The 230,686-nt window shown below is 38.9% G+C and carries 188 protein-coding genes, 1 tRNA gene and 1 riboswitch (1 of these 190 running past the window's edge); of the genes, 93 read left to right on the top strand and 96 right to left on the bottom strand.

All coding sequences use genetic code 11. The features are described 5' to 3' along the window. Positions 1-175: 175 nt before the first annotated feature. A riboswitch (cobalamin riboswitch) is annotated at positions 176-384 on the bottom strand. 613 nt (positions 385-997) lie between these two features. Together H9L23_RS22090 and H9L23_RS22085 are read left to right on the top strand one after the other, a co-directional pair. Beyond that, entirely contained in the window at positions 998-3,694 is a 2,697-nt protein-coding gene (locus H9L23_RS22090; RefSeq protein WP_187592345.1) for a M14 family metallopeptidase, read from the top strand. Between the two features lie 290 nt (positions 3,695-3,984). Beyond that, entirely contained in the window at positions 3,985-4,653 is a 669-nt protein-coding gene (locus H9L23_RS22085) for a DsbA family oxidoreductase (RefSeq protein WP_187592344.1), read from the top strand. 382 nt (positions 4,654-5,035) lie between these two features. On the opposite strand, the gene H9L23_RS22080 is transcribed toward H9L23_RS22085, so the two are convergent. Then, a complete protein-coding gene (locus H9L23_RS22080) occupies positions 5,036-5,257 on the bottom strand; it encodes a DUF3820 family protein (RefSeq protein WP_029274918.1) in 222 nt (73 codons plus the stop codon). Positions 5,258-5,360: 103 nt separating this feature from the next. Beyond that, positions 5,361-8,699, bottom strand: coding sequence for a transcription-repair coupling factor (gene mfd, locus H9L23_RS22075; RefSeq protein WP_187592343.1), 3,339 nt, complete (start codon positions 8,697-8,699; stop codon positions 5,361-5,363). Positions 8,700-8,929: 230 nt separating this feature from the next. Here mfd and H9L23_RS22070 point away from each other — a divergent pair, with 230 nt between their 5' ends. Both H9L23_RS22070 and H9L23_RS22065 read left to right on the top strand, forming a co-directional pair. After that, entirely contained in the window at positions 8,930-9,232 is a 303-nt protein-coding gene (locus H9L23_RS22070) for a DUF2752 domain-containing protein (RefSeq protein ID WP_187592342.1), read from the top strand. Positions 9,233-9,237: 5 nt separating this feature from the next. After that, on the top strand, positions 9,238-9,606 hold the full coding sequence (locus H9L23_RS22065; protein ID WP_187592341.1) for a TM2 domain-containing protein: 369 nt from the start codon (positions 9,238-9,240) through the stop codon (positions 9,604-9,606). Between the two features lie 153 nt (positions 9,607-9,759). Here H9L23_RS22065 and H9L23_RS22060 read toward each other — a convergent pair whose 3' ends face one another. Next, positions 9,760-10,302 carry a hypothetical protein gene (locus H9L23_RS22060; RefSeq protein WP_187592340.1) on the bottom strand — a complete coding sequence of 181 codons (543 nt, stop codon included), beginning with the start codon at positions 10,300-10,302 and terminating at the stop codon, positions 9,760-9,762. A gap of 79 nt (positions 10,303-10,381) precedes the next feature. Between H9L23_RS22060 and H9L23_RS22055 the strand changes: the two genes are divergently transcribed. The 3 genes from H9L23_RS22055 (at position 10,382) to H9L23_RS22045 (ending at position 13,879) form a co-directional block, all read left to right on the top strand. Beyond that, the gene (locus H9L23_RS22055) at positions 10,382-11,479 is read left to right on the top strand and encodes a Nif3-like dinuclear metal center hexameric protein (RefSeq protein ID WP_187592339.1); all 1,098 of its coding nucleotides are present in this window, start codon (positions 10,382-10,384) and stop codon (positions 11,477-11,479) included. Next, on the top strand, positions 11,479-12,222 hold the full coding sequence (locus H9L23_RS22050) for a zinc ribbon domain-containing protein (protein WP_187592338.1): 744 nt from the start codon (positions 11,479-11,481) through the stop codon (positions 12,220-12,222). The genes H9L23_RS22055 and H9L23_RS22050 overlap by 1 nt, the downstream gene beginning before the upstream one ends. A gap of 169 nt (positions 12,223-12,391) precedes the next feature. After that, positions 12,392-13,879, top strand: coding sequence for a tetratricopeptide repeat protein (locus H9L23_RS22045; RefSeq protein WP_187592337.1), 1,488 nt, complete (start codon positions 12,392-12,394; stop codon positions 13,877-13,879). On the opposite strand, the gene H9L23_RS22040 is transcribed toward H9L23_RS22045, so the two are convergent. The 4 genes from H9L23_RS22040 to rsfS all read right to left on the bottom strand — a co-directional run bounded on the left by H9L23_RS22040 (position 13,876) and on the right by rsfS (position 18,329). Then, positions 13,876-14,952 (bottom strand): 3-oxoacyl-ACP synthase III family protein, encoded by a 1,077-nt coding sequence (locus tag H9L23_RS22040; RefSeq protein WP_187592336.1) that lies wholly within the window; start codon positions 14,950-14,952, stop codon positions 13,876-13,878. The two genes, H9L23_RS22045 and H9L23_RS22040, sit on opposite strands and share 4 nt — an antisense overlap. A gap of 256 nt (positions 14,953-15,208) precedes the next feature. Beyond that, positions 15,209-15,853, bottom strand: coding sequence for a LutC/YkgG family protein (locus tag H9L23_RS22035; protein WP_187592335.1), 645 nt, complete (start codon positions 15,851-15,853; stop codon positions 15,209-15,211). A gap of 64 nt (positions 15,854-15,917) precedes the next feature. Further along, on the bottom strand, positions 15,918-17,927 hold the full coding sequence (gene ftsH / locus H9L23_RS22030) for an ATP-dependent zinc metalloprotease FtsH (RefSeq protein WP_187592334.1): 2,010 nt from the start codon (positions 17,925-17,927) through the stop codon (positions 15,918-15,920). Positions 17,928-17,954: 27 nt separating this feature from the next. Next, the gene (gene rsfS / locus H9L23_RS22025) at positions 17,955-18,329 is read right to left on the bottom strand and encodes a ribosome silencing factor (protein ID WP_187592333.1); all 375 of its coding nucleotides are present in this window, start codon (positions 18,327-18,329) and stop codon (positions 17,955-17,957) included. 44 nt (positions 18,330-18,373) lie between these two features. Here rsfS and H9L23_RS22020 point away from each other — a divergent pair, with 44 nt between their 5' ends. From H9L23_RS22020 to pfkA, 4 genes are all read left to right on the top strand, one after another. Continuing rightward, positions 18,374-19,150: a biotin--[acetyl-CoA-carboxylase] ligase gene (locus tag H9L23_RS22020; protein WP_187592332.1), complete on the top strand. Its 777-nt coding sequence runs from the start codon at positions 18,374-18,376 to the stop codon at positions 19,148-19,150. A gap of 7 nt (positions 19,151-19,157) precedes the next feature. After that, a complete protein-coding gene (locus tag H9L23_RS22015) occupies positions 19,158-19,607 on the top strand; it encodes a protein-disulfide reductase DsbD domain-containing protein (protein ID WP_187592331.1) in 450 nt (149 codons plus the stop codon). A 145-nt stretch (positions 19,608-19,752) separates the two neighbouring features. Then, complete coding sequence (locus tag H9L23_RS22010) at positions 19,753-21,447, top strand: protein-disulfide reductase DsbD family protein (RefSeq protein WP_187592330.1); 1,695 nt, start codon at positions 19,753-19,755, stop codon at positions 21,445-21,447. After that, the gene (gene pfkA / locus H9L23_RS22005) at positions 21,440-22,423 is read left to right on the top strand and encodes a 6-phosphofructokinase (RefSeq protein WP_187592329.1); all 984 of its coding nucleotides are present in this window, start codon (positions 21,440-21,442) and stop codon (positions 22,421-22,423) included. Before H9L23_RS22010 ends, pfkA begins: the two co-directional genes overlap by 8 nt. 85 nt (positions 22,424-22,508) lie before the next feature. Here pfkA and H9L23_RS22000 read toward each other — a convergent pair whose 3' ends face one another. Further along, positions 22,509-22,832 (bottom strand): heavy metal-binding domain-containing protein, encoded by a 324-nt coding sequence (locus H9L23_RS22000; RefSeq protein ID WP_187592328.1) that lies wholly within the window; start codon positions 22,830-22,832, stop codon positions 22,509-22,511. Positions 22,833-23,009: 177 nt separating this feature from the next. Between H9L23_RS22000 and H9L23_RS21995 the strand changes: the two genes are divergently transcribed. Further along, positions 23,010-26,093 carry a VIT domain-containing protein gene (locus H9L23_RS21995; RefSeq protein WP_187592327.1) on the top strand — a complete coding sequence of 1,028 codons (3,084 nt, stop codon included), beginning with the start codon at positions 23,010-23,012 and terminating at the stop codon, positions 26,091-26,093. 60 nt (positions 26,094-26,153) lie between these two features. Here H9L23_RS21995 and H9L23_RS21990 read toward each other — a convergent pair whose 3' ends face one another. Next, positions 26,154-26,675, bottom strand: a complete 522-nt coding sequence (locus tag H9L23_RS21990; protein ID WP_246474759.1) for a 5' nucleotidase, NT5C type — start codon at positions 26,673-26,675, stop codon at positions 26,154-26,156. Between the two features lie 144 nt (positions 26,676-26,819). Here H9L23_RS21990 and H9L23_RS21985 point away from each other — a divergent pair, with 144 nt between their 5' ends. The 6 genes from H9L23_RS21985 to H9L23_RS21960 all read left to right on the top strand — a co-directional run bounded on the left by H9L23_RS21985 (position 26,820) and on the right by H9L23_RS21960 (position 31,180). Next, positions 26,820-27,392 (top strand): 30S ribosomal protein S16, encoded by a 573-nt coding sequence (locus H9L23_RS21985; protein WP_025141632.1) that lies wholly within the window; start codon positions 26,820-26,822, stop codon positions 27,390-27,392. A 140-nt stretch (positions 27,393-27,532) separates the two neighbouring features. After that, positions 27,533-28,060 (top strand): ribosome maturation factor RimM, encoded by a 528-nt coding sequence (gene rimM / locus H9L23_RS21980; RefSeq protein ID WP_187592326.1) that lies wholly within the window; start codon positions 27,533-27,535, stop codon positions 28,058-28,060. A gap of 43 nt (positions 28,061-28,103) precedes the next feature. Continuing rightward, on the top strand, positions 28,104-28,715 hold the full coding sequence (locus tag H9L23_RS21975; protein WP_187592325.1) for a hypothetical protein: 612 nt from the start codon (positions 28,104-28,106) through the stop codon (positions 28,713-28,715). Positions 28,716-28,774: 59 nt separating this feature from the next. After that, positions 28,775-29,449 (top strand): tRNA (guanosine(37)-N1)-methyltransferase TrmD, encoded by a 675-nt coding sequence (gene trmD / locus H9L23_RS21970; protein ID WP_187592324.1) that lies wholly within the window; start codon positions 28,775-28,777, stop codon positions 29,447-29,449. Between the two features lie 138 nt (positions 29,450-29,587). Further along, positions 29,588-29,935, top strand: a complete 348-nt coding sequence (gene rplS, locus H9L23_RS21965; RefSeq protein ID WP_025141628.1) for a 50S ribosomal protein L19 — start codon at positions 29,588-29,590, stop codon at positions 29,933-29,935. Positions 29,936-30,133: 198 nt separating this feature from the next. Continuing rightward, the gene (locus H9L23_RS21960; RefSeq protein ID WP_246474758.1) at positions 30,134-31,180 is read left to right on the top strand and encodes a mechanosensitive ion channel family protein; all 1,047 of its coding nucleotides are present in this window, start codon (positions 30,134-30,136) and stop codon (positions 31,178-31,180) included. Between the two features lie 465 nt (positions 31,181-31,645). On the opposite strand, the gene H9L23_RS21955 is transcribed toward H9L23_RS21960, so the two are convergent. The 3 genes from H9L23_RS21955 to H9L23_RS21945 form a co-directional block, all read right to left on the bottom strand. Next, on the bottom strand, positions 31,646-32,305 hold the full coding sequence (locus H9L23_RS21955; RefSeq protein ID WP_025141626.1) for a phosphatidylserine decarboxylase family protein: 660 nt from the start codon (positions 32,303-32,305) through the stop codon (positions 31,646-31,648). A 55-nt stretch (positions 32,306-32,360) separates the two neighbouring features. Then, a complete protein-coding gene (gene hpt, locus H9L23_RS21950; RefSeq protein ID WP_187592323.1) occupies positions 32,361-32,903 on the bottom strand; it encodes a hypoxanthine phosphoribosyltransferase in 543 nt (180 codons plus the stop codon). Between the two features lie 147 nt (positions 32,904-33,050). Continuing rightward, entirely contained in the window at positions 33,051-35,213 is a 2,163-nt protein-coding gene (locus tag H9L23_RS21945; RefSeq protein ID WP_187592322.1) for a transglycosylase domain-containing protein, read from the bottom strand. Between the two features lie 131 nt (positions 35,214-35,344). Here H9L23_RS21945 and H9L23_RS21940 point away from each other — a divergent pair, with 131 nt between their 5' ends. The 4 genes from H9L23_RS21940 to H9L23_RS21925 all read left to right on the top strand — a co-directional run bounded on the left by H9L23_RS21940 (position 35,345) and on the right by H9L23_RS21925 (position 38,032). Further along, on the top strand, positions 35,345-36,421 hold the full coding sequence (locus H9L23_RS21940) for an Mrp/NBP35 family ATP-binding protein (RefSeq protein ID WP_187592321.1): 1,077 nt from the start codon (positions 35,345-35,347) through the stop codon (positions 36,419-36,421). Positions 36,422-36,456: 35 nt separating this feature from the next. Then, a complete protein-coding gene (locus tag H9L23_RS21935; protein WP_025141622.1) occupies positions 36,457-36,702 on the top strand; it encodes a NifU family protein in 246 nt (81 codons plus the stop codon). Between the two features lie 53 nt (positions 36,703-36,755). Beyond that, entirely contained in the window at positions 36,756-37,391 is a 636-nt protein-coding gene (locus H9L23_RS21930) for a peptidase associated/transthyretin-like domain-containing protein (protein ID WP_187592320.1), read from the top strand. A 98-nt stretch (positions 37,392-37,489) separates the two neighbouring features. Continuing rightward, on the top strand, positions 37,490-38,032 hold the full coding sequence (locus tag H9L23_RS21925; protein WP_187592319.1) for a hypothetical protein: 543 nt from the start codon (positions 37,490-37,492) through the stop codon (positions 38,030-38,032). A 197-nt stretch (positions 38,033-38,229) separates the two neighbouring features. On the opposite strand, the gene def is transcribed toward H9L23_RS21925, so the two are convergent. The 4 genes from def to H9L23_RS21905 all read right to left on the bottom strand — a co-directional run bounded on the left by def (position 38,230) and on the right by H9L23_RS21905 (position 42,875). Continuing rightward, positions 38,230-38,790 (bottom strand): peptide deformylase, encoded by a 561-nt coding sequence (gene def / locus H9L23_RS21920; protein ID WP_025141620.1) that lies wholly within the window; start codon positions 38,788-38,790, stop codon positions 38,230-38,232. Positions 38,791-38,940: 150 nt separating this feature from the next. Then, positions 38,941-40,173 (bottom strand): M16 family metallopeptidase, encoded by a 1,233-nt coding sequence (locus H9L23_RS21915; protein WP_187592318.1) that lies wholly within the window; start codon positions 40,171-40,173, stop codon positions 38,941-38,943. 26 nt (positions 40,174-40,199) lie between these two features. Further along, the gene (locus H9L23_RS21910; RefSeq protein ID WP_187592317.1) at positions 40,200-40,652 is read right to left on the bottom strand and encodes a hypothetical protein; all 453 of its coding nucleotides are present in this window, start codon (positions 40,650-40,652) and stop codon (positions 40,200-40,202) included. Positions 40,653-40,796: 144 nt separating this feature from the next. Next, the gene (locus H9L23_RS21905) at positions 40,797-42,875 is read right to left on the bottom strand and encodes a S9 family peptidase (RefSeq protein ID WP_187592316.1); all 2,079 of its coding nucleotides are present in this window, start codon (positions 42,873-42,875) and stop codon (positions 40,797-40,799) included. A gap of 473 nt (positions 42,876-43,348) precedes the next feature. Here H9L23_RS21905 and proB point away from each other — a divergent pair, with 473 nt between their 5' ends. Beyond that, positions 43,349-44,428, top strand: a complete 1,080-nt coding sequence (proB, locus tag H9L23_RS21900; protein ID WP_187592315.1) for a glutamate 5-kinase — start codon at positions 43,349-43,351, stop codon at positions 44,426-44,428. Between the two features lie 116 nt (positions 44,429-44,544). Beyond that, positions 44,545-45,792 (top strand): glutamate-5-semialdehyde dehydrogenase, encoded by a 1,248-nt coding sequence (locus tag H9L23_RS21895; RefSeq protein WP_187592314.1) that lies wholly within the window; start codon positions 44,545-44,547, stop codon positions 45,790-45,792. Positions 45,793-45,957: 165 nt separating this feature from the next. Here the strand turns inward: H9L23_RS21895 and H9L23_RS21890 are convergent, their stop codons facing one another. Then, positions 45,958-47,340 (bottom strand): MBL fold metallo-hydrolase, encoded by a 1,383-nt coding sequence (locus tag H9L23_RS21890; RefSeq protein WP_187592313.1) that lies wholly within the window; start codon positions 47,338-47,340, stop codon positions 45,958-45,960. A gap of 149 nt (positions 47,341-47,489) precedes the next feature. Between H9L23_RS21890 and H9L23_RS21885 the strand changes: the two genes are divergently transcribed. Next, positions 47,490-47,744, top strand: a complete 255-nt coding sequence (locus H9L23_RS21885) for a hypothetical protein (protein ID WP_187592312.1) — start codon at positions 47,490-47,492, stop codon at positions 47,742-47,744. 53 nt (positions 47,745-47,797) lie between these two features. Here the strand turns inward: H9L23_RS21885 and H9L23_RS21880 are convergent, their stop codons facing one another. The 6 genes from H9L23_RS21880 to ffh form a co-directional block, all read right to left on the bottom strand. Next, positions 47,798-48,172 carry a hypothetical protein gene (locus H9L23_RS21880; RefSeq protein WP_187592311.1) on the bottom strand — a complete coding sequence of 125 codons (375 nt, stop codon included), beginning with the start codon at positions 48,170-48,172 and terminating at the stop codon, positions 47,798-47,800. Positions 48,173-48,404: 232 nt separating this feature from the next. Then, complete coding sequence (locus tag H9L23_RS21875) at positions 48,405-49,022, bottom strand: XAC2610-related protein (RefSeq protein ID WP_187592310.1); 618 nt, start codon at positions 49,020-49,022, stop codon at positions 48,405-48,407. A gap of 39 nt (positions 49,023-49,061) precedes the next feature. Then, complete coding sequence (locus H9L23_RS21870) at positions 49,062-49,781, bottom strand: hypothetical protein (protein ID WP_187592309.1); 720 nt, start codon at positions 49,779-49,781, stop codon at positions 49,062-49,064. A gap of 19 nt (positions 49,782-49,800) precedes the next feature. Further along, positions 49,801-50,469, bottom strand: coding sequence for a hypothetical protein (locus H9L23_RS21865; protein ID WP_187592308.1), 669 nt, complete (start codon positions 50,467-50,469; stop codon positions 49,801-49,803). An 85-nt stretch (positions 50,470-50,554) separates the two neighbouring features. Continuing rightward, positions 50,555-52,093 carry a YifB family Mg chelatase-like AAA ATPase gene (locus H9L23_RS21860; RefSeq protein WP_187592307.1) on the bottom strand — a complete coding sequence of 513 codons (1,539 nt, stop codon included), beginning with the start codon at positions 52,091-52,093 and terminating at the stop codon, positions 50,555-50,557. 373 nt (positions 52,094-52,466) lie between these two features. After that, complete coding sequence (gene ffh, locus H9L23_RS21855; RefSeq protein ID WP_187592306.1) at positions 52,467-53,804, bottom strand: signal recognition particle protein; 1,338 nt, start codon at positions 53,802-53,804, stop codon at positions 52,467-52,469. Positions 53,805-54,011: 207 nt separating this feature from the next. On the opposite strand from ffh, the gene H9L23_RS21850 reads away from it, so the two are divergent. From H9L23_RS21850 to H9L23_RS21840, 3 genes are all read left to right on the top strand, one after another. Beyond that, the gene (locus H9L23_RS21850) at positions 54,012-54,374 is read left to right on the top strand and encodes a BlaI/MecI/CopY family transcriptional regulator (RefSeq protein WP_029281488.1); all 363 of its coding nucleotides are present in this window, start codon (positions 54,012-54,014) and stop codon (positions 54,372-54,374) included. Then, positions 54,371-56,527 (top strand): M56 family metallopeptidase, encoded by a 2,157-nt coding sequence (locus H9L23_RS21845; protein WP_246474757.1) that lies wholly within the window; start codon positions 54,371-54,373, stop codon positions 56,525-56,527. Before H9L23_RS21850 ends, H9L23_RS21845 begins: the two co-directional genes overlap by 4 nt. Before the next feature lie 271 nt (positions 56,528-56,798). Beyond that, positions 56,799-59,219 carry a DUF5916 domain-containing protein gene (locus H9L23_RS21840; RefSeq protein WP_187592305.1) on the top strand — a complete coding sequence of 807 codons (2,421 nt, stop codon included), beginning with the start codon at positions 56,799-56,801 and terminating at the stop codon, positions 59,217-59,219. A gap of 132 nt (positions 59,220-59,351) precedes the next feature. Here H9L23_RS21840 and H9L23_RS21835 read toward each other — a convergent pair whose 3' ends face one another. Next, positions 59,352-60,341 carry a helix-turn-helix domain-containing protein gene (locus H9L23_RS21835; RefSeq protein ID WP_187592304.1) on the bottom strand — a complete coding sequence of 330 codons (990 nt, stop codon included), beginning with the start codon at positions 60,339-60,341 and terminating at the stop codon, positions 59,352-59,354. A 96-nt stretch (positions 60,342-60,437) separates the two neighbouring features. On the opposite strand from H9L23_RS21835, the gene H9L23_RS21830 reads away from it, so the two are divergent. Continuing rightward, on the top strand, positions 60,438-61,169 hold the full coding sequence (locus tag H9L23_RS21830) for a ferredoxin reductase domain-containing protein (protein WP_187592303.1): 732 nt from the start codon (positions 60,438-60,440) through the stop codon (positions 61,167-61,169). Between the two features lies 1 nt (position 61,170). Here H9L23_RS21830 and H9L23_RS21825 read toward each other — a convergent pair whose 3' ends face one another. The 7 genes from H9L23_RS21825 to ruvX form a co-directional block, all read right to left on the bottom strand. After that, positions 61,171-62,190 (bottom strand): DUF3078 domain-containing protein, encoded by a 1,020-nt coding sequence (locus tag H9L23_RS21825; RefSeq protein WP_187592302.1) that lies wholly within the window; start codon positions 62,188-62,190, stop codon positions 61,171-61,173. A 93-nt stretch (positions 62,191-62,283) separates the two neighbouring features. Then, positions 62,284-62,607 (bottom strand): hypothetical protein, encoded by a 324-nt coding sequence (locus tag H9L23_RS21820; RefSeq protein WP_223191007.1) that lies wholly within the window; start codon positions 62,605-62,607, stop codon positions 62,284-62,286. Further along, positions 62,604-63,356: a hypothetical protein gene (locus H9L23_RS21815; RefSeq protein WP_187592301.1), complete on the bottom strand. Its 753-nt coding sequence runs from the start codon at positions 63,354-63,356 to the stop codon at positions 62,604-62,606. The genes H9L23_RS21820 and H9L23_RS21815 overlap by 4 nt, the downstream gene beginning before the upstream one ends. A 48-nt stretch (positions 63,357-63,404) precedes the next feature. Further along, complete coding sequence (locus H9L23_RS21810) at positions 63,405-64,247, bottom strand: glucosaminidase domain-containing protein (RefSeq protein ID WP_187592300.1); 843 nt, start codon at positions 64,245-64,247, stop codon at positions 63,405-63,407. Positions 64,248-64,337: 90 nt separating this feature from the next. Then, entirely contained in the window at positions 64,338-65,015 is a 678-nt protein-coding gene (locus tag H9L23_RS21805; RefSeq protein ID WP_187592299.1) for a glucosaminidase domain and LysM peptidoglycan-binding domain-containing protein, read from the bottom strand. A 152-nt stretch (positions 65,016-65,167) separates the two neighbouring features. Further along, a complete protein-coding gene (locus H9L23_RS21800) occupies positions 65,168-65,806 on the bottom strand; it encodes an O-methyltransferase (protein ID WP_187592298.1) in 639 nt (212 codons plus the stop codon). Between the two features lie 7 nt (positions 65,807-65,813). Beyond that, entirely contained in the window at positions 65,814-66,230 is a 417-nt protein-coding gene (gene ruvX, locus H9L23_RS21795) for a Holliday junction resolvase RuvX (protein WP_025141594.1), read from the bottom strand. A gap of 400 nt (positions 66,231-66,630) precedes the next feature. On the opposite strand from ruvX, the gene H9L23_RS21790 reads away from it, so the two are divergent. From H9L23_RS21790 to H9L23_RS21775, 4 genes are all read left to right on the top strand, one after another. Next, the gene (locus H9L23_RS21790; RefSeq protein ID WP_025141593.1) at positions 66,631-67,779 is read left to right on the top strand and encodes a DNA polymerase III subunit; all 1,149 of its coding nucleotides are present in this window, start codon (positions 66,631-66,633) and stop codon (positions 67,777-67,779) included. A 1-nt stretch (position 67,780) separates the two neighbouring features. Beyond that, positions 67,781-69,322 (top strand): PSP1 domain-containing protein, encoded by a 1,542-nt coding sequence (locus H9L23_RS21785; protein ID WP_187592297.1) that lies wholly within the window; start codon positions 67,781-67,783, stop codon positions 69,320-69,322. After that, a complete protein-coding gene (locus H9L23_RS21780) occupies positions 69,291-69,782 on the top strand; it encodes a gliding motility lipoprotein GldH (RefSeq protein ID WP_187592296.1) in 492 nt (163 codons plus the stop codon). Before H9L23_RS21785 ends, H9L23_RS21780 begins: the two co-directional genes overlap by 32 nt. 165 nt (positions 69,783-69,947) lie before the next feature. Beyond that, positions 69,948-72,809, top strand: coding sequence for a TonB-dependent receptor (locus H9L23_RS21775; protein WP_187592295.1), 2,862 nt, complete (start codon positions 69,948-69,950; stop codon positions 72,807-72,809). A 188-nt stretch (positions 72,810-72,997) separates the two neighbouring features. On the opposite strand, the gene H9L23_RS21770 is transcribed toward H9L23_RS21775, so the two are convergent. Continuing rightward, complete coding sequence (locus H9L23_RS21770; protein WP_187592294.1) at positions 72,998-74,299, bottom strand: UDP-N-acetylmuramoyl-tripeptide--D-alanyl-D-alanine ligase; 1,302 nt, start codon at positions 74,297-74,299, stop codon at positions 72,998-73,000. Between the two features lie 84 nt (positions 74,300-74,383). On the opposite strand from H9L23_RS21770, the gene H9L23_RS21765 reads away from it, so the two are divergent. From H9L23_RS21765 to H9L23_RS21720, 10 genes are all read left to right on the top strand, one after another. Beyond that, complete coding sequence (locus tag H9L23_RS21765) at positions 74,384-76,879, top strand: M14 family metallopeptidase (RefSeq protein ID WP_187592293.1); 2,496 nt, start codon at positions 74,384-74,386, stop codon at positions 76,877-76,879. A 584-nt stretch (positions 76,880-77,463) separates the two neighbouring features. Beyond that, the gene (locus tag H9L23_RS21760; protein WP_187592292.1) at positions 77,464-80,619 is read left to right on the top strand and encodes a SusC/RagA family TonB-linked outer membrane protein; all 3,156 of its coding nucleotides are present in this window, start codon (positions 77,464-77,466) and stop codon (positions 80,617-80,619) included. 17 nt (positions 80,620-80,636) lie between these two features. Further along, positions 80,637-82,139 (top strand): SusD/RagB family nutrient-binding outer membrane lipoprotein, encoded by a 1,503-nt coding sequence (locus tag H9L23_RS21755; protein ID WP_187592291.1) that lies wholly within the window; start codon positions 80,637-80,639, stop codon positions 82,137-82,139. A 398-nt stretch (positions 82,140-82,537) separates the two neighbouring features. After that, positions 82,538-85,717 carry a SusC/RagA family TonB-linked outer membrane protein gene (locus tag H9L23_RS21750; protein WP_187592290.1) on the top strand — a complete coding sequence of 1,060 codons (3,180 nt, stop codon included), beginning with the start codon at positions 82,538-82,540 and terminating at the stop codon, positions 85,715-85,717. 26 nt (positions 85,718-85,743) lie between these two features. Then, a complete protein-coding gene (locus tag H9L23_RS21745) occupies positions 85,744-87,255 on the top strand; it encodes a RagB/SusD family nutrient uptake outer membrane protein (protein WP_187592289.1) in 1,512 nt (503 codons plus the stop codon). Between the two features lie 703 nt (positions 87,256-87,958). Beyond that, positions 87,959-91,117 carry a SusC/RagA family TonB-linked outer membrane protein gene (locus H9L23_RS21740; protein ID WP_187592288.1) on the top strand — a complete coding sequence of 1,053 codons (3,159 nt, stop codon included), beginning with the start codon at positions 87,959-87,961 and terminating at the stop codon, positions 91,115-91,117. A gap of 17 nt (positions 91,118-91,134) precedes the next feature. After that, positions 91,135-92,616 (top strand): RagB/SusD family nutrient uptake outer membrane protein, encoded by a 1,482-nt coding sequence (locus H9L23_RS21735; RefSeq protein WP_187592287.1) that lies wholly within the window; start codon positions 91,135-91,137, stop codon positions 92,614-92,616. A gap of 266 nt (positions 92,617-92,882) precedes the next feature. Further along, on the top strand, positions 92,883-96,011 hold the full coding sequence (locus H9L23_RS21730) for a SusC/RagA family TonB-linked outer membrane protein (protein WP_187592286.1): 3,129 nt from the start codon (positions 92,883-92,885) through the stop codon (positions 96,009-96,011). Positions 96,012-96,029: 18 nt separating this feature from the next. After that, positions 96,030-97,508 carry a SusD/RagB family nutrient-binding outer membrane lipoprotein gene (locus tag H9L23_RS21725; protein ID WP_187592285.1) on the top strand — a complete coding sequence of 493 codons (1,479 nt, stop codon included), beginning with the start codon at positions 96,030-96,032 and terminating at the stop codon, positions 97,506-97,508. A gap of 8 nt (positions 97,509-97,516) precedes the next feature. Continuing rightward, positions 97,517-97,966, top strand: a complete 450-nt coding sequence (locus H9L23_RS21720; RefSeq protein ID WP_187592284.1) for a hypothetical protein — start codon at positions 97,517-97,519, stop codon at positions 97,964-97,966. A gap of 62 nt (positions 97,967-98,028) precedes the next feature. Here H9L23_RS21720 and H9L23_RS21715 read toward each other — a convergent pair whose 3' ends face one another. After that, positions 98,029-98,436: a DoxX family protein gene (locus H9L23_RS21715; protein ID WP_187592283.1), complete on the bottom strand. Its 408-nt coding sequence runs from the start codon at positions 98,434-98,436 to the stop codon at positions 98,029-98,031. A gap of 1 nt (position 98,437) precedes the next feature. Continuing rightward, the gene (locus H9L23_RS21710; RefSeq protein ID WP_187592282.1) at positions 98,438-99,337 is read right to left on the bottom strand and encodes a S66 peptidase family protein; all 900 of its coding nucleotides are present in this window, start codon (positions 99,335-99,337) and stop codon (positions 98,438-98,440) included. 40 nt (positions 99,338-99,377) lie between these two features. Here H9L23_RS21710 and metG point away from each other — a divergent pair, with 40 nt between their 5' ends. Next, on the top strand, positions 99,378-101,486 hold the full coding sequence (gene metG / locus H9L23_RS21705) for a methionine--tRNA ligase (RefSeq protein WP_187592281.1): 2,109 nt from the start codon (positions 99,378-99,380) through the stop codon (positions 101,484-101,486). Between the two features lie 73 nt (positions 101,487-101,559). Here metG and H9L23_RS21700 read toward each other — a convergent pair whose 3' ends face one another. Further along, positions 101,560-102,282: an SDR family oxidoreductase gene (locus H9L23_RS21700; RefSeq protein ID WP_187592280.1), complete on the bottom strand. Its 723-nt coding sequence runs from the start codon at positions 102,280-102,282 to the stop codon at positions 101,560-101,562. A 202-nt stretch (positions 102,283-102,484) separates the two neighbouring features. Here H9L23_RS21700 and H9L23_RS21695 point away from each other — a divergent pair. After that, positions 102,485-102,556, top strand: a tRNA-Arg gene (locus H9L23_RS21695). Positions 102,557-102,992: 436 nt separating this feature from the next. Here the strand turns inward: H9L23_RS21695 and H9L23_RS21690 are convergent. From H9L23_RS21690 to H9L23_RS21670, 5 genes are all read right to left on the bottom strand, one after another. Next, positions 102,993-103,670 carry a metal-dependent hydrolase gene (locus H9L23_RS21690; protein WP_187592279.1) on the bottom strand — a complete coding sequence of 226 codons (678 nt, stop codon included), beginning with the start codon at positions 103,668-103,670 and terminating at the stop codon, positions 102,993-102,995. Positions 103,671-103,722: 52 nt separating this feature from the next. After that, complete coding sequence (locus tag H9L23_RS21685; protein WP_090497846.1) at positions 103,723-104,028, bottom strand: YbaB/EbfC family nucleoid-associated protein; 306 nt, start codon at positions 104,026-104,028, stop codon at positions 103,723-103,725. A gap of 23 nt (positions 104,029-104,051) precedes the next feature. Beyond that, positions 104,052-105,035, bottom strand: a complete 984-nt coding sequence (locus H9L23_RS21680; protein ID WP_187592278.1) for a hypothetical protein — start codon at positions 105,033-105,035, stop codon at positions 104,052-104,054. A 4-nt stretch (positions 105,036-105,039) separates the two neighbouring features. Then, a complete protein-coding gene (locus H9L23_RS21675; protein WP_187592277.1) occupies positions 105,040-106,269 on the bottom strand; it encodes a serine hydrolase domain-containing protein in 1,230 nt (409 codons plus the stop codon). A gap of 68 nt (positions 106,270-106,337) precedes the next feature. Then, positions 106,338-106,889 carry a cupin domain-containing protein gene (locus H9L23_RS21670; RefSeq protein ID WP_029985317.1) on the bottom strand — a complete coding sequence of 184 codons (552 nt, stop codon included), beginning with the start codon at positions 106,887-106,889 and terminating at the stop codon, positions 106,338-106,340. 202 nt (positions 106,890-107,091) lie between these two features. Between H9L23_RS21670 and H9L23_RS21665 the strand changes: the two genes are divergently transcribed. After that, positions 107,092-107,472, top strand: coding sequence for a GxxExxY protein (locus H9L23_RS21665; protein ID WP_187592276.1), 381 nt, complete (start codon positions 107,092-107,094; stop codon positions 107,470-107,472). Between the two features lie 122 nt (positions 107,473-107,594). Here H9L23_RS21665 and H9L23_RS21660 read toward each other — a convergent pair whose 3' ends face one another. The 3 genes from H9L23_RS21660 to pdhA all read right to left on the bottom strand — a co-directional run bounded on the left by H9L23_RS21660 (position 107,595) and on the right by pdhA (position 112,224). Continuing rightward, positions 107,595-109,373, bottom strand: coding sequence for a DUF885 domain-containing protein (locus H9L23_RS21660; protein WP_187592275.1), 1,779 nt, complete (start codon positions 109,371-109,373; stop codon positions 107,595-107,597). A 141-nt stretch (positions 109,374-109,514) separates the two neighbouring features. Further along, positions 109,515-111,197: a pyruvate dehydrogenase complex dihydrolipoamide acetyltransferase gene (locus H9L23_RS21655; protein ID WP_187592274.1), complete on the bottom strand. Its 1,683-nt coding sequence runs from the start codon at positions 111,195-111,197 to the stop codon at positions 109,515-109,517. 31 nt (positions 111,198-111,228) lie between these two features. Then, positions 111,229-112,224 carry a pyruvate dehydrogenase (acetyl-transferring) E1 component subunit alpha gene (gene pdhA / locus H9L23_RS21650; protein WP_187592273.1) on the bottom strand — a complete coding sequence of 332 codons (996 nt, stop codon included), beginning with the start codon at positions 112,222-112,224 and terminating at the stop codon, positions 111,229-111,231. A 495-nt stretch (positions 112,225-112,719) separates the two neighbouring features. Between pdhA and H9L23_RS21645 the strand changes: the two genes are divergently transcribed. From H9L23_RS21645 to H9L23_RS26935, 4 genes are all read left to right on the top strand, one after another. Then, positions 112,720-113,277 carry a C40 family peptidase gene (locus H9L23_RS21645; RefSeq protein ID WP_187592272.1) on the top strand — a complete coding sequence of 186 codons (558 nt, stop codon included), beginning with the start codon at positions 112,720-112,722 and terminating at the stop codon, positions 113,275-113,277. A 103-nt stretch (positions 113,278-113,380) separates the two neighbouring features. After that, positions 113,381-114,478 carry a CapA family protein gene (locus tag H9L23_RS21640; protein ID WP_187592271.1) on the top strand — a complete coding sequence of 366 codons (1,098 nt, stop codon included), beginning with the start codon at positions 113,381-113,383 and terminating at the stop codon, positions 114,476-114,478. Between the two features lie 44 nt (positions 114,479-114,522). After that, on the top strand, positions 114,523-114,708 hold the full coding sequence (locus H9L23_RS21635) for a hypothetical protein (protein WP_025141506.1): 186 nt from the start codon (positions 114,523-114,525) through the stop codon (positions 114,706-114,708). Then, the gene (locus H9L23_RS26935; protein ID WP_262892375.1) at positions 114,705-114,830 is read left to right on the top strand and encodes a hypothetical protein; all 126 of its coding nucleotides are present in this window, start codon (positions 114,705-114,707) and stop codon (positions 114,828-114,830) included. The genes H9L23_RS21635 and H9L23_RS26935 overlap by 4 nt, the downstream gene beginning before the upstream one ends. Here the strand turns inward: H9L23_RS26935 and H9L23_RS21630 are convergent, their stop codons facing one another. Then, positions 114,831-115,016: a hypothetical protein gene (locus H9L23_RS21630; RefSeq protein ID WP_025141500.1), complete on the bottom strand. Its 186-nt coding sequence runs from the start codon at positions 115,014-115,016 to the stop codon at positions 114,831-114,833. A 112-nt stretch (positions 115,017-115,128) separates the two neighbouring features. On the opposite strand from H9L23_RS21630, the gene H9L23_RS21625 reads away from it, so the two are divergent. Continuing rightward, complete coding sequence (locus H9L23_RS21625) at positions 115,129-116,070, top strand: SPFH domain-containing protein (RefSeq protein WP_187592270.1); 942 nt, start codon at positions 115,129-115,131, stop codon at positions 116,068-116,070. Positions 116,071-116,215: 145 nt separating this feature from the next. On the opposite strand, the gene H9L23_RS21620 is transcribed toward H9L23_RS21625, so the two are convergent. The 4 genes from H9L23_RS21620 to H9L23_RS21605 form a co-directional block, all read right to left on the bottom strand. Beyond that, positions 116,216-118,381, bottom strand: coding sequence for a carboxy terminal-processing peptidase (locus H9L23_RS21620; protein WP_246474756.1), 2,166 nt, complete (start codon positions 118,379-118,381; stop codon positions 116,216-116,218). A gap of 286 nt (positions 118,382-118,667) precedes the next feature. Next, complete coding sequence (locus tag H9L23_RS21615; RefSeq protein WP_187592268.1) at positions 118,668-119,351, bottom strand: hypothetical protein; 684 nt, start codon at positions 119,349-119,351, stop codon at positions 118,668-118,670. A gap of 29 nt (positions 119,352-119,380) precedes the next feature. Next, positions 119,381-120,223, bottom strand: a complete 843-nt coding sequence (locus tag H9L23_RS21610; RefSeq protein ID WP_187592267.1) for an isoaspartyl peptidase/L-asparaginase — start codon at positions 120,221-120,223, stop codon at positions 119,381-119,383. 61 nt (positions 120,224-120,284) lie between these two features. Then, positions 120,285-121,160: a cyanophycinase gene (locus H9L23_RS21605; RefSeq protein ID WP_187592266.1), complete on the bottom strand. Its 876-nt coding sequence runs from the start codon at positions 121,158-121,160 to the stop codon at positions 120,285-120,287. A gap of 293 nt (positions 121,161-121,453) precedes the next feature. Between H9L23_RS21605 and cphA the strand changes: the two genes are divergently transcribed. Then, the gene (gene cphA, locus H9L23_RS21600; protein WP_187592265.1) at positions 121,454-124,069 is read left to right on the top strand and encodes a cyanophycin synthetase; all 2,616 of its coding nucleotides are present in this window, start codon (positions 121,454-121,456) and stop codon (positions 124,067-124,069) included. 139 nt (positions 124,070-124,208) lie between these two features. Here the strand turns inward: cphA and H9L23_RS21595 are convergent, their stop codons facing one another. From H9L23_RS21595 to H9L23_RS21580, 4 genes are all read right to left on the bottom strand, one after another. Beyond that, positions 124,209-124,664: a ferritin-like domain-containing protein gene (locus tag H9L23_RS21595; RefSeq protein WP_025141493.1), complete on the bottom strand. Its 456-nt coding sequence runs from the start codon at positions 124,662-124,664 to the stop codon at positions 124,209-124,211. Positions 124,665-124,775: 111 nt separating this feature from the next. Continuing rightward, positions 124,776-125,693, bottom strand: coding sequence for a glycosyltransferase (locus H9L23_RS21590; RefSeq protein ID WP_187592264.1), 918 nt, complete (start codon positions 125,691-125,693; stop codon positions 124,776-124,778). 94 nt (positions 125,694-125,787) lie between these two features. Next, positions 125,788-126,549, bottom strand: coding sequence for a class I SAM-dependent methyltransferase (locus H9L23_RS21585; protein ID WP_187592263.1), 762 nt, complete (start codon positions 126,547-126,549; stop codon positions 125,788-125,790). A 72-nt stretch (positions 126,550-126,621) separates the two neighbouring features. Next, positions 126,622-130,719: a T9SS type B sorting domain-containing protein gene (locus H9L23_RS21580; protein ID WP_187592262.1), complete on the bottom strand. Its 4,098-nt coding sequence runs from the start codon at positions 130,717-130,719 to the stop codon at positions 126,622-126,624. A 353-nt stretch (positions 130,720-131,072) separates the two neighbouring features. Between H9L23_RS21580 and H9L23_RS21575 the strand changes: the two genes are divergently transcribed. The 3 genes from H9L23_RS21575 to H9L23_RS21565 all read left to right on the top strand — a co-directional run bounded on the left by H9L23_RS21575 (position 131,073) and on the right by H9L23_RS21565 (position 133,248). Continuing rightward, entirely contained in the window at positions 131,073-131,357 is a 285-nt protein-coding gene (locus tag H9L23_RS21575; protein WP_187592261.1) for a hypothetical protein, read from the top strand. A 3-nt stretch (positions 131,358-131,360) separates the two neighbouring features. Next, positions 131,361-132,503, top strand: a complete 1,143-nt coding sequence (locus H9L23_RS21570; protein ID WP_187592260.1) for a hypothetical protein — start codon at positions 131,361-131,363, stop codon at positions 132,501-132,503. 61 nt (positions 132,504-132,564) lie between these two features. Continuing rightward, positions 132,565-133,248: an FkbM family methyltransferase gene (locus H9L23_RS21565; RefSeq protein ID WP_187592259.1), complete on the top strand. Its 684-nt coding sequence runs from the start codon at positions 132,565-132,567 to the stop codon at positions 133,246-133,248. On the opposite strand, the gene H9L23_RS21560 is transcribed toward H9L23_RS21565, so the two are convergent. Next, on the bottom strand, positions 133,249-134,574 hold the full coding sequence (locus H9L23_RS21560) for a flippase (RefSeq protein ID WP_187592258.1): 1,326 nt from the start codon (positions 134,572-134,574) through the stop codon (positions 133,249-133,251). 103 nt (positions 134,575-134,677) lie between these two features. Between H9L23_RS21560 and H9L23_RS21555 the strand changes: the two genes are divergently transcribed. Next, positions 134,678-135,580: a hypothetical protein gene (locus tag H9L23_RS21555; RefSeq protein WP_187592257.1), complete on the top strand. Its 903-nt coding sequence runs from the start codon at positions 134,678-134,680 to the stop codon at positions 135,578-135,580. Between the two features lie 43 nt (positions 135,581-135,623). Here H9L23_RS21555 and H9L23_RS21550 read toward each other — a convergent pair whose 3' ends face one another. The 8 genes from H9L23_RS21550 to H9L23_RS21515 form a co-directional block, all read right to left on the bottom strand. After that, positions 135,624-136,232, bottom strand: a complete 609-nt coding sequence (locus H9L23_RS21550; protein WP_187592256.1) for a hypothetical protein — start codon at positions 136,230-136,232, stop codon at positions 135,624-135,626. 41 nt (positions 136,233-136,273) lie between these two features. Further along, a complete protein-coding gene (locus H9L23_RS21545; protein WP_187592255.1) occupies positions 136,274-136,792 on the bottom strand; it encodes a DinB family protein in 519 nt (172 codons plus the stop codon). Between the two features lie 19 nt (positions 136,793-136,811). Continuing rightward, positions 136,812-137,510, bottom strand: a complete 699-nt coding sequence (locus H9L23_RS21540; RefSeq protein ID WP_187592254.1) for a DUF4476 domain-containing protein — start codon at positions 137,508-137,510, stop codon at positions 136,812-136,814. Positions 137,511-137,587: 77 nt separating this feature from the next. Then, positions 137,588-138,277, bottom strand: coding sequence for a YjjG family noncanonical pyrimidine nucleotidase (locus H9L23_RS21535; protein ID WP_187592253.1), 690 nt, complete (start codon positions 138,275-138,277; stop codon positions 137,588-137,590). A gap of 40 nt (positions 138,278-138,317) precedes the next feature. Beyond that, positions 138,318-138,635, bottom strand: coding sequence for a low molecular weight protein tyrosine phosphatase family protein (locus H9L23_RS21530; RefSeq protein ID WP_187592252.1), 318 nt, complete (start codon positions 138,633-138,635; stop codon positions 138,318-138,320). A 56-nt stretch (positions 138,636-138,691) separates the two neighbouring features. Further along, positions 138,692-139,336, bottom strand: coding sequence for a uracil phosphoribosyltransferase (gene upp / locus H9L23_RS21525; RefSeq protein ID WP_187595555.1), 645 nt, complete (start codon positions 139,334-139,336; stop codon positions 138,692-138,694). A 190-nt stretch (positions 139,337-139,526) separates the two neighbouring features. Further along, positions 139,527-140,795: a DUF7033 domain-containing protein gene (locus tag H9L23_RS21520; protein ID WP_187592251.1), complete on the bottom strand. Its 1,269-nt coding sequence runs from the start codon at positions 140,793-140,795 to the stop codon at positions 139,527-139,529. Positions 140,796-140,928: 133 nt separating this feature from the next. Then, on the bottom strand, positions 140,929-141,435 hold the full coding sequence (locus tag H9L23_RS21515; protein ID WP_187592250.1) for a DUF6702 family protein: 507 nt from the start codon (positions 141,433-141,435) through the stop codon (positions 140,929-140,931). A 194-nt stretch (positions 141,436-141,629) separates the two neighbouring features. On the opposite strand from H9L23_RS21515, the gene H9L23_RS21510 reads away from it, so the two are divergent. From H9L23_RS21510 to H9L23_RS21485, 6 genes are all read left to right on the top strand, one after another. Then, positions 141,630-142,214, top strand: coding sequence for a HupE/UreJ family protein (locus tag H9L23_RS21510; protein WP_223191006.1), 585 nt, complete (start codon positions 141,630-141,632; stop codon positions 142,212-142,214). Between the two features lie 10 nt (positions 142,215-142,224). Further along, complete coding sequence (locus tag H9L23_RS21505) at positions 142,225-144,597, top strand: M1 family metallopeptidase (RefSeq protein ID WP_187592249.1); 2,373 nt, start codon at positions 142,225-142,227, stop codon at positions 144,595-144,597. A 257-nt stretch (positions 144,598-144,854) separates the two neighbouring features. Beyond that, complete coding sequence (uvrB, locus tag H9L23_RS21500; protein ID WP_317175268.1) at positions 144,855-146,897, top strand: excinuclease ABC subunit UvrB; 2,043 nt, start codon at positions 144,855-144,857, stop codon at positions 146,895-146,897. A 78-nt stretch (positions 146,898-146,975) separates the two neighbouring features. Beyond that, the gene (locus H9L23_RS21495) at positions 146,976-148,268 is read left to right on the top strand and encodes a DUF3472 domain-containing protein (RefSeq protein WP_187592248.1); all 1,293 of its coding nucleotides are present in this window, start codon (positions 146,976-146,978) and stop codon (positions 148,266-148,268) included. A gap of 55 nt (positions 148,269-148,323) precedes the next feature. Continuing rightward, the gene (locus tag H9L23_RS21490) at positions 148,324-148,521 is read left to right on the top strand and encodes a YwbE family protein (protein ID WP_183767082.1); all 198 of its coding nucleotides are present in this window, start codon (positions 148,324-148,326) and stop codon (positions 148,519-148,521) included. A 129-nt stretch (positions 148,522-148,650) separates the two neighbouring features. After that, a complete protein-coding gene (locus H9L23_RS21485) occupies positions 148,651-148,902 on the top strand; it encodes a DUF4834 family protein (RefSeq protein ID WP_187592247.1) in 252 nt (83 codons plus the stop codon). A gap of 89 nt (positions 148,903-148,991) precedes the next feature. On the opposite strand, the gene H9L23_RS21480 is transcribed toward H9L23_RS21485, so the two are convergent. The 5 genes from H9L23_RS21480 to polA all read right to left on the bottom strand — a co-directional run bounded on the left by H9L23_RS21480 (position 148,992) and on the right by polA (position 156,067). Further along, positions 148,992-150,326, bottom strand: coding sequence for a paraquat-inducible protein A (locus tag H9L23_RS21480; protein WP_187592246.1), 1,335 nt, complete (start codon positions 150,324-150,326; stop codon positions 148,992-148,994). Between the two features lie 34 nt (positions 150,327-150,360). Further along, positions 150,361-151,686, bottom strand: coding sequence for a paraquat-inducible protein A (locus tag H9L23_RS21475; protein ID WP_187592245.1), 1,326 nt, complete (start codon positions 151,684-151,686; stop codon positions 150,361-150,363). Positions 151,687-151,941: 255 nt separating this feature from the next. Continuing rightward, entirely contained in the window at positions 151,942-152,280 is a 339-nt protein-coding gene (locus H9L23_RS21470) for a hypothetical protein (protein ID WP_187592244.1), read from the bottom strand. A gap of 102 nt (positions 152,281-152,382) precedes the next feature. Further along, entirely contained in the window at positions 152,383-153,207 is an 825-nt protein-coding gene (locus H9L23_RS21465) for an energy transducer TonB (RefSeq protein WP_187592243.1), read from the bottom strand. Positions 153,208-153,259: 52 nt separating this feature from the next. Continuing rightward, the gene (polA, locus tag H9L23_RS21460; RefSeq protein ID WP_187592242.1) at positions 153,260-156,067 is read right to left on the bottom strand and encodes a DNA polymerase I; all 2,808 of its coding nucleotides are present in this window, start codon (positions 156,065-156,067) and stop codon (positions 153,260-153,262) included. A gap of 155 nt (positions 156,068-156,222) precedes the next feature. Between polA and H9L23_RS21455 the strand changes: the two genes are divergently transcribed. Together H9L23_RS21455 and H9L23_RS21450 are read left to right on the top strand one after the other, a co-directional pair. Further along, positions 156,223-156,993, top strand: a complete 771-nt coding sequence (locus H9L23_RS21455; protein WP_187592241.1) for a hypothetical protein — start codon at positions 156,223-156,225, stop codon at positions 156,991-156,993. A gap of 48 nt (positions 156,994-157,041) precedes the next feature. After that, entirely contained in the window at positions 157,042-157,722 is a 681-nt protein-coding gene (locus H9L23_RS21450) for a hypothetical protein (protein WP_187592240.1), read from the top strand. 51 nt (positions 157,723-157,773) lie between these two features. On the opposite strand, the gene H9L23_RS21445 is transcribed toward H9L23_RS21450, so the two are convergent. The 5 genes from H9L23_RS21445 to trmB are packed head-to-tail and all read right to left on the bottom strand — an operon-like array spanning position 157,774 to position 160,180. Continuing rightward, the gene (locus tag H9L23_RS21445) at positions 157,774-158,361 is read right to left on the bottom strand and encodes a DNA-3-methyladenine glycosylase I (RefSeq protein WP_187592239.1); all 588 of its coding nucleotides are present in this window, start codon (positions 158,359-158,361) and stop codon (positions 157,774-157,776) included. A 1-nt stretch (position 158,362) separates the two neighbouring features. Continuing rightward, on the bottom strand, positions 158,363-158,725 hold the full coding sequence (locus tag H9L23_RS21440; protein ID WP_187592238.1) for a four helix bundle protein: 363 nt from the start codon (positions 158,723-158,725) through the stop codon (positions 158,363-158,365). 55 nt (positions 158,726-158,780) lie between these two features. Then, entirely contained in the window at positions 158,781-159,134 is a 354-nt protein-coding gene (locus tag H9L23_RS21435; RefSeq protein WP_025141457.1) for a carboxymuconolactone decarboxylase family protein, read from the bottom strand. A gap of 60 nt (positions 159,135-159,194) precedes the next feature. Then, entirely contained in the window at positions 159,195-159,530 is a 336-nt protein-coding gene (locus tag H9L23_RS21430; RefSeq protein ID WP_187592237.1) for an MGMT family protein, read from the bottom strand. Continuing rightward, positions 159,530-160,180 carry a tRNA (guanosine(46)-N7)-methyltransferase TrmB gene (gene trmB, locus H9L23_RS21425; RefSeq protein WP_187592236.1) on the bottom strand — a complete coding sequence of 217 codons (651 nt, stop codon included), beginning with the start codon at positions 160,178-160,180 and terminating at the stop codon, positions 159,530-159,532. The genes H9L23_RS21430 and trmB overlap by 1 nt, the downstream gene beginning before the upstream one ends. A 113-nt stretch (positions 160,181-160,293) precedes the next feature. On the opposite strand from trmB, the gene fcl reads away from it, so the two are divergent. Next, positions 160,294-161,220, top strand: a complete 927-nt coding sequence (gene fcl, locus H9L23_RS21420) for a GDP-L-fucose synthase (protein WP_187592235.1) — start codon at positions 160,294-160,296, stop codon at positions 161,218-161,220. A gap of 54 nt (positions 161,221-161,274) precedes the next feature. Here the strand turns inward: fcl and H9L23_RS21415 are convergent, their stop codons facing one another. Next, on the bottom strand, positions 161,275-162,402 hold the full coding sequence (locus tag H9L23_RS21415) for a glycoside hydrolase family 130 protein (RefSeq protein ID WP_187592234.1): 1,128 nt from the start codon (positions 162,400-162,402) through the stop codon (positions 161,275-161,277). A gap of 230 nt (positions 162,403-162,632) precedes the next feature. Between H9L23_RS21415 and H9L23_RS21410 the strand changes: the two genes are divergently transcribed. Together H9L23_RS21410 and H9L23_RS21405 are read left to right on the top strand one after the other, a co-directional pair. Next, on the top strand, positions 162,633-163,565 hold the full coding sequence (locus tag H9L23_RS21410) for a hydrogen peroxide-inducible genes activator (RefSeq protein WP_187592233.1): 933 nt from the start codon (positions 162,633-162,635) through the stop codon (positions 163,563-163,565). 267 nt (positions 163,566-163,832) lie between these two features. Continuing rightward, positions 163,833-163,982, top strand: coding sequence for a hypothetical protein (locus tag H9L23_RS21405; RefSeq protein ID WP_187592232.1), 150 nt, complete (start codon positions 163,833-163,835; stop codon positions 163,980-163,982). A 34-nt stretch (positions 163,983-164,016) separates the two neighbouring features. On the opposite strand, the gene H9L23_RS21400 is transcribed toward H9L23_RS21405, so the two are convergent. From H9L23_RS21400 to H9L23_RS21385, 4 genes are all read right to left on the bottom strand, one after another. Further along, the gene (locus H9L23_RS21400; protein ID WP_025141450.1) at positions 164,017-164,478 is read right to left on the bottom strand and encodes a hypothetical protein; all 462 of its coding nucleotides are present in this window, start codon (positions 164,476-164,478) and stop codon (positions 164,017-164,019) included. 97 nt (positions 164,479-164,575) lie between these two features. Continuing rightward, positions 164,576-165,184, bottom strand: a complete 609-nt coding sequence (locus tag H9L23_RS21395) for a superoxide dismutase (protein ID WP_223191005.1) — start codon at positions 165,182-165,184, stop codon at positions 164,576-164,578. 246 nt (positions 165,185-165,430) lie between these two features. Next, complete coding sequence (locus H9L23_RS21390; RefSeq protein WP_187592231.1) at positions 165,431-165,898, bottom strand: nucleoside deaminase; 468 nt, start codon at positions 165,896-165,898, stop codon at positions 165,431-165,433. Positions 165,899-166,096: 198 nt separating this feature from the next. Next, positions 166,097-166,432, bottom strand: coding sequence for a tRNA-binding protein (locus H9L23_RS21385; protein ID WP_108201322.1), 336 nt, complete (start codon positions 166,430-166,432; stop codon positions 166,097-166,099). 171 nt (positions 166,433-166,603) lie between these two features. Here H9L23_RS21385 and H9L23_RS21380 point away from each other — a divergent pair, with 171 nt between their 5' ends. The 3 genes from H9L23_RS21380 to H9L23_RS21370 all read left to right on the top strand — a co-directional run bounded on the left by H9L23_RS21380 (position 166,604) and on the right by H9L23_RS21370 (position 171,394). Next, positions 166,604-168,085 carry a xylulokinase gene (locus tag H9L23_RS21380; protein WP_187592230.1) on the top strand — a complete coding sequence of 494 codons (1,482 nt, stop codon included), beginning with the start codon at positions 166,604-166,606 and terminating at the stop codon, positions 168,083-168,085. A gap of 98 nt (positions 168,086-168,183) precedes the next feature. Then, entirely contained in the window at positions 168,184-169,515 is a 1,332-nt protein-coding gene (gene xylA / locus H9L23_RS21375; protein WP_187592229.1) for a xylose isomerase, read from the top strand. Between the two features lie 202 nt (positions 169,516-169,717). Then, positions 169,718-171,394, top strand: a complete 1,677-nt coding sequence (locus H9L23_RS21370) for a sodium/sugar symporter (protein WP_187592228.1) — start codon at positions 169,718-169,720, stop codon at positions 171,392-171,394. A 441-nt stretch (positions 171,395-171,835) separates the two neighbouring features. Here the strand turns inward: H9L23_RS21370 and H9L23_RS21365 are convergent, their stop codons facing one another. The 7 genes from H9L23_RS21365 to H9L23_RS21335 all read right to left on the bottom strand — a co-directional run bounded on the left by H9L23_RS21365 (position 171,836) and on the right by H9L23_RS21335 (position 178,038). Beyond that, positions 171,836-172,216: a hypothetical protein gene (locus H9L23_RS21365; RefSeq protein WP_187592227.1), complete on the bottom strand. Its 381-nt coding sequence runs from the start codon at positions 172,214-172,216 to the stop codon at positions 171,836-171,838. 1 nt (position 172,217) lies between these two features. After that, positions 172,218-173,450, bottom strand: a complete 1,233-nt coding sequence (locus H9L23_RS21360) for an ABC transporter permease (RefSeq protein ID WP_187592226.1) — start codon at positions 173,448-173,450, stop codon at positions 172,218-172,220. A gap of 96 nt (positions 173,451-173,546) precedes the next feature. Further along, the gene (locus H9L23_RS21355) at positions 173,547-174,185 is read right to left on the bottom strand and encodes an MBL fold metallo-hydrolase (protein ID WP_187592225.1); all 639 of its coding nucleotides are present in this window, start codon (positions 174,183-174,185) and stop codon (positions 173,547-173,549) included. 39 nt (positions 174,186-174,224) lie between these two features. Further along, complete coding sequence (gldD, locus tag H9L23_RS21350; protein ID WP_187595551.1) at positions 174,225-174,812, bottom strand: gliding motility lipoprotein GldD; 588 nt, start codon at positions 174,810-174,812, stop codon at positions 174,225-174,227. Between the two features lie 36 nt (positions 174,813-174,848). Continuing rightward, positions 174,849-175,592, bottom strand: a complete 744-nt coding sequence (locus H9L23_RS21345) for a shikimate dehydrogenase family protein (RefSeq protein ID WP_187592224.1) — start codon at positions 175,590-175,592, stop codon at positions 174,849-174,851. A gap of 214 nt (positions 175,593-175,806) precedes the next feature. Continuing rightward, positions 175,807-176,574, bottom strand: a complete 768-nt coding sequence (locus H9L23_RS21340) for a phosphosulfolactate synthase (RefSeq protein WP_187592223.1) — start codon at positions 176,572-176,574, stop codon at positions 175,807-175,809. Positions 176,575-176,634: 60 nt separating this feature from the next. Beyond that, the gene (locus H9L23_RS21335) at positions 176,635-178,038 is read right to left on the bottom strand and encodes a tetratricopeptide repeat protein (protein ID WP_187592222.1); all 1,404 of its coding nucleotides are present in this window, start codon (positions 178,036-178,038) and stop codon (positions 176,635-176,637) included. A 250-nt stretch (positions 178,039-178,288) separates the two neighbouring features. Between H9L23_RS21335 and H9L23_RS21330 the strand changes: the two genes are divergently transcribed. Beyond that, positions 178,289-178,744: a nuclear transport factor 2 family protein gene (locus H9L23_RS21330; protein ID WP_187592221.1), complete on the top strand. Its 456-nt coding sequence runs from the start codon at positions 178,289-178,291 to the stop codon at positions 178,742-178,744. A 20-nt stretch (positions 178,745-178,764) separates the two neighbouring features. On the opposite strand, the gene H9L23_RS21325 is transcribed toward H9L23_RS21330, so the two are convergent. Further along, positions 178,765-179,412 carry a hypothetical protein gene (locus H9L23_RS21325; RefSeq protein ID WP_187592220.1) on the bottom strand — a complete coding sequence of 216 codons (648 nt, stop codon included), beginning with the start codon at positions 179,410-179,412 and terminating at the stop codon, positions 178,765-178,767. A gap of 278 nt (positions 179,413-179,690) precedes the next feature. Between H9L23_RS21325 and H9L23_RS21320 the strand changes: the two genes are divergently transcribed. From H9L23_RS21320 to H9L23_RS21310, 3 genes are read left to right on the top strand one after another with little or no spacing between them, the layout of a single operon-like run. Beyond that, a complete protein-coding gene (locus H9L23_RS21320) occupies positions 179,691-182,801 on the top strand; it encodes a SusC/RagA family TonB-linked outer membrane protein (protein ID WP_187592219.1) in 3,111 nt (1,036 codons plus the stop codon). A gap of 15 nt (positions 182,802-182,816) precedes the next feature. Continuing rightward, on the top strand, positions 182,817-184,319 hold the full coding sequence (locus tag H9L23_RS21315) for a SusD/RagB family nutrient-binding outer membrane lipoprotein (RefSeq protein ID WP_187592218.1): 1,503 nt from the start codon (positions 182,817-182,819) through the stop codon (positions 184,317-184,319). Positions 184,320-184,332: 13 nt separating this feature from the next. Continuing rightward, complete coding sequence (locus H9L23_RS21310) at positions 184,333-185,226, top strand: DUF1735 domain-containing protein (protein ID WP_187592217.1); 894 nt, start codon at positions 184,333-184,335, stop codon at positions 185,224-185,226. Between the two features lie 274 nt (positions 185,227-185,500). Here the strand turns inward: H9L23_RS21310 and H9L23_RS21305 are convergent, their stop codons facing one another. After that, positions 185,501-188,011: a M1 family metallopeptidase gene (locus H9L23_RS21305; protein ID WP_187592216.1), complete on the bottom strand. Its 2,511-nt coding sequence runs from the start codon at positions 188,009-188,011 to the stop codon at positions 185,501-185,503. A gap of 124 nt (positions 188,012-188,135) precedes the next feature. Here H9L23_RS21305 and amaB point away from each other — a divergent pair, with 124 nt between their 5' ends. Continuing rightward, entirely contained in the window at positions 188,136-189,677 is a 1,542-nt protein-coding gene (gene amaB / locus H9L23_RS21300) for an L-piperidine-6-carboxylate dehydrogenase (protein WP_187592215.1), read from the top strand. A 105-nt stretch (positions 189,678-189,782) separates the two neighbouring features. On the opposite strand, the gene H9L23_RS21295 is transcribed toward amaB, so the two are convergent. Together H9L23_RS21295 and H9L23_RS21290 are read right to left on the bottom strand one after the other, a co-directional pair. Further along, the gene (locus tag H9L23_RS21295) at positions 189,783-190,286 is read right to left on the bottom strand and encodes a GIN domain-containing protein (protein ID WP_187592214.1); all 504 of its coding nucleotides are present in this window, start codon (positions 190,284-190,286) and stop codon (positions 189,783-189,785) included. Between the two features lie 382 nt (positions 190,287-190,668). Continuing rightward, positions 190,669-192,480 (bottom strand): DUF4153 domain-containing protein, encoded by a 1,812-nt coding sequence (locus H9L23_RS21290; protein WP_187592213.1) that lies wholly within the window; start codon positions 192,478-192,480, stop codon positions 190,669-190,671. A gap of 137 nt (positions 192,481-192,617) precedes the next feature. On the opposite strand from H9L23_RS21290, the gene H9L23_RS21285 reads away from it, so the two are divergent. The 4 genes from H9L23_RS21285 to H9L23_RS21270 all read left to right on the top strand — a co-directional run bounded on the left by H9L23_RS21285 (position 192,618) and on the right by H9L23_RS21270 (position 197,919). After that, entirely contained in the window at positions 192,618-195,410 is a 2,793-nt protein-coding gene (locus tag H9L23_RS21285; protein ID WP_187592212.1) for an outer membrane beta-barrel family protein, read from the top strand. Between the two features lie 2 nt (positions 195,411-195,412). Continuing rightward, the gene (locus tag H9L23_RS21280) at positions 195,413-196,195 is read left to right on the top strand and encodes a GLPGLI family protein (RefSeq protein WP_187592211.1); all 783 of its coding nucleotides are present in this window, start codon (positions 195,413-195,415) and stop codon (positions 196,193-196,195) included. Between the two features lie 56 nt (positions 196,196-196,251). Continuing rightward, positions 196,252-196,821: a Crp/Fnr family transcriptional regulator gene (locus H9L23_RS21275; RefSeq protein WP_187592210.1), complete on the top strand. Its 570-nt coding sequence runs from the start codon at positions 196,252-196,254 to the stop codon at positions 196,819-196,821. Positions 196,822-197,484: 663 nt separating this feature from the next. Further along, on the top strand, positions 197,485-197,919 hold the full coding sequence (locus H9L23_RS21270; protein WP_187592209.1) for a carboxymuconolactone decarboxylase family protein: 435 nt from the start codon (positions 197,485-197,487) through the stop codon (positions 197,917-197,919). A 39-nt stretch (positions 197,920-197,958) separates the two neighbouring features. Here the strand turns inward: H9L23_RS21270 and H9L23_RS21265 are convergent, their stop codons facing one another. Together H9L23_RS21265 and H9L23_RS21260 are read right to left on the bottom strand one after the other, a co-directional pair. Further along, a complete protein-coding gene (locus tag H9L23_RS21265) occupies positions 197,959-198,753 on the bottom strand; it encodes a rhamnogalacturonan acetylesterase (protein WP_187592208.1) in 795 nt (264 codons plus the stop codon). Positions 198,754-198,755: 2 nt separating this feature from the next. Next, the gene (locus H9L23_RS21260) at positions 198,756-200,411 is read right to left on the bottom strand and encodes a glycoside hydrolase family 43 protein (RefSeq protein ID WP_187592207.1); all 1,656 of its coding nucleotides are present in this window, start codon (positions 200,409-200,411) and stop codon (positions 198,756-198,758) included. Positions 200,412-200,744: 333 nt separating this feature from the next. On the opposite strand from H9L23_RS21260, the gene H9L23_RS21255 reads away from it, so the two are divergent. The 11 genes from H9L23_RS21255 (at position 200,745) to H9L23_RS21205 (ending at position 216,504) form a co-directional block, all read left to right on the top strand. After that, entirely contained in the window at positions 200,745-201,701 is a 957-nt protein-coding gene (locus tag H9L23_RS21255; RefSeq protein ID WP_187592206.1) for a pectinesterase family protein, read from the top strand. A gap of 159 nt (positions 201,702-201,860) precedes the next feature. Beyond that, positions 201,861-203,531: a glycoside hydrolase family 28 protein gene (locus H9L23_RS21250; protein WP_187592205.1), complete on the top strand. Its 1,671-nt coding sequence runs from the start codon at positions 201,861-201,863 to the stop codon at positions 203,529-203,531. Between the two features lie 5 nt (positions 203,532-203,536). Beyond that, positions 203,537-205,468 (top strand): glycoside hydrolase family 88 protein, encoded by a 1,932-nt coding sequence (locus H9L23_RS21245; protein WP_187592204.1) that lies wholly within the window; start codon positions 203,537-203,539, stop codon positions 205,466-205,468. Positions 205,469-205,638: 170 nt separating this feature from the next. Then, on the top strand, positions 205,639-206,670 hold the full coding sequence (gene pelA, locus H9L23_RS21240) for a pectate lyase (RefSeq protein WP_187592203.1): 1,032 nt from the start codon (positions 205,639-205,641) through the stop codon (positions 206,668-206,670). Between the two features lie 78 nt (positions 206,671-206,748). Then, positions 206,749-208,260: a tagaturonate reductase gene (locus H9L23_RS21235; protein WP_187592202.1), complete on the top strand. Its 1,512-nt coding sequence runs from the start codon at positions 206,749-206,751 to the stop codon at positions 208,258-208,260. A 1-nt stretch (position 208,261) separates the two neighbouring features. Further along, a complete protein-coding gene (locus H9L23_RS21230) occupies positions 208,262-209,908 on the top strand; it encodes a UxaA family hydrolase (RefSeq protein ID WP_187592201.1) in 1,647 nt (548 codons plus the stop codon). Between the two features lie 172 nt (positions 209,909-210,080). Continuing rightward, positions 210,081-211,481 (top strand): glucuronate isomerase, encoded by a 1,401-nt coding sequence (uxaC, locus tag H9L23_RS21225; protein WP_187592200.1) that lies wholly within the window; start codon positions 210,081-210,083, stop codon positions 211,479-211,481. A 114-nt stretch (positions 211,482-211,595) separates the two neighbouring features. Then, on the top strand, positions 211,596-212,651 hold the full coding sequence (locus H9L23_RS21220) for a sugar kinase (RefSeq protein ID WP_187592199.1): 1,056 nt from the start codon (positions 211,596-211,598) through the stop codon (positions 212,649-212,651). Beyond that, positions 212,644-213,306, top strand: a complete 663-nt coding sequence (locus H9L23_RS21215; RefSeq protein WP_187592198.1) for a bifunctional 4-hydroxy-2-oxoglutarate aldolase/2-dehydro-3-deoxy-phosphogluconate aldolase — start codon at positions 212,644-212,646, stop codon at positions 213,304-213,306. Before H9L23_RS21220 ends, H9L23_RS21215 begins: the two co-directional genes overlap by 8 nt. Positions 213,307-213,327: 21 nt before the next feature. After that, entirely contained in the window at positions 213,328-214,767 is a 1,440-nt protein-coding gene (locus tag H9L23_RS21210) for an MFS transporter (protein ID WP_187592197.1), read from the top strand. Positions 214,768-214,878: 111 nt separating this feature from the next. Further along, on the top strand, positions 214,879-216,504 hold the full coding sequence (locus tag H9L23_RS21205; protein WP_138819016.1) for an NADP-dependent glyceraldehyde-3-phosphate dehydrogenase: 1,626 nt from the start codon (positions 214,879-214,881) through the stop codon (positions 216,502-216,504). Between the two features lie 255 nt (positions 216,505-216,759). Here H9L23_RS21205 and H9L23_RS21200 read toward each other — a convergent pair whose 3' ends face one another. The 5 genes from H9L23_RS21200 to H9L23_RS21180 all read right to left on the bottom strand — a co-directional run bounded on the left by H9L23_RS21200 (position 216,760) and on the right by H9L23_RS21180 (position 225,400). Then, positions 216,760-217,500, bottom strand: coding sequence for a rhamnogalacturonan acetylesterase (locus tag H9L23_RS21200; RefSeq protein ID WP_187592196.1), 741 nt, complete (start codon positions 217,498-217,500; stop codon positions 216,760-216,762). A gap of 5 nt (positions 217,501-217,505) precedes the next feature. Continuing rightward, the gene (locus H9L23_RS21195) at positions 217,506-218,528 is read right to left on the bottom strand and encodes a pectinesterase family protein (protein ID WP_187592195.1); all 1,023 of its coding nucleotides are present in this window, start codon (positions 218,526-218,528) and stop codon (positions 217,506-217,508) included. A gap of 110 nt (positions 218,529-218,638) precedes the next feature. Then, positions 218,639-220,288: a fibronectin type III domain-containing protein gene (locus H9L23_RS21190; RefSeq protein ID WP_187592194.1), complete on the bottom strand. Its 1,650-nt coding sequence runs from the start codon at positions 220,286-220,288 to the stop codon at positions 218,639-218,641. Positions 220,289-220,307: 19 nt separating this feature from the next. After that, a complete protein-coding gene (locus tag H9L23_RS21185) occupies positions 220,308-222,152 on the bottom strand; it encodes a RagB/SusD family nutrient uptake outer membrane protein (RefSeq protein ID WP_187592193.1) in 1,845 nt (614 codons plus the stop codon). Between the two features lie 17 nt (positions 222,153-222,169). Continuing rightward, on the bottom strand, positions 222,170-225,400 hold the full coding sequence (locus H9L23_RS21180; RefSeq protein WP_187592192.1) for a SusC/RagA family TonB-linked outer membrane protein: 3,231 nt from the start codon (positions 225,398-225,400) through the stop codon (positions 222,170-222,172). A gap of 262 nt (positions 225,401-225,662) precedes the next feature. Between H9L23_RS21180 and H9L23_RS21175 the strand changes: the two genes are divergently transcribed. Both H9L23_RS21175 and H9L23_RS21170 read left to right on the top strand, forming a co-directional pair. Next, positions 225,663-226,679, top strand: coding sequence for a LacI family DNA-binding transcriptional regulator (locus H9L23_RS21175; protein ID WP_187592191.1), 1,017 nt, complete (start codon positions 225,663-225,665; stop codon positions 226,677-226,679). A 112-nt stretch (positions 226,680-226,791) separates the two neighbouring features. After that, positions 226,792-227,976, top strand: coding sequence for a class I SAM-dependent rRNA methyltransferase (locus H9L23_RS21170; RefSeq protein ID WP_187592190.1), 1,185 nt, complete (start codon positions 226,792-226,794; stop codon positions 227,974-227,976). Between the two features lie 269 nt (positions 227,977-228,245). Here the strand turns inward: H9L23_RS21170 and H9L23_RS21165 are convergent, their stop codons facing one another. Both H9L23_RS21165 and H9L23_RS21160 read right to left on the bottom strand, forming a co-directional pair. Beyond that, entirely contained in the window at positions 228,246-228,497 is a 252-nt protein-coding gene (locus H9L23_RS21165; RefSeq protein WP_187592189.1) for a DUF6814 family protein, read from the bottom strand. Between the two features lie 10 nt (positions 228,498-228,507). Next, a complete protein-coding gene (locus H9L23_RS21160; RefSeq protein WP_187592188.1) occupies positions 228,508-230,031 on the bottom strand; it encodes an MFS transporter in 1,524 nt (507 codons plus the stop codon). 149 nt (positions 230,032-230,180) lie between these two features. Between H9L23_RS21160 and H9L23_RS21155 the strand changes: the two genes are divergently transcribed. Then, positions 230,181-230,686, top strand: partial view of a bestrophin family protein gene (locus H9L23_RS21155; protein WP_187592187.1) — the 5' portion only. It continues 385 nt past the right edge of the window; 506 of the gene's 891 nt are visible here — the first part of the coding sequence; it begins with the start codon at positions 230,181-230,183; its stop codon lies beyond the right edge, outside the window.

Below are 230,686 nucleotides of genomic sequence, written 5' to 3'. Positions count from 1 at the left end.
ATAAATCGTTTAAAAGCTCAAAACCGTATTTTTTAATAATTTCTGTTCAAAATAAAAAGGAAAGGTTATGGCACAGCCTGCCCACTTATCAGCAAAAAAGCTTAAAGCAAGCATATAAAATTTTAATTTTATTGTGTGCAATCAGACCTGACCAATTACTTTATAACGCGAAAGTACCGTCAATTCAATATAGGCAGGTCTCCTGACTTATTCCCGATCTTATCGCCTTCCCATCCCGGTAAAACGGCACAGTGGCATGAATGATAAGACCGTTGTCTTTTTACTAAAAGACAGAATTTACAGTTGCGCGACAGCTCGTGATTTGCACACGATTCCCTATTAATCCCGGGTATAATTCCGGGAACCTGTATCGGTTGATGAAAAATAAAGTTAAGAACTTACATCAGTACAAATGTATGGATTAGGATTTAAAGATTAAGGTATTTTTGTAAGCGTTGATTTTACCACCTCTCATCAGTTAGAGACTATGTGGACATATATAGTAAATATTTTTTCGCTCTATGCCGCGGAGGCATGGTACTTTGGAGCGCCAAAGTACCCAAAGCGCTTTGTCAATCCAACAAGGAGCCTCCACACGACCTCTCCCTCATCAAAAACAACGGCACTTTGTTTTGTTCGTTGATGCTAATTGAATGTTTTTGCAAATCTGAACACAAAACCACTGCGTTAAGGTTTGATTGTGCTAAGGGGTTCTGTCCTGCATCTGTTTTTTTGATTTCCCGCTCTTGGGATTGACGACGTTCTTCGGTATAACCTGTTCGTTTTTTCAAAGCAAGCCAACATAGTGCCTTAAAAAATTTCAACGACGCGTTACATAATAAATTAGGTGAACGGGCATAAACACTTATATCTGTGTGCATCCTTTTTATCTGTGGTTAATAGTGTGCTCATGGAATCACTTGTAACAAATTTACAGCAAGCCGTTTTTGGTGCTGATTCTCTATTATATTTGGTTACCTAACTAAACACCCTTATTATGATAAAAAACTACTTTAAAGGGCTTTGCATTGCTTTTTTAATGGTAAACAGCTATGCAGTGCTGGCGCAGGAGGTACCAACGCCAAAATCTCATTTCGGTTTTGATATCGGCGACGATTATCAATTGGCCAATTATACCCAAACAGAAGCGTACTTTAAAAAGCTTGCAGCAACTTCTAACCGTGTTAAACTGGTTGATATCGGGAAAACCGAAGAAGGAAGAAGTCAATATATGCTGATTGTTTCTTCACCTGAAAACCTAAAGAAATTAGATCGTTATAAAGAAATTTCACAACAACTGGCCCATGCCGAAATTACGCCTGAGCAGGCCAAAGCATTGGCACAGGAAGGAAAAGCAGTAGTTTGGATAGATGGAGGCCTTCATGCAAACGAGGTAGTTGGTGCCCATCAATTGATCGAAACAGTATATGAATTTGCTTCCAGAACTGATGCTGAGACCTTACGTATTTTAGATAATGTAATCATCTTGTTTACACATGCCAACCCCGATGGGCAGGAATTGGTGAGCAATTGGTACATGAGGGATAAGGATCCAAAAAAACGAACAACCTCCGGACTGCCTGTTTTGTATGAGAAATATGCGGGACATGATAATAACCGCGACTTCTTTATGTTAAACCTTAAAGAAACACAAAATATCGGCCGTCAGCTTTTTGTAGAGTGGATCCCTCAGATTATGTATAACCACCATCAGGCTGGTCCTGCGGGAACAGTTGTTGCTGGTCCGCCTTATCGTGATCCTTTTAATTATGTTTTCGACCCTACGATATTAACCAGTTTAGATGCTGTGGGAGCGGCGATGCACAACAGGATGAATGTAGAAAACAAGCCTGGTTATACGCAGCGTGGCGGCTCGGTTTATTCTACCTGGTACAATGGTGGATTAAGAACTACAACCTATTTCCACAATATGGTTGGGCTTTTAACAGAAATTATCGGGAACCCTACCCCTTCTGAAATTCCATTGGTTCCGTCGCGTTTACTGCCAAGCGGTGATTCGCCAAATCCAATTACGCCTAGAAAATGGTATTTTAAAAACTCAATCGATTATTCAGTTTCTTTAAACTATGCGGTTTTAGGTTATGCACAGCGTTACCGCGACGAATTATTGTACAACATTTATCAAATGGGCAGAAATTCGATCGAAAGAGGCAAAAAAGATACATGGTCTTTCTCTCCAAAGAAAATTGAGGCCATTAATAATGCTGCAAAGGGCGAAAAAGGTGCCCCCATTGCTGGTGGAGATGCTGATTTTGGACCAAGGAGACAGATCAGTATGAAAGCTTTTGATACGGTAATGAAAGCTCCTGCAAACCGTGATCCACGGGGTTATATTTTATCTGCAGATCAGCCCGATTTTAACTCTGCCATTAAGTTTTTAAATGCATTGATCAGAACGGGAATTGTGGTACAAAAAGCAACCGCTTCATTTGCAGTTGCAGGTAAAAATTATCCTGCGGGAAGCTACGTGGTAAAAACTGATCAGGCTTTCCGTCCACATGTGTTGGATATGTTTGAGCCTCAGGATCATCCAAACGATTTTAAATACGAAGGAGGTGCGCCAATTCCACCTTATGATGCTGCCGGATGGACTTTGGCTTATTTAATGGATGTTAAATTCGACCGTATTCTGGACGACTTTTCAGGTCCCTTTGAAAAAAATCCTTATGGGGAACTTTTAAAACCAGAGAATAAACTGCCAAATGGATCAGAATATGTATTAAGTGCAGCACAAAATGATTCTTATTCCGCAGTTAATGATTTATTGAAAAACAAAGTTGAGGTTTACCGCTCTTCTGAAAATGGAGATTTTTATGTTTCATCGGCAGGAAAACCGGTATTGGAAAAAGCAAACATTAAACTAAAAACGGCTGCTGCCCCTAAAAATAAAATTAAAGTTTCGACAGCCAGAATTGCACTTTGGGATACCTACGGTGGTTCAATGGCCTCGGGTTGGGTGCGGTTTTTAATGGAACAGTATCATTACAACGCCACAGTAATCTATCCTCAGGATATTGATGCCGGAAACTTAAAATCTAAATACGATGTGATCATTTTTGTAGGTGGTGCAGTTCCATCGGTTCAGGGCGGCGCCAATGGAAACAGATCTTTCGGACCAAAGGCAGATGAAATTCCACAGGAATTTAGAAACCGTTTAGGCAGGATTAACGCTGATAAATCAATCCCTGAGTTAAAGAAATTCTTAGAGGCTGGTGGCAATATTGTAACCATTGGCAGCAGTACCAACCTGGCTTATCACTTAAATCTTCCGGTACGCAATGCGATGGTAGAAATTGTAAACGGAGAAGAAAAAAGGTTACCAGCTGAAAAATACTATGTTCCTGGAAGTGTGTTAAATGTTGGCGTAGATACCTCTTTACCCACCAATTGGGGAATGGAAAAGGAAGCCGATGTATATTTTGATAATAGTCCGGTTTTTAAACTCACTGGCGATGCCATTGCTTCCGGAAAGATTAAACCTTTAATGTGGTTCGAAACAGCTACGCCACTGCGCAGTGGCTGGGCCTGGGGGCAAGCCTATCTTCAAGATGGTGTAACGGCTTTTGAAGCAAAAGTTGGCAAAGGAAAACTGCTAGCATTCGGTCCGGAAATTGCTTTCAGGGCACAAACGCATGGTACTTTTAAGCTGATATTTAACCAGTTGTATAAATAATTATAATTGAGTTTTTGGTCATATTGAGCTTATCGAAATGCATAAATTGCATTTATGCTGTTTCTTCAGCAAACTACCATTGACAAATTTAATACAAAGGTCGTCATTTCGACTGAAGCGTAGCGAAATGGAGAAATCTTTTAACATAGTTCAAAGATTTCTCCACTGCGGTCGAAATGACGATATCTAGATATAAATTCTATTGAGACATGATAACCACTATCCTAAACGATAGTGGCTTTTTACTTTTGCCTTACTATAGCCAATTATAATCCGCTTAATTTTGTATTATGAAAGTAGAAATCTGGTCGGACGTAATGTGTCCGTTTTGCTATATCGGGAAAAGACATTTTGAGCAGGCAATTGAAAAATTGCCCTTCAAAAATGAAATTGAAATAGATTGGAAGAGTTTTCAGCTCAATCCGGAGTATCACAATACCAATAATGAAACAGTATACGATTACCTTTCGAGAAGTAAAGGAATGCCGGTTGAGCAAGCCAAACAGATGACAAAGCAGGTGGTTGATATGGCGGCGAATGCAGGCTTAAGCATCGATTTCGATACCAATATCCCTGCTAATACTTTTAACGCACACCGTTTAATCCATTTAGCTGCCAAACATAATCTTCAGGATTTAGCCGAAGAAAAATTATTTGAAGCCCATTTTGTTAATAGTAAAAATATTGGCGAAACGGATGTCTTAGTTGATCTTGCAGTTGAAATTGGCTTGGATAAGGATGAAGCTGTAGCAGTTTTAAATAGTGATCAATTTGCTGAAGCCGTGCGCTACGATATTTATGAAAGCCAGAATTTAGGCATCCGTGGCGTACCTTATTTTGTAATGGACCGCAAATATGGCGTTTCGGGCGCTCAGCCAGTTCAGGCTTTCACAGATGCGCTTACCCAAAGTTTTGCCGAGTGGAAAGAAACTCAGCCTAAACCACACTTACCTCATTAAATAAAAATAATGATGCGGTTTGTGATGAGAATGGTTGTGAGATATAGGTTTGTTTCCCGCAGATTATGCTGATTTTCGCAGATTTTTCTGCGAAAATCTTTTTGATCTGCGGGAGATAAGGATTCGTCTTGCTACATTTATTTCAGCATCTATTGAAAGAAATCAATGCACATTAGGTCCTTCGACTACGCTCAGGATGAAAGATTCTAAATACGGTCGTCATTCCCGCGCAGGCGGGAATCTTAATCAACCAGCTGTCCTAATAATGCATTACGATTCCCAATCAAGTTGGGAATGACGATTCGCCTATACCTGCACCATCACTTTTTACTCAGGATTACAATGGCCTGGAATAAATGCCCGCATTAACCTATCGGCTTAACTACCGATTTTGATTCTTCAACGGAGTTAATAAATACTCCAAACCATTCACCCGAATTTCGAACATAGTAGCCATTAAATCGCCCAATTTACCCTTTGGGAAACCCTTATCCTTATACCACAGCAAATAACTTTCAGGGATATTGCAGATCAGGTAACCTTTATACTTTCCATAAGGCATTTGCATTTTCACTAAATCGAGTAATAAGGTTGGGTCTAACATTTTTATTTTAAGGTAGTGCTGATAATTTGAAAAACATTAATTCAGTCAGTTCATTGACCGAATTAACGTTAATTGAGTCAGTCCGTTGACTGAATTAACGTTTTTAATCAATTAATTCTAAAGTTTCTATTGCTTCCTCAACGGTTTTTACATTGTCAAAAGCAATCCTTAAGGTATTTTTTATCTCTTTTAAATTACACATACGTGGGTGGTTCTGCGCAAAAGTTAAAATCTTGGTAAAGGTATTCGAATCGAAATATGCCGATTGTTTATCGCTTAAGAAATATCCTCGTAAACTGTTTTTCTTAAAGCTAATTTTCTCAAAACCTAATTTTTTGCCCAGCCATTGTAAACGCACCACGCTGAGCATGGTTTTTACCTGTGGAGGAACCGGTCCGAAACGATCGGCAAGGTGTTTTTCAAAAATGGCCAATTCGCCTTCGTTATCGAGTTTAGAGAGCTCGGTATATAAATTGTAACGCTCAGTAATATTGGTAATGTAAGCATCCGGAATATATAATTCCAGATCGGTATCTACCTGCGTAAAGCCCACAAACGGACGGGCTGGTTCGTTTTCGAAGAGCCCTTTAAACTCAGCCTCTTTTAACTCCTGAATGGCTTCGTCTAATATTTTATGATACATTTCAAAACCGATTTCGGCAATGAAACCACTTTGCTCTGCACCCAGTAAATTACCACTTCCACGGATATCTAAATCGCGCATGGCCACATTAAAACCACTGCCAAGATCAGAAAACTCTTCGATAGCGCTTAAACGCTTACGGGCTTCGGAGGTTAAAGTAGATAAAGGTGGTGAGAGTAAATAACAGAAAGCTTTTTTATTGCTTCGGCCAACCCTGCCACGCATCTGGTGCAGATCGCTTAAACCAAACATGTGCGCATGGTTAATGATGATGGTATTGGCGTTCGGAATATCTAAACCTGCTTCTATAATAGTTGTGGCTACTAAAACATCTTTTTCTCCATTGATGAAATCGAGCATTACATCTTCCAGTTGATCGCCGTCTAACTGCCCGTGCGCGATACCGATCCTTGCTTTTGGAACCAGTTTTTGAATCATTCCACCCAACTGCATCAGGTCGTTTACCCGGTTATGGATAAAAAATACCTGTCCGCCACGGTCTAATTCGAACTGAACAGCCTCCTGGATCAATTTATCATTAAAAACATGCAATTCGGTACTTACTGGTTGCCTATTTGGTGGCGGTGTGCTGATGATCGATAAATCCCTTGCCCCCATCAAAGAGAAATGCAATGTCCTCGGAATCGGTGTTGCGGTTAGTGTTAAGGTATCAACATTTACACGTACTGCTTTTAAACGCTCTTTTGCTGTAACGCCAAATTTTTGCTCTTCATCAATAATCATGATGCCGAGATCTTTAAACTTTACATCCTTGCTCAGTAAACGATGTGTTCCGATTAAAATATCAACTTTACCTGCTGCTGCTTCAGCCAAAGTATCTTTAATCTGTTTACTGGTTTTGAAGCGGTTAATGTAATCAACCGTAACCGGAAAATCTTTTAAACGTGAAGAAAAGGTTTTAAAATGCTGTAGGGCTAAAATGGTAGTCGGCACCAATATCGCTGCCTGTTTGCCCTCTGCTACCGCTTTAAATGCTGCGCGTACGGCGATCTCCGTTTTTCCGAAGCCTACATCACCGCAAACCAAACGGTCCATTGGATGTGGCGATTCCATGTCTTTTTTCACATCCTGAGTTGCCTTTAACTGATCGGGGGTATCTTCGTAAATAAAAGAAGCTTCCAGTTCAGTTTGTAAATAGCTATCCGGAGAAAATGCCGTTCCGGCCTGGGTTTTGCGCAAAGCGTAAAGCTTAATCAAATCCCGGGCGATATCTTTAACTTTTTTTTTAGTAGTTTTTTTTAGCTTGTCCCAGGCATCCGTACCCAGTTTATTCATTTTGGGTACACCGCTTTCCTTGCCGCTGTATTTGGCAATGCGGTTTAAGGAGTTGATGTTTACATAAAGCAGGTCGTTATCGGCATAAATTAAGCGGATCATTTCCTGAGTTTTGCCATTTACCTCAACCTTTTCGAGCCCTGCGTATTTGCCGATTCCGTGATCAATATGGGTAACATAATCGCCGGATTTAAGCTCCCTTAAATCTTTTAAAGTAATGGCCTGACTTTTCTGGTAGCCTTTTTTTAGCTTGTATTTATAATATCGGTCGAAAATCTGGTGATCGGTGTAAAATGCCGTCTGGATCTGCGGATCAACAAATCCCTCGCGCAGCATGCTATTGATTGGTGTAAACTTGGCCGTTTTATCAATATCCTCTAAAATGGCATATAAACGTTCGATCTGCTTTGGCGAATCGGTAAAAATAAAATTGATAATCCCCGCTTTTTCATTCTCCTTTAGGTTATGAATGAGCAGGTTGAAATCTTTATTGAAGGATGGCTGGGGTTTGGTTTCAAACTCGAAACGATTATCAGTTTTATAAAAAAACTGTTTGCCGAATTCTACTAATGGGAAATCCTGAAGGTGATCGCCCAATAATTTCTCGTCGCTAAAAGCAAACTTAGGGTCGATCCACTCTGGGTTTTGGGTTTTATCTGCCGCTGGCAAAGCTTTCCAAAGTTCGACAGCTTTTTTATATCCTGCTTTAACAATGTCTAAAGTAAACTCTACGTCTTTAAACCAAAGCTGGGTATCCTGATCAATGTAATCAAGAATACTGATATTGCTTTCCGTTAAAAACTTGGCCTGCACATTAGGTACAATGGTTAAAGATTTAACATCGGTCACCGAAAGCTGACTTTCGATCTCAAAACTTCTGATGCTTTCTACCTCATCGCCAAAAAATTCTATACGGAAAGGCAGGTCAGAGGAGAATGAAAATATATCTACAATACCACCGCGGATGGAAAACTGGCCGGGCTCGTAAACAAAATCCCTACGGTCGAAATCATAATCAATTAAAAACTCATTGATAAAATCGATACCCAACTTAGCTCCAAGACTGATTTCCAACGTGTTTTTTTCCAGCGCTGAGCGGTCAATCACCTTTTCGGCAATGGCTTCAGGGTAAGAAACTACAATTTTTCCGTATTCCGAATCGTGGTTCAGTTCGTTCAATACCTCCGCGCGGGCCAATACATTGGCTGTATCTACCTGGGTAAAATCGAAAGATTTGCGGTAAGAAGAAGGGAACAGTAAAACCTGTTTATCGAGCACACTTTCCAGGTCCGACTGGAAATAGGCAGCCTCTTCCCTGTCCGGCAAAACGAACATGATGGGTTTGTGTAATAGAAAATAAGAAGAAAGGGCAACAATAGCATCGGCTGAGCCCACCAATCCCTTTAATTGTATCTTTGGGTTTCTGGTTGCATTCAACGCTTTGGTAAATTGGGTTACCCTATCGTCGGTTTTGTATCTGTTTATTAAATCTCGAATGTTCAAGGCACAAAAATAAGCTTATCTTTTAATATTAACCCGCAATTTGTGTAAAGGTTTTTTTAACTATTTTTGGCTGGGTTGTGATATGGAAATCAGATTTGGGAAAAAACGAAAACTTATTCTTAGATGGTATCGTTCATTTGGTCGAAATATATTCCCCTTTCGTCGATTAAGGGCAAATCGGTGTAACAAAGGTAGTTCTATAGCCTCTAAATTGTATAAAAAGTGAAACAATGAAGTACATTAAAAGCTTTCCACTAGAACTTTTTTTCTGGTTAACAGCTTTAATATTACTGGCAACAGCGAATGGCCACGAGCATCATTTTACACTTTGTCCTTTAGCCAATTTGGGTTTTAAGGATTGGTGTCCGGGATGTGGTATAGGCAGGTCGATCAGTCATATTTTACATGGCGAGTTTACCGAAAGCTTTTCCGAACATTGGTTTGGGTTTCCGGCACTTTTAATCATCGTTTATAGAATTTATATATTGATAAAAAATAAAAAAAGATTTAAAATTTCAACCACTAATACATAGAAACCATGGATATATTTCAATCACCTCTAATGTCGTTACCAGGTATAACACCAGAGGAATACTCATATTTACAACAAGCAACAACCGGTTTAACTGAAGAGCAGTTGCGTAATTTCTTGATGGTTTACAGCAGTAAAAGGAAAAACCCGTCAGATATGTTGATTTTCTGCTTAATCGGACTGTTTGCTGTTCCAGGCTTGCAAAGGTTTATCATTGGCCAGATTGGCATGGGTATTTTATACCTTTTAACTGCTGGTTTATGTTTTATCGGATCGATTATCGATGTAGTAAACCACAAAACACTTGCTTTTGAGCACAACCAGAAAATGGTTTTCGAAAGCTTACAGATGGTAAGAATGGGTGGTTTTCAATAAACCGTTCATTTTAATAAGATTAATGTTTTTTGGAAAGCAAAGACAGAACAGCTTTTAATGTTCGTCCCGCCATACACGACAAGTCCGCACCTGATGAACAATCAGGCTTGCGGGCTTTCTGTTTCTGTCGGGTTTAGGCAACTTCTTTTCGTGCTAAAACCTTATGCCGCCTCTAACAGCAAGAAAACTCGTGTTTTGTGTAATTTGAATCCCTAATTTAATATAAGTACTGAGATCTGGAATAAAACGATATTTCACACCGAAGTCGAATTCTCCAAATGTTGAACTCTTGTTTCTTCCTATCTGATTTTTTAAAAAACTTTGACCAATCTTAAAATTAAAGAGCGGACTTAATTTTTTTCGACTTACCAAAAGTTCAGCATCTAAACTTGTTGTAAAACCTTTAGTACCGCTTAAATTGAGGTAACTGATACCTATACCGGCAAATAAAAATTTATTAAAGGCAATACCATTAACCAGATTAATTTCATTTCCATCTCGTTGTTTCACCAAAAAATCTCCAGGATAATTTTCTGTTCTTTCGTATCTTATTAATTGAGAGCCATAATACAAATGACAGGCTTCTAATTTTGCACTATACTTTATTTGCCCTTTTAAATGATATGATAAGAGTAAAATAAACGGTACAATAAGGAACACTTTTCTATAAAAGTTTTTGCTAAAATTTAAAAGCATAAAGAGAGGGTTATAAATTTAAATAAACATAAATAATATTGCCCACATTAAAACTTCATTTCAATAATTATCTTTATAAATGAAATTAGCTGAAATTACCAATTATTTAGAAAGCATTGCACCACTTAATTACCAGGAAGATTATGATAACTCGGGTTTAATTGTGGGCGATCCGAATATGGAAATCCGTGCTGCTCTGGTGGCTTTAGATTGCGTGGAGAAAATTGTAGATGAAGCCATTTCTACGGGCTGTAACCTTATTATTACCCATCATCCTATTGTTTTTAAAGGACTAAAAAAGCTGAACGGCAAGAATTATGTGGAGCGTGTAGTGTTAAAAGCCATTAAAAACAACATCGCACTTTATGCCATTCATACCAATTTAGACAGCATCCATACGGGAGTAAATGCGAGGATCTGTGAACGTTTGGGTTTAACAGGTACCAAAGTGCTTTCGCCAAAAGCCGGACTGTTAAAAAAACTGGTTACTTATTGTCCGCAGGCACAGGCCGAGCAATTGCGGTCGGCATTGTTTTACGCCGGAGCGGGGAATATTGGCAATTATAGCGAATGCAGTTTCAATGCCGACGGTTTTGGCACATTTAAGGGTAATGAAGATTCAGACCCTTTTGTGGGTGAAAAAGGTATCCGTCATCGTGAAAGCGAAGTACGGATCGAAATGGTGTACCCTACCCAGGCCGAGCGCAAAATTTTGGTTGCTCTGTTCGAAAACCACCCTTATGAAGAAGTAGCTTACGATATTTATAAACTCGAAAACAAACACCAGCTGGTTGGTTCGGGCATGGTGGGCTGGCTGGAATATGATATGGATGGTTACGACTTCTTACATCTGGTAAAAGACAGGATGCAGGCTAAAGTGGTTCGGCATACCGACGTAATTGGCAAAAGGATTAAAAAAGTTGCGGTTTGTGGGGGTTCGGGAAGTTTCCTTTTAAAAGAGGCCATTGCTGCTGGTGCGGATGCTTTTATTACTGCAGATTTCAAATATCACGAGTTTTTTGATGCAGAGGAAAAATTGATCATTGCCGACATCGGACACTTTGAAACTGAACAATTTACCTCAAATTTATTGCTTGAAATTATTCAGAAAAAATTTACTAACTTTGCAATCCGTTTAACGGAGCAAAATACAAACCCCATAAATTACTTGTTTTAATGGAACAAACCGTAGAACAAAAGCTAAAGGCTTTATACGAATTACAAAATATCCACACAAAAATTGATAAGATCCGCCAGGTACGTGGTGAATTACCAATGGAAGTTGCCGATCTTGAGGATGACGTTTTAGGATTAGAAACTAGAATTGCAAAAATCAAAGGTGAACTTGATGATCTTGAGGATTCAATCGTAACCCGTAAAAATACAATTAAAGATGCGCAAGCTGCCATCAAAAGATACGATACTCAATTAAAAGAAGTTAAAAACAACCGTGAATACGATGCTTTAACTAAAGAAATTGAGATTCAAGGTTTAGATATTCAGGTTTCTGAAAAGAAAATTAAAGAACACGGTTTCGAAATCACTTCTAAAACTGAAATTTATGAAGCTGCAAAAGCTGAATTAGATGGCAGAAAGAAAGATTTAGAAATTAAAAAAGGCGAATTGGATGTAATTACTGCAGAAACTGAAAAAGAAGAGCAGGATTTACAAAAGAAAGCTGATAAAGCTGAGCCTCAGATCGAAGAGCGTTTATTGGTTGCTTACAAACGTTTACGCAAAAATGCGGTAAATGGTTTAGCGGTAGTAACCATCGATCGCGATTCATGCTCAGGTTGTTTTAACCAGATTCCACCTCAACGTCAGTTAGATATCCGTCAACGTAAAAAAATTATCGTTTGCGAACACTGTGGTCGTATTTTGGTTGATGAGGCTTTAACCCACGAAGTAGCCGAAGGTTAATCCATCACGAAAAAATAATGAAGCGTCCCGATCAAATCGGGACGCTTTTTGTTTAGGCTTGTTTTTTGCTCACACAAAACAAGAATAACTTTTTAGCGTTTAATGTAGATATTTGTTAACATGTGAAGCTGTTGCGGCAGCACAGAACCAAACCGAAATAGAATCCCTAATGAATAAAAGCTTCCGTTTTTTTGTAACCTCTGCCCTGCTCCTCTCCCCTTTGTTTTCACTTGCAAACTTCGATTTTAACAACAATTGCCTAAATGCTTATAAAAGCATTTTCGAACTAAAACTCGGTAATGCAAGGGCATATATTTCGACCGAAAAGAAACAGCATCCCCATAATTCTATTATTCCGCTTCTCGAAAATTACGTCGATTATTTTACCATACTTACCTCAGAAAGCAAGGCTGATTTTGACCGTTTAAAAGGAAATAAATCATCCCGGTTGGATCAGGTCAGTGATGACGATAAAAATTCGCCTTATTACCTGTATGCCCAGGCGGAGATCAATTTACAATGGGCGCTCATCCGTGGCCGTTTTGGAGAGTATTTTAACGCGGCTATGGAGGTTAAAAGAGCGAATAGTCTTTTACAGGAAAATAATAAAAAGTTCCCGAATTTTCACCTTAATTTAAAAGGTTTAGGACTGATTAATGCTGTTTTGGGCAATTTACCCGATGGCGCCTTAAAAACTGCGCTCTCAACCTTTGGCATTAAAGGGAATCTGCAAAGCGGATTAAACATGTTCGAAAAACTGGCCGATAACCTGCCAAAGTCATCTTATGAGCCTTTTTACGAGGAAGTGGTGTTTTATTATGCTTATGTATTAACCGATGTTGCACATAGTCCTTTGGCGTATGCCAAAACAATGAAATATACCGAAAGGATTGCAGATACGAGTTTGCTTAAAAGTTACCTGCAAAGTTATGTGTGCATTAAAAATTCGCATAGCGATGAAGCCATAGCCATTTTAGCCAAGCGCCCGGAAGGAGGCGTTTATCAGCCTTTTCCTTACCTGGATTACCTGGAAGGAATTGCACACCTAAATAAACTCGACCTTAATGCCGGCACTTATTTTAACCGGTTTTTACAGGCTACAAAAGGTGTAAATTTTGTAAAGGACGCTTATCTCCATTTGGGCTGGATCTCACTGTTGAAAGGAGATAAAGCTGGTTATACGGCATTTGCAGCTAAAGCAGTTAATAACGGGTATACCTATATGGAAAAAGATAAGCAGGCGAAATCCGAAGCTGCTTCAGGAACGCCAACAATTGACCTGTTAAAATCCCGGTTACTGTTTGATGGTGGCTATTTAAGCAGGGCCTTGCAGATACTTGATGATAAGAAAGAAACAGATTACACTAACAGTAAAGACAAAACAGAGCTAAATTACCGCTTGGGTAGAATTTATGATGATTTAGGAAAAGATGATCAGGCATTAGCAGCTTATCAGCAGACCGTAAATGAAGGTAAAAACCTAAAATATTATTTTGCTGCAAATGCTGCGGTGCAAATGGGTAAGGTTTATGAAAGAAGGAAAAATATTGTGAAAGCAAAAGAGGCTTTCAATACTGCCATTGCCATGAAAAATCATGAATTTGAAAGTAGTATTGAAAGCCAGGCTAAGGCCGGTTTAAAACGGCTAGCCAATTAGAAGCGGTGTATAAAAGCGTTAATGTGCATTCCTGCTCCTACTGAAGCAAAAACAGCTACATCGCCGGCCTTAACTTTATAACCTTCAACCTGCTCTTTTAAAACAAGGTCTAATAAGGTTGGTACGGTGGCAACCGAACTGTTCCCTAACCATGAAATGGTCATGGGTACTAAATTCTCTGGTACAGTATCTTTACCATAAAGCTTAAATAAGCGTTTCATGATGGCTGTATCCATTTTACCATTGGCCTGGTGTACAAATACAATATTGATGTCTTCTACACTCAGCCCAGCTTTATCAATGGCTTTTTTAATTACCTGAGGTACCTGAACTACTGCAAACTCATAAAGTTTACGTCCGTTCATTTTTAAGTAGAGGTTTCCATTGTTTTCATCTGGATGAGAACTCCTGCCCATGGTTAAAAGATTGCCATAGTTTACAGCATGCGTTTCTGTTTTATGGGCCAATATTCCTTTTTTCTCTGCTGATTCCTCTGCTTCGAAAATCACTGCTCCTGCTCCATCAGAGAAAATCATACTATCTCTGTCGTGAGGATCAATAATACGGCTCAGGGTTTCAGCACCAATTACCATTACCCGTTTGGCATCGCCACTTTTAATATAATAATCGGCTTGTATGGCACCCTGAACCCATCCCGGACAACCGAAAATAAGGTCGTAAGCTACACAATCAGGATTATCGATACCCAGTTGTTGCTTAACTTTTGAGGCCAGTGATGGTAAAATATCACTTCGGTTACTGTTTAAGGGAATATCGCCGAAGTTATGGCAGAAGATAATGTAATCTAAAGTTTCTTTATCAATACCTGCATTTTCTATGGCTTTTTCAGCAGCCTTAGCACCAATATGGTTACTTAATTGCTCAGGGCAAGCATAACGCCTTTCTACAATTTCGGTAATTTCAGAGAATTTATGAATAATCTCTGAGTTCTCTTTTTCCAATTGGGTTCCATTCTCAAAAAATGTAGAATTCAAAAATTCGTTACCGGAAATAATATTCTTTGGAATGTAACTTCCTGTACCGGCAATTACCGTATTTATCACTTTGCTCATAATTATAATACCGCATACTAAAACGGTATGTAGTATAAAAATATCAATTATATTCGATAATCGAAAATAAACTTATTTTTAACGAAGTATATTTTCAATTTCAAATTTTAATGATCCTGTTTTTCCATTTACATTAAGCAACCGTTTCCTACTTTTCCGGGGCAAATCAACAGTGTTAAAGCTATAAATAATTTTTGGACAATTTAATGAGAAAAGCGGTGAGAGGCTTTAATTTTTAGGTAAAAACAGCAATGCTCTAACTAAAATCGTCAATCAAAAATACAAACAGCTCTTTAGGTCCGTGAGCTCCTAAAACCAATGTTTTTTCGATATCGGCGGTCCTGCTCGGGCCGGTAATGTTGCTGATCATGGATGGAATCTGATTGCCGTATTTATTTTTTAATAATTGAAAAGCATCCTTAAGATCCAAAACCAATTGGCTTGTTTTTGCAATCACAATGTGGTGGTGTGGGAAAATGCTTAACCTTCTGCCTGCAGCACCACTATTACTTACCATTACACTTCCGTTACGGGCAACCAATGCTTCGCAAAGGGTAATGCCTACCTCTGCCTGCTCAAAATCTTTATCTGTTTGGTAAAAAGGAAATTCGTATTTGCTTAAAAACTGTTGGAGCTCGGGCTCCCAGCAATATATTTTACGCCATTTATATTTATCGGCAAGCTGCAGCATGTTTTCAAAAAAATCGATACCATCCTCACAGAAAATGAAATTGCCTGATATGGCAGTAAGCTGTTCGGCAAATAATACCTCTAGCTCATCTGTATTTTTTTTATACAATGCACTTTCTTCTAAGTTGGGATAAGGGTTTTCGCGCTTCTCAAGTAGTGCTTTCCTTATCTTTTTTAGTATTTGTTCTTTCGCTGTCGTATTATCCTTCATATAAAAAAAAAGCTACCCTAATGATTAAACCAGGGTAGCAAATGTAATAATAGAAATTATTTATTTAAGCCTCAACCGGAGTAATATGTCCAGGTGTTCCGCTTTCGCCTTGATTTTCGAATAAACGTTTACCGAAAATCACTTCTAAATCGTCTTTAAATAAAACTTCTTTTTCGATTAGAATATCAGCCAACTGGATCAATTTATCTTTGTTTTCTTCCAATAACTGGATGGCTCTTTGGTATTGGCCTTCAATTAATGCTGAAATCTCTTTATCGATGGTTAAAGCGGTATCTTCTGAATAAGGTTTAGAGAAATTATACTCGTTCTGACCTGAAGAATCATAATAAGTAATGTTTCCTAATTTCTCGTTCAAGCCGTAAATAGTAACCATTGCCCTGGCCTGTTTATTTACTTTTTCTAAATCGCTCAAGGCGCCTGTAGAAATGGTATCGAACATTACTTTTTCAGCTGCCCTACCACCCATTGTTGCACACATTTCATCAAGCATCTGATGAGGACGAACAATTAACCGTTCTTCTGGTAAATACCAGGCTGCACCTAAACTTTGTCCGCGTGGCACGATGGTAACTTTAACCAGTGGGGCTGCGTGTTCTAATAACCAGCTTACCGTAGCGTGACCAGCCTCGTGAATAGCAATAGCTCGTTTTTCGCTTGGTGTGATGATTTTGTTTTTCTTTTCTAAACCACCAACAATACGATCTACAGCATCTAAGAAATCTTGTTTATCAACTGCTGATTTATTTTTTCGGGCTGCAATTAGAGCGGCCTCGTTACATACGTTGGCAATATCTGCTCCAGAGAAACCCGGAGTTTGTTTTGCTAAAAATTCAGTGTCTAACTCTTCTGATTTTTTAAGTGGGGTAATATGTACTTCAAAAATCTGTTTACGTTCGATAACATCCGGTAAATCAACATAAATCTGTCTGTCGAACCTGCCAGCTCTTAATAAGGCTTTATCTAAAACATCAGCACGGTTGGTTGCAGCCAAAATGATAACATGTGTATTGGTTCCGAAACCATCCATTTCAACCAAAAGTTGGTTTAAAGTATTTTCACGCTCATCATTTCCGCCCATTACACCGTTTTTACCACGGGCACGGCCAATGGCATCAATCTCATCAATAAAGATGATACATGGTGATTTATCTTTTGCTTGTTTAAACAGGTCGCGCACACGTGATGCTCCTACCCCAACAAACATCTCTACAAAATCAGAACCTGATAAAGAGAAGAAAGGAACCTGGGCCTCACCGGCAACGGCTTTGGCCAATAAAGTTTTACCCGTACCCGGCGAACCTACCAATAAAGCGCCTTTCGGGATTTTTCCACCCAAATCGGTATATTTCTTAGGGTTTTTAAGGAAATCTACAATTTCCATTACCTCTGTTTTGGCTTCTTCTAAACCGGCAACATCATTAAAAGTAATGTTCACCTGGCTTTCTTTGTCAAATAAAGTAGCTTTTGATTTTCCAATGCTGAAAATCTGACCGCCACCGCCGGCACCACCGCCCATTCTGCGCATCATAAAGATCCAGAAACCGATTAAAAGCAATACCGGTAAGATGATACTTAAAAACCAGCTTGCTAATGGATTGCTTCTGTTTTCTGATTGAAATGAAATTGGTTTTCTGCCAGCAGGTAATGCTTTTTGCGATTCGGCCAAAGCAGCCCTTAAATCAGCAAATTTTCCACCGTAAGTGAAAAAAACAGTCGGTCCGTTTGATACATTAAAAGAACTGGTGCTTTTGAATGCTTTATACTGAGGTTTGTTTAAACTATCTTTTTTAATGTATACCTCGGCTTTTACTAAATCTTCGGTTTGGTAAGCTACAATCCTGTCAACATCTCCTGTTAACAACATTTTGCTTTCGAAAGTATCGTATTTTACTTCTTTACCACTATCGCCTGTAAATAAAAACTGCGCAGCTATAATAGCAATGATGATGGCAGCATAAACCCAGAAAATATTAAATTTTGATCCTTTTTGTGGTTTTTTCGGGATGTTGGGTATTCTTTTCCCTTGTTTTTCGGTATTTGGATTGTCGTTCATTTGTCTTTGTCAAAATGGTTCTAAGGGTTATGCGCTTTGATAATTTGTGCTTTCAGCATCCCCCCAAAGTTCTTCTATGCCATAAAAGTGGCGCTTTTCGGTTTTAAAAATGTGCACAACCACATCAAAATAATCAAGAATAATCCAATCCGCAGATTCGAAACCTTCTTTATGGCGTGGATCGGCCTGTGTGGCTTTATATATTTCTTTTTCTACACTATCGGCAATAGCTTTTACCTGCGTAGCAGAGTTTGCGCTCGCAATAATAAAGTAATCCGCTACTGAAGTATGAATATTTCTTAGATCTAACCGCACTATATCTTCTCCTTTTTTTTCCTGGATGCCTAGTACAGCTAACTCAGAAAGGTATGTAGAAAGGGCTACTATTTTCTTTTTTACCATTAAAATGCTTTAATTTTGGAATTACAATAATATAAATTCAACACTTGCAAAATAACACTTTTTCGACACTATTTGTTGGTCAAAATTTAATCAAATTAAAAGAAGTTGATTCTACTAATAACTTTTTGAAAGATTTGGTGTCAAAATCCGAGCCATTAGCCGAAGGGACTGTAATTATGGCAGATAATCAGTTTGCGGGCAGAGGGCAGCAAGAGAGTGTTTGGCAAACACAGGCAGGTAAAAATATCAGTACCAGTATTTATTTAAAGCCATCATTTCTGCCTTTAAATAAACAGTTTTACCTTAATATGGCCGTTAGTTTAGCTGTTAGTGATGCTTTAACCTTTTTTATACCAGAGGGGATAAAGGTAAAATGGCCAAACGATATGTACTACCTGAACAAGAAACTGGGGGGCATTCTGATTGAAAACACACTGACAGGTGCTGCTATCAAATCATCGGTAATTGGCATTGGCTTAAATGTAAATCAATCAGAATTTTCTGAAAGTATCAGTGACCGTGCCACTTCGGTCATCCAAATTTTACAAAGAAATGTTCCTTTGATGGATATTATGGAGAAAATATTCATATTTATGGAAAAATACTACTTAATTTTGAGAGCAGGGAAATACAGTATTTTACAAAATGATTACCTTGCAAAGCTATATAACTACCAGGTTTCTGCGTTATATAAACATAACGGAGAGATTTTTGAAGGGATAATTAAAGGAGTTGAAGATGGCGGTAGGTTAGCTGTTGATACAAAAGATGGCTTGAAAAGCTTTAACTTTAAAGAAATAGAATTCACACACACAAAATAAACACACAATGAAAAAAATCAGCTTAGTGCTTTCGATGGTATTTTTTACCATTGCCGGTGCATTTGCTCAGATCGAAAAGCCGGTAACATGGGCTTACTCAGCAAAAAAAACAAGTAAAACAGAAGCTATAATCTATTTAAAAGCAACGATAGATGATAGGTGGCATATCTATTCGCAAAATGTTAAAGATGGCGGACCAGTAAAAACCACATTTACTTTTGCCCCTTCTAAAGATTTTAGCCTTGTTGGTAAAACCATCGAGCCTAAGGCTATCGTTAAATATGAAAGCACTTTTAAAATGAACGTAAGCTATTTTGAAAAAGCGGTTATCTTTCAACAAAAAATAAAATTAAACAAAGGCACTACGGTTGTTAAAGGTAAGGTAGAATTTATGGTTTGTAACGATAAACAATGTCTTCCGCCGGAAGAAGTAGAATTTAGCGTACCTGTTAAATAGTTAACTTCAAAATATTTACAAACAGTCCCGAATTTTCGGGACTGTTTCTTTTTAAAGTAAAATCTATCCCGTATATAGGTTTATAAAGAGCTGTTTATAAAATTATGCTTAATTTCACGGGTTCAAACACACACATAACACACAAATGAAAAAGGTTTTATTATTGTTACTAATGGCCAGCATGTTTATCGCATTGCCGGCTGTTAAAAGTTACGCTATCGTAACGCAAGATACTACAGCAACCGCTCCTCCCGATGATATTGTTTTTACCGAAGTGGGTTCTGCACAGGATAGTGCAGCCAATAGCCAGGTAAAAACGGAAAAAGACACCATTAAAAAAGATACAGCCAAAGTAGAAAAGGCTACTGTAGCTGGTAAAGATGCTCCAAAACAATCACTTTGGGTAACTTTTGGCTTAGGCCTGTTGGCTGGTATTGCCGCTTTTTTTCTTCCATGTATTTTTCCGATGGTTCCGCTTACTGTTGGTTTTTTTACCAAAAGGGCCGAAAGCAGGGCAAAAGGAATCAGAAGTGCCATTATTTATGGTTTATCCATCATTGTAATTTATGTTGGTTTAGGCGTAATTATTACCTTAATCTGGGGCGCGAGTGCATTAAATGAAATATCGACCGATGGATTTTTTAATATTTTCATCTTCCTTATACTGATTGTTTTCGGAGTATCTTTTTTAGGTGCGTTCGAAATTACCCTGCCAAGTTCATTTGTAAATAAACTCGATGCAAAATCGGACGCTAAAGGTTTAAGCGGAATCTTTTTTATGGCTGCAACCTTAGCGGTTGTTTCTTTTTCTTGTACCGGGCCGCTAATTGGAACATCTTTGGTGGCCATTAATACCGATCTGTTAACACCTGTTATCGTCATGTTCGGCTTTTCGCTGTCATTGGCGTTAATTTTTACCATGTTTGCCATTTTCCCAAGTTTAATGACGGGTTTACCAAAATCAGGTGGTTGGTTAAACTCCATTAAAGTTTTTCTGGGTTTCTTAGAGCTTGGTTTATCATTAAAATTCCTATCAACAGCAGATCTGGCTTATCACTGGGGAATATTAGACCGTGAGATATTCCTGGCCATCTGGATTGTACTAGCCTTAATTTTGGGCGTTTATTTATTGGGAAAAATCAAATTCTCTCACGATAGCGACCTTCCTTACGTTTCGGTGCCGAGGTTGTTTATTGCAACGGCAACTTTTGTATTTGCCATTTATCTAATCCCAGGTTTATGGGGTGCTCCTTTAAAAGCCGTAAGTGCATTGGTACCCCCGCTCTCTACCCAGGATTTTGTAATCGGACAGGATAGTGGTGGTGGATCAAGCCAAACTGCATCACCTAACCACGCTAAACGTAAATATGCTGAATTCTTGCACATTCCGCATAATATTGATGGTTTTTTTGATTATCAGGAAGCATTGGCTTATGCCAAAGAAGTAAAAAAACCGTTATTTCTCGATTTTACCGGACATGGTTGTGTAAATTGCCGCGAAATGGAAGCCCGTGTTTGGTCTGACCCGAGGGTGCTTAAAAAGTTAAAAGAAGATTACATTGTGGTATCGCTTTATACCGATGACAAAACAGATCTTCCGGAAGCGGAACAGTTTGACTCGAAAATTTTAGGTACAAAAGTAAACACAGTTGGTAAAAAGTTTAAACATTTGCAGGCTGAAAGATTTAACACCATTTCGCAGCCATATTATGTACTTTTGGGTACCGATGAAAAAGAATTAGTTTCCCCTCCTATCGGAGTAGAATTTAATATAGATAAATATTTGCAATATCTGGACAAAGGATTATCAGAATTTGCCAAGAAACAAACAAATGAATAAGATTAAGAATATTGGCGTTTTAACCTCTGGCGGCGATTCGCCAGGCATGAACGCTGCAATTAGGGCCGTAGTTAGAGGCTCTATTTATTATGACATTGAAGTAACCGGGTACATCCGTGGCTACGAAGGGCTGATCAACAATGATTTTATCCCTATGGATCGAAAATCTGTTGCCAATATCATCCAACGCGGCGGTACCATTTTAAAAACAGCACGCAGTGAAGCTTTTAGAACCGTTGAAGGTAGAAAACAAGCTTATGAAAACCTGAAAGCAAAGGGCATTGATGCTTTAGTGGTAATTGGTGGAGACGGAACATTTACGGGTGCTAATATTTTTTCTAAAGAGTTCGATTTCCCGATTGTAGGTTTACCAGGAACAATTGATAACGATTTGGCAGGTACCGATTTTACCATCGGTTACGATTCTGCGATCAATACAGTTATTGATGCGGTAGACAGGATCAGGGATACGGCCGAATCACACGACAGGCTTTTTATTGTGGAAGTGATGGGTCGTGACTCCGGATTAATTGCTTTAAGAAGTGGAATTGGCGTGGGTGCAGAGGCGATCATGATTCCAGAGGCAAACATGAACGCCGATGATATTTTACATAAATTAGAACATAGCCGTAAAGATAAGGCTTCAAAAATTATTATTGTTGCCGAAGGTGATGATACAGGAGGTGCATTTAAAGTTGGCGAAATTTTGCAGGAAAAATACCCACACTATGATACAAAGGTTTCGGTTTTAGGCCACATTCAACGTGGAGGTAAGCCAACCTGTATGGATCGTGTATTGGCGAGCCGCTTAGGTGTTGCTGCTGTAGAGGGTTTAATTAGTGGCGAAAGTGGTGTAATGGCGGGACAAGTAAACCGCGAAATTATTTTTACTCCCTTCGATCATGCCATTAAACACATTAATGCCGAAAAAGTGAGTGCCAAATGGCTAAAACTCATCGATATACTTTCGTTTTAAAACGAAACATGATGTAAAAAGAAAAGTCTTTCCCGCACCGGAAAGACTTTCTTGTTTTTGCTTAGTTTTCGCAATAAGCAATTTCTTAATCTTCTAAAATTACAGCAGTACCATTGGCACTTACCATGAGCATGCTGCCGCCACTACCTACGGTTTCGTAATCTAGATCTACACCAACAATTGCATTGGCGCCCAAAGCAGCGGCATATTGTTGCATCTCATTTACGGCAGTATCTTTTCCTTCACGTAAAACGCGCTCGTAAGAACTCGATCTACCCCCTACTATATCTGTTATGCCTGCAAATAAATCTTTAAAAATATTTGCGCCAATTATCGTTTCTCCGGTAACCAGACCGATATATTTTAAAATTTTTCTGCCCTCAACTGTAGGCGTTGTGGTTACTAACATAGTTTCAGTTTTTTATCATTAGAACAAAATTTTTAAAAAATGTTACATTTTTCAGAAAGCTTTTTTAAGCAATTATAAAGCGGTTTTGTGGGGCTAAATCTAAGGGCGCTAAGCGCTTCTAAAAAATAAATTTATGAAATCGCCAATGCTTTTGCATCACTATTAAAAATCATTGCTATGAGCACATCTAAAACTTTACTCCTCCTCCCCTTATTGTTAATTGCTTTTTTTGCTGACGCACAAATGCCAGTGTTAAAGGTACAACAGGCCGAAACTGCAGAACAGAAAGACGCCGTTAAACTAAAAAAACTGAATATCGATGTACAGATAACGGGGAACATTGCCACAACGGTGATGACAATGACCTTTCATAATAGCAGCAACCGCATTTTAGAAGGCGAACTTACTTTCCCGATGCCGGAGGGAGTGAGCATTAGCCGTTATGCTTTAGATATCAATGGAAAAATGCGCGAAGCCGTACCCGTAGAAAAATCAAAAGCAACCGAGGTTTTCGAAAGTATTGAGCGCCGTCGGGTCGATCCGGGGCTGCTGGAGAAAGTTGAAGGGAATAATTTCCGTACCAGGATATATCCTTTGCCTGCAAATGGCAGCAGAACCATTATTGTGGGGTACGAAGAAGAATTAAGTTTTAATAACGCAAATGTTTTAAAGTATCACCTTCCCTTAGATTATAATCAGGCGATTGAAAATTTTAGTTTAAAAACCACTGTCTTCGAAAGCATCATTAAACCAGAACTTGGCGAACAGCCTGATGGCAGTTTCGATTTAAAGGTCAACGGGAATACTTATGTTGGCGAAATTAATAAAACCAATTACCAGCCGAAAAACGGCCTGACTATTAATCTGCCAAAGCGAAATAACCTGCCCGAGGTACAAATGCAAAAAGCATCATCAGGCTATTATTTTTTGGTGAATGTTTTTCCTAAAACCCAGAGCATGGAGCGTAAATGGGCGAACAATATTGGCCTGATCTGGGATGTATCGTTAAGCGGCCTTCAACGCAATACTGATAAAGAAATGGAATTGCTGGATTTAATCATCAGGCAAAAACAAAATTTAACCATCCAATTGGGTTTAGTAAACAATGGTTTTAAAAACGCAGATACTTTTGTAATTACTAACGGCAATTGGTCGGCATTAAAAGATAAACTGAAAAACCTGGTTTACGATGGCGGTACAAATTTTAGTGCAATAAATGCAAAATCGATTCAGGCTGATGAGTATCTTTTATTTACTGATGGCTTATCTACCTTCGGAAGAAATACCGTTGCTTTAAACAAACCTGTTCATTGTATCAATACAGCGCTAAAGGCAGATTACAGTACCTTGAAATACATCACCTTAAAAACAGGCGGACAGTTTGTAAATCTCAATTCCATAACTGTTAACGATGCTTTTAAACAATTAAATCAACAGAACCTACAGTTTTTAGGAATCAAAAATGGAAATAGCATCCGGCAAACTTACCCTTCAATGAAGGTAAATGTAAATGGACATTTTTCTTTAGCAGGTATTGTGAGCGATTTTAATACCGAATTTACCTTACAGTTTGGCTTTGGGAATACAGTAGTTGCCGAGCAGGTAGTACGCTTAAATGTAACTGAACACACCTTAAGCAGTATTGATGTTAGCCGGGTTTGGGCGCAAAAGAAAATTGCTGAAATGGATATCCAGTATGAAGAAAACAAAGATGATATCAGTGTTTTAAGCAAACAGTTCGGTATCGTTACCCGTAATACCAGTTTAATCGTATTAGAGAATTTAGATGATTATCTGCGTTATGATATTGTGCCTCCTGTTGAATTGCAACAAGCTTATAATGCTGTTTTAAAGCAGCGCAGGGTTAATCTCTTAGAGCATAAACAAGACCTGATTAATGCTGCAGTAGCCATGACCAAAGAGTTAAAAACCTGGTGGAATACGGATTTTTACTATAAAGAACCTGAAAAGAAAAAAGAAAGTTATCCTGATCCAGGACAAAGAGATGTAAAAGGAGATCCTACGGCGGATATGGTAATGCGAGAACCAGTTGGTGACGCACCAAGACGAGAAGTTGCGAAAGCTGCTGAGATGGTTGTTCCACCTACGCCACAAGCGGTAACGCTTGCTCCGCCTACCGGGGCTGCCAGAAGAGATAAAGAAACCAATCAATTAAATGGAGTAGTGGTTGTAGGTTATGCCGCACAGCGAAAAACTTCTGTAACTGGATCGGTAACAACCATTAGGGGGAATGTTTCAAATGCACTTGAAGGCAGGGTTGCAGGAGTGCAGGTAGCAAAGGCAAGAGCAGATGCAATGAGAATGCCGCCAGCATTGCAACAACAACCAGGTATCGTTATCCCTGAATTTAAAAGTGATAAGGACTATATGAAAAATTTGGTTGGTAAACCGGATAGCGCTTACCAGTCTTATTTAAAAATGCGCTCAAAATACATTTCTACACCAATGTTTTATTTTGATGTGGCCAATTGGTTTTATCAACAAAGAGACAGTGTGAGGGCCTTAACCATTTTGAGCAATATTGCTGATTTAGATTTGGAGAATGCTGATCTATATAAAACCCTGGCCTATAAATTAAAACAGACCGGAAATTATAAAGATGAACTTTTTATCACTCAAAAAGTTTTGCAATGGCGCCCGATGGATGCACAGAGTTACCGAGATTACGCTTTGGCATTGGCCGATAACGGGCAGTATCAGGCTGCGCTCGATAATTTATACAAAGTGCTTACCCAAAGTTATAACGCGCAGATTGCCGATAGAGACCAGGGCATTGAAGAAATTGTGATCTCTGAGATGAATAACCTCCTTGCAAAACATGGCAGCAAAGTCAATACAAAAGAAATTGATAAACGATTGATCCAGCCTTTACCGGTAGACGTGCGTGTGGTGCTTAACTGGAATAAAAATGATACCGATATCGATTTATGGCTAACCGATCCTACTGGTGAAAAAGGCTTTTATGGTAACTCGAGAACTAAAATCGGAGGAAGAATCAGTAACGATTTCACATCGGGTTACGGCCCGGAGCAGTTTATGATCAAAAAAGCCATTAAAGGAAAATATAAGATAGAAGTGAATTATTACGGTGATAGGCAGATCAACATCAGCGGACCAACAACGGTTACTGCTGAGATTTACACCCGATATGCAACTGGTAAACAGCAAAGAAAAGTAATTGTATTGCCACTTGCAGCAGGAAGTGGTGGCGGAAACTTTGTAGGGGAATTTAATTTTTAGGGATTAGATGATTAATTGTATTCATGGGCGTCGACTTAAGTCGACCCCAATGAATTAATATTAAAGCAGCAAACCCGCTACCTCTTCCCAGGTATTTACACGCTCATATTCAGTTATAAGTAAATTATGTGGCGAGGTAAACAATAATGGCCTGCCGTCAAAATTTACAAAGTTTTTGATTCGGTCGTCAATAATAATATCAACGTTCACAATTTTATTTCCGCAGAACATAATGTGCTGCCAATCGATAAAAGGGAAATGTTCGGCCATCCAATCGTATTTATCTACCAGCGAATTACGGAATTCCATTGCCGCCGAAACAATATAAACATCATATTTTTGCTGCAGGGCTTTAATTACCCGCTGACTGTCGTCGATAACCTCAAGATCTCGGAAAAAACCAGGTTCATTAATGTATTCGAACCATTTTTGATTCACCTCCTGTGGCACATGGTGATAAATTTCGTTTCCGGCATCAATCTTTAAATCAAGCGGAACATTATAATCACGGTTATATAATTTGATAAATTTTCCAACGGCATCGGCAATCACCTCGTCCATGTCAATCGCAATTCTTTCCATTTTGTAGCTGCAAATATTTTGGCGCAAATATCCTGAAAACAAAGAAATTAAACTATGTTTTTAATTTCCAGTATTTTAGTTATCTTTGCAGCCCCGCAGCATGCAGCTCCGGGAACTATGTTGAATACATAAATACAAAAGAAAATGGCAACTAAAATCAGATTGCAAAGATTCGGTAAAAAAGGGAAACCTTTTTTCCACGTTGTGGTAGCAGATTCTCGCTCTCCACGTGATGGTAAATTTATTGAGCGTTTAGGTTCTTATAACCCAAATACCAATCCTGCAACCATCGAAATTAACTTCGAAAAAACTTTAGCCTGGGTTAACAGTGGTGCAGAACCAACTGATACTGCTCGTGCTATCCTTTCTTACAAAGGTGTTTTATACAAAAAACACTTAGAAGGTGGTGTTAAAAAAGGAGCTTTAACTCAAGAACAGGCAGATGAAAAATTTGCAGCTTGGTTAGATGCTAAATCAGGTAAAATTTCTGGTAAATCAGAAGGTTTAGCTGCTTCTAAAGCTGATGTACGTAAAGCAGCTTTAGCCGCAGAAGCTAAGAAAAAAGAAGATAGAGCAGCAGCTATCGCAGCTAAAAATGCACCAGTTGCAGAAGAGGTTGTTGAAGAAGAAGTTACTGAAGAAGCACCAGCTGTTGAAGCTGAGGCAACTGAAGAAGCTCCTGCAGCAGAAGCTACTAAAGAAGAAGGAGCAGAATAATTTTAATTATTTTGTTTTAATTAATAGCGTTCCGGATATTCGGAACGCTATTTTTTTAACTAAAAATGTCATCCTGAGGTACGAAGGATCTGTTTCATAGCTATCAGATCCTTCGTGCCTCAGGATGACAATGTAATTATATGAAACACGAAGAAGCATTTTACATAGGTTACGTTACCAAAACACGGGGTTTAAAAGGAGAAGTTCAGGTCTTTTTTGAATTCGACGAATACGAGCAGCTCGAATTTGATGTGGTTTTTGCTGATATGAACGGTAAATTGGTGCCTTATTTCGTGGCTTCGGCTAAATTGCAGGCCAATAAAACGGGTTATTTTAACTTTGATGATGTTGACCATATCGATAAGGTGCAGCCCTTATTAAAAAAGAAACTTTACCTGCCCATTGCGCAGATGCCTGAACGTGATGAATCTGAATTTTTCTATACCGATCTGAAAGGTTTTATGGCCGTTGATGAAACCCTTGGCGAATTGGGCGTAATATTAGAAGTAAACGAATACCCTCAACAGTTTGTAGCCACGGTGATCTATCAGGAAACCGAAATCCTTTTTCCGTTAAACGAAGATTTTATTGTGGAAATTGATGATGAAGAAAAAATCCTGACGCTTGATTTACCTGAGGGCTTATTGGACGTCTATCTGGAAAAATAAGCTTCTTTATAAACCTTTTTTCATGGTTTATCGTTAAGCTTCTATGAGGAGTTTATTTATTGCTTTTGCTGCGGTATCACTATTTGTAAGTTGTAATCAAAATAAGCAATCTGAAAATGATAGCGGGAATAAAAATATCCTGCCAAAAAGAACGCAAAAGGACTCCATCGAAGCGGTGGCAGTAAAAGCTTTAAGGGCTTTGAAAGAAAAGGATTACAAAATCTTTGCATCCTTTTTTCACCCTGTTGATGGCGTCAGGTTTTCTCCTTACGGATTTATTGATCCAACACATAAACATGTTTTAGCGAAAGATTTTTTAGAGGCCATAGATAAAAACTGGACTTTAACCTGGGGGCATTTTGATGGAAGCGGAGAAGCGATTAAAATGAAAGTGAGGCCATATATCGAGCGGTTTATCTATAATGCCGATTACCTAAATGCGCCAAAAAAGAGCTATGATGCTTTTATCGGTCAGGGCAATACCATTAATAACTTACAAGAAAGTTATCCTCAGCTCCATTATACCGAATATTATTTTAAAGGTTTCGACGAAAAATATAAAGGACTGGACTGGACCAGTTTGAGGTTTGTTTTTAAAAAAAATGGTGACGCCTATTACCTTGTTGCGGTAATCCACGATCAATGGACTACATAAATTCTTGAAGCAAACGCAAATAATTTATTAATAAGATAAAGTTGACTTACCTTTGCAGCATGCGTTTCGATATCATAACAGTTTTGCCCGGTTTATTAGAAAGTCCATTTGCTCATTCTATTTTGCAGCGGGCCCAAAAAAAGGGGATTGCCGAAATCGTGGTACATAACCTGCGCGATTATGCCACCAATAAACAAAAAAGTGTAGACGATTATCAATATGGCGGCGGCAGCGGCATGGTAATGAGTATTGAACCCTTTGCGGCATGTATCGAAAAACTTCAGGCTGAGCGCGAATACGATGAAATTATTTTCATGAGTCCCGATGGTGTTACGCTAAACCAAAGTACAGCCAACGAACTTTCCATTAAAAAGAACATTATTATTTTGTGTGGCCATTATAAGGGCATAGATCAACGCATACGCGATATCTTTGTAACCAGGGAGATATCGGTAGGTGATTATGTTTTAAGCGGCGGAGAGCTTCCTGCTGCGATTGTGGTAGATGCTGTAGTGCGTTTAATCCCCGGTGTTTTAAATGATGAGACTTCTGCCCTATCCGATAGTTTTCAGGGAGAGCTGCTTGATGCACCGGTTTATACCCGGCCGGCAGATTGGCGAGGACATAAAGTGCCTGATGTATTATTAAGTGGCCACGAGGCAAAAGTGAACGAATGGAGGCACGAACAGGCCTTAGAGCGGACTAAAACCCGTCGTCCTGACCTTTTGGAATAGAAGCATTTAACGCAATCAAATGTGGAATTCATAAAGAATGTGGAAAAAATTAAAATAGGTTTTTTTTTCTCAAAAATAATCCCTAATATTGCAATCCGATTTTCACGGGATGAAATATCGATTTAATAGCTTAAAATCATGGATTTAGTAAAATTTGTTGAAGAGCAGGCCATCGCGAAAAAAGATTTTCCTGCGTTCAAGTCTGGCGATACAGTGAGCGTGCACTATAAAATTCGCGAAGGTAATAAGGAACGTATCCAAATTTACCAAGGTGTTGTAATACAACGTAACAGTGCTGGTGCTAACGAAACCTTCACCGTACGTAAAATGAGCAACAGTATTGGTGTTGAACGTATTTTCCCTATCAATTCTCCAAACATTGAGAAAGTAGAAGTGAATAGCTATGGTAAAGTTCGTAGAGCGAAATTGTTCTATTTACGTGCTTTAACTGGTAAAGCTGCTCGTATCAAATCATTGAGAAAATAATATTCTTTATTATACGATATAGCCTTCACGATTAATTTCGTGGAGGTTTTTTTGTTTATACCTTTGTTAAATGTTAGATTCTGCTTTTTTCGACCAAGTTTTTTGGGGCAACACTGTAAAAGCCTATTTCCTTTTCGGGGGATACTATTGTTAGGCCTGGTATTTAAAAATATTTTTTCTAAGTTATTAAGCAGGTTATTGTTTAGGCTTTTCAGAAGTTTCTCCAACCAATCGCATAACGATGCCTTTGTAGCTTTGCTGGTAAAACCGATTGAGATTTTTATCCTCCTTTCTACCCTTTATCTTTCCATTAACCAATTAAAACACCCTTTAGAGGTTGCTGTATTCCATTACAGTAAATTAATCGGTAAAACAAAGGAATTAATCCCCGTAACCATTGGCGATTGTGTAGACAGGATATTCCTGTTTATGATTATCCTATCCTTTTTCTGGATTATATTAAGGATAATCGATTTCATTAGTCATGTGTTATTGTATAAAGCTTCCCTTACCGAAAATAAGGCCGATGATCAATTGGTGCCTTTTTTAAAGGAACTGTTTAAAACCATTGTCATTTTTATAGGCTTTTTTACGCTTTTAGGCTTCGTTTTCGAGGTGAATGTGCTAACACTCATCACCGGTTTGGGTATTGGTGGTATTGCCATTGCTTTGGCAGCTAAGGAGAGTTTAGAAAACCTGATCGGATCATTCACCATCTTTTTAGATAAGCCTTTTACGGTTGGCGATCTGGTAAAGGTTGATGGTGTAGAGGGAACAGTAGAAAAGGTTGGTTTTAGAAGCACCAGGATCAGAACATCTGAAAAAACCATGGCTACCCTACCCAACAGGGGCATGATAGACGGAGTTTTAGAAAATCTTTCCTTGAGAAATTCGCGTAAAGTATCTTTTGTGATCGGACTTACTTATGAAACCAGTTCAGATTCGTTAAGAAAAATTATTACCGAAATTGAAAGTTACATCAATAATCACGAAGGTACGAGCGATGATGGAAACGCCTCTTTCAAAAGCTTTGGCGATTCGGGTTTGAATGTTGAGGTTAATTATTTTGTAACGGTACTTAATTATACCGAATTTCTTAAAATCAGACAGGAAATCAACCTGGAGATTATGGATATCGTGATCCGTAATAAATCGGATTTTGCTTACCCAACACAACGTTTAATCAGCGACAGGCCGCTTGGCAATGCCACAGAAAAAGAAGTGGGTAATGATGCTACTGATTAAATAGATTCCTACTGCATAAATTAAAGAAATTGCCATACAGAAGGTGTAATGGATAAGGGAAAAAGTTCCTTTTTTTGGAAAGCAAAGCCTGTGGTAATGATTAAAGTTTGTTCCTGCTATCCACTGATTCCCGTGGTTTGTGTCTCCACAAACCACTGCGTAAATTAAAGAAATTGCCATACAGAAGGTGTAATGGTTAAGGAAAAAAGTTGCTTTTTTGGAAAGCAAAGCCTGTGGTAATGATTAAAGTTTGTTCCTGCTATTCACTACAAGTCCTCTCCCGATGAAAAATCGGGATCCGGGCTTTCCGTTGCTATCAGGTTTAGGTGGATTCTTCAGTGTTACAAAATCCTTTCAATTCCCGGGGTCTGTGTCCTCACAAACCGCTGCGTTAATCAAATGGTAGTAAAAACAAAAAGCCGGTTTAGCATTAACTAAACCGGCTTTTTATAAAATATTATATCCTTAGCTTAGAGTTGCCAATGTGGTGATCCCGCCTTTTACAACCTGATTAAGTTCTACGTTAACTTTGGTGCCTACCGGAAGAAAAACATCCACCCTCGATCCGAATTTGATAAAACCGAACTGTTCTGTTTGTACCACCTGATCACCTTCTTTTACATACCATACAATCCTGCGGGCTAAAGCCCCTGCAATTTGACGGAATAATACCGGAGTGCCGTTTTTATGCTCTACAACTGTGGTTGTACGTTCATTTTCGGTAGATGATTTAGGGTTCCATGCCGCAAGGTATTTTCCCGGGTGGTATTTAAAAAATTTAACCACTCCTGAAATGGGGTTACGGTTAATGTGCACGTTTACGGGCGACATAAAAATAGAAACCTGTAAACGTTTATCTTTAAAGTATTCGCCTTCTTCTGTTTCTTCGATTACTACGACTTTACCATCTGCAGGGCAGATTACGAGGTTTTCGCCTGAAGAGAAGCTGCGGCTCGGATTACGGAAAAACTGCAATACAATGATAAATAATGCAGCCGAAAAAATATAAATGAACCAGCGCAACCAGGTAATGTCGTGATATTTATAATCAACAATCGCGTTGATAACGAAAATAAACAGTATGCTTAAGGCAATGGTAGTGTAACCTTCTTTATGTATGGTCATTGTGTTAAAAATTATTGGGCAAAGGTGCGAAAAATAAATTAATCCAATCTAAAAATTATGCGCCCGTTGCTCTGTAAATATCGGTCAGGTTTCGGCCAAGGCCGTTATAATCTAAGCCATAACCTACTACAAATTCGTTAGGTATTTCAAAACCAACATATTCCAGCTCTTCAATTTCGTACTTTAATGCGCTTGGTTTTAGCAAAAGTGAACTTACCTTAACCGATGCCGGATTTTTTTCTTTGATCGTTTTTAAAATGTGGGTTAAAGTAAGGCCGGTATCAACAATGTCTTCTACGATGATGATATCCCTTCCCTCAATGTTTTCAGGCAGTCCAATCAGTTCTTTCACATTACCAGAGCTTGATGCACCTTCATAAGAGGCCACGCGCATAAAAGCAACTTCGCAGGGTACGTTAATTTCTTTAATTAAATCAGCCATAAACAAAAAACTGCCATTTAGCACGCCGATAAATAAGGGGCATTTGCCTTCATAATCAACGTTCATCTGAATACCCATCAAACGGATCCGTTTATTTAAGGTGTCGTTTTCTAAAAATATCTCGAACTCTTTATCCTCTACTTTTATTTTGTGCATTTGATGTTAAATAGTTAAATGTTGCAAACTGGTAATGGTTAATTGTATAAAGTGTTTAATTGTTGGGTTTGGCTAAGAACTGAAAACCGCCAGCTGTAAACTATTCTCGTTTCATCATCTCCAAACTCCAAACACCCAACTCAAAAACTATTGTTGGCTCTTCTCCAGTTCCTTTTGGCGTCTCCGTTCTTCCCTGCGCTCCTGCCTTAACTGTTTTTTTGTTTTGGTGGTATCGGCAGGTGTGATCGCCTGTTTATTTGTGGTGGTATCCTTTTTAGATCCGCCGCCAAATAAACGTTCAAAGAAACTTTTATTCTTATCATGTACAATTACAACCGGTAAGCCATCGCCATCATCATCAAAAGCAGAAGTATCAACCACAGCGGTATCAGGTGCCAAATAACGACGGAGACCCTCTCTCAAGCGAACATTATAAAAACCATAACCCGAGGTATCGCCAGGTGTTAAACCTTTTCTGGCCATAATATTCCCCATAAACCTAAAATAGTTGAACATATAAGGTTTCAAACTGCCATCGGCCATAAATTTATACATCGATGCTTTTGGCTTAGGCACAATACTGGCCAAAAATAGTCCGTCACCAATGTTTAAATCAGCAGGTTGTTTTCCAAAATAATATCTAGAGGCTTCTCCTATTCCGTAAATGTTCTGGCCAAGCTCCATAATGTTGAAATACACTTCAAGCATGCGCTGTTTGCTTACCAGGTGATTGTGTTCGATAAGCCAGACAATTAAAATCTCTTCGGCTTTACGGGCCAAAGTTTTCTGACGACTTAAATAAACGTTTTTAACCAATTGCATGCTGATGGTACTGCCACCACGTTTAAATTTCTTTTCCTTAAAATTTACGGCAATCGATTTCCGGATCGATTCTTCAACAAAGCCGTTGTGTGTAAAAAAGGAAGGATCTTCTGCCGTTAAAACAGCGTTAATGAAATTTTTAGAAATAGCCGATAGAGGTGTAAAATTCGGATTGGATGGGCCAATGGTAATATCGCGCATCGGTTTCCCATATTCATAAGGCGTGTAAACAAACGTATTATTAATTTTTTGAAGATTCGTTTTGCCCCATTGTACAATTTTAAAATTAACTGGCGTTAGTGTGGAATTAAATCGTACACTGTCAGGTATTTTGGTATCCAGGTAAAAATTGAGGTTATATTTAACCTTACCCTGTACTTTTAACCCTTCCAGCGATTCGAACAAACCCTGTGGAAAAGCATCTAAAATGCTTTGGGCATCCTGCTCCTCAGCGTTTAACTTTAACTCGTATATCTTATTTTTTCCTAAAGTGTATTTAACAAAAGGATGGATCTGTGCATTTTTTAGGTAAGCTGTTGATGAGCTATCTAGAGCAATATAGTTTTGGCCAACCAGAATATCGGCATCCAGTTTTGCACTTTGGACAATAATATCGTTGGAAGCAATACGCGGCTGGTTGATCAACATATTTTTTACCGACCATGAGCCTGATATTTTATAATCATCGCCACTGTATTTTGCATTTTTAAGCTCCGTTTGTAAGGTGTCGAAACTGATTTTTGCGTGGAGTTTATTATTCAGGTAGGGTAACTCGAGTTTTTTACCGTCAGCATAAACCGTAAAGCGTAATTCTTTGCTTCCTGGATTTACATGGCCATCTACGTGCCAGGTAGCTTCACCATTATTTACATTTATGGCCGATTTTAAGTCCCCGCCATCAATTGTTGCCACGGTGGCAAAGCTCAGTTTAGCCGTATCATGATCATTTAGTTTAAAAATCATGTTCTGTACATCCATATCATCAGGGATTTTGTACAAAACCTGATTTAGGATGTTGCTCGCTATTTCTGATAAGTTAACTTTTCCTTTTGTTTCAGTGCTGTCTTTTTTCTTTCTTTTTAAGATAAAATCGATGTTGGTGGTCGAATCTTTAAGCACTACGCTTACAAAACCTTCTTTCAGTTTTACTTCCGACAATTTTACATTGCCAAAAATGAGCGGAAGGAGTTTTACACCTACACTCAGCTCTCCAATGTTGGAAAGGGTATCGCGCTCTTTAGGAACAACAGAAATGTTGGTCATTTTAACCGTACTCAGGCCGGTAAATCCGGCGCTGCCGATTTTAACTTCAAGACCATAATCTTTGTCGGCCTTGGCAATTGCTTTGGCTACCATTTTTTTAAGAAGGGCTTCCCTTTTGCTATAAGCTACGGCGCCCAAAGCAATACAAACGACTAAAAAAACACCTAAAACCCAGGCTCCGATTTTTAAATATTTTTTTGGGATCTTAATTTTTGGTATTCGCATATAGTCGTTAAAATGGTTAATTGCTTAAACGTAACAATTAAATGTTTATTTCGTGTTAAAATTACAGTTAAAAAGCCTAAATAAAAGTATTTATGGCTATGTTTTGTTAATTTTGAATTTAAATTAATACAATGCAGATTAGCCCGCAACAAGTTTTAGATGCGCTTAAAAATGTTGAAGATCCCGATCTTAAAAAAGATCTGGTTACCCTAAACATGATTAAGGATTTACAGATAGCAGATAACCAGGTCAATTTTACATTAGAGCTTACTACGCCGGCATGCCCGATGAAGGAAATGCTGAAAAACGCCTGTACAAATGCCATTAAACATTTTGTATCGCCAACGGCAGAAGTCGTGATCAATGTAACTTCGAGGGTTACGCAGCCAAGCAACTCATCTTCACTAGATAACATCAAAAACATCATTTTGGTTTCATCAGGAAAAGGTGGCGTGGGTAAATCTACGGTATCGAGCAATCTGGCTGTTGTATTGGCAAAAGATGGTGCCAAAGTTGGCCTGATCGATGCTGATATTTATGGTCCATCGGTACCTACCATGTTCGACCTGGTTGATGCAAAACCCGGTGCTGAAGAAACCGCAGATGGGAAAACCAAAATTTTGCCGATCGAAAAATACGGAATCAAATTATTGTCGTTAGGCTTTTTTGCTGATCCCGGACAACCGGTGCCTTGGCGCGGCCCGATGGCCTCAAATGCAGTAAAACAACTTTTTAACGATACCAACTGGGGTGAACTCGATTACCTGATTGTTGATCTTCCACCGGGAACAGGCGATATCCACATTACCATTACGCAGAGTTTCCCGATTTCGGGAGCAGTTGTGGTTACCACACCGCAACAGGTTGCTTTGGCCGATACACATAAAGGTTTAGCGATGTTCAGGATGCCGGGAATCAATATCCCGATTTTAGGCGTTATTGAAAACATGTCGTATTTTACACCTGCAGAATTACCCGATAATAAATATTACATTTTCGGAAAAGGTGGTGGAACGGAACTTGCAGCACGTTTTGATGTGCCGTTTTTGGGTGAAATTCCAATTATCCAGAGTATTTCTGAAGCGGGAGATCAAGGAAAACCGGTTGCATTGAACCAAAATCCTTTGTTAGATGGCATATTTGGCGATATTGCAAGTAAGATTGCACAGCAAATTTCCATCAACAATGCGCAAATGGTGAATTGCTAAAAAATTACTATTTTTATAACCTTAAAAAATATATAATGAATTTAACAGAACAAGTAGAACAGGCATTGGAAACCATCAGGCCATATTTAAAGGCTGATGGAGGTGATGTTTCTGTTGAAGAAATTACATCTGAAGGAACAGTAAAACTTAAGCTTTTGGGTAACTGCGGTTCTTGCCCGATGAGTTTCATGACGATGAAATCGGGTATTGAACAGGCAATTATGAAAGCTGTTCCGCAGATCACTTCGGTAGTTGCCGTAAATATGGCAGAGCAAGAGTAAGCTTTAACACTATTTAACTAGAAAGTTTTATTATAAAAATTACTTTTGTCTTAATGAGATATTGTATTACCCTGATTTGCCTAATTTTTTCCATAACCGCTTTTGCACAACAAAAGCCGGCACAGGATAAACTCATCCAATTTTCAGGGATTATTACCGATATTGATAGCTCAAACGTAATACCTTACGTAACCATCACCAATCTTTCCTCGAAGAGTAAAAGGGTTGGTGCCGATTACAGGGGATATTTTACTTTTATTGTTAATCCAGGCGATACCATCTTATTTACCGCCATTGGATATAAAAAATTCTCAACAGTAATACCACAAGGTACGCCGGATAGCAAATACACTATCATGGTTAAATTGAAAGCTAATGTGATCGATTTACCTTCGGTACGTGTTTTTCCATGGGCAACCACAGAAGAATTTACCCGCGAGTTTTTATCGATGAAACTGGCGGATGATGATATGGCCATTGCCAAAAAGAACCTTTCGCGTTCGTCAATTGATGGCCTGATCCAAACGCTACCACGTGACGGACAGGAAATCGGCAGTCAGAATTACCGATATAATTTTGACAGAATGGTGAATAAGAACATGGTTCAAACCAATCCACTACTTAATCCTTTCGCCTGGGGCAAGCTGATGCAGCAGATCTTTGATGGTGATAAAAGCAGGACGAATTAGTCTGGAGTCTTAAGTCTGGAGTCCTTAGTCCTGGGTGTAGCGGACAGTTTTAATTAGCAATTATATTTTATCATCATTCAGATTTTAACGTATCCGGAATGAAAATTTTTCCCTTTCAATCATTCGTATTACATTCGGATATTTCAGCCAACGAGGCCTTGGATAATTTATCGGGCGCTTTACCAAAAGATCAAAAACTTTCTCTGCGTTTCATTCCCAGAAATCCGGACAATATACCATTCAAAGGATATATTTACGGTTCGACATTTAATATCAAGAGAAATTTATTGTATAGAAACTCTTTTCAGGCAGATATTTCAGGAGAAATATTTGCAGAAGGCAGTGGTTGTAAAATAGATATTAGGCTAAGTTTAATGCCGCTTGTAAAGGGTTTTTTAATGATTTGGTGTTCATTCGCAGCAATTTTTTGCCTCATGTTTCTTTTTGGGGCAATAAAAGAGCAAGAGCCAAATCTCGCATTTGGTTCATTAATCGCAATGGGTATGCTTGGGTTTTGTTATTTAATTGTATCTGTTGGTTTCAAATCTGATTGTGAAGAATGCAGGAAAGCGCTAAATGCTGTTTTTAAGGTTGAGCCGCAACCCATCTTTAAAGGGAAAGACTGGAGGGATGATAAATAGTTTGTGTACTAAACAGTGGTTCGTGGAGACACGAACCAAGGCGCGTTGGGTTTAATAATTAAAGCAAAAAAAGATCCTGAAATAAATCCGATAGCTATCGGATCAGGATGACGAATCCCATGAGAAATTGATCCAGATTGTAGCAATAAAAAAGGGAAAACATTTCCATTTTCCCTCTTACATTTTCCATTTAAGGCCTATCTTTTCTTGCTCTTGTTCGGAAACTTCATTTTGTAATCTGTTTTGATATTTCCTTTCGAAATGGCATCGAGTTTACTTTTAAGCATCGTTTTACGGAGCACACTTACTTTATCGGTAAATAATTTTCCTTCGATGTGGTCATATTCATGCTGAATTACACGTGCAGGCATTCCATCAACATCATCTGTATGTTCTACCCAGTTTTCGTCGAAATAAGTAATTTTGATGTTCGGTTTACGCATGATGTTTTCGCGGATATCAGGAATACTTAAGCAACCTTCGTTAAAGCTCCAGGCTTCGCCGGTTTCTTCCAAAATCTCTGCATTGATAAATACTTTTTTGTAACCAGGTTTGCCATCTTCATCTTCACCAGTATCTACAATAAATAAACGGATCGGCAAACCAATCTGAGGTGCAGCAAGCCCCACCCCGTTTGCGTAATACATGGTGTCGAACATATCGCTGATCAATTGTTTTAATTCAGGATAGTCTTTATCGATATCGGTTCCTACCTTTTTTAAAACAGGGTCGCCGTAAGCTACTATTGGTAATTTCATTGTATTGTATTTTATGTCGTCCGTCATTGCGAGGCACGAAGCAATCTTAAAGCGCTGGGTGAACTAGCGATTGTTGTAGAATTGCTTCGTGCCTCGCAATGACGAAAAAAGTCAAGCAATGCAAATCGCATTTTTTTACAAAAATAACAATTATTCCTCTATTGGACAGAAAGTAAAGATATTCAGTTGCTCAATATCTAAAATTTCATGGGTAACATCTGCCATTTGTGTGGTGGTAACGGCATTAATTTTCTCAAAAACGGTTTCCAACGAATCTATTTTATCATGATCAATCAGGCTTTTGGCCATTGAAATGATTAAACCGATCCTGTTTTCTTCTCCTAAAGCAATTTGTCCGATAAATTTGTTTTTGGCTTTTTGCAACTGCAACTCGTTTAAAGGTTTCTCTTTAAGTTTCCTGATCTCTTTAAAGATTAAAGAGAGTGCCTTGGTCTGTTTTTCTTTATCGGTGCCAAAGTAAATGGAAAAAATGCCGGTATCATGTAATGGCGAGAAATTAGATTCGATGGTATAGGCAATTCCGTATTTTTCCCTGATCTGTAAGTTTAGAACCGAGCTCATTCCATTACCGCCAAAGTAATTGTTTAACAACATTAAAGGAACTTTTTGCGATTGGTAGGTAGAATAAGCTTGGGTGCCCAAAATACAGTGCGCCTGCATAATCGGTTTGTAAATAGTGGTATTGTTTTGCGGAAGTTTACCTGGTTTAATCCTTTTTTTAACAGGATTGTTCTCTTCAACATCTGCAAAATATTTACTTCCTTTATTTACAACGCTGTTTAAAGTATAATTTCCTAAAACGGCGACTACAATTTCGTTGGTGCGGTAATTGGCCTTTCTGAAATTGATGACATCTTCACGTGTAAAGTTTTGCACGGATTCTGTTGTGCCCAAAATATTGTTGCCCAATGCATGACCGGCGAAAAGCATGTCTTCGAAATCGTCATTAATGGCTTCTTCAGGCTGATCTAAATAAGAGGAAATTTCATCCAAAATCACGCTTTTTTCCTTATCCATTTCCTCCTCGGGGAAAGTAGAATGGAACATGATATCGTTAAAAAGATCTAATGTCCGATCGAGATATGGATTTAAAAAAGAAGCATGTACGCAAGTATATTCTTTTGTGGTATAGGCGTTTAAATCTGCCCCAACACTTTCCAAGCGATTTAAAATCTGGTTGGTGCTGCGTTTTTCGGTACGCTTAAAAATTAAATGCTCGATAAAATGTGCTAAACCAGCTTTGTTTTCAGGTTCATCGCGAGACCCTGTATTGATGATGATGCAAGCGTGAGATATGGCAGAAGCCGAGGGCACATGCAGTAAGCGTATGCCGTTTGGCAAGGTGTGAACATTGTATTCCATTGAGGGGCAAAGATAAGGCTAATTGCTTACAAAGCCTCCGTATCGGGGTATTGCAATTGTAAAGTGGAAATCAATTTATCTTTGGTTGGTCTTTTTAGGACTAAAAAAACAAAATTAGCGAGGCCAAAAATCAAAAAGAAGGAGTTGTGCGTCATAAAAAATCCAACAATATTAAAAAGTGCGCCACCTTCTAAAAGTGCAGAGCTGATGATAAAGGCACTTTGGTACATGTTGATCTTCGTATCGGCAGTAGCAGATTTATCGATTTTAGCAATTAAATTTCTGTAAAAGAAAATGCTTCCTGATATGGTAATCAGTCCCATAATCGGGAATATAGGGTTAAAAGGCGCAGTAGTTTGTGGATTGGCATCAAAAAACATGATTTCGCGGTTAAGGAAAATAGTTACCAATGCAAATAGGAAAACGCCAGAGCATAGTGCGAGGTGGATGATTTGGAGTGTTTTTAGTTTGGTGTTCATTGTGGGGTGATATAGGTTTTGATTTAAATTTTAAAAAAGACGGTCGTCATTCCCGCGCAGGCGAGAATCCTAAAGCGTTTGTGCGTTAAGATTCCCAATCAACCCGATAGCTATCGGGTTGGGAATGACGAGCCGGGTAAAAAATTATTTCGTTATTCCCTCCAGCGAGAATAAAAAGGACCAGCGTAATGCCACATCCTTTAAATAGTCGAAGCGGCCAGATGCACCACCATGACCAAATTCCATATTGGTTTTAAGCAGCAGTACATTTTTATCGGTTTTGGTTGCCCTTAATTTGGCTACCCACTTGGCAGGTTCAAAATACTGCACCTGGCTGTCGTGCAAACCAGTTGTAACCAGCATGTTCGGATAAGCTTTTTTCTCTACGTTTTCGTAAGGAGAATAACTTTTCATGTAATCATAAGCGGCTTTTTGTTTTGGGTTTCCCCATTCATCAAATTCGTTTGTAGTAAGCGGAATACTTTCATCAAGCATGGTATTAACCACATCTACAAAGGGAACATCAGCAATCACACCATTCCATAAATCGGGAGCGATATTAACCACGGCACCCATTAATAAACCACCCGCACTTCCACCATGTGCATATAAATGGCCTTTCGAGGTATATTTCTGGTCGATTAAATACTCGCCTGCCGCAATAAAATCGGTGAAGGTGTTCTTCTTTTTCATCAGTTTTCCGTCTTCATACCATTGGCGTCCCATTTCCTGTCCGCCGCGGATATTGGCAATGGCAAATACAAAACCCCGATCCAACAAGCTTAAACGTGGTGAAGAGAAATAAACATCAGAATTTGCCCCATAGGATCCATAACCATAAAGCAACAATGGCGATTCTCCATTCTTTTCGAGGCCCTTTTTATAAACCAGGGCAATCGGCACTTTGGTGCCATCTTTCGCCGTTGCAAAAATGCGCTCAGTAACATAATCTTTTGGATTATAGCCGCCCAAAACCTCCTGTTGTTTCATTAGTTTCTGGTCTTTTTTTACAAGATCATAATCGTAGATAGAGTTTGGAGTAGTTAATGAGGTGTATGAATAACGTAAGGTTGTGCTGTTATATTCAGGGTTAGCGCCTACGCCGGCATCGTAGACAGGTTCGTCAAATTTGATATAATAATCGCTTTTGTCTTTTTTGAGTACGCGCAGCTCGGTTAATCCGTTTTTACGCTCTGATAAAACGGTAAAATCTTTAAATTCTTCAGCACTTTCCAGTAAAACATCGGCACGGTGCGGAATTACCTCTTTCCAGTTTTCTTTTTCGGTTTTATCCAGCGGACATTCCATTAAGCGGAAATTCTTGGCGTTCCAGTTGGTTAAGATCAAAAATTTGCCATCAACAGGCATTACATCATACAATACATCTTTTGATCGGGCTGCAAAAACTTTAAAAGGGCTTTCCGGATGGTCGGCATCTACTATTTTATATTCTGAAGTGAGCGTTCCCTGCGAGGCAATAAAGATATACCGTCCGTTTTTCGATTTACCTACACCGATATAGTTGGTGTTATCTTTCTCATCGTAAACCACTGCATCGGTTTTGGCATCTGCACCAAGCACATGTTTTTTGATTTTTTCGCTTAGTAGCGTAACCGGGTTTTTTGAAGTGTAAAAGAAGGTTTTATTATCGTTGGCCCAGGCCACTCCACCTTCTGTATTGGTAATGGCATCTTTTAAGATCTCGCCGGTTTCTAAATTTTTAATGTTAATGGTGTACTGGCGACGTGAAACCTGATCGACACCAAAGGCCAGCAATTTATTATCGGGACTGATGCTAAATCCGGTTGCGCTGTAATAAGCATGGCCTTTTGCCAGCTGATCTACATCCAGCAAAATTTCTTCAGCAGCAGATAAACTTCCTTTCTTACGGCAGTATTTAAAATATTGTTGTCCGTCTTCGGTGCGTGAGTAGTAATAATAACCGTTTTTAAAAACCGGAACTGATTCGTCTTTTTCTTTGATTCGGGCTTTCATCTCTTTAAAAAGATCAGCCTGAAACTGATCTGTACTTTTCATCATCGTATCCAGGTAAGCATTTTCAGCTTTCAGATAATTCACAACTTTTGTACTGTCTGGCCCCTTTTTAAAATAATCGATCATCCAATAGTAATTATCTATTACGGTGTCGCCATGTATTACTCTTTGGTGCGGAATAATTTCCGCTATGGGTGCCTTTGCATCAGGCCACTTTATTGCTTTCATTTCTTTCTTTTGGGGTGATTACAAGCCGTAATTGCGCTAAGCAATATAAGGCCGGGTAAGATACGTTTCATAGTGGTTTGATTTAGGTTCAATTGCAATTTAATAATTTAGTTCAATAGTTCATTAGCCATTAGTTTATTAGTGGTTAACTGGTTAATTGTTTAAATCGGTTAACTGTTTTAGGCAACTAACACTTCTGGCCTCGGTCCTCGGACTTAATAAATAGTTCATTTGTTTATTCGTGGCGTGGTGGTTAATCGGTTAATTGTTTAAATCGGTTAACTGTGTTATGCGCCAAGACTCCTGGCCTCGGTCATCAGACTTCGGATTCATAGGTTAAACACCGCCATACGCTTAGCGCTAAACGCCAAACTCATTTCCATTTTCGCAAAAATCCATCAAGCCTATAGATAATCATCCGAATTAGAAAAATTGATGTTAAATTGCCACATCCAAACGGTTTGAAGATCATAATGAAATTAGGGTACAAAAAAATAGTTGTTAAAGTTGGTTCAAATGTAATTACGCAAGCCAATGGTTTGCCTGATGAAGCAAGAATTAAACACCTTGTAAATCAACTGGCTGACATTAAAAAGCAGGGCATTGAGGTGATTTTAGTGTCTTCGGGTGCCGTGGCATCGGGCAGAAGTTTGATAAAAGTATCCGAAAAACAGGATGCGGTAACTACCCGGCAGCTTTTGGCGGCTATTGGTCAGGTGAAACTGATCAATACCTACTCCAATTTTTTTGCTGCACACAATATACAATGTGCGCAGGTTTTGGTTACGAAAGAGGATTTCCGTGACCGGGCGCATTATTTGAACATGAAAAACTGCCTGCAGATTTTGCTTCAAAACGAGGTAATTCCGGTGGTAAATGAAAATGATGTGGTTTCGGTAACTGAACTGATGTTTACCGATAATGATGAACTGGCCGGTTTAATTGCTTCGATGTTGAATGCCGATGCCCTGATTATCTTGTCGAATGTAAATGGCATTTATAACGGTGATCCGAAAATTGAAGGTTCAGCTGTTATTGAGGAAATTAATGGTTCAGTTGCTAACCTGGCTTCATTTATCCAAACTGGTAAATCGCAATTTGGCCGTGGCGGAATGATTACCAAATCGACTATGGCACAAAAGGTGGCTAAATTGGGCATTTCTGTGCATATAGCCAATGGAACGAAAGACGATGTGCTAATTTCTCTGTTAAATAATGATCTGGTACATACCCGTTTTGTGCCCGAAAAAAGTAAATCGGGTAAGAAAAAATGGATTGCCCATTCAGAAACCGCTGCTACAGGGGTAGTTAAACTCAATGATGGCGCTAAAACCGTGCTAACCTCCGGTAAAGCAACGAGTTTACTACCTGTAGGTATTATCGAAATCCAAACGGACTTTTTAAAGGGTGATATTATTAAAATTATCGATGAAAAAAATAACCTGATTGGGCTGGGAATAGCAGAATACGGATCGGATAAAGCCAGAGAACGCATCGGACAGAAAAAGCAAAAAGCGCTAGTACATTACGATTATTTTTATTCGGCTATTTAGTTGGGTTAATCACGGAGCCCATAGAGAAAAAATCACAGAAGGACACAGAGTTAATCAAATTCTCTCTTTTCCTCTGTGTAATGCTCGGTGACCTCTGTGGTCAAAAAGAAAAAACAATGAATTACAAACAATACTTCGAAAAAGCAAAACAGGCTAGTCGCACTTTGATTAGCTTAGGCAAAGAAACAACAGATGCTGTTTTAGAGGATCTGGCTGAAGCTTTAGTGGCCAATATAGCGGAAATTCTTACTGAAAACGATAAGGATTTAGCTAAAATGCCTATCGAAGATCCTAAATACGACAGGTTAAAGTTAAGTGCAGCACGTATTGCGGATATTGCAAATGACCTGAAAAATGTTGCGGGCTTAAACAGTCCATTGGGTAAAATTCTATCCGATAAAATATTGGATAATCAACTTCATATTCAAAAGGTAAGTGTGCCTTTGGGGGTTGTGGGTGTAATTTACGAAGCCCGTCCCAATGTTACGGCTGATGTATTTTCGCTTTGTTTTAAAACCGGGAATGTTGCCGTATTAAAGGGTGGAAGTGATGCTGAATTTTCTAATCTCGCGATTGCAAAGGTAATACATCAAGTATTGGATAATCATAAAATAAACCGCGATGTTTTAACCTTGTTGCCAGCGGAAAGGGCCGCAACCGAAGCTTTGCTAAATGCCAGGGGATTTGTTGATGTGCTGATCCCCAGGGGAAGCCAATCGTTGATTAATTATGTGCGTGAAAACAGTAAAATCCCTGTTATCGAAACCGGAGCAGGCATTGTTCATACTTATTTTGATGAATCAGGTGATTTAGAGAAAGGAAAAGCAATTATTTTCAATGCCAAAACCAGAAGGGTAAGTGTATGTAATTCTTTAGACTGCGTGTTAATTAACGAAAATAGATTGAATGATCTGCCTGCACTTTTATCTCCTTTGGCTGATGGAAATGTAGAGCTGTTTGCAGATGAAAAAAGCTATGAAGTATTAAAATCATCTTATCCAGCTCACTTACTAAATCAAGCCACGCCTGAACATTTTGGTACAGAGTTTTTGTCGTTAAAATTAGCTGTTAAGGTTGTTGATGGTTTAAATGCTGCACTAAACCACATTGCTGATTATAGCTCGAAACATAGTGAAGCCATTATTTCTGAAGATGCCGATAATATTACCCAATTTTTAAATGAAGTAGACGCGGCTGCGGTGTATGCCAATGCCTCTACGGGTTTTACTGATGGCGCACAGTTTGGTCTTGGTGCGGAAATTGGCATTAGTACACAAAAACTACATGCCCGTGGCCCAATGGGTTTAGAGGAATTAACGAGTTATAAATGGGTGGTGAGAGGTGATGGACAAGTGAGGAAGTGATGTTGGATGGAAGATTTGAAAGGGAAAATGGAAGATAGTTGGATTTATAGATTTATTGTCATTCTGAGTGCAGCGAAGGATCTCTAAGCTTTTGGTTTAATAGCCGCAATGGTCATCAACTATGAACCAAAAGACCATGAACTATTAACCCAACGAACAACTGAACTACAACTCAAACACCGCTCCCCTCTCGGGCACTTCAACATCAAAACCGTCTTCCTGTAGTGCCAGCGATAAACTTTGCAGACTTTTATCTTCGCCATGTACCAGGAAAACTTTTTTAGGCTGACCGGTTTGTTTAATTGTTTTTACTAAATCGTTATGATCGCCGTGGCCACTTAACAGATCGGTTTGGCGGATAGTAGCGTAAACCATCATTTCACGGTCTTTAATCCGCACAATTGGTGCACCACTTAATAATTTATATCCCAGGGTTCCTTTTGCACAGTAACCGATAAAAAGAATGGTGCAGTAATAATTCTGAATGTTGTAATATAGGTGATCCTGGATCCTTCCGCCTTCTAACATACCCGCAGATGAAATGATAATGCAGGGATCAAAATAATTAGAAACATCTTTACTTTCTTTCATGGTTTGCGCATAAGCCAGGTGCTCAAATTCAAACTCATCACCCATAGTCTGGTAAAAATCTTTTGCCTCCTGATTCACCAGGTTATGGTGTTTGCGGTAAACCTCTGTGGCTTGAATTGCCATGGGACTATCGACAAAAATCTGGATTGGCGGAAGCAGTTTTTTAGTAAAAATCTGATTAAGCGCAAATACGAGCGATTGCGTTCTGCCAATGCTAAATGCTGGAATAATTAATCTTCCGGGACTTTTTATGCAGGCTTCTGTAATTTCCTGAACCAATCGTTCTTCAAGCGTTTGGTTTTTAGTATGCATTCTGCCACCATAAGTTGCTTCGCTTACTACATAATCTACTTCTGGCAATGGTTCGGGATTTACCAAAACAGGGTAGTTTTCTCTGCCAATATCGCCGGTAAAAACTATTTTTTTCTCTGTGCCGTTATCATTTATGGTTAAAACAGCCGCTGCAGCACCCAACAAATGGCCTACAGGCACAAATGTTATGCTGATATCGCCATTAATTTTGAAAGGTTTATTGAAAGCAATGGTTACAAAACGATCTATCGTATCCATCACATGTTTGTGCAGGTACAAAGGTTTCGGTCCGCTAAAATTGCCGCGTTTGGTACGTGGTTTTCTGCCTGCTTTTCTTAAAAAAAGTTCAACAGAATCGAATAACAATATTGAAGTTAAATCGGCAGTTGGTGGTGTACAAAGTACCTGGCCATCAAAACCCAGGCGTACCAGCGTAGGTAAATTGCCAGAGTGATCGATATGGGCATGAGTTAGAATTACGAGGTTAATGCTTGCCGGATCGAATGGGAATTGCTGGTTTTCTTCCTGATAGGTTTCCTTTTCATAATCTAATCCGCAATCTATCAGTATTTTATAATGCCCAATTTCGAGTAAGTGCATACTCCCTGTTACCTGTTGCGCTGCGCCCCAAAACGTTAACTTCATCTTCTTATCTGTACAGTAAATTCTTTAGCCGTAAAGTAGTATAATTGATGGGATTTTTAAACAATCAGGCGTAATTTTTTAATTATAGTTGATCGGCTTCTCTAAATTTAAGCTCAAAAGATTTTTATCTTTGTAAGAAAATATCAGTTATGCAAGAACCTTTCGACATCGAAATCGGCCCAGTTAATTATTCAGTTTTCCCTGAAGGAAATGTTTCTTATACCATTTTTAAAGATGGTAGAGAATACATTCAGATTCAAAAAGATACCTCATCGATCTGGTTAAAAATGGATTATAAAACCGAATTGCCAATTTTTGAGGAAGACGAAGAAGTGAATGCCATCGGTCAGGCCATTGAAAAATACGAGCCTGAAGAAGAGGATGAGGACGAAGAAGAGTTATAGCCATAAAAAAGGCCCGATTTTTTAAGATCGGGCCTTTTGCTTTATTATGGTTTTTACCTTGTGCAATTTGCCGTCCAGGTTTGGCCATCTTTTACAACCAGAACTTTAAGGTTGCTGGCATCAATACTAATGCCTGTTAAGCCTGAGCCTACGCTCACATAACTGTTATCGCCAGTTTTTTCAAACTTTACACCTGTAATATCAGGAATGTTGTTGCCAAAGTAAAAGTTATACGTTTCGCCAACTTTGCTCACGGTTACTTTACCATCAGAACTGTTGATGGTTGTTTGGCCATTGCGGTAAGAAACCGTTCCTTTGTAAGTACCCACGAAGAAATCTTTATCTGCTGGATCAGTATCTTTTTTACACGATGCCATTACTGTTAATGCTATTAAAAGCATACTGAAAATTTGGACTGTCTTTTTCATCTCTTTCACTTTTTTGTTTTAAATAGGGTTGAATAATGTAACAGCCCTATGACAATGACTATGCCAAAGAAGATTTTTGACCGCTTAAATCAAGGTGATTTAGGAAATTGATTTAAATTTTAATTAACTGAAATTTAGATATTTATACCTGTTTGATGTTTTTTTGGCTAATTTTTTTTAGGATAGGAAATAATAGGAGCAGAACACTGTATTCTTTTTAGAATAATCGTAATTAATGGACAGATTTTTTTAAAATTTTCTTAATTCTTTTATCCAGTTCAGTGGGATCGCTTTCAAAATTATCTGCAAAACTCTTTCCGATCTGATAGGCTTTATAATCCTTTGAAATTTTATAGATGCTATAATTATTTGTGCCAGATAAACCGTATGATACCACAACGTGATATTTGCGGTTGTATTCGGGATTGACAATGTTTTCGAAATTTTTAACCCTGTTGATTTTTTTGTTTTTAGGATCAATCAGAAATAAATAATAAAATGCATTGCCACCCCTTGCACCTGTTTCCGAAAAAATCACAATGTCTTTAATGCGATCATTATTATAGTCCTCATAAGAAATATTGTCTTTAATCAACGTTAAATAAATCTTTTCTTTCCAAAATACCTGATCCATTTTTAAACCAATTTTACCAAAATAAACAAGAGCATTTACATCCTCTTCCGCTGTTTCTTTTTCATCTACTGCATGTTGTATGGCCAGCACATAGCTTTTATCCTGAAATGGATAAATGTATTGCCAGGTGCCTTTTGCGCCAGCCTGTTTAAATATTTTTTGAGCAAACGAATGGCCGGAGATAAATAAAAAACATAGAAAAAATATCCTGTTCATGTTTGGCATTTTACATTTTGTTATAAGATTGTATAAATTTTACATCTCTGATAGTTTTTGGGCAAACTCTTCCGTCATTTCGTCAAGTGTAAGTAACCTGCTCCAATTAAATTTTTTCCAGACTGTTTTTGGTTTATTGGTTTTGTCGCTAAACATGTTGCCGCCAGAGGTTTCGCTTTTTTTACGCGTAGAAAAATTAATGCTCGTAATGGTTTCTTCTCCGGAAGATCGGCTATAGCTCCCGATATCAAAGCCGATCAGTTCCATTTTCTGGTTCTGGAACCTGAAAGTATAATCGAAGTTACTTACTTCGTAAGAACCGCAGCTTAACCAATATTGATAACTTAAAATGAGTGCACCATTCCTTATTGCTATGGCGCCTGTTTCTTGTAAAGGATCGGCCAAACAGGTACTAACCGTATCATTTTCAGTTGGTATAAATTTGGTGTTTTGAACCTGTAATTGGTACTGACCAGGTATTTTAAAGAGCACTAAAAGCATGCGTGGATTAACGTTGAGTTTCTCTCCACCCATACGGTCGTTTTTGATAACGTTTTTTGGATTGGTATTCTGGATAATGATCGCTTGATCGGGTAAATTATCTTTATTTAAATCGCCTTTTGCCTGATAAATTACTTTCCATCCTTTTGGTATAAACGCGTTTATATTGGCGCCTGTTTTTGGGATTTGAGGATGATCTGTTTGTGCATATAGATGGACAGAAATTAGTGAGAATAGGATGATTATAATGTGTTTCATGGATAATGTTGATGAAAGCTTAATAATAGAAATTGCGATCTGATTTCGGGATTTTTAATTCAGCCCTGCCGGGAGCAAAATCATCCATTTTGGGAATGGCTTTAAACGGATATTTAAAATTGTAAAAACTATCTTTTGGTATTTTTTTGTCTTCATCACAGGTTCCGTAAGTGTAAGCCACGCTCACTTGCTTGGTCGAGAAATTAATATCGTATTTGTAATCAAAATCGCAGGTATCGTAGTCGTTCATTGTAGAACCGATCACAAACCAATCGTTGTTTTGATAACGGTAAATGTTTTTCCAGGTACTGTAATGCCTGCTGTTGTGGTTAACCGTTTGTTCAGTAATCAGGGTATTGTTTTTAATTTTTATCGAGAGGTTTACGCCGGCATCTACACAAAAGCCACAATCTTTATTGCTCCGCAAAATGGTATTGTTGCTTTTCCACAGTTTAATTTTACCGTCAACCCGTTTACAGATATAGAGGATTCTTTTTAAACCGTCTTTTCCATCGGTTTTGTCTGTATCAAAAGCATATACCACTTCGTCAATGCCATCTTTATTTAAATCGCCTTTGGTTTCGAGAACCATTTTATAATTTTTGGGTGGATTAAAATCGGGTAGTGTTTGCCCGCTACAGTTAAGGAATATTAATAAGCTGAAAAATGCAAGGGATATTTTTTTCATAGCGGATGTTTGTAGATCAATAAACATAATGCTTATTATGATACAAATAAATTTAAAAGTCAATTTTTGTGAAAGAATGGACCATTTATCCCGCCCAGCCGTCCCGATCTAAACTCCTATAATTAATGGATTCGGCAAGGTGTTCGATTTCTACATTCTCGCTTCCAGCGAGATCCGCAATGGTACGCGCCACTTTTAAAATCCTATCGTAAGCCCGGGCAGATAAACCCAGGCGTTCCATAGCTGTTTTTAAAAGCATAATCCCCTCCTCATTAATCTGACAGACTTTGCGTACCATCTTTGGACTCATTTGTGCATTATAATGTAGCTCGGGTTTATCCACAAAACGTTTATCCTGAATTTCCCTGGCTTTAATTACACGGTTCCTGATGATGTCGCTTTTTTCGGCATCCTCTGAAGATGCTAAAGACGTAAAATTAACAGGGGTAACTTCTACGTGCAGGTCTATACGGTCTAAAAGTGGTCCGGATATTTTACTCAGGTATTTTTGAACGACACCGGGTGCACAAACGCAGTCTTTTTCAGGGTGATTGTAAAATCCACATGGGCAGGGGTTCATAGAAGCTACCAGCATAAAACTGGCTGGATATTCTACCGAAAACCTCGCCCTCGAAATGGCCACTTTCCGGTCTTCCAATGGTTGGCGCATCACTTCTAAAACAGTGCGTTTAAATTCAGGCAGTTCATCCAGAAATAACACACCGTTATGTGCGAGTGATATTTCGCCAGGCTGTGGATTTATCCCACCTCCTACCAAAGCTACATCGCTAATGGTATGGTGCGGCGAACGGTATGGCCTTGAGGTCATTAGCGAGTCGGTTGCAGAAAGTTTTCCGGCTACAGAGTGGATTTTTGTAGTTTCTAAGGCTTCGCCTAAATTTAAGGGCGGCAAAATGGTGGGCAGGCGTTTGGCAAGCATAGTTTTACCCGCTCCGGGCGGACCGATCAGTATCACGTTATGGCCACCTGCGGCAGCAATTTCGAGCGCCCGCTTAATATTCTCCTGTCCTTTAACATCAGAGAAATCGTGTTCGTAATTATTGATGTTTTTTAAGAATTCTTCTTTCGTATCAATTTTAACTTGTTCCAGCGTTTCGGTTTTATTAAAAAAAGCGGCAACCTGTGCAAGGTTATCTACGCCATAAGCTTCCAAGCCATCAACAACGGCAGCCTCACGCACATTTTGTTTGGGTAAGATGAAACCTTTAAAACCATCTTGCTGGGCCTGTATGGCGATGGGTAAAGCGCCTTTTATCGGTTGTATACTTCCATCTAAAGAGAGTTCGCCCATAATGAAATAGTTCTCGAGATCTTCATTAGGAATTTGCCCTGATGCGGCTAAAATACCGATGGCAATGGGCAGATCATAAGAAGAGCCTTCTTTTTTAATGTCGGCAGGCGCCAGATTGACCACAATTTTTTGTTTCGGCATACGCAGGCCTGAAATATTGATGGCACTGGCTACACGCCGCAGGCTTTCTTTTACTGCATTATCAGGCAGGCCCACCATGTAATATTTGGCACCTGCACTGATGTTCACTTCGATGGTTATGGTTAGTGCATTTACGCCATAAACAGCACTCCCGTATGTTTTTACAAGCATTAATTTTTTATTAAATAAAAGCAGGATGTAAATTATTCGGGACGAATAGTGATTTATGCTAAGATAGTAATTTTTTAATTACTGACTAAAATTATAACATCTTGCAACCACTCCCTAGCGGGCCTTGAATTAAGGAAGGAAGCTGATTGCGCTATTTGATTTTGAAGTTCTAGCTAAATTAAGCAACAAGCTTTGTTAAATAAACCTGATTGTACGAATGCCGATTTCTTCTATCGGCAGCAGGGAAAGCAGGGCTTAAGCCCGCCATGGAATGCTGAACACTCATTTCCAAAACCTATAAAACCAAAAATCCCAACCATTTCTGATCAGGATTTAAATATTTGCAATATGTATTTTCGCTTTAAGCTAAAACCTATCTTCCAAAAGGCATTTTAGGCATACCTTTCATCATGGCTGCTGCGGCTGCCGGGTTAGAAAACTGCTTCATCATTTTACGCATATCTTCGAACTGTTTAATCAGCTTGGTTACTTCCTCAACCTTGCTGCCGGAGCCTTTTGCAATGCGTAAACGGCGGCTTTGTTGGATGGCATCCGGATTTTCTTTCTCAAATGGCGTCATCGAATTGATAATCGCTTCGATCGATTTAAAAGCATCATCCTGGATATCCACATTCTTCATCATTTTACCTACACCAGGTATCATGCCCATCAAATCTTTCATATTACCCATTTTCTTGATCTGCTGGATCTGGTTATAGAAATCGTTGAAATCGAATTTGTTCTTGCGGATTTTTTTCTGAAGTTCTGCTGCCTCTTTCTCATCGAACTGCATCTGTGCACGCTCAACAAGTGAAACCACATCACCCATACCCAAAATACGCGATGCCATACGATCTGGATAGAAAACATCAAGTGCTTCCATTTTCTCACCAGTACCAATAAATTTAATCGGTTTGTTTACCACCGATTTAATCGAAAGGGCTGCACCACCGCGGGTATCACCATCTAATTTGGTTAAAACAACACCAGTAAAATCTAAACGGTCGTTAAATACTTTGGCTGTATTTACCGCATCCTGCCCGGTCATCGAATCTACTACGAATAAAATCTCGTGAGGCTGAGTTTTAGCTTTTACCTCCGAAATTTCGTTCATCAACGATTCATCAATGGCCAAACGACCAGCTGTATCGATGATGATTACATTATTTCCGTTTTGTTTACCATGCGCTATACCTTCCAGGGCAATACCAACAGGATCTTTCGAATCGCGGTTGGCATAAACCGAAACGCCAACAGAAGTTCCTAAAACCTCCAATTGATCTACAGCCGCCGGGCGATACATATCGCCGGCCACTAATAAAGGTTTTTTGCCTTTACCTTTTAAGTGTAATGCCAGTTTACCTGCGAAGGTTGTTTTACCTGCACCGTTTAAACCTGCTATTAATATAATGGTAGGATTTGCTTTGGTATCTAACTCGGTAACTTCGCCACCCATTAAGGCCGCAAGTTCGTCGTTCATGATTTTGGTAAGCAACTGACCCGGAGAAACCGCCGTTAGTACATTTTGTCCTAATGCTTTTTGTCTTACATCATCAGTAAATGCTTTTGCTGTTTTATAATTTACGTCGGCATCCAATAACGCTTTGCGGATTTCTTTCATGGTTTCTGCCACGTTGATTTCCGTAATGCTGCCTTGTCCTTTTAATACTTTAAACGCTCTGTCTAGCTTGTCCTGTAAATTATCAAACATAATTGGGTACAAATTTTTGTAAATGCAAAGATATTGTTTTTTTGCCTAAAAGAGAGTTCAATCGTAATTAAACGGCAATTTTAAGACCTGATTATTAAAAATATAGGCATTTCAAAATTAATCGTAACGCTAAAGTTACATTAATACTAATCGATTAGTATTGCTATTAATAAATTAGTAGTATGTTTGTTTATCAATTTTTACAACATGATCAAACTAGCAAAAAGAGAAGAACAAATTATGCAGGTGTTTTGGGACGTAGAGAAGGCCTTTATCAGGGATATTATCCCTTTGCTGCCCGAACCTAAGCCTCATTACAACAGCGTAGCTACGATGGTGAAAATTTTAGAGGAAAAAGGATTTTTGGGTCATGATGTAGTTGGCAATATGTTTTGTTATTTCCCGGTTATTGGACGGGAAGAATACCAGAAGCACGCATTAAAGGATGTGGTAAGTCAATACTTCGACAATTCTTATCCGCGTATGCTGGCCTTTTTTGCCAAAGAACAAAACTTATCAGAAGACGAATTAACTGAAATTGTTAACCTCATTAAAACAAAGAAACCATGATGTTCTACGTGTTGAGTGTGGCCCTGATTTTAACAGGTTGCCTGTTATTTTATAAGCTTTTGTTGCAAAATGAAACCTTTTTTCCTTTAAACAGGTACGTACTGCTGGTATGTTTGGTACTTTCTTTTAGCCTGCCTTTAATGCCGGTGCCGGCACAATTTTCATTCAGAAAGGCGAGTATAGAAATTCCTCTTACCATAAATGAACCAATGGCACCTGTGGTAGACGTACCTCAGCAAAAGCCGGCGGTAAAGGCTAAAAGCAGCACAGAAAACAATATCAAGGGTTCTTTCTTTAAAGATATTTCTATCCTAAAGCTGGTGTTGTGGGCTTATTGGCTTGGGGTAGCTGTATTTGCGATCAATTTTGTTTTTCAGCTTTGTGTTTTGCTCTATCGTGCTTATTCCAGACCTGTAATTATTGATGGCCGTTTCAGAATTGTTGAACTGGCCGGCAATCAGGCACCCTGCTCGTTTGCCAACAACATTTTTATCAATCCCGAAAAATATGATTGGGATACCTACAACCAAATTATCCTGCACGAAAAAATCCATATCCAGCAAGGGCATAGCTATGATATTTTAATCGCCGAACTGGCCCTGGTTTTTCAGTGGTTTAATCCCTTTGCCTGGATGTACAGGAAGGCAATGGAAGATAACCTCGAATTTTTGACAGATAATGAACTGCTGGCCAACTCTGATATAGAACCAATGAGCTATAAAATGAGTCTGGTAAAAGTGTCGGCACCACATTTTCCGGTTAGTTTAACCACTAATTACAATCAATCCATCCTTAAAAAAAGATTAGTTATGATGAACGCAAAAAAATCAAACGTAAATTCTACCTGGAAATACCTCTTTATTGTACCCTTGTTTTTGGTATTTATCGCTTTCCTTAACGAGCCGGTGGCTTATGGGAAAAATAGTCCTCAGGTAAAAAAGAGTGAAAAATTTAATTCGATGGAAGAGGATGGCACCTGGTTTGCCACCATCAATGGAGATAAAGTAAATATCCGTTTTGAATCAGACGAAGACGGTAAAAACAACAACAGCAGCCAGTCTTTTTCGCTGGCAGAACTTAAAAACCTGCCAAGGGGAAACGAAGGAACATTTTCGGTTACCCGCGATGCCGGCACCATGAACTTTACCGGAAAATTTGAAAACAATACCGGCATGGGTACTTACAAATTTAGTTCTAATGCAGATTTTACCAGTTTCCTTACCAAACAAGGTGTAACCAATATCAAAACAAGAGATAACCTGGTATTTTTTATGATCAATGTAAAGAGAAGCTATGTTGCCGGTATAAAAGCTTTGGGTTACGATGGTATTTCTAAAGATAACTTAATCCCTTTGGTTGCTTTGAACGTAACTCCTGAATACATTAAATCGTTAAAAACAGCAGGTTTGGCAAATTTAACTTTGGCCGAGCTAATCCCATTAAAAGCTTTAAATGTAGATGCTGATTTTGTAAAAGGCATTAAAGAATCAGGCTTTACCAAAATAACAGCTGATAAAATGATCACCTTTAAATCGCAGGGCATTACAGGCGAGTACCTGAAAAATGCAAAATCTGCCGATGAGGAAAGCCGTGCAACGAATGTACAAACAACCTCAGTAAAAGCTAAGCTGGGCAAAACTCCTCAGAAGAATACAACAGAGGATACTGATGAGGATGAAAAACTGAGCAGGTTGATTACCAGGAAAGTGATGAATATTTCTCCTGATTATGCCAAAAGCTTTTCGGCTCAGGGCTTAAAAGTTTCTGAAGATAACCTGATCGCCCTGAAATCGTTAGGTGTTACTGCCGATTATTACGCAGGTTTTTCGGCCCAGGGGCTAAAGGTTTCTGACGATAACCTGATTGCCATGAAATCGTTAGGGGTTACCCCCGAGTATTTTGCAAGTTTTAAAACAGCTGGCCTAACAGGTTTAACCGCCGATCAGGTTATATCATTGAAATCTTTAAGCGTAGCTGCTTCTGATTTTAGCGAGTTTAAAAAACTAGGTTTTAAGAATTTAAGTGTAGATGATATCATCTCGGCAAAAGCCACCGGAACCTCTCCTGTATTTGTAGCTTCGATGAAGAAAAAGGGCCACAACTATAATTCTATAGAGGATTACATCAAGATGAAAGTGCTTGCGTTAGATTAGTTAAGCAACAGACCAATAAACCAAACCAACTATTTCTGGTGCTTAAGAGCCAGGAATAGTTGTATCGGTTTTGCCCTTTTTAAAAATAAATAATCCCGATTTTTCCTGAAAAAAAATTGCTGCTTAATGTTAAGTGGTAACACCTTTTATTGCCTTTTTAAATCTGTTTGTAACATATCCCGCGTCAGAATATAATAAACCCAGATGTTATTTAAGTTTTGATGCAACATTTTATTTCGAAAACAGTCTTATATCCAACTAACCTAAACGAATGAAACGCTGTATCCTCCCCATTTTAATATTTATATGTACTTTCTGTAAGGCGCAGGATATTTCTAAACAAAAGCATTTAGATGCTAAAAGAACAATCCAGATTCCTAAAATTGACGGCGTTTTAGATGACGAATGCTGGAATGATGTGCCTGTTGCCACCGATTTTATCCAGATAAGGCCAAATCCTGGAAAAATTGAAACTCAGGATAGACGTACCGAAATGAAGGTGATTTATGATGACGTTGCAATATATGTTTACGCCCGCATGTACGATAATCCTGACAGTGTTTCTCACGAATTGGTTTCGAGGGATAATATTGGTAACGCCGATTTCATTTCAATTATTGTTGATCCTTTTTACGATAAAATGAACGGAAATGGTTTTTTCGTTACTGCTGCAGGGGTTCAGTTTGATGCTAAATACTCACAGGTAGGTGATGAAGATGCCAACTGGAATGCGGTATGGGAAAGTGCAGTTAAATTAGACGATAAAGGCTGGACCTGCGAAATGAAAATTCCTTATTCGGCATTGCGTTTCTCCAGTAAAGATATCCAGAACTGGGGATTGAACTTTAGCCGCAGGATTCAGCGGGAAAACCTTCAAACCTTTTGGAATTTCGTTGACCCTAAAGTGAATGGTTTTATCAATCAGGAAGGATTGTGGATGGGGATAAAAGACATTAAACCACCATTAAGGTTATCTTTTTCTCCATATATCTCCGCTTATGTAAATCATTATCCCGTTAATTTACCTGGCGTGAAAAACACCACATCACGGTTTAATGGCGGGATGGATGTAAAGTATGGGATCAACAACAGTTTTACCCTCGATATGACTTTGGTGCCCGATTTCGGTCAGGTACAATCAGATAACAGGATCCTGAACCTCACTCCTTTTGAGGTGAAATTTAACGAAAACCGTCAGTTTTTTACCGAAGGGACCGAGCTTTTTAACAAGGGTGATCTTTTTTATTCTAAACGTATTGGTTCTATCCCTTCCTATTACGATTATAGTGGCGTGGGCAGTGATAAAATTGTGAAAGATCAAACCGAAGCCAAAGTATTAAATGCTACAAAAATTTCTGGGCGGACGGCAAAAGGATTAGGGATCGGGATTTTTAATGCAATAACCAACAGCATGGAAACAGAAGTGGAAGATGCGCAAGGTAACCTCCGCATGGTAGAAACCCAACCACTTACCAATTATAATATTTTGGTTTTCGATCAATCACTAAAAAATAATAGCTCGGCAACATTTATCAATACCAATGTGTTGAGGCAGGGTTCGGCCTACGATGCCAATGTAACGGCATTGCTGTTTAACCTGAACAATAAAGGGAACAAATACTTTGTTAATGGCGCAGGTAAAATGAGCTATTTACGGGGTAAAGAAACCAGTACAGGATATAGTTACGGGCTTAAATTTGGTAAACAGAGCGGTAATTTCCTCTGGAGTTATTCGCAGCAATACGCAGATGATAAATTTGACCCATCTGATTTAGGCTTTTTTACCAATAACAACTTTTTAGATCAGGTGCTGGATTTTCATTATAACGTTTATAAGCCAAGCAGTTGGTACAATCAGTTTTTAAGCTATTTTAATGTTTTATACTCGAGGAGGGCTACACCAGGTAGCTTCCAAACTTTTTCTGTAGAGGGCGGACCTTATGTTCAATTTAAAAATCTTTGGTCGGCGGAAGTAAACGGTATCTACACCGCTGCAAAAAACGATTTCTACGAATCGAGAAACGGGCAGGTATATAAAGCACCCGAAAGTTATAGCTTCGTTTTATACATCAACCCTAACCGCGCAAAAGCTTATAATTTTGGTGGAAACATCCGCTACAGAGAACAGGAACTTTTTAAAGGCAGGGAATATAATTTTTACTTTTTTCAAAACCTGCGGATAAACGATAAAATTGCTTTTGGTTTAGATCTTAATTTTAACCCGAATTACAATTATGTAAACTGGGTAACGGCACAGGGTGATAAAGCCATTTTCTCCAGATACGACCGCAGAACGGTAGAAAACTCTTTCGATGCCAAATATACCTTTACCAATTTAATGGGATTTACAGTGGTGTTGAGACATTATTGGAGCGACAGAAGAAATAAAGAATTTTACCTGCTTAAACCCGATGGCAATTTAACCGATTATACCGGAGCGCCGCTAAATGGATTGGACAGAAATTACAATGTGTTTAATATCGATTTAATTTATACCTGGCAGTTTGCTCCAGGAAGCACGTTATCCGTTTCTTATAAAGATGCGGCAGAAACTTACGATACTTATTACACACAGCGTTACAATAAAAACCTGAGCGGAATTTTAAATGCACCGCAAAATAACAGCCTTTCGGTTAAGGTTTTATATTATGTAGATTATCTGGATCTAAAGAAAAAGAGGAAGAAGGTTTAAAACCTTGATTTAAGTGGTCATTTCCTTGCCTTGGATTTAAACCCAAGGCAAGGAAAAATATACATCCAAGACTAAGGACTAAAGACTGGGGACTTTGGACTCCAAACTCCCAGCTAAAAACTCCCAACTAAACTAACGCGCTTTCCCCGGGCTTATCCCAAATTTCTTGCTAAAGGCATTGCTGAAATGTTGTACAGAAGAATAACCAAGTTCATCTGAAATGTGTTTGATGTCTTTACTACTATCTGCTAATAGTTCTTTGGCTTTCATCAGTTTATAATCGCTCAAATAGCCAAAAACAGTATTTTTAAAGACCTCTTTAAAGCCATGTTTCAGCTTAAATTCGTTTATGCCTGCGGTTTTGGCCAGTTCGGTTAAAGATGGCGGATGATTGGCATTGGCCAGCAGGTATTCCCGTGCATAATAGATCCTTTCTTTATCATAAGCCGATTTGAGTGCTGGTTTTTCTGTTTTTTTAGCTGCTTCTTCAAAAGCCTGGGCCTGTAGTGCCAGCAATTCCAAACATTTAGACTGAAGAAACAATAATTTTAATCCACCGGTAAAATGGCAGTTCATAATATCATTAATGCAGCTATGCATGGCCAGGGTGATGGGCAGGTTTTCTGATGAAATTTCTACCGAGCGGCTGTTCATGATGTTTTCGGCAAAATTCTTTAACAGGATGCTGCTTTCGCTGGTTAAATCAATAAAACGTGATCTTTCGAAATTTACCTCGAAAAATTTATGTGGACCTCCCGTATCAAATTCTGCCATCCCGTCAAAATCAGGACTATAAATAATATTATGCTGGTTCGCTTTAATATCCAGGCGTTTGTTGGTGAGGTAATTTTCCATAATGCCCCCGCCAGTGAGCGCAAAGTGGAGTTCAACCACATCAGGCTCATCAAAAGCTTTAATTCGCAGGCGACTCTGTTTCACCACCATATCGCCGTAAACAATATAAATACCTGAAAAAGCAATCTGTACGATCTCTGCATCGCCAAAAGGAAAACTGTATTTATCCCGCCTTTCGGTTACCAGTGGCTGATTAAATTGAACGATGTCGAACTTACTTCCTACAACATAATATTTATCATCGCTATCGTAAATGTTTAAGGCCATAAAATCCTTTTGATATAAACTTTAATCCTTTTGGTATAAAAAGATCCGTTTGTTAGACAACTACTTTTGTTCAAAGTTACTAAACAAAAGAATACGATGCCTAAATTACCTTCATGGCTGGCCAACACAATGGAAAAAGTGATCAGCAATAAAATATATCAAGTAGAAGTTGTAGAAACCAAAATGTTAAGCAGCAACTTAAAGTGCGTTACCTTTAAAGGAGATTTTTTTGATGCTAAATTTATACCCGGGAATGAGGTATTGCTGAGGGTTAATGCCAACGAATACAGGCATTATACTTTATCGGCCTTTGACGAGGCAGACGAAACCTGTGAGGTGATTTTTTACCTGAACAGACAAGGTCCTGGTCATCATCTGGCCGTAAATATTCAAAAAGGAGACCAGTTAAAACTGATTGTAGACCGTGCGAAAGTAAAATACAACCAAGCATCCAATCAGCATTTCTTTTTTGGCGATGAAACCAGCCTGGGCTTGTACGAATCGTTAGGTAAAAAGGTAATTGATGAAGATCTGGAATATTTTGGGGTGCTTGAACTTCAGGAAGAAAACCTGAATTCAGTTGAACACCTTAAATTATTGATTGATGCGGTACCATCTGACCTGAATGCCCCTGCTAAAAATGCCATTACCTGGATGGACAATATGCATCCGCTATGTTGGGAGATGTGGCAAAATGCTACGTTTTACTTAACAGGCAGGGCAAAATCAGTACAGCAGTTTAAACGTTACCTAAAACAAAGGGGCGTAAGCTTTAGGCAGATTATTACCATGCCGTACTGGGAAATGGGTAAGGTTGGTGGCGGCTAGGCTACCTCGGGAAGGTAAAGCCAAAACCGAGGGCCAGCGTTTGGTTGGCCTGTATTTTATTTGTGCCAGTATCTTTATCGAACAGGAGTACGCCAGTTAAACTCGTGTTCATAAAACGATTGATTTTTGCCGTTAATGCAATATCTAAGCGGTGATCAATATTACTCATCTCAAAATCCTGATACGGAATGAACATCTGATAACGTGCCTTAAGATTTGTATTGGTAAATATATCCTTATCAAATGCACTTACAATTTGGAAAGCCAGTTCATTACGTACTTTTTTCCCATATTCTACACCAAAAACAGTCGGTTTGGTATTATTATCAACTGGTTTAGGAAAAAGCTTTTCGTCCAATACAAAAGTTTGACGTGCAGTACCAGTACCTATACGGGTAGAAAAATATTTAACAGGTTTATACTCGAAACCGATAGATTCTGTTAAATAACCCGGACCCATAAATTTTGAAATCAGTGTTGCGGTTTCCTGGCCGTTTACCACACTGTAAGAATAACCGTTATCGAATTGGGATTCAAAACTTAAGGATCCGAAGAAGAACCAGCTTTTAGAGAGTTGAAAAGATGCTTTATTATCCCAAAAAATACGGTCGTTGGTTTTCTTTTGCAGCTGATCTTTATTTTTTATCTTACCGTATTGCAAAACAAGCTCGCTCACATAACTATAGCTGCTTTTGTTGTATTCTGCTTTCCAGTTAACCAAACCGCCTACGGCTACCGAGTTGGTACCTCCACCCTTCCAGTTATTGCTAAACTGTGCCTGGTTAACGTTAATGCCAATACTGGTTTTGGTTTTCCAGTAATTGATTTTTGCATTAACCACCAAAGGTTTAATTTTTACCGGCTCAAAGTTTAACGGGCCCTGTCTGCTTGGCAGTGGACTGCGTTTTAGTTTAATGTTCAGGTCTTTGGTATTGATGGGAATCGTATCAATTTCCTGTGCATGTAATTGGGTAGAGCAGAAACTTAGAATCAGGATGATGGCAGCTAAACAGTTCTTCATTATTACAAAGAAAAAGAAAAATTTTAGAGATAAAAAGCATTTAACGAAATGATTGTCAGATCGACAATTCAATTTGGACAGAAAATTGCCCCATTATATCGATCTGATCCAGCCATACCAATTGCCATTTTTCAGGTAATTAAGGTTGGTGTCATGATGGTAAGCTTCCTTTTCAAAAATGATGTTCCGGTAAGCCTGGTGGTGATTTCGGTATTTAAAAAGGTTGATAAGGTAATTAAAAAGATACAGCAGATAAAAAGGCAAAATAAGCAATTCAAGCTGCTGGCGCAGGTGGATGGTTTCGTGGTTAATCATTTCCGGATCGCTTTTAAGCCTTTCCGATTTTAGCAGTATAAAGGGGAATATGGCCATACCGGCAGCCGGAAGTTTTTTAACGATGATAATTGGCGCCCTCACAGCTTATCGATGGTTATTTTAGGCAATGCAGGCAATTGTAACGCTTTAGGGTTTAATCTGTAACTTTTATAGGCATTTCTGATAAACTGGTTAAATGAATAATCAGTAGCATCGAGCACAAACTGGTAAGTTGGGCGGTATTGCTGCATAAAATCGGTCAGTTCATCATCCTTTATGCCCAACACCTGGCGCACCAGGTTGGCATTAAAACGATAATCAATTAAATCTTCACGGTAATCTTTTTCGAGGATTTTCTGCAGGTGACGGGCATTTCTTCCCTGACGGCTCAACAGGTTGTAAATAGCATCAATCCCCAAACCTACCCCGCCATTGCCCAGGTTTAATAAATCTTTACTGCTGCCCTTCATAGTTTGGTAGCGGTATTCCTGTACATTTTTTTCGTACAGTTGCTGTGGTGTTAAGCGCTTCCGCTGAATCACTACATCGCGCAACCTGATCCCCAACGTTTTAAGCTGAAAATACATGGCAGTTTGCCCCTTAAAAAGCATAGTATCTACTCCGTAACCTGATAAAGCGGCCACTAAAGTATCGCCAGGGATAGCGAATGTGCTAAACTCTCCTTTTGTATTGTTGTATAAACCATCACCGGTACGGATATTGTAAATGTAAACCTTGGCCAGGCGCTGTTTGGTTTCTTTATCAATAACAATTCCCTGCACAGGTTTAGTTTGCGCATAAATAAGCTTAGAAAGGCTTAAAACGAGAATAAAGGAGAAAAAAAATTTCATTAGGTTACAAAACTACAAATATCTGGCAGGCAATGTTTGTACTTAACATTATTTAACCTTAAGTACCTGACCTAATTTAATGGCATCTGTAGTCATCTCGTTCAGCATTTTTAACTGATCAACCGTTAAGTTAAAGCGTTTTGCAATATTGTACAGCGTATCGCCTTTAACAACAGTATAGGTCCCATCAGCAAGAATTGGTTTTGCGCCCGGTGGCGGCGTATCTACAGGAGTAAATTTAGCTTTTTCCTGTGGGATATTCTGGTTAATTTCTGTAAAAACCCTGTCCTCGCGGGCAATTTTCTGCTTTTCGCTTTCAGATTGATCGTATTGATAAAGCTGATATTTTTCTATGGTATTGATCAATAAATCCGGATATTTTGGATTGGTGGCATACCCGGCGGTTTTTAAGCCCTGTGCCCAGCTTTTATAGTCGTTCTTGTCCAGTTGGAACAGAAAACTGTAGCGTTTGCGTTTTAAAAACTCAGAGTGGTCTCTAAACGATTCGCGGGCATCTTTATACACCCTGAAACAGTCATTTTTCTGGTCGTCATCACGGAAATAGTTTTTTCCTCTCCAATCTGATGTGCATTTAATACCAAAGTGGTTGTTGGCATATTTGGCTAAATCGCTGTTTCCGCTGCCCGATTCTAAAATGCCCTGTGCTAAAGTAATGCTTGCCGGAATGCCATTGGCATTCATTTCTTCTACCGCTACACCTTTAAACTCGTCTATATAACTCAAGGTATTATAGCTTTTGTACGAATTGTTATTGGCTTTATTGGCTGCTTTTTCGATTTGTTTGTTGTTTTTGGAAAATTTCCTTGAACCGCATGAGCTTAAAAAAATGAGGATTGCCGCTAATAGGATAAGATGCTTGGTTGAACGCATATAGGGTTAATTGTTTAAATCGGTTAACTGGTTAATTGTGAGCTGCAAATTGCAAACTAGACTTAAGACTCTGGAGTATGGACTCAAGACTTAAAACTTAATCTTTTGTCCTGGTTTAAGGTTTACCTTTTTCATGCCGTTTTTCTGCATCAACGCTTTAACTGTAGTGCCCTTCTTTTTAGCAATTGCACCCAGGTTATCGCCAGATCTAACGGTATAAGTTTTTGTTGTTCTCCTGCTTCTGGTATGGTGGCGCACCGGAGTGGCATAAACTGGTTCTTCATATCCTTCAGGCCTTTCGTCGTATTGGTAAAGCTCATATTTTTTAATGAGTCCAATAACCTGACTGGCCCAGCTTCTACTGCTTGCATAACCACAACGACGGATGCCATAAGTCCAGCCTTTGTAATCATACTGATCGTACTTTGCAAATAGGTTGTTAAAAGGTTCGCGTGTTTCCATTATTTCAACAAAATGGCTGTAAGATTCATCTGCATTTAAATAATCGCGGTACGAAGAGCGAATATCTGCGTTATTATTGGGCCCTTTTACTCCAAAATGGTTGTTAAGGTGTTGTGCAATTTTACTGTTTCCTGCACCCGATTCATGTATGGCAACGGCTAAAATAACACTGGCCGGAATTTTATGATCGCGCATTAATTCCTGTGCGTATTCTACATGCTCTGCAATGTAATCGTCGGTATCTTGCGCCTTGGCGATAATTACCGAGATGAGCAGTAAACAAAAAGTAAAAATTTTCTTAGTCATGGTTAACTGTACAAAATTGTTTAATTGTATGATTAATCGATGAAATAATTTAACCGATCAATATTTTATACTAAACTTTCTTCATTTCATTTTTGGTTAATTGCTTAACCGGCGTTGATAAATCAATTAACCGATTTAAACAGTTTCTACAATTAACCCAATTTCCTGATCACAAACAAACCATCGCGAACGGGCAATATCAATTTCTCAACCCGTTCATCATCAGCGATTTTGTCATTAAAACTAGTAATATTTCTGGTGTCTTTGTCTTGTTTCTCCTGAAGTACTTTTCCACTCCATAGTACATTATCCACAATAATAATTCCACCAGGGCGTACGCGATCGAAAATCAGATCGTAATAAGTGCCGTTATTTTTCTTGTCGGCATCAATAAAAACGATATCGAAAACTTCGTCTAAATCAGCTATTGTTGCGGTAGCATCGCCCAGGATATAATTAATCTGATCTTTATATATTGATTTTGCAAAGTTGCTGCGCACCATGTCTTCCAGCTCCTCATTAATATCAAGGGTATAAAGCAGGCCGTCTTTGGTTAGCCCTTCTGCCAGGCATAAAGTAGCATAACCCGTAAAAGTGCCGATTTCTAAAATCCTTTTTGGAGAAACCATCTTACTGAGCATGCTCAAAACCCTGCCCTGATAGTGGCCAGAGAGCATACGGGGCATTAAAACCTTAAGGTTGGTTTCGCGGTCTATCTGCTGTAGCAGTTCGCTTTCAGGTTCGCAATAGGCAATTAATAGATCTTGTAAATCGTCGTTTATCAGGCTCATTTGTTGGTTATAAACGGTTACTTTCCATAAAATATTGTAAAATAATGGTTGCAGCAATGGTATCAACCCTGTCTTTGTCTCTTCTATCCATTTTTTTTAGCCCGCTTTGCATAATGGCCTGATGTGCCAGCTTAGAAGTAAAACGCTCATCAACCCAGTGCCTGGGGATATCGGGAAACGATTTTTTTAATAGTGTTGCAAAGCCTTTTACATGTTGCGCCGAATCGGAAGGCGAACCATCCATCTGCTTGGGATCTCCCAATACAAAAGCCTCCACCTGCTCGGTAAGCATATATTTTTTAACGTATTCGATCACATCTTTCGGATGCACAGTATCCAGGCCTGTTGCAATAATCTGCAAAGGATCGGTTACTGCAATGCCGATGCGTTTTGTTCCATAATCAAATGCGAGGATCCGCGCCATAAATGTTAAGCGTTGGGTGTTTGGCGTAAAGCGTTTATCACCGTTTAAAAAAATAAAAGCCAAAGGTAAGCTTTTTGAAATAATCGGTAAACCTGAGAGGTAATGCTTTGGTAATGTATGTGTTATCGGCTTAAAAATTGATTCGCTCTGTTTTTTGGAAAGCAAGAACTGTAATGCCTGGCTATGTTTGGTCCTGCTGTATGCTTTAGCCCTCATGCTTCGGGGCTGCCGCTTCCATCAGGTTTAGTTAATGTAGGCCGGTGCGGTTTGGGAAAAGTTGCAGCGTGCACCATTTGACTATATAGATTTTGAACTTTTTTTAAGCCTAATAGTGTGTTTCAAATTAAGATCGTAATTACGAATGTGTGAATATTCATATCTATTTCTTATTTTGCACCAAATGCAGTTTAAAGAAATCATAGGACAGGAAAGAGTGAAGCAGCAATTGGTGCAAACGGTTAAAGAAAACCGCATTAGCCATGCGCAACTGTTTTTGTCGCCCGCTGGTTCGGGCGCTGTGCCTTTGGCCATTGCCTATGCGCAATACATTAATTGCCTTAATAAAGGCGAAAATGATAGCTGCGGCGAGTGTTCGAGTTGCAGAAAATACGAACGTTTAATCCACCCCGACCTGCATTTCTCTTATCCGTTTTTTGCTTCTGCCAGTGTAAAAACTGCTGTAGATGTGCTGGAAGAATGGCGTGGAATGTTAATGCAGGACCCTTATTTTGATATAGACATTTGGCGCTCGAAACTAGATGCAGCCAATAAACAGGCCAATATTAACATTGCCGAATGCCACGATATTATCAAAAAACTAAGTTATAAAGCTTTTGAGGCCGAAACCAAGGTTTTAATTATGTGGTTGCCCGAATATTTGGATAAAGCCGGAAATGCTTTGCTGAAATTAATCGAAGAACCACCTGCAAATACCTTGTTTATTTTAATTGCACAAAGTCAGGATCAGATTTTAACCACCATTTTATCCAGAACACAAATTGTGAAGATCCCGAAACTTTCATCAGAAGAAGTAACCGGATTTTTATTAAACAGCAGCGGATTAAATGAAAACCAGGCCATTGATTATTCATTTTTGGCCGATGGAAATTTAATTGAGGCCAAAGCTTTGGCTGCCGATACCCAGAGCGACAGTTCGGGCACATTTACCGCCTGGTTAAGGATGGGTTTTGGAAATAAAGTGCCCGATCTGATCGAGTTTACTGATGAGGCTGCCAAGTGGGGAAGAGAAAACCAGAAGAATTTTTTAAAATATGGCGTAAATTATTTACGCGAGTGCTGTTTGATTTTAAGTGGTGCCGAAGAATTGGTAAAATTGCCGCCCCTTACCTTCGAAACCGCGAAAAAACTGAGTACACACGTACTTACCTTGCCCATGGCAGAGGCCATAATTGGCGAACTGGAAAAGGCACATTACCACATTGAAAGAAACGCAAACCCGAAAATTCTGTTTTTAGATGTATCTTTACAACTGGTAAAAATTATCAAGTTTAAAACGCTCCCTGCGGGGACTCAATATATATACAATTAATATGGGATGTGGAAGTTGTTCAACAGGTGGTGGTTGCACCCCTAATGGATGCAAAAGTAATGGCTCATGTGGCACCGGTGGTTGCCAAACAATGGAAGTTCACGATTGGCTGTCTAATTTGGATATGCCTTCTAATTATAAACCTTTTCAGGTTACCGAAATCAAATTTAAAGGCTCACGTAAAGAGTTTTTCCTCAATAATGATAACATTTACCTCGAAATTGGAGAACTTGTTGCTGTTGAAGGGCCAACGGGTGGTTTTGATGTAGGGCACGTTTCTCTTACCGGCGAACTGGTAAGGATCCAGATGAAACGCCGTAAAACGGCACTTGATCAGGTAACTAAAAAAATCTATCGTAAAGCTACCGAAGCTGATGTAGAAAAATGGAACGCCGCCAAAGGGATGGAGTGGGAAACCATGCACAAAGCCCGTAAACTGGCATTGGATTTACGTTTGCAGATGAAAATCAGCGATGTAGATTATCAGGCCGATAAAACCAAAGCCACTTTCTTTTATACTGCCGATGGCCGTGTGGATTTCCGTGAGCTGATTAAAAAAATGGCCGAAAGTTTCCGTATCCGGATTGAAATGCGCCAGATCGGGATGCGCCAGGAAGCTGGCCGTTTAGGCGGAATTGGCTCTTGCGGTCGCGAATTATGTTGCTCTACCTGGTTAACCAATTTTAAAACGGTTTCTACGGCTGCGGCGCGTTATCAAAATTTATCATTAAATACCCTAAAGCTTGCTGGTCAGTGCGGTAAATTAAAATGCTGCTTAAACTATGAGCTGGATACCTATCTGGATGCTTTAAAAGATATTCCCGATAGAATTGAAAACCTGGATACTGAGGCCGGTTATGCCCGTCACCAGAAAACCGACATTTTCAAAAAAATCATGTGGTTCAGTTACCAGGGTGATGAAAACTGGATTCCGGTTAAAGCTGCCCGTGTTAAAGAGATCATGGCGATGAACAAGGCTGGCAAAAAAGCGCCAAACCTGAAAGAAGAAGCCGTTCAGATTGCCGCACCGGTTGTTGTAGAAAAATCGTTCGATTACGAAAATGTGGTTGGTCAGGATAGTTTAACCCGTTTAGATGAACGTTCGCGTGGTAAAAACAACCAGAACAGGAACAATAACCAGAAAAATAACAGAAACAACAGCCAAAATAAAAGAGAAAGAGTTCCTGCCGGAGAAAAAAATGCAGGGCCTAATAATAAGCTGCAGCAGCCTCAACAGGGCGCACAAAAAGCCCAACAGGGCGGAAAACAACAGCCTAACGGACTAAAACCGCAACAAAATGCAGGTCAAAAGCCTCAACAGGCGGTGCCGAAACCACAGCATGTTAACGGGCCAAAACCTCAAAATAACAAACCAAAGCAGCAACCGCAAGCACAAAAACCTGTTGTAAATGTTGAAGGAAGTGTTGCCGCAGATGGAGCTAAGCCAGAGCAAAGCAAAAACAAGAACAGAAATAATCGTAGGAAAAACAATAACCGCCGAAACAATAATAATGGCTCAGAAAATAAACCTGCTGCTGAATAAAAGACAAGTATTTTTGCTTGCTTTTTTATTGATTACTTCGCTATTTGTTGGCTGTACATCCGGCGTAATTGATAGTAATGTAGAAATTGCCGACCGCAGGTGGACCTACCGTAACCAAATTTCGACACAGTTTGAGATTAAGGATAATACAAAGGCCTACAACATTTATTTTAAGCTCAGGCATACTGCCGATTATAAATACGCCAATATTTTTATCCTTGCCCATTTTAAAGATGGCAAAAAGGTGGTCACCAGACGTTATCAGTACAAACTGGCCAAAAATGATGGCGAATGGCTGGGCAGTGGCTCTGGAAATGTATTCAGTTATTCATTACCCATGCTTACCAACTATCATTTTCCGCACAATGGCAAGTTTGAGATCGAAATTGAACAGAATATGCGCGATAACCCGCTTTTGGAAGTGAGTGATGCTGGTGTTTTGGTTGGTTTAGCACAATAAATGTTTATTTTCTTGTATTGGAATTGATTTTCGCAATATTTTAATTTTTTGTCTTTGATTCTCTACAGAAAAGGCGTATTTTTTTAGTATTTTATTCTTTATCAGCAAGTTGCTGTTTAAAATTTTGTAATAAAATTGTTATTATTGTTTATAAACCTATGAACTATGATAAAAATATTATTCAAAAACTCCCTAATCCTTCTCTTACTGTTCGTTTCCAATCATTTGCTTGCCCAAGGCTTAAAGGGTAAGGTTACGGATTCAGCAGGATTAGCCATTCCGGGCGCTACTGTTCAGGTAGTTGGCTCAAAAACTGGGACATCTTCTGATGGAAACGGACTTTATGCCTTAAAATTTCCTTCTGCCGGAGCTTATAAAGTCCGGATTTCTTTTACCGGTTATCAAACTTCTGAAGTAGCTGTTCAGATTGATAATACCGTTAAAACGATGGATTTTGCGTTGCAGGATACAAAAGAATTATTAAGTGATGTAGTTGTGGTGGGATCGAGATCAACACCGAGAACGAACATTGAAAGCGTAGTTCCCGTCGATCTGATTTCCACAAAAGATGTTAAAGTATTTGCACAGACCGATTTAACGCAGATTTTAAATTTTGTGGCGCCATCTTTTAGCTCTAACCGGCAAACGGTTTCTGACGGTACCGATCACATCGATCCGGCATCATTACGCGGTTTAGGTCCCGATCAGGTTTTGGTGCTGGTAAACGGCAAACGCAGGCATACAACCGCATTGGTAAACATTAACGGTACTTTTGGCCGTGGTTCTGTTGGTACAGATTTAAACTCCATTCCGGTTTCGGCAATTGAACGCATCGAGGTTTTACGTGACGGTGCTGCAGCACAATATGGCTCGGATGCCATTGCCGGGGTAATCAACATTGTGTTAAAAAAGGTTACACCGTATAGTTTTTCAACTTCTTTTGGTCAATCTTCTTCGAATGCCCTCGGTCGGGATTTTAGCGATGGCAGAACTTTTCAGGTTGATTTTAGCAAAGGCTGGGCATTTAAAAATGATAAAGGTTTTATCAATTTTGCAGCCCAGTATCTTCAACGCGGATTTACCAACCGTGGTGGTTTAGATACCCGTCCTTTATTGTATTCTGCAAGTCCAACCAAAGGGGCAACAGAAACAGAAGCCGCTTTTCAGGCTCGTTTTGCCAGTTTAAAAGCTGCCGATGATGCAAGGGCTGCAGCAAATGGTTTGGATAGAAATAACATGCGCGTTGGTAATTCCGACTCAAAAAATGGAGGTGGATTTTTAAATGGTCAGTTCAATTTTGGTAAAACGACTCAGTTATATTATGCAGCAGGTTTTACCCATAAAACAGGAAGTGCAGCGGGTTTTTACCGCTTGCCAACGCAGACTACACAGATAGATTTATCCATCTACCCTAACGGATTTTTACCATTTATCGATACTAAAATTAACGATTATTCAGTCTCCGTTGGTATGAGGGCGAAACTTTTGCATGATTGGGATTTGGACATTAGTAATACAAGCGGAGAGAACACCATAGCGTTTAATATCAATAATACGGTAAATGCCTCTCTGCCTACCGGAACAAGTCCTACTTCGTTTTACGCAGGAGAATTGTTATTCAGACAAAATACCAGTAACCTCGATATAAACAAAAAACACACCTTTGACGGTGGATTTTTAACTTCATTGAATACAGCCTTTGGCGGAGAATTTAGGATAGATAATTATCAGATCAAAGAAGGCGAACTTTTATCTTATTCAAATGGCGGAAGATTAATCGGAACATCCCCTACTGCATCGGGTGCGCAGGTATTTCCTGGATTTAAGCCGAGCAACGCATTAGACAAATCGAGGCACAACGTTGGTGCTTATGCAGATCTTGAAGCTGAATTTGGGCCGCGGGTAACTTTAGGGGCTGCTGGCAGATATGAAAACTACAGTGATTTTGGTTCGAATTTTTCTTATAAATTTACAGGTAAGGCTAAGCTTTTTGGTGATATTTCGCTGCGTGGGGCTTATTCAACCGGATTTAGAGCACCATCTTTACACCAGCAATATTTTAATAATGAAAGCACGCAATTTGTAGGCACCAATGCCACACAGGTGTTAACGGTAAATAATGCAAACCCTATTGTTGCCCAGTTTGGTGTTGGGGCATTAAAACCAGAAATTTCTAAATCGGGAAGTTTAGGTTTAGCGGGCAAAATCGCCAAAACCTTTACTTTTACCATTGATGCTTATAACATTGATATCAGCGACCGGATTGTTTTCTCCAGTCAATATGCCCGCGAACGCTCTGGCGGTGTTTTAGTGCCAACCGGAGTGGTGAACCAGATTTTAAATACGGTAGATCCATTGGCACAGATTAACAGTGTGCAGTTTTTCACTAATGCCATTACTACGAACACTGCAGGAATCGATGTGGTTTTAACCAATAGATTTAACCTGGGCGCAAAAAGTAGTTTGATTTTAAGTGTTGCCGGAAATGTGAACAAAACTGTGGTGAGAAGTATCCAGGGATCTGATAAAATTGAAAGCGACGCATCGTTAAAAGCTAAATTATTCGATCGTTTGGAACGTTCACGTTTCGAAAGCTCTGTGCCTAAAAATAAAGTAAATATTACCGCAACCTATAATGTGAATAAACTTTCACTTGTTGCCAGAACGGTTCGTTTTGGTGAAGTCACCTATTTAAATGCCATCGACCCAAATATTCCTGCCAATGGTTTACCAACCCAGCTGGATCAAACTTTCGCTCCGAAATGGGTAACTGATTTCTCTGTAAGTTACGCTGCAAGCAAAACCTGGTCGGTAACTGTGGGAGCGAATAATATCTTTGATGTTTATCCTGATAAATTATACATCGATCCAAGGAACAATGAAAACAACCTCAGCGGTATCGCTACCAGTAATTATTCAGGTGGGTTAGACAATACTTCTAATGGGAGGTTCTTGTACCCAAGGGCTGTTAGCCAATTTGGTTTTAGTGGCAGGTATGTATATGGCAAAATTGCCTGTACATTTTAAGGATATTGAGTTGAGCAGCTGTCTCAAAGAATTTTAATATCGATTTATCGTCATTCCCAACCCGATAGCTATCGGGTTGATTGGGAATCTTAATGCTAATGCAATATTCATTAAGGTTCCCGCCTGCGCGGGAATGACGTAACGTTAAAACAATATTCAATTTGAGACAGCTTTTTTAAAGATTGAAACTACAAATACTGCAACAAACTTTCCAGTTTCATTCCTCTTGATCCTTTTAGAAGCACCAAATGATCTTGAACCGGGTTTTCTTGTAAAAAAGTAGCTGCTTCGGCAGGTGTTTCAAAGAAAATGCCTTTTACATCATTTCTATAGTGAAAAAAGTCTTTCCCGATAAAAATTAGCTGATCCAAACCGCTTTCATTGGCCTGTTTCGCAATTAATTCGTGCTGGCCAGGAGACTCGGGTCCCAATTCGAACATATCGCCTAAAATCGCAGTCTTTTTACCGGCAGATAATGCAGCAATATTTTTCAGTGCTGCGGTCATGCTGCTGGGGTTGGCATTATAGAAATCGCAGATCACCGTATTTTTTTCAGTTTTGGTGAGTTGCGAACGGTTGTTTTTCGGTTGATAGTTTGACAAACCAGTGTTTATTTCTTCAGGACTCATATCAAAAAAATCACCAATACAAATTGCCGCAAGTATATTTTCGAAATTATAACTGCCTGTTAAATTGGTTTTTACAGACGATGAAACCTCGTGATTGGTCCAGTTTACTTCGATAAAAGGATCGCTGCTTTTTAGTTCCCCTTTAATGGTGTTGCCGTTTTCCGTTCCATAATAAATCAGTTTATTTAATCCGGCTACAGTGCTCATTTCGAGTAAATTGGGATTATCCGTATTAATAAAGGTATAACCATTGGTTTGTTTGAGGTAAGCATAAAGTTCTGCCTTGCCTTTTTTTACACCTTCAAATCCGCCAAATCCATCTAAGTGCGCCATGCCTACATTTGTGATGATGCCGTGGGTAGGCTGTGCAATGGTACAGAGCAGTTCTATCTCTTTTTGGTGGTTGGCGCCCATTTCAATTACCGCAATCTGCACATCATTCGTGATGGATAATATGGATAAAGGAACACCAATGTGGTTATTTAAGTTGCCAAAAGTGGCAAAGGTTTTATAACGTTCGGTTAATACAGCGTTTACCAGCTCTTTGCTGGTGGTTTTTCCGTTGCTACCGGTTAAACCAATCACAGGGATGTTTAGCTGTTTGCGGTGATGGCGCGCCAGATCCTGTAAAGTACTTAATACATCTTTTACCAATAAACATTTATCGTGTTGAGCATATTTTTCTTCATCGATTACGGCATAAGCTGCACCTTTCTCAATAGCCTGGGCCGCAAATTCATTGGCATTGAAAAGATCTCCTTTTAGTGCAAAAAAGATACAACCAGGGCTAATGTTTCTTGTATCGGTAGAAATAACAGGGTTTTCCAGGTAGTAATCGTATAATTTTTGGGTTGTGATCATGTTTATCGTAAAAAATATGATGTAAAATTAAGCTTTAGCAACAACAAAAAACAAAATTAGTACATTAGGTAAAATTATTTTAACATGAAGAGACTGTTAACGTTCTGCTTAATCTCCCTTATTTCTATATCTTTTGTAAAGGCCCAGCTAAAATCTCCTGACGATTTTTTAGGTTATCCCCTTGGTTCGCATTTTACACCACACCATAAAGTGGCCGAATATTTTAGACAAACTGCTGCTGCCGCGCCAAAGAATATCAAGCTCATCGAATACGGCAAAACGAATGAGGGCAGGCCGTTAATGGTAGCAATTGTTTCTGCTGTAGAAAATATAGATAGACTGGAACAGATCAGAAATAATAACCTTGCTTTAACTACAGGTACCAATAACAGTGTTGATTTAACTAAACAGCCAACTCTACTTTGGTTGAGTTACAATGTACATGGTAACGAGGCTAATTCAACCGAAACGGCAATGAAAATGATTTATACGCTTGTATCGGGTACGAATAAGCCAGCTACCGAGTGGTTAAAAAATACGGTTGTGATCATCGATCCCTGCTTAAACCCGGATGGAAGAGACCGTTATGTAAATTATTTTAACAGTGTAGTGGGCAAAACACCCAATTCAGACCCCTCTTCCAGAGAACATATCGAACCATGGCCGGGTGGTAGACCGAATCATTATTATTTCGATTTAAACCGCGACTGGGCCTGGCAAACGCAGATCGAAAGTCAGCAAAGGTTGGCTTTGTATAACCAGTGGATGCCCCAGGTGCATGTCGATTTTCATGAGCAGGGCTACAACGAGCCTTATTATTTTGCGCCAGCGGCAGAGCCGGTACATCAGGATATTACGCCATGGCAAAAAAGTTTTCAGGTGGTCGTAGGAAAAAACAATGCTAAATATTTTGATGCAGAAGGTTGGCAATATTTTACCAAAGAACGTTTCGATCTGCTTTATCCTTCTTACGGCGATACCTACCCCCTATATAACGGATCAATTGGTATGACTTACGAGCAGGGCGGAATCAGAGCCGGATTATCGGTGGTAACCAATGATGGCGATACCTTAACCTTAAAGGATCGTATTGCGCACCACTTTACTACAGGGATGTCGACCCTCGAAGTAACTTCTTTAAACCACAACAAGCTTTTAGAGGAGTATAAAAAATATTTTCAGCAGGAAATGGCTAGCGCCCCGGGTATTTATAAAAGTTATATCATTAAGCCAACCAACCTGTCACGATTGAAAAAACTGGCTGAACTCTTAACCAAAAATAAGATCGAATTTGCTTATGGCGGAGATAAAACCGGAAGGGCTTATGACTATGATACCCAAAAGGAAGAAAACTTTTCCATTGGCCGGAACGACTTAATTGTGAATGTTCAACAGCCAAGGGCTGTTTTAGCTAATGTTTTATTAGAGCCGCAAACCTTTGTAACCGACTCCAATACTTATGATATTACGGCCTGGGCCCTGCCCTATGTGTATGGTTTAAAAGGTTATGCCAGTAAAGAAAGCATCAAGGGCAAGTTTTCTTCATTAGAGGAAACCAAGTTGGTAAATACAGAAGTAGATAAACCCCTGGCATGGCTGTTTAGCTGGGGAACCAGTGAAGATGCCCATGTTTTAATCGCATTGCAAAAAGAAGGGATAAAAGTAAGGCAGGCCGATCAGCCCTTTTCGGTGAACGGTAAAGATTACCCCGCGGGAACTCTGATTGTATTAAGGGCAGAAAACGAACGCCTGGCTAAAGGCGTAAAAGATAAGATTGCTTTTGTTGCCAAAATGCTCGATAAACCCATTCAGGCGGTAAGCAGTGGTTTTGTAGAAAAAGGTAAGGATTTTGGCTCTAATGTTTATCCATTATTAAAGCAGCCAAAAATAGCCATTGTATCAGGCATGGAGGTTTCATCCCTGGCTTTTGGCGAAGCCTGGTTTTACCTGGAGCATGATTTAAACCTTTCGCCGAGCATTATCAATGCTAAAGAAATCAACAATTTAGACATTAATAAAATCAATACACTTATCCTGCCTGATGGAAGCTATACTCCTTTTATTGGCGATGGCTTAACTGCCTGGTTGAACAAAGGCGGTAAACTGATTTTAATGGAGGATGCCATTGAAAGTGTATTGGAAAAAAAAGGATTTGATATTAAAAAGAAAGAAGCTGCGGTAAAAAAAGACGAAAAACCCGAAGCGAACAAACTGCTTTTTAAAGATAAAGACAGGGATGATTTCGAAACCACCATACCGGGAGCCATTTATAAGATTAACCTTGATGCTACCCACCCTTTCTCTTATGGCCTGGGCAAATTTTATTACAGTTTAAAAACCGACCGTAAGATTTACGAACCTTTTGCTAAAGGCTGGAATGTAGGATTAATTAATGATAAAAGTTTAATGGCTGGTGTAGTGGGTAAAAAAGCCCGCGAAGAGCTTAAAACCGGATTACTCATTGGTGTGCAAGATTTTGGCCGCGGACAGGTGGTTTACCTCGCTAATGATCCGTTATTCAGAAATTTTTGGGAAGGAGGCAAAACGCTTTTCGGGAATATTGTGTTTTGTAGCTATTAAGATTTCAGCTCAATAAAACCGAACGGCCTTACAATATAATTGTAAGGCCGTTCGGTTTTATGTATTAGGTTATACATTAAAAAAAGCCATTAATTTCTAAGAGTGATAAAATAATGTATCTTACTGGTAATTCACCCCTGAATTAATTGTAAGTTTTGGAGATTACACTCATTGACCTTGCTTTGGTTATAATCTAATACGTTGGCCCTTTAAATATTTCTAAACATAATATTATATCACTAACGTTTATATCAACATTTAAGATAGTTCACCTATTGAAAAAGGTGGCATTAGAGAGGTATACAAATTTGGCACAATTTTTTTAATTAATAATTCGCTTTTGAATGTCCATTTAATGTTGACTCAATAACTATTAATTCACAACATATTAACGCGATAGCGTAATATGAGTGTTTTTACCCACATTATGTGTAAAAAAGGTTTCATTCGTCTTTTTTGTAATACGAACAGTTTGTCAAATTAATGTCATTATGCATTTCTATTTTGTTAAATTTTGTTAAAATGTTCTGCATCTCCGTTATATTTAGCCTTTAAATAATCATTAACTAACCTATTTTCTTATTATGAAAAAACTTCTACAAAGTTTGTTCATATTGATGTTCGTTGCAATTACGGCAATGGCACAAGATCGAACAATCACAGGAACAGTTACTGCTTCGGATGATAAAAAACCCCTTCCGGGCGTAAGTGTTAAAGTAAAGGGGGCACAAGGTGGTGCTGTAACAGGTGCAGATGGAAGATACTCTATTAGAGTTACTGGAGCTGCAACAGGATTAACCTTTACCTATCTAGGCTACATTGCCCAAACAGTGCCTCTTTCTTCAAATTCAATTAACGTTGCGCTAAATCCAGATGCAACAACATTAAGCGAAGTAACTGTTACTTCAGCTTTGGGTGTTAAAAGGTCTGAAAGATCAATTGGTACTGCACAACAGCAATTAACAGCAGAGAAAATCAGCCCTACCAAGATCGCTGATATCAATACTGCCATTGCTGGAAAGATCGCTGGTACGCAAATCAGTGGTGGTTCTGGCGCTAAATTCGGAACTTCTACTATTCGTATCCGTGGTATCAACTCGTTAGGTGGTGGTAACCCTATCTATGTTGTTGATGGTGTAATTACAAGTCCTGATGGAGTTAACCCTGATGATGTTGAAACATTGAACGTTTTGAAAGGCCCAGGTGCAACGGCACTTTATGGTCAGCGTGGTTCTGAAGGTGCAGTTGTAATCACGACTAAAAAGGCATCTAAAAAATCTGGTATTGGGGTAGATGTGAACCATTCTACAACATTTGAGAATGTTTACATTTTACCTAAATATCAAAATGAATATGGTGGTGGTAACGGTCAAACATGGCTTACTTATACTGCTCCGGCAGGAAGCGCAAATTCGGTATTGAACGGTGCGAGATATTACGATTTTTCAATTGATGAAAGCTGGGGTCCAAAATTTGATGGACAACCTTATGCTCCTTGGTATGCTTTCGATCCAACCGATCCAGAGTACGGAAAAACTAAACCTTGGGTTGCTCAACCAGATAACGTTAAAAACTTCTATGATACTGGTATCGCAAATAACACATCTGTTGCTTTATCAAAAGCGAGCGATAACTCTACAACCCGTTTCTCTTTCACTAACTTAACCAGAAGTGGTGTTTCTCCAAACTCAAGTCAGCAAAAAAATTGGGTTGTTTTCAACAATACAACCAATCTAAGCGATAGATTATCTGTAAATGGTAACTTCAATTATGTTTACGAGAAAAGATTTAATATTCCAAGAGAAGGTTACGGTACCCAAACTGCTGGTTCATTTAACCAGTGGTTCCACAGGGATATCGAAATGGAAAAACTACAAAGATATCAACGTCCAGATGGTACTTTCACCACTTGGAACATTTCTGGTCCAGATAACTTAACACCAAAATTCTGGGATAACCCATACGTAGAGGTTTACAAGAACTTATCTGAGAGTTTTATTCAAAGAATTTATGGTAGTGCAAGTGCAACTTATGATATAGGTTCTGGATTAAAAGCTTCGGTAATTGCTAGAACTAACGTAACTAACGTAAATTCAGATGGAAGGACAGCTTCATTTACTTTAAATACACCTGCATTTAGCAGTGCATCAACAAAATTCTCAGAAACCAACTATTTAGCAAACCTTGCTTATGACAAAGAATTCGGTTCTTTCTCTTTGAAGGCAGCTTTATATGGCGAGTTGATGACTCAAGACAACAATAACGTGGCAACAGGAACTGTTGGTGGATTTATTGTTCCAAATGTATACAACGTTTCGAACTCATTAAATGAAAAATCTGCTACAAACTCTTTTAGCCGTAGAAAGGTAAACAGTTTGTATGCCTATACTACATTAGGTTATAAAAACTATTTATTTTTGGATTTGAACTTACGTAACGATGTAACTTCAACTTTACCAACAGCTAATAATTCTTACTGGTATGGTGGTGCATCAGGTTCATTCATTTTCTCTGAATTTACTAAAGATTTCAAAGCATTATCATTTGGTAAATTGCGTGCTTCAGTTGCCCGTGTTGGTACAGATGTTGGCGCTTATGCCCTGGCTGAAACATTTCCTTTGGCAACCACCAACTACAGCAAATCTAGTGTAATCTACCCTTCACAATCAGTAGCGAACTTAATCCCAAATCCGGAATTAAAACCCGCTTTATCTACAGCTTATGAAGTTGGTGCTGAATTAAGGTTCTTTAAAGACCGCTTGAGAGGTGATTTTAACTTCTATTCAAGACAGACTAAAGATCAGATCATCAATGTAACTACCCCTGGCTCTTCTGGTTACACTCAGCGTACCATCAATGCAGGTAACATCAAAAACTATGGTTATGAGATCACTTTGGGAGGTACTCCAATCAGAAGCAAAGACTTCACCTGGAATGCTGATTTTAACATAGGTATTAATAAAAACAAAGTTATTGCTTTAGCACCAGGTGTTGATAACATTTTAGGTGGAATCGATGGATCTGCCGGATCATTTGGATTTGTAGGCTCTCCATCCGCATCATTAAATGCTAAAGTTGGCGAGGCTTCTGGATTTATAACCGGACAGGGTATTGTTAAAGATGCCAACGGAAATAAATTAATTGATGATGATGGTTTCTATGTATTGAAAGACAATATGGATTTAGGTAGTATCCTGCCTAAATTTACTGGTGGTTTTGCAACATCTTTCACTTACAAACAATTTACCTTAGGTGGATCATTGGATTTTCAAAATGGAGGTAAATTACTTTCTTTAACGAAAATGATCACTGCAGGTTCAGGTTTATCTGAAGAAACAGTAGGCTTAAATGATAAAGGTAAGCCTAAAAGAGACGATCCGGCTAATGGTGGTGGTATCAGGTTAGAGGGTATTAATGCAACTACTGGTTTACCTAATACCGTTTATGTAGATGCAAGAGAACTTTATGAAACCAGATTGCAGAATGTTTTTGAAAACTGGATCTATGATGCTTCTTATGTTAAACTAAGAGAGGTTTCATTAACCTATAGCCTTCCAAAAACTTTATTTAAGAAATTGCCATTCCAAAGAATTGACGTTTCGGTTATCGGACAGAACTTATGGCTGATTTATAGTAAAGTGAAAGGTATTGATCCAACAGAATTACAATCTTCATGGATTGATACAGCTCAACTTCCAGGAACCAGAACAGTTGGTTTCAACGTTAAATTTTCATTATAATTTTAAGGACAGGAAAGATGAAAAATCAATTTAAAAAATATATATTATTGATGATGGCGGGTGCGAGCTTTTTATCAGCTTGTAAAAAGGATTTCGGAGATTTAAATACGAATCCAAATACGCCGTTATCTCCAAGCACGAAATTCTTGTTCGCCAGTGCGGTTATTGGAACAAGAGGTGTTCCGAATGGTGCGGCAGGTTTGTTGTATGTGCAGCACATGGCAGAATTTATTTATACCAATGAGTCGAGGTATTCGCAGATCCAATACTCGTATGATGGAATCTATTCAGGTCCTGTACAAGATTTACAGCGTATTATTAAGTTAAATACAGATCCTGCTACAAAGGCAACTAAGGAAGTAACAGATAATGGTAGCAATGCTAACCAGATTGGTCATGCCAGGATCTTGAAAGCCTTTTTAATGCTTCAGATAACTGATAGATGGGGTAATGTTCCCTACACTGAATCAGGTTTAGGTTTATTGAATACTCAGCCTAAATTTGATACGCAGAAATTCATTTATAATGATCTTTTGAAAGAACTTAAAGAAGCTCCGTTGCAAATAACAACAGCGCAGCCTAATGATCCTTTGTTTGGTGGTGATATCACTAAATGGAAAAAATGGGCAAATTCTTTAAGGGCGATCGTTGCTTTAAGAATGATGAAAACTGAGGATGTTGCTACCGCCAAAGTGGCATTTACAGAAGCAGTAGCTGCTGGCTTAATGACTTCTAATGCTGATAATGCAATTTTTGCTTATCAGGCAAATTCAACTTATGAGAGCCCTTGGTATACAAACTATGTAAGAAACGGTCGTATAGATTATGGTGTTTCGCAAACTGTAGTTGATAAAAACATGGTGGTTAATGCTGACCCACGTTTGCCTATTTTCTCTAGAACCGTTGGAACTCCAGCTGCTTATAAAGGAATTCCATATGGTGTTACAGATCAGTATACTGCTGGTGTTGATGGAGCATTATTAGGAAGGGCAATTTACAGCAACGTTTTCCCGTTACAGTTAACAACCTATTCTCAAATGTGCTTTACAATGTCTGAAGCTGCTTTAGAAGGTTGGATCCCTGGTGGTGATGCTGAAATGATTAATTGGTATATCAAAGGTATTGATGCATCTATGGATCAATGGGCTGCTATTCAGGTTTCAACAAATGCTACTCCAGCTGTTACTATTACAGCTGCGAATAAATTAACTTATGAGGCACAACCTAATGTTTTGTTAACCGCTGCTTTAACCCACAACCAAAAATTAGAGAAAATTCAAACCCAAAAATGGTTAAATTTCTATATGAACAATGGTTATGAGGCATGGGCAGAATGGAGAAGAACTGGTTACCCAGTTTTAGTTCCGGCTCGTGATGCTGCAAATGCGGATAAACAAATTCCAAGAAGACAAGCATACCCTAAAACGGAAAGTGACTTGAACAAGACGAACTATGATGCTGCTGTAGCGGCTCAAGGTCCTGATGCTTTAAGCACCCGTTTATGGTGGGATAAACCTTAATATTCAATACAGATCATTAGTTTAAAAAGAGGGTTGCGGATTTCGCAACCCTCTTTTTTGTTTGAGTTAATTTTGTTTAAATCGTGTATTTTAGAAATTCAAGCTTTGTAAAAATTTCTTTAAACGGCATCTTTTGGCATGATTTTATTTAATGCCTGCATTGTCAGAAAAAAAGATTTTTGCACATTTTATTCATCATTTTTTTAAAAATGCCCTAAAAAATTGCCAAATAACTAGATTAATGTAGAAAAATGCTTATTTCGACTTATTTATTATACAGCTTTATTGTCAAAATAAAGTCATTATAATTGATCGTTTGTTAATTATTGTTAAACTCTTGTACATCTACATTATATTTAACGCTTCAAATAACTATTTCAATAACTAACTTAAATTTCATGAAAAAACTTTTACAAAGTTTGTTCGTATTGATGTTTGTTGCAATTACAGCGATGGCTCAAGAGCGAACAATTACTGGAACAGTAACATCTGCAGAGGATAACATTCCTCTTCCAGGTGTAAGTGTTAAAGCGGTCGGGTCACAAGCGGTGGCCACAACTGGCGGAGATGGAAAATACTCTATTAGGATTAATTCTTCTGTTACAGCAATCCAATATTCTTATATCGGCTTTACAAGCAAAACAATCGACGTCACTCCTTCTTCTAAGCTGGTGAACGTTGCATTAGCTCCCGATTCAAAAAGTCTGGCAGATGTAGTGGTTGTAGCTTACGGTACACAGAAAAAAGAATCTATTACCGGTTCGGTTTCTACCATCAGTTCTAAAGATTTAGAAAACAGAACAGTAACCAATATTACGGCTGCCTTGCAAGGATCGGCTCCTGGTATTAGCGTTGGCGCTTCTAATGGTCAGCCAGGAAGTTCAGCGACCATTAGAATTCGTGGTTTTGGCTCATTTTCTGCTTCGAATACCCCCCTTTATGTATTGGATGGGTCTGTTTACGATGGAAGTATTGGCGATATTAACCAAAATGATATCGAAAGCATTTCAGTATTAAAGGATGCATCGTCTTCAGCCCTGTATGGTTCTAGAGGTGCGAATGGTGTAATTATTATCACCACTAAAAGAGGTAAATCTTTACAACCTTCTATTAATGCCAGTATTGTTCAGGGGTTCTCAGAGAGGGGGATTCCAGAATACGAGCGTGTAAATGCTCAGGAATATTATCCTTTGGTTTGGCAAGGTATTAAGAATAACCTTATGTATAATGCATCACCAGCATTATCTGAGTCGGCGGCGTCTTTAAAGGCTTCGACAGATGTGTTTACCAACTTGGTTTATAATCCATTCAATGTTCCGGGAGCCCAGGTTGTTGGTACCGATGGTAAACTTAATCCAAATGCGTCATTACTATATAATGACTTTGATTGGTATGACGCTATGGCTAGGCAAGGGAAAAGAACAGATGCAAATTTAAATTTCTCAGGAAAAACAGAAAAATCAGATTTCTTTGTTTCAATGGGGTATTTAAATGATCAAGGTTTTAATATTATGTCAGACTACCAACGTTTTAATGCACGTATTAATGTGAATACGCAAGTTAAATCTTGGTTAAGAACCGGTTTAAATGTTTCAGGATCTTCAACAACAGCAAATACTGCAAATGATTCTGCTACAGGTAGTGGTTCAAGTTTTATCAATGCATTTTCATTCACTAGAGGTATTGGACCGATTTATCCTGTTCATGCCTTTGATGCTACTGGTAAGCCCATTATGAATAGCTTAACAGGTGAACAGTGGTATGATTATGGAAATCACCCGGGTGCGGTTGCGCGTCCTCAAGGAGCTTCTCCTGGCAGACACGTAGTTTATGAGACTTTATTGAATGAGTACCTTACTAGAAGGAATCAGGTAAGTGCGAGAACTTATGTTGAGGTTAAATTTTTAAAAGATTTCACCTTTACGCCTACCTTCAGTGTTGATTTGAGAAATAACAATGGTAGTACCTATTGGAATCCAATTGTTGGTGATGGTGTAACCCAGAACGGTTATAAATCACAAAATACCAATACAATCAGATCGTATACTTTCAATCAAATTTTAAATTATAAGAAAACATTTGGTGATCATGCCATTACGGCCTTGGTTGGACACGAAAATTACGATTACAATTATCGTACATTCAATGCAAGCAGAACGGGTTTGATTTTACAGGGCAATACAGAATTCGCCAACTTCGTAACAGCAAATAGTTCAGGAGGCCAGGCCGATAATGATCATATCGAATCATATTTCTCTAAAGCAAGCTATAGCTATAAAGACAAGTATTTTTTTGATGCCTCTTTAAGGCGTGACGGTTCTTCTAGATTTTCACCACAGTCTAGATGGGGGACATTCTACTCTTTAGGGGGATCTTGGTCAATCAATAAAGATTTCTTAAAAGATGTTTCCTGGCTTGATGATTTGAGAGCGAAAGTATCTTACGGCGAAGTGGGTAACAATGCTATATTAACTTCTTCAGGTGGCAATGAATATTATGCTGACAGGGCATTTTATGACTTAGGATGGAACAATGGAGCTGAGCCTGGCGCACTTTTGACTTCTGCCGCAAACCCGCTATTAAAATGGGAGTCTCAAAATACCTTTAACTCTGGGCTTAGTTTTTCATTCTTAAAGAGAAGAGTTTACGGAGAGTTTGAGTATTTCAAAAAAACAGTAAATGATCTATTGTTTAGTGTACCTCAACCACTATCTGATCCTGTTACAAGTATCAATCAGAACGTTGGTGCAATGTATAATTCGGGTGTGGAATTGATGTTAGGTGCAGATATTGTGAGAACTCAAAACTTCAATTGGAATTTGACTACAAACTGGACAATTCTTAAAAATAAAGTAACAAAACTTCCTGCAGAAACTCCAACCATTGTAAGCGGCACAAAAAGAAGAGAGGTAGGCTACGATTATTATCAGTTCTGGTTAAGACAATATGCTGGTGTTGACCCTACAGACGGTGCTGCACTTTATATTCCTGATCCTAAACAAACCATCACAGCAGCAAATAAGAGAACAGTTAACGGTGTTGAATATACAATCAATCAATCAAATGCAGTATTTGACCGTTCTGGATCAGCAATTCCAGATTTAATGGGATCATTTACCAACTCATTTTCATATAAAAACCTATCGTTATCCGTATTGGTTAACTACCAGATTGGCGGCAAATTTTATGACAGTACTTATCAAGGTTTAATGAGTACAGGATCTTACGGATCTGCATTGCATAAAGATTTATTGAACGCTTGGACACAAACCAATACGACAAGTAACATTCCCCGTGCGGATTTCGGTAACTCAACAAATATCAATGCTACATCAACACGATGGTTAATAGATGCTTCTTATCTGGCTATCCGTAATGTTAATTTGTCATACAGCTTGCCAAAAGCCTGGTTAAGTAAAATTGATGTAAACAGCGCAAGATTGTTTGTAACTGGTGAAAACTTACAGCTATTTTCTAAGAGAAAGGGTTTAAACCCATCAGAATCATTTGATGGCGTAAATGCGAACGTTTACCCACAAGCTAGAATATTAAGCGTAGGCTTAAATGCTTCTTTTTAATTTTTAATTATTAATATCAAACAGATATGAAAAAGATATTTTACTCAGCGATTTTAGCCACTGTAATTTTAGGCGGATCGGGCTGTAAAAAGGATTATCTTCAAACAAAACCAACTGATAGGGTTGATAATACTTCTTTATTTTCAACAACGGCAAATGCTAGCGTAGCGTTAAATGGTATTTACCGCTATATGTTCGAAAGGACTACTGAAACCTCTAGTAACGCTCAAGGAAAACCGGGAGTTGCAGGGATTCTTTTGGGTATAGATTTTATGGGTGAAGATTTGCATCAAGCTGCGGCAACATGGTTTACTTCAACTGGTGAAGGTAATTATGTAGCTGCCCGTACAGATAATGCAGCAAGCAATTTATATTATTACCGTACATTCTTTAGAATGATCGGTAATGCAAATTATATTATCGATAATATTGATGCAGCTGAAGGTACCGCTGCTGAAAAAGCAAGAATTAAAGCTGAAGCATTAACATTAAGGGCTTATGCTTATTCTTATTTGGTGCAATTTTATGGTACCAGGTATAATCCGGCTGCAAAGCCTAATAATCAGCTTGCTGTTCCACTTCCTTTAAAATCTACGGATACAAAGATGCCAAGAGTGAGTGTAGAGGCTGTGTATGCGTCAATCGTTGCTGATTTAGATGCCGCTATTGCATTAAATGCCACTACTGTTCCAAATAAAACCCATGCAAGCGTTTGGGTTTCAAAAGGACTTAGAGCAAGAGTAGCACTAACTATGGGTGATTATACTACAGCTATTAAACATGCCAAAGATATTGTTGATGCAAACGTTTATCCATTAATGAGCCAGGCTGACTATCAAACCGGCTTCAATAACATTAATTTATCAGAATATATGTGGGGCTCTAATCCTACAACAGAACAAGGTGATACTTTTGGTTCTTTTTATGCGCAAATTGCTTATAATGCAAATTCAAGCTACCAGCGTTCTACTCCAAAAATGATCAACTCAAATTTATACAACTTAATTTCTGCTACCGATGTGAGAAAGAAAATGTGGGAGCCAGCACCAACTGCAACGAACTTCCCATTACCTTTACCTACATTTGTGAGAAGGCCTTATATGAGCAGAAAATTCTCGGTTAAAGCTATAGGTGATCCTTCATTAGGTGATGTGCCCTGGATGAGAAGTGCTGAAATGCACTTAATTCTTGCAGAAGCTTATGCTAGGAGCGGGCAGGATCCTTTGGCTCAATCAGCGCTATTTGCCTTGGTATCCAAGAGAGATTTAAGTGCTGTTAAATCAACTAATACTGGTAATGCCTTGACAGATGAAATTATGGTTAATCGTCGAGTTGAATTGTGGGGGGAAGGATTTAGATATCTGGATCTGAAACGTTTAAATTTGCCATTGGATAGAACAATAGCGAATGTGCCTAACTACGTTGCAACTTCGGTAGCAAATGTATTGCAAATTCCAGCAGGTGATCCAAGGTTTTTATTTCTGATACCACGTGATGAGCTAAATGCAAATCCAAACATTGGGCCTCAAAATCCATAAAATTCATATAGCATTTTTTAAAAAGGGTGCCCATTTTGGGTACCCTTTTGTGTTTTGTGCCTGCTTGTAATCGATTAATAGGTTTTTGTGGTGAATAATTAATTTCTATTTAGGGTATAGTAGTTGAATAACTAATTTTTCTAATGCTATTTTAATGTAATTGTATCTTTCTAAATAGATTATTGGCTGCTAATAGTTTAATTATGCTTCTTTTATAGCGTTTTTAGGTGTTTTTGATAGGTTTTGGTGACGATTTTTAGCTTCTTTCTTAATAATCTCAAAAAAAATAAGTCATTTTTTATTTTGTAAAATTTGCATGACGTTTTTCTAAATCATATATTGGGTTGTTAAACGGAAACTAAACTAATTATTTATGAAACAACTCGCCCAGAGTTTGTTCTCATTGTTGTTCATTGCAACCGGAGCAATAGCACAGGAAAGAACAATCAAAAGCACTGATGTGGCCAGAGAAGGCTACAAAGATCCCCCGTAATAAGCGTTCAAATTGAAGATGCGACTTAAGAACCACCATCGGCGCATTTAAAAAAATTAAAGTAAATCATCCTATTCATTCACTCAAATATCCCAATCATTAATCATTAAACAACCGCAATAAAAATAGGTGCAGTTTTTATTGTTGAATTTGTATTGAAGAATACACAACCAATGCACGATTATTAACTAAACTAAACTAAATTTTTTTATGAAAAAACTTCTACAAAGTTTGTTCATATTGCTGTTTATTGCCTCATCGGCAATAGCGCAAGAAAGAACAATCACTGGTACAGTTACGGGTAAGGAAGACGGAATGCCGCTTCCTGGTGTAAGTGTTAAAATTAAAGGCGCAACAGGAGGAACCACAACTGGTGCAGATGGTAAATACACTGTCCGTGTAACATCAAGAGCAACAACATTAGAATTTTCTTACATCGGTTTCACTACTCAATCAAGAGCAATTGGGGGTGGATCGGTGATCAATGTGGCTTTAGAGAGCGACTCTAAAACATTAACAGATGTGGTAGTAACTGGTTATGGCGTAACCAAGAAAAAAGATTTTACAGGATCGGCTTCCAGCGTTAAGGGTGATGATTTAAAAGATAAACCGGTACAAAGTTTTGTACAGGGTTTAACAGGTCAGGCTGGCGGTGTGAGTATTATTCAGCCAAATGGTTTGTTAAACAATCCTCCGGTTATCCGTGTAAGGGGAGTAAGTTCAATTTCGTTGAGCTCTTTCCCTTTGGTCATCGTTGATGGTATCCCCTTTCCTACTGGTGACGCTTCAGCCAACTCTGCAGCAAATAACCCATTGGGTGATATTAACCCTGCGGATATCGAATCAATCGATATCTTAAAAGATGCGGCTTCAACTGCATTATATGGTTCTAGAGCTGCGGCAGGTGTATTGGTAATCACCACTAAAAAAGGAAAAACGGGCGATGCCAAAGTAACTTATGATGGTTGGGTGGGCGTAAACAATGCCGTTCGTTTGCCTGAAGTATTAAATGCCCAACAATACATCGATTCGAAAAATGCTGCAGTTAAAAACGCATTGGGGATCAATCCGAATGCACTTACTGCTGCTCAAAGAGACGCTAACGGCTTGAGTTTTTTCCCGAGCTACAATGCAGATGGTTCACTGGTAGATACTAAATGGTATGATGAGGTTTATAGAACGGCTTATTCGCAAAACCATAACGTAACCATAAGCGGGGGAACAGCCAAAACGACTTATTACATTTCTGGCGGTATTTCTGATCAGGACGGTTTCTTAAAAGCAAACTCTTTCCAAAGAAACTCAGCACGTGCCAATTTAACGCACAAGGCAACAGAATGGTTAGAATTAAATTTAAACCTGAATTATAACAACAGTTTCAATAAATCTCCACAAAGTGGATCTGCTCCTGGTTCAGCATTTTCATCTTCTGGTTTGGGCCGTATTGCTGTTGCTGCTGCACCAAACGTTTCGGTATATAAACCAGATGGTAGCTATAATCTAAGCGGTCAGTACATAGGTAATAATGCCAACCTTATTGCAGGAACATGGGCACACCCAACCGTATTAGTAGAAAAAGACTTGAACACATCAGAAAATACCCGTTTTTTAACCAATTTGGGTGCAACTTTCAAAATTGTAGATGGATTAACTTTTAGATCAAACTACTCCTGGGATAGAAGTAATACCGAAAATATTCAGTTCTGGAATCCTTTATCTGGAGATGGTTTTACTTATACGGGTTATGCATACAATAATACTGCGCGACGTAACAACTGGAACTGGATCAACACTGTACAGTATAACAAAACTTTTGGTGGCGACCATAATTTAAATTTAACCTTAGGTTCGGATGTTCAAAAAACAAGAACAGTAAACTGGGGAGCTATCCGTCAAGGCTTAGGCGATCCTACTTTCTTCGATCAGTTTCAAGGTACTTATGTAACCAATGTTCCTGGGGGAAACAGCATTAACCAAATTTCTTTCGAAGCTTATTTGGCAAGTGTAAGTTATAACTACAAGGGTAAATATTTCTTAAGTGGTAATTTTAGAAGAGATGGTAATTCTGGTTTAGCACAAGAAAACAAATGGGGTAATTTTGGTGGCGGATCAATTGGATGGTCTATCTCTCAGGAAGATTTCTTCAAAAATTCATCTTTAGCAAATACAATCAGCAATTTACGTATCCGTGCAAGTTATGGTAGAGTTGGGAATGCAAACGTAGGTTCGTACAACGAATATACTACTTACAGCCCAGCTTTATATGGTGCTATTCCTTTTGCCTGGTTGTATGGACAGGCTGGAAACAAGGATTTGAAATGGGAAACCAGTAACCAGACCGATATCGGTTTAAATATTGGCTTCCTGAAAGACAGACTTACTTTTGAGGCTGACTACTTTCATAAAGATATCAATAACTTAATTTTAGATGTTCCTCAGGCGCCATCTAAAGGTATCCCTGGCGGAAGTATTCTTGCCAACGTGGGCTCGATGTATAACAAAGGATTTGAGTTTGCTATATCAGGTGTTCCTGTTAAAACAACAAACTTTACCTGGACTACTAACCTAAACTTTACCACGATTAAAAATGAGGTAACTGCGTTAGATCCTAATGTAAAACAGATTATTGGTACAACCAGTACATTAGAATCGGCAAGTATTACCACTGTTGGACAACCGATCGGAAGTATTTATGCTGTTAAAACAAATGGTGTTAACCCGGCTAACGGACGTAGGATTTTCATTAATGCGGCAGGCCGTGAAGTGCAATACTTACACCTTGGGGGCGCAAATGCATGGACGTATCTTGATGGTACGCCGGCTTCTTCGCCAGCAGGTGATGCTCAGGTAATCGGAGGAACTTTACCTAAATGGTACGGTGGATTTAACAATACCTTTGCTTATAAAAACTTCGATTTAAACATCATGTTTACTTACTCGGGCGGTAATTATATCTATAATGGTTCACGCGCAGGATTATTGGATCAACGTTTCTGGAATAACTCAACAGAGATCTTAAATGCCTGGACTACTCCTGGTCAGGTAACCAATATTCCAAGAGTGGTTTATGGGGATAACGTTTCCAATGGATCATCATTCCCTATTGATGCCAATGTTGAAAAAGGAGACTTCCTGCGTTTACAGGCGGCAACCCTGGGATATAAAATTCCAAAATCTGTGTTTGGTAAAACCGGTATCAGTGGTGCAAGGGTTTATGCCTCTGTAAACAATGCCTTTATTATTACAGGTTATACAGGTGTCGACCCAGAGATATCTACCAATGGTAACTCAAACCTTGCAAGCGGTGTCGAGCGTAATAGTATTCCTCAGGGAAGATCTTTTACATTCGGAATTAGTTTAGGATTATAATTTAACTACAAATCAACATGAAAATTTTTCATATCAATTCATACAAACTGAAGGTTGCTACATTGGCGGTAACAGCACTGCCATTAATAGGCTTGGTATCTTCTTGTAAAAAAGATTTTTTGGTGGCAGCACCAGAATTGACCCTTCCCGATCAGGACGCATTTGCTAATCCAACAAGGATTTTAGGACAGGTAAATGGTTTATATGTATCACTTAAATCCGGTTCGTTACTGGGTGGCAGGTACGAGATTTACAACGATATCAGGGCCGAGGAATTTACGAACAGGTTAAGTAATAATGTTACCGGTTATGATGTTTATGGTGGTACCAATAACTCTACCAACACCTATATTGCCAGTTTCTGGTCGCAGGGTTATTTAACCATAAACAGGGTAAATCTCTTTTTAAAAGGGATAGAAACCAACTCAACTGTTTTAACCCCTGCTTTAAACGCCAACTATATTGGTGAGGCTAAATTTATCAGGGCATTAAGCTATTTTTCTTTAATACAGATTTTTGCTAAACCTTATGTACAGAATAACGGCAGCTCACGTGGTTTGCCATTGCGTTTGCAACCCGAAACTTCACTAGCCAATAATGCATTAAAAAGTAGTACCGTTGCAGCGGTGTATGCGCAGATCATCAAAGATCTGGATGATGCAGAAGCTGGTTTACCTGATGGACAGGGTTCTGCTTTGGCTAACACAACCAGGGCGCATAAAAACACAGCCATCGCATTAAAAACGCGTGTTTATCTGGCTATGGGCAACTATGCAAAAGTAATTGAAGAAGGAAATAAACTGGTTCCGCAAGTTGCGCCGTTTATTAACGCAGCAAGAACGCCCCATGCTTTACAGGCCAATGTTGCTAATGTTTTTGCTGCTCCTTATACTACTTCTGAATCGATTTTCTCTTTACCAATGGCAGATACCAATGCACCCGGAACACAGAATCAGCTTGGGTATTACTATAACAGTAACGTAGAATATTTTCTAAACCAAACAGGTGCTGGTATATACGCCGACGCTGCTTGGCCTGCAACTGATGCGAGGAAATCCAGTTTAACAGGTAACGTAGCGCTGTCTTCTACCAGTACGGTACGCAGGGTAACTAAATTCTCAGGCACTTCACCGTTTATAGATTTTGTTCCAATTATTCGCTATGCAGAAGTATTGCTTAATGTTGCTGAGGCAGAAGCTTTAGTTACGGGTGGTAATTTAGTGCGTTCGAGAGCTATCCTACAGGCAGTGCGTACACGTTCTGATGCTGCTTATGTATTTGGTGCTTTTGCAACCCCAACTGATCTGGTAAATGCAATTCTGAAAGAAAGACGGATTGAGTTGCTGGCTGAAGGGTTTAGGTATAACGATCTGGCCAGAAAAGCCACTCCTCTTCCTTCTTTTGGTATAGGTACAACTGTTCCTGTTTCGGATGATCGTTACACTTTCGCAATACCGCTTGCAGAAATTAATACGAACTCAGAAGTTAATAACTTTTAACTAAAATAATATTGCTGAGGCTATCTGAAAAGATAGCCTCTTTTTTTATGTACTCTTTTTCTGAAATCAGCTTATTTAAGCTAAATTTTAACCCTTTGGCCTGTTGCCGGCACTTGCTTGATCCTATAATTAACCGCTGATTATCAGTTTATTTCAAGTTTTAAGGCCTTTTTAAAAATAGTATAAATTTTTATTTTGTAAAATTTGTATTACAAAATACTAAGTCTTATATTGTACTATTATTAACTAAACTAAACTATTTTTTTATGAAAAAACTTCTACAAAGTTTGTTCATATTGCTATTTATTGCCACCTCAGCAATAGCGCAAGAAAGAACAATCACTGGGACAGTTACGGGCTCGGAAGACGGAATGCCGCTTCCTGGTGTAAGTGTTAAAATCAAAGGAATATCCAGTTCTGGTGTTTCTACCAATGCAACAGGTAAATTTTCAATTAAAGTAAGTACAGATGCAAAAAATTTGATTTTTTCTTCTGTTGGGTATTCCACACAGGAGGTCGCCATTCGGGGAAGCGTAATCAATGTTTCTCTAGAAGTTGATTCAAAGTCACTATCAGAAGTTGTGGTAACAGCATTGGGCCAAAAAAGAGAAGCCAAATCTTTAGGTTATGCTGCTACAACAGTTAAAAATAGCGATTTAACGGCAGGCCGCTCTACCAATGTGGTAAATGCCTTGGCGGGTAAAGTAGCGGGTGTAAAAATTCTTTCAACCGGTGGCGCAACAGGTGCATCATCAAACATCAATATTAGGCAGGCCACAACCTTTACCGGATCGAACCAACCGTTATGGGTATTAGATGGTATTCCAATTGATAATGGTGGTGGAGCCCAATCTGTAAATACAGGAAGTACAAGTTCGAACAGGGGTATTGACTTAAATCAGGATGATATAGAGTCGGTAACGATTTTGAAGGGACCAGCTGCAGCCGTACTCTATGGCTCCAGAGCTGTTGCCGGGGCAGTAATTGTAACCACTAAAAAAGGAAGTAAAGGGCAGGCCGGAAGAGTAGAATTAAGCAGTAATTACAATTATATAGAAGTTAACCGTTTACCTGATTATCAGAATCAATATTCTCAGGGTGCCAATGGATTATATGATTCTTTTTCGCAAATGTCGTGGGGAGCGAAAATAACAGGGCAAACGGTTACCAATTACCTTGGTAATCCAGAAACCCTGACAGCTTATCCGGATAATGTTAAGGATATATTTAAAGGAGGTTATAACCTGCAGAATAACGTTACTTTTTCTGGCGGTACTGAAAAAACAGCGTACTACTTTAATTATGGAAATTTTAAAGAAAGTGGATATATTGATAATAACACTTTAGCAAAAAATAACTTTACCGTTAATGCCAGTACACAATTGAGCAAAAACTTAACCATTAGTTCTTCCATTCAGTACATTCATAATAATTCTGTGGGTACTCCTACCGGTAATGCAAGGTCTAATCCATTATTCGATGGGATGACTTTACCAAGGACCTATAATCTTGCAAATTATCCATTTGAAACGGCAGCAGGCTTAAATAATATACCAAGCAACCGTGTTAACAATCCAGGTTATACTTATTATAATGTTTTGGGTACAGATAACCCACTATGGTCAATTAAATATGTTTTATTTAAACAAAAAATAGATCGAGCCATTGGTAATGTTGGTTTAGATTATAAAATAGCTGATTGGTTAAGTGCCAATTACAAAATCGGGATTGATCAATACACCAATGTTTCTAAAACAATCAACGAAAAATCGGCAAACAATAATCAGTCTGCCAGTAGATCCGGCTCCATTATCGATAACACCACCAATAGACGTGAGGTAAGTTCGTATTTCAATTTGGTGGCTAACAAAAGGTTTTTAAAAGATTTCGGCGCCAGATTTTTATTGGGTAACGAGATTAATTATAGAAGATTAGATCAGCTACAGGTTACTGGTAATGGTATCCAGGCCGCTCATAATTACAATATTTCTAATACCTTAACTTACGTTCCGGCTCAAGCTATAACAGAACAAAGTTTGGTAGGGGTATATGCCGATATTAGTTTAGATTATAAATCTTTTGCATACCTGTCATTTACAGGTCGTAGAGATGTTTCTTCAACTTTTGCTCCTGATAAAAGAAGTTATTTTTACCCTAAAGTAGATGCCAGTTTCATTGCTACAGAGGCTTTCCCACAGTTAAAACAAAATGATATTTTAACTTATTTGAAAATCAGGGCCAACTATGCGAAAGTGGGTAGAGAAGCGCCAGTTTACAGTACGGGTACCTATTTTGGTACTGTGGGTCCTTCTGATGGTTTCGGCCCAAATCTGATCTTTCCATTTAATGGAGTAAATGGTCAAACTTTTTCAAATGCAGCAGGTAACATTAATATCAAGCCCGAATTTACAGCTTCAAGAGAAGTTGGTTTAGAGGCTAAGTTTTTAAAAGACAGGTTAAGTATTGATGTTGCTTATTATAGCACAAAAAGCACCGACATTATATTTTCTGTTCCCAGTGCGCCGTCTTCAGGCTTTACCAGTACCCTGCTAAATGCCGGAACTTTAAAAGCCCATGGTATTGAATTGTTAATCAGTGGAACACCGGTAAAAACCACAGACTTTAACTGGGATTTATCTGTAAACTTTACCAAAGGAAGAAATGAGGTGGTAGAGCTTGCACCGGGAGTGCCTTTTATTGGTAACGGTGGTTTTACCAATCCACAAGGCCGTATCGTTACCGGATACCAATACGGAACGTTATTTGGCCAGGTATTTAAAAAACTTAATGGTAAGGATGTTGTGGATGCAAACGGTAGGTTGAGCTCTGGTCAGATCAATACTGCAGAATTACAGCCGATTGGCGATCCAAACCCAAAATGGACGGGCGGTGTAAATACAACCTTCTCTTATAAAGGTTTATCATTAAGTTTATTTGCCGATATACGTTACGGTGGCGATATTTATTCGAGAACAATTACCGATTTAAGAAGATATGGTGTTGCTGCAGAAACAGGCAACAGAGATCGTTTATATGTGCATAATGCAGTATATGCCGATGGTTCGCCAAACAATACTTTAATTACGGCCGAACAATATTATAGTGATTTGTATTCTTCAGCAGCTCAGGAGTATGCGGTTTTCGACGGTTCCTGGATCAGGTTACGTGAAGCGACATTATCTTATCGCATCCCGAGCAAATTATTAAACAAACTAAGCTTTATAAAAGGGATTAATGTTGGTTTAACAGGAAGAAACCTTTTGATGTATGCGCCTAATTTCCCTCACTTAGATCCGGAGAATAACCTTTTGGGTGTGGGTAACGGACAGGGGATTGAGTATAACGGCCAGCCTCAAACAAGAACCTATGGTGGATTTTTAAAATTATCATTTTAGTATTAGGAGAGTTTAAATATGAAAATTAATATAAAGAAAATAGTTTTTGGATTGGCATTGGCCATGACAGGACTGAGCTCGTGCAAGAAATTTGTAGACATTAATGATGATCCTACGCGATTAAAAGATCCAGACGCAAGTTTAGTTTTACCTGCAGCGCAAGGTAATCTTGGCTTTACAATGGGTTCTGATATACACCGTTTTACTGCGTTATGGGCGCAGCAGTTTGCTGCACAGGGCGGTGGTGCAGCCCAACCCACACAATATGATAAATATGCCATAGGTGAAGGTGATATCAATAACACCTGGGCGGCAACTTTTGCAGGTACTTTGGCCGATTTGCAAAAGGTAATCGAAAAAACCAAAGCAACAAGTCCAAAATATGCAGGTGTTGCAGAATTAGTAAAAGCGTATGTTTATCAAACCCATGTTGATGCGTTTGGAGATCTGCCTTATACAGAAGCTATTGGCTATGAGGCAAATTTAAAACCTAAGTTTGATGGATCTTCAGCCATATATGATAATGTATTTGGTTTAATTGATGAGGGCATTGCAGATATCAAAAAAGCATCTTTATTGGCCCCTACAACCGATGACCTTTTTTATGGCGGTGATATGGATAAATGGGAACGTTTTGGAAATGCTTTAAAGTTGAGAATGTATATCCACTACTTTTCTACCAATGGAACGGCTGCAGATGCAACTAGAGCTAAAACGGGTATAACTGCTATATTGGCTGCCAATAAACTGTTAAGGGCGAATACCGACAATTTTCAAATGCGGTTTTTAACTTCTGCCAATCAAACCAATCCTATTCACCAATTTGAGGGATCAAGACCAAACCAGTTTTTTCCGAGTAAAACTTTGGTTGATATCATGAATGCAAAGAGCGATAGCAGGAGAAATTCATTTTTTACCTTACTGGGAGCTACGTATGTTGGAGCCACTAATGGAAATGGTGATATAGTAGTAAGTACTTCCTTTTCGCGCATGAGCACTTACCTTAGAGGAAAGCTTTCAGCAGGTGCATATTCTGGCGAAGCACCAATAAGAATGTTAACTTTTGCTGAGCAAAATCAGATTTTAGCTGAATATTTTGCCAGAACAAACGGAGGAAATGATTTAACCACGGCAGATACCTATTATAAAGCCGGTATAACAGCATCCTTTTCAGCTGCTATAGAGTTTTCTGATCCAACAACAGAAGGTGCAGCAGTAACTGCCGGTTTAGCCACTTATCTGGCTTCAACAAATGGAACTTTGCTTACCGGTAATGCGCTACAAAAAATTATTGAGGAAAAATTTGTATCTAACTTTGGGGTTGCCATAGAGCCGTGGACGGACTGGAGAAGAACAGGCTTTCCTGCATTATCACCAGTATCTCCTGCAACAGCTATTCCGCGCATATTGCCCTATTCATTTAACGAAAGAAGCTACAATCCTAACACACCAGCCCGACCTTCAGTATTTGTAAAATCTGTATTCTGGGATAAATAATTATAACTATGAAAAGAATTTTAATCATATTATTTGCATCAATTTTAGGCCTTGCCTCATGCAAAAAAGATCCAAAGCAACCTGAAACACTTGATACAGCCGCTACCATTACTTTTGATGGTAATTTAAACACGGTATCGGGTACATATTCAAGTTATGCCGCAGCTACTCCTACCATAAAAGGAACAGGAACTGTAAATATTGTAGTTACTTATAGTGGAGATGTAAAAACACTTTCATTTACTACGCCAACAGGTACGGTTATTAACAATCTGGGCACAGCGACAGTAAGTGGCGGTTCTTATACCTTTACTAAACTGGTAAAAGATTTACGTGGTGTGGCTGATGCTCCACTTCCTACCTCTGGTACAAGTGGAGCGGTTGTTTTAACAGTTACGGCTACCCTCGGCAATGGACAGACGGTAAAACGCTTTTTTACCATTAACATTACCGGATAGATTGATAAAAAAAGGGCTTGGAAATTTTCCAGGCCCTTCTTTTTTATTGGGAACAATTAAGTTTACTTTTTATCCACGCTATACTTCCCCGGGCCAATAAAAATCAAACCGAAAAATACAATGCCTAATTCTATTGCATGACTGGCGCCGCCTAATCCATCTCCTTTGCCAAAATGCACTAAAGCCGCAATAATCATGGTGAAGATCAACAAAATCAGGGCAGGTCTGAAAAACAGACCTACAATCAGAAGAAAACCGCCAAAAGTTTCTGTAGCTGCGGCCATAAAGCCCCAAAATATCGGTAAAAAATCTATTCCGATTACTTTCATACTTCCGCCTAAGTTTGTCCAGCCATTCGGTCCGCCAGCCAGCTTAGGGAAGCCGTGAATGATAAACATCACCCCTATACCTATGCGTAGAAGTAACAAACCTGTATTGCGGTATTTTCCTAAATTATCTAAAATCGCCATCTTATAAATATTTAAATTGAACGTTATTGGTTTCTACATGTAATGCTACCTCAGCACCTAAAATCATGCATAGGTTGTTTTCGATATGCCCTGTAGGGAAATTAAAGCAAACCGGATAGTCATATTCCTTAACAATGTCCCAGATTACCTCGTCAGCTGTTTGCCCGAATGAAATCTTTTCTTCTGCTATCTCATTAAAAGCACCTATAATCAAGCCTTTTAATTTCGAGAGTTTATCTGCCCTTTTTAGCATCCTTAACATCCGGTCGATGCTGTATTCGTGTTCACCAACATCCTCCAGAAAAAGAATTTTATCTGTAAAATCCATTTCCGAAACTGAGCCTTGCATCATGGCCAATAAAGTGAGGTTACCGCCGATTAAAATCCCACTGGTTTCTCCTGTTTTATTTGTAAATGTACTTTGGTAATTATACTCCTGTTTTTCGCCAAATAAAGCCTTCTGTAAAGAATTTAGAGCTTCGGGAGTGGATTCATCAAAGGTGTAGGGCATTTGGGCATGGAGACACTGTGTATGGCTTTGTGCAATCAGGTGTGAAAGTAATACCGTAATATCGCTGAAACCCACAAACCATTTCGGGTTTTTGTCGAATTCCGTAAAATCAAGTTCATCAATGATACGGATGGTACCATAACCTCCACGGCCAGAAATAATGGCTTTGATAGACGGATCATCCAAAAAACGTTGAATATCTTTTGTTCTTAAATTGTCGCTTCCGGCAAACTGGTGGTGGCTTGCGTATACACTATTACCTAAAATAACCTCTAAACCCCATCCTTTCAATATTTCAATGGCATGGTCTATCGGTTTGGGTAATTTTTTTGCCGGACAAACGAGGGCAATTTTATCTCCTTTTTTTAAATACGGGGGCTGCTTAATCATCTTCAAAACACTTATCTTTGCCAAATTAATAAAAATTGTTTTGGATAATAGTAAAATAAAAAGATATACCGTAACTGCAGCGCTTCCATATACCAATGGACCGGTTCATATTGGGCACCTTGCCGGTGTTTACATTCCTGCAGATATTTATGCCCGTTACCTAAGATCGAACAAACGCGATGTGAAATTCATCTGCGGATCTGACGAAAACGGAGTTCCAATTACTTTAAAGGCCAAAAGGGAGGGAATTACCCCACAGGAAGTTGTAGATAAGTACCACAAAATTATTGGTGATTCTTTTAAGGAATTTGGGGTTTCTTTTGATATTTATCACCGTACCTCTTCGCAAACCCACCATCAAACAGCGGCCGATTTTTTCGAAACGCTTTATGAAAAAGGTGTTTTTACGGAAGAAATTACTGAGCAATATTACGATGCCACAGCAAAGCAATTTTTGGCCGACCGTTACATCACGGGTACCTGCCCAAAATGCGGTAATGAAAATGCTTATGGCGATCAGTGCGAAAACTGCGGTTCTACACTTAATGCTACCGATTTAATCAATCCAAAATCTACCCTATCGGGCGATAAGCCGATTTTAAAAGAAACCAAGAACTGGTTTTTACCGCTTGATAAATACGAAGACCGTTTACGTACTTATATCGAAAGCCATAAAGAATGGCGCCCGAATGTTTATGGCCAATGCCAAAGCTGGTTAAATGCTGGTTTACAACCCAGGGCAATGACCAGGGATTTGGATTGGGGCGTACGTGTTCCCCTTCGCGATGCAGAAGGTAAAGTGCTTTATGTGTGGTTTGATGCACCAATTGGCTATATTTCTGCTACCAAAGAACTTTGTAACTATGCAAAACTCGACGTTTGGAATCCAAAGGCTGAAGAATATTACATCAGCAGCTACGAAAACGATAAATGTGGTTGGGAAGAATATTGGAAAAGTGATGAAACCAAGTTAGTGCACTTTATTGGTAAAGATAACATCGTTTTCCACTGTATTATTTTTCCTGCGATGTTAATGGCACATGGCGAATATACTTTAGCCGATAATGTACCTGCCAATGAATTCCTGAATTTGGAAGGTCAAAAAATATCAACTTCTAAAAACTGGGCTGTTTGGCTGAATGAGTATTTAAGGGAATTTGAAGGTAAACAGGATGTTTTGCGTTATGTATTAACAGCAACCGCTCCCGAAACCAAAGATAATGACTTTACCTGGAAAGATTTTCAGGCCAGAAATAATAATGAATTGGTCGCCATTCTGGGTAACTTCGTAAACCGGGTAGTGGTACTTACACATAAATATTTTGGTGGCACCGTGCCTACCTGCATGGGAATTACTGACGTAGATCAGGCGGTTATTGATGAACTGGCTGATTATCCTGCTAAAATCTCTGCTTCTATCGAAAATTACCGATTTAGGGAGGCCTTATCAGAAGTAATGAATGTTGCGCGTTTAGGTAATAAGTACCTGGCCGAAACTGAACCATGGAAACTGATTAAAACCGACGAGGACCGTGTGAGGACGATTTTGCATATTGCGCTTCAAATCGCAGCCAATATTCAGATCCTGATTGAGCCTTTCTTGCCATTTACTGCTGAAAAACTAATGAAAATGCTTAAAAACGGTGGGCACGACTGGGAAAATGCAGGTACTGTTAGCTTGTTAAAACGTGGTCATGAGATTGGTGAGGCTGTTCTTTTATTCGAAAAAATAGAAGATGCTGAAATTGATTTCCAGATTGAGAAATTAAACCAGAGCAAAGCAAGCAATGCGGCAAGTACAGCAGTTGCTGTTCCGGCAAAAGAGAATATCCAGTTTGATGATTTTTCTGCCATGGACATCCGTGTAGCGACCATTGTTGCTGCTGAAAAGGTAGAGAAAACAAAAAAGCTTTTAAAATTAACGGTAAATACTGGTGTTGACGAAAGAACAGTGGTTTCCGGTATCGCCGAATATTACAAACCTGAAGATATTGTTGGTAAACAGGTAAGCATGATCGTAAATCTTGCTCCACGCGAAATCAAAGGAATTTTATCGCAGGGCATGATCCTGATGGCCGAAAACGCCGAAGGAAAACTCACTTTTGTGGCTCCTGTAGAGAAGTTTCAGGAAGGTAGCGTAATCCGGTAACAGGATCAATCTAAATTAAAAAAAGCCATTTGGTCGACTGATCAAATGGCTTTTTCTTTGCATAGAAGCTGAATTAAGGATTCATCCGCTTAAAATATTCGCTTATCGTATCATTATTTGCTTTTGCCCGGTCGCCGCTTGTCCCGAAGGTCAGTTCTGTTTTACCTTCCTTCATCTGTTCAAATACCGAGGCTACAAACTCACTCACAGGAGGATGTGCATCATGGATCCCTTTTCCACCCAAATCAGTGTTTAAGGCTGGCGGAATCATTTCAATCACCTCTATTTTCGAATCTTTTAGGCTATGGCGTAAAGAAAGCGTAAAAGAACGCATAAATGCTTTAGTGCCACAATAAACAGGTATAGTAGATAAAGGTACAAATGCCAGTCCTGAGGTTACATTAATAACCGTATCCAGTGCATCCAGGTTGCTAAACAGTTTTGTTAAGTGCAGTGGCGCTAAAACATTGGTGGTAATTTCGTCATTTACTTTTTCGTAAAAATCATCATCACCAATGTTCATCCAGTTTTGGATACCTGCATTGTTTACCAGTACGTTTAAATCACTGTGATTTTCAGCAATCCAATTGTACAGCTCAATTCTGCTTTTTTCATCTGACAGGTCGCACACCTTTGTGATCACAGAAGGTAATTTTTCTTTTGCCTCTTGTAATGCCGATTCACGTCGGCCACAGATGATCACCGTATTATTTTCTTTTATAAATCTTTCGGCCAGCCCGAAGCCTATGCCACTTGCGCCGCCTGTGATCAGGATTTTGTTATTTGCTAATTTCATGTTCTTAATAAATTGATAAGGCAAAGATGAAGCTATTAATAAGATTTATTATGGTGAGTAGTACAGTTTTTTCGTATGCCCTTAAAAGGTAGCGTTCACTAAATAAAACAGATTTAATCCTCCAATGGTAAACCATTAATGCATGTTAAAATGAATTCTCTTGAGACGAAACTTTTGTTATATTTGCGCATCAAAATAAAATGGTCCCGTAGTTCAACGGATAGAATAGAAGTTTCCTAAACTTTAGATATGAGTTCGATTCTCGTCGGGACCACTAAAATGTTAAGCCTTTGGATAAAATCTGAAGGCTTTATTGTTTTATTCCCACACCTGACTCCTTTAAAACCTTCCTCAAAAAAAAATGTTTATCTCCTGCAAATACTTTTAATGCATAATTAAACACTGCTTCAATTTCTATCAATTTAATCTGTCTGTATTTATAGTTTTAGTAGATTAATGATGAATTTTAGCGTTATTAAGCAGTAATTTAAGCCTTTTGTTAAAATTATAGGTAAATATCATTTGTTTTACTACAGTAATGATGCTGCCATCGTTTTAACACCTTCAAGGCAGGAAACAGTTTTTATTAGGACTTTAGCAGGTAACTGTTAAGCCCTAATTGTATGTTAGCAATAAAGAAGGGCCAATTGGCCCTCCTTTATTATTGTTGCTTGCAACCGCGACCGCTTACGCTGCGGATTCGACTGGAATTATAAGTTTATTGTTTCGCCGATTGCTGGCAACAACAAGGTTTTCTTTTCGCGTTCAAATTTATCAACGGCGGCTTTGGTATCAATTTCAATTACCGGGAAGGTATTGTAATGCACACCGATCACTTTATCGCAATCAAAGTATTTTGTCGCAATTAAGGCATCATCTACATCCATGGTATAATTTCCACCGATAGGTAAAATAGCATAATCAAGATTATAAATATCAGCCAAAACCTTCATTTCGATGGTTAAACCGGTATCACCCGCAAAATAAATCTGTTTACCATCAACTTCTAAAACAAAACCAGCTGGATTGCCACCATAACTTCCATCAGGTAAACCCGAAGAATGTGTTGCTGGTACCATACGTACCGTTCCCCAATCGAAGGTAAATTTGCCGAAATTCATTCCGTGTACTTTTTCTACGCCTTGTTTTGAAGCCCAATCGGTAATTTCCGGCATTGCAATAACGGTTGCCTGGGTTTGTTTAGCCAATTCAACCAAATCAGCTACGTGGTCGCCATGACCATGGCTCACTAAAATGTAATCAGCTTCAATCGCCTTAATATCTACATCTTTAGCTAATGGATTGTGTGATATAAATGGATCGAATAATAATTTTTTGCCAGAAGTTTCGAGTAAGAAACAAGATTGGCCATAATAGGTGTATTTCATGATTATAGTATCAAGTATGTAGATCTAAGTAGCAAGATTGATTTTAACGATATTATTGCCCAAACATACCGCCTAAGCCACCCAGCATATCCTGCGCAGAGGCCTGCATTTCGGCAGCACTAACCTGCTCGGCACTTGCCATGGCTTTGTTAATCGCGGTTAATAATAATTCTTCCAGTTCTTCTTTATCGGCGCCTTTTAAAAATTCTTCATCGATAGCAACTCCGGTAATGGCCTTGTTTGCTGTAGCTGTAATTTTTATTGCACCATTTTCAACTTCGCCATATACAGATATGGTATCAAGGCGTTTTTTAATTTCTTCGGCTTTTTGCTGAGCCGCAAATAATTTATCGAACATAACAGTTTTGTTTTATAGTAAAACTAAATCCGGCCTAAAATAGTATTGGCTTCATCAAGAAAGCGTTCAATTTTTTTAGTGCCTATAAAGCTTTTAAGGTTTAAAATGGTTGTTTTGTTTTTGGCAGGTAAAAAAATCTCTGCCCTAACTTCGGTACCCGAATAAATAAGATTGGTTGTTTTGCGGATAACCTGAAAGCGGATCAGGTCATCAAATGGATATTCTTTTTTAAAACGACCAGCAAAAGTAGAACGGATAATTTTTCTTTGGCTTTTATCAAAACGGATGTTCGAAGTTGCTGCAAAAAGAAGTGCTAAGCCAATTGCCGCTGGAAAATAGGTTAGGAGTATTTTTTGAACAGATCCTTCATTTGCCAAAAAATCCGGACTAAACAATATCGCAACAGTAGCACCGATCAAAATCAAGCCAACAATAAAACTTCCTATCTTATTATCCCGCAACTGGTAAATACCTCCCTCTTCTTTAAAAAACCTAAAATCGTATATGGTCTGTTTAGGGATTACAGGTGCATTGGCGAATACCAGCTCATCAATTTTTGGCAATACCTCTTGCTGATAAGCAATCAGATTGGCATCATTAGCTTTACCATATCCGGAAGAAACAAGTAAGCCTCTTCCATGCCTGTTGCTTTTTTTAAACAGTTTGTAATTAAAACCACTTCCGAGTATTTCGTATGGTTCAACGGAAGCAATATCTTCAAAAGGAATTGATCCCGTTGGCAAAAACGCAATCTTTTTATATAAAACCCTGCTGTTGCCATCAAAAATAACCTTAGTTTCGGCTATTAAAATCAGTAGTAAGGGAATTAATAATAGGAAGCCATAATATCCTAAGGTAAGGCCAGCAGAATAACCTTGTACTGATTTTGATAAATAGAAAATAAATGCTGCAACCAGTATAAAAAATATAAGCCCAACTATCCTTAAATTTCTTTTAGGATAGATGGTTAATGTACCCGGTCCGATAATCCATTTTGTTTTTGCCATAAATTTAATCTTCGTCTGAACCTGGCAAACTGCCGTTGCCATGGTATGCCCCCTTGCGGATAATCGGCATGTCGAAGTGTTTATAAAGATCGTCGAGATGCATTAAACTTCCGTTGGTCAGGTTGCCTAAAAACACAATAACAATGTTTTTGTTTAGATCTCTTACATAAATATGGCGGAAACCATGCCACCAGCCCGTATGGTACACCACTTTATCCATTTTTTCGCCATCGAACATCCTCCAGCCATAACCGTAGTTAAAGTGTCCATTTACAGGCTTATTGTGACCAGTATAGGCAGAATCGAGGCTTTTTTGGGTCAATAACCTGCCATTTTTTAAGTATTTATCGAACAGCACTAAATCGTGTACGGTACTGTAAATTCCCTTATCACCAACCGGGCCATCCAAAAAGTTCTGTGCCACAGAATAACGCCAGGTACGGTCGTGACCAACCACATCAACCGGGATTTTTTCGTATTCGGTGGTGCTATATACATGGGTATGCTTTAATCCTGCCGGTTTAAAAACATGCTCCATCATATACTGCGAATAACGCTGTCCGGTTACTTTTTCTATAATCGCACCCAAAACCATAAAGTTTGAGTTATTGTAATGGAAACGGTTATCAGGTTTGGTATAAGGATTGGGCTTACGTTCGGCAATCACATCCATTACTTCCTGGTTGGTTACCCCTTTTTTCATATTACGTTTTTCTTTACGCCAGATATCGTCGATAAAGTACACGTAATTCATCATACCACTGCGGTGCGAAAGCAATAACTTAACCGTTATATCTTCATAAGGGAAATTGGGGAAAAACTTTTTTACGTTGTCGTTTAATGAGAGTTTTCCTGCTTCTACCAATTGCATAATGGCTGTGCCGGTAAATGTTTTGGTAATTGAAGCCAGTTCAAACTCAGAGTTGATGGTTAAGCTATCGCGGTGCAGGTAATCGGCCCAGCCAATGGCTTTTTCATAAAGAATTTTACCATCCTTGGCCACCAACATATTTCCGTTAAAACCATATTTTTTATGCAGGTTGTCAACAAAATCAGCAATCCATTTGTCGCCTTTTTGTGGATTATAAACTAATAAAAGGCTGTCGGCTTTATCGTCTTCTTTAGTGCGGATCTTTTTTTCAGCAGCCTTTTTTTCTTCAGCTTTTTTGCCTGAACATGCGGTTAGTAAAGTTGCAGAGAGGGCTAGTGCTGAACATATATATCGAAAATTCATTTATATCAGGGATAGTGTATTTAAAACCCGAAAATTAAAGAATTTTAGACGGTTAAAACGAAAGAGTTTTACACATTTTCGCATTTTTGATTGTACCAGCACTCAAATAAATGGCCTTTGCTCCCATAAACAGGATCGCTATCGGGATTTTTTACCTTGGCAATGTCTTCATCCGCTTCCGGACGCTCTTCTGCCCTGCCATATTTCATATTATATTCTGCACCATTTGGATAAGCACCAACTACCGTAAAGTCGTCGCTGGAGTTTAATTTTTTATGGGCTACACCTGCCGGAATGATGATCACGTCACCTTTATCCAGCTCAACACAAACACCATGTTCTCCTCCAAACTGTACATCAGCCTTGCCGCAGAACACGCCCATTACTTCATGTGTATTGCTATGGTAATGGTGATAATCAAAAATACCATCAACCCACGAATTGGTATAACCATTCTGCGCAAAAACCTTTCTGATCACCTCTTCGGTATCATCTGGATGCAGCCTGAATGTACCTTTGTATATCATTAACGGCAAAGTAGGGTTATTAGGGAAGTTGCCATTCTCTTCTATCTTGTGCGCAACCAGGTAAGCTTCTTGTATCAATTTTTCTTTGTCCATGATTTGGGTGTTTTAATAATTAACAAAGGAATTGGAAAAGGGTTTCGGGATTTGAATGAATAGCTTTTTTAAATTATCCCGCAGATTTAAGAAGATCAGCACAGAGCGGTTCCACTTGTGCATAAACCAAAGTTATAATTTTGATAATTATGTATTTTTAATTAATCATCCTGATTTAAGAATGCCATTAAATTTTGATATTATGGATGAGAACGATATCTCCTATCTGATTAGGGGTTCAATATTTACAGTTTACAATGCACTAGGTCCTGGTTTATTAGGATCTGCTTACGAAACTGTGCTATCTTATGTTTTAACTGAAAAGGGCTTAAAAGTTAAACAACAAGTACAATTACCAATATTTTTTGAAGACATAATATTAGATACAGGCTATCGCATAGACTTATTGATAAATGATTTGGTGATTATTGAAATCAAATCTGTAGAAACAGTTGCTCCGGTACATCATAAGCAAGTGCTCACATATCTCAAGCTTTCAGGCTTAAAGCTAGGATTGCTTGTTAATTTTAATTCTTCAAACATATCTGAATCTATCTGGAGAAAAGTAAATGGTCTTTTATGAATGTTTTCCCACAGATTTAAGAACATTAACACAGACCTATGTATTTTATCTGCGTTTTTTGCGGTATCTGCGGGAAAACAAATTAAAGGGTTTTTCATGCATTCAGAATGACAAAATAGATCTTACTTCTGGCTTGCAGCCCAGGCATCCATTTTGGCTTCAAAAACCGATAAAGGGAAAGATCCGTCTTTTAACACTGCGGTATGAAAAGCCGCAAGTTTAAATTTCGGTCCCAGCTCTTTTTCGTATTTAGTTCTTAATTCACGTATTTTCATAGCGCCTGTTTTATAACCTAAGGCCTGTGCAGGTATGCCCATGTAACGTTCAATTTCTGCCGTGGCACCTTCGGTACTGATGGCTTCGTTATCCGTCATATATTTAATGGCCTCTTCCCGGCTCATGTTTTTGGTATGAATGGCCACATCAACCACCAAACGGATGGCACGGTGCATTTCATCGCCCAGAGCCCCCATGTGTTGATAAGGATCCTGATAAAGACCCAATTCTTTCCCTAGTGATTCGCAATAAAGCGCCCAGCCTTCTACATAAGCATTGTGCCCGCCAAAACGACGGAAATTTGGCAGCGATTTGTTCTCCTGTGTTAAAGAAATCTGGTAATGGTGACCAGGGATAGCTTCATGAAGAAATAACGATTCCATGCCCGATGTGGTATTGAATGTTTTGGCATCCAAAATCGGCACGTAGAAAATGCCTGGACGAGAACCATCTGCCGAGCCCTGATTATACTCTGCACTGGCCGATGCAGCCCTGAAAGCCTCTGTTTGACGGATTTCGAAAGGTATTTTAGGTTCCACCTCAAACATCTTTTTCAGATTGGGTTTCATGCGTTGATGGATATTTTCAAAAGCAGCCAGCACTTCCTGCGGTGTTTTGTAGGGCATGAATTTTTTATCGGTTTTCATATATTCGAAAAAGGCCTTTAAATCACCTTTAAAACCTACCAGATTTTTGATGCTGTCCATCTGGCCTTTAATGCGGGCAACCTCTTTTAAACCGGTCTGATAAATTTCTTCAGGGGTTTTATTGGTAGTAGTTTGTTGTTTTACCAGATAAGTATACCAGGCCAATCCACCTGGCATAGCAGAATAGCCCGAAGTTGTACGGCTTTTGGGCAGGTATTCGTTTTGCAGATAATCACCTAATTTTTTATAAGTAGGAATGATGACATTGGTGATCGAATTGCGGTAGGCAGCTGTCAATTTTTCTTTGTCCGAGGCAGAAAAACTTTTAGGCATTAACTTAACCGGGCCATAAAACAAACTTTCTTCAGGTTTGGCTACCACCATGCTTTGCATCTGAGGAATCATTTTTACCACCAATGCTTTTGGCAATACGATACCTGCTGCTGCACCTTTTTTGAAATTCCCAATGGCTGTATCGGCCCACACCGCAAATGCATCAACACGTTTTAGCCAGTCTTCGTAGTTTTTCACCGTTTTAAAAGGCTGGATCCCCGTTCCAGAACCAAATTGACCAATGGTTAGGGGTAAAGCAAACATCTGGTTGAAAGGCAGGTATTCGGAATGATACTTTAATCCTTCCAGATTAATTTCCAATTGGTCTTTTAGGTAGTCGTAAGATAATTTATCGTTTGCGCCAAGGCTTTCGCGGTCATATTTACCCAAGCTATCCAGATAACGCTGATTGTAGCTTTTAAATTCTTTTAAATAGGCTTGCGACCCATCGTTGGCCAAAAGATCGTTATAACGCTCATCTCCGATGTAGGTGGCGCTTAAAGGGTTTATTTTTAATCCATCCTGATAATATTGTTCGCAAAGGGCCGCAAAAGTTTTGTTTTCTGCGCCATTATCAGAACTGTTTTTTTGCTTACAGCCAAGCATTGCAGTAATGCAGGCAGCAAAAAGAAGTGTTTTTTTCATTTGTTTTGGTTTATGGTCTTTAATCAAAAATAGCAAATTAAGTCGCTAATTACTAAAAGCCTTAAACGCAAAAAAGCCATCCAAAAAGGATGGCTTTAATATATTGTCAGTATTAACTGAAAACTGTGAATTGCTAACTGATTATGCTAATAACCTGATTGGCTCTTCTAATAAACCTTTTAATGTTTGTAAGAATTGTGCCCCAGTTGCGCCATCAACCACACGGTGATCGCAACCTAAAGTCAATTTCATTACATTACCAGGAACAACAGCACCATTTTTAACAACAGGAACTTGTTGAATAGCACCTACTGATAAAATTGCACCATCAGGAGAGTTGATAATTGAAGTAAACTCATCAATACCAAACATACCTAAGTTAGATACGGTGAAAGTAGAACCTTCCCAATCTGCAGGCTGTAATTTCTTAGCTTTTGCTTTTCCACCGAAATCTTTTACTTCAGCCGAAATGTGCGATAATGATTTACCATCAGCAAAACGTACTACTGGCACCAATAAACCGTCTTCAACAGCCATGGCTACACCAATGTTGGTATGTTCGTTAAATCTGATTTTATCGCCACCCCATGATGAGTTAACTGCCGGGTGTTTTTTCAATGCAACAGCAACCGCTTTGATTACGATATCGTTGAAAGAAACTTTAACCGGAGCAACAGCATTAATTGCCGTACGGGCAGCCATTGCATTGTCCATATCAATACTGATGGTTAAGTAGAAATGTGGAGCAGTAAATAAACTTTCGGCCAAACGTTTAGCAATTACTTTACGCATTTGCGAAACCGGAGCTTCTGTATATTTAACTTCGCCAACAAAAGTAGGAATAACCGGTGCTGGTGCAGCAGCTTTATCAGCAGCCGGAGCTGATGCAGATTCTGCTTTAGCTGGCGCAGCCGATGGTTTAAAGTTTTCGATATCCTTTTTAATGATACGACCACCTTCTGCACTACCTGCAACCTGTGCTAAATCGATCCCTTTATCTTTAGCAATTTTCTTAGCTAAAGGAGATGCTTTAACGCGGCTATCTGAAGAACTTTCTGCAACAGGAGCGGATGATGAACCTGAATCAGCAGTTGCAGCTTGTTTTTCTTCTTTTGGTGCTTCTGCACTTTCAGCTTTAGGAGCTGGAGCTGAACCACCTGCCAAAATTCCGCTCACATCGGTTCCTTCGGGACCAACAATAGCGATAATTCCGTTTACTTTAGCAGCCTGGCCTTTTTCTACACCAATGTGTAATAAAGTTCCGGTTGCATAACCCATTACTTCCATAGTAGCCTTATCGGTTTCTACATCAGCAAGAACATCATCATCCTTAACTTTATCGCCAACTTTTTTATGCCATTCGGCAATTACGCCTTCGGTCATGGTATCGCTTAATAAAGGCATGCGGATAACCGTAACACCTTTAGCAGCTAATTCTTCTTCGCTTAAGCCACCGCCTTGAGCAGGGGCCGCTTCTTCTTTTTTATCTTCAGCTTTAGGAGCTTCGTCTTTACTTTCAGACTTCGGACTTGCCGACTCCTGACTTCCAGCCTGTTCTGCTTCTAATGCTGCTTTATAATCTTCACCTTCTTTACCGATAACGGCCATGATGGCATCAACGGGAACAGCCGATCCTTCTTCTACACCTATGTATAAAATGGTACCATCCCAATAAGATTCCATATCCATTGTTGCTTTGTCAGTTTCTACTTCTGCCAAAACATCGCCGCTTTTCACTTTATCGCCCACTTTTTTATGCCACTTCGCCAAAACCCCTTCGGTCATGGTGTCGCTCATTTTGGGCATTTTAATTACATCAGCCATTATATCTAATTAATTGAAATCTTATTTAATATTAGTCCATTACGTAAGGGTAGTTCTCGGTCATATATACATCTTTGTATAACTCAGATGCTTCTGGCCAAGGAGATTCTTCAGCAAATTTCACTGCCTGATCAACAGTTGCTTTTACTTTAGCTTCTACTTCTTCAATCCATGCTTCGTCTGCATACTTTTCTTTAAGAATAGTTTCTCTTGCATGCTCAACAGGATCTTTTGCTTTGTAATCTTCTAACTCTTCTTTGGTACGGTATTTTGCCGGATCAGACATTGAGTGACCACGGTAACGGTAAGTTCTCATTTCTAAGAAAGTTGGCCCTTCACCTTTACGTGCACGTTGAATAGCTTCATCCATTGCATTGTGAACTGCAACAGGATCCATACCATCAACCGGTGCGCATGGCATATCAAAACCTAAACCAATTTTATAAATATCGGTCATGTTGGTAGTACGTTGTACTGATGTACCCATTGCATAACCATTGTTTTCGCAAACAAAAATAACTGGCAATTTCCACAACATGGCCATGTTAAAAGTTTCGTTTAGTGCACCCTGACGTACTGCACCATCACCCATATAACATATATTAACGTTGTCGGTACCTTTATATTTTTCTGCAAAAGCAACGCCAGCACCCAGAGGAATCTGACCGCCAACAATGGCGTGACCACCGTAGAAGTTATGCTCTTTACTGAACATGTGCATTGAACCACCTTTACCTTTAGAGCAACCTGTAGCTTTACCGTACATTTCTGCCATAATACTATCGGCACTTACTCCTAAAGCTAAGGCATGGGCGTGATCACGGTAAGTGGTAATCATTGAATCGCCTTTTTGCATCGCAGATATTGCACCTGCAACTACAGCTTCTTGTCCAATGTATAAATGACAAAAGCCACGTATTTTTTGTTGTCCGTATAACTGGCCGGTTTTTTCTTCGAATTTGCGCATCAGCAACATCGACTCAAACCACTTTAACCAGGTATCTTTATTTATTTCTACTGCACTCATTTTAGGGTATTTGTTTTTTGCGACAGCAAATCTAATTTTTTTATTGTAATTTTTGGCACTTTTAAGTGTAAAAACATCATGGTATTAGGGCTAAAATCAGATTTAACAGTTGTTTTACAATTAAATACAAACCACAAACACTTTTAAAGATTTAATACTGATTTCACATAATTAAATCAATGCCCTTTATCATAATAAGTATTCAATTTATTCTGAAATTTAATTCTGCATAAGCGCATATTTCCATAATTTAAATATAACACAAACTTAAAACATACAGGAATATCCAAAATGAAAAAAACATTTAAAAAAGATGGTTTTAAAGCAAAATTTTACTTGAAAACAGTGGATAAAAAACAAAAATGTTAATAACTTTCGTTTTTTATAACATTACATTTGGATAACATTTGTATAATCAATACTTTTGACAACCAACAATAAGCCCATGTGGTGTACGTTAATGTGTAAGTGAATACCCAAACATAACTGTATAACATGATTAAAAAAATTTTGTTTTCTACCCTAATCGCTATCTGCACGCTCTCAAGCGCATTTGCGCAAACAAAAACAAAAGAATCTGGTAAAGAATTAAATGACCCTGATAACCTTGCTTCACAATATTTTTCGCAGGTAATGGGTGTTGCAGTAGATGCGACCTCGAATTTAAAACTCTACAAGTTTATATACGAATGGATCGGAACCCCATATAGTTATGGTGGAAACAGCAAAAGAGGCATTGATTGCTCAGCTTTTACTAAAGCGATTTACGACAAAGTTTTCAACACTACCATCAGAAGGAATTCACGCGATATTTTTAGCATGGTAGATCCACTGTCTAAAGAGGATTTAAAAGAAGGCGATCTGGTTTTCTTTAAAATTAAAAGCAGAAGTATCTCACACGTTGGCATCTACCTCGGCGACAACAGGTTCGCACACGCATCCAGCTCGCGTGGTGTAGTAATCAGCAACCTGAACGAACCTTATTACAGCCGTTACTTTTACAAAGGTGGGCGTGTTTTAGAATCGTTTAAAAAAGAATTTGAAGTAGAATAGTTAAGTTAGCTGTTGACGATTTTCAGTTAACAGTTAATAAAAAACATATAGAATCCTCCTAAAGAAATTTCGGAGGATTTTTTTTATCCCGCAGAAATCTCAAATGAAGTTTTTCAACACCCTAATATTAGCCGTTTTTACCATAATTATCTTAATCAGCTGCACCAGTAATAATGCGCAGGTTAATACGCCCATTGTAAAACAAGATACAATCGTCAGGAAAATAACGGATACGATATCGATAACTGCCGTTGGTGATATTATGCTTGGTTCTGCTTTTCCATCAAAAACCAATCTTCCACCAGATGATGCCGTTAACAGCTTTCAAGCCGTAGATAGTTTATTAAAAGGTGATATCGTATTTGGAAACCTGGAAGGCTGTTTTCTTAATTCGGGCAATTCGAATAAATGTAATGGCATTAACCCGAATAACTGTTATGCTTTTAGAATGCCTGAACGTTACGCCGGCATATACAAAAATGCGGGATTTAACGTATTGAGTATTGCCAATAACCATGTTGGCGATTTTGATGCAAAAGGAAGAAAAAACACAGCAAGGATTTTAGATTCGCTAGAGATCCACTATGCGGGGCAGGTAAACAAGCCTTATGAAATTTTTGAGAAAGACAGCATAAAATATGCTTTCTGTGCTTTTGCGCCTAACGAAAACACCGTATCCATCAACAAGATCGACAGTGCAAAAGCTTTGGTTGCGCGGTTAAAAACAATGGCCGATATTGTAATTGTTTCTTTCCATGGCGGAGGTGAAGGGGCAAGATTTGAACATGTCACCCGTAAGAACGAAATCTTTTATAAAGAAAACAGGGGCAATGTATATGCCTTTGCTCACGCAGTGATAGATGCCGGGGCGGATGTAGTATTAGGCCATGGGCCGCATGTAACAAGGGCCGTTGAAGTATATAAAAATAAATTCATAGCTTACAGTCTGGGTAATTTTTGCACCTACGGAATGTTTAGCTTAAAAGGCAATAACGGTATTGCTCCTCTGCTTCAGCTAAAAATAAATGCCAAAGGCGATTTTTTATATGCAAATGTGATATCCATTAAGCAGGATAAAATCAACCGGTTAACCCTGGATGATAATCAGGGTGCTTTTAAACGTATAAAAGAACTGACCGATATTGATTTCATAGGTCATCAACTTAAATTTGAAGAAAACAAAATCAGTTTAAAAGATTAATCTTCTGCGACATCAATCTCAAATTAATTCAGAATATTTGCCTTATGAAAACGGGATTAATACTTCACTATATTATCGGTATCGCAGCGGCTATTTTAGTTTTGGCAGCAGCTTACTACATTCAGCAAAACCCCAAAAACCTTTTATCTGCCGGGATTATCATACTAGCAGGTTGCCTGGTCGCTTTTAGTCAATACCAGATCATTAAACACAAAAAGAAACAAAAATGATTGCTGTTCTTTTAGAAACTACAAATGCTGCAAACTTTAAAGATGGAATTTATCTTGGTTTAGCTATTGGCGCAGCGGTTGTACTTTTTCTTTTATCAAAAAAGTTTAGAAGAAAGAGTTAGTTAACTCTCATCCTTCGTATTCTTTACCAAACCAATACCCGAAACAAAGAATATTAGTCCGATGATACCATAAACCATCAATCCCCTTGTATTTTGACTGTGGTTTACAAAGCCATATCCGGCATAAATTAAGCCGATTATACCTAATATAGTTAATACTGTTCCAAAAGTACGTTTTACGTTCATAATTCTATTTTTTAACATAAGACAAAATTTTCAGGCTTTTGTTTGAGCGCTGTAAAATGGAGTATTAATTGTTTGTGTTTATTTTTTTATAACTTCATAAAAAAATCTAATTATGCAATACACCATTTACGTTGTAGCTATTGTAGCATTCATTATCCTACTCAGCTCGTTCGTTACCGTTAAACAGGGAACCATTGCGGTGGTAACCGTTTTCGGTAAGTACCGCCGTCAGTTAAGACCAGGTTTAAATTTTAAAATCCCATTAATAGAGCAGATTTATTCCCGGATCTCCATCCAGAACCGTTCGGTTGAACTTTCGTTCCAGGCAGTTACGCAAGATCAGGCGAATGTATATTTTAAAGCCATGCTTTTATATTCTGTGGTAAATCAGGATGAAGAGACCATTAAAAATGTAGCTTTTAAATTCGTAGATGCCACCAACCTGATGCAAGCGTTAATCAGGACCATCGAAGGTTCGATCCGTGCTTATGTAGCCACACAAAAACAGGCAAATGTACTGGCTCAGCGTAACGAAATTGTACTTCATGTTAAAGAACAGATTGATCAGGTTTTAGACGGCTGGGGTTACCACCTTCAGGATCTTCAGTTGAACGATATTACTTTTGATGAAGAAATTATGCGCTCAATGAGCCGTGTAGTGGCCTCTAACAATTTAAAGGCAGCGGCAGAGAACGAAGGTCAGGCTTTATTAATTACGAAAACCAAAGCTGCAGAAGCGGATGGTAATGCGATTAAGATTGCTGCTACAGCAGAGCGTGAAGCTGCTCAATTACGTGGACAAGGTATTGCCTTATTCCGTGCAGAGGTTGCACATGGAATGAGCAAAGCCGCTCAGGAAATGGAACAGGCCAATCTGGATATTTCTGTAATCTTATTTACCATGTGGACCGAATCAATCAAGCACTTTGCGGAAAATGGAGATGGTAATGTGATTTTCCTTGATGGTAGTGCAGATGGGATGAATAAGACCATGAAAGAGATGATGGCCATGCAGTTAAATAAACAAACCGAGCCATCAGCGAAAAAAGGTTAAAAGAATAACTAAATCTGACAAACTACATTTTAGTGCATTTAACTATCGAGCGAATTCTTTTTTAAAGTTGACAACGCTGATACCAACAAAAAAGGCCTCTTTAGTTTTAGCTAAAGGGGCCTTTTAATTTTAATATATTTCTGTATTAATTATTCTTTGGCATCAAACCCAGGTTCATTACATAACTGCCTGATTGCTGCATAAAATCGCCCATTACTCTTAACGATTCATCTTCAATAAAATCGAAAGCATCTTGCTTGGTTACTTTATCTCCCTTTTTAATGGCAGGCAATCCTCTTAAAGCACGTAATTCATTTTGTCTGGCCAGGGTTTTAACTTCCTGAGCCTCGCGCTCTGCTTTAAGTTTAGCTTCGTTTAAGGTTACAGAAACTTCATTATCACGTTTTTTAAGATCTGCGATATCCTGTTTAAGGTATTTGAAATCTAAAGAGTTAGCGATACGTTGTTCGCTATTTTTTGTCAACTGGGCTTTAACAGCAGTTAAATTGGCAACAGCCTTAAAGTTAGAGCTTGGAATCACGTCCCATGGTAAAGCAGATGGCTCAGTATCTTCACCAATTTTATCCATTGGGTATAAAGAAGGGAAAACAACATCAGGTGTTACCCCTTTATGTTGTGTACTGCTGCCTGCTACACGGTAAAATTTAGCCATCGTTAAATTGATCTGACCTAAGTTAATATCAGCCGCGCTGGCGCTGCTTGGTGATGTTCCAACAGTTTTATCTTTAGAAATTAAACCAGCAACCCTTTGCAACATGCTTGGGTTTACCAATTTGTTTAAATCGATAGAAGACTGAACCGTTCCTTTGCCATAGGTTTGGCTACCCATAATAATACCCCGGCCATAATCCTGAATGGCTCCGGCAAAAATTTCAGAGGCTGATGCACTTAAACGGTCTACCATTACACCAAAAGGACCATCCCATGCTACACCACTATTTTCGTCTTCGTCAACTTCAATTTTGCCACGTAAATCTTTTACCTGCACCACAGGGCCCTTATCAATAAATAAGCCTGTTAGTGAAATAGCTTCAACTAAAGAACCACCACCGTTTCCACGTAAATCCATCACAATGGCATTTACTTTATCGTAAGTTTTTAACGAATCGATCAGTTTTCTTACATCACGGGTGGTACTTTTATAATTTTTATCTCCGGCATTGGCTGCTTTAAAATCAGCATAAAAGGCTGGCAAAGTGATGATACCTATTTTAATGTCTTTACCATTGCTGTTGATGGTTTTTACTTTTTTCTTGGCAGAAGTTTCTTCCAATACAATTTTATCACGAACCAATTCGATGATTACCGGTTTCGACGACATTTCTTTTCCAGCCGGAATCACTTTTAAACGCACTTTAGTGCCTTTCGGACCTTTAATTTTCGATACGGTGTTATCTAATCTCCATCCCACCACATCAACAAACTCACCGTCACCTTGTGCTACAGCAATAATACGATCACCGGCACTTAATTGTTTACCTTTAAAAGCAGGTCCGCCGGCAATGATTTCTGAAATTTTAACCACCTCATTCTCCAACTGTAAACGGGCACCAATACCTTCAAAAGAGCGCGACATATCTTCGTTAAAAGCAGCGGCATTGCTTGGGTTGAAATAATTGGTATGTGGATCAATAGATTCTGTAAATGCATCCATTAAGATCTGGAAAACATCCTGATTATTCATTTTAGATGTTTGCGACTGTAAATTCTGATAACGTTTGGTTAATGTTTCTACATTTTTGTTTTCAGCGGTTCCGGCTAAATTCAAATTGATCAGCTCGTACTTAACACGTTTTTTCCAGGTATCGTTTAAGGCAGTTGTAGAAACCGGCCAAGGCAGTTTTTCCCTATCATATACATAGGTATCGGTTTGGTTAAAATCGAATTTGGTTTTAATCTGCGCTAATGAGTATGTGAAATATTCGTTAAGCCTTTTAGCGTAAACATTATAGATGAAGAATGGACCACTTAAATCGCCATTTTTAAAATCGTCGTCTAAAGTATATCTGTATTTTTCAAATTCTTTAATATCAGATGCAAGGAAATAATTTTTACCCTGATCTAATGATTTGATGTATTTATCTAAAATAATGGAAGATATAGAATCGTTAATCTGGATTTTCTTATAATTATAACTCTCGATCAGATTCACAACCTCCTTAATCACAAGCTGTTGCTGCTGATCCGGCTTTATATTGGTAATTCCCTCAACTATCGGCTGAGTTTTGGGCGCAGCATGACAGGCAAGTACTGCTCCGGTAAAAATTACAAAAAATATTCTCTTTAACATCTCTTTAAATGATTTAAAATCCATTTCCAATTCTATATAGCCAATATGATACCATTTTAGCAAAAAAACAAAAAAGAGACAGCATTATTACCGTCTCTTGTTAAAACTTTATCAAATCTAACTAAAAGCTTTTTATTTAACAATTTCTTATAGCACAACGTTAAGAGATATTTTTTGTTTTAATCAACATTTAAAATTTGACCAAATAAAGACTTATAAGCGCTTTTAAAGCAACATCTTATGCTGTTGACGAGAAAATATCAGAAGAATATGCCTTTTAGCTGAATTATCCTTTTTTAGTAGCGGTTTTGCTGGCAATTACTTCCCTGGCATCCTTAATCTGTGCTTTGTACTGGGTAGTTTTAATTGAATTGGCTAACCACTCCGCAGATTTTAAATCTCTTAGGGCAAGTATAAAATCTTTCTTTTTGATTTTCACCTGAGCAATTCCCAAAATAGATTCGATATAGGCATTATTACTTTTTAGCTGTTTTGCCAATATCCCCTGCTGGGTGTAAAACCACATCGATTGTGTGTATTTGGTATTAGCGAGGTAGACTTTGCCCAAAAGGCTGTAGGTATTCATGATCCCCGCGCGATTGCCGGTTTTAGAATAGTTTTTTAAAGCAACATTTAGAAGGATCTGTTCTGCATCGGTAAAACGGCCCAACTGATAATGCATGCTGCTCATTTTTATAACTGCCTGCCCGTATCTGTTGAAGTTTTTTACCGAATTATATTCGAAAGCTGCTTTTCCAAATAATGTTAGGGCCTCGTTATAATCGCCTTTTCGCTCTAAATCTTCTGCTTCTTCAAAAAAAGAATTCCCGTCTTCCAGATCAAATTTAGATACCGCTATATTGATAGCGCTACCTCCATTGGGTTCCTGGATTTCTGTTTTGTCTATGTTTTGAGCCTGAAGTTGTAACGATGCAAAAAGGCTTATCAAAGCCAGTACAATTTTGGTCATGCAACAAAAATAATACTTTAATTCTAATATTAGCTAAATACCTGTAAATTAACATCGAAAGATGCCCAAACCATGTAAGGATGAGAATCACAATGGTATATTTCGCCACTTGCCGATATGCCTACAACACCCGCAAAGCCATCAAAAGCCTTAAGTTCGGCGAAAGATTTATCAGATGCGTCTTTTAAAGAAAAACCATCGGTAACACGGGTTACAATTTTAGCAGCCAATGCGCCGCTAACAATATCTTCGCCAACACCAGTACAAGAGATGCCTGCATATTGGTTGGCGTAATTACCTGCTACTGTTGCAGAATCGCTCACACGGCAAGGAATTTCGAATCCCTTTCCCCCTGTAGAAGTAGCTGCTGCTAAATTTCCATCGGCATCAAGCGCCACACAACCCACGGTTCCTTTATTGTTTTTCTGGTTTAATTTGGCTTCGTATTCAGCTTGGCGTTGAGGGGTAATGGGATTAAAATATTCAAAGCCATTGTCTCGGGCAAAACGCTGTGCACCATCACCACTTAACACACGGTCATCATAAGCTAAAAGGTTATGCGCTATCTGGATCGGGTTTTTCACATCCTCTACATTGATTACGCCACTAAATTTTTCGGTTTTGCCATCCATTAAAGCAGCACTTAACCGCACTTTTCCATCACTTTGGATCTGCGAACCGATACCCGCGTTAAACAATTCGTTATCTTCTAACAGGCCGACGGTATAAACAACAGTCTCTAAAGCCGTATGCGTTTTCAGGTATTCGTGTCCAAGCTTAACAATCGACGCCAAAGCATCCTGTTTGGCTTTTTTTGTTTCCTGATTGGTAGATGACTCACTAAAGAAGCCCCCGTGTATAATTAGTTTCATTTGTTAGATTTGAGTATTGAGATATGAGATTTTAGACCTTAAACCCCAGGTCTTAAATCTTTTACCCTATAGGAATAACCTTAGGGTGATGGATGACCAGGCTATGATCATTTAAATCATAAACATCGCCATCGCACATTACGTGTACCACCATGTTTTTTATCGAAACAGGCTGTCCCATTTCTACATCTGTTAAATTGGTATCGGCCATATTGCGGCCATCCACTAAAATAACCATGCCCGAGCCAATGGCTTCCATGGTATGTCCGTCTGATATGAAAAGGCCGGTATCTTCACCCAAACCAATGCCTAAAATCCCTGGATTACTTGCTGCCGCATATAACAAACGGCCAATCCTGCCGCGTTGTACAAAGTGGGTATCTACAATAACATCATCGATAAAACCTAATCCACCGGTAATTTTAACTTCACCTTTAAGTAAGGCATCTTTACTACTGCCTTGGTAAATCATATTTTTAGAACTTGCAGCCGCTCCGGCAGATGTACCTGCAATTACCACAGGTTCATTTCTATATTTTTCTAACAGGATCTGGTGGATTTTTGTACCGCCAAAAATGGATGAAAGGCGAAGTTGATCACCACCGGTAAAAATAATTACTTCGGCTGCTTTGATACGCTCATAATTTTCGTCAGAATTTGCTTCCTCACGGTTGGTAATATTTAACACCCCAACATTATGTACATCCAATTGTGCATAAGCCTTGATATATTCTTCACCAACTTTTTCAGGCATTAATGATGCTGTAGTGATGATCTCGAAACGTGACTGGGTATCGTTAATTGATTCTGTAGTAATCCTTTTTAAAATCCCACGCTCAAAAAAGTTCATGTTTTCAGGTAGTCCAAATTGCGTTTCTGCGAAGCTACCGGTGTTTATTGCGCCACCAATGATGATGAGTTTACCTTTCGGAACCATTCTTTGTATATATAATTGTATCAAAAAACCCAAATATATAGGCTTAAGATAAAAAACACGACTTTTTTTGTCAATAATATTCAATTTATTAACAAACGTTAAAATAATCTAACCTAAAATTAACGTAATAGTGCTTGAAAATAAAACAAATACGTGCTAAAATTGATTTACGTAAATGGGACGTCTAATTTCAAAATAAATGCATATTTTACAGTCATCAATTTCATTCTCAAAATTGAGTTAAAAAGGCTGTCCCAAACCCTTGTTAAATTAAAAAACGAACAAAACATTACATGAAGATATTAAACATACAAGTATTAAGAGGGCCAAATATATGGTCGATTAGCCGGAAAAAATTGATCCAGATGCGGTTGGATTTAGAAGATTTAGAACAAAAACCAACCAATGTGATAGAGGGTTTCAGCGAACGGATAGAGAAACTGTTGCCAAGCATGTTTACCCACCGTTGCTCAAAGGGTGTTGAAGGAGGCTTTTTTACCAGAGTAAAAGAAGGAACCTGGATGGGTCATGTAATTGAGCACATTGCTTTAGAAATTCAGACACTCGCTGGTATGGAAACTGGCTTTGGCAGAACACGCATGACGAAAACTGAAGGCATTTACAATGTAGTTTTCAGTTACCTGGAGGAGAAGGTAGGTGTTTATTCGGCCGAAGCAGCGGTGAGAATTGCCGAGGCTTTGATCAACAATGAAGAGTACGATTTAGAACACGATATCCGCAGAATGAAGGAAATACGTGAGCTGGAGGCTTTAGGCCCAAGTACAGGTTCGATTGTAGAAGAAGCGGTAAAAAGAAGCATTCCATGGATCAGGCTGAACAAAAGTTCGCTGGTACAATTGGGTTATGGCAAAAACCAGGTGCGTTTTAGGGCTACCATGACCGAAAAAACCAGCAGCATTGCGGTTGATATTGCCAGTAATAAAGAAGAAACCAAGCGTTTACTTACTGAAGCCGCTATTCCGGTTGCCTCAGGCGTAACCATTTCCAATCCGGATGACCTTGAAGCATCTGTTAAGAAAGTTGGATTTCCATTGGTTTTTAAACCTTTGGATGGAAACCACGGCAAAGGCGCAACCATTAATGTAAAAACATTGGAAGATGCGGTGGCGGCTTTTGAATATGCCAAAACCTATTCGAGAAAGGTAATTATTGAAAAATTTATTACGGGCTACGATTTCCGTGTACTGGTAATTGATCATAAAGTGGTTGCAGCGGCACAACGTGATCCGGCCCATGTAAGAGGAAATGGTATCCACACCATCCAGGAATTAATTGATAAGGAAAATGAAGATCCACGTCGTGGTTATGGCCATGAGAATGTGCTAACAGAAATTGCTGTCGACCGTGATACGCTGGATTTATTAGCCAAAAAAGAATATACTTTAGAAACCGTTCCTGAAAAGGGGGAGATCGTTTATTTAAAATCGACGGCTAATTTAAGTACCGGAGGTACCTCGATTGATGTTACCGATATTGTACACCCACAGAATATTTTCATTTGTGAAAGGATTTCGAGGGTTATAGGCTTGGATATCTGCGGTATTGATATTATGGCGCAGAATCTTACGCAACCTTTAACCGAAAACGGTGGGGTGGTATTGGAAGTTAATGCTGCTCCTGGTTTCAGGATGCACCTTGCACCGAGCGAAGGTTTGCCACGCAACGTTGCAGCCCCTGTAATCGATATGCTTTATCCACAGGGGAAACTATCACAGATTCCGATTATTGCCGTAACCGGAACGAATGGGAAAACTACTACTACCCGTTTGATAGCGCATATTATCCGAAGCAACGGTAAACGTGTAGGTTTTACTACCAGCGATGGGGTTTATGTACACAATACCATGTTGATGAAAGGTGATACCACCGGCCCGGTAAGTGCAGAATTTATTTTAAAAGACCCGACCGTTGAGTTTGCTGTTTTAGAAACTGCCCGCGGGGGAATTTTAAGGGCTGGCTTGGGCTTTAATGCCTGCGATATCGGTGTAGTAACTAATATTCAGGAAGATCACCTCGGCCTTTCTGACATTCATAATCTTGATGACTTAACCCGTGTTAAAGCGGTTGTAATTGGTGCTGTACGCCGTAAAGGCTGGGCGGTGTTAAATGCCGATAACGGTTATTGCGTACGCATTGGTAAAGATGCCAGATGTAATGTTGCTTATTTTAGTATGGATGAAAATAATCCGGTAATTAAAGAGCATTGCAGAAAGGGCGGTATTGCCGCGATTTATGAAAACGGATTTATCACTATTAAAACAGGTGACTGGAAATTAAGGGTTGATAAAGCCACACATATTCCTTTAACGTTTGGGGGTTCGGTAAACTTCATGATCCAAAATGTGCTGGCCGCTACTTTAGCAGCTTATTTATGGGGTTATAAACCTGAAGATATCCGTTTATCATTAGAAACCTTTATTCCTTCAGCAGCACATACACCTGGAAGGATGAACATTTTCAGGTTTAAAGACTTTAAAGTTCTGGTAGATTTTGCACACAATCCTGATGGATTTAACGGCGTAAAAGGTTTCTTACAAGGTGTAGAGACTACTGAACATGTGGGAATTATTTCGGCAACTGGTGATAGAAGAGACGAGGACATTATTGAAACGGCCCGCATTTCTGCTCAGATGTTTGATAAAATTTATGTTTGTCAGGAGAAATATTTACGTGGAAGACAACAACAGGAACTGATTGATTTGCTGGTGAAAGGCATTAAAGAAGTTGATCCAAATAAAGAGATCATTATTAATAACAAAAGTACCGAATGCTTAAAAATAGCGATTGAAACCGCTCAGAAAGGCTCCTATTTAACCATTTTAAGCAATACGATTGATAATACCATTCAGCGTGTTACCGAACATTTGGACAGGGAACTGGAATCGTAGTTCTTGATTGAGTTTTTCCGTCGGGAATCGTAATGCAATAAGCTTTAAGATTTCCGCGCAGGCGGGAATGACGACAGTAATAAAAAAAACCTCCTCCGATTAAGTCAAGGAGGTTTTTCCGTTTTTATATTTCGCTCATTTATGCCTGGGCATCACGTAATCTTTTAATTTCGTCGTGTGATGTTCTTAGTGATGCTTTTTGATCAGAAATCAGTTCTCTGATGTTTGCAGGGATTTCTTCTTCCTCTAAAGCCATTTTATAACCATTTTGGGCTGCATCCTCACCAAATTCGCAGTTATTTAATACTGTTTTGCGGTCGTGGCCGGTGAAGATAGCTTTTACATCCATCCAAGCTCTGTAAATTTTACCTGAGTTGGTGGTTCCTGTCTCAATATCTTCGCCTAGTGCGCTTACTTCTGTAGCTAAAGCCATTTTATATTTCTGGCTTTCAGCAATCATATTTAAAAATAGCGTTTTCAGATCTGCATCACCATCTTTTAATTCCTGACGGGCTTTTTCATAACCTTCAATACGGTCGTTATTGATTTGGATCAGGTCATTCAATACCTCTGCTGTTGCTGTTGTCGTTTTCATGTTGTTATTTTTTATAGTTTCGATGTATAAAAGCAACACGTTCAATCAAAAAAAGGTTTGTCATTTTTTCGATTGATTAACAAAAGCCAACAGAACAAGCTGTTTATCAAACTATTTCCTGGAGAAATACTGTGTTAGTTTTTCTTTTACAAAACGCCTTACACGGGTCACCATATTCCCTTTTCGTTTGGTTAAAAAGGATTTGATGGCTTTATAGGCAACGGGGTCTTCTGCAATTATGGTCGGGAATTCGACAATAGGTTTGGGATTGATAATGACGTTATAGATATCGTTTATTCCGGAGTGTACCCCCGTACCATCATGCCCTATATTATTTACCAGCGACTGTGATGGATTGAGTGTTAAACCACCTTTTAAAAAGATAGATGCATACCACCTGATGGCCCAGCTGTTGTTTTTCCCTTTTTTAAACTCTAACATCTGCTTCCAGAAATTCATTTTATTATCAATGGAAAAAGCGGCTTTTTTCTTTTTATCAAACTGTTTTAAAAGGACATCGATATTGGGTTCAAAATTTTTCCAGGCTCTTCCCCAGGTAGCCCATCCCCAACTGGTGGCTGCCCGGTAAAAAAACGACGGAGCCAGTTCTTCGGCTTTTAAAGGATACATATATGCACCAATGTGCATCACTTTTTCTTCTTCACTATAGCGGTTTAATGCCTCGTTGAAATAATGCAAAGTGTGTGGCGAGGTAACCAGGTCATCTTCAAAAACAATTACCTGATCGTATTCTTCTATTAGCTGGCTTACACCCGCAATTACCGAATTGGCTAAGCCTGCGTTATCCTCTCTCTCGATTACTTTAACGGATTTAAAACCTTTGGTTTTATTGATAATTTTCCTTACCGAAGCTACATTTTCTTCATCACGAATGGTTTTTGCACCATCAGAAAAGATGTACAAATGGCTATCGGCAGCCAGCTCGTTCTGTTGCAAAAACTTTAACGTTCGCTCGGTATGCTGCGGACGGTTATATACGAAAAGTGCTATGGGTGCAAGGTTTTGCATTTTTGTTTTATTTCAATTACCTATCAATAGTAGAATTCTCAGCTCCGTTTCACTTCGCCCGAAATGACGGCAACTCTAGTATATCCTTTATTACCTAAAATATCTGCAGGTTATGATCTGATTTTTTGGTTAGTACGGTGTATGCATTGGCAAACTGTTCTTGTTTTTTCCTTCCGAATAAATTACCCAAGGTTTTCTTGATGCGGTATTCCAGTTCAATTTTTAAGTTTTTAGAAAATGTTTTTGGCGCCTTCCTATTGATAAATTCATTAAACTTTACCGTTTCTGGAGCAGTCATCGAAACTTTATCTTCTAATATTTCCAGCCCTTCACTCTGCAGCAAAAACCTTAAAGATGTTGGCGTATACATGTTGATGTGTCCGTAATCCAAAAAGTGTTTCATCCTTTCATCTACACCGAAACGGTAATCCTTGGGCACTTCTACCACAATATATTTAGCAACGCGCTTCAATTCCCTGATCAGGATCCGTTCGTGTTCTACATGTTCTAAAACGTGTGCAAGAATAATCAGGTCGAAAGTATCATCTCCATAAGGAATTTTATAACCATCAAAAGTCTGTGCCTCTTTTAAGCCCGAAAGATTACGGTCTTTAATAATATCGACACCACTTTCTGCAATTTCCAAAGCATATAGTTCTGGTGCGAAATGCCATTCATTTAAAAAATGTAAAATGCTGCCATCACCCGCACCAACCTCAAGCACTTTTTTAGGCTTTAGTCCTTTACAAACATCAACAATATTCTGGGCTTTGTATTTAGCACCGAGCATCCGCCAGGCTACATCGCTATCGGTATAAAAATTATCGTAAGCCGTTTTTACTTCTTCACTTAACATGCAGTTTGTGTTGTTAATTGCGATAAAAATAGTTAAAATTAGTAAATACCGAGTTTTTTTTACAATACTATACTACCGTAAAACTGTAATACTCCCATTATAAACGGAATTGTACTTGTCTTTAAGTTCAATAACGTAATAATATACACCAACAGGCACCAGATTACCCTTGTATGTTCCATCCCAGGCGGCTAAATTATTAACATTTTGATACATTGGCGTTCCATACCTATTATAAACTGATATTTTAGAACCGGGATAGTTTAAAATATTCCCAATGTTCCAGTTATCGTTAATGCCATCACCATTTGGAGAAAAGCTTTTCGGAATTTCTATTGTGTTTAAAACAATAACCTCGATCGGAATTACTTTACTGCAGTTAAACCCGTAATTAATTTTTAAGGTATAAGTAGTATTTTCTCTTGGGCTGGCATCAGGGCTTAAGCTATATGGATTCTTCAATCCGGTTTTAGTAAGCCATTCGAAACTATAAGGTTCATCTCCTAAATCTGTAATTACATTTAAATTAACCACTTTACCGTAATCTATGGTGAGCCTGGTAGGTGCAGTTACAGTAACGTCGCGGTATGAAATGATTTCTACTTCATCTTTGGAAGTCGTATTACAATTGTTGTTTACAATTTCCCATTGAAGAACTACCTGTTGACCTGAAGGAAGATCATTGATAACAGCATTTGGGTCATTGATATTTGCTGCAGTAAATGGATTAAAGTTTACAGGCGAAATAACAGACCAGGTACCTACTTCGTTCTCACCAGGTTTGTTTCCGCTTAAAATAACAGATGATTTTCCGCATAGATTAAGATTTTCACCGGCATTTGCAATGGTTGGTAATGGATTAATGGTGATTTTTAATACATTACTTAGCGCCGCGCAAGAATTACTATATGTTGTTCTTCTAAAATAAACGGTACTTGTTAGGTTATTCAATACAATATCTTTCGCTGTTTCATTTACGATAGTGCTCCAATTTGCACCATCATTGCTTAATTCCCAGGCATAATTTATGGCCGTACCAGTGGCTCCAACAGGATCAGAACCCGTAATACTAAGGCGTTCGGTGGTGTTACCGCAATAATTTAACGTTTCGGTACTAATGACATTGTTTTGTGTATGTGGGGTGGTGGTAATTTCGTATTTCGAGTCGAAATAGGTGGTGCCGCCTGTGGTAATCATTCTTCTATACAGTATAACTTTGGCTGTATTTTCAAAATGCTCAACGGTTTTTAAAGAAAAATCTGCATTGTTGGCATTCTGGATATTTACCCAGGCTCCCGAATCAAAAAACTGCCATTGCATGCCCGGGCTGGTTCCAATAAAAGCCTCGCCGGTAAGCTGCACTGTTTCGCCTGAGCAAATTGCAAGCTTAGTTGTTTTATCAACACCTATTCTAATATCTTTCTCAATAATACAATTATTTCCGTAGGTAATTTTTAGATGATAGACTGTTGTTTTATCAGGTTTTGCTGTAGGCGCCAGTACATCCGGATGATCGAGGCTGTTACCTGGGCTCCATGTAAATGTATAATTATTAACAACAGGTGTTATGGTAGCGGGAATCTGTACCGATTGACCTTCACTAACGGTTAAATTACCGGGTAAAGTTAAAATAGCTTCACCATAATTGTGGATGGTGATGGTAGATGATGAGGATGTTGAGCAGATATCCTGATTGATTGTCCATTTTAAAACTACATCAACATTACTGGGTATATTGTTAATCTGCAGGTTAGGATTATGCTCATTAGCAGCATTAAAAGGATTGTAGCTAGCCGGGCTTACTACCTGCCAGGTACCGGTTTCGTTCAGGGCAGTCGCATTTGCATTTAAAGTAACCGTACCGCTATTGCAAAGTGCAATGTTATTTCCTGCAAACGAAGCTGTAACCTGTGGTTGAACTTCTATTTTTAACGTATTGCTATAACTAATGCAACTTGCCGAGAAAGTAAGGCGTTTAAAATATTTGGTTTTGGCAACGGTAATTGAAAGGTCTTTCCCTGTTTCGTTATTTATATCCCGCCAGGTTAATTCGTCGTCGCTTTCCTGCCATTTATAAACCGCTGTTTGATTTTCTGCCCCCTGCGGAACTGTTCCGTTGATTACAATATTGGATGTACCACTACATAACAGATTCTGTGCTGTACTGATTAAATTGTTAGTGGTAGCAGGATGAATTATAATATTTATTTCCGGTTCGATAATTTCAGTATTTGCCGAAAACACCTTCCTTCTAAACTGATAAGTTATATCTTGATTAGTAAAATTGGTAAGCCCTTTTAGTTCGTAATCTATGCTTGAGCTAGCATTAGGTGCAGCGATCCAATTACCAGCCGGATCTTTAATCTGCCATAGGTAAGTGGTTGATGGTTTAGTGTTTGCCGGAACACCCACCAGAATCTGTGTAGCCCCTGAGCAGATTGTTATTTCGTTTGTATCTTCTACCTGCACAGTTACCAACCACGTATAATCCTGGCAGTTAGAGGTGATGATATATTTCTGTGGCTGCGTAAAATTGTTGGCTACCCCTGATAGTGGCGCAACAACACCTATATCGGTTGTTAACGTTGGTTTAAGCGCAGTAACATTGGTTCCGGCCCTCACCTTAATGGTTATCGTTTTATCCTGTGTATTTATTAATGCAGGCGCTGTTTGTTCTGCAAGTTCAAATGAAACGATGTTTGCATCACCAGTAAACTTAATCTGGTTATATTTTGAAATGTAGCCATCTGACGTACTGTTTTTCGCCGTAATCTTTAGGTCGCATATTCCAGGGTTAAAATCTACAGTGCTACAAAATGATCCGCCAAGTAAAACATTCTTTTTCGAATCAACTGCAATTTTATGCCCAAAGTTACCCGGGCAGCTACTGCCAAAATTAAATGCCCATACATAATTGCCCGCTCCTGTATATTTTCCAAAAAATGTATCCCTTCCACCGTGGTAGGTTAATGTTTTATTTAAACTGGCATCACCGAAAATCAGGGTTCCATCAAAGTAACCTCCGATATATACGTTATCATCTACATCGGCGGTAATATAATAACTATAAGGTGTTGGGCTATTTCCGCCGATGTTTTTGCCCCACAATGTTGCACCTGAGGAACTGTACTTTCCAACGAAAAGATTTTTCCCTCCCGTTGATGTTAAGGCAACATTATTTGTAGGAGAACCCAGGTTTACCGTACCACTATAAACACCGGTTAGATAAATATCGTTGTTTGGCCCCGAGGCTAAAGAGGATACAACTACAGAGGCACCATCAATTTTGTCGGACCATATTAGCTGACCGGTTTCGGTATATTTTGCAATAAAGTAATTTTGAAAAGTACCTGTAATATTGCTGGCCGGACCTTTAGGGTTTAAATCGATACTGGACGAAAAATAGCCCATTATGATAATCTCGTTGTTGGTATTGGTTATTACATGCCTGATCTCATCGGTACCGAATGAGGAGATACCATAAGCCCATTGAATATTACCGTTTTTATCATATTTTACCATAAAGCCATCTAAGCTTTGTTTGGGTGTTAGGTTAAAGCCACCCAGGTTTATGCTAGATGAATAGGAGCCTACAAAGACAACATTACCTAAACGATCAGCGGCAACAACATGTCCATATTCGGTTGATGAGCCACCTACATTTTTTGCCCATTTAAAGTTGCCATTCAGATCTAACTTTACAATGAAAGCATCATTTCCTCCAGCGTTGTTAAGATTGAAGGTACCCGATCCTGGATCGCAATCCATACTCGACGAACTAAACTGGCCACCAAAAATTACATTTGATTCCTCATCAACTGTTAAATTATTAACCTGATCAAGCCCTGATCCGCCAATGCTCTTTGCCCAGATTAATTTTCCATCAGGTGTATATTTAGCAATAAAAACATCATAATCATCATTTGATGTCAGACTAACGGGTGCAGAAACACCCGATAAATCTACAGTGATCGTACTTCTGAAATTTCCGGCTATGTAAACATTATCAAATTTATCAACAGCAACACCAGTCACCTTACTTTCCCCAAAACCGCCAATATCCTTAACCCAATCCGGAATGGGCTGCTGTTGTGCATAACTGTTAAAAGGAAGTATTAAAAATGCCAAAAGATATAATAACCTGTAAAATGGCTTGATTTTATTGTGCATTCTAAGAGCGGTAAAACAATGTTTTTAGATTATGGAAAAAAATAAAAATAACACAAATCTACAACTAATTAAAATAGCAGGTTAATTATCCCTTAATGATTTTTTTTGTTGATTTTCAAGAATTTAAAGCCCTATCAGTAAGCTGAACGTAAATCTTAAAGAGCACACCTTTATGGGATTGTAATTCCAAAAAATCATCAGCTTTTTTTACGCTTGTGTTTTTAATTACAAACACCCTATAATCTAATTAGTTATACAACTAAAAAAGTAATTATACAATATTTTAAGAAATTTAATTATACATCAACATTCTTAAAATGAATATATTTTATATCTTGCTATCCTAAAATTTTATGAAAAAAATATCTAAAAAATGGATTGAAATTGCATTTGTAGCATTTGCAATATCCACAACACTCCTCTCTTGTAGCAAAGAAGATTTCCCACCCCCAAAAGAAGTAAAATCTGTTAAAGTAGTTAACATCACCGATTTGAAAAACTACATGGCTGAACTCATTAACGTTAATGTTGATGACATCAGGTACGATGAGAAAAAAGAAATATTCTTACTAAATGGTACTGAACAGATAGATAGAGAAAACTTAACCGAATTTTATTTAGTTGCTAAAAAGAAATAAACTATGAAAAACTTAACGTTACTGTCAATTATTTTTATGCTTGTTATTGGCGCAGGCAAGGTTAATGCACAACAGCATTATGGGGATATCACAAATTTTGAAATTTTGCCTGCTTACCTTAGCAGTGGAAAGGTATTATTGAGCAATACCTCTAATACTACCCCCGTTCAATTCAAAGTATGGTTTCACCGCATTTCATCAACATATCCAAACTGGAAACCTTTTAAAATGAGTGTAGTTTTAGGCTCTTATAAAATCGACGATTATGGATCGGTAACCGGAGTAGATTACTTTAGCACTCCTGTTGAGGTAAAAAGTTCCGATTTTCCAGCAAGCCCAAATAATGCTTTTTTAGATAAAACTTTCAGTGCAACAATAGATAAAACTGTATTAACCAATCCGAACAGAAAGATCATTCTTTTTTATAAAACAGCAGATATGACCGGATATGCCTATTATAATGTGATGTACAATTTTATAATAAACAGTGGCAGCGGGCCTGGAAATCCAACAAACCCTACAAATCCAACAAACCCTACTGATCCAACCACTCCTATCGGACCAATTGGATCATCGGGAACATTGGCAACAATGGCTGGGATAGATATAGGAGCAGATGATGGCGTATATTTTTGGGGCAAAAATGGTAAAGTTACAAAAGGTAATTCAACATCAATAAACGGCCCAACTGCCAACTATGTTCTCCCAAATGGTCGCGATTATAGCCAGATTATTGACATCGCCATCTCAAGCAGTGGTTATGTATATGTATGGTATAACGATGGTATAATGTCTGTTGGGCACACCACAAATTTAGGAGATTTTATTGCCCCTAAAAACTATACTTTACCCGCCGGAAAAACCCCGGCAGATCTGGTAGGGATATCGATCTTTAAAGGAAATGACCACATTTATGCTTTTTATACGGATGGAACATTTACCGAAGGCAATTCAACAGATTTAAGTGCTTATGCATCCTTCAAACCATACACAATACCTCCGGGTAAAAACTTTAGCGATATAACTGACATAGGCATTGCCACCAGTTCTTCGGCCTTCTATGCATGGTATACCGATGAGAAAATGTCAGTCGGATATGATGCAAGTAATTTAAACAACTTTATACCACTTAAACCGATGAATTAATATTCACACTTTTTACTTAGTTTTGAAATCGATAGATTCAAAACTAAGTAATTAAATTTTTATGATTAAAGCGATAAAGAAGGTCCTATTAAAATATTTACCTGTTAATTATTTCGCCTACAGTAAATCATACTCGCAAGATGGTGAGGACATGATACTTAAGGCGATTTATGAGCAGAAAAAAGGCTATAAGGGCTTCTTTGTTGATGTTGGCGCACATCATCCCGTAAGATATTCCAATACCAATTACTTTTATAAACGTGGATGGAAGGGGATTAACATTGAACCTACGCCGTCGGCTATTGGCGCTTTTAATACCTTTAGAAAAAGAGACATTAATTTAAATATTGGTATAGGTCCGGAAAAAACCAAACTTAAGTTCTACTGTTTTAACGAGCCTGCATTGAATAGTTTTTCTGAAGAGGTTTCTAAAAGGATCGACGCCGAATCCGCTAAATATAAAATTATAAAAGAACTTGATATTGATGTACTGCCTTTAGGTGATGTTTTGGATCAACATCTGCCAGCCAATACCACTATCGATTTTTTGAGTATTGATGTGGAAGGTTTGGATTACCAGGTTTTACTTTCCAATAACTGGGATAAGTATAAACCAAGTGTTATTTTGGTAGAAGAGAATGTTAATGTTGATGAGTTGAATAATTCGCCGATATACAAATTTCTAAAGGATAAGGGTTACACCTTTTTTGCAAAAACTTTACGCACCTGCGTTTATCGCCTATAATTATTTGTTAAATATTTTTTGGAACGCGGTAATAAGGAACAGTGATTTTAACATCATCAAACCTTGTTGCCGCGTTTTTTTGAATAACAGAATAAAAAAAGTAGAACAGAAATAAGCAATTACCGTAGCTATAGCCGTACCGATCATACCCATTTTTGGGATCAGGATTAAGTTTAATACAATATTAACGGCTGCTCCAAAACCCGTACGGATAAAGGTAAGGCGGCTAAATCCTTCCGCAATCAGATACTGACCACTCGCTACACCTAAGAAAACAAAAATACTTCCCCATACATGTAAGGCTAACGCTGGCGCGGCAAACGCGAATTCAGGGTTGAATAACCTATAGATATAAGGCGCAGCAAAGGTTACAAATAAGGCAAATGCAAGACTTAGCCAGGCCATTAAATCGTATAAATTTTGAAGCCTTTTTTGGTATCGCTCCGGATTATCTCTTCTGGCATTTAAAATTGCAGGAAAAAGCGAGGTTACAATAGCCACAGGCACAAAGTTTAAGGCTTCGCTTAAGCTAACCGCGGTTGCATAAGCTCCGGCCTCCACAGTTCCCTTTTGCCCCATAATTTCTTTCAACATTAGCAGATCTATCTTCATGTAAACCGAAACCATGATCCCCGAAATAATTAATGGCCACGAAAAATGGAGCAATTTGAGGGCTAATTCTTTATTAAAATTCCATTTAAAAATGTTTCTGCCCTTCCGTTGGTAAACGTAAAAATAACCTATTGATAGCAGGGCGGTATCAAAAAGAAATGAATACACGAAATAGATCAACTTCGCAGAAAATACAATCAGCGCAACTTTGGTAAGCGCTGATATGAAATTTCCAACAATCTGTACCTGCATAATGTATTTCGACTGTACTTCGGACTGGAAATAAGAATCGATTACGGTTAAAGATTGAAATAAGCCCGTAAAAGATAATATTAAAATAATATGATATGGAATATCAGAAAGCGGGCGGATGGTCCAGGCTAAAAAAATAGCAGGTATGCAGATCAGACCAGCAATAACCTTTAATAAAAATGCAGTCCCTAATATGGTATCTCTATTTCCTGGAAACTGATGAAGTTCTTTTACAATGAACTGATCAAGTCCAAGACCAGCAATGGATGCAAAAAGATAAGTATAAGCAATTGCACTTGTTAAAATACCATTGTTAAAGGCAAGCAGGTAGTTGGCTACCATAATGCTAACAGCCATTTTAATAGCCAAACTGCCAACTCTTCCAAGCATTAATAGCCCTGTATTCTTCAAATACTTATTAAATGCTTCTTCGTCAAAACCTTTTATGGCGGGTAATTTCATTAACGCAAAGATGTAAAAAATGTTTGTCACTAGCGCCATATTCAAAAGTGGCATAAACATTTATAAACTTAATGTGTTAATTATTAAGTATAAACCTAAGGATATGAATAAGAACCAAATTATTTATTGCTTTCTATCTATATTTTTAATCTTCAGTTCTTGTAAGAAGGACAATAACGATTCGCCTGCAATGAGTGAACCGCCTACAACGTGGCAGGAACACTGGTTTGAGCATACTCAGTTATTAAATCGCGCATTCTATAATGACGACTTAGCAGTTTATTATGATAAAGATGTAAATAAGTCAATCAGTTGGCCTAATGATTATTTAACAAGCGTTTGGCGGTATACAAAAAATGTTTACGGTAATTTCGGAGAAGATGGCAGACTATTCGCAGTCTTCCACACAGGAAAATATGCCGGAGGCCATCCCTCTAATTATTTTGACAGCAGCCATGACAATAGAAATGTTATTGATGTTGGTTTATTGGACAAAAATGCATGGGTTGATTTTACCGCTAATGAGAAAGATATAGTGACACATGAAGTTGGCCACATTGTTGAATTTGCTTCTAAAGGAAAACATAATTCGCCTGCTTTTAAAATATGGGGGGATAGTAAGTGGATGGAGATTTATCAGTACGATGTGTACAAAAAACTTGGTATGACAAGCGATGCAGATCGGTGGTATGCTAAGTGTATGGCTACTGTAGATAATTTTCCAAAAGCAAATACACAGTGGTTCAAAAATTGGTTTTATCCTATTTACGCCAATAGTGGAGGTACAGCAACCTTGAACAAATTCTTTACACTGCTTGCACAAAATTTCCCATCAAATGGCACAGATTATACAAGGGATATGAACTGGGGCGAATTTGTACATTTCTGGAGTGGTGCAGCGGGAAAAAATTTAAAACAGCAGGCAACTACTGCTTTTGGCTGGACAACAGAAATGGAAAATCAGTTTGTTAAAGCAAAGACAGATTTTCCTAATATAACTTATTAGAAAAATTTGTGAATTAAATAAGGTACTTATCAATACAAGTATCTTATTTTCCCTCACTCTTCAATTCCAAAACTTTAGTCTCTGTAGTTTTGATCTCAGGAGCCGGAGTTATTGTTTGAACAGGTTTGCTGTTTAATGGTGCACCAATGGCAAGATCACACCTGTGGTTCGGCTGACCATGTGGCGGATTTAAACCTTTGCCTACTCTCACAGCTGGTATCTGGGTAACCGCAGGCTGCGTTGTAGTAACCACCTGTGTTGGTTTACTATCTAAAGGGGCACCAACAGCAATATCACATCTATGACCAGGCTCGCCATGCTTAGGATTTAGCTTTTTACCTGAAGTATTAACAACAGCAGTCGCAGCAGCAGCAGCTGCTGGCCGTGGATTTGTATTTTGTTGAGGCTGCACGCTTGCCGTAGAATTTAATGGAGCACCAACGGCCAGTGCACAGGTATGTCCGGCTTCGCCATGCGGCGGATTAAAAATCAGATTACTTTTAGTATTCTGCGCTACTGGCTGAGCAACATTGTTTTTTTGCAGTCCCTGGAGTCCGGTAGGAGTTGGAATAACAGCCTGAGCGGATTCTTTCTTTTCGCTGTTGCAAGCACAAAGTGTAATAAGTGTTAGGATGTAAAAAGCGTATTTCATGAGCAAAAGGTTTAGGATTAACCAAATATGGCGAAATTAATTTAGGCCTGAAAGCTCTTTTCTATTCTTTCTAACTGTTTTAAGTGGTGTTTTAAATGTATTTCGATAAACCTAAGCCATTGTTTAGCATTTAAATAGCCTAACCTGGGGTGTTTTGTTTTGCTATTGGCTTTTGCATGTGCAAGTAAAGGATAGTTATCATCCAAAGCTTTTTCAAATTCTAAAATAAAATCGAGGGCTTCTGTTTTACTGATTTTTTTTACACGCTCTGCCAGTCGTTTCGGCACCTTATATTTTTTTGCCGGAGGTAGTGAACCCAGCAATAAAATCAGTTTTACAATAAAATGTGTCGGTTTGTTTTCGCCTTTACCATTTGCTGCGTGTTCAAAGGCAATTATTGAAAGTAAGCTCGAATCAAAAATATGTGAATATACTTCGCTATAACTCCAGCCTGAAATTGGAGGGGTAGTTTGGAAAATATCTTCAGGGTAACGCGATAATTTCAATTTGTAGGCATCGACCACCTGATGTATCGATGCCTTAACTTTTGCAGCCGTCATTTAATAAAGATAAGCCGAATTACGGTTTCTCCAAATACTTTAAAAATTCATCTTTATAATAAGGAAATTCGAATGTCTCAGCAATTGTAAAATAATTTTGCGGATCTACAACGGTTTGATAGAGGCTTTTGGCAATCTTTAACCGTTCTCCATCAAATGTGAATGTTTTAAGGATAAGTTTGCTCTGACTGCTGGAAAATGAAGCATTTTTGCTCACTGCATTGATCAATCTTACCCTTTCGCTATCAAAATCGGATTTTTTATAACTCGTATAAAATTCCTGAAAAGCCTCTGTTGATAATAAACGGTAATTCGGATCTGGCAGCACTGGCGGAACAATACCCGTATTATAATCTCCGGTATACCCATCAAAATCGTCGAGTGCGTATTGCCTGTTCCGAAAAATATTCATCTGTTTCAACGTGATTAATTCTTTACCTTCAAGGCTTAAAACAAGCCTTTGTTCCGGGATCACCCTTAACCGTTGTTTTAAGATTTCCGTATTGCCCTGAATAATAGATAGTACTGGTGTAGAATTGTAGACATCGTAAAAACGGAACCTACCGTTGGCAGACGAAACAAGTTCTTCGTCTAAATACACGTTGTACTTGCCTGGATTAACGATTTCTAAGAAAACTTCGGCAGATCTGCGGTTGTTTTGAGCGAAACTTAGGGTAGCAAATAACATTGCCAGTCCTAAAAAGATGGTTGTTTTCATTTTAATTAAGGTTTCATTTGTGTGTGTTTTGGATTAATGCCAAACAAATGCCAAAACCAAACAAAAAAGGAGTAGGATTAAAAAAGTTTCAATAATTCTTCCAAATGAACAATTTCTTGTTTTACATCTGCAGGTTTTTCTTTTCGCGAAGGATTAAAAAAGATGGCCTCCATACCAAAATTTAATGCACCATAAATATCGGCTTCCAAACTGTCACCAATCATAATACTTTCTGCCTTTATCGCTTTAGCTTTATCCAGTGCATATTCAAAAATGACAGGATTTGGTTTATTTACGCCTACATCTTCTGAAATAATCACATTTTCGAAATATGGATTCAGGTTAGAAAGGTTCATTTTGGTTAAGGTAGTCTCCTTAAAACCATTTGAAATGATATGCAGGGTGTATTTTTGCTGTAAATATGCTAATACGTTTTCTGCCCCATCGAACAGATTGGTTTTAGTAGGCGAAATACTTACATAATCATCCTCAAACTGATGTGGAACAGCATCAGGATGGATACCCAACTGAATAAAAGTTTTGCTAAAACGCTCCGATCTTAAAAAGTCTTTGGTGATTTTGCCCAGATGGTAATCGGCCCATAACTGATGGTTATTCTCGGTATAGGTGCTGATAAAATCGGCGCAGGATTTAAGGCCAAGTTCATCCAGTTTATAAGTATGATAAAGCTCGTTTAATGTTTCTTCGGCATTACGGTCAAAATCCCAGATGGTATGGTCAAGGTCGAAGAAAATGTGTTTTTTCATTTGTGATGTTTTTCACAAAGGTAACTTAATGATTTTTGATTTATAAATAATCTCCCACCTTTGCGTTAAGCTCCTCAATAAGCTCCCCGTCCATGTACTGATAATCATCTGGAATTTCCAAAGTAATCATTTCTTTTTCATAAACTTCTTCAGGAAAACGCTCGGTAATCCTTTGTTTATGTTTTTTCTCCATTACAAAGATCAGGTCTGCCCAAGCGATCAATCTGGCACTGATTTTAATCCTTGCCGAAGGTTCCGTACCAGCTGAGCGTACCTGATGTTCGGGATGGTTTTTATAAATAGTTTCGGCAGTAGCACTTCGCCATTTATTTCTACTGCATATAAAGAGGATATTCAATTTTATTTCATGAGGGTTAACGACTCCGGACTAAAGACTTCAGACTAAGGACTACCCTAAACTTTCTCTCCATAAGCCAAATCGCCGGCATCACCTAATCCGGGAACGATGTAAGATTTACTGGTCATTTCTTCATCAATGGCACCAACCCAAATTTTCGCCTTAGGCAAATTGGCGCGTACATGGGCAACGCCTTCGGTACTGGCTATTGCGGCAACAATATGAAGTTCTTCAATTTTGTAGCGGTTAATCAATTCTTTACAGCACATTACCATACTTTGTCCGGTTGCCAGCATAGGGTCGGCCATAATCAAAACTTTGCCATCTAAATCAGGAGTAGAAATATAATCCATCTGGATCACGAAATCGCCACTCTTTTCAACTTTTCTGTAAGCCGAAATAAAACAGCATTCAGCCCTGTCGAAAATATTGAGCAAACCTTGTTGCAATGGCAGTCCGGCCCGTAGTATAGTGGCCAGGACAGGTTGTTGTGCTAAAACTTCGCAGGGCGATACGCCTAGAGGAGTTGTAATTTCTTTAGAACTATATTTTAACGATTTACTGATTTCGTAAGCAAAAAACTCACCAAGCCTTTCCAGATTTTTGCGGAAACGCATCGAATCTTTCTGGATGTTTTCATCCCGAAGTTCGGCTATAAAGGTATTGGCAATCGATTTTGTTTTGCTTAGGTCAAAAATCATCATTTTTGTTTTTCGGGTTTTATAAAATCAAGCCCTAATTGGAAGTTAAGCCTTTTTAACCACAGATGCACACAGATAAACACGGATTTTCTATCTGTGTACATCCTTTTCATCCGTGGTTATATTATTTTACTTTGCCCATCGGGTTTAATGGTTAAAATTAGCGATTTTAAGGCGATAGTTTAAAAAATTAGTTTCCTGCGTAGTTAAGCGTTTCAATAAACAGTAACCTCAATCTTTTATATTTGGGATGATCTGATAAACTTTTTAAACTCCAGCTGCTATAAAATATTCCGTTTACAACCTTAACCGCATCAATATATTGATGTAAGGTTTTCGTCGCCGATTCGGTTGTTAAGCACTGCAGGATATAATCGGTTAAACAATAAGAATTCACCACCAGAGGTGTTACTTTTTCGAGCTGAAGATCGTACCAGTTAAAAGGAGTACAAGTTCCCGCCCTAAAGCCTGGCACATTGCTATAACCCATAGAATAATCGGCAGTAATGCCCGAATTAAGGATATTCAAATAACAGATTGGAAATTTTAATACTTCCAATTGCTGACTGGTTAGAGGAATAGCTGTTGGATGGATTTTCTTAAGTTTGATCAGTCCTTCTTTAATCTCGGTCATTTTCTGCTTGTCGCTGGCACAAGGCCTTAATAACCCTACAGATTGATCCTCAAAATGTTTAGCAACACCATTAATCTGAATGTAATCCATCGGTACTTCAGGAAAATCGACAAAATAAAGGGCTTTATTTTTTTTCGCAGCCACAATTTTATTTACTTCTTCCAGTACCTGCTCATTATTGATCCCAACTCCGGTGAGCCGATCGAATTTTGAACTCAGGTAATTATTCTCTTTTTTAAAAAGCGCACTAAAAACAAATTTAGTCCGGTTTAAAAAACCTTCTGGTAAACCTGGTAAAATATTGAAGTGAATGGTAGGCTGATGCTGGAATTTCTTTTCGCGAAATTTAAAATTTGGATGTTTTTTTCTGATGATGCTTTTAATCATTAATGCCCATTCATCAATAACCGGTTTATCCAAAACCTTCCATTTATACTGGTAACTTTTTGAGGGCTTAAATTCTTCTTCTGTATTTTTTTGGTGAATGTATTCTTCGTAACGGCTCAGCAAAAAAAAGGACGCCGCAAAAACATCAAAGGGCAAAGCAGATTGCTCTACCGGAAAAGGAACCTGGTACTCGCCAAATGAAATGGTTTTTGGTTTAAATTCTTCCAGTTTATTGGAAAAAAGCAAAGCGGTGGTTTTAAAAAAAAGCTCATCACCTAATGGTTCATCACCATAGCTGATCTTAACCTGTTCACTTTGCAGAAAATACTGACTATTACCTGTAAATTCTATTTCTGCTTTAAGGATATCCTTAAAAATAAAATTGAAGATATATTTTATTCTGGGCGTTAATATATTGGAGAAGATGATTAGATGCATAACTTATTTTAACAACACGGGATTTAAAAAAAGATGACAAGAAATATTCCTCAGCTAATATTAACCTATAATATAGCCTTTTAAATTTAACGGTAATTTAACATTGAACCGTTATCTAATACAAAAATTACAATTAAAAGTTTGCGGTAAACTTCTTTTCGGGATACAGTATTTTAGTGCTTTTACGGGTGCTAGCCTTTACAACGTGTACAATACTCATCTGATCATCAAACATATCGTATAAAATGGTGTCGTTAACCTCAACCGATTTTACAGCCGGCATTTTTTCCACTTCGAGGTAAATATTGGTTGCTTCATGATCAATTTCGAAGCCGATATAGTTCATGGCAACCGCTTTTCCGTTGGCTTTTAACTGCAAGTGCGAGAGCAGGTACTTTTTAACCAGTTCATCCATTGCAGTTTTCATATTCGCATTGCTTAAATCCGTTTTCTGCTTATATAGTTTCACTAAAATGGCTTCAAAATCATCCGAAAAAATCCTGCAGCTTATTTCTAAGGTTTTATCCCGGGCGTTAAAATTTATTTCGGTCGTGCTTACATGCAAAGGATGTTTCATACCTGCATTAACCGAACAGCAAGCACAGCATAATAGCAAAAGGATATATTTTAATCTATGCATCAATATCAAGGTGTTATGGCCAGCAAAGTTAAGATTTAAAGTTTAAACCAAACAACCGCCCTAAATAACATAAAAATTAGTAACAAATTTGGTATTTATGGTTTTGTTTTAAGGATATTTGGGCTTTTTGCAATTAAAAACATAATTTTAAGCCTTATAAACTATTTTAACTCCAATAGTTAGCTTATTATTTCATGCCGTTGCAAGATTTTATCTTTTATTTCAAATTAGGTTGGGAGCATATTATAAGCGCCGATGCGTTAGATCATCAACTTTTTATCTTAGCATTGGTTGCCATTTATAGTTACCACAACCTGAAACAAGTGCTGATATTGGTTACTGCTTTTACGATTGGCCATTCGCTTACTTTACTTTTGAGTGTTTTAGACATCATCAGGTTCGAAAGCAAATGGGTAGAGTTTTTAATCCCCTGCACCATTGTCATTACTGCGATAAGTAATCTGTTCAGGAAGAATTTTTCGATGAAATCTGTAAAGATCAACTACTTTTTGGCATTGGGTTTTGGATTGATCCACGGCATGGGTTTCGCCAATTCCATCAGAATCATGCTGGCAAAAGACCAGAACATTGGCTGGGGCCTGTTTGGTTTTAATGCAGGGCTTGAGGCAGGACAGATTTTTATGGTGATCATTATTTTATTGATTACTTTTTTCATTTTTAACTATACCCGCATTAAACGCCTAAGCTGGGTATTATTTGTATCGGCAGCCGTATTTAGCCTGGCTTTAAAAATGGCTTTAGAAAGAATTCCTCTTTAACTAATGTATTATGAATAAACTGTTTACTTTAACTGGTCTTTTACTCTTTTCGGGTACTTTGGCCATGGCCCAAAACATTCAGAATAACCCTGGCAGTAACCACGGGAACAAATTCGAACAGCTGGGTACTATCTTACCTACACCAAACGAACAACGTACAGCCAGCGGGGCACCAGGTGTTAAATATTGGCAGCAACGTGCCGATTATAACATTAAATGTGAACTGGATGAAAAAAACCTGTTACTTACGGGATCTGAAACCGTTACCTACACCAATAATTCTCCTGATCCCTTAACTTATATCTGGTTGCAGCTTGATGAAAACGAGCACAGTACCGATAAGAACGCAAACTATCAGGATGCGACCAAAATGCCTCTTATGGGCACAACGAAAAGTTTGGACCAGTTAAGCGCAACTGCTAACAATGGTGATGGAATCAACATTACCAAACTAACGGATGCAACAGGTAAAAACCTAAAATACACGGTTAATAAAACCATGATGAGGATTGATTTGCCGGTAGCTTTAAGAACAGGACAGAAATTAATTTTTAATATTGATTGGAACTACAAAATTACCGACAGAATGAGTGTTGGTGGCCGTGGCGGTTACGAGTTTTTCCCGGCAGATGGCAACTACCTGTTTACCATGACGCAATGGTACCCACGTTTGTGCGTTTACAGCGATTTTCAGGGCTGGCAGAACCACCAGTTTACAGGAAGAGGCGAGTTTGCCTTAACCTTTGGTGATTTTAAAGTACAGATGACTGTTCCGGCAGATCACCTGATCGGTGCAACAGGAGAGTGTATCAACTATAGCGCGGTATTAAACCCAACGCAATTGAGCAGATATAATTCTGCAAAAACTGCAGCAGCTCCGGTAGAAATCCAGACTTTAGCTGAAGCGAAAACCGCTGAAACCAAAAAATCGACCGCTAAAAAAACCTGGGTTTTCAACGCCAATAATGTGCGCGATTTTGCATGGACTTCTTCCCGTAAGTTTATCTGGGATGCCATGCCACAAAAAATTCAGGCCAATAACAACACTGTAATGTGTATGAGTTTTTACGGAAAAGAGGCTTACAACCTGTACAGCAAATTTTCTACACGTGCAGTAGCGCATACCATCAAAACTTATTCAGATTTTACCATTCCTTACCCTTACCCGGTTGCTCAAAGTATCGAAGCAGCTAATGGAATGGAATATCCGATGATCTGCTTCAACTATGGCCGTACAGATGCCGATGGAACTTACAGCGAAAGCACCAAAAACGGAATGCTTGGTGTAATTATCCACGAGGTTGGGCACAACTTTTTCCCAATGATTGTGAACAGCGATGAGCGCCAGTGGACCTGGATGGACGAGGGTTTAAACTCTTTTGTTGAATATTTAACAGAAGAACTTTGGGATAACAAATTTCCAAGCAAAAAGGGGCCTGCTTACACCATTGTTGATTACATGAAATTGCCTAAAGATGAGTTGGAGCCAATTATGACCAACTCTGAAAACATTGCACGTTTTGGTCCAAATGCTTATTCGAAACCAGCTACAGGTTTAAATATTCTCCGCGAAACCATTATGGGCAGAGAACTTTTCGATTACGCATTTAAAGAATATGCCAGAAGATGGGCTTTTAAACACCCTGAACCTGCAGATCTTTTCCGTACCATGGAAGATGCCAGTGGCGAAGATTTAGATTGGTTTTGGAGAGGTTGGTTTTACGGAACAGACCCCTGCGATATCTCATTGGATAGTGTGAAATTTGCTAAAGCCGATTTCCCTAAAGAAGTTCCTGCTGCCAGATCGAGGATGGTTAAAATTGATAAACCAGCGGTGAATGCTTTCGAAGATATTTCAAAAATCAGAAACCGTGAGGATAAAAAGATTAATTTCTATGTAGATAAGAATACTGCAGCACAGGACTTTTATTATAAATACGATAGAGGATTGGTAACTGTTGATACTACTGTAGCTACCAAAATGGATATGACACCACCTGTAGAAGTTGTTGCAGAAGCTGATCAAAATAAGTATGCCAACCAGTTTTTATATGAACTAAGCTTTAGCAACAGAGGCGGTTTGGTGATGCCTATTATTGTGGAGTTTACCTATAAAGATGGTACCAAAGAGATCGACCGTATCCCTGCACAGATCTGGAGGCATAATGAGCTTAAAACTTCTAAATTCTATGTAAAAAACAAAGAAGTTGCTTCAATTTTAGTTGATCCGTTACGCGAAACTGCTGATATCGATACCTCAAACAATACCTGGGGTGGCAAAGCAAAAGAAAGTAAATTTAAGGTTTACAAAATGAAAGCTGGTGGTGCTGTAAGAGGCCAGTCAGTTGGTAAAAATCCTATGCAGGCAGCTGCCGGAAAATAATAGCATCATCATTATCGCGGATCGTCGTTCCCAACTTGATTGGGAATCTTAAAGCTTCTGCATAATTTGATTTGATAAAATCCCCGTTGAATTTTCTTCAACGGGGATTTTATTTTTCCAACTTTCCTGACTTTCGCCTGTTTTACTCTTTACAGCCTAAATCGCATATTTCCTCCAAGCGGTTTATGTTTTTATAAGCGGAGGAGAGAACATTAAAATTGATTTAAAGATCAATTTTAACTAAGTTTGATATACTCATGAAATTTAAAATCACCTCAGAATATCAGCCTACCGGAGATCAGCCAAATGCCATTAAACAACTGGTTGATGGTGTAAACGCTAACGAACATTATCAAACTTTATTAGGCGTTACAGGATCTGGAAAAACCTTCACCGTGGCCAATGTAATCGAGCAGACTCAAAAGCCTACTTTGATTTTAAGTCATAATAAAACCTTAGCAGCACAGCTTTATGGCGAGTTTAAAAACTTCTTCCCTGAAAATTCGGTAAATTACTTTGTTTCGTATTACGATTACTATCAGCCAGAGGCTTTTATTGCTTCCAGTAATACCTATATCGAAAAAGATTTAAGTATTAACGAGGAGATCGAAAAACTACGTTTACGTACCACCTCTTCATTGATGAGCGGCCGGCGTGATATTATCGTGGTCTCATCCATCTCCTGCATTTATGGTATGGGTAATCCTGAAGATTTCTCAAGGATGGTTTTCCGCTTTGGCGTAGGTTTACGTATTTCGAGAAATGCTTTTTTACACAGTTTGGTTGAGATTTTATATTCGCGTACTACAACCGACTTTAAACGCGGAACTTTTAGGGTTAAGGGGGATACTGTAGATATTTATCCTGCTTACCTTGATCATGCCTATCGCATTTCCTTTTTTGGTGATGACATTGAAGAACTTTCGGCAATTGATCCTGTTTCAGGCAAAACCCTGGAAAAACTCGAAGATATGGCCATTTATCCTGCCAATCTTTTCGTTACCCCTAAAGATAGGTTCAATTCCTCTATTTGGGGTATTCAGGAGGAACTGGAAATCCGTAAGAACCAATTGATTGCCGACAGGCATTTACTGGAAGCCAAGAGGCTGGAAGAACGCACCAATTTTGATATCGAAATGATGAAAGAACTCGGATATTGTTCGGGTATCGAAAATTATTCACGTTTCTTTGACGGAAGACAGCCGGGCATGCGCCCTTTCTGTTTGCTGGATTATTTCCCGGAAGATTATTTAATGGTCATCGATGAAAGTCACGTGACCGTTCCACAGATCAGGGCGATGTACGGCGGCGATAGGTCGAGAAAATTATCGTTGGTTGAGTACGGATTCCGTTTACCCGCAGCACTGGATAACAGGCCATTAAACTTTAACGAGTTTGAGGCACTTGCTCCACAAACCATTTATGTAAGTGCAACACCAGCCGAGTACGAACTCGAAAAATCAGAGGGCGTGGTGGTAGAACAGGTGATCAGGCCGACCGGATTATTAGATCCTGTGATCGAAATCAGGCCAGCCATTAACCAGGTTGATGATCTTTTGGACGAAATTGATATTACCATAAAAGACGGTGGACGTATCCTGGTAACCACTTTAACCAAACGTATGGCCGAAGAGCTGACTAAGTACCTGGATCGGTTAAATATCAAAACCAGGTATATCCACTCTGAGATTAAAACCCTGGAGCGTGTAGAAATTCTCCGTGGTTTACGTTTAGGCGAATTCGATGTTTTAGTAGGAATTAACCTTTTACGTGAGGGTTTAGATTTACCTGAAGTAACATTAGTAGCCATCTTAGATGCTGATAAAGAAGGTTTCCTTCGTTCTGAGAAATCACTAATCCAGACCATTGGCCGTGCCGCCCGTAACGATAAAGGCCGGGTAATTATGTATGCTGATGGCATTACCGATAGCATGGAAAAAACCATTTCGGAAACCAACAGGCGTAGGGATATACAGATTGCCTATAACCTTGAGCATGGCATTACTCCAAAAACCGTTGGAAAATCAAGAGAGGCCATTTTAGAGCAGACTTCAGTACTCGATTTCTCTCAAAAAGCAAGCGATAACAAAGCCAGGGCTTATGTAGAAAATGCCGAAATCAGCATCGCAGCCGATCCGATTGTACAGTATATGGGTAAAAATGAATTGCAAAGAGCAATCGATAATACCCGTAAGGATATGCAGAAAGCGGCAAAAGACATGGACTTTTTACAAGCCGCAAAACTCCGCGATGAAATGTTTGCCTTGGAGAAAATGTTCAACGAAAAATTCGGTAAGTAACGATTTAGTTTTAAAGAATGGTTTTTAGATAAATTTGGGTTACAATTGCAGTTCAATAAGTTATCTAAAAATCATTCAATGAAATCTTTTAAACTCGTAACGCTGATCGTACTCGGCGCTATCGGTCTGAAAAGTCAGGCCCAAAATTCTACTACTATTTCCCTGCCACTCGCAGGCAATGCCTACAGTTCCTTACATCAGGATTCGGAAAGAACGTTATCCAACAAGGGAATCGTAAACTGGAGCAACCCGAATGAGTATTTTACGGCTTATCTCAGGGTTTCAAAGCCAGGCAAGCTGGTTATTTCGCTTAGCGATAAACTGGTTATCGAAGGGCAATCGACACTAGAATTTTCTATTAAAAATCAACCAAAAAAAGTAAATTTTGATGAAGCCAAAACTTTTGATGGTAAAATTGGCGAGTGGACAATCAAAGATACCGGCTATGTTGCCATCACCATAAAGGGGATAAACAAAAGCGTTGCTAACTTTCCTTCCATCCAAACCTTAACCATCAATGGAACGGCAACAGAAGGAAAAACCGCTTATGTAAAAAACAATGAAGGCAATTTCTTCCATTGGGGCAGGCGTGGACCATCTGTTCATTTAAATTATCAACAGCCCGACAATGTAAATGCAGAATGGTACTATAATGAAGTAACCGTCCCAAAAGGCGAAGATATCCTTGGCTCTTATTTTATGGCTTGCGGTTTTGGTGAAGGTTATTTTGGCATGCAGGTAAACAGCCCGACCGAAAGGCATATCCTATTTTCGGTATGGAGCCCTTTCAATACCGACGATCCTAAAAGTATACCAGAATCGCACAAAATTAAAATGTTAAAGAAAGGCGAAAGTGTACACACAGGAGAATTTGGTAACGAAGGTGCAGGAGGCCAGAGTTATTTAAATTACCTTTGGAAAGCAGGAAATACCTATAAATTCCTGCTTCATGGCGTACCCGGAAAAGATAGCGTTACCACATACACCGCTTATTTCTTTGCTCCGGAAAACAATAAATGGCAGTTGATTGCCAGTTTCAGCAGGCCACAGACTAAAACCTACCTTAAACGTTTCCATTCCTTTTTAGAAAACTTTTCGCCTGTTCAAGGCGATTTATCGAGAAAAGTATTGTTCGATAATCAATGGATCTGCGATGATAAAGGCGTTTGGAGCGAGTTAAAATCAGCACGTTTTACCACCGATAATACGGGAATGAAGGGATACCGGATGGATTATCAGGGAGGAACGGAAAAAGGGGCATTCTATTTAAAAAACGGTGGTTTCTTTAACGATTATACCACACCGAGAAAAATCCTCAACAGAACCTCCAATGGCAAGAAACCAGAAATAGATTTCAGCAAATTGCCTTAACATTCAAAATAATTATGGATTTTTGGAGCTTTTATCATCAACTTATTACAGCAAAATGGACGGGCAAAACAGAAAAGACATTTATCCAGGATTAGAAGTCGGAATTATTTTGAAGAAAGATCAAAGGTCAGGAAATATCACTTACGGGGTAGTTAAAGATCTTCTTACTTCTTCAGCATTTCATTCGAGAGGGATAAAAGTGCGGCTCGAAGACGGCCAGGTTGGTCGCGTTGCTGAGATAGTTGGAGACTAATGAAGGTTTTGTTAAAACCATTATAGGCGTATTTGCGTATTATATTGTAATGAAATTGCAATTAAAGGCTAAAAAAGTAACAAAATAAATTTTATGACGTCTATATTTGTAACAACAGTAAATTAAAGAATGGTATTAATAAAATTCATTTTCATCACAATATTGGTGCTTTGGCTGATCAGAATGTTGATCAGGCTGATTCTACCTATGCTGTTTAATAACCTGGCCGGCAAAATGCAGAGTCAGGCAACAGGACAACAGCAACAACAGAGACGATCGAAACCAGAAGGTTCTATCTCGATAGATTATATGCCTCCAAAACCCGATCAAAGTAAAACAGATAAACTCGGCGATTTTGTAGATTACGAGGAAGTAAAATAAAAAAGACCCTGAACATGTTTCAGGGTCTTTTTGTTTAAAATCAAATCTGTTCTTCTACTATAACTTTCTTAATGATCTATATTCAATTATTAACATGGACCGTTTTGTTCATCAATACGCTTCAGTATAGACGAGAGCACTATGGTGTAGATTACATAAGCTACAAACACAAAAAAACCAAGCTGCAGGGCCGAATTATTTGCCGTTACGGTTTTTAGTGTATCATTTTGCATGTTAAGCCCAGAGAGTTGGCTTTTTAAGATCCCGTTAAGACCAATATAAGTCATCGCAACGCCAACCACCATTACATCGGCCATATCCCATTTACCAAGATCAAATGCCAGAAACCGTAACACTTTTCGGCTACCAAAAAGGTGGCCACAGGATACATGAACACCCCTGGCGACAATTCTTAACAGAGGAAGAACAACCACAAAAATAAGCAGTAATACACCTACCAATACGGCATCAGGCTTGGGCTGCTCAATCAATGTTCCGATAATCCCTAAAATGCTCTTGCTCTGAAAGAAAAGTACCTGATTGGTAAAGGCAATTTTATCACCTAGTAAGGCAAACTCCAAGGTTTGAATGCGGGCATCAACCTCGATGATGGGTGAGGTAACGCCAACAGTAAGCAAAATGGCTGCGAATAAAAGCGACATGATAAATAAGGGTACATGTAATTGCACTTTTTTTCTCAAGAATAACCATAATACTAAAGCAATGGCTACGCAACCAAGCATCCCAAGTGCATATTGCAAACTGTCTTTTTTTATCTCTGCCAACCTCGTATTCACCAAGCTATCAAAAGCTTTTGCATTTGTTACATGGTATTTATGGTAGATATTTTGCTCAACAGTGGTAATGGTCGTATCTGTACTGTCGTAGGTTTGCGCTTCCAGCTCATCTACTTTACTGGTGGCAATTCCTTTTAACCTTTTCAAGCTGGTGGGACTGGTAATCTTGGTTACAATCGTTTTAGCGAAAGAAGGTACTTGCGCATGAAGTTCATCTACATCTACAAAACTTTTAAAAGCCAGTTTTTTAAGCTTGCCACCAAGGCTCTTCTGTGGTTTGGTTATTTCAGATACAGCTTTATTTACAAGGCCGTGCAGTTCGTTCTCCACCTCTTTCCGCATTTCTGTTTTTTGCTTCGCCGTAAGGTTAAAACCTTTCACCCTGCGGTCAACAACTGCCGAAATTTTCTCTCCCCATCGGTCGACAGAAAATATCCCAAAAGTGATGTTGTTTGATAGACTGAAATCTTCCTTAACATGTTTTTGCTCCACAGAAAGCTGATGGAACCTGTAGCCAAAATAAGCCTCTCCAAACAAAAGGATGCTCAGTGCAGCAATAAGCACAATAGGGGCAATCCTGCTTTTCTTTTTCGGTATATCTTGTGGGGTATTTGTTATCGTTGCCATAAATAATTGATCAAACAGCTAAAAATGAAATGTTTTAATGGGCATCATGTGGTGTAATGAACTTCAATATTGTCGATAAAATGAGTCCATAAAGCACGAAACTGATAAATATAATGTACCCAGGCTGCAGGGATGTATTGTTGGTGGTTAAGATGGTAAGCGAATCATTTTTAATATTCAAGGCTTGTAACTGCCCTTCAAGCAGTCCGTTTAGCCCGATATAGGCCATCAGAATGGCAATTACAATTACATCGGCCATACTCCACTTGCCAGATTGGAAAGCAAAATATTTAATCACTCCGTTTTCAGCCAACCGTTTATTGCCTAAAAGGTGGATACCTGTTGAGCTGAGCTTAACCACAGGAAAAAGGATACTAAAAACCAATATCAGCACGCCTACCAGTATTGAATCGATTCCAGGTTGACTAATCAATACCCTAACTACGTCCATAATGCTCTTGCTCTGAAAAAACAGCACCTGATCTTTAAACAATATGTGCTCGCCCAATAATACAAAATCAAGCGACCTGATCCTGGCATCAACCTCGATCATCGAAGCCGTAAGTCCAACCGCTAAGAGGATAAAGGCAAAAAACAGCGACATTACAAAAAGGGTAACATGCAGGTCTCTCCGTTTGCGGAGGCCCCACCAAAATCCGAGCACCACCACAACACAGGCAAGCATCCCAAAAGAATATGCATAAGTTTTACCACGAATTTCATCCAGCGATGCGACTAATTTTTTATTCAAAAGCTCAGTAGAAGACACATGGTATTTCTGGTACATCGTTTTAATTGCGGCTGCATTTGCAACAAACGCACTATCTTTTTTTTCTTCATTGGCAATTTCATTAAACTCGCCAATGGCCATTTTACTTAACTGCTTTTTGTTCTTAGGGTTATCTACCTCAGCAATAATTTTCCTTGCAAAGCCAGGCACCTGCGCTTTTATACTATCAGAATTCACGAAATTTTTAATGGCGAATTTCTGTATCTTCCCACTTAAAGTCTTTTTGGGTTTATTTACAAGGCCTTCTGCTTTATTGATCAATGCAAGCAATACCTGTTCAACTTCATGTTGCAACACCTTTTTTTGCTTTTTGGTCATTTTCAGGTTACCTACCTGATGGTGCACAATCTTTGATACATTATCCTTCCACTGCTGTACCGAAAACAGCCCGTAAGTAATGTTGTTGATATTCGAGTAATCTTTCTTAATGTGCTCCTGTTGATCGGAAAGTTCATGTAACCTGAACCCAAAGTAACCTTCAGCACCAAGCAGCAATGCAAGGGCTAGTATAAGCAGCAATTTAGGAAGAAAAGACTTCCGCTCCTTTGTATATTTTTCTTGTGTTTCCAAGCCGGTTAATTTAAATGGTAATGTCAATTGACGACAATATTTGGTCTGGTATTGCCAGATAAAACCAACAACACGTGAAAAGGTTTTAAAAGCGCGATAAAATTGTGCAAATTGATTTGGTAGCCATGACAGCCGCTATAGTAGCGAAATCTTTAAATATGAATAAAGAATTTTGTCGCGCTCTGGTCGGAAGGATAATAAACAAAAAAGGGCCTCTAATTTTCATTAGAGACCCTTCAAATTATAAACCTGAACCTAATTCTTTTTAGCAGCTTTGTTTGCTTTATAGCGCATATCAGCTGTACCGTCTTTTTTGGTTGGACCGGCAACTTTAGTTACTGCTTTTGCTTTGTTTTCTTTAAAACGCATATCCGGAGTGCCATCTGCTTTTACTTTAGCAGCTGTAGTAGTAGTTTTAGTTTCTACTTTTTTAGCCTCTTGTTTTACACCTGCTTTTACTGGTGCAGTTGTAGTTTTTACTTCTTTTTTAGCAACCATTTTAGCTTTAGCTGGAGCGGTTGTTGCTGGTGTTTGAGCAAATGCTGTGGTTAAACCAAATGCTGCGATTGCGATTAAACTCAATAACTTTTTCATAATTTTCGATTTTTGTTTTACTCGTTTTTTGTTGATATAAAATTCATTAATTGATATGAAGTTTTAATGAAGATAACGAATATTTTTATTTTTTTTAAAAATCTAATTTATCGTAAAGTTAATATTGATGTTGTAAGGCACGGTGACCGGTTTTCCGAACAAGGTAGCCGGAATCCAGTCTGGAGATTGTTCCATTACCTTAATGGCTTCTTCAGCTAAGCTGATGTGAGGTGCAGAAATTACTTTAATCCCTTCTATTTTGCCCGTGCTACTTACCAGAAATGATAAGTAAACTTTTCCCTGGGCCTTACTGTTCCGGGCTTCAAGCGGATACCGGATACTTTTACCGAGATACATATAAAACTTTTTCATGCCGCCAGGGAATGATGGTTCGGTTGTAATATCGGCTTTGGCAACCGGATCCCCATCTATATCCAGGTAGGTACTATCCGTTACTTTATTTCTGGCATCATATAACTCTTTAAGTGCAAGCTTACCGTTTTCGTAATTGATCTTCCACTCACCGGTTTTCTTATCATCGGTATAGTTTCCACTTGTTTTTGGGCTGCCATCTTTCCAATAGCTGGTGTAAGGCCCGTTGAGCTCATCTTCCTTAAATGTTTTGGTTTCCTTTGGCTTATCATCAGCATCAAAACTTGTCCAAAGGCCTGTCTTTTTGTTATTCAGGTAAAATCCTTTTAATGAAACTTTTCCATCTTCATATTCAAGATATTCGCCGTTTAATGTTTTTAGTTTTTTATCGCTAAAGATCTCCGTTTTAGTTAAAGCCTGTTTGCCGTTAAAAGTTTTTCTGATCCAAAGACTGTCCTTTTTGTAAACTTTATAGCTTTCTGCCGCTTTAGCAGTAGCTTTATAATAATTGTCGCCAAAGTTATAAGTAATTAGTGTATCGCTCTTTTGCGCCATACAGCCAATAGTTATCAGGCAACTTAAAATAAGAATGGAGAGCGTTTTCATATTAGTGTGCAGCCAGCCAGTTATCGCCCTCTCCAATTTCTACTACAATAGGCACCGTTAATTTAATGGCATTGGCCATTTTATCCTGAATGATGGCTTTCATCACTTCTTTTTCTGAACGGACTACATCAAACACCAACTCATCATGCACCTGCATGGTCATGGTTGATTGCAAATTCTGCACTTTCATTTCTTTATGGATATTGATCATGGCAATCTTAATCATATCGGCAGCAGAGCCCTGTATAGGCGCGTTAATCGCATTTCGTTCTGCAAAACCCCTTACCGTTTGGTTGGCCGAGTTAATGTCTCTTAAATAGCGTCTTCTGCCCATTATCGTTTCTACAAATCCATTCTCCCGCGCAAAATTCATGGTATCGCTCATGTACCGTTTAATGCCTGGGTATTGCGCAAAATATTGTTCGATAATTTCTGCCGCCTCTTTACGTGGAATACCCAGGTTCTGAGATAAACCAAAAGCCGATTGACCGTAAATAATACCAAAGTTAACTGCTTTTGCATTTCTACGCTGGGTTCCATCTACCTCTTCAATGCTTACGCCATATACTTTAGCTGCCGTAGCCGTGTGGATATCAATCCCTTTGCTAAATGCATCAAGCATATTTTCCTCTTTACTGATTTCCGCGATAATGCGAAGTTCAATCTGAGAATAATCGGCTGATAACAGGATATGGTTTTCATCTCTTGCAATAAAGGCTTTACGGACCTCCCTGCCACGTTCGGTACGGATCGGGATGTTCTGTAAATTCGGATTGTTAGAACTCAACCTGCCGGTAGCAGCTACGGCCTGGTTGTAAGAAGTGTGTACCCTACCAGTTTTCGGGTTAACCATTAATGGTAAAGCATCCACATAGGTTGATTTAAGCTTCTGTAACTGGCGGAAATCTAAAATATCCTGTACAATATCACTTTTACTTGCTAAAGCCATTAAAACGTCTTCTCCGGTCTGGTACTGACCTGTTTTGGTCTTTTTGGCTTTCGGGTCAAGCTGAAGTTTATCAAACAGCACCTCACCTAACTGTTTTGGCGAGGCCAGGTTAAATTTAATCCCGGCTTTATCGTAAACATTCTGTTCGAATTTGACGATTTCAGTTTCAAGCTCTTTAGAGTAAGCCTGTAAGGTTTCGATATCAATGCGTACACCTTCTTTTTCAATATCGGCCAATACATAAACCAAAGGATTTTCAATTTCTTCGGCCAGTTTGGCGGCATTTAATTCTTTTAATTTTGGCTCAAAAATGTGGGCTAACTGTAAGGTAACATCGGCGTCTTCAGCGGCATAATCAACCACATCAATTACCGGCACATCACGCATGGTGCCCTGGTTTTTGCCTTTTGCACCGATTAGTTTGGTTATCGAAATTGGCGAATAACCCAGGTAATTTTCTGACAACACATCCATACCATGGCGGGTATCAGGATCGATTAAGTAGTGGGCCAGCATCGTATCGAAAAGTTTACCTTGTACCTGAATGCCATACCACTTTAACACCAGTATATCGTATTTGGTATTCTGACCGATTTTTTCGATGGCCTCATTTTCCAATACCACCCTAAATTCGTCAACAATAAGCTGCGCTTCTTCCCTTTCTGCAGGAACAGGGATATAATAACCTGTGCCGGGTTTTATCGAGAATGATAAACCCACTAAATCGGCCATGTTTGCATCAGTGCCGGTGGTTTCGGTATCAAACGAGATCCGTTTTTCGGCAAGTAATAATTTAATTAAATCGGCACGCTGCTCAGCAGTATCAATTAATTGGTAATCGTGTTCCGTATTTTCGATGGTTTTGGCCGGAAGTTTTTCTGCCGGTTCCTCCTCAAGTGTATTGGTATATTGTATGGCCTCTCCCGATTGATTGCCAAAAAGATCGGTTTGGGTACCTTCCTGAAAACGTGCCGTGGTAACCGAAAATTCATCTCCAAATACCCTTCGGCCTAAAGTTCTGAATTCTAATTCTGTGAATAATGGTTCCAGCAAGTCGCGGCTCGGATCGCAAAGTTCCAGGCTGGCCTCATCAAGTTCAACGGGAACATCCAATAAGATAGTCGCCAGTTTTTTGGAGATCAGTCCTTGTTCTGCAAAGTTTTCTACGTTTTCGCGTTGTTTGCCTTTTAATTCGTGTGAGTTGGCAATAATGTTCTCCATTGAACCATATTGTTTGATCAAAGCTTTTGCCGTTTTCTCTCCAATACCAGGGATACCCGGGATATTATCAACGGCATCGCCCCACAAACCTAAAATATCGATTACCTGCAATACATTTTCGATCTCCCATTTGGCCAATATTTCCTTTACGCCCAATATTTCCATATCGTTACCCATACGGGCAGGTTTGTAGATAAAAATATTTTCTGAAACCAATTGTGCAAAATCTTTATCCGGTGTCATGCAGTAGACCTGATAACCCTTTAGTTCTGCTTTTTTGGCCAGTGTACCAATAATATCATCAGCCTCATAACCATCAGAAGTGATCACAGGAATATTAAAACCGGTAATTAATTTAATCACATAAGGCATTGCAGCAGCCAGATCCTCAGGCATGGCCTGACGGTGTGCTTTATAAGCTTCGAAGGAGGTATGTCTTTCTGTTGGTGCTTCAGTATCAAAAACCACTGCAATATGTGTTGGTTTTTCTTTCTTCAAAACATCTAATAAAGTATTGGTAAAGCCCATTACTGCCGATGTATTGATACCTGTTGACGTAAAACGCGGGTTTTTACTTAATGCAAAATGCGCCCTGTACATTAGCGCCATACCGTCTAGGAGAAAGAGTTTTTTATTCATGTGATTACACTGATTTAATGATTGCCGGCAAATAGATTTACCGGATGATAAAAGTAACCAAAGTTAATCATATCGGTAAAATGCTTTATCAACAAAAAAATTAAAATTAAATTATTGAATTCTTTAACTTTCATCATCATTAAATAAAACGCGCTATGAAAATATTTTATACATTAATTTTTTGCCTGATTGCAGGCTTGGTTAAAGCCCAGCTTCCTTCCGATACTTTGGTTACCTATATTACTTTTGAAAACCTGAAAGGGAATGATGATGGGTATGGTGCATCTATCAACCGGCCAATAGGTACTGGTGCCTTTAAAAATTTAATAGATAGAAGTTACTTAAGCTTACGCATGGCCAAACTGGAAAATTCTTATCGCTGGCCGGACGGATCAAAGATTGATTTTACTAAAAGGAAAAGCGAACATTCGAGTACAGGAATTGTAGACCGTTATACTTTGATAAATCCTAATTTAAAAGATACCATATTTCTTTTTGTTGATCCCTATAAATTAGATTCTGCTTTCTTTGTGCCTAAAGGGCTGATCGCACTTAACAAAGAAGCTTTAGCCAGGGAAATTACCCCACAATTAAAAGCTATTGATGATATTAATGCAGCGAAAGATGCCTTTGGTAATCAGCAGGATAGCATCAACAAGGTTGCCAACTATATCGCTTCGCATGCTGGTCTTGTTAATTTTGTTGATCGGGAAAATTTAGCCAAAGTGATGACAGATACGCAGGCCTCTGCAGAAATAAAAGAATATCTGTTTAAGATCTACATCATCAATAAATTTTATGCATTGGGTAAAAACATCAGCAATACGAAAGCTTATGCCTTAGGTAAAATGAAAGAGTCGTTCAACAATTTTCAAAAAGAACATCCAGGTATAGAAACAGGAAATATCAAAATTAACCTGAATTAGTACGAATTGAAATTTAGTTCCGTTATTTGTGAAAAGCCAATTGATTATATGAAATTTCTGTTTTCTATCTTTCTTTTCTTCTTCACCTTAAACCAGCTTTCTGCTCAGGATTTTATTGTTAAAAACAACGACGATGTCATCCGAGGAACGATAAAAGGAACCGATTATTTTTCGGTGTTTATCAGTGCCAATGATGAAGCGGATGTAATTTTGCCTGCAAAAGACGTTAAAAATTTCTTCTGGAACGGCAATAGCTTTGTAAGCAAGGGTTTTGCAAATGGGCGTAATTTCGAATACCGTTTCGTGAAGGTGATTGAAATGGGAACCGTTAATCTTTATTCGTTTGGTGGTGGTACTCTGGTGCCCGAGGCTAAAGAGAAAAAAGTAAGGTTTAGGCCATCAGTAGGTATAGGTACCGGAACAGGTGGTTATGGAGGCATGGGTATGGGCGGAGGAATCAGTATTGGCGGTGGACGAAATTCTGCGCCTGAAAGACCAGCTGGTGCGCCTGCGGTACGCTATTTCATCGAAAAACCCGGAGCCGGTCCGCTACAGGAAGTGCCCATGAAAGCCATTACCGATGATGCCAAAAAACTAGAGGTTAAAAATATTCTGTTGCAGAAAATGGGCGATCAACCTGATTTGAAAGCTAAGTTAGAAGCGGGAACAGAGTTTAATAGCAGGGATGTAGTGGAGTGGGTTAAGGAATATAACGCGACAAAAAAATAAAGCCAGGATTAATAATAGATTTTAGGATTGCAAGATCGTTTTGCATAAAAATTATCTTGCACAGCAATTTAATAAATGATCGTTAACCATTCCGGTGGCCTGCATGTGTGCATAACATATTGTGGTGCCAAAAAACTTAAAGCCACGCTTTTTCATGTCTTTACTGATTCTGTCTGAGAGTTCGGTGCGTGGTGGAACGTCGCTCATTTTTTCGATATGATTTAAAATGGGTTTGCCATCTGATACAAAACTCCATAAGTACTTAGAGAAACTCCCGAATTCTTTCTGCACTTCGATAAACAATTTGGCGTTGGTAATGGCTCCATTTACCTTTAAGCGGTTGCGGATAATGCCTTCATCGTTCATTAACCTCTCCACATCTTTTACGGTAAAGGCAGCCACTTTTTTAACATCGAAACCGGCAAAAGCCTTACGGTAATTTTCGCGCCTGCGGAGAATGGTTATCCAGCTCAAACCAGCCTGTGCACCTTCCAGTATTAAAAACTCGAATAAAATTTTATCATCGTAAACCGGCTTCCCCCATTCTTCATCGTGATATTTGATGTAGAGCGGATCGGTGCCAGCCCAGGAACAGCGTACTACGGAGTCCTTAGTCTTTAGTCCAGAGTCTTGAGTCATATTATGCGAATTTTGCAGGATGGCTAATCATGAAAATTAATAATTTACTTATTTCTTCACATTGAGCATCCAAATAATTGAATTTTTCTTCAGAGATATAATTACAGGCGAGCGCTACATCTAACCAAACTTGCGTTTCACCATTTTCCATATCTGCATCAGATAGTTTACTGATAAAATGATTCGGGTACCTCCTTTTTTTATAGGCTTCAGCGATGCTGCTGCAAACAGATCTTGAAGATCTGCGGATCTGATCCACCAAGCTGTATTGCTCTGATTTAGGGAAGTCTTTAGTTAAATTAAAGATGTCCATGAAAAGAGCAAATCCTTTTTTATAAGCGATTAATTCTCTAAATTTTCCCATGTTTTTTTAACTAATATAATAATTTGGGAAGAGAAAGAGACTATAGACTTAGGACTTAAGACTCTGGACTAGAACTCAACTCGTCCCAATACTCAACTGCTCTTCTATAATGAGGAATTACAATACTGCCGCCCACAAGATTGGCAATCATAAAAATCTCGTTCATTTCGTCGCTGTTTACACCTGCGTCAAAGCATTTGCCCAAATGATATTTAATACAGTCATCGCAACGCAGCACCATTGAGGCTACCAGACCCAGCATTTCTTTTGTTTTAACATCCAAGGCGCCATCAGCATAGGAAGTGGTATCTAAAGCAAAAAAACGTTTGATATTTGTGTTCGCCGTTTCCATAATCCTATCGTTCATTTTTTCACGATAGCCATTAAATTCTTCTACTAACTTTCCCATGTATATTAATTATTGAATGAATGATTTTTTGAATGAGAGATTGACGTTAATATTTATTTATCAATCGAGGTTGATTTCTTCCAGCGGGTTCCAGAATACCTTTTTAAAATTGACCACCTTATCGTTATTAACCTCTACCCCTTCCTTTCTTAACAGCTTTTCCATTAGTTCGGGTGGTTTAAAATGAAATTTTCCGGTAAGCAGTCCACTGCTGTTTACTACGCGGTGAGCAGGTACTTTGGGATAAGCTGAGCCGGCATAAAGCATGGCGTGGCCAACCATTCGCGATGATTTAGCAGCACCTAAACTTTTGGCAATTGCCCCATAGGAAGTTACCCTTCCTTTCGGAATTAAGCGGGCAATTTCATAAACCTGTTCATAAAAATTGGTATCCATTATTCAAAAGAAAATTGAATATAGTTAATATTTTTATCGTGTAATAAGTATTTTTTCTCGTAATAGGTTTTGATCGATAGTACTTCGTCAACCAGATCCGAAGTGTATAAATGATCGGTGTTTTTATGCACTGGTAAGTCTAATTCTGCAACTTTTTCGCAGGTATAAGCATATAACTGATCGTTATCCGTTTTTAAATTAACGTTGCCACCAGCTTTTAAAACCAGTTTATACCTGTTCAAAAACGCAGGGAACGTTAAACGTTTTTTCTCTCTGCTATCCTGTGGTTGCGGATCCGGGAAGGTAATCCAGATTTCATCAATTTCTCCTTCATTAAAATAATCAAGGATGTTTTCAATCTGTATTCTTAAAAAAGCAACATTATCAATCCCATCTTCTATAGCGGTTTTAGCACCACGCCAGATGCGGTTGCCCTTATAATCAACACCTATAAAATTCTTGTCAGGAAACAACCTGGCCAGATTTACCGAATACTCACCTTTTCCACATGCCAGTTCGAGCACAATTGGATTTTCGTTTTTAAAATGTGCTGAAGCCCAATTCCCTTTTAAGGCCTTTCCTGCGTCTAATTGATATACGTTTGCAAATGTTTCGATTTCTGCAAAACGCCTAAGTTTATCTTTACCCAAAAGTTTTTTTTCTGCAAAAATACAATTAAATCAATAACCCATGTTTCTTTTGCCAGAAAGATTCATGTCAATCTTGTTTAGGAATCGTATTTTTGTAACCTATAAAAATTACTGTGGAAAAAGAAGCTAAGATATACATTGCAGGTCACCGTGGCATGGTGGGGTCGGCCATTTACCGTAAACTGCAAAAAGAAGGTTACGCAAATATCATCACCAAAACTTCAGATGAACTGGATTTGCGCAACCAGCAGGCGGTTACTGATTTCTTTGCTGAAGAAAAACCGGATTATGTTTTTCTTGCGGCAGCAAAAGTTGGCGGTATTGTAGCGAACAATACTTACAGGGCCGATTTTCTGTACGAAAATTTGGCCATCCAGAATAATGTGATCCATCATGCATACTTAAATAACGTTATGAAACTGATGTTTTTAGGATCAAGCTGCATTTACCCGAAAATGGCACCACAGCCTTTAAAAGAAGATTACCTTTTAACCGGAACTTTAGAGCATACTAACGAGCCTTATGCCATTGCAAAAATTGCGGGTATTAAAATGTGCGATGCCTACCGCGATCAGTATGGTTGTAATTTTATTTCAGTAATGCCGACCAATTTATATGGTTTTAATGATAATTACCATCCTCAAAACTCGCATGTTTTGCCGGCTTTGATCCGAAAGGTGCATGAGGCAAAAGCGAACAACGAAAAAGAGGTGGTGGTTTGGGGATCGGGTTCGCCAATGCGCGAGTTTTTATTTGCAGATGACCTGGCAGATGCCTGTTATTTTCTGATGCAGAATTATAATGAACCTAACCTGATCAACATTGGTACCGGGCACGATTTAACGATTAAAGACCTCGCTTTATTAATTAAAGAGGTATTGGGTTTTGAAGGCGAATTGGTATTCGATGCCAGCAAACCCGACGGTACGCCACGTAAATTAATGGATGTTAGCAAGCTTCATAATTTAGGTTGGAAACATAAAATTGAATTGCCTGAAGGCATTGCAATGGCTTATCAGGATTTTGAAAGCCGATACTAGATGAATTTTACAATGGTGCGCAGTACAACATCCTGCGCACTTTTTATTTACACCTTATTTTTTAGCAGCAGGATCATAAATTGCTACTGCCACCTGGCTATCGGCACAGCCGTAATATAAAAACCATTTCTTTTTGAAATAAACCAGCCCTTCGATAAAAACCGTTCCTGACGGGTATTGGCCACTTTTTTCAAAAGGTGCAGTAGGCACGAAAAAGGGTTGATCGAGCCGTGCTATTACTTTTGAGGGATTTTTCAGATCGAATAACACCTGCCCGGCCGAATAGGTATTGGTCACATAATTGGTGTCTCTTTCGGCATCGCTCCTGTTTTTACCATTGTATAAAACTAAAATACCTTTATCGGTAACAATTGCTGGTGGACCGCATTCGGTCAGGTCGCTATCAAAGTAATTTTTTCGGGGTTTCACAATTAAATCTAAATCACCTTCCGCATTTAAAGCAGGTTCCCAGTTAATAAGATCGACCGAAGTGGCAATATTCATGAAATGTTCGCCCCAGTACATCATATATTTGCCGTTTATTTTGGCAATTACCTGTTTACCATTTTCTACCTTGGTTACAATAGAACCAGATTTGCATTTGAAATCCTGAAATTTGCCATTATAGGCCTTATTAAATGCAGCACCGTGTTTAGTCCAGTGTTTCAGGTCTTTGGAAGTGGCTACAGCCAACCGAAATATATTTCGGTTCCATTGGGTATACATCATTACATACAATCCTTCTGCGGTTACTGCAATTCGCGGGTCTTCGCAACCACCCGGCCATTCGGATGCTTTCTGATTGTCTTCATCAGGATAGAGCACCGGCTCCGGATTCCTTTTCATTTTAATGCCATCACTACTTTCGGCAATGCCTATTCTCGAGGTACGCTTGCCAATACCAATACCTGAGCGGTCTTCTCCGCGATAAAGTATATATACTTTATTTTTGTATTCGACAGCTGCCGGATTAAATACATCGCCCGCTTCCCAGGCAATTTTTTGTTTGCTCATTGGGTCGAAGAAAAGACTTTCGGTTTTTGGCGAAATAATGGGATTAACATTTTCCGGTCGTATAAAAGGTCCTAGTGCCCATTCGGGTAATAGACCCTGGGCATTTGTTGCAAAGGCCAGCGGAAGAAAAACTATAAGAAAAAATAGGCGTAAAGCGATTTTGTTCATAAAGCTAATATACCCAATTAATTTGTTAAGCAAGTGATGGTTAGGTTATTGCTAATTAAATCAAGGGCTCCCTAAATATTTGGTTAAACTTTTTGTTTATACATCCATTTAAATAAAAAATTTTATCATCTTATTTTCCGGAAAATCAACCTTTCATTTCTTGCCCGATCGGATATTTTTTATTATAGTCAAAATTTATATCTTTGGTAAGATAAATCAATTTTGCCTATATGACTTTAGTTCAGTTAGAATATATTGTTGCTGTTGATACCTATAGAAGTTTTGTAACTGCTGCCGATAAGTGTTTTGTAACCCAGCCTACCTTAAGTATGCAGGTGCAGAAACTGGAAGAATTAATCAGTGTTAAAATTTTCGATCGGAGTAAACAACCTGTAAGTCCTACGGAAATCGGTGCACAGATTATTGCGCAGGCCAGAATCATCTTACAAGAAAGTGGAAAAATAAAAGAGTTGATCAGCAGCCAGCAGCAGGATGTTTTAGGCGAATTGAGAATTGGGGTAATTCCAACGGTTGCGCCTTACTTATTACCAGAGGTAATTTCGGCCATGCTGGAGAAATATCCTGAGCTGAAACTTTTAATCTGGGAATATACCACTGAAGATATTATTCATCATTTAAAAACAGGTGTATTGGACTGCGGAATTTTGGCTACGCCTTTAACCGATCCGAATATTAGCGAAACGCCATTATATTATGAGAATTTTGTAAGCTACATCAGCAAAAACAGCAAACTGTATAAAAAGAAAGCGGTTGATGCTGAAGACCTGAACGATGAAAATATCTGGTTGTTAAACGAAGGCCATTGTATGCGTAACCAGGTTTTGAATATCTGCCGTTCTACAAAAAATAACCGTTTACAGGGTTTAGAATATAATACCGGAAGTGTAGAAACTTTGGTGAGAATGGTCGATTTAAACGGTGGAGCAACATTGCTGCCGGAGTTAGCCATTGCAGAATTAAATGCCAAGCAGACCAGTAAAATCCGTCATTTTAAATCTCCGGAACCGGTGCGCGAGATCAGTTTAGTTACACACAAAAACTTCATCAAGAAACGGATGCTTAATGCTTTAAAAGACGAGATTTTAGAAATTATCCCCAAAGCAATGAAGCAAAAAAAGAAAAAGGATATTGTTGGGATTTAAGTTTCAACTTACGCTGCGATCGTCATTGCGAGAAGGCTTTTTCCAGCCGACGAAGCAATCTTTATGGTAGGAATCAAAAGCATAAAAGATTGCTTCCCCGAAAAGTCGGGACAGGCCGTCGTTCCTCCTCGCAATGACGGCTTTTCTATAGGTTTGATTCTGTTGATTGATTTCGCGACCTTTTAAGCTAATTTTCTATCCTTATCCACATGATCTGCAAGTTTATAACTTTGGGCTTCAGGATTTTTATCTTCTAAAAAGATCAGGATGAACAGGGAAATAATGGGGATTAAAAAAGAAATTAAAAACCAGAACCAAAAATTTCTTCCGGTTCTTTTTGCTAAAAAACCAGCAAGGAGCTGCGGCGATAACAACAGTCCGAGTATGATAGATCCGAGGATTATTTCTGGCATCTGATAAAGGCTTACTCTTGTTGATTAAGCCTTAAATATTATTGTTTTTGCTTTTCAAGCGGTGGGGCAGAAAGCAGGCCTTTAATGTCGCTTTCAACTTCTTCTTCCTCGCCTTTTTTCTTTTTCTTGTTTTTAGCTTTTAAACCTTTGCCGCTTAAACGTTCTTCAATAACCTTGTCGTATTCAGTTTGCTGCTCTGGTCTTAAAACATTGCGGATGTTTTTTGTGGTTTCGTTCTGCAGTTTGTAAAATTTATCTACATCCTCCTCTCGCGAGTTTCCGGCTTGTTGTCTTTTAATTAAATCGGCCTGTTCCTTTGCCTGGTTAAAAGTAAAGCTATAGATTACGCTTTTTTGCGTGGCATTCAGTTTTAATCTTTTATCCAGATCATCTACATTTTTTTGTGCAATTTCTGTAGGTGTAGGCATTTTGTTCTGCTGTGCACTTACCAACCCATTTACACCAACAACAATTAAAAATAAAATTACAAGCCTTTTCATTTCGAATATTTTAATATGTGCGAAGTTACTTAATTATCTTAAAACAAGAAAGTCCCGATTTTTAACCGGGACTTTCTTAAATTTTATTGGAATTAGCTTACAAAGCCTTTTTGTAAAGTTCTGCAACTGCATCCCAGTTCACTACATTCCAGATTGCTGCTAAGTAATCCGGACGTTTGTTCTGGTATTTTAAGTAATATGCATGTTCCCAAACATCGATACCTAAAATTGGAGTTCCTTTTACTTCAGCAATATCCATTAATGGATTATCCTGGTTTGGAGTAGAAGAAACCTGAAGTTTTTTATCAGCACCAACTGATAACCAGGCCCAGCCTGAACCGAAACGGGTAGCACCAGCTTCTTGTAATTTAGTTTTAAGCTCAGCAAACGAACCGAAAGTTTCGTTAATTGCTTTAGCTAAATCGCCAGTTGGCTCACCGCCTTTATTCGGGCCTAAAATGTTCCAGAATAAAGAGTGGTTATAGTGACCACCACCATTGTTTCTAACAGCAGCAGGGAATTTTGAAATGTTTTTTACAATTTCCTCGATGCTCGAAGTTGCTTCTGGTTTACCTTCTAACGCTTTGTTTAAGTTGGTAACGTAAGCCTGGTGATGTTTATCGTGGTGGATCTCCATCGTAGTTTTATCGATATGCGGTTCTAATGCATCGGTTGCGTAATGTAACGCAGGTAATTCAAAAGCCATAATGTTTATGTTTTAAGATTTAAAAATGTTTCTTGTAGCAAATATAACATTAGAACGTTAAGATTTGTTCATGTTATTATCATCAAATCGTTTTCTGGGTTAATGTTGTAATGTTGAAGGTGTAAATGTTGGAAGGTTTAGGGAGGAAAGTGTTCATGGTTTGTTGGCTCATCGTCTGATTATCGCATGCTCTATAAACTATTGTGCCATGAACCATTAGCTATTAAACTATCGACCCAACGCTTTCTACCTCTTCTCCGCAAAGAAACCCTTCATCAACGCTCCGCACTCTTCAGCCAGTACGCCGCCTTTTAGCACAGTTTTAGGATGGAGTAGATTTGCATTTTTCGAAATAAAACCTCTTTTTTCTTCTCGGGCACCATAAACAATCCGGCCAATCTGGGTCCAGTAACTGGCGCCGGCACACATAACGCAGGGTTCTATCGTTACATACAGCGTACAATCTTTTAAATATTTCCCGCCAATGGTTTGGGCTGCTGAGGTAAAAGCCTGCATTTCAGCATGTGCGGTAACATCGTTAAATCGCTCGGTCAGATTGTATCCGCGGCCAATAATCCTGTTTTTACTTACCACAATGGCCCCGATCGGAATCTCATCTTCAGCTAAAGCTTTTTTCGCTTCCTCCAAAGCCAGTTTCATGTAATGAATGTCTTCTTCCTCGGGATTGGCATCTTCGAAATTATAAAAACTCATGCGGCAAATATAGGGTAACACTTCCGAAGTTTACTAAATCAATGCGCAGGGAAATTTCAGAAGTGTTATAGGTTATGGAGCGCAATTGCTTGCTAATCGGTTACTTCACTCCTGCTTTACGTTACTTCCGATGAAAAATCGGAATCACTTCAATCAGGGCTATTTAGCGAGGCCTGGGCTAAAGACTTCCGAAGTCGGCTAAACCAGCTTACTTCCATTAGGCACTTTGCTCTGCACAGCAGTTAATACGATGTCACCATTTTCGTCGGCAAAACCCGTAACCAAAAACTCAGACATAAACTTGCCAATCTGCTTTTTAGGAAAGTTGATCACCCCAACAATCTGTTTGCCTGGCAACTCTTCCAGTGTATAATGTTTGGTAATCTGTGCGCTACTCATTTTAATGCCAAATTCGCCAAAATCTACTTTTACTTTATAGGCGGGTCTGCGGGCTTCAGGAAATTCGAAAGCCTCTAATATCGTGCCCACCCTTAATTCTACTTTTTCGAAATCATCCCAGGTAATCTGTTCCATAACTTAATTTAACGTGTTGCCCAAAAATATAAATTAATTCATTCAGTCAAGGTTCAAATGCCAATAATAGGGTGTGAGAATTATCTAAATGATAAAAAATTTGCGTTTTATATTTTTACATCTATCTTTATGCAACCGTTTGCATAACCAAGTATAAAATAATTTTCAATCATGTATTTATTAGGAATTGATTTAGGTACCTCCTCCATAAAAGTTGCAGTTGTTGATGTAGTTACACAAAAAAAAGTCGCTGCTGCCCAGTATCCCGAAGAGGAAACTGCGATTAAATCCCTGCAATCGGGTTGGGCAGAGCAATCGCCTGATGAGTGGTGGCAAAATGTACAGCAGGCTATACTTAAATTAAATGCCGGTGGTTTGTTCGATCCAAAAGAAATTGAAGCCATAGGTATTGCTTATCAGATGCATGGCCTGGTGGTGGTAGATCAAAATCAAGAGGTTTTGCGCGATAGCATTATCTGGTGCGATAGCAGGGCTGTTGAACTGGGCAATAATGCTTTTGATTCCATTGGTCATGATCAATCATTGAAACACCTGCTAAATTCACCGGGGAATTTTACCGCCTCAAAACTGGCCTGGGTAAAAGCGAACGAACCGGAGACCTATAAAAAAATTGATAAAATGATGCTGCCCGGCGATTTCATTGCCATGAAATTAACCGGCGAAATTACCACCAGCATTTCTGCGCTATCGGAAGGTATTTTATGGGATTTTGAAAACCACGAAATTTCTAGAGATGTACTGAAGTATTATGGTATTGACGAGCAGCTTATTCCAACTGTAAAACCACTGTTCTCAGCGCATGGCCAGTTAAAAACTGATATAGCGGCTTCATTGGGTTTAACCGCTGGAATCCCTGTAGCTTATAAATCTGGCGATCAGCCCAATAATGCACTTTCCCTAAATGTGTTAAAGCCTGGCGAAGTTGCCGCAACTGCCGGCACATCGGGTGTGATTTATGGGGTAAGCGGCGATCTTACTTACGATAAGAAATCGAGGGTAAATACCTTTGCGCATGTAACTTATTCACCAGAAAAAAAACATACCGGCGTGCTGCTTTGCATTAATGGCACAGGGAGTATGTACCGCTGGGCCAAACATACTTTCGCACCCCTATCTACTTATGCACAACTAAACACCCTGGCTGCCGGGGCGCCAATTGGGAGCAACGGACTAAAAGTACTTCCCTTTGGTAATGGTGCCGAAAGAATGTTGAACAACAAATATACAGGCGCTCAGTTATTGAATATTGATTTAAATACACACGATCAATCTGATATTTTTAGGGCTATACAAGAAGGAATTGCCTTTGCATTCCGTTACGGATTGGACATTATGCGCGAAAATGGCATGGAGCCTAAGGTAATTCGCGCCGGTTTGGCAAACCTGTTTTTAAGCGAAGTTTTTGCACAAACTTTTGTAGATGTTACCGGAATCCCGGTTGAGTTATACGAAAACGACGGAAGCATTGGCGCAGCTTTGGGAGCAGGCATTGGTGCGGGTATTTTTAATAGTGCCGAAGAGGCATTTACCAACCATGAAGTAATTAAAACTTTAAGTCCGAAAAATTCAGCAGCGTATGAGCCAATTTATCAGGATTGGAGAATAATATTAGAGAAACAATTAACTGAATAATAGATAAAGGTTAATGGATCATGGTTTAATAGTTCATAGACAGGTTGGCCATGAACTATCAACCAAAAAACGATCAACCAAAAAATAAAGAAAACATTATGACAAAAGTAGTAACAGGAGCAAAAGAATTTTTTAAAGGTATCGGGCAAATCCAGTTTGAAGGATTAACCAGCGATAACCCTTTAGCCTTTAGATGGTACGATGCCAATAAGGTGGTTGCAGGCAAAACCATGAGCGAGCATTTTAAATTTGCATGTGCTTATTGGCACTCGTTTAATGGCAATGGCGCCGATCCTTTTGGTGGACCAACACATGTTTTCCCCTGGGATGAAAAGAAAGATGCAGTAGAAAGGGCAAAAGATAAAATGGATGCCGCCTTTGAGTTTATTACCAAAATGCAGATCCCTTATTACTGTTTCCACGATGTAGATGTAGTAGATTATACCGATGATGTTGCCGAAAACGAACGCAGGTTACAAACATTGGTTGAATATGCCAAACAAAAACAGGCGGATAGTGGCGTGAAATTACTTTGGGGAACCGCCAATTTGTTTAGCCATAAGCGCTACATGAATGGAGCCTCTACTAATCCCGATTTCCACGTACTGGCCCATGGTGCTGCACAGGTTAAAGCCGCTTTAGATGCAACAATTGCCCTGGGTGGCGAAAATTATGTTTTCTGGGGTGGACGTGAAGGTTACATGAGCCTTTTGAACACCAATATGAAACGCGAGCAGGAACATTTGGCGAAATTTTTACACACTGCCAAAGATTACGCCCGCAAACAAGGTTTTAAAGGTACTTTCTTTATCGAACCTAAACCATGTGAGCCTTCTAAACACCAATACGATTATGATGCGGCAACAGTTAAGGGCTTTTTACAGCAATATGATCTGCTGGCAGATTTCAAATTAAATTTAGAAGTAAACCACGCAACCTTAGCAGGTCATACTTTTCAGCACGAATTACAGGTTGCTGTTGATAACGGTTTGTTGGGATCAATCGATGCTAACCGTGGTGATTACCAGAATGGATGGGATACCGATCAGTTCCCGAACGATATTAACGAACTGACCGAAACCATGCTGATCATTTTAGAAGGTGGCGGACTGCAAGGCGGAGGTGTAAACTTTGATGCCAAAATCCGTCGTAACTCTACCGATCCAAAAGATTTATTTTATGCACACGTAGGTGGAATGGACATATTTGCAAGGGCCCTGATTACTGCAGATGCCATTCTTCAAAAATCAGACTATAAAAAAATAAGGGCTGATCGCTATGCTTCTTTTGATAGCGGTAAGGGAGCTGAATTTGAACAAGGTAAATTAAGTCTGGAAGATCTTAGAAATTTTGCTGCAGAAAATGGGGAACCCGAAGTACGTAGCGGAAAACAGGAATATTTAGAAAACCTGATCAACAGGTATATTTAAAAAAAGTGTCAGTCTGAGCGTAGTCAAATACCTTCACGCATAGTGGTCTGTGTGCTCACAGGCCACTTGTATTTTAGAACTTTCTTAAGATCCCAAAAATAATAAACGTCATATTAACATTTTTTAATTTAAAAAAAAGCGGATATTATTTCCTGATTTTATTACATTTAACTTTCTAAACCAAATAACCACTATTACTTTAATGAAACAAAATTTATTGGACACGAAGGATTACATTGTATTTGCAATCTACTTCGTCATTGTGGCTGCTTACGGTCTGTACATCTACAATAAGAAAAAATCCGCATCCACAGGCTCAAAAGATTATTTTCTGGCAGAAGGTTCGCTTACCTGGTGGGCAATTGGTGCATCTTTAATTGCATCGAATATTTCGGCTGAGCAGTTTATCGGCATGAGCGGATCGGGCTTTAAGATGGGATTGGCAATTGCAACTTACGAGTGGATGGCTGCCCTTACCCTGGTAATTGTTGCCGTTTTCTTTATTCCGGTGTACCTGAAAAACAAGATTGCTACAATGCCTCAGTTTTTGCACCAACGCTATAATGGAACCGTAGCCATGATTATGGCGGTGTTCTGGTTATTGCTTTATGTGGTGGTAAACTTAACTTCGATCCTTTACTTGGGAGCCCTGGCAGTAAGCAGTATCTCCGGTTTCGACCTTACCTTTTGTATGTACGCCATCGCAATATTTGCGATCTTAATTACCCTGGGTGGAATGAAAGTAATCGGTTATACCGACGTAATCCAGGTGTTTTTCTTAATCCTGGGTGGTTTAGCAACTACTTATTTAGCTTTAAATTTGGTTTCTACCCATTACGGTACCTCAGGTATTCTTGATGGTTATAGTTTAATGACTTCAAAAGCATCAGAGCATTTCCACATGATTTTGAAACCTGAAAATGAAAACTATATTGATTTACCAGGATTAAGCGTGCTTGTAGGTGGTATGTGGATTGTAAACCTAAACTATTGGGGCTGTAACCAGTACATCACTCAGCGTGCATTAGGGGCCGATTTAAAAACTGCCCGTGGTGGTATTCTATTTGCGGCATTTTTAAAGTTATTAATGCCGATTATCGTGGTATTACCTGGTATTGCAGCTTATGTATTATATAAAGATGGTGCTTTCCAAACCGAAATGTTGCAGGACGGATCGGTTAACCCGGATCGTGCTTACCCTGTATTGTTAAATTTATTGCCTGCAGGTTTAAAAGGTTTATCTTTTGCGGCTTTAACTGCTGCAGTTGTGGCTTCTTTAGCTGGTAAAGCAAATAGTATTGCAACGATTTTTACCTTAGATATCTATAAAAAAGTATTAAAAACCGATGCTTCTGAGAAAAATCTCGTTTTTACAGGTAAAATTGCTGTTGTGGTGGCTATGGTGTTGGGTGTGCTAATTGCACCGCACCTGGGTATCGATAAAAAAGGTGGATTCCAATATATTCAGGAGTATACAGGCTTCGTTTCGCCAGGTATCTTTGCCATGTTTATCCTTGGTTTCTTCTGGAAAAGAGCAACCTCAAATGCGGCACTTTTTGCCACCATAGGTGGTTTTGGATTATCGTTATTGCTAAAATTCCTTCCGGGATGGACCGATCTTTCATGGTTATCAGGAATGGGCTTCTCCGTTAAAAATGCAGTTGGCATTTACGAAATCCCTTTCTTAGACAGGATGGGTTTTGTATTCGTATTCTGTATCATCGGTATGGTGATTATCAGTTTGTTCGAGAACAAAAATGGTGTTAACCCTAAAGGATTGGAAATCGATTCTAAAATGTTTAAAACCACAACCAGTTTTGCGGTTGGTGCATTAATTATTATTGGATTATTAGTAGCCCTTTACGGTATTTACTGGTAAAATTCCTTATTAAATATTTTAAAGCTTTCTGGGGATACCGGAAAGCTTTTTTTGTTTTAATATAGAATATGGGTATTGTGTGTCCTTTTTTTTGGGAAAGCAGATACAGTAACGTTTAGAATAGGCTTGGCCCTGCTCTCCGTTCTTTCTGATGAAAAATCAGAACCACTTCGATCAGGTTTAGCTGGCAATCATAATGCTACTATTTATGATTGCATGGCGCGATTTCCGAAGTTTACCGGTTCCGGGCTGTGAGAAACTTCGGAAGTTTTAGCTACAGGCCCAAGTTATTTAGCCCTGATTGAAGTGTAAAGCCCACAGCGCAGCGAGGACTTGAAACGAAAAGCAGGACCTCAGTATCCGATTAGCACTGCAACTGCGCTGCAAAAAATGAATTGAACAAGTGATTTATTTCGTGGAGACACGAAACGAGGCAATACCTTACTGCGCGCAAGGCCCGTCAGGAATTTCTTTGCTGATTTTAATTACTTTCGTAACCACCAGTGTAGAATCAAAATCGGCAGAAACAATGGCTGTGTCAGTTTTTTTAAAATAACCTTCTAACTCTACATATACAGGCTCATAAGGTTTTTCGAAACCTAAGTTACTGTAGGCGAGCTCCAGTTTTTTTACGCTGTCGGTAACCCAATAATCGCGGGTATCTTCGCACAGGGTAAAAGATTTCATTTCTGGTCCGAAGCTATATAAACCTTTAACAACTTTAAGATTGCTTTTTTCTCCCTCGGCTTTATCGTTTCTACAAGCTGTAGCGGCCACACCAAGGAGCATAACGAATACAATTGCTTGTTTAAATAACTTCATTTTATATGGATTGATTAATTTGATCTATCTTTTTAACACTTAAATTGGATGACAAAGCAGATGCCAAAAATGAGAAGATACCTACTGTAACAAAAACTAAAATGAAATCTTTCCATTTTAGACCTATAGGATAAGAACTTACCAAAGTTTTATTTTCTTCGCCCATTTTAATCAGGCCGTAAGTGTGCTGAAAATAGTAAAAAATGAGGCCAATAATTAAACCCAATACGCAGCCCGACATGGTAATCATCATGCCCTCGAATAAAAATATGCGTTTGATTAACTTTTTTCCGGCACCTAAGCTGCTCAGAATGGCAACATCCTTCACTTTATCTATTACTAACATGGTTAACGACCCTATGATATTAAATATAGCAATAATCAGGATAAATGTAAGAATAATATATACCGCCCATTTTTCGGTGTTCAGAATGTGGTACAGTGATTTATTTTGCTCGGCCTGGTTCCTTACCTCGTAATCGTTACCCGCTTTTTCGATGACTTCTTTTTGAAAGGCATCTACATCAACGCCTGATTGCAGATTGATCTCAATGGCCGACACATTTTTTTCTTCACCCAGCAATCCGCGGGCAAAGTCAAGGGGAACAATAATGCCGTTGTCAAAATCCTGTTGTACTTCAAAAACACCACTTACGCGGATACTTTTCGCCACAAAATCGTCGGCCGGGTTTAAACTGTTTGGCACGATATCTTTTTTTGGCGAATAAATTTCCAGTTCGGTAAAAGGATCTACCGTATTTACGGCCAGATAACTTTGCAAAGCCGAACCAATTACGGCATTATTGCCGCTTCTATTGTGCAGAATAAAATGGCCTTCTTTTATGGTGCTATCTAATTTGGTGTTTTTTAAATAATCTGCGCTTACCCCTTTTACCATCCCAACTGCCTGTTTGTTATTGTATTTTAACAAAGCATTTTCTTGTAGTACCTCCGTAAAAGCGGCAACAGATTTGTTTTTTCTAAGCTGGTTAAAATAAGTGGTATTCGGATCGAAAGTTTTGCCTTTAGCGGGTGTGATGGCAATTTGAGGGGTAATGGTATCGAACATATTCAATACCACAGTTTCTAAACCGTTAAATACCGAAAGGATAATAATCAATGCTGCACTGCCCACCATTACGCCCACCATTGATATGCCCGATATCAGGTTAATGGCATTGGTCGATTTTTTGGCAAAAAGGTACCTTTTGGCAATATAAAACGATGTATTCACAGGGGTAAAGATAGGTAAAAGGTTGAGGGTTTAAAGGTAGAAGGTATTGGGTTGTAAACCTCTACGCTTAAAAAAACTCAAAAACAATAATTAATATTAAAAAAAAGGGTTGTGTTGCTTTTCGAAACCAATGCTGGTAGCTGGTCCGTGGCCAGGGTAAACTTTGGTTTCATCAGGTAATACAAAAAGTTTATCAGAAATGTTTTGAATTAATTGCTGGTGGTTACCTCCCGGAAGATCGGTACGGCCAATGCTGCCATAAAAAAGCACATCGCCACCCATTAAAATATGATCGGCAGCACTATAAAAACATAAATGTGCAGGCGAGTGGCCAGGCGCAAAAATCAGACTTAATGTGCTGTTGCCAAAGGATATGGTTCCGGTTTCAGGTAAAAAAGTATCAGGCTGCGGAGAAACTTCATACCGGGTGAAACCCATTGATGGCGCATAACCAGGAACTGCGTTTAAAATTGCTAATTCGCCTTCATGAAACTGTGGTTTTAAACCATAAGTATCGAAAATAAATTTATTGCCAAAAACATGGTCGAGGTGGCAATGCGTATTTAACAATAAAACGGGTTTAAGATTTTCTTGTTTAATAAAGGCCGCCAGTTCATTCTGCTCAAAACCCTCATACATGCCCGGATCGATAATAACACACTCTTTGGTTTCATCATAAAGCAGATAAGTATTTTCGCTATAAGCGTTGAAGGTGAAGGTTTTTACTGTAATCATAAGTTTTTAGAAAAAAAGCTGATAATCCATCAGGATAAGTTAATTTTTCCACTTAAAAGTGGCAATCAGGGTATCGATATCTTGTTTAATAAATTTAACAACGGGTGCTATCGAATCGTATTGTGGCCGCTCGTTAAAATATAGGGCGCCCCTAAAATAATGTTTCGCGCTATCGGTTAAAAAAAACTGCACAGATGATGCTGTATTTCCTTCTATGGCATAATAAATACCATATACCTTGCGGTTAGGATAGTTGATGATCCTTTGATCGATGGCGCTGGCTTTTATGGTGTGTTTAAAAGCAAGTTTGCGGGCATCTTCTACCATCTCATCATATTCGCCTTTGCCTGATACATCATAATACGTTAAGTGTAAAAAGCCATTAAACTGTTTGAAATGTAAATTGTACCAGTTTTTTTGGGCATCGCGGCTCTGATCCTGCTCTACAGTTGCGTAAGTAGGGTATTCAAAGCTAAAGGGAACCGGTTTAGTAAATGTAGTGTAGTCCTTTTGGGGGAATACGATCCTAAAATAAGCTTTAGGTTTAGGACTATAATCGTGGTTTTGACAGGCAGTTAAGAACCATAGGGCAACAAAAGGAAAACAGATCAGTTGTTTGAATTTCATCGCATAAAATAGTTTCCTTAGCATAAATATACCCGGTTATTTATTCCAGATTACCCAGGCCTTTTCAGCCTGTTTGTATAACATTTCCAGCCCATTTTTTATGCTGGCACCACGTTCTGCAGCTTTTGCCAGGAATGCGGTTTCCAGCGGATTATAAACCAGGTCGTAAGCCAGGTGCTCAGACCCAAGCTGACTGTAATCAATTTCTGGAAAGGTATCAATATTTGGTGACATTCCCAATGGGGTAGTGTTGATCAGCAGTTTGTGCGAGGCCAAAATTTCTGGTGTAAGCCCGGCGTATAGGATAGCGCCTTCAACAGGTTTACGCACCACTACCTGGTATTCGATATTGAGCTTTTCTAAAACATACTTTACCGCTTTTGCCGCTCCCCCATCACCAAAAACCAGTGCTTTTGTATGCTGTGGGCCTAATAAAGGGGTTAAGGATGTTTCAAAACCATAGGCATCGGTGTTATAACCTTTCAAATAATTTTCGTTTTCGAAACTTTTAATGGAAATGCAGTTTACGGCACCGATTTTCTCTGCAGCTTCGTCTACTTCATTTAAATAACAAAGTACGTTTACCTTATGCGGAATGGTTACGTTCAAACCGCAAAGCGATGGGTTTTCGCTCAGTAGGTCAGGCAGTGATTTGATATCTTCAATGGGAAAAAGCTCGTATTGATGATTGGCGATGCCTTCATTTAAAAACTTTTCGGTAAAATATTTTTTAGAGAAAGAATGAGATAAAGGATATCCGATTAAGCCGTATGTTTTCATATTGATATAAATAAGCAAAACCTAACAGGTTTTTAAAACCTGTTAGGTTTATTTAATATGCCCCGCAATGCAATGTTATTAAGTAAAGCCATTAACACAGGTAAAAATAATTTAACCACAGATAAAAAGGATGCGCACAGATATAAAAATCCGCGTGTATCTGTGGTTAAAAATCTTAACTTAATAACATTGACCGCAATGACGGATTTTGTATTTATTTTGCCTGGTTCAGGAAATAATCGAAAGTATCTCCACGTAAACCCAGTCGAATGGTTTCCAAAGGAATTACTTCAGCAGGGGCAATATTGCCCAGGTTTACATTACTGCCGATTAATTTGATAAACCAAACCTGCTGCTCTTTTTGTGGTGCTTCCCAAATAATGGTTTCTTCGGGGATCTGGGTTAAAATTTCGTCAACCAAACCCTCACGCACTTCGCCGCTTCCGCGGTAAATACCTACGTTACCGCCTTCGCGGGCTTCGGCAATTACCTTCCATGATCCGGCTTCAAGTTCGGCCTGCATTAATTTAATCCACTTGTATGGGGCAAATATTTTAGCTGCATCTTTACTGCCTACTTCCGAAATTACCGTTACCTGTTTAGAAAGTTCGCGGATAAACTCACATTTTTTATCATGTTCAATTTCGATAGAACCGTCAGAAACCTCTGCATATTCCATTCCATACTGGTCTAAAACACGTTGATAATCTGAAAACTGGTTGCGGATAATAAAGGCTTCAAATAAGGTTCCCCCAAAATAGGTAGGAATGCCTGCACTTTTATATAAAGCTAATTTTTCTTTAAGGTTTGGTGTTACGTGTGAGGTAGCCCAGCCTAATTTTACGATATCTGTATGTACGCCGGCAACTTCAATAAAATCTTCTACCTGGCGCAGGCTCAATCCCTTATCCATAACCATTGTTAAGCCTTTTTGGCGTGGTTTAGCTGGACGTTCGGGAACGTTTAATAATGGATAATTCATATAGCTACAAAAGTGAAAAAAAAATTGAGATTTATTTGTTAAATTTTTCTCACAAGGTCTTTACCTTATATATCGGTTTATAACGTTCAAAATGGCACTATTATCCTGCAATTGCGGTAAATATTCGAACAAAATATAGTGTTTATCAGGGTCAGTTGTTAAAGCCGTTTCCAGGTATCCCAGCGCATCGCTATAATTGCCCATGGCAAAAAGATAGGCCACCATGCGGTAATAAAGTTCAGCAGCTTCAGGATTGTTCTTAATGGCCTCGGCCATTGTTTCTGATGCTTCGAGCAGTTTTCCCTGCTCGTAAAGCACGGTACTAAAATCTAACCAGGCTTCAATATCCATTGGGTTAAATTCCAATACTTTTTCGTAAGCCTCGATTGATTCATCAATCTGGCCTAATTTATAATAAGCATCGGCCATGGCAAACCAGAAATCAGGGTTCTCGGCCTCTAAATCAATCGCTTTTTTGTAAAAATGAAGCGATTCGAAAAAACGTTCCTCAAAATTCAGCGTAACCCCAATCCCAAACCAGGCATCTGCCATTTTTGGGTCCATTTTTACCGATTTTTTGTAATAAGAACGCGCTTCGTCCATTTTTTCCAGCTTTTCGTAACATTCGCCAATGGCACAATAAGTATCAGCATTGGGTGGTTCGTACTCGAAAGTCTGTTTGTACACATCAATGGCCTCATCGTATTTATCCAACTGTACCAATGCGTTTCCTTTATTGAAATAAGCAGAACTAAAATCTTCTTTAATTAAAATCGCATAATCGTAAGCATCAATTGCTTTTTCAAAAAGATTCAGTTTGTGGAAACTATTGCCCAGGTTGTACCATGCCGCATACGAATATGGATCGGTATCGATATACTGCTGGTAAAACTTGATGCTTTCCTCCTGTTTGTCCAAAACATCATAACAGAAAGCCAGCTCATATAAACCATCCTGGTTTTCCATATTCTGCTCTAAACTCAGCTTAATATAGGTAATGGCATTTTCGTAATCGCTCATGCTTTGGTACACATAAGCCATCTGCAATAAAATCTCGTCGGTACTTTCGGCCAGGCCTAAAGCCTTTTCGTAGTTTTCCAAAGCCTCATCATAACGTTCGGTATTCTGAAAAATATTACCGCGCAGCAGATAAATATCCGGTTCTGACGGTTCTAAAAGTTCAGCCTTCTGCAAAGCGATGAAAGCATTTTCGTTGTTGTTGGTTAAGATGTAAAGATGAGCCTGTTTGATTAAAAAAACAGTTGCATAAGGGTGCTGACTAATTGCAAAATCAACTACCTGCAAAGCTTTGACCGGATCATTTTTCTCAATGTAAAAATCTACAATGTATTCGAAAGCGCCTGCATCGAAAAAATACTGATCCTGATTCCGGAGCATCTCTTCGTAACGTTCTACTGAGCGTTGTGCGTCTTCGTTGGATTCAAAAAAGAATTCTTCTTCCATATATTATACTATTAAAGAACCGTGCCAATTAGCAGAAAAACACATTATAAGTTTACCAATTTTAATTATCCGTTTTTAAAATAATTATTAACATCAATCGCTTAAATCAGTGTAAATGGCTGAATATAAAGCGTATTAACTGTGGTTAAGATGTGTGGATAATCGATAGATTTTTTGCAACATCGCGGTTCCTTTTCCCTTCTTTTACAAAAATACTATAAATTTATGGGATATACGTAATTACGAAGTCATGAAAGGATTAGCCATTTTTGTGCTGTTTTCAATCGGTTTGAGTGCGAATCTGTTAGCTCAAAGCAATGAAGAGGCTGCTGTTAAAAAAGTTATAAACAACCTCTTTACCGGGATGAAAACCGGTGATAGCACATTAACCAGGTCTGCTTTTGCGGCTGGGGCAGTGATGCAAACCATTGTAAACAAAGATGGAAAAGTGAGTGTTAGAACAGAAGCAGTTAACGATTTCGTTAAACTTATCGGTGCGCCACATAAAGAAATATATGATGAACGTATTGTGTTCACTAAAATACTATTAGATGGCCCTTTAGCTGCTGTATGGACGGATTATCAGTTTTACGTTGGCGAAAAATTTAGCCATTGCGGGGTTAATTCCTTTCAATTGGTAAAAGGAGACAAAGGCTGGCAGATTGTTTACATTATTGATACGCGGAGAAAGGAAAAATGTAATTAATTACTTTGCCTTTATCGCTTCTAATGGAGCGTATTGTAAAATATGAATACTTTAGCCAGGTCGTCATCTTCTCTGAGGTTCAGCTGTTCGTTTTTAATAAATGCGGTTATTTCATTTTTTTTATCGCCTAAAACTGTTGCGGTATTTTTTTCTGATGGTGTAAATTTTTGAATGAGCCCGCCTTGATTGGTAAAGTAGATGTTTTGCTGAACCATTTTGTTAACCTTCTTTTTGGTGTACCAATCTTCTGTTACCTCTTTTTTTACTGTATATTGTTTTAGCAATGCGACTTTTCCATCGGCTACTATTTCGTAGAAATTGTTCGATTGTGCTTTCCCCATTTTGGTAAATTGATGAGATTTGCCCAGTGAATCGATTAAAGTAAACGATTGTACCGAATCCTGGATTGCATAAATGTTATCATTCTCCGTATATTCCAATTGCTGCGTTTCTAAATTATAGCGTAAATCCTTAACATTAAATTCCTTCTCACTTAGGGTTTTTATTTTGCCATTAGCATATTTATTGTTAAAGTAAACGCTTCCTTCTACAGGGGTTTTTGCCATCGATTTTAGAAGTGGTTTTGCGCTTGGACCAACTGTTACATTTTGAGCAAAAGAAAAAAATGCCTGAATGGTCAGAAAAAAAAGTAAGTAGAGGCTTTTCATGTGTTTTCTTGATTTAAAATTTCTAAAAATTAAAAACTTAGTTGGTTTTTGGCTTATAACTATTTATTAATCGGCAGGTTTTTTTTCGTGTTGTATTTGTTTGAAATTCTGCTTGCTTTTTAGTTTGAAATTCGTCCTGATTGTAAATTACTAAAACATTTTAGCTATATTTTAAATGCAATTTATAGTATTTTTGATATAAATGATATTTTTTTTGATTTATTGATAAAAATAACTGTAATTCGGGGATTATTAACTTAAACAAACTTCAAAAAACTATGAAAAAACTCGTACTGTGTTTATTCATATTTTTATTTTATGGCATTTTACAAGCAGATGCCCAGAGTAAAAATATTACTGGTAAAGTGGTTGCGTCTAACGATGGACTGCCCCTTCCAGGAGTTACTATCCGTGTAAAGGATACAAAAAAAGCAACCACTACAGGTTCGGATGGTAAATTTACCATCAATGTGGGTCCAAATGATGTATTACAGTTCGCTTATCTTGGGTCTTTACCCAAAGAAATTACGGTTGGTACACAATCAAACCTGAATGTTAGTTTAGAGCCCGATTCGAAAACTTTGAGCGAGGTGACTATTTCTACCGCTTTGGGTATTAAACGTAAACCGAAAGAAATCGGTTATGCCACGCAGCAGGTAACAGGTAAAGCCTTAACCGCAAGCAGGCCTACCAACCTGGCAACGGGTTTATCAGGAAAGGTTGCAGGTTTACAGATTAACCAGGCAAATAATCAGATCGACGCCGGTGATCAGGTGCGGGTTGTATTACGTGGTAACAGGTCATTTACCGGAAACAACCAGGCGCTTTTGGTATTAGATGGTATCATTGTGCCTTTAAGTCAGTTAAATTCGATTAACCCGAATGATATTGATAACGTGAACATTTTAAAGGGTGCCAATGCTGCGGCACTTTATGGTTCAGACGCTTCGAACGGTGTAATTATTGTGAGCACCAAGAGGGGATCTTCTGACGGAGGTAGTATAACCTATACTAATTCCACTTTACTAAATCGTTTAAGTTACTTCCCTAAGCTGCAAACGGAGTTTGGCGGTGGTACTACTCAGGATGATTTTGGATTTGGTCTATATACGCCATTCGAAAACCAAACCTTTGGAGAGCGTTTCGATGGCAGCATCAGACCATTGGGCCGCATCTTAGAAGATGGCACTTACCAGATGGTTCCTTATACCTATAAAGATGGAGAAAAAGAGAATTTCTTCGAAACCGGAATTGACGAGCAGAACGATCTAACCTATTCGGGCGGAAACGAGAACGGAACAACCTATATCAACCTTCAACGTGTGAACAGTAAAGGTTATGTTCCGGGTGATAAATCCAACAGAACTGCGATCCGTATTAACGGAACCCGCAAACTGAATAAATTTTTAGCTGATTATTCATTTAACTATACCCAGAGAAATTACGATAAGAGTAATAATCAGGTATATAACAACGTAATTAATACGCCAGGAAACGTACCATTGACTGAGTACAGTGATTTAAACTCTAAATATGGTAATCCTAACGATTATTATAATGATTACTACAATAGTCCTTATTTCGGCTTACAGCAGAACCGCAACAATGAAAGAAGAGATGATTTATTGGGTAATGTTTCATTTACCTATAAGCCTGTTGATTGGTTAAGCCTGTTGGCAAGAGGTGGTTTGAGTACAAAAAATACTCAAGGTAAAGATAAAAACTATGCCTACACTTATTCGGATTTTGCACATAACTCCGGCAAAGGCATAGCAGCTAACCAATACACAAAATCATCGGTGCGCGATTACAATGAATTTGAAAGCAGGTACACTGGCGATTTTCTTGCAACAGCTACTAAAACGTTTAACCAATTCAAATTTACTTTAATTGGCGGAGCGCAGGTGATTCAGAAGAACTATAAGTACATGACGCAAGCCGGAAATGATTTGGTAGTTGATAATCTTTTTAACCTTAATAACCGCTCAGGTGAGATTGTTGGTTCTGAAAACGAGCGCAACTCCCGTCAGCTGGGTTTATTTGGAGATTTAACCGCTACCTATCATGATTACTTAACCATTCATATCTCTGGTAGAAATGACTGGGATTCAAGATTAGCAAAAAGCAACCGCTCGTTTTTTTATCCTGCCATTGATGCAGCTTTAACACTTACAGATGCAATCCCTGCGTTAAAAGAAAGCAAAATCATCAGTAACTTAAAAATCCGTGGAGGTATTTCTAAAGTATATGCGGTACAGATCGATCCGTATAAATTACTCTCTACTACCAGTCCGGCGGGAAACTTCCCTTATGGTAGTACGGCAGGATACTCTATTGATAACGCTGTGTATGATCCTAACCTGAAACCAGAACAGACCATTTCAAAAGAAATTGGTGTAGATATCGGTTTCTTAAATAACCGTATTACCTTAGAAACATCTGCTTATTTGCAGAATACCAAAGATCAGGAAATCATCAATGGTATAGATTTGTCAGGCACCACCGGCTATACAAGTGCAGTAATTAATACTGGCGAAGGCCAAAATAAAGGAATCGAGTTTAGCTTAAACGCGGCACCGGTAATTGGATTCTCAAATGGATTTAGATGGAATGTTGGTGTAAACTATTCGTACAACACCAATAAAGTTTTATCGCTATATCAAGGTCAGAATCAATTGGGTATTGGCGACAACAACTATATCGTAGTTGGTCAGAGTTTTCCTTCATTACAGGTGAGTAGCTACCAAACAGACCCGCAGGGCCGCGTTATTGTAGATGCTAATACAGGTTTACCAATTTCAAACCCGATTAATAAGGATTTCGGACAAACGAATCCAAGCAGTGTACTGGGAATTAACACCAGCTTTACCTTCAAAAACTTTACGCTATCAGGTGTTGCAGAATACCGCAGTGGTAATGTTTTCTACAATAGTTTCGCAAGTACACTAGATTTTGCTGGCGTTAGTTATACTTCTGCACAGGCTGGACGTGAACGCTTTATTTATCCAAATTCAGTAATTCAAACTTCACCAGGTGTATTTGTACCAAATACCAATACTACTACTATACAAGGGAATGGATCTTTTTGGGCTGATGGTATCCGTAACAACACCGCATCTAATTATGTAATGAGTGCTGCATTCTGGAAAATCAGGGAACTATCTTTGGCTTATCAGGTGCCAACACAATGGTTACAGAGCAAAGCGAAGTTTATTAAGAATGCAAGTATTGCCTTGATTGGAAGAAACCTGTTTATGTTCAGACCTAGTGATAACATTTATACTGACCCGGAGATTAACGTTGGAACAGGAAATGCACAGGGCGTGAATAATTTGAATCAAACGCCTCCTACACGTATTTATGGTTTTACCGCAACAATTGGCTTTTAACAATTAACAAAAAACATGAAAAAGAAATTAATATATGTGTTTATGGTATCGGCAGTATTAATGCTTGGTGCCTGTAAAAAGGGTTTTTTAGATATTAATGATAATCCCAACAACGCTACAAATGTTAAGCCTGCTTTAATATTAACGGGTGCTTTAAACAATACTGCTGCATACACTACTGGCGGTTCTATTTTTTACAGCTTTGCAGCCTTATGGATGAATTATTGGATGACACCGGGTGGTGTTTCTGGATGGTATGAAGAGCGTTCGTACAATTTTACTACCAACTGGAGTGGTTCCACAACACTTTGGGGCAATCTTTATGATAATCTTAACGATTACGCCTCCCTGGAAAAACAGGGTAAAGCGACAGGGCAAAATTTCTTTGTGGCTGTAGCCAAAACAATGAAAGCCTGGGATTACCAATACCTGGTAGATTTTTACGGTAATGTGCCTTACACACAGGCGTCTAAATCGGTTCTTTTTCTTAATCCTAAATACGATAAAGCACAGGCAGTTTATGAAGATCTTGCCAAACAATTAGATACAGCAGCAAATTTATTCAAAACAGCAACTGTAAGTCCATCGGATATTTCAGCAGATATTTACGCTAAGGGAGACGTGAAAAAATGGGGTAAATTTGCCAATACGTTAAAACTTAGGATTCTTTTGCGTCAATCGGAAATACCTGGAAGGGAACAATATATCAGAGATGAGATTGCAAAAATTACGGCAAATGGATTTGGGTACATTGGAACAGGAGAAGGAATGTTTAACAATCCGGGATATTTAAATACATCCGGCAAGCAAAATCCATTCTGGGGAGTATACGGTTATGCTGCCAATGGCGACAAAACAGCATCACACACTTATATGCTAGCCAGCACATACGGCATGGATTTCCTTAAAAATAATAGCGATCCAAGATTAGGCAAGTTCTACAGCACAGTTAATGATGGTGCAGGAAGCTCCTATGTAAGTTTGGTTTGGGGACAGGATGTAAATTTCGATCAAACACTCACTACAGTTTCTGGCATTGGTAAAGGTGTACTAAAATCATTTGATCAATCTCAGCCTATTATGACAGATTTTGAAAGTTTATTCATTCAGGCTGAAGCAGCCCAAAGGGGATATATTACCGGTAGTGCACAAGCAAATTATGAAGCAGCTGTAACGGCTAACTTTGTTTACCTGGGTTTAACCGCTGCAGATGCTGCAACTTACCTTGCCAATCAGTCTGTGGCAACCTGGGCAAGCAATACCGATAAAATTGCCCTGATCATTAAACAGAAATGGGCAGCAATGAACGGTACAAATGATATCGAACCTTGGACAGATTACAGGCGCTTAGAGCTTCCTGCTGACATGCCGATTTCTATTGCTTCAACAGTAACCACTAAAAAGATTCCGGTAAGAATGTTGTATCCGCAAAGGGAATATAACACCAACTCTGCGAATGTAATTGCAGAAGGTACAATTAACCAATTTACTACTAGAATTTTCTGGGACGTTAAATAAATCAGTTAAAACAATGAAAAATAAAAATATATTCAACGGACTTGCGGCAATGTTATGCATTGTAAGTCTTTCGTCTTGTTTAAAAAATAAGAACGAACAACCTGATTTTTCGGCTACAACTCCTGTTGTCGAAATCCCTGTTGGCTCGCCGGTTGGTGATGGCGGTGTAAATTCGTTAAGTACCTCGCTTATCCAGCAGGATACACCCAGCGATTACTTTTACTATATCAACTATGCTGCTTCCAGCACAAAGGCAACTGATATTAAAGTAACCTTATCGGTAGATCCTGCTACACTTGATAAGTATAATGCTGCCCATACTGATGCACCATTAACCATAGTGCCATCGAATGCCTTCAGCACCTCTATAACCATTACCATTCCTGCGAATACCCGTAGAGTACAGATTCCTGTGAAATTTGTAAGTACAGCGCTGGATCCTGCGCTTAGTTATGGATTGCCAATAAAAATTACTGATGCATCGGGAGAGGTGATCAGTAAAAATTTTGGTGCAGTGGTAATCAAGGTTGCGGTTAGAAACCGTTATGATGGAAAATATACTTTAAAAGGCTATGTTTTTAGAGAAGGTGACACTGGTGGTCTTACCGGGTACTTTAAAAATTTAAGTAAAGATTTGTCAAGTAATGGTGCCAATGCTGTCAATTTTGCTCAAATTTGGGCTGATGGAAATGGCGCAGGAGGTATTGATGGTTTAACCATTAATGTTAATCCTGCAACCAACAAAGTGACGATGAAAAGTACAGGTAATGCAACTTTAGCTAACGATCCGGCTTACGATAACCGTTACGATCCGGCCACTAAAACTTTTTATCTTTCTTTTAAATGGGGTGCTAGTCCGACAAGCAGGTATGCTACAGATACACTTACGTATGTATCACCTCGTTAAGAAATAAAAAACATTTTTTCAAAGCCTCAGGGATTATTCCTTGGGGCTTTTTTATTGGATAGAAATAGTTTTACATCATAGTGGCGTTTAGGTACAGCTGTTGGTGCTACTATTTAGGGCTGCTATACGCCAATGTATAAGCCGTTCCATCGGAACGCCTGATGGGTAGAAAAAAATGTTTACATATTTTTTCGTTCCGTAGGAATGTTTGGTAACAGCAAGGGCCGGCAATGTTTACCATGCCAGCCCTTTGTTAAAAAATGCGATTTAATAATTATTCTTTTTCTAAATCTGCAGCACCTTTTTTAAACAGTTCTGCCTGTTTGTTCAGGTTTGTTTTGGCCTCTCCGCTGGCTGCTGCGGCCTGTTTTGCTTTGGCCTGTGCAGTGGCGGTATAAGCGCCTGCCAACTGTTTATTTAAATACGATTGCAGTTTTAATCTTTCAATCGCGCTGCTGATGTTGTTAATTCCTTTTTCGGTAATAGCAGGGTTTGTATTTGCCCTTAAATACTGGAAATACTGACCAATTACACCGAAAATTTTATTGCGGTCGCCGGTGAGCATAATGTTCTCGTAAAACGCCTGGTGCTCATCTTTCGGATCGCTGATGTAAAGCGATGCAATAGAAGGTGCAATGTGGTCTTTCGTATCCGCATCTAAAGCTGATAATGCTGCAATACTTTCTTGTGGGGCCAGTTTGGTTAAACCACTAATGCCTGCAGCCAGTACTTTATACGATCGGTCTTTGAGGCTTTCTAACATCAATGCCTTATAGGCCTGATCGCCGGTTTCTGATAATTTTATAATCGCAGCAGATCTTACCTCGGTATCTTTATCGCTTTTTGCCATTTGAAGCAAAATTGGTAAGGCTGCGGCTTTTATGTTTGCATCTTCCAGGTTAATGCCATCAATGCTTAAAGCACGTAAATCGCCTGATTTATCCTTTAATCCTTCCAACAATACCTGCTGACCGCTGTTGGCTTTGCTCTGCATAATAAATTGCAAAGCCTCAATCCTATTGGCATAGCTAGGTGCATTTTTATACTGGAAATAATAGTTTTCGGCTGTTTTATTATCATTGGATTCTCCAACGATGATTTTGTCTACGTCAAAATCGATCAGATCCGGTTTAGCGCTTACTTCAAAACTAAAATTTTGCTCACGGCTGTTGATCAGGATATCTTTTCTGATTTTTTTACCACCCGCATAAATGTCAATTTTAACCGGTAAGGTAAAAGTCTGTACGCTCGAATCCTGAGTTTGTTTCACTTTAATGGTTGCTTTACCGTTTTCATACCCATAATCGATGCTTAAAATCGGGTGGCCACCATTGTAATACCACTGGTTAAAGTAAGGGCTCCAGTCTTTACCGGTCACATCCTCCATCGCTAAACGTAGCTGGTGAGTTTCGCCATTTTTGAAAGCGTTTGTAGTTAAATAGCGGTTAAGCGATTTGTAAAAAGCTGCATCGCCCATCTGGTTTTTAAGCGCATATAAAATGATCGAACCTTTGGCATAACTCACATTATCAAACATGTCTTCTTTATCGTTATAATAAAAACGGGCCAATACCGGACTTTCGCCTTTCTTGGTCGATCCTAAATAGGATTGAAGTTTTTCATAACGTGATTTGTCTTCTGCATCCTGACCCGCATCATGTCCATGCCAGATTACTTCGCCAAAAGTGGCAAAAGATTCGTTCATGGTTAAGTTAGACCAAGATTCGGCTGTTACATAATCGCCAAACCACTGGTGGAAAAGTTCGTGTGCAATGGTTCCTTCTTCATTCCCGTCTAATAATTCGCGGTCTGTTTTTTGTACCTGCTCACCGTGTAAAGTTGCGGTCGTGTTTTCCATCGCACCCGAAACATAATCTCTGGCCACTACCTGCGAATATTTATTCCATGGATAATCTACACCTAAAATATTGCTGTAAAACTGGATCATGTCGGGTGTTTTTCCGAAGATTTGTTTAGCATAAGGAGCAAATTTAGGCTCCAGGTAATAATTTACCTCTTTACCTTTATAGGTATCTTTGGTAACCTTAAACTCTCCAATGGCCATCATAAATAAATATGGCGAATGCGGCAGGTCCATTTTCCAGGTATCGGTTCTGGTGCCATCGGCATTGGCTTTCTGACTAACTAATTTGCCGTTAGAAAGTGTGGTGTATTTCGATTTTACGGTCATCGAAATTTCTTCGGTGGTTTTCTGATCAGGTTTATCTATCGTAGGAAACCAGGCTGACGATGATTCCGTTTCGCCCTGTGTCCAGATCTGTGTTGGTTTATTTTTATCGGTACCATCAGGGTTGATAAAATAGAGGCCTTTGGCATCGGTTATGGCTGCACTTCCTTTTACTTTAAGCTCATCTGGTTTGGCGGTATAAGCGATATAAATGGTATAATTTTCTGTATTGGTGTACTTTTTATTGAGGGTGATGTGCAATTTATTGTCGTTATACACATATTTAAGTGGCGTATTTCCTTTTGCGCCAACCATGGCAACCGTTTTAATGTCCATGCCCTGCGCATCGAGGGTTAAAGAATCTGTAGGGTAAAAGTGGGGTTTTAAGGTTACCCATTCCTTACCATTCAAATAGCGTTTTGCATAATCAAAAGACACATCGAGTTTGGTGTGCACCAGGTCATTAACCTTAGTTGCAGTTACGCGGTAAACACTTAGGTTGTTTGACTTTTCTGTAGGTTGTTCCTGTGCGAAAAGTGGATGAGCCATAAAAGCTGAAACCAGTATTACCCCACAGGCAATAAATTTTTTATTCATTTTTTAAGATTTTATAAGTCAGTTATCTTTAAAGCAAGATATTAAGAATTGTGGTAAAAGTAAAGCACCAAATGTAACCTGCTTTAACTTAATTTTTTGTTTTTTTGTGTAAATCGTTAGATATATGACTACAGATATTCAATCCATTTTAAACAGATTAGGTATAAAAGCAGATAATGCAGCCTATAGTACGGGAAGCAATTGGGGCGGAGCAACGAACACAGAAAAATTAGAAAGCTACTCGCCAGTTGATGGTAAACTGATTGCTTCAGCAAGCGTTGCAAGTGTTACAGATTATGATGCCATTGTGGTAAAAGCAGAAACGGCATTTAAGGAATGGCGTACTGTGCCTGCGCCGAAAAGAGGAGAAATTGTACGTCAGTTTGGCGATGCCCTGCGCGAAAATAAAGAGGCATTAGGCACGCTGGTTTCTTATGAAATGGGTAAAAGTTTGCAGGAGGGATTTGGCGAAGTACAGGAAATGATCGATATCTGCGATTTTGCGGTAGGTTTATCGCGGCAGCTTTATGGTTTAACCATGCATAGCGAACGCCCCAGCCACCGGATGTACGAACAATGGCATCCGCTGGGTATTGTAGGTATTATTTCGGCCTTTAATTTTCCCGTAGCGGTTTGGAGCTGGAATGCAGCTTTGGCTCTCGTTTGTGGGAATGTATGCATTTGGAAACCGTCAGAAAAAACACCTCTGACTGCCATTGCATGTCAGCATATTATTGCAAAGGTTTTTAAAGCCAATAATGTTGCAGAAGGGGTTTGTAACCTGGTATTGGGCGATAGAACAGTAGGTGAATTAATGACAAATGATAGCAGGGTTCCGTTGGTTTCAGCTACCGGATCAACCCGTATGGGTAAAGCAGTTGGTGCAGCGGTGGGTGCACGTTTAGGTAAAAGCCTGCTCGAATTGGGTGGTAACAATGCCATCATTATTTCGGAACATGCAGATCTGGATATGAGTTTAATCGGCGCTGTATTTGGTGCGGTTGGCACTGCCGGACAACGTTGTACTTCTACCCGTAGGTTGATTATTCACGAAAGTGTATATGACGCTTTTACCGCGAAACTGGTTAAAGCTTATGGACAACTGCGCATTGGCGATCCACTGGATCAAAATAACCATGTTGGTCCGCTGATTGATACCGATGCTGTTGCAGCTTATTTAGATTCGATAGAAAAATGTAAAGCAGAGGGTGGTAATTTTGTGGTAGAGGGCGATGTTTTATCGGGCGATGCTTATGCAAGCGGATGTTATGTAAAACCTTGCATTGCTGAAGTTCAGAATGATTATAAAATTGTTCAGCACGAAACTTTTGCGCCAATTTTATACCTGATTAAATATAAAACATTAGATGAAGCCATTGCCCTGCAAAACGGCGTTCCACAAGGTTTATCTTCAGCCATTATGACCTTAAATTTAAGAGAAGCAGAACATTTCTTATCTGCTAAAGGATCAGACTGTGGTATTGCCAACGTAAATATTGGTACCTCTGGTGCCGAAATTGGGGGTGCTTTTGGTGGTGAAAAAGAAACCGGTGGCGGTAGAGAAAGCGGATCGGATGCCTGGAGGGCTTATATGCGCCGGCAAACCAATACGATCAATTATTCGAATACTTTACCATTGGCGCAGGGAATTAAATTTGATTTGTAAAGAAGAATCGTCATTGCGAGAAGGAACAACGAAGCAATCTATGTTTAACAAAAAAAGGCGCTGAAATCTAAATTCAGCGCCTTTTTGGTAAAATATATGATGGAGTTAGAATAGTTTTTCTAATATATCTAATTGTATGTCATCGTAACGGGATTTGTTGTTTTTTGCCAAAAGTGGTTTTCCGGTTAGTCTGATACTAGTTTCCTGAGCAGTAAAACCGGCCATGTTTATTTTGGATGCTACACCCATTACAGCCAGGTGTGTATCGGTAGTACCTTCTAATTTTAAGGATGCATCATCTTTTACATTTGTTGACAAATTAACGGTATTGGATTTAATACCTGCCGATGCTTCATCATTTAAAATAACGCTTAGGTTTAACAGGTTGAAATTTCCGGCAGTGCTTACACTTGCAGTATTTGAAGCTTCGATAGCAGTTAAATTATTTACATGTGCAATAACTGTTAATGTATTTTTATCGAATGAACTGATCCTCAATTCTGCTCCCTGTTGTTGTACCAAGGCATTTTTGGTGTAATATTGATCGTACACTTCAACACTTTCGTTAGCATCCTGAACAAGGATCAGTTTCACATTTCCGGATACCACAATTTTGCTGATGTTTTTAACTTTTGTTAATGCAGTGTAGCTGGCATTATTTTCTGTTGCGTTTGCTACTTATGTTGCGCTGCTAAGAGTAAGCATTACTAATGCTGCTGCGAATAAATTTTTGATAGAAGTTTTCATGACCTTAATATTTTTATGTTTATAAATCTTTATTTTAAATCCCTAATAATTAGGTGGTTTTGTAATTAAGACTGCGATCTGGTTAAAACGTTTCAGCCGATTATGGGCTATTATACCATGAGCTTGTATTTATAGACGAACGCCAAAATAACCTATACGAAAACCTGCTTGTTTTTTGAAACATCGACAAACAAAAATGGCCGGTCTGGTTAAAGGCCGGCCATTTATTAGAAAAAGATTTGGTTTATAGCTTTTTAATGAGCAGATAACTCTTTGTTTCACTCCAAAAATAATCCTTACCATCATCTTCGTAATAGGTGCTTTGTAAAGAGGTAACGATGATGGTGTATTGATACCCATTAATATTTTTAGAAACACTCATCAGCTTTGCGGGGTAAAGGTATTCTTGTTTTTTATTTGTCGCCTTTAAGGCACCTTTTTTATATGCATCAACTGCTTGCTTAAATACTTCTTTTAAATCAAGCTGCAGTGCTGGTTGATTATTAACCAATAGCAGGAGTTTTGAACCGATTTTATTAGTTGTTAAATCTGTCCCATAAAGCCGGGTTATTTTTTTTTCCTGATATCCATTCATTTCGATCAGGTAATCATAGCCCTTAACATTTAAAATCTGGTTTTGATCATTTTGGAGGGTAATACCCACACCGTGATCGTATTCCAAATCACCTTTAACTTTAAAAATAGCCAATGCGGTATCAACCTTGTTCATGCGCATGCTGTACCGATAGCTATTGGTAGCATCTATTTTTTCTTCTATTTTACCAAGATCTCTTTTGGTAAAGGGTTGAAGGGTTTTTAATCCGTGGGTGTACACCAGATATCTGATTACCGCTGGTTTTTCTTTAATATCGTCTTTTTTCTTACTGCCCATGATCCGCTTTAACCGGCTTAACTGCGAATATTTAGATATAGAAAAGGCACTTTGCGGGCCATAAGTAGCCAATAGCGAAATGATGCACAAACTCAGCGGGATTACCTTAATATTCTGCTTTTTACTAAAAAGAAAATAGATGGTTATACCTGCCAGCCATAAAGCCAGTGCTGTTAAAATATACCTACTTTCTGTAATGCCATAATGACCAACCCTTTTCCAAACAGCAAGCAATAAAAGCACCACTAATGGGATCATCATTACATAAAAGAACTTTGAAAACAGTTTAATCCAGCTATTGCCTTCCGTTTCTTTAACCGGAAAAACCAGGAGCAAGGATAGGATCCCAAAAACAGCGTAACCTAAAATCAAGCTGGAGACCAAACCTTTTGGCAGTTCCCATAACACGGCGATCTTGAGTTCGTAAACGAGTAAAATCGCTAAATAAATAGTCACCAGTGGAATAAGTACGAATTGGGCAAATATTTTTAAGCCTTTTGGGTAACTATGATCCTCTTCCAGCAGTTGGTAATCGCTTGGGATGCCTGCTAAAAAGAATATTGTATTAAACCCCGCACTAATAATGGCAAATAGGGTCATGTATGTTTGCCATTTAATTTCGGCATTAAACAATCCGTCAATGGCAACCAAGGCAATAGCCAAACCAGCATATAGTACCGCAGAATAAAGTGCAGAGGTAAGAAACCGAAGAAAAAGGGCTTTATTAAACTGCCAGAACCCATTTACTTTGTCCTGCCCGATAAATGGTGCAAAGGCTACAAGCAAATGGAAGGCAAAAGCAAATAAGAAAATGCGATAAAGATCTGCCGAATAGTTTGCTGGATCGAGGCTAAAATAAAGCAAAACGCAGATGAGTACGCCACCTGAACGCAATAACCACTTTTTCTTTAATGCGTATTGGTTACGTTCTGAAATTAAATCGAGGGCCAATAAGAGCGTGAGCGCCATGTTTAAAATGGCAATTGCCTTTATTAAATGATCTTTTAAATTTTCGTTCTGTTCTGAATAGTCCCGATAATCAGAAATATGGATATAATAGCACCAGCACAATGTTGCAGCAATTGCAAAGATAAACTGTAGCGGAAAACGTTTAACTACGTTTACAAATCCATTGTAAAGCTGTTGGAGAGAAGGTAATTTCATGTAATTTTTTTATTAAAGATAGTTGCTTTCGAGCTTAATGGCTAAGGTTCAAGATTTAATTTGTTAAAAAAGGTTAAACCATTAGCGGCAACTAATATATTAGTTTTATATTCGGGCTACAAAACCAAATCTTATCTATGACACGTCTATTACTCTCGTTGTGCTTTTTAGTATTGATCTCCTCCTACTCAAAAGCACAGGGCCTCCACACCATTAAAGGCCGAACGATTGACACGGCTTCCACCACCCTTTTATCCGGAACTTCCGTCGCAATTTTAAATGCAAAAGATTCTACGCTGGTGAAATTTACCAGAACAGCAGAAAATGGTACTTTCGAACTCAGTGGCATTAAAAACGGAAAGTTTATTTTATTGGTATCCTATCCGAAATATGCCGATTTCGTAGATCATTTTACCTTAGATTCTACCACGCAGATAAAAGATTATGGAAAGGTTAACCTTACCGGAATGGCTAAAATCCTTGCTGATGTAATTATTAAAGGAAACCGTACAGCCATAAAAATAAAAGGCGATACTACAGAGTTTGACCCCAAAGCATATAATATCGAGCCCAATTCGAAAGTGGAAGACCTGATTAAACAGTTTCCGGGTTTTCAGGTAGATAAAGACGGTAAAATTACGGCCCAGGGAAAAACGGTTCCGAAAGTACTGGTAGATGGGGAAGAATTTTTCGGTGATGATCCTACCCTGGTAACCAAAAACCTCCGTGCTGATATGGTAGAATCGGTTCAGCTTTATGATAAAGCAAGCGATCAGGCCAGTTTTACGGGTATTGATGATGGTGAAAAAACCAAAACACTGAACATCAAACTAAAAGAAGATAAAAAGAACGGTTATTTTGGTAAAGTACAGGGCGGTTATGGAACCAAAGATTTTTATCAGGGACAGGCTATGTTCAATAAGTTTTGGGGTAAAAAGAAATTTTCTGCCTATGGTATTTTAGGCAATAACGGAACGGTAGGCTTAGGCTGGGATGACCGTGATAAATACAGTGGATCGAGCGGCTTAACGGTGAGTGATGACGGTGGAATGTATTTCAGCTATGGCGGGGGTGATGATTTTGATAGTTATGATGGGCAGTATAATGGCCAGGGTTTACCTGTAGCCAGAACCGGAGGCTTACATTTCGATAACAAATGGAATAAGGATAAAGAATCGTTTAACACAAATTATAAAATTGGATCAATCAGGGTTTCGGGTAATAAAAATTCAATAAATCAGAACAATTTCTCGTCGGTTATCCAGAACAATACTTCAGATGAAACTTTCGATAACGACATGTTCAGACAAAAACTGGATGCGATGTATGAAATAAAGATCGACACCACTTTAACGATGAAAGTTAATGTTGATGGAGCTTTGAAAAAAAGCAATACCTCAAATCATTTTGTAACCAAAACTACCGATGGCAACGATGGCTTCTTAAATTCATCAAACAGAACATTAAGCAATGAAGTAGATGATCAAAATTTTAACATGAACATTTTGTTTACCAAAAAATTAAAGAAAAAAGGGCGTACATTATCATTAAACTTAAATCAATCTATAAACAAAAGTAACGGTGAAGGATATTTAAACTCGCTAAATAAGAGGCTCGCAAAACCCGATAGTCTTACCAATCAATTAAAGATAAATGATATAACCAATAATGCCTTCAAATTGAACTTAGCTTATACAGAGCCATTATCGAAAACTTTAACTGTAATTGTAAACTATGGTTTAACTTTAATGAATGGAAAATCGGATCGGCTATCCTTTAATCAATCTGGCAGTGGCAGATATGATATTTTAGATACCCTTTACAGTAACAACTTTGAATTAAACCAGACGATTAATCAGGCTGGTGCAATTTTCAACTATAAAAAAGGTAAAACAGTTATCAATTTTGGATCGAAGTTTAGTGGTGTAAATTTTAAGCAGGATGATATTTACCACAATAAAAGCTATGTAAGAAACTTTATTAATTATATGCCCCAGGCAACATATCAATATCGTTTTTCTCAGCAAAAATCATTACGGATTAGTTATAATGGTAATACGGACCAGCCTACACTTGATCAACTTCAGCCAGTTAGGGTAAATAATGACCCGTTTAATGTTGTGGAAGGAAATCAGGATTTAAGGCCATCATTCAGGAGCAATATTAATGCAAGTTATAACTCTTACAAAGTTTTAACCAATCAATCGATCTGGCTAAGCGGTTCTTACAGTTTTACCTCAAATCCAATTATTAGTGATGTAACAACTGACGGTGTTGGTAAAAGTACCTATCGCTACATTAACTATAATGATAAAATGCAGACCAATTTTTATCTATATGGACAGATAAGCAGGAAAGTAAGTACCCTTGGCGACATCAACCTAGGTTTAAACGTAAATGCTAATGGAAATTCTTCTTATAACTTCCTTACTATCAACAATAACAGAGCCTTAAATAATACCAAAAACTATACTTATGGTGGTGGGCTAAATATTTCAAAATACGCTGAGAAGAAATATAGTTTTTATTCACGGTTTGGTCCATCATACAATATATCCAGAGCAAGTATCGGTAGTAATAGTGATGGTTGGGGATGGACTGGTTATGCCTCAGGCAATGTACAATTACCAGGGAAATTTGAAATATCTACAGATGGCGAATACCAATACAACGGAAAAACACAAGTGCTTACTGAAAGCTTTGAGCGTTTTATCTGGAATGCATCGATAAGTAAAAAATTCTTCAAAACTGAAAATTTAAGGTTCTCTGCAACCGTTAATGATATTTTAAACCAGAATGTAGGTTTTAACCGTTCAGCAACGAACACCACCATTAGCCAAAACAGCTATACCACCATTCGGCGGTATTTAATGTTCTCTGTCTCTTGGGATTTTAGTAAAATGGGCGGCGGCGTTAAAACACAGAAATAATCATGAAAACTACACTAAAATATATCATCCTATTTGCTGTTATTTTCATCAGCAGCGATCTTTTTGCCCAAAATGTACATTTCGTTCAAAATGGTGTAATCGAATTCGAGAAAAGATCCAATATGTACGCATTGATCAAAAAGAAGATCGATAAGGACAATGAATCTTATCTGAAAGAGGCTTTTGAGCAGTATAAAAAAAATAATCCTCAGTTTAAAGTTGCCAAAAGTACCTTAAATTTTAACAGGGATAAAAGCTTGTATAAATGGCCAACGGTAGAAGAAACGGTAAATAGCAACTGGTTAGCATCAGATGTACTGGCAGATTTGAAAAATACCATTGCCACAAATTTCGATCAGCAAACCAGTACAACGCAAAAAAGCGTGTACGAAGATACATACCTGGTTAAAGACAGCGTACGTAAAATTAACTGGAAAATTACCGATGAAACGCGGGAAATTGCAGGTTACGAATGTCGCAGGGCAAATGCCATCATTATGGATTCTGTTTATGTAGTGGCTTATTATAGTAACCAGATTGCTGTTTCGGGCGGTCCTGAATCTTTTACCGGATTACCCGGGATGATTTTAGGTTTGGCTTTGCCTCACGAAAACGTAACCTGGTTTGCAACTAAGGTGACAGAAGTAACGGTGTCCGAAAAAGATTTAACAGCGCCAACTAAAGGAAAACCTACTGATAATAAAGGTTTAAAAGCCATATTGCTTGGAGCGATGAAAAACTGGGGCGAATATGCACATCCTATTTTTAAAGCCTTTTCGCTTTAGCACGATAGAATAGGTTCTTATAATTATGTTTATTTTAGCGTAATCAATAATATAACATGTATAGTGCACTTTATAGCCATATTAATAAATTTATAGATTTGAGTGCCGGTGAGCAAGACATTCTTGCACCGATGCTCAAATCTTTTTCTGTTAAAAAGAAAGCATTTTTGTTAACGGAAGGGCAAACGTGCAGGGCAAATTATTTTGTGGCAAAAGGCTGCCTCAGGCTCTATTTTATTGATATTAAAGGCGCTGAGCAAACCACTCAGTTCGCCATCGAAAATTGGTGGATTACCGATTTAACCAGCTTCCTTTTCCAACAGCCGACAGAATTTTATATCCAGGCGGCAGAAGCAACAGAAGTAATAGCCATTGAACACCATCATTATGATGAAATGTTCCATAAACTGCCTAAACTGGAGCGCTATTTCAGGTTGATCTTGCAGAAAAATCATCAGGCTTCGCAGCGGCGGATAAAATTCCTTTACAGCCAAACGGCTGAAGAAAGGTACCGCCATTTTAACAGTTTATTTCCCGAATTTGTACAGCGCGTGCCACAATATATGCTGGCTTCTTATTTGGGTTTCACTCCGGAGTTTTTAAGTAAAATCAGGGCGAAGAAATAATCTTTTGTTAACCGCAACAATTAGGCTTGCATTGATAATAAGCCACGGAAACACAGATTAACACGGAGAATTTTGCTCATATCTGTGTTCATCCATTTTATCTGTGGTTAATTCATCAGTTTGTTATGGGATAACAAAAAACTGATTCTATTTAACGACTTCAGATCTGTGATTTCTGTGTTTCTGTGGCAAAAATAATGTTTGTTGAGCCACCAAACAGTGTATTAGAGTTTTTGAGTAAGATCAGGGCGAAGAAATAATCTTTTGTTAACCACAAAATTGGGCTTACATTGATAATAAGCCACGGAAACACAGATTAACACGGAGGATTTTGCTCATATCTGTGTTTATCCTTTTTATCTGTGGTTAATTCATCAGTTTGTTATGGGATAACAAAAAACTGATTCTATTTAACGACTTCAGATCTGTGATTTCTGTGTTTCTGTGGCATAAATAATGTTTGTTGAGCCACCAAACAGTGTATTAGAGTCACTAAGCCATTGTGTGCGATGTGCTATCTGTGTTCCCGTGCCTCAGTGGCAAAAAATAATCTTTTTGGGTCACCAAACAGTGAATTAGCTCGATCATTCATTTCTTAAACTACATTAAGTTTTTTGTTTTTTTTGATGCCGACCTTTACATCGTAATCAAAAAACAAATAAAATGGAAAACAGAATTGATATCCCAAAAGTAGAACCTGCAGCTTACCAGGCCATGTATGGTTTAGAGAAATATTTATCAACCAGTAAGTTAGATCCAATCCTTTTAGAGCTGATTAAAATGCGTGCTTCGCAGATTAACGGCTGTGCATTTTGTTTAAATATGCACTCTACCGATGCCCGTAAAATAGGCGAAACTGAACAACGTTTATATCTATTAAATGCCTGGAGAGAAACAACCTTATTCACTGAAAAGGAAAAAGCAGTTTTGGCTTTAACAGAAGAAGTAACATTAATTAATCACCATGTTTCTGACACCACTTACCAAAATGTAGCAAGCTTTTTCAACGAGCAGGAGGTGGCACAGCTTATTATGGCCATTGTAACCATCAATGCCTGGAACAGGCTCGCAATTACTGCAAAAGTAATGGTAGGGTAGTTAATTTCAGACCTCGCAGGTTTTTAAAACCTGCGAGGTCTAATTTTGTGCTCCGTTAATCTTCTTCAATTCCTCATAAACCAACCGTGCAACTTCTTTAGCGCCTTCTGGCTGGAAATGCGTGTTATCTTTCTGCCCTTTCGGGTAAGCTTCATATTTTGCCGAATCTAAATTCATGAAATAATGTTTGCTTACAAATTCGTTTCCTTTGGTGATGAAAAAATCTGCTGAAAGCGAAGTAAGATCGATAATGGGTACGTGGAGCTCCTTTGCTATATCCTTTACCGCCTGTGGATATTCGCCATGTGCGCTGCCCAGTTTGCCGTCTTTCCATGGGTAATTGCGGGTAACAGGCGTAATAAGAACAGGCAAAGCACCTTTTGCTCTGGTTTCCTTCACATACATCCTTAAAAAATCTTTATAACCCGGAATATCTACGTAACGTTCAGGTTTATCTTTCGCCGCATCGTTATGTCCGAACTGGATCAATACCAGGTCGTTTTTGTCTAAAGTTGACAAAACATCTTTCCACCTGCCCTCTTCAAAAAAAGTCCGGGTGCTTCTGCCCCCTTTTGCCTTATCAACAACCAAAGCGCTATCACTTTTAATCAGTTTGTTTAATTTTTTTAAACTGTTTTTTGTTAAAAACTGTTGAAAAACCTGCCCCCATCCCGTAATCGGATATTTCTTCTGCATATAACCTTCATCCAAAGTATAATCTGCAACCGTAGAATCGCCGATTAAATAAACTTTAACAGGTTTAGGTTTCATGATGAAAGACATTAGTAAAATAGCACCAAATGCTGCGATAAGAAATTTATATTTTTTCATCATATTTATTTTAAAGGTTGTACGCGGAACCAATCATATTCAGCAATTCCAGAATCGTTTGTTTGGGTATCTCTAATGGCAAATAATCCCATTTTTGCACCGATCCATTGCCCGGCAGTGGCTTGAAATTCATCACCTGCATTAGTGAAATTGATGCCATCTTCACTATAACTAAACTGGCATTTTGCGCCGGCCGAAACTTTTACGCGAAGATAAACAGCCCCCGATCCGATAGCTGTCGGATTTAGTTTCGTAATCTCTTTTTCATTCTCTGCTTTTCCCTTATCCGCATTCTGGCAAACACCATACATGAGGTATAATCCGTCTTTTTTGCTTTTGATACTCATTTGCGCATAACTGCGTCCCATGATTACAAAACCAGTTTTTTCACCATCTAATTTTGGATTAGGTTTAAAATTGAGTTTCGTCGTTGCCATAAATTCATCAGCAGGGAATTTCTGCATTAACAGGTTCGGAACGTCCCAAAGATTTTTAGCCTCATCAGGAATTTTCGCCGTGTATAATTTTAACAAACCCTTATCTGCATCAGTAAACAACCAGGTTGGCTGCGGATTGGCCTGCCATTGCCACTGCAGACCTAATTTTGCAGTACCAAATTCATCACTTTCTATAGGTGTTTCAATTGGGAAGACCTTCCCTACATTTGGTTTTTTATAGTTAGCTACTGGCTCACCTTTTCCGTCTCCATCTGCATCGAGGCCAATAACCGGCCAGTTATTGATCCATTTCATGGGTTGCAGGTGTACCACCCGGCCGTAAGCATCTTTATCCTGAAAATGCAGAAACCAATCTTCGCCGGTTTGCGTGTTTACCCAGGCACCTTGATGTGGACCGTTTACCGCAGATTTTCCCTGATCCATGGCTACTTTTCTTTCATAAGGGCCATAAATATTTTTACTTCTTAGAATCAATTGCCAGCCAGTGGAAACGCCACCAGCAGGTGCAAACAGATAGTAATAGCCATTGCGTTTGTAAAATTTCGGGCCTTCTATGGTGGGATCAAGTTCGTGCCCATCATACACAATTCTGCCCGTTTCTGTCGCTTTTGAGCCATCGATAGTTAATGGCATAATCGCCAATAAACTTTTAATGCCTGCACGGCTACCTGCATAAGCATAAGCCAGATAAGCTTTGCCATCCTCATCCCAAAACGGGCAGGGATCAATCAATCCTTTGCCTTCGGCAACCAGTTTAGGCGCAGACCATTCGCCGGTTATGGTTTTAGCCTTGGTTAAATAAATACCAAAATCGGGATCCGGGTAATAAATGTAAAATTCGCCATTGTGGTAACGGATAGCAGGTGCCCAAACGCCATTGCCATGTTGTGTTTTTTCGAAATGCTGAAAGGGAGGCTGGCGTTTTAAGGCATGACCGATAATTTTCCAGTTGACCAGATCTTTAGAATGCAAAATCGGTAATCCGGGCACGGCATCAAAACTGGAGGCGATCATATAAAAATCGTCGCCTACACGTATGGCATCAGGATCGGAATAATCTGCATTAATCACCGGATTTTTATAAGTTCCGTTACCTAAATCAGACACCCAAACTTTAGAAACATAACGGTTATCTGGTGTTTGTTGGGCAAAGGCATTGATGCTAACACTTAAAAATAGGATTGAACTGTATAGATATTTCATCTTACACTGATGTTTTTTTAATATTTGGTCTTACGTCATTCCCGCGCAGGCGGGGATCTTAATGGGGCTTGTGGTTGGCATCAAGATTTTCAATTATTTGGGCATCAAGATGCGTCTATTGCCTATCAACAAGATTAAGCCTTTTTTTATTTTCAGGCAAGTTGTTATTGTGCAATCGTTCCCGACATCGTTTGCAATGTTTAATGTGCTAAAAACTTCTTCGGCCTCGATATTAATGTTTAAAATTGTTCATCATATATTTTAAAACACGGCTGCGTTACAAAGTTTATACTTTTACGTGGCCGATTTTAATTTTAGCCTAACCAAATTGATATGAGAGCAATCATCCTATTTTTACTGATAAGCATTTCATCGGCAGTTTATGCCCTGGATGTTAAACCCGATTTTGTGGTAGCTGCTGATGGAAGTGGAAATTTTAAAACCGTACAGGAAGCAATCCATGCTGTGCCCGATTTCAGGAACAAAACAACCGTAATTTTTATTAAAAAAGGCATTTATAAAGAAAAACTGGTATTGGCGGCCTCCAAAAAGAATGTGAAATTTATTGGCGAGAGCTTAAACGAAACCATTTTAACTTATGATGATTATGCGCAAAAGAAAAATACTTTTGGCGAAGAAAAGGGTACTTCGGGTTCATCAAGCTTTTACATTTATGGTGAAGGTTTTTCTGCGGAGAACATTACTTTCGAAAACTCATCTGGTCCGGTGGGGCAGGCAGTGGCCGTTTGGGCCGGCGGCGATAAACTGATTTTCATCAACTGCCGGTTTTTAGGTTTTCAGGATACACTTTATACTTATGGGGGCGGCAACCGTCAATACTATAAAAACTGCTATATTGAGGGAACAGTCGATTTTATTTTCGGCGCTTCTACTGCCTGGTTCGAAAGCTGCACCATTTTTTGCAAAAAAGCCGGTTACATTACAGCTGCCTCAACTGCCGATACGACAAAATTTGGCTACGTCCTCAACAAATGTAAAATCAAAGGAGATGCTCCTGCCAATAGTTTTTACCTGGGCCGCCCCTGGAGGCCTTATGCCAAAGTTGCCTACCTCAACTGCGAGTTGCCAGGTTTTATCCGCCCTGAGGGCTGGAATAACTGGGGGAAAGAAAGCAATGAAAAAACGGCTTATTATGCTGAATATAAAAGCACTGGAAAAGGCGCAGATCCTAAAAACAGGACTAATTGGTCGCACCAATTAACTGATAATGAGTATAAGGACTACATTTTGGAAAACGTTTTCCGCGGTTGGCATCCGGAAGCAAGATAAGTGTATTAAGGAATTGATATATAGCTGTTAAGCGCCTATTTATTGGCGCTTTTTCGCCTTGTTCTCCGGTAACGATTGCATAGATTTCTCTTCTGTTTTAACTGCAAACAACGTACACTTGTTATTACAATAACCAAGTATAATTTAACAGCGCAAATAATGAAACATATTTCTGGTGGTTTATGCCATATAAAAGTAGCTCTCGCATGCTTAATTTTATCTTCTGCAACCGCTGTGGCTCAACAAAAGCAAAGTTTACCCATTATACAGCAGGTTAAATTTAAAAAAGATACAACGAGTATTGTCAGTTTCGGGGCAAAAGGCGATGGCATTACCTTAAATACCGAAAGCATCAACAAAACCATTGCCAGCGTTAGCCAAAAAGGTGGAGGTGTGGTATTAATCCCCTCAGGCTTGTGGTTAACCGGCCCGATCGAGTTAAAAAGCAATGTAAACCTTCACTTAAAACGCGATGCCATTCTTCAGTTTACAGCCGACTTTAACCAATATAAACTCGTTCAGGGAAATTGGGAAGGTCAGCCTGCATGGCGGAACCAGAGTCCGATTTCGGGTGTAAACCTCGAAAATATTGCCATAACCGGAAGCGGGATTATTGATGGCAACGGCGGTGCCTGGCGTATGGTTAAAAAAGATAAACTCACCGAAACACAGTGGAAAAACCTTGTTTTATCAGGAGGTATCGTTAAAGCCGATGGCAAAATGTGGTACCCATCTGAGAAAACCGTTAAAGGCTCAAACACCAAAAATGCCGGCGTAATTGAGGCAGGTAAAACTGCTGCAGATTATGATGATATTAAAGATTTCCTTCGCCCCAATTTATTGGTATTAACGGGTTGCAAAAAAGTGCTTTTAGAAGGCGTTACCTTTCAAAATTCGCCAGCCTGGAATTTACATCCATTGCTCTGCGAAGATTTAACGTTGAGGAATTTACAGGTAAAAAACCCATGGTTTGCGCAGAATGGTGATGGTGTTGATGTAGAATCGTGCAAAAATGTATTAATCGAAGGCAGCACTTTTGATGTTGGTGATGATGGGATCTGTATTAAATCAGGAAGAGACGAAGCTGGCCGCAAACGTGGCGTACCCACCGAAAATGTAATTGTAAGAAATAATGTGGTTTACCATGCCCATGGTGGTTTTGTCATCGGAAGCGAAATGAGTGGGGGTGCTAAAAATATCTGGGTTTACGATTGTTCTTTTATCGGTACCGATATCGGTCTGCGTTTTAAAACCACGCGCGGTCGTGGTGGTGTGGTAGAAAATATTTACATCAATAACATCAACATGATCGATATTCCTGGGGAAGCTATTTTGTTCGACATGTATTATGCTGCGGTTGATCCGGTTCCTTTGGCCGGCGAAAAACGTGAAGCCATTAAAACCGTAACCGTTCCGGTTACCGAAGCTACTCCGCAGTTTAAGAATTTTTACATTAAAGATGTAGTGGCCAATGGTGCCGAAAAAGCAATATTTTTCAGGGGCTTACCAGAAATGAATATTAAAGATGTGCATTTGGAAAACGTAACCATAAAAGCCAAAAAAGGCATCGAAATTATTGAGGCAGCGGGGATTTTCCTGAAAAACGTAAACGTAATTACAGATAATGCCAGTCCGGTGGTGATGATTCAGAACGGCTCTAATATTAACATCAGCAACCTTAGTTATCCAGCTAACAGCAAAGTTTTATTTGATGTTTCTGGTGAAAAATCAAAAGGGGTAAAAATTAGCTCAACCGATGTGTCCAAAGCGAAAACAGCTTCTGTTTTAGGCACTGAGGTAGATAAAAAAGCACTGGAAATTTCAAAATAATAAAAATGAAGAGATCAATTTTATATACAGCAGCTGCCCTCATCGGTTTTTCCATTTTAGCACAAAGTGGATTTGCTCAAAAGAAATTATCAGAACAGTTAACCTTAACTGCGATGGAAACACTCTGGCAGGACACTACCGTTTTAAAAGGACCAAAAGGCCCGAGATGGTCCTACGATATGGGGGTGGTTTTGGAAGGCGCAGCAGCAGTTTGGAGAAATACTGGCGATGGAAAGTATTTTAAGTACATCCAAAGTTCGATGGATGCTTATCTGGATAAAGAAGGAAATATCACCACTTACAAGCCCGATGATTTTAACATCGACAACATTAAAAATGGTCGTTCATTATTATTGCTCTATAAAGTTACCGGACAGCAGAAATACTTGTTGGCGGCAACTAAATTATACGATCAGTTACAAAAACAACCACGTACCAAAGAAGGTGGTTTTTGGCACAAGAAAATTTATCCAAACCAAATGTGGTTGGATGGTTTATACATGGGTGAGCCTTTTTACGCAGAATATGCCAAACTGATGAAAAAGGATGCTGCTTTTGATGACATCGCCAAACAGTTTATCCTCATGGAAAAAAACTCCCGTGATGCAAAAACAGGTTTGCTTTACCATGGCTATGATGAAAGCAGAACCGAACAGTGGGCGGATAAAACAACCGGGCGCTCGCCAAATTTTTGGGCCAGGGCAATGGGTTGGTACATTATGGCTTTGGTAGATGTGCTGGATAATTTTCCGGCCGATCATCCGCAACGAAAAGAATTACTGGCCATTTTAAACCGTACAGCAACAGCGGCGGTAAAATACCAGGATCCAAAATCAGGTGTTTGGTTTGATATTTTAGATATGCCAGCCCGTAAAGGGAATTACCTGGAAAGTTCGGCATCGAGTATGTTTGTATATGGTTTAGCTAAAGGTGTACGTAAGGGTTGGTTGGCGCCGTCTTTTATGCCAGCTGCAAATAAAGGTTATGCGGGTTTAAAGAAAGAATTTATAGAAAAAGCAGGCGATGAAAGGGTAAACCTCACCAAAACTGTTTCTGTATCGGGCTTGGGCGGAAAACCAAAGTACCGCGATGGTAGCTTCGATTATTACATCAGTGAAAAAGTAATCACCAACGATCCTAAAGGAATGGGTGCATTTGTGTGTGCTGCTGCCGAAATGGAAGTCGACCAGTTGCCAAAACCTGGAAAAAATTTAACGGTTACTGTTGATAATTTCTTCAACAATGAATATATGACCGGTCCAACCGGAGATAAAATCCCTTTCCATTACCTATGGGAAGAAGATGATAACAATGGATTCTCTTTATTCGGAAAAGTATTTAACGATGCTGGTGTAAAAACCAGTACACTTAAAACTGCACCTACCGCTTCAAATTTAAAAGGGACAAACATTTATATCATTGTAGATCCGGATACCGAAAAGGAAACCGCAAACCCGAATTTCATGAATGCTGCACACGCCAAGCAGGTTAGTGAGTGGGTAAAAGCAGGTGGTGTTTTGGTATTGCTGTTAAATGATGTTGGCAACTGTGAAATTTCAAAATTCAATGTACTGCCAGAAACGTTTGGTATCCATTTTAATGAAGATAGCCGCAATAAAGTTCAGGGTGCAAACTTTGAACAGGGTGCAATAAAAATCCCGGCAGGCAATTCTATTTTCAAGACAGCCAAAAAAGTGTACATCAAAGAAATATCGACCATTGTGGCGAAAAGTCCTGCTGTTTCTGCTTTAACCGATAAAGGAGATGTGATTATTGCTACTGCAAAATATGGTAAAGGAACAGTTTTCGCAGTGGGCGATCCCTGGTTTTACAATGAATATATCGATGGTAGAAAACTACCTGCAGAATTTGAAAATTTTAAAGCCACGAATGATTTGGTGAACTGGCTGATCAAACAAGTACCGGGGAAGAAGTAAGGTTAACCACAGATGAAAAGGATGAACACTGACCACGGAGTGGAGACACGAACCATGGCGAATAAAAAAGAAAAGTCCTCCGTGTTAATCCGTGCCTCCGTGGCAAACAAAAACCATGGTACATACAAACAAAAAGAAAATTAGTGGTCTGGACCACGGAACAAATAAAAATGATGAAAATAAAAATATTGTTCACCCTAATCTGCAGCACTTTATTACTATCGTGTTATGCACAGCAACCTACCGATTCTACGGCAGAAAAAATGCTTGTTTATCAATTGGGCAATGGTGGCTGGCCAAAGCAACTGGACGATAAAAGTGTGGTTAACTACGGAGCAGCTTTAACACCTGAATTATTGGCGAAGATTAAAGCGACTAAAGATTTACACGCCACTTTCGATAACAAAGCCACCAGCAGAGAAGTGGTTTATCTGGTAAAAGCGTATAAAAAAACAAAGAACAAAACTTATTTAACCGCTGCCGAAAAAGGTTTAGATTATATTTTATCGGCTCAATATGCCAATGGTGGCTGGCCACAATATTATCCTGATAAAGCTTTGTACCGTTCAGAAATTACTTACAATGATGATGCAATGATCAATGTGCTGAACATTTTGCAGGATATTGCCACGCAAACGAACGATTTCGAAGTGGTAAATCCTGCTTACATCAAAAAAGCGGAAAAAGCAGTTACAAAAGGCATCGATTGTATTTTAAAAACTCAGGTAAAACAAAACGGTGTTTTAAGCATTTGGGCTGCACAGTATGATAAAGATTCGCTGTTGCCGGCAAAAGCCAGGGCATTTGAGCCAGCCTCCTTGAGCACAAGCGAATCGGCAGGGATTGTCCGCTTTTTAATGCGGATGAAAAATCCTTCTGCGGCAGAAAAAAATGCAATCACTGCAGCAATAAAATGGTTCGATACCTATAAAATTGCCGGCTACCGCTTCGATAGGCCGAGCGATCCTAAAACTAATATTAAAACCGCGGCTTTGGTTGCGGATAATGCCGCCAATACCTGGGCGCGTTTCTATGACCTTGATAAAAATACTCCAATTTTTGGTGACCGCGACAATACAATCAAAACAAAATTAGAAGAGTTAAGTCCTGAAAGGCGTAATGGTTATGCATGGTACGGCAACTGGGGACAAAAATTAATTGAAAAAGAATACCCGAAGTGGTTAACCACAAATGGGAAATAAATAAATTATAACTCGTCAAAAGGAAAATATAAATCTCACCTTGTGCCTTCGCGCCTTGGTGGTTAAATCACATTACCAATGATTTTAAACAAAGAAAATTTAATAAACATTAGCGGCGACAAGGTTACAAAACCTACTGCCGAAATTTTAGCCTTACCTGAAAAAGTAATCCAGTTTGGAACTGGCGTTTTACTGCGTGGCCTGCCAGATTACTTTATCGATAAGGCCAATCAAAAAGGCATTTTTAATGGTCGTGTTTTGGTGGTTAAATCTACCTCAAGAGGCGGATCTGATGAATTTTCGAAACAAGATAACCTATATACACTTTGCGTAAAAGGTATTGAAAACGGCGTTACTGTTGAAGAAAATTCAATCAATTCTTCAATCAGCAGGGTTTTATCTGCTTCGCAGGATTGGGCCGAAATTTTAAAAGCAGCGCATCAGCCCGAAATACAGGTCGTAATTTCGAATACCACTGAAGTTGGGATTGTTAAAAGCGAAGATAAAATCACCGATAATCCGCCACAATCTTACCCGGGCAAATTATTGGCTTTTCTGCACGAAAGATATAAAGCTTTTAATGGTTCAGCTGAAAGCGGAATGGTGATTGTACCTACAGAACTCATCAGCGATAACGCCGATAAATTGAAAGAAATTGTATTGGATCTTGCCATCCAGAATAAATTAGGCTGGGATTTCGAAAACTGGTTAAAAACTGCCAATCACTTTTGTAAAACTTTGGTCGATCGTATCGTGCCGGGAAAACTTCCGGCGGCAGAACAAAAAGCGATCGAAAACGAATTGGGTTACAAAGACGAACTCATGATCATGGCTGAACCTTTCAGGCTTTGGGCAATCGAATCATCAAGCGAAAAAGTGAAAGAGGTTTTATCTTTCGCAAAAGCAGACAAAGGCATTTTCATTGTTCCATCAATCGATAAATTTAAAGAATTAAAACTTCGTTTACTTAATGGCACACATACCATTAGCTGCGGTTTGGCCATTTTAGCAGGCTTTAATACGGTAAAAGAGGCAATGGCCGATAACGATTTCGCAAACAACGTATTAAAACTGATGAAAGAGGAAATTGCGCCTGTTGTGGTAAATGAAGATATTACTTATGACGAAGCCCTTTCCTTTGCCGAAAGTGTGGTCGATCGTTTCAGTAATCCTTTTTTAGAGCACCAATGGCAGGCTATTACCTTAAACTTCACTTCAAAAATGCAGATGCGCAACATGCCGCTCATCAGAAGGTATTATGCCTTAAAAAATGAAGTGCCACAACTTACCGCTTTGGGTGTTGCCGCTTATATTCTTTTTATGAATGTGAATAAAGACGGCGATACTTATACGGCCAGCGCTAACGGAAAAACCTTCCCAGTACAGGACGAATTTGCAGAAGTTTTATACGAATACTGGAAAAATCCTGAAACTGTGGTAGATAATACCCTTGGCGACAGACGCCTTTGGGATAAAAACCTGAACAATTACCCCGGCTTTAACGCAGCCGTAAAATTATACGTTGAATTATTACAAAATAAGGGTGCAAAAGAAACTTTAAGTAACTTGCATTCAGAAAGAACAATTTAAAATGGTTACTAGAATTTTAAAAATCCATCCCAACGACAACGTTCTTGTTGCCTTGCAAAACCTGGCAAAAGGCGAAACTGTTATTTACGATGGAAATGAATATACTTTACAGGATGATATCCAGGCTAAGCATAAATTTTTTATGCAGGATATGAATGCCGGCGATCACATTATTATGTATGGTGTACTGGTAGGAAAAGCACAGCATTTCATACTTAAAGGTGGGTTAATGGATACTGAAAATACCAAGCATGCCTCCGATCCTTACGAATTCCGCCCATACCATTACGAGTGGCATGCGCCCGATGTTTCTAAATTTGAAGGCCGGAATTTTAATGGTTATATCCGTAGCGATGGCCGTGTAGGAACTGCCAATTACTGGTTATTTATCCCGACTGTTTTCTGCGAAAATCGCAATTTAGATGTCATCCGTGAGGCTTTGCATAACGAATTGGGTTATGCCGTAACCGATAAATATAAATCGTACGCACACCAGTTGGTAGAGGCTTATAAAAATGGTGAGATTTTAGAAGAGGCCGATCCAGGTTCTATCGGAATGGCCAATCCGGCGGCCAACCGTGTTTTTAAAAATGTAGATGGTATTAAATTCCTGAACCATCAGGGTGGTTGCGGTGGTACCCGTCAGGATGCTGCTGTATTGAGCAAGCTTTTAGCCGCTTATGCCGATCATCCCAATGTGGCTGGTGTAACCGTGTTAAGCCTGGGCTGCCAGAATTTACAGGTGAAAGATTTTATGGACGATTTAAAACACCGTAGCCCTAATTTCGATAAACCATTATTCATTTTTGAGCAGCAGCAATCGCAGAGCGAAGAACAGCTGGTTAAAGAAGCCATCCGTAAAACTTTTATCGGTTTAACCGAAATCAATAAAATCGAACGTCAGCCCGCACCATTGAGTAAACTGGTTTTAGGCGTTAAATGTGGTGGCAGCGATGGTTTTAGTGGCATCAGTGCCAATCCTGCCGTAGGTTATACTTCTGATTTATTGGTGGCTTTAGGTGGGACCGTGCTTTTGGCCGAATTCCCTGAGCTTTGCGGTGCCGAACAACAACTAATCGATCGCACTAAAGACGAAACCGCTGCCCGAAAATTTATCCAGTTAATGACGGCTTACAACCAGGCAGCAGAAAATGTAGGTTCTGGGTTTTTTATGAATCCATCACCGGGTAATATTAAAGACGGTTTAATTACCGATGCGATTAAAAGTACCGGTGCAGCCAAAAAAGGCGGAACCTCACCAGTAGAAGATGTATTGGATTATACCGAACCCGCCACTAAGCCAGGTTTAAATTTGGTTTGTACACCCGGAAACGATGTAGAAGCCACCACAGGAAAAGCAGCCTCTGGGGCAACCTTAATTTTGTTCACTACAGGTTTAGGAACGCCAACAGGAAATCCGGTTTGCCCTACCATCAAGGTTTCAACCAATAATGCTTTAACCAAACGCATGGGCGATATCATCGATATCAACTGTGGACCAGTAATCGAAGGAGAAAAAACCATCGAGCAGATGGGAGAAGATATCCTGGAATATTGTATTAAAGCGGCCAGTGGTGAAGTAATCCCTAAAGCAGTGTTGCTTAACCAGGATGATTTTATTCCATGGAAAAGGGGAGTTAGTTTGTAGTCCGGAGTCTTAGACCCAAATGCCGTGGTCTGTGTCCTCACATACCACCAATAGATAAATCATAAATTCAATTCCGGTTTGTGGGGACACAGACCGGGGCTAAATAAAAAAATTAATAGATAATCGTTTTAATTATCTCAAACCGATTACCTAATGTCTCAAATCACATAGCATGAAACCTTTTTTAGACGAAAATTTTCTTTTGCAAAACAAAACAGCAGAAAAGCTCTACCACAACTTTGCAAAACCGTTGCCTATTATCGATTACCATAATCACCTTATTCCGGAGCAGATTGCCAATAATACCCAGTTTGCCAATATCAGTCAGGTTTGGTTGTATGGCGACCATTATAAGTGGAGGGCCATGCGTGCCAATGGTGTGGATGAAAAATACATTACCGGCATTGGATCAGATTATGAAAAATTTGAGAAATGGGCAGAAACTGTTCCTTATACCTTACGTAATCCATTATATCACTGGACACACTTAGAACTTCAACGTTATTTCGGTGTAACTGATTTACTTTCGGGCAAAACGGCACAGAAAATTTATGATGAATGTTCTGCAAAATTGCAAACCCCAGAGTATTCTGTGCGTGGTTTATTAGCCAAAATGAATGTAGAGGCGGTTTGTACCACCGATGATCCACTAGATAGCTTAAACTTTCACCAGCAGTTGGCAAGAGAAGGTGCAAATTTGAAAATGTTGCCTGCTTTCCGTCCGGATAAGGCCATGAACAGTGACGATATTGAGGGCCTGAACGAATATATCGATAAACTGGAAAGTGTGGTTGATAAAACGATCAGCAGTTTTCAAGACTATATCGAAGCCTTAAAAAGCCGTCACGATTACTTTGCTGATAATGGTTGTTCAGTTTCCGATCATGGTTTAGAACAGATCTATGCCGAAGATTATACGGATGCTGAAATCTCATCCATTTTTGATAAAATTCGTGCTAAACAAGGTATTTCTTACGAGGAAAACCTGAAATTTAAATCGGCCATGCTGGTTTATTTTGCTGAGTGGGATCATGAAAAAGGCTGGGTGCAACAATATCACCTTGGTGCTTTGCGTAACAATAATGCCCGTATGTTAAGGCAATTAGGTCCGGATACCGGTTGGGATTCGATAGGCGATTTTAGCCAGGCCCGTATGCTTTCTAAATTTTTGAACCGTTTGGATAATCAGGATAAACTGGCCAAAACCATTATTTATAACCTTAACCCTGCCGATAACGAATTAATTGCCACCATGATTGGTAACTTTAACGATGGTTCTGTTGCCGGTAAAGTTCAGTTTGGTTCGGCCTGGTGGTTTTTAGACCAAAAAGACGGTATGATCAAACAATTAAACGCACTATCGAATATGGGGCTTTTAAGCCGTCTGGTAGGTATGCTTACCGATTCGCGCAGTTTCCTTTCTTTTCCCCGTCACGAATATTTCAGAAGGATCGTTTGTAACCTGTTTGGAGAGGATATCGAGAACGGCGAATTGCCTAACGATTTGGAATGGGTTGGCAAAATTGTTCAGGATATTTCGTACTTTAACGCAAAAAATTACTTTAAATTTTAACCAAAATCAGGCTTTAGGACGGTATTTCATTGGAATCAAATCATTTCAATCGTTTTCCTTCCATTTTCATACCGTTGCAGAAAACAGCATGAAATACGCCGATTAGATATAAAAATGAGCACCCAAATATTCGCTTCATCACAAAAAGGAAAAAAAGTTTTAAGCTTTGGTGAAATACTTTTGCGCATCTGCCCTGATATGGATGGTGCCTGGTTAAAAGAAAACAAACTTCCGTTTTATGTTGGCGGTGCAGAGCTGAATGTAGCCACTGCACTGGCCCTTTGGAATGTTCCTTCGGCCTATTTATCAGCTGTACCCGATAATTCGGTAACGAGGGAAATTGTTGAATATCTTGATGCCCGTAATATTGATACCACGCCGATGGTTTACCATGGCGAACGTTTGGGTTTGTATTATCTCCCGAAAGGAAAAGACCTTAAAAATGCCGGTGTAATTTACGATCGTGCGAATTCTGCTTATGCTGATTTAAAGGTTGGCCAGATCAACTGGGATACAATTTTTGAAGACGTAAGCTGGTTCCATTTCAGCGCAATATGCCCGGCAATCAATCAATCTATTGCTGATGTTTGTCTGGAAGCTTTAAAAGCAGCAACTGAGCGGAATATCACCATTTCACTGGATCTGAACTACCGCGCCAAACTTTGGAAATACGGTAAAGATCCGATTGATGTTTTGCCAGAACTGGCTCAATATTGCACCCTGATTATGGGCAATGTTTGGGCAGCCAATAAAATGTTGGGTACTGCACTTCACGAAGATTTAACACCAACCGAGGGTTATGCAAAAGAAACGTTACTACAACAGGCAACAGATACTTCTAAAGAAATATTAAGTTTGTTTCCGGCATGTAAGGCGGTGGCCAATACTTTTAGGTTCGATCATGGCAAAGGCATCAGGTATTACACGGCCATTTATACCGATGGTGAATTAACCGTATCGGAAGAATATGTTTCGGACGAAATTTTAGATAAAGTAGGCAGTGGCGATTGTTTTATGGCAGGTTTGATTTATGGTTTTTACAACCAGTTATCGGCCAAAGAAACCTTAAATTTTGCCACAGCGGCAGCTTACGATAAATTATACATTCCAAGTGATGCTACAACCAGTACCGTAGCTGATATAGAAAAAAGAATAATACGCAATGATTAGCAACAAGCACAAAATTTTAGATGCCATTTTAGAGCAGGGTATGTTACCGCTTTTTTATCAGGATAGCGAAGCAGGTAGCGTTGAAATATTACGCACGCTGTATAAAGCGGGCGTACGTGTTTTCGAATATACCAACCGTGGCAAATCGGCCTTGCCGAACTTTAAAAAACTAAAGGAAGTACGCGATGCCGAAATGCCTGATCTTTATCTGGGTATCGGAACCATTAAAACCCCTGCTGATGCAAATGCTTTTATAGAGGCGGGAACAGATTTTATTGTGGCACCGATCGTAAATCCGGCTGTGGCCGAAATTGCCAACAAAATCGGAATGCTGTGGATTCCGGGCTGTATGACGCCGACTGAAATCAGCGTAGCCCAGGAGCACAAAGCCATGCTGATCAAAATTTTTCCTGCCAATATTTTAGGTCCGGAGTTTATTTCATCAATTAAGGATCTTTTCGCCGGACAGCTGTTTATGCCGACCGGTGGAGTAGAAATTAATGCCGATAACTTAAAAACCTGGTTTAAATCTGGTGTTTGTGCGGTTGGTATGGGAAGTAAATTAATCAGCAAAGATGTGATGAGTAAAGGACTTTACGAGGAGTTATTCGACAATACCAAATTAGCGCTTGATCTAATCCAGCAGAGCAAATAAAAATTTAACAAACCTAACCAAATGAACCAACCCCAAACAAGCAAATATAGATGGACCATCTGTTTGCTGTTATTTTTAGCCACTACGATAAATTATTTAGATAGACAGGTCCTTTCTTTAACCTGGACGGATTTTATTAAACCGGAATTTCATTGGGACAATAACGACTATGGAAATATAACGGCCCTGTTCTCTATTTTTTATGCCATATCGATGCTTTTTGCTGGTCGTTTAGTTGATAAACTGGATACAAAAAAGGGCTTTTTATGGGCCATTGGTGTTTGGTCGGTAGGCGCCTGTTTGCATGCTTTTTGTGGTATTGCAACTGCAGGTATCATCAATGGAAACTGGTTTGTAGGTTTTGAAGGTGCTAAAGAAATTATTGCCCGTGTTAACGATACAGGTTTAGTGGTTTCGGTAAGTGTTACGCTCTTTATTTTTGCCCGTTTTGTATTGGCGGTTGGAGAGGCTGGAAACTTTCCCGCTGCAATTAAAGCCACTGCCGAATATTTTCCTAAAAAAGATAGGGCATTTGCTACCAGTATATTTAATGCGGGCGCTACCGTTGGTGCATTGGCTGCCCCTATTACCATTCCTTTTATCGCCAAAGCTTACGGATGGGAAATGTCGTTCATTATCATTGGTGCATTGGGTTTTATATGGATGGGCTTATGGGTTTTCGTATATAACAAGCCAGAATTACATAAACGGGTAAGCGCTGAAGAATTGGCCTATATTCAACAAGATGTGATCAACGACCGGAAATTGGCCGATTACGTTGAAGAAACCAAAGAAAAAGTTTCGTTTATCGATTGTTTTAAATACAAGCAAACCTGGGCTTTTGCCTTTGGTAAATTTATGACTGATGGCGTTTGGTGGTTCTTTTTATTCTGGACCCCTGCTTACCTGAAATCGGTTTACGGAATGGATTCTACCCAAAGTGCATTACCATTATTTGTGCTTTACATGATTACCCTGCTTTCGATTATCGGAGGATGGTTACCCACTTATTTCGTTGATAAAAAAGGCATGAATCCATACGAAGGCCGGATGAGGGCCATGTTGATTTTTGCATTTTTCCCGCTATTGGCTTTGGCCGCACAACCTTTAGGTCACATTACTTACTGGATTCCGGTAATCATTATCGGTATCGCAGGTGCAGCCCACCAGGCATGGTCGGCAAATATATTTTCTACTGTGGGCGATATGTTTCCTAAAAAAGCCATTGCAACAATTACCGGTATAGGTGGTATGGCGGGTGGTTTAGGCTCTTTCATCATCAATAAAGGCTCTGGTTTGCTGTTCGATTATACGGGCAAAAACGAGATTGTTTTTATGGGTTTTAAAGGTGAAGAAGCTGGTTATTTCATTATCTTTTCCATCTGTGCGGTATGTTATTTAATCGGCTGGACAGTAATGAAATCCTTAGTGCCAAAATATAAAGTAATCGAACTAAAATAAACCAGAGGCTGATGTAAGGAAAGTTTTCCGGACCATCAGCCTTTTTATACAAACGAATCTATACTTAAACGATAGATTTAACATTAATTTAACCCTAACAACAACTTAAAATTGAGTACAACGCTAAACCTCGAAAGTATTTTCGTTGAAGAGAGCCAGATTCCAGATGAATTTAGGCTCACGGAAGAAATCAATCAAAAGGAGTTTCTATCAAATGGAGAGATGAAACCATGGAACGGACCGTTTAATGAAGTTTTTTCTCCAGTATGCGTAAAAACCCCTGAGGGTTTGAAACGAAAGCGTATCGGTAGTTTCCCGGTATGTACAGAAAAAGAATCTACAGAAGCTTTGGATGCCGCCGTAGCCGCTTATGACAACGGTCGCGGACAGTGGCCAACCATGAGCGTTGCCGATCGCATTGCCTGTGTAGAAAACTTTACCCATAAAATGATTGAGCAAAAAGAAATTGTTGCCAAGCTCATTATGTGGGAAATCGGTAAATCTTATGCCGATTCGGTAAAAGAGTTTGACCGTACAGTTGAATACATCTATGCGACCATCGATGCATTGAAAGATATCGACAGACAGTCATCACGTTTTGAAATTGAGCAGGGAATTGTAGCCCAGGTGCGCCGTTCTCCGCTTGGTGTAGTGCTTTGCATGGGCCCGTTTAATTATCCTTTAAACGAGACTTTTACTACGCTCATCCCGGCTTTGATTATGGGCAACACGCTTTTATTCAAACCACCTAAGCACGGTACTTTATTACATTACCCTTTGTTAGAAGCTTTCCGTTCCAGCTTTCCTAAAGGTGTGGTGAATACCATTTATGGCCGCGGCAATACCATTGTTCCGGGATTGATGAAATCAGGAAAAATCAATGTGCTTACTTTGATTGGTTCGAGTAAAGTAGCTAACGAATTAAAAAAACTGCACCCTAAAGTAAACCGTTTAAGGGCTATTTTAGGTTTGGATGCCAAAAATGCAGCCATCATCACCAAAGATGCTGATCTTGATTTAGCGGTTTCTGAAACCGTTTTAGGTTCACTTTCTTTTAACGGACAACGTTGTACCGCGATTAAAATCGTTTATGTACACCGCAGTTTGGCACAGGAATTTTTAAAGCGTTTATCTGCAGAAGTAGAAAAACTGAAATTCGGTATGCCATGGGAAAAAGGCGTAAACCTTACGCCATTGCCTGAGCTGAATAAACCAGAATATTTAAAAGAATGCATTGATGATGCGGTTTCGCACGGAGCGAAAGTGGTAAACAAAAATGGTGGACAAACTTTAGAAACTTTTGTTTATCCTGCCATTGTGTATCCTGTTAACAGCAACATGAAACTATATCGCGAAGAGCAATTTGGTCCGATTGTGCCGGTTGTACCTTTCGATGATCTGGAAGAACCTATTGAGTATTTAATCGGTTCGCCACACGGCCAGCAGGTGAGTATTTTTAGCAACAATGCTGCGGTAATTTCTTCACTGATCGATCCTTTGGTTAACCAGGTAAGTCGTGTAAATATCAATTGCCAATGTCAGCGTGGCCCAGATGTATTCCCTTTCACCGGTCGTAAAGACAGTGCCGAAGGAACACTTTCTGTAGTGGATGCTTTGCGTTCATTCTCGATCCGCTCTTTGGTGGCTACTAAATTTACAGAGGATAATAAAAAGTTACTGAATGAAATTGTGAGGGGAGATGATTCGAACTTCTTAAGTACGAAGTATATTTTTTAAAAGATCAGTTTATAAAACCAAGCCGCAAAAACATGGATGTTAATCCGTGGATTTGCGGCTTTTTTCTGTCATTCTGAACGTAGTGAAGAATCTCCAAACGATGAAAAGCAGAACCCAAATTAACCTATCTCTTAAGATGAGATTACTTGAGAGGTTAGTACGCTTAATAAAAGGATCCTTCACTGCGTTCAGGATGACAAACTCAATTTTAGCTCTAACTCTAAGGTTGGTGACTCACCAACCTATCTAAGAACATTATTTCAAACTCTTTGCTAAATTCAACTTCAACTCTTTAATTCCTTTCACTACCAATCCTGCAACCTGTTTAGCACCTTCCGGACTTAAATGCGTATCGTCTTTTTTGCCTTTTGGATAATTTACATTTCCCGAATCAACATGGTTGAATAATTTAATTGAAGGCTCATCTCCCAAACGGGTCAATAAACTTTCTGTTTTAGCCAGCATATCAATTAAGGGTACATTTAGCGAATCGGCCACCTGACGGGTTATGCGGGGATAATCGCCATGCGAATCGATTAAAACACCATTTTTGAAACTTCTGCGCGAAATAGGCGTGAGTAAAACCGGAAAAGCTTTTTTGCTCCGGGTTTCTTTTACATAATTCACCAGATTGATCTTAAAATCGGCCAATGAAACTCCAACTGTTGGTTTGTCAACTTTTTCATCATTATGTCCAAATTCTATAAAAACATAATCACCTGGCGCCAACTGTGCCAATATCGGATCCCAACGTTTTTCGGCCCTGAACGATTTGGTACTTCTTCCATTTAAAGCCCGGTTATCAACCGTAACATCGGTTTTAAAGTATGCTTGTAAAGCCATGCCCCAACCGGTCTCCGGATAAGCTTTTTCTTCTTTATTGGCCGCGGTAGAATCGCCGATGATATACAGCTTTGTTTTCTTTTGAACAAAAGTAAAAGAGAATAGAACAGCTAAAGTTACTGCCGCAAAAATCTTAAGGAAATTCGTTTTCATTTTAATTAATTTATAAATGGGTTCCATTGATCTGCCCCACCCAATATATTTTTTAAAGTATAATTTTTAGCCTCTTTATCAGTGAGCTGTTTCGTCCAGGGTAATCTTGTTTTAGGCGATGCTCCTGCGCCGGTATTCTTATATTCAGCATAAAAAACCGTTAATTCTTTATCGGGGAACATCTTATCGCCTTTCCAGGCATTCCAGCCCTCAGGTAAAATGTGTTTTCCAATTTCGCAGTTTAAGAATACTGTTTTTGCATAAGGTCGCCATGGCCTGCCTAAATAAGCCTTCGTTACCGCGGTATCTGCAATGAGCTTACAATTTAGAAAAACAAATCCGAATTTCTGCTGTGCAGAAGTAGAGGCTGCCGTAACATAAGAGTCACTTAAACTCTTGATTGTACAATTCTCAAAAACAACGGTGGCTTTGCCAAAAATAAAATCGGTTGTACCCTCTATATAGCAGTTTTTATAATATTGACGGCTATTTTCGATAGCAGCATAAAGCGTATCCTGATTGCCCAAAAACCTGCAGTTTTTTGCTATAAAGCGATCACCTTCTACGTGCAGCGCAACAGCCTGGCCAACACGGCCGGCTGAATTGATGATGGTTAAATTTTCGAGGTGAATATCATTCCCTTGTACCAATACGGTAAAAGATGTATAGGTGCTGAATTTCGCATTACCAAACTGGTCTTTACCTGCTGGATTTGGCTTACCTGAATAATCGTCGAAAGTAATGATGGTATTTTCAGGATTTTCCCCAATAATAGAAATCCTGATTTTCCACGAAGGGATAATCAGTTTTTCTTTATATATGCCCTTTTTAACATAAATCTTAACTTCTTTCTCCCCCAAATCCCTTACCGAATTTACAGCTTCCTGAATGGTTTTATAATTTGCACTGCCATCTTTTGAGACGGTTATTGTTGATGGGTATTTGGGATCCTGGGCATTGGCGTAAATAAAGGATAAGGTATTTAAAAAGAGTAGCGTAATCAGTTTAAAATAAGGTATTCTTCTCATTATGGTCAGTTAATATTAATGTTCGTCATACCTCCTCGCAGTGACAAACTTTTGCTATTTAAATTTCATTAAAAAAGGGCAGATTAAAAACCTGCCCTTCGTAAAATAAATTAATATGCCCACCTGGGGTCACCAATTGGCCCTCCGGTGCTTCCTGCGCTTCTTAATGGTGATGCAGCAGGCAAAGTAAAATCAGTTGTAGTGGCTGTCCAGCCTGCATTGATACTTTGGTTGCTCGCTAAAGTTGCCGTTCCAAAGGTTAAGGCTGTTCCACCAGTTAATGCAGTGAATAAATTGAAATAGTTGCTGTTCGAAATTCTTAATGTGCTTCCCGCTCCTGTACCCCTAATGGCAGCAGCATTTACGGTACCTGATTTTGGTGTATTTGCTAAAATGCTGTTTTGGATAGTAAAGTTGATCGGATTTGCATTGGCATCTAACAAGGCATACTTTGCATTACCACCAAAGCCATTAAAGGTAGAGTTGGTAATCGAAACCGTTGGAATAACATCTCCTGTATAGGTGGTACTTGCGGTAACTAAGCCCGGACCAGCGTTATAAAAAGTAGATTTAGAAACGGTAATGGTATTAAACTGCATTTTGTTTACATGGAAGGTATAATACGCCGAAGAACCATTTGCGCCCATATCATATACAATAGAGTTGTTCACTGTAATACCAGTTATTTTAAAATCGCGTGCTGCTGTTCCCCTGTCTCCACGTAAAAAGGCCGTTATAGCACCGTGGGCAATGCAATTATCTACTACCACATTGGTAAAAGTTGCTGCGGTACCATTTGATGCCTGTGTACCAATAAAGTTAATAAAATAAAGTGCTCCTGCTGAAGTTCCATCAAACTCAATGCCCGATAGGGTTACGCCTGCACCTGTTCCTTCTAAATCTATTTCTTTAAAATTAACCTTCGTGTCGGTAGGATTGCCAGAGGTAGATTTGATGGTAATGGTTTTTTGGGTAATAAAAGTGGATAATGCGGTGATGTTGTAAGTACCGGGGTTTAAACCAATAACTGCACCATTGGCTGCTGAAGTAATCGTGGCGGCCAGGTCATCACCCGGATTTAATTTTACCGTGTAAGTAGTAGGTGCAAGGGTGGTAAATGTGGTAATTCCTTTGCTCTTGGTGCCTGCAAACAGTTCCGCAGTGTACTTTGTGCCAGCGGTTAATCCTGTAATGGCTTTCAAACCTGCAGATGCGTCACCAGCGCTTAAAGTTGTAGTAGCAGCAGCACCTGTTGCCGGAGTTAAAACAATTGATGTTAGGCCAACTGTAGGCGTATAACGCAGGGTAATACTGTTTTCTTTAATCTCGTTATCCCTGATCAGTAAAAACAATTGAATACCTGTTAACTGGAAAGCACTGCTCCTTACGTATTTCGATTCAGGCTGACTTTCTGTTGCATTGGCCTTTACCCTGGCATAATATTTTGTCCTAACGGCTAAATTATCTTCAGTTACCGTTACCCCAGCCGTATCGGCCGTGGTGGTGTAGTTCACCGTTGCAAACAGCGAATCGGTTGAAAAATCGATACTGTATTTAAAGGTTTTTCCTGTCGACATTAAAGGGGTAGTCCAGGTTAACTTAGCCGAAGTTTCTCCTGAAGTAATTTTTATATCGCTGGGCTTAAATATCCTGGCGGGATCTGTTGGTACATCATCTTCTTTTTTGCAAGAAGAAACCACCGTAACCATTAATGATAAAATGATCAGTTTAAGCCCTAATTGATTGATAATTCTTTTCATGATTGATAATATAAATGCGTTAATAACCAAAATTTTGAACCATGCTTGGGTTTTCGATCAATGTGGTTTTTGGATATGGGAAAAGTTCCTTTTTGTTGGCTTCGAAGTAAAATGCAATACCGGTAGAAGTACTGGTGATCGAATTATCTTCGGTTACTGCTTTTCTCCAGTTTTTAGTGGTATAACCCGTTGGCGCTGTTGAGTTGTTTAAACCTGGTGAAGCAAACACATTGTTTGGCAAGCCGCCATAAAGGTCGAGTGTAGCCACTTCGTTTACACTGGTTCCCAATAAATAATTACTTTCTTTGGCGTAGATATAGTTTGGCACGTTTACATAATCGCCTGTTCCGGCAATTAAAGCACGTATTTTGGTACGTGTTTCATCAAATTTGCTCGCCAATAAATTCCAGCGGATTAGATCATATTTCCGGATGCCCTCACCACCAAATTCTAATAAACGCTCTTTAACAATGGCATTAAAAAATCCGGTTTTATCCATTGGTGTTACCGGGATCTGGGTTTCGAAGCCAGCATAGGCACGTTTCTGAACTTCCTGCAAAGCATTAACTGCAGCTGCTGATGGTGCACCATTGATTTCGTTATCGGCCTCTGCATACATCAACAGGATATCTGAGAAACGTAACATGGGCCAGTTAACCCCAAAAGTTTGCGAAGCAGAGGAATTGTTAAAAGCCGTCCACGATTTACGGAACTTTCCATCAGTCATGTTAAATAGCGTATTTACTATTTTTTTTGATGATGCCACAATTTCGAAGACACCGATGGTTACATCCCTGCGGCAATCTTTGGTTACGTCAAATTCATAAAAATAAGTAGGAATGGCATTCATACCGCCACCGCCAGAACCAAAAGTAGAGGCTGAGTTAAAACGGATCCCATTGTAATATCCCAATTTGCTATCGGTAGAAGCGTTACCACCAAAAGCAGCCACTTCGAACATCAGTTCGTGGGCGTCGTCATAACGGGTGGTGGTGTGAAGGCTTTTAAATACATTTTCGTATACCGGGTTTAAATTGTGCTCCGAACGGTGGTTCATAATATCCAGGCACTCATCAAAGGCAATTTTATAGTAGGTTAAATAATCGGAGCTGCGTTCCATGGTATGACTAGCTGATCTTAAGGAATAACCACCTCTTGCCAATGCAATCCTGGCCCTTAAGCCCTTAATTGCACCCTTTGTGTACCTGAAACTGCCATATTCGGTAATTCCGCTTCTCCAAGGAACCAGGTCTTCAGCGATTTTTAAATCGGCAATCATCTGATCGTAGGTTTTGTTGCGGTCTACATTCGGACCATATAATGTTTCTGCATCTGCCGATGGTAAAAAAGAAGCGGGTACATCTCCCCAGTTGCGGATGAGTTCGTATAAAAACTGTGCCCTTAAAGTAAGCGCTTCACCGTAATAACGTTTCATGATGGTTTTCTCTGCATCAGATCCACTAGCATATAATTTTGAAGCCGGAATGTATTTGATGCAGATATTTGCACGTTCTACGCCTGAATACAGTTGTAAAAATGGATTGATCAGGTCGGTATTATCAGAACTTGCACCGTACATACTAATCCCTCTACGGTCTGATGAGCTGTAACTTCCCGAGGTTTTAAAATCATCGGCAGTTAGACCAAATAAAGTAGAAATACGGCTTCCGTATCCATTATCTCCGCAAAGGCGATTGTAAATGGCAATTACTGCAGCATTGGTATTGGCTGTACTTTCGAAAACAACATCAGGAGAAGAAGTTGATGGCGACTGTACATCTAAATATTTTTTACAGGAAGTGGTTATGCTCAATGCTCCAACAGCAATTACCATTAAAGCCGATTTTATAAATTTATTGTTCATTTTCTTTAATGTTGAGGTTAAAATACCATATTAATACCAGCAAGAATATATCTGCTACGTGGGTAAGCTGCATAATCTATCCCTGGTGTAAGTGGGTTCGATCTGCGGGTGTTCGCTTCAGGATCGTAACCGGTATATCCCGTGATGGTATAAAGATTGTTAACTGTTCCATAAACCCTTAGTTTAGAGATGAAGCCTGTTTTTTTGATTAAACTTTGTGGTAAGCTATAACCCAGGGTTACATTGCTGATCCTTAAAAAAGATCCGTTTTCGATGGCGTAAGAAGTTAATGCATAATTTCCGGTGGTCGGTGTCCATAAAGTGGTATTAGCATTCATAGCCGTTAAAACTGCCGGATCGGTTACTTTCACCCCATTGGCATCGAAATTCTGCCACCTGTCATTCATCACCGCCAGTAAATTGTTATCCTTGACGTTATATTGTGAAGTAAATTCGAGTTTATTGGCGTTGTACACCTTACTGCCATAGCTAAAGTTTAAGAATACGGTTAAGTCGAAATTTTTGTAAGCAAACTGGTTGTTAAAACCACCTGTAAATTTTGGTTGTGCCGTACCTAAAACCGTTCTGTCGTCATCACCAATCATCATGCTAGATGAAGAAGAAAGTTTCTGAACTTTCATGTCACCCGGCTGCGGATCGCGGTTACCCAACAATACCCTGCTGTTGGCCACAGTTGGCTTAAGGGTATAAGTGTAAACCCCAGTAGTGGCATTTTGCACGTAGGTAAAATCATCAACGGTATAACGTCCGTCAGAAATAAAACCGTAAAACTGGCCAACAGGTTTTCCTACTTCAACTTTAAAATCGCCCAAACTGTTTACCCAGCCAGATTGCGTGATGTAAGAATTTACACCATTCTGCAGCTCGACAATTTTATTTTTATTGAATGAAATGTTGAAACTGGTATTGTAGCTAAAGTTTCTGGTTTTTACAGCCTGGTAATTTAACTGCAGTTCGAAACCTGTATTTTGGGTTTTACCCACATTTTGCTGTTGGGTAGCGTAACCTGTAGTTTGTGGTACGTTTGCGTTTAACAATAGGTTTTTAGTCCGGTTATCGTAATAATCTAAATTAAGCGATAGCTTGTTTTTGAATAAATCGATATCAATACCCAGGTTTTTAGAAATATTGGTTTCCCAGGTAATGTTTGGGTTGGATAAAATGTTTCCGGTAGCTGTACCCGAAATCAATCCTGTTGAAATGGCACCATCTGTATCGGCATAACCACCAGTGGTAGAGCTTAGGTAAAACAAGGTTCTGAATAAATCCTGGCCAATGCGGTTATTCCCGGCGGCACCGTAACTAAACCTCACCTTAAAGTTATCCAGCCAGGTTAACTGCATGTCTTTGATAAATTTTTCTTCTGTAACCCTCCAGGCAACCTGTGCTGATGGAAAATAACCCCATTGTTTGCCTGCTGCAAATAATGATGAAGCATCTGTTCTGAAGTTGACGGTAGCCAGGTATTTATTTTGAAAACCATAAGATGCCCTTCCAAAAATCGAGAACTGTCTGGTACCCGAAATTAATGATGTTGGCCTGTCCTGAATGGTATTTGCCGGGGCACCGCTCACAAAAGCATCATCGGGAGAGATATTGATGGGTAAAAATTTAAGGACAGTTGTTCTCGAATCGATATCAACCATGTTGATTTCCTGTCCTACCAATAAATCTAAACTGTGGTCTTTACCCAGGTTTGGTTTATAGTTGATGGTATTGGTGTTGATAAACGATTTTTGGGCTACCGTATCCAGCTGGATGGCCGGCAAACCTGCATTGTTCCTGGCCACATTGCTCACCGGACCGTTAAAGGTATTGGTATGTCTGCTGGTTCTGTTATAACCAACGGTACTCTTTATCGTTAAGTTTTTGAGGATCGAATATTGTACATAACCGCTCGAAATTAAATCGTTACGGTAATCGTATTTCAGCTCCTGGTTGGCCAAAGTAATCGGGTTGGTTAATCCGGTGGTTAAATAATCTGCATCGAAAAGATCGCCAGAATCGCTTCCACCCGAATAAGGTTGGTAACGCACCGAATTTCTTAAACGGTTGGTACCCTGCGAGCCTGTAGAACTTGTGCCTACACCATCAACACGTTGACGGCTGTAGCGTGCATTTAAACCTACCCTGAATTTATCTGAAAATTTATGGTCCAAACGCATCGAAGCAAATGTTCTTCTATAACCAGAATTAAGCATAATGCCATCTTCTTTTGTATTGTTTACAGAAACATTATAAGTGGTTTTAGAAGTACCGCCCGATAGATTTAAAACTTCAGTATTGCTCCATGCCTGACGGCCGAAAACTTTATCCTGCCAATCGATATTTGGAATATTTTTGTAGATGTCAAGATCTTCAAAAGTGCCGTATTTCTTGGTAAAAGTATCTTTTACATCCTGATTGGTGTTGTTATTATACAGCTCGTATTGATATTTGATAAACTCATAAGGGTTCATTACATCCAGCTCGTTTACTATCTGCCGCGCACCTGCATAAGCATCAAAGGAGACAACCGGTCTCCCTTTTTTACCGCTTTTTGTCGTAATAATCACCACCCCATTGGCACCTCGGCTACCATAAATCGAAGTAGAGGCAACATCTTTTAACACATCGATGGATTGGATTTCGTTCGGTGATAAAATGGATAAGGCGTTTTCAACCTGGATCCCATCAACAATGTAAAGTGGCGAATTATCTCCTGTAAGGGAGCTCCCTCCACGTACTTTTATTACAATTTCGGCACCCGGACTACCCTCCGTTGTGGTAACCGAAACCCCGGCAAGTTTACCTGCCAATGCCTGTGCGGCAGTACTTACTGGAAACTGGTCGATATCTTTCCCGGTAATTGAAGAAACAGAACCTGTTAAAGCCTCTTTACGCACCGAGCCGTAACCGATGTTCACCGTCACCTCTTGCAGGGTGTTAGCGTCTTCTTCTAAGTTAATATCAAATTTAGTTTGATCGGTAATGGTTACATTTTTGGTTTTGTAACCCACATAAGTAAAAGTGACTACTGCGCCTTTCGCAGGAATACTGATTTTGTAAACCCCGTTTGCATCCGTACTAGCCCCTGTTTTTGAATCTTTTACGTTCACACTAACGCCTACCAAAGGCTGCCCATCTGTTTTATCTTTTACAGTTCCACTAACCTGCCTGGTTTGTGCCTGTGCTACAGATAATCCAAAAAAAGAGAAAAATGCTAAAAAGAGTAGAACTCTGCTCATAAATTATTTATTTGAAGTGATTTGGTTATTTTAAGATGCTGCAATCGCTTGCATGTAGAATTAAATTCTATTTCGGGATGTTATTGTTTGTTTATATTTGGTTACGTTGATGTAACAATTTTACAAACTAAAAACCGTTTGAAACCATTTTTAACTAAAAAAGTGTGCAAACGTTCCCAAAAACGTCGATATGACGTTTATTAATGTTGCTGATCCGATCCCCTTAAAGAGATATTTTTTGTAACTTGTACGCATTACGAAAATGAGATTTGAAACATCTACCATAAAGGATATTGCTAAAGCACTCGGACTGTCAACTTCTACAGTTTCAAGGGCTTTAAGAGACCGTTACGAAATTAGTGAGGAAACCAAAAAACTGGTTTTGGCTTATGCCGAAAAGGTTAATTACCGTGCTAATCCCATTGCGCGGAGCCTAAAAGAACGCCGCAGTTATTCCATCGGTATCATCGTAAGCGAAATTGCCAACAACTTTTTTTCTCAGGTGATAAATGGCATAGAATCAATTGCTTACGATAAGGGTTACCATGTCATTATCTCTCAAAGTCACGAATCTTATAAGCAGGAAAAACTGAATGTTGAGCATCTGGCATCACGTTCTATTGATGGTTTGCTGATTGCGCTGTCGTCTGAAACACAGGATATCGATTACCTGCGAAGTTTATATGCCAAAGGCTTGCCAATTGTTTTTTTTGACCGCGTGCCCAAAGATTTTGAAACCCATAAAGTCATTGCAAATAATTTTAAAGGCTCTTTTGATGCTACAGAGCACCTCATTTTGTCGGGAAAGAGGACCATTGCGCACTTAACCAATTCTGAAAACCTTTCGATAACGAAAGAAAGACTGGAAGGTTACAAGGCAGCCCTGGCCAAATACCACATCGAATTTAAACCCGAACTGGTTAAATATTGCCAGCACGGTGGCATGCACAGTGCAGAACTGGAGCAGGCCGTTAAAGAACTTTTACCCTTAAATCCCGATGGGATTTTTATTTCGAGCGACCGTTTAACCACGGGCTGCATTATGGCGTTGAAAAAAACCAATCCCGAGGTGGCGCATAAAATCGCAATCGCAGGTTTTACAAACTCCAACCTTGTCGAATTGTTTAATCCGTCCTTAACTTCGGTTAAACAGCCGGCATTCGAAATGGGGCAGGTAGCCACCGAATTATTAATTTCAATGATCGAAGCCAAAAGGCCAATCACCGAATTCGAAACCAAAGTTTTGGATACGGAGCTGGTGAAGATGGCAAAGCGGTAGGCGGTTTGCGTTAAGCATATAATTAAACGCTAGTCGCCAAACGCTAATCTCATAAATCTTACATCCTCCATATTACATTTAACATTATCCCTCTTTTAATTACCTTTGCATCATGGTAGAAATCACATTAAAAAAGGGCAAAGAAAAAGCGGCATTACAAAGACATCCATGGGTATTTTCTGGCGCACTGGAAAAAGTTAAGGGAAAACCTGAAGATGGTGATGTAGTAAAAGTTTTTGCTTTTGATCATGAATTTCTCGCTTATGGATATTTCAACAGCAATTCGCGTGTGGCCGTTCGTTTGTTAGAATGGGATGAAACACAAACCATTGATACCAATTGGTACCAGAACCGTTTAAAACAAGCCATTGCTTCACGTCAGTTTATATTAGGCGAACAGACCAATACCTGTCGCTTGGTTTTTAGTGAAGCCGATTTTCTACCAGGTTTAATTGTTGATCAATATGCTGATTTCCTTTCGCTTCAGATTTTAAGCTCGGGGATCGAAAAAGTAAAAACGGAAATCGTCGACATTTTAAGAACAGAATTAAAACCTAAAGGCATATTCGATAAAAGTGACGCCACTGCCCGTACCCACGAAGGTTTACCCATCGAGAACGGCCTCCTTTGGGGCGAAAATCCACCAGAATTTTTAGAAGTAAAAGAAAACGGAATTATTTACCACATCAATATTGCAGAAGGACAAAAATCAGGGTTTTACTGCGATCAGCGAGATAACAGGAGTATTTTAGCCAGTTATACAAAAGGTAAAAAAGTATTAGACTGCTTTAGTTACAGTGGTGGTTTTAGTTTAAATAGTTTAGCTAATGATGCAACAAGTGTTACCAGTGTTGATAGTTCTGCCCTGGCCTTAGAAACGCTCAAACAAAATGTAGCACTAAATAAATACGATGTAAATAAAGTAATAGCCATCCAATCGGATGTGAACAAACAATTGCGTGCATTTAAAGATTCAGGAGAAGTATTTGATGTAATTGTGCTCGATCCACCTAAATACGCTCCATCACGTTCTGCATTAGACCGCGCTGCCAGAGCCTACAAAGATTTAAACCGTTTAGGCATGTTATTGCTTGAAAAAGGTGGTTTATTGGCTACTTTCTCTTGTTCAGGAGCTGTTGATATCGATACTTTCAAACAGATAATTGCCTGGGCGGCCCTTGATGCGGGTAAAGAAGTGCAGATCATTAAACAGTTCTGCCAGCCTGAAGATCACCCGGTTAGGATTTCTTTCCCGGAGGGAGAATATTTAAAAGGGCTGTTGTTAAGGGTCTTGTAGCGATATGTCAGTCTGAGCGGAGTCGAAAGATCTTTGTGCTTTCGTGCCTTTGTGGTTCAGTAGTTCATTTGTCATTCGTTCATTGGTTAGCATGGATCAGAAACTGATCCCACAATCCTTGGTCCGATGCCTTCGTCTGTGTCTCACAGACCAATAATTTATAATTTTAGCCACGGAAACACGGATTTACACGGACATTATAGTTCAGGACCTTTAATGCCGTCAACTGAAAATTGCAAACTAAAAACTTATCTTTTGGTCAAAAACAACTAGATATCTTCCGAGTTTTCCGGCAATCGGTCGTATTCCCCTTTCCAGGCATAAAAACCGAAAATCATCAGTCCTAAGCTAATTGGCAGAAAAATAAACAGGATAATTCCCCATTGCAGAATGGTATTGGTGCGTTCAATATCAGTGTGCGTTAAACCCACTTTATCAATCGCCTGTAAAAACAGGAAAGTCATGGTTAATGGACCTAAAACCATCCAAACCAAGCCTAAAAATTTCTTTAACGTATTCATCCTTTTTGTATTAATCGTTAATGCTTTCGTCTCTTTTATTCGATAAATAAATGGTTCCTATAATTAAGCTAAGCGCTGCAATGCCTATCGGATACCATAAACCTGATAATGGCGTAGAACCCGAAAAACTGGCAATTAAGGTCGCGATAAATGGAACAAGTCCACCAAAAACACCGTTCCCGATGTGGTATGGCAGCGACATGGAAGTGTACCTGATTTTGGTTGGAAACAATTCAACAAGAAAAGCCGCGATTGGCCCATAAACCATCGTTACCAATAAAATCTGGAAGAAGATTAATCCCACAAATTTCCAGAAAACCGGTGTAGCCAAAACTTTATCTTTGATCACCTCTTTACCCAAAAGAATACCTTTTGTTGTAGAAACCGTATCTACCTGAACCTTGTTGAATGATGCGCCGTTTTTCAATAATACCTTAACGGATGTTGTTCTTAAGCTATCCTGTGAATCTGCAATTAAAACAGCGCTTACCGGCGCAGGTGTTGCTGATAAAATATCGGCCTGTTCAATTTTTGTATAATCTGTATCATTCAAAAATATTTGATAAATAGGGCGGTAAAAAAGGATTCCCAGCAACATTCCGCTCAACATAATCCATTTTCTACCTACTTTGTCGCTCCATGCCCCAAAAACCACGAAAAATGGTGTGGCAAAGGCAATACCCCAGAGCAAAATATACCTCGAATCGTTAAAATCCAGTTTGCAGGTATTCTCTAAAAAAGATTGGGCATAAAACTGGCCCGTGTACCAGATCACTCCCTGTCCCATGGTGGCGCCAAAGAGCGCCAAAAGCACCATTTTAAAATTCGCCTTATTGTTAAAACTTTCCTTTAACGGATTTTTAGAAACATTTCCTTCCGCTTTCAATTTTGAAAACATGGGTGATTCGTGCATCTTCATGCGGATATAAATCGAAACCACTACCAGTACAATCGATAACAGAAAGGGAATCCGCCAGCCCCAATCGCCAAAAGTTTCGGTACCTAAAATATTCTTGGTGATGACGATAATTCCTAAGGAAAGAAATAACCCTAAGGTAGCTGTCGTCTGAATCCAGCTGGTAAAAAAGCCGCGTTTATTTTTTGGTGCATGTTCTGCAACGTAGGTTGCCGCACCCCCATATTCACCACCCAAAGCCAGGCCCTGGATCAACCTTAATATTAAAACTAAAATGGGTGCTGCATAACCAATACTTTTATAAGATGGGATTAAACCGATAAAAAATGTCGATCCGCCCATGAGTACCAAAGTGAGTAAAAAAGTGTATTTCCGGCCGATCAAATCACCCAACCTGCCAAAAACCAAAGCACCGAAAGGACGTACAATAAAGCCAGCAGCAAATATGGCCAGGGTATTGATTAAAGCAGAAGCACCAGCATCTTCAGGAAATAACTGATGGCCAATGATGACCGCGAGGCTACCGAAAATGTAAAAATCATACCATTCTATCAGTGTGCCCAGTGATGAAGCACCAATAACTTTAAAAATGTTGTTCTTGGGTAACGTTTCGCTCATAAGAAAAAAGAATATTTGGTTCTCCAAGATAAACATTTGCATAACAATCGGCAACCTGTACTGTCTGTCATTTAATTTGTTACATTGTAAAACATTTCGGCTTTAGTTTTGTATTTTCAACCGTAAGAATTTGTTCCTCAAAAAAATATATGCTTTTAATACAAAATATCAGGTTAAGTAGAATTTTAAGAAATACATGGCATGTTGATCTGATTATGATCGCTTCTTGTACGGCAGCGTACCTTGTTCGTGAGTATTTAATCGCCCATCATTTCTCCATTCCATCCATTATTCCAACCGTTTTAGGTACAGCCATTGCCTTTTTTATCGGTTTTAACAATAACCAGGCTTACGATAGGTGGTGGGAAGCACGGAAAGTATGGGGTGCACTTGTAAACGATTCACGCTCTTATGCGCGCGCTTTGATTAATTATGTTGATGAGGATGAAGAAAGTGTGAAACGCATGGTGTACAGGCATATTGCTTTTTTATATGCGCTAAAAGCCAATTTAAGAAACACGGTTGATGAAATTTATACCAAATACCTGACGGAGGCCGATTTAAATGAAATTAAAAAACACAACAATGCTCACAATGCCCTGCTTAACATCCAATCGCGTGATCTGCAGAAGTTAGCAAAGGCAAATAAAATCGA

Origin of the sequence: Pedobacter roseus (assembly GCF_014395225.1) — a bacterium.
Lineage (GTDB): Bacteria > Bacteroidota > Bacteroidia > Sphingobacteriales > Sphingobacteriaceae > Pedobacter > Pedobacter roseus.
This window is presented reverse-complemented; position numbering and strand designations above follow the sequence as displayed.

Excerpts from the sequence above, each read along its gene's own strand:
- H9L23_RS21680 (WP_187592278.1), bottom strand. The coding sequence starts at position 105,035 with ATGGCAAAAACAAAATGGATTATCGGACCGGGTACATTAACCATCTAT.
- H9L23_RS21345 (WP_187592224.1), bottom strand. The coding sequence starts at position 175,592 with ATGAAAACATACGGCTTAATCGGATATCCTTTATCTCATTCTTTCTCT.
- H9L23_RS21390 (WP_187592231.1), bottom strand. The coding sequence starts at position 165,898 with ATGAGTTTTTATAATTTCGAAGATGCCAATCCCGAGGAAGAAGACATT.
- H9L23_RS21310 (WP_187592217.1), top strand. The coding sequence starts at position 184,333 with ATGAAAAATAAAAATATATTCAACGGACTTGCGGCAATGTTATGCATT.
- H9L23_RS21830 (WP_187592303.1), top strand. The coding sequence starts at position 60,438 with ATGCCTAAATTACCTTCATGGCTGGCCAACACAATGGAAAAAGTGATC.
- H9L23_RS21195 (WP_187592195.1), bottom strand. The coding sequence starts at position 218,528 with ATGAGAAGAATACCTTATTTTAAACTGATTACGCTACTCTTTTTAAAT.
- H9L23_RS21815 (WP_187592301.1), bottom strand. The coding sequence starts at position 63,356 with ATGAAATTTTTTTTCTCCTTTATTCTCGTTTTAAGCCTTTCTAAGCTT.
- H9L23_RS21805 (WP_187592299.1), bottom strand. The coding sequence starts at position 65,015 with ATGACTAAGAAAATTTTTACTTTTTGTTTACTGCTCATCTCGGTAATT.
- H9L23_RS21745 (WP_187592289.1), top strand. The coding sequence starts at position 85,744 with ATGAAAAAGATATTTTACTCAGCGATTTTAGCCACTGTAATTTTAGGC.
- H9L23_RS21385 (WP_108201322.1), bottom strand. The coding sequence starts at position 166,432 with ATGGAACAGATTACCTGGGATGATTTCGAAAAAGTAGAATTAAGGGTG.
- H9L23_RS21495 (WP_187592248.1), top strand. The coding sequence starts at position 146,976 with ATGAAATCTTTTAAACTCGTAACGCTGATCGTACTCGGCGCTATCGGT.
- amaB (WP_187592215.1), top strand. The coding sequence starts at position 188,136 with ATGACTACAGATATTCAATCCATTTTAAACAGATTAGGTATAAAAGCA.
- H9L23_RS21330 (WP_187592221.1), top strand. The coding sequence starts at position 178,289 with ATGAAAGGATTAGCCATTTTTGTGCTGTTTTCAATCGGTTTGAGTGCG.
- H9L23_RS21250 (WP_187592205.1), top strand. The coding sequence starts at position 201,861 with ATGAAACATATTTCTGGTGGTTTATGCCATATAAAAGTAGCTCTCGCA.
- H9L23_RS21325 (WP_187592220.1), bottom strand. The coding sequence starts at position 179,412 with ATGAAAAGCCTCTACTTACTTTTTTTTCTGACCATTCAGGCATTTTTT.
- H9L23_RS22080 (WP_029274918.1), bottom strand. The coding sequence starts at position 5,257 with ATGTTAGACCCAACCTTATTACTCGATTTAGTGAAAATGCAAATGCCT.
- H9L23_RS21265 (WP_187592208.1), bottom strand. The coding sequence starts at position 198,753 with ATGATGAAAAAATATAAATTTCTTATCGCAGCATTTGGTGCTATTTTA.
- H9L23_RS21315 (WP_187592218.1), top strand. The coding sequence starts at position 182,817 with ATGAAAAAGAAATTAATATATGTGTTTATGGTATCGGCAGTATTAATG.
- H9L23_RS21505 (WP_187592249.1), top strand. The coding sequence starts at position 142,225 with ATGAATAAACTGTTTACTTTAACTGGTCTTTTACTCTTTTCGGGTACT.
- H9L23_RS21555 (WP_187592257.1), top strand. The coding sequence starts at position 134,678 with ATGAATAAGAACCAAATTATTTATTGCTTTCTATCTATATTTTTAATC.
- hpt (WP_187592323.1), bottom strand. The coding sequence starts at position 32,903 with ATGCACAAAATAAAAGTAGAGGATAAAGAGTTCGAGATATTTTTAGAA.
- H9L23_RS21260 (WP_187592207.1), bottom strand. The coding sequence starts at position 200,411 with ATGAAATATCTATACAGTTCAATCCTATTTTTAAGTGTTAGCATCAAT.
- trmD (WP_187592324.1), top strand. The coding sequence starts at position 28,775 with ATGCGTTTCGATATCATAACAGTTTTGCCCGGTTTATTAGAAAGTCCA.
- H9L23_RS21955 (WP_025141626.1), bottom strand. The coding sequence starts at position 32,305 with ATGACCATACATAAAGAAGGTTACACTACCATTGCCTTAAGCATACTG.
- H9L23_RS21985 (WP_025141632.1), top strand. The coding sequence starts at position 26,820 with ATGGCAACTAAAATCAGATTGCAAAGATTCGGTAAAAAAGGGAAACCT.
- rimM (WP_187592326.1), top strand. The coding sequence starts at position 27,533 with ATGAAACACGAAGAAGCATTTTACATAGGTTACGTTACCAAAACACGG.
- H9L23_RS21230 (WP_187592201.1), top strand. The coding sequence starts at position 208,262 with ATGGTTACTAGAATTTTAAAAATCCATCCCAACGACAACGTTCTTGTT.
- H9L23_RS21825 (WP_187592302.1), bottom strand. The coding sequence starts at position 62,190 with ATGAAGAACTGTTTAGCTGCCATCATCCTGATTCTAAGTTTCTGCTCT.
- uxaC (WP_187592200.1), top strand. The coding sequence starts at position 210,081 with ATGAAACCTTTTTTAGACGAAAATTTTCTTTTGCAAAACAAAACAGCA.
- H9L23_RS21510 (WP_223191006.1), top strand. The coding sequence starts at position 141,630 with ATGCCGTTGCAAGATTTTATCTTTTATTTCAAATTAGGTTGGGAGCAT.
- H9L23_RS21190 (WP_187592194.1), bottom strand. The coding sequence starts at position 220,288 with ATGAAAAGAATTATCAATCAATTAGGGCTTAAACTGATCATTTTATCA.
- H9L23_RS21860 (WP_187592307.1), bottom strand. The coding sequence starts at position 52,093 with ATGCTTGTAAAAACATACGGGAGTGCTGTTTATGGCGTAAATGCACTA.
- H9L23_RS21545 (WP_187592255.1), bottom strand. The coding sequence starts at position 136,792 with ATGACGGCTGCAAAAGTTAAGGCATCGATACATCAGGTGGTCGATGCC.
- H9L23_RS21175 (WP_187592191.1), top strand. The coding sequence starts at position 225,663 with ATGAGATTTGAAACATCTACCATAAAGGATATTGCTAAAGCACTCGGA.
- H9L23_RS22065 (WP_187592341.1), top strand. The coding sequence starts at position 9,238 with ATGGATATATTTCAATCACCTCTAATGTCGTTACCAGGTATAACACCA.
- H9L23_RS21165 (WP_187592189.1), bottom strand. The coding sequence starts at position 228,497 with ATGAATACGTTAAAGAAATTTTTAGGCTTGGTTTGGATGGTTTTAGGT.
- proB (WP_187592315.1), top strand. The coding sequence starts at position 43,349 with ATGAAATTAGGGTACAAAAAAATAGTTGTTAAAGTTGGTTCAAATGTA.
- H9L23_RS21690 (WP_187592279.1), bottom strand. The coding sequence starts at position 103,670 with ATGAAATACACCTATTATGGCCAATCTTGTTTCTTACTCGAAACTTCT.
- H9L23_RS21560 (WP_187592258.1), bottom strand. The coding sequence starts at position 134,574 with ATGAAATTACCCGCCATAAAAGGTTTTGACGAAGAAGCATTTAATAAG.
- H9L23_RS21915 (WP_187592318.1), bottom strand. The coding sequence starts at position 40,173 with ATGGAATACAATGTTCACACCTTGCCAAACGGCATACGCTTACTGCAT.
- H9L23_RS21755 (WP_187592291.1), top strand. The coding sequence starts at position 80,637 with ATGAAAAATCAATTTAAAAAATATATATTATTGATGATGGCGGGTGCG.
- H9L23_RS21215 (WP_187592198.1), top strand. The coding sequence starts at position 212,644 with ATGATTAGCAACAAGCACAAAATTTTAGATGCCATTTTAGAGCAGGGT.
- H9L23_RS21410 (WP_187592233.1), top strand. The coding sequence starts at position 162,633 with ATGACTTTAGTTCAGTTAGAATATATTGTTGCTGTTGATACCTATAGA.
- H9L23_RS21700 (WP_187592280.1), bottom strand. The coding sequence starts at position 102,282 with ATGAAATTAGCAAATAACAAAATCCTGATCACAGGCGGCGCAAGTGGC.
- rsfS (WP_187592333.1), bottom strand. The coding sequence starts at position 18,329 with ATGGTAAAAAAGAAAATAGTAGCCCTTTCTACATACCTTTCTGAGTTA.
- H9L23_RS21735 (WP_187592287.1), top strand. The coding sequence starts at position 91,135 with ATGAAAATTTTTCATATCAATTCATACAAACTGAAGGTTGCTACATTG.
- H9L23_RS21340 (WP_187592223.1), bottom strand. The coding sequence starts at position 176,574 with ATGAATTATCCATTATTAAACGTTCCCGAACGTCCAGCTAAACCACGC.
- H9L23_RS21770 (WP_187592294.1), bottom strand. The coding sequence starts at position 74,299 with ATGATCACAACCCAAAAATTATACGATTACTACCTGGAAAACCCTGTT.
- H9L23_RS21665 (WP_187592276.1), top strand. The coding sequence starts at position 107,092 with ATGGATGAGAACGATATCTCCTATCTGATTAGGGGTTCAATATTTACA.
- H9L23_RS21380 (WP_187592230.1), top strand. The coding sequence starts at position 166,604 with ATGTATTTATTAGGAATTGATTTAGGTACCTCCTCCATAAAAGTTGCA.
- H9L23_RS21760 (WP_187592292.1), top strand. The coding sequence starts at position 77,464 with ATGAAAAAACTTCTACAAAGTTTGTTCATATTGATGTTCGTTGCAATT.
- H9L23_RS21515 (WP_187592250.1), bottom strand. The coding sequence starts at position 141,435 with ATGCATAGATTAAAATATATCCTTTTGCTATTATGCTGTGCTTGCTGT.
- H9L23_RS21845 (WP_246474757.1), top strand. The coding sequence starts at position 54,371 with ATGATGTTCTACGTGTTGAGTGTGGCCCTGATTTTAACAGGTTGCCTG.
- H9L23_RS21415 (WP_187592234.1), bottom strand. The coding sequence starts at position 162,402 with ATGAACAAAATCGCTTTACGCCTATTTTTTCTTATAGTTTTTCTTCCG.
- pfkA (WP_187592329.1), top strand. The coding sequence starts at position 21,440 with ATGAATAAGATTAAGAATATTGGCGTTTTAACCTCTGGCGGCGATTCG.
- H9L23_RS21715 (WP_187592283.1), bottom strand. The coding sequence starts at position 98,436 with ATGGCGATTTTAGATAATTTAGGAAAATACCGCAATACAGGTTTGTTA.
- H9L23_RS21235 (WP_187592202.1), top strand. The coding sequence starts at position 206,749 with ATGATTTTAAACAAAGAAAATTTAATAAACATTAGCGGCGACAAGGTT.
- H9L23_RS21655 (WP_187592274.1), bottom strand. The coding sequence starts at position 111,197 with ATGGCTGATGTAATTAAAATGCCCAAAATGAGCGACACCATGACCGAA.
- H9L23_RS22070 (WP_187592342.1), top strand. The coding sequence starts at position 8,930 with ATGAAGTACATTAAAAGCTTTCCACTAGAACTTTTTTTCTGGTTAACA.
- H9L23_RS21730 (WP_187592286.1), top strand. The coding sequence starts at position 92,883 with ATGAAAAAACTTCTACAAAGTTTGTTCATATTGCTATTTATTGCCACC.
- H9L23_RS21750 (WP_187592290.1), top strand. The coding sequence starts at position 82,538 with ATGAAAAAACTTTTACAAAGTTTGTTCGTATTGATGTTTGTTGCAATT.
- def (WP_025141620.1), bottom strand. The coding sequence starts at position 38,790 with ATGAAATTACCAATAGTAGCTTACGGCGACCCTGTTTTAAAAAAGGTA.
- H9L23_RS21990 (WP_246474759.1), bottom strand. The coding sequence starts at position 26,675 with ATGGAAAGAATTGCGATTGACATGGACGAGGTGATTGCCGATGCCGTT.
- H9L23_RS21465 (WP_187592243.1), bottom strand. The coding sequence starts at position 153,207 with ATGGCGCAAAAGAGCGATACACTAATTACTTATAACTTTGGCGACAAT.
- H9L23_RS21895 (WP_187592314.1), top strand. The coding sequence starts at position 44,545 with ATGAATTACAAACAATACTTCGAAAAAGCAAAACAGGCTAGTCGCACT.
- H9L23_RS21245 (WP_187592204.1), top strand. The coding sequence starts at position 203,537 with ATGAAGAGATCAATTTTATATACAGCAGCTGCCCTCATCGGTTTTTCC.
- H9L23_RS21660 (WP_187592275.1), bottom strand. The coding sequence starts at position 109,373 with ATGAAAAAAACACTTCTTTTTGCTGCCTGCATTACTGCAATGCTTGGC.
- H9L23_RS21170 (WP_187592190.1), top strand. The coding sequence starts at position 226,792 with ATGGTAGAAATCACATTAAAAAAGGGCAAAGAAAAAGCGGCATTACAA.
- pdhA (WP_187592273.1), bottom strand. The coding sequence starts at position 112,224 with ATGAGTGCAGTAGAAATAAATAAAGATACCTGGTTAAAGTGGTTTGAG.
- H9L23_RS21550 (WP_187592256.1), bottom strand. The coding sequence starts at position 136,232 with ATGAAATACGCTTTTTACATCCTAACACTTATTACACTTTGTGCTTGC.
- H9L23_RS21890 (WP_187592313.1), bottom strand. The coding sequence starts at position 47,340 with ATGAAGTTAACGTTTTGGGGCGCAGCGCAACAGGTAACAGGGAGTATG.
- H9L23_RS21280 (WP_187592211.1), top strand. The coding sequence starts at position 195,413 with ATGAAAACTACACTAAAATATATCATCCTATTTGCTGTTATTTTCATC.
- H9L23_RS21255 (WP_187592206.1), top strand. The coding sequence starts at position 200,745 with ATGAGAGCAATCATCCTATTTTTACTGATAAGCATTTCATCGGCAGTT.
- H9L23_RS21290 (WP_187592213.1), bottom strand. The coding sequence starts at position 192,480 with ATGAAATTACCTTCTCTCCAACAGCTTTACAATGGATTTGTAAACGTA.
- H9L23_RS21160 (WP_187592188.1), bottom strand. The coding sequence starts at position 230,031 with ATGAGCGAAACGTTACCCAAGAACAACATTTTTAAAGTTATTGGTGCT.
- H9L23_RS22050 (WP_187592338.1), top strand. The coding sequence starts at position 11,479 with ATGGAACAAACCGTAGAACAAAAGCTAAAGGCTTTATACGAATTACAA.
- H9L23_RS21455 (WP_187592241.1), top strand. The coding sequence starts at position 156,223 with ATGAAAATATTTTATACATTAATTTTTTGCCTGATTGCAGGCTTGGTT.
- H9L23_RS21485 (WP_187592247.1), top strand. The coding sequence starts at position 148,651 with ATGGTATTAATAAAATTCATTTTCATCACAATATTGGTGCTTTGGCTG.
- H9L23_RS21575 (WP_187592261.1), top strand. The coding sequence starts at position 131,073 with ATGAAAAAAATATCTAAAAAATGGATTGAAATTGCATTTGTAGCATTT.
- H9L23_RS21355 (WP_187592225.1), bottom strand. The coding sequence starts at position 174,185 with ATGATTACAGTAAAAACCTTCACCTTCAACGCTTATAGCGAAAATACT.
- H9L23_RS21640 (WP_187592271.1), top strand. The coding sequence starts at position 113,381 with ATGAAGTTTTTCAACACCCTAATATTAGCCGTTTTTACCATAATTATC.
- H9L23_RS21615 (WP_187592268.1), bottom strand. The coding sequence starts at position 119,351 with ATGACCAAAATTGTACTGGCTTTGATAAGCCTTTTTGCATCGTTACAA.
- H9L23_RS21275 (WP_187592210.1), top strand. The coding sequence starts at position 196,252 with ATGTATAGTGCACTTTATAGCCATATTAATAAATTTATAGATTTGAGT.
- gldD (WP_187595551.1), bottom strand. The coding sequence starts at position 174,812 with ATGAAATTCAAACAACTGATCTGTTTTCCTTTTGTTGCCCTATGGTTC.
- H9L23_RS21850 (WP_029281488.1), top strand. The coding sequence starts at position 54,012 with ATGATCAAACTAGCAAAAAGAGAAGAACAAATTATGCAGGTGTTTTGG.
- H9L23_RS21765 (WP_187592293.1), top strand. The coding sequence starts at position 74,384 with ATGAAGAGACTGTTAACGTTCTGCTTAATCTCCCTTATTTCTATATCT.
- H9L23_RS21450 (WP_187592240.1), top strand. The coding sequence starts at position 157,042 with ATGAAATTTCTGTTTTCTATCTTTCTTTTCTTCTTCACCTTAAACCAG.
- H9L23_RS21670 (WP_029985317.1), bottom strand. The coding sequence starts at position 106,889 with ATGGACAAAGAAAAATTGATACAAGAAGCTTACCTGGTTGCGCACAAG.
- H9L23_RS21935 (WP_025141622.1), top strand. The coding sequence starts at position 36,457 with ATGAATTTAACAGAACAAGTAGAACAGGCATTGGAAACCATCAGGCCA.
- H9L23_RS21270 (WP_187592209.1), top strand. The coding sequence starts at position 197,485 with ATGGAAAACAGAATTGATATCCCAAAAGTAGAACCTGCAGCTTACCAG.
- H9L23_RS21810 (WP_187592300.1), bottom strand. The coding sequence starts at position 64,247 with ATGCGTTCAACCAAGCATCTTATCCTATTAGCGGCAATCCTCATTTTT.
- H9L23_RS21995 (WP_187592327.1), top strand. The coding sequence starts at position 23,010 with ATGAGCACATCTAAAACTTTACTCCTCCTCCCCTTATTGTTAATTGCT.
- H9L23_RS22090 (WP_187592345.1), top strand. The coding sequence starts at position 998 with ATGATAAAAAACTACTTTAAAGGGCTTTGCATTGCTTTTTTAATGGTA.
- H9L23_RS21180 (WP_187592192.1), bottom strand. The coding sequence starts at position 225,400 with ATGAGCAGAGTTCTACTCTTTTTAGCATTTTTCTCTTTTTTTGGATTA.
- H9L23_RS21210 (WP_187592197.1), top strand. The coding sequence starts at position 213,328 with ATGAACCAACCCCAAACAAGCAAATATAGATGGACCATCTGTTTGCTG.
- polA (WP_187592242.1), bottom strand. The coding sequence starts at position 156,067 with ATGAATAAAAAACTCTTTCTCCTAGACGGTATGGCGCTAATGTACAGG.
- rplS (WP_025141628.1), top strand. The coding sequence starts at position 29,588 with ATGGATTTAGTAAAATTTGTTGAAGAGCAGGCCATCGCGAAAAAAGAT.
- H9L23_RS22060 (WP_187592340.1), bottom strand. The coding sequence starts at position 10,302 with ATGCTTTTAAATTTTAGCAAAAACTTTTATAGAAAAGTGTTCCTTATT.
- H9L23_RS21880 (WP_187592311.1), bottom strand. The coding sequence starts at position 48,172 with ATGAAAAAGACAGTCCAAATTTTCAGTATGCTTTTAATAGCATTAACA.
- H9L23_RS21630 (WP_025141500.1), bottom strand. The coding sequence starts at position 115,016 with ATGAACGTAAAACGTACTTTTGGAACAGTATTAACTATATTAGGTATA.
- H9L23_RS21580 (WP_187592262.1), bottom strand. The coding sequence starts at position 130,719 with ATGCACAATAAAATCAAGCCATTTTACAGGTTATTATATCTTTTGGCA.
- H9L23_RS21470 (WP_187592244.1), bottom strand. The coding sequence starts at position 152,280 with ATGAAAAAGTTATTGAGTTTAATCGCAATCGCAGCATTTGGTTTAACC.
- upp (WP_187595555.1), bottom strand. The coding sequence starts at position 139,336 with ATGATTTTTGACCTAAGCAAAACAAAATCGATTGCCAATACCTTTATA.
- H9L23_RS21370 (WP_187592228.1), top strand. The coding sequence starts at position 169,718 with ATGAAACAAAATTTATTGGACACGAAGGATTACATTGTATTTGCAATC.
- H9L23_RS22045 (WP_187592337.1), top strand. The coding sequence starts at position 12,392 with ATGAATAAAAGCTTCCGTTTTTTTGTAACCTCTGCCCTGCTCCTCTCC.
- H9L23_RS22040 (WP_187592336.1), bottom strand. The coding sequence starts at position 14,952 with ATGAGCAAAGTGATAAATACGGTAATTGCCGGTACAGGAAGTTACATT.
- H9L23_RS21435 (WP_025141457.1), bottom strand. The coding sequence starts at position 159,134 with ATGGGAAAGTTAGTAGAAGAATTTAATGGCTATCGTGAAAAAATGAAC.
- H9L23_RS21835 (WP_187592304.1), bottom strand. The coding sequence starts at position 60,341 with ATGGCCTTAAACATTTACGATAGCGATGATAAATATTATGTTGTAGGA.
- H9L23_RS21445 (WP_187592239.1), bottom strand. The coding sequence starts at position 158,361 with ATGACTCAAGACTCTGGACTAAAGACTAAGGACTCCGTAGTACGCTGT.
- H9L23_RS21720 (WP_187592284.1), top strand. The coding sequence starts at position 97,517 with ATGAAAAGAATTTTAATCATATTATTTGCATCAATTTTAGGCCTTGCC.
- H9L23_RS21285 (WP_187592212.1), top strand. The coding sequence starts at position 192,618 with ATGACACGTCTATTACTCTCGTTGTGCTTTTTAGTATTGATCTCCTCC.
- H9L23_RS21725 (WP_187592285.1), top strand. The coding sequence starts at position 96,030 with ATGAAAATTAATATAAAGAAAATAGTTTTTGGATTGGCATTGGCCATG.
- H9L23_RS21610 (WP_187592267.1), bottom strand. The coding sequence starts at position 120,223 with ATGAAACTAATTATACACGGGGGCTTCTTTAGTGAGTCATCTACCAAT.
- H9L23_RS21595 (WP_025141493.1), bottom strand. The coding sequence starts at position 124,664 with ATGAAAACGACAACAGCAACAGCAGAGGTATTGAATGACCTGATCCAA.
- H9L23_RS21975 (WP_187592325.1), top strand. The coding sequence starts at position 28,104 with ATGAGGAGTTTATTTATTGCTTTTGCTGCGGTATCACTATTTGTAAGT.
- H9L23_RS21620 (WP_246474756.1), bottom strand. The coding sequence starts at position 118,381 with ATGTTAAAGAGAATATTTTTTGTAATTTTTACCGGAGCAGTACTTGCC.
- H9L23_RS21865 (WP_187592308.1), bottom strand. The coding sequence starts at position 50,469 with ATGAAAAAAATATCCCTTGCATTTTTCAGCTTATTAATATTCCTTAAC.
- H9L23_RS21675 (WP_187592277.1), bottom strand. The coding sequence starts at position 106,269 with ATGAATTTTCGATATATATGTTCAGCACTAGCCCTCTCTGCAACTTTA.
- H9L23_RS21305 (WP_187592216.1), bottom strand. The coding sequence starts at position 188,011 with ATGAATAAAAAATTTATTGCCTGTGGGGTAATACTGGTTTCAGCTTTT.
- H9L23_RS21585 (WP_187592263.1), bottom strand. The coding sequence starts at position 126,549 with ATGTTAAGTGAAGAAGTAAAAACGGCTTACGATAATTTTTATACCGAT.
- H9L23_RS21400 (WP_025141450.1), bottom strand. The coding sequence starts at position 164,478 with ATGAAAAGGCTTGTAATTTTATTTTTAATTGTTGTTGGTGTAAATGGG.
- H9L23_RS21540 (WP_187592254.1), bottom strand. The coding sequence starts at position 137,510 with ATGAAAACAACCATCTTTTTAGGACTGGCAATGTTATTTGCTACCCTA.
- H9L23_RS21405 (WP_187592232.1), top strand. The coding sequence starts at position 163,833 with ATGAACAGGGAAATAATGGGGATTAAAAAAGAAATTAAAAACCAGAAC.
- H9L23_RS21710 (WP_187592282.1), bottom strand. The coding sequence starts at position 99,337 with ATGATTAAGCAGCCCCCGTATTTAAAAAAAGGAGATAAAATTGCCCTC.
- xylA (WP_187592229.1), top strand. The coding sequence starts at position 168,184 with ATGACAAAAGTAGTAACAGGAGCAAAAGAATTTTTTAAAGGTATCGGG.
- H9L23_RS21840 (WP_187592305.1), top strand. The coding sequence starts at position 56,799 with ATGAAACGCTGTATCCTCCCCATTTTAATATTTATATGTACTTTCTGT.
- ffh (WP_187592306.1), bottom strand. The coding sequence starts at position 53,804 with ATGTTTGATAATTTACAGGACAAGCTAGACAGAGCGTTTAAAGTATTA.
- H9L23_RS21395 (WP_223191005.1), bottom strand. The coding sequence starts at position 165,184 with ATGGCTTTTGAATTACCTGCGTTACATTACGCAACCGATGCATTAGAA.
- H9L23_RS21785 (WP_187592297.1), top strand. The coding sequence starts at position 67,781 with ATGGGATGTGGAAGTTGTTCAACAGGTGGTGGTTGCACCCCTAATGGA.
- H9L23_RS21625 (WP_187592270.1), top strand. The coding sequence starts at position 115,129 with ATGCAATACACCATTTACGTTGTAGCTATTGTAGCATTCATTATCCTA.
- H9L23_RS21365 (WP_187592227.1), bottom strand. The coding sequence starts at position 172,216 with ATGAAGTTATTTAAACAAGCAATTGTATTCGTTATGCTCCTTGGTGTG.
- cphA (WP_187592265.1), top strand. The coding sequence starts at position 121,454 with ATGAAGATATTAAACATACAAGTATTAAGAGGGCCAAATATATGGTCG.
- H9L23_RS21520 (WP_187592251.1), bottom strand. The coding sequence starts at position 140,795 with ATGCATCTAATCATCTTCTCCAATATATTAACGCCCAGAATAAAATAT.
- H9L23_RS22010 (WP_187592330.1), top strand. The coding sequence starts at position 19,753 with ATGAAAAAGGTTTTATTATTGTTACTAATGGCCAGCATGTTTATCGCA.
- H9L23_RS21185 (WP_187592193.1), bottom strand. The coding sequence starts at position 222,152 with ATGAACAATAAATTTATAAAATCGGCTTTAATGGTAATTGCTGTTGGA.
- H9L23_RS22015 (WP_187592331.1), top strand. The coding sequence starts at position 19,158 with ATGAAAAAAATCAGCTTAGTGCTTTCGATGGTATTTTTTACCATTGCC.
- H9L23_RS21740 (WP_187592288.1), top strand. The coding sequence starts at position 87,959 with ATGAAAAAACTTCTACAAAGTTTGTTCATATTGCTGTTTATTGCCTCA.
- H9L23_RS21875 (WP_187592310.1), bottom strand. The coding sequence starts at position 49,022 with ATGAACAGGATATTTTTTCTATGTTTTTTATTTATCTCCGGCCATTCG.
- uvrB (WP_317175268.1), top strand. The coding sequence starts at position 144,855 with ATGAAATTTAAAATCACCTCAGAATATCAGCCTACCGGAGATCAGCCA.
- H9L23_RS22055 (WP_187592339.1), top strand. The coding sequence starts at position 10,382 with ATGAAATTAGCTGAAATTACCAATTATTTAGAAAGCATTGCACCACTT.
- H9L23_RS21945 (WP_187592322.1), bottom strand. The coding sequence starts at position 35,213 with ATGCGAATACCAAAAATTAAGATCCCAAAAAAATATTTAAAAATCGGA.
- H9L23_RS21925 (WP_187592319.1), top strand. The coding sequence starts at position 37,490 with ATGAAAATTTTTCCCTTTCAATCATTCGTATTACATTCGGATATTTCA.
- H9L23_RS21200 (WP_187592196.1), bottom strand. The coding sequence starts at position 217,500 with ATGAAAACGAATTTCCTTAAGATTTTTGCGGCAGTAACTTTAGCTGTT.
- H9L23_RS21645 (WP_187592272.1), top strand. The coding sequence starts at position 112,720 with ATGATTAAAAAAATTTTGTTTTCTACCCTAATCGCTATCTGCACGCTC.
- H9L23_RS21635 (WP_025141506.1), top strand. The coding sequence starts at position 114,523 with ATGAAAACGGGATTAATACTTCACTATATTATCGGTATCGCAGCGGCT.
- H9L23_RS21430 (WP_187592237.1), bottom strand. The coding sequence starts at position 159,530 with ATGGATACCAATTTTTATGAACAGGTTTATGAAATTGCCCGCTTAATT.
- H9L23_RS21905 (WP_187592316.1), bottom strand. The coding sequence starts at position 42,875 with ATGAAAGCAATAAAGTGGCCTGATGCAAAGGCACCCATAGCGGAAATT.
- H9L23_RS21535 (WP_187592253.1), bottom strand. The coding sequence starts at position 138,277 with ATGAAAAAACACATTTTCTTCGACCTTGACCATACCATCTGGGATTTT.
- H9L23_RS21440 (WP_187592238.1), bottom strand. The coding sequence starts at position 158,725 with ATGGGAAAATTTAGAGAATTAATCGCTTATAAAAAAGGATTTGCTCTT.
- H9L23_RS21885 (WP_187592312.1), top strand. The coding sequence starts at position 47,490 with ATGCAAGAACCTTTCGACATCGAAATCGGCCCAGTTAATTATTCAGTT.
- H9L23_RS21570 (WP_187592260.1), top strand. The coding sequence starts at position 131,361 with ATGAAAAACTTAACGTTACTGTCAATTATTTTTATGCTTGTTATTGGC.
- H9L23_RS21220 (WP_187592199.1), top strand. The coding sequence starts at position 211,596 with ATGAGCACCCAAATATTCGCTTCATCACAAAAAGGAAAAAAAGTTTTA.
- ruvX (WP_025141594.1), bottom strand. The coding sequence starts at position 66,230 with ATGGCGCGGATCCTCGCATTTGATTATGGAACAAAACGCATCGGCATT.
- H9L23_RS21605 (WP_187592266.1), bottom strand. The coding sequence starts at position 121,160 with ATGGTTCCGAAAGGTAAACTCATCATCATTGGTGGCGCAATAAACACC.
- H9L23_RS21940 (WP_187592321.1), top strand. The coding sequence starts at position 35,345 with ATGCAGATTAGCCCGCAACAAGTTTTAGATGCGCTTAAAAATGTTGAA.
- H9L23_RS22085 (WP_187592344.1), top strand. The coding sequence starts at position 3,985 with ATGAAAGTAGAAATCTGGTCGGACGTAATGTGTCCGTTTTGCTATATC.
- H9L23_RS26935 (WP_262892375.1), top strand. The coding sequence starts at position 114,705 with ATGATTGCTGTTCTTTTAGAAACTACAAATGCTGCAAACTTTAAAGAT.
- H9L23_RS21790 (WP_025141593.1), top strand. The coding sequence starts at position 66,631 with ATGCAGTTTAAAGAAATCATAGGACAGGAAAGAGTGAAGCAGCAATTG.
- H9L23_RS21870 (WP_187592309.1), bottom strand. The coding sequence starts at position 49,781 with ATGAAACACATTATAATCATCCTATTCTCACTAATTTCTGTCCATCTA.
- H9L23_RS21335 (WP_187592222.1), bottom strand. The coding sequence starts at position 178,038 with ATGGAAGAAGAATTCTTTTTTGAATCCAACGAAGACGCACAACGCTCA.
- H9L23_RS21590 (WP_187592264.1), bottom strand. The coding sequence starts at position 125,693 with ATGCAAAACCTTGCACCCATAGCACTTTTCGTATATAACCGTCCGCAG.
- pelA (WP_187592203.1), top strand. The coding sequence starts at position 205,639 with ATGATGAAAATAAAAATATTGTTCACCCTAATCTGCAGCACTTTATTA.
- H9L23_RS21910 (WP_187592317.1), bottom strand. The coding sequence starts at position 40,652 with ATGAACACCAAACTAAAAACACTCCAAATCATCCACCTCGCACTATGC.
- H9L23_RS21930 (WP_187592320.1), top strand. The coding sequence starts at position 36,756 with ATGAGATATTGTATTACCCTGATTTGCCTAATTTTTTCCATAACCGCT.
- H9L23_RS22035 (WP_187592335.1), bottom strand. The coding sequence starts at position 15,853 with ATGAAGGATAATACGACAGCGAAAGAACAAATACTAAAAAAGATAAGG.
- H9L23_RS21780 (WP_187592296.1), top strand. The coding sequence starts at position 69,291 with ATGGCTCAGAAAATAAACCTGCTGCTGAATAAAAGACAAGTATTTTTG.
- H9L23_RS21685 (WP_090497846.1), bottom strand. The coding sequence starts at position 104,028 with ATGTTCGATAAATTATTTGCGGCTCAGCAAAAAGCCGAAGAAATTAAA.
- H9L23_RS21800 (WP_187592298.1), bottom strand. The coding sequence starts at position 65,806 with ATGAGCCTGATAAACGACGATTTACAAGATCTATTAATTGCCTATTGC.
- H9L23_RS21320 (WP_187592219.1), top strand. The coding sequence starts at position 179,691 with ATGAAAAAACTCGTACTGTGTTTATTCATATTTTTATTTTATGGCATT.
- ftsH (WP_187592334.1), bottom strand. The coding sequence starts at position 17,927 with ATGAACGACAATCCAAATACCGAAAAACAAGGGAAAAGAATACCCAAC.
- H9L23_RS21775 (WP_187592295.1), top strand. The coding sequence starts at position 69,948 with ATGATAAAAATATTATTCAAAAACTCCCTAATCCTTCTCTTACTGTTC.
- H9L23_RS21480 (WP_187592246.1), bottom strand. The coding sequence starts at position 150,326 with ATGGCAACGATAACAAATACCCCACAAGATATACCGAAAAAGAAAAGC.
- H9L23_RS21490 (WP_183767082.1), top strand. The coding sequence starts at position 148,324 with ATGGACGGGCAAAACAGAAAAGACATTTATCCAGGATTAGAAGTCGGA.
- H9L23_RS21565 (WP_187592259.1), top strand. The coding sequence starts at position 132,565 with ATGATTAAAGCGATAAAGAAGGTCCTATTAAAATATTTACCTGTTAAT.
- H9L23_RS22000 (WP_187592328.1), bottom strand. The coding sequence starts at position 22,832 with ATGTTAGTAACCACAACGCCTACAGTTGAGGGCAGAAAAATTTTAAAA.